The organism is Paenibacillus sp. WLX1005, assembly GCF_046603685.1.
Lineage (GTDB): Bacteria > Bacillota > Bacilli > Paenibacillales > Paenibacillaceae > Saccharibacillus.
In genome coordinates, this window is sequence record NZ_CP176756.1 from 5,227,501 (window position 1) to 5,458,186 (window position 230,686).

Below are 230,686 nucleotides of genomic sequence, written 5' to 3' on the forward strand. Positions count from 1 at the left end.
TAGATCAGGTAGATCAGGTAGATCAGGTAGATCAGGTAGATCAGGTAGATCAGGTAGATCAAATAATTGTGGGTGACCTGTGTGCTTATGTCAAGTATATCGACTTGATTTAAATAGAAAGGCGCATTCCGTAGTTTGGTTATCGGAATGCGCCTCAAGCATTGAAGCTTTTATTTATAGTGAGTGGTCATAACCCATTAGAAAAGATTGGTTTTATATAGTAATTGTTTGTGTATAGTAGTTGACTGTTTCATCTCCAACTAACGATACGATTTGGGCTATCTACCTAAATATACTACTTACGCTTACTTGTTCATTTTGACATGCTCTCATGTTTACTTGTTCATTTTGAATTGTAGGAATAGTTCATTATAGTGAACAAGCATTTTCTTGCCTAGATTATCGTACACTTCCAAACGATCGGTGAGATCATTTGGTGGGTAGAAACGTTCGTCGCCCGAGATATCTTCTGGCAGCAGCTTCAGCGCGGCATCGTTTGGCGTAGAATAGCCTACGTATTCTGCATTCTGGGCTGCTACTTTCGGATCGAGCATGAAGTTGATGAATTTGTGCGCTGCATCGACGTTGGCTGCGGTTTTTGGGATGACCATATTGTCGAACCAGAGGTTGGTACCTTCTTGTGGCACGACGTAATCCAGATCTTCATTTTCGCTCATGATCTCGGAAGCATCACCGGAGAATACGAGACCGGCGGCAGCCTCGTTGTTGGCGAGCAGCATTTTGATCTCATCACCAACGATGGCTTTGACGTTTGGCGTTAGTTTTTTCAACTTTGTCAGCGCCTGTTGTAGATGCTGTTCATTGGTATCATTCAGCGAATAGCCAAGGCTGTTCAGCGCCATCCCCATCACTTCGCGTGCGCCGTCAGTTAGCAGCACATTGTTGCGCAGGGATGGGTCCCACAGATCGTTCCAACTGTGGAATTTGAGGTTGGTCAGCTTCGGATTGTAGACGATACCAACTGTACCCCAGAAATATGGCGCAGAGTATTTGTTGCCAGGATCGAATGACAGATTCAGAAACGACGGATCGATATTTTTCAGATTCGGCAGTTTGCTGTGATCCAATGGAAGAAGCAGTTTCTCTTCGCGCATTTTGGAAATGGCATAATCAGACGGGATGGCTACATCGAATGTTGTGCCGCCCTGCTCAATCTTGGTCAGCATCGCTTCATTGGAATCGAACGTCTGGTAAATGACAGTAATACCGGTTTCTTTTTGAAATTGGGTCAACAGGTCGGGATCGATATAATCGCCCCAGTTATAAATGGTCAACGTATTGCCGCCGGAATAGCCTTGACTGACATTCAGGCGTCCCGCTACATACATGAGCAGCAGTGCCGCAGCGACAATAATAATAAATGTACGACTAATTGCTTTCATTTTATCTTGGCACCCCCATTTCGGCAGCTGCTTCGTGACGACGGCTGCGTCCCTGTGCACGGCGGGTGATCATGTAATATCCGACTACCAGTGCAGTAGTGAACAGGAAGATCAGTGTAGACAGCGCATTGATCGATAGCGCAACCCCCTGTCTCGCACGAGAGTAAATCTCAACGGAAAGGGTCGAATATCCATTACCAGTGACAAAGAAGGTGACGGCAAAGTCATCCAGTGAATACGTGAACGCCATGAAAAAGCCAGCAAAGATGCCGGGCTTGATAAACGGCAAAATGACTTTGGTCAGTACATCACGGCGGCTGGCACCCAGATCGCGTGCCGCATCCACTAAAGTCGGACTCATTTCCTGCAAACGCGGCAAAATCATAAGTACGGTAATCGGTATGCTGAAAGCGATATGCGAGATCAGTACCGAGGCAAAGCCTAATTTGATACCAACAATGGTAAACAAAATCAGAAACGATGCACCGATGATTACGTCTGGACTAACGATCAACACATTGTTAAGCGATAATACGGTATCTTTTAAACGGCGACGACGAATGCGGTCAATCGCCAGTGCACCGATGATACCAATGATGGTTGCAATGGTGGATGACAGCAGCGCAATGACCAGCGTATTGATCAGAATAATAATGAGACGAGTATCGTGAAATACTTCGCTATACCACTCCCATGTAAAGCCTTCAAACTGGTGCATATTACCGGCACTATTGAAGGAATAATACATGAGATACAAAATCGGCGCGTACAGGACAGCAAATACGAGTACAAGATACAGATTGCTCCAGCGATTCTTATTTCCCATGACGCACCTCCTGTCCGAAGCTGCCGCTCAGCAGCATCAGTAGCGCCATCGCAATAATGAGTACAACCGCAACGGTCGACCCCATTCCCCAGTCCTGTGTGACTAGAAAATGCTGTTCAATCGCGGTACCGAGCGTAATCACTTTGTTGCCAGCAATGAGGCGTGTGATCATAAACAAGGATAGCGACGGAATAAAGACTGCCATACAACCAGACTTTACACCGGAGATCGTTAATGGGAAAATCACGCGTTGAAACGTTGTCCACCCGGATGCGCCCAGATCGCGTGCTGCCGAGATCAGCGAAGGGTTCATTTCTTCCAGCGCATTGTAGATCGGCAAAATCATGAATGGCACGAAAATATACACCGATACGAATACAAAGCTGAATGCATTAAACAGCAATTGCTGTGGACCAAAGCCGATAGCGCCCAACAGTGCATTTATCGGACCATACGTGCCAAAAATACCGATAAACGCGTACGTTTTTAGCAGCAAATTGATCCATGTCGGTAAAATGATCAGCAAAATCCATAGCTGACGATGCTTGGTACGGGTGAGTACATATGCTGCCGGATACGCAATTAGCAGCGAAAATAGGGTCACCAGAAACGCGTACCAGAACGAACTGAGCGTCATTTGCAAATAAACAGGTGTGAAAAAGGTACGGTAATTTTGAAAGGTAAAATGACCGTCCACATCAAAAAAGGAATAATACCCAACCAGCACCACGGGTGCTACAACAAACAGGACGATCCATACATAATAAGGCAGCATATAGATCGCGCGCGTATTAGCCTGCATGGACACCGCCCTCTCCGTAACCTTCCAGACGGCGGTCGTAGTCTTCTTCGCTCTCGCCAAAGCGCATAACGTGTATGGCTTCCGGTTCAAAATCCAGCCCGATCTGACTGCCCGGTTCTGCTTTACGGGTAGAATGTACAAGCCATTCATGACCGGAATCATCATAACAGCTGATCTCATAGTGAACACCGCGGAATAGCTGCGTATCGACACGGACTTTGAGCTTGCCCTTATCCTCGGTAGTCAGCTCCAAGTCCTCAGGGCGAATCACAACTTCAATTGCTTCATCTGGGCGAAGCCCGGCATCAAAACATCGGAATTGTCTGCCGTTGAATTCGACTACATAGTCTTCGATCATGCGACCGGGTACAATATTGGACTCACCGATAAAGTCGGCTACAAAGCGATTGATCGGCTCATCGTAAATATCGTTCGGCGTACCGCTTTGCTCGATTTTGCCTTTGTTCATGACAAAGATATAATCGGACATCGCTAGCGCTTCTTCCTGATCATGAGTTACGAAAATAAACGTAATGCCCAGACGCTGCTGAATTTCGCGCAGCTCGTACTGCATCTCTGTCCGCAGCTTCAAGTCGAGTGCAGATAATGGCTCATCCAGCAGCAGCACTTCCGGCTCGTTGACTAATGCGCGCGCAATGGCTACACGCTGACGTTGACCGCCAGACATTTCCGAAATGGCGCGTTGTCCATAGCCTTCCAAGTTGACGAATTTTAGCGCTTCGTTCACCTTGGTCTGGATGACGTCCTTTTTCATCTTTTTGACACGCAGACCAAAAGCCACATTCTCGAATACATTCAAATGCGGGAATAAGGCGTAATCCTGAAATACGGTATTCACCTGACGTTTGTTGGCAGGAACTTTGTTGATCACCTTGCCGTTCAAATAAATCGAACCTCCACTCGGTTCGGTGAATCCGGCAATCATACGTAAAATGGTCGTTTTGCCGCAACCGGACGGTCCAAGCAAGGTGTAAAATTTACCGCGTTCGATCTCGAAATCGATATGCTCCAGCACCTGTGTGCCATCTTCATAACGCTTGCTTACTCCGTCAAAGCGGATCATATTGTTGTCGCTCATAACAGCCTCCTTTTGGCATCCGTATACTTACTGTGGATTATAAATTGTTGTATACTGTGCACCGTTTCCCCTGCTGACTTCAGTATTGCATATCATCAAACCGCTGCGGTCGCATCGACCGGCGGGTTTACTTGCTATTGATACATTAACCATCTGTCCATGCCGCAAAAGGTACAACTGCTATTATAACGTTTGAATTCCATGGAAAACACCCCATTTTTCAACGCTTTTCGTAAAATATCCGCAAATGCGCTTCATAAACATTGTGCAAAAGGACCATCATGAAATGTAAAGACGGATGTACAGTGGATATGCTAATTTGGGCATAGTGAACAGATAGGCAGCAGTCACAGGGAATAAACGGTACAATAGTAGAAGAATACGATGAGGAAGAAGTGGAACTGATATACCCACATTCCTATGCAATGCAGCAGCGGTTTCCTAGTTGCGATAAAACGTTTCTTCTGTTTCTTCTATATAAGATTGTATTTGTATGCTAAGACTGGATCTGCATCATAGAATGATATGTACATTATCAGATGCGGTCTGTATCACATATAAAGTTATGTCTTCACCACATGATATCTATATATAACGTTATAAAGGAGCATCTTCCATGGAACATTTAATTCATGCACCGATTCACGATATTCAAATTAGCGGTATTCGCAAAATTGCTACTGCTGCGGCGCGTTATCCAGATGCGTTGGCGTTGACGCTGGGACAGCCGGATTTTCCGACACCGGAGCATATTGTTATTGCTGCGGATCAAGCGATGCGTCAGGGGAAAACGGTCTATACACCCAATGCGGGCATTCCTGCGCTACGCCGGGCGGCAGCGAATTTTGTAAAAACGAAATATGGGCAGCATTACGATATGGATACCGAGGTCATCGTGACCGTTGGAGCAAGTCAGGCGTTGGATGTAGCGTTACGTACGATTGTATCGCCGGGGGATGAGGTTATTTTGCCGGGACCGATCTATCCAGGGTATGAGCCACTCATCCGGTTAGCTGGCGGTGTGCCGACCTATGTGGATACGCGCAGTACCGGTTTTCAATTGACGGCGGAATTGCTGGAGCCGCATCTGTCGCCGCGTACGAAAGCGATCGCCTTGGGGTATCCGTCCAATCCAACGGGGCGTGTGCTGGGTGAACAGGAGTTAACTAGCATTGCCAATTTGCTGCGTGAACGGGAGATTTTCATTATTTCGGATGAGATTTATAGTGAGCTGATCTATGATGAACCGCATCGCTCGATCTCTCTACTGCCGGGAATGCGTGAGAAGACGATTGTCATTAATGGGTTGTCCAAATCGCATGCGATGACTGGTTGGCGGATTGGTTTTACCTTTGCACCGGCTTGGTTGTCGGCGCATATGCTGAAGGTACATCAATACAATGTATCGTGTGCCAGTTCGATCAGTCAGTTTGCCGCGGTTGAAGCGTTGACTAACGGTATAGATGATGCACTGCCGATGCGTGATGCCTATCGTCAGCGCCGAGATTATGTATATGATCGGCTGGTGCAGATGGGATTGGAGCTGGACAAGCCGGAAGGTGCCTTTTACCTGTTCCCCTCTATTGCGCATCTGAATCTATCGTCGATGGAATTTGCAATGCGACTGCTGGAAGAAGAAAAGGTAGCAGTCGTGCCGGGAGATGCGTTTTCGGTGTATGGAGAAGGGTATATTCGGTTATCATACGCGTATGCGTTACCAGTGCTGGAGCAAGCACTGGATCGGCTGGAAACGTTTATTCGCAAACTAGATATGTAGATTGATAAATAAATACTGTAGTTGAAAAGTAAGACCAATCGATTGCTTCCACTTTGTGAGACTATGACTGTAAATGGACATAGCGATCATGTAAAATGCATTGTGATTTACAATTCTGCTGTTTCATCTCATGCACTTCATTGTAATGACTTTTTTTACTGCACTTTGCTGTTCACTATCCGAATGTCGGGTATGCTGGCGGCAAGGTGCAATTTGCGTTGCAGGCTTATTCGTTCTGTCCTTCTTTTGTATACGCTTCCTTTAACTTGAAATTGATACGAATGGAAACCTACAGGAATTAAGCTGTTTTGCCGATAATAAAAAGGTGAAGGTTGACTGCGGAAACACCAGCGAGACGGGATAAGTATGGCATTTTGCGGGTGCAGCCGTGGGGGAAGCTGTCAGTACCGAATACGGAAAGCCTTCGATGAATATATAAACAAAGAAATGTATTCATCGACTTTAGCGCTTTGCCGGAGAAACGCAAAACAATGATTGCTTATTTGGACCGCTATCGGGTGTGGACGCAACCGGAACGATACTACTCGATGGGGTGATATCATGAAATCCTTTTTTACTAAACAATCTCTGGGTCGTAAGCTGATGCTGTCGTTCGGTCTGGTGCTGATTGCAGCGCTGACTGTATCCAGTCTGGCATCGTATTATGTCGCCCAACGCTCGCTCAGCAGCGAACTGATCTCCAGTACTGCTCTGAATACACAGACACTCAGTTCCATCGTCGATAACGATATGCAGCAAAATATCGATGCGGTTGACTATTTTGCTGGTGAGATCACACAGACCAGCTATGCAAACGGAAATGCTTTGATTGAGGAATTGCGTATTTATGATCAGACGATGACCAAGGTGGAAGGATTGTATGTCGGTACAACGACTGGCGCATTCTACACTTCATCGGACCGACCAACCGCAGCGGATTACGATCCACGCAAGCGTCCATGGTATCAAGAAGCAGAAGCCAATCCGGGCAAAACAATCGTAACGCCGCCCTATCTGTCCTCCTCTACGCAGGCGATGACAGTGACAGTTGCCAAACGTACTGACGATGGCAGCGGTGTAGTCGGTCTGGATATTAATCTGGCTTCGCTTATCGAGATTGCGTCCAATATCAAAATTGGCGAAAATGGATATGCCTTTATCGTCGCTTCGGACGGTACGTATATCTCACATCCGACAATCAAAGCTGGCGAAACCGATGATTTATCCAAACAAATTATCGCAGATAATAAGCCAACGGATACATTCAGTTACACCAACAATGGACAAGCTGAGCAGCTTAGTTATACAACAAGCGCTTTGACTGGCTGGAAATTAGTCGGTAACTTCTATCAATCCGAGATTGATTCCAAAGTCCGCCCACTGCTAATCCAGACAGTCATCGTCTTAATAATTGCTCTAGTTATTGGCGGTATCGTAGTCTGGCTGATTACACGTTCTATTAGCCGCCGGATGAATCGTATTGTCACGGTTGCGCATGCGATCAGTCAAGGCGATCTAACAAAATCTGTACAGGATAAAAGCAAGGATGAGCTGGGACATCTATCCACTGCTTTTAATGAAATGAATCAATCGCTCGGTACGCTGGTCGGCTCGCTTCAGGATACGGTCAGCGATGTCGTCTCCTCTTCCGAGCAATTGACTGCCAGTTCAGAGCAAACGAGTAAGGCAACCGAGCAAATTACGAGTGCAATTGAACAATTTTCCAATGGTAGCGATCGCCAGAACGCTCATATCGGGCAAAGTGCTGGACAACTGAATCAGGTGTCCGGTTGGCTGGATGAAGTACAACAACATTCGCAATCACTGCTGCAATTGTCGGGTACGTCCAACGAAATGGCGGATACGGGCGATCGCCTTGTGCGCACAACGGTTGGGCAGATGCAGCAGATCGACCAGTCGGTCAACGATGCGTATCGTGTCATCAACGGACTGTCGCACAAATCCACGCAAATTGGCGATATTCTGAAAACGATCAATAACATTGCGCAGCAAACCAATCTGTTGTCCTTGAATGCGGCGATTGAGGCGGCGCGCGCAGGCGAAGCTGGTAAAGGCTTCAGCGTCGTTGCTGGTGAGGTGAAAAAGTTGGCAGAGCAATCGCACGAATCTTCCGGTCATATCGAGAAGCTGTTGCAGGATATTATCGGAGAGATCAACGACTCGCTGGCAACCTTTGAGCAGATTCATCATTCGGTCGAGGATGGATTGCAGGGCGTGCAGCAGTCGGCAGATCAGTTCCAGCAGTTGAAAGCCAATGCGCATCAGATTGCAACGAGTCTGGAAGATATGAATACGCTCGTGCGTGAAGTGAATAGCAACGCAGGTGAGGTTGCCCGTTCGGTAGGCGAAGTGAGTGAGATTTCTGCGCAAAATGCCGGGAATATGCATGACATCGCTGCTTCGGCGGAGGAGCAATTGGCTTCCATGGAAGAGATCAGCGCGTCTGCACAATCACTGGCGAAGCTGGCTGAGGATTTGCAGAAGGAGATCGATCATTTTAAACTGCATGAGTAAATAATAAAAGCGGATCCCTTCAAAGTTAGGGATCCGCTTTTCATTAGACTTAGAAAAAGGATATCGAAGATTTCTCATCCTTCTTATTTAAATAATAATCGTCAAACGCCATAAAAGTATCTTCTCTTCCTTGATAATTCCCTCGTATATCTGTCACAGGCGTATTGTAGCCTAAAGGTATAATATTCCTTCTTTCAACTTTCCAATTACCAGTTGAGTCTTTGGTCATTGTAATAAAATCAGTATCAAAATGAATATCGTATTTCTCATAATTTGCTTCTGTACGTTTAAATGACCAATTATAGTTAACATACAGATAAGAAATGTGTTCATCTGCATACAGCACAGTCATATCTTTGGGGTATGTTTTATATCCTACTTTCGTTCCTTCGACGGTTCGTTTGTTTGCATTCGCTGTTTGAAAAGCTGAATACACTGCTTTTTTGATAGATGTAACTATATCTGGATGCTGCACATTCAGATTATCAATCTGTTGTTGTAGACCGTCTTTGTACTGGGAATTACTCCAATGTGTAGCAACGTCCACTTTCCATTGACCATCTTTGCGTATCAAATATAACCATGTTGCACCTGCTACTCTGGATACGTTTCCTTCTTCCAAATAGGGAATCTTAATAGCTGCTTCATTATGAGACATAAAAACAAGATACCGAATTGTCCAATCTTTCAATTCCAAATGGGCTTCTGGACTGCGTCCATCTGAAAAAGCATCTTCAATCATATAATCATCATGCTCCAAAAATTCTGGAGTGTATAGACTCAGATCAGAACTAGACCCATCAGCCATATGAGCAGTGTAACGATTCACAAGTTCTTTCAATTGTGTTGTGTCTTCGGCTGTTTGATCTCCCCAATAATGTAAAGTAACAGTGTGCTCATTCGCTTTATAACTTACATCATAGTTTAAAAGAGTGGCGACAAATTTTAACGGTATATATAGTCGTCCTTCCCGAAGCATCGTAGTGGTCGGCATAAACACATATTCTTCATTGACGTCTCCATTAAAACCTTCAGAAAACTCTACATACATGATACTACTGTAATCCTCAAATCTCACTCTATTAAAAATGGTAGATTCGACTTTGACTATGCGGTCTGCTGTGTAGTTGTCCATCCAGTTGCTTGATTTCGGTCCCTTACGAAAGCCGGTATTTGTAAACAAATCAGCAACAGGTATCATGGTAATTCCATCTTGTAAAAAAGTAGTTGTTTTTATGTGTACTTGTGTTTCACCATGAATCAAATTCAAAGTAACTGGCTGAATAGCAGTCAGGACTGGATTAAATTCTTTTTCGATACTAGCAGCAGAAACAATTGAACTATCACCTAATAGCAAGCTACTGGTCAGAAACCAAATGCCTATCCATCCCAATAATATTCTCATGTGTATTCCCCTTTTTTATGTATATGCAAGCTACATATATTAACGGATAGATTGTTGCTTTATGTTAGCACTTTGTATTTTGTTTGATTATGAATGTAAAAAGAGGTACAGCCTGCATACAGGTTGTACCTCTTTGGTATATGGAAATGTTATATCAAATGCGCGATCCCACTTACTTGGACAATTCCAAAAATCCTTCGCCGAATACGTCGCGTACATCGTGGATGGTAATAAAAGCGTTCGGGTCCTCGTTGCGTACGATCTTTTTCAATACCGATACTTCTTGTTTGCTGATGACGATGTACAGTACTTCTTTGGGTGTTTTGGTGTAGTAGCCGTGACCGGACAATACGGTCACGCCGCGATCCATGACGGTAATGACCTTCTCAGCAATGGCATCCTGATGAGACGAGATGATCGTAACTGCCTTTTTCGGATTCAGACCTTCGATGATAAAATCCATCACCTTCGTACCGATATAGAGCGCGATAATCGTCAGCATCAAACGCTCGGCGCCGATGATGAACAGTGACGAGAAGGCAACGATCAGGTCGAAAAACAGTAATCCGTAGCTGATATTCCAATCCAAATATTTATGCGTAATCCGTGCCAAAATCGCTGTACCGGCTGTCGTTCCGCCTGCACGGATAATCAACCCCAACCCAACACCAACCAGAATTCCCGCGAATACAGCATTGACGACAATCTCGTTGGAATCAATTCTCCAGCCCTCGGTCAGATGCAGGAACAGCGAGTTGAGCGCGACGGCAATAATGGTATAAATAATGCTCGTTTTGTCGAGAAACTTGTAGCCGATCAGGATCAAAAATGAGTTAATGACAAGGTTGACCAAACCGGGCGACCATTGAAACAGATAGTACAAAATAATCGTAACCCCGGTAACCCCGCCCTCACCGAGATTGTTGGGAATAATGAACAGATTGACTGCCAGCGCAAACAAAAAAGCACCAACGGTAATCAGGATCATATCGTAAACACGTTTTTTCATGGGCAAAGCTCCTTCTATACTGACTTTCCGTTGTGGAAGTATGACTTGTGTTCGTTATCGTTATATGAAGCTGTATGGAGATCATCATGGAAAACGGCTTTATCGTCCAAGCCACCCTATAGTCCATTCAACTTTTATGCACTTCATGTATAATCGCTGATATCCACACAATTCTGCTTGTAGACTTGCTATTTCGTCGCAAAATGTAGCATTTTCGTTAAAACTTATCCAAAACAGGCTCAAATGCACGTATGTCCATCCTTACCCGCCAAATGAGTATTTTAAGCCCCGCCTTCAAGCAAGTCAAAGCTTTTTTGACATCCTTTGACTATTCATTTCACTACTTGATTAACGCAAAAAAGCAGTTGTTACATGAACATGCAGTGGAGCTTATGAATATTGAATATTATTTTAGAATATACATACAAAATATTCCGGACTAAATAGTCTATTTATTATTGACTATTTAGTCCGGAATATTTATATTGATATACATAAGCTCTGCAGAGCCTGCATTATACTTTTATATTTCAGCAAAATAGAAGCTAGAACGACATGTTGGTGTTGAGAAACTGTGCTCACTATGCGTCCGTTCTCACTATTTTTGAAAGTGAGGTTTGTTCGATGAATTCCAATTCGTTTTCCCCTGCCTCTTCCTCTATAACCATTTTGCATGAACGAGCGGAACAGGCTGCTCAACTCATGAATCGCTTTTGTTCTCTTTTATTGGAGCAACAACGTCAGGCATGGCTGGATTTGTTTGATGAAGACGTGATTTTTGAGTTTCCGTATGCACATACCTTGGACAATCCTAGACTAGAAGGAAAACAGGCACTTGCTCAGCATATGCTTTATTTTGACACGATCATCTCTATGCAGCATATGTCGCAGCCGCTGATTCATCAGACCCTCAATCCCCATATCTTCATTGCACAATTTCACGGACGTGGACAATTGCTGCAAAGTGGACATGTGTACGATCAGCATTATATCTCGGTTGTTGAGGTCAAGGATGGACGTATCCTCCGGTATGAAGATTACTGGAACCCACTGGCGATTGACGTTTCTTCTTAAATGTTAGAATGCATGCATCCATACCCCAGCCATTTTGCAGATAACGTAACAAATAAATACACTTACTGAAAGGATGAGAACAATGCATTCCCCTATTCTATTGACTGCGGGCAACGGCAAAACCTCCCTTCGTATTGCCGCCCAATTGCAAGCCCGCCATAATGATGTACGACGTGCTGTTCGTCATCCCCGCCAGCATATGACCAATAATCAGCAGGATATGTATTTTGACTGGTACGATGCGAGTAGTTATGCGGCTGTATTAGAAGGTGTGCAAGCCGTTTATCTTGTCGCGCCTACAATGGATATGCAGCCTGAGAAGGTGATGAATCCATTTATTGAGCAAGCGATCGCAGCGGGAGTTCGCCGTTTTGTACTGCTATCTAGCGCTTCGATTGCGGAAAATGGACCGTTGATGGGCAAAGTTCATTACTTTCTACATCAGCATGCGCCTGAATGGGCGGTTCTGCAACCTTCGTATTTTATGCAGAATTTTACTGAAGTGGCTCATGCGGAAACTATTCGTACTCAGAATAGCATTATCACTGCGGCTGGAGATGGCAAAGTAGGCTTTGTCGATGCCGACGATATTGCCGCTGTAGCGACGCGCCTGCTGACCGACAAAGTTCCAGATAATCGCGGCTATATCCTTACCGGACCTCAATCGTTGAATTATGCAGAAGCTGCCGCAATCATCGGTGCCGCATGGGGACGCACGATCGTGCATCAATCCATTGATGAACAAAAATTGAAGCAGCATATGATCGCCGCTGGTATGAATGCTGACTATGCTGCCGCTCTTGCTGGTATGGACACCTCTATTCGGCTACATGGTACGGAAGATCAGGTAACAGATACAGTACAGCTAGTTACCGGTCAGCCTGCACGTTCTCTTCAGCATGTAATGCACAAATATGTGCAACAACAGACGATCGCTGGCACCTCAGCCGACACGTCCATTTGGTAATGATACTATGCAGCTGTATAAAAAAGGCAGGCAAGCCGTTATGGCTTACCTGCCTTTTCCATCTATTTGAAGTCTGTTCGTTTACTGCTGCTTACCAATGACAGCGATAGTTTGACAACGGTACGCAATCGAGCTTCGTCCGTACCGGCTCGCGCTGCGAATACCAGTGCGAGACGCTCATGTGCCAGAAATTGTGCGAGCGATTGAGTATCTGCATTCGCTACAAGCTCCTGCTGCTTGACTGCACGCTCCAGTAAAGAACGAAATACATATTCAATTCGCTGCTGATTGTGCTGCACGTACTGTCTCAGCTCCTCGTCGCGCGCTGCCTCTTCGGCAGCAATAGCGATAATGAAGCACTCGTACGACAACTCAGCATGCAGCAATGTATCGACTATTTCTGTGAAACATTGCTCCAGTAACGGTAGCACCTCTCCCGTTTCTTCCAGCAGATGTTCCATCACTTCTGCCTTGCTATCCATATACATCTGAACAGCCGCGATAAACAAATCGCGCTTCGTTCCGTACGTATCATACAAACTTTGGCGTGCAATGCCCAGTTCTTTGAGTAAGTCTGGCAATGTGGCTCCCTCGTAGCCAAGAATGCCAAAAGCTTTCATTGCCCGATGCAGCACTGCTTTTGTATCAAATGCCTTCGTTCTTGCCATCCTCGCCTGCCCCCGTATCACCTATATTTCCAGTGCTATGTTCAGTTTGGATGAACAGCTGTATCCGCATCCGATTTCCAGCGTAGATAATCGGTCACCGTGCGCACTGCAATCTCAATCGCATCCTCGCTCGGCTCCAGCTTCGCATGATGCAGTCCATACGGCGTATCTACACCGAGCCAGAACATGAAGCCGGGAATGTCTTTTAGAAAATAGCCAAAGTCCTCGCCAGTCATTGCTTCCGTGCATTCCACCAGCTGCACATCGCTGCGCGCAGATAGCCATTGCATAAACTCAGCGGTCAATTGTTCTTCATTATATACCTGCATATAATTGGCGCCCCAATCGATCTCAGCGCGACATTCAAAGCCTGCTTCAATCCCCCGCACTAGCGCTTGAATGCGAGATTTTACTAGAGTCATCGTCTCGGCAGACAGTGTACGAATCGTGCCTTCCAGACGTGCGCGTTCGGCAATGATATTTTGCTTCGTACCGCCCTCGATCTTGCCGATCGTAATCACCGCCGAATCAAGCGGATTCACATTGCGAGCAATCACACTTTGCAATTGACCGACCAGCTGGCAGCCTGCGACCACCATATCGTTGGCACGGTGCGGATATGCTGCATGACCACCGGTACCGATCAGATCGATAAACAGCTCGGACGTATTGGCGAACAAGATTCCTTGCCGGGTCGCAATCGTGCCGACCGGATATTCCGGCGCTACATGCAAACCGACCATTTGCTCCGGCATCCAGTCCGCCAGTTCATCACTTGCCAGCATGGGCTGTGCACCGCCCGGTCCTTCTTCGGCTGGTTGGAACAGCATGACCAGATCATCCTTCATCCGCTGCTGCACAAACTGGGTCAGCACACCAAGTCCAATCGTCATATGCAGATCATGCCCGCACGCGTGCATGTAGCCGGGATGTTCACTTTTAAAATCATAACCGGTGTCTTCTACAATCGGCAGTCCATCCATATCGGCGCGATACCCGAAACGCCGGGTTGGCGCGGTGCCATGCACATAGACGAGAATGCCTGTTTTCCACGTACGCACTTCAAGATGCTCCTGTGGCAATGAAGCGATATAGTCCAGCAGATAGCGCTGGGTTTTGAACTCCTGAAATCCTGCCTCTGGAATCCGGTGCAGATCACGGCGAATGTCGATCAGTGTGTTGTTGGTCATGAGCTTCACTCCGTTTACATAAGATAAGAAGGCTGCCACAGATTCCTATGACAGCCTTCGTGTATATGGAGATGATGTATCGTTTATGCAGCAGCTAAAACGCTCGATCACCTCAATGATGAAATTAGCAATGAATTACAGGGTACGCAGATCTTGCAGAATTTCGGTTTTAGACTTGGTTTTGTCGTCCACTTGTTTAATCACGCGTGCCGGTGTACCTGCAACGACGGAAAATGCTGGTACGTCTTGCGTTACAACTGCACCCGCAGCAACGACTGCACCTTCACCGATACGTACGCCTTCCAGTACAACAACGTTAGCACCGATCAGCACATCATCTTCCACGACAACCGGTTGTGCACTTGGTGGCTCGATTACGCCTGCCAGTACAGTACCTGCGCCGATGTGACACATTTTGCCGACTTGTACGCGACCGCCGAGTACAGCGCCCATATCGATCATCGTGCCTTCACCAATCACAACGCCGATGTTGATAACCGCGCCCATCATGATGACCGCATTGTCACCAATCGATACCATTTCGCGGATAAATGCGCCTGGCTCAATGCGAGCATTGATGTTTTTCATATCCAGCAGTGGAATCGCCGAGTTGCGACGATCGCTCTCGATCACATGATCTTCGATCTGTGCGCTATTCTCGGACAGCACGCCTTGAATGTCCGCCCAATCACCGAAGATGACGCCAGTGTTGCCTGTGATAAAGGTTTGTACGCCTTCTGGGAAGGAAATGCCGTCCAGTTGACCTTTCAGGTATACTTTAACTGGGGTTTTCTTTTTGCTTGTTTTGATCAGATTGATAATTTCGTGCGTGTTCATCTCAGTAGACATATGTAGATGACAGCTCCTTTTTCTCATTATAATATCACCGCTGCCATGTCTGGCGCAGTGCGCTTTATTCAACCGTTATGGCATACGCCATCACCCAAGTACGAACATCAATAGCCGCCCTGACGGGAGACTACATCATTTATAGCACAGATGCAGGATCGCTCGCAATTGATCCATGATATTTACACCAAATGTTTATACAGATAGTACATAATTTTCATGAAGACACCTGACACTGCACGCCTAATTAGAAATAGAAAAGGAAACACAGGTCTGGACCCACTATATAGATGATAGGTTCAGACCTGTGTTTTTTGAAAATAAGACTTACCGTAACTATACTTCTCAATGCATCAGCAGATATCTGCTACCTATATCATATATCACTCTACATCAAGCCTCTGTCACAACCATCCCTTATTGTTTCGCAGCATACACATCTTGCGTTGCGTCGCTGGCTTCCTTTCCATATACATCGCCAGTCACAGAAGCATTGGGATCTTTTCCGTGAATAATCACTTCATTCACACTCACATATCTGCCCGTTGTCTTCACATGAATCTTGAATTTTTGATAATAACCCGGTTTAACCGGTATCGTCTTCAGATAAACGATGCCATCGCCGCCCGGATCACGAACCGTTGTCTTCAGTTGACCGATCTGAATATCTCCTGTGTTCCAATCCCAACCGGACGTAATTGTATATTCATCTTCCCGTACACCAGATCGATCCAACGCGACAGGGGAATACTGAGTCACGATTTGAATGCTGTCTATATAGGTGGGATTGCTGTAGAAATAAACAGAGAGCGAACCATCGTCATTCGGCGGATAATTGGGATTGGTATAGTACCATGACGTATAAATGTCTCCATCAAATGCATCATTCGGCGTCAGATTCAGATCACTGTAATACGGCCAGACACCTCCCCGTGTTCCTGCCGGCAATGTTTTGGGAATTGTACTCGATTTGGGTACAACCGAGAGTTCTTTGGAGTAATAGATCTTGCCTTGTATGTTAGCGGCTATTTTGAAATAGTACTTCTGATTGTTCACCAGATTGTATACGCGCGTTCCCAGATAGCCGCGCCATGGCGCAATGACTTTGTCTGTATACACGCCAGACTTCGTACCGTAATAGATAACGGTCTGGTTGGCAAAGCCATCATATTGCCACGTCAAAAATGCTCCGCCGCTCAATTGAGAGATCGTAGCATTGTCAAATGTAGGCTCTGTTCCTTGGGTGAGATCAAGTTCGTTGATCGACACAAATGCTTTGGTGCTAGAATCCATGGAGATCAATACCCCGCCGTATGTTCCTTGCAGAACAGGGATTCGCTCTAAAATAGTAGCTTTGCCGTCTGCGCGATATTCTACCGTCCGCGAAGCACGTCCAATTTCTTCCCAATGGTTACCATTCAGTCCGTAGATCAGATAGCTGAATGTGCTAGTCGAAGAAGCAGTCGTTGCAATCTCGATACCATTCATCTTGATATTCTGATTAAAGACAAAGCTAATCACACCGCTGTTACGTCCTGCATTCCATGCTGTATTCAGAGTACCGTCTACAGCCATCTGGGGCGTACTGCCTGACAACGTGTTATGTGCACTGATCAGACTGTTGCTTGGTACATTGATTCTTTCGTAATCTCCCTGCTCTGCATGCACCGTTCTAACAGGTACATCCGACACTAGCAGACAAACAATACACAAAGCCATACACACGACACGCCAATTCATGAATAATCCCTCCTTTGTAGTATGAAGTTCAATTCATTATATAGCGATAGCCGCGAATTATAATACATTTATTTGTAAATATTCCATAATTAATTATTATTTATATCTGTTCAGCTATAGCTCGAATCATACAAGCATACAGCTAAAAAAAGTCGACCGTTTTCAACCCATTTTTTCAAAGGAAATGGAGCTAGTATCATTAATCTATTTTGCTCTGGTATATACGTCTGGATGTATAAGACATACATTATGCTTGGCAGGATCGACTGCTATTCATTTCTAATCAGAGTATCATATGTTTTTGCTTAGTTTATATTTGATACTAAAAGTATTAAAACTATACATTTTCTAGAATATCAAAACTAATACTATAATACTCTACACAAATACTCATACAGCGATACATGTAAAAAACCCTTTAATAGCAAGGTATCATTGCATTTTTTATAGCGAAAATCTTTTGATAATATTAACTTGACACTTCATATTAGTATTAATACACTTCATATTAAGTATTAATACTATGTTGATACAGTATTAATACTGTGTTAAAGTATCAATAACGAATGTTTTGCATCATCTTACTTCTTCCTGGGGGTTCTGTTATGAATCAGAAAAATTCCAATGCTGAAGGTATACGTAATCACGTGCTTAGCTATTTACAAAAAGAAGGTAAATCCGGCTTTGCAGTGGTTCGTAAATACCTCGAACAATTGCCGGAAAATTATAGCGAAGGCTCCATCGTCGGTGCGCTACGAACCATTGCCGACCGTGAACCTCGCATTGTGAAAATCAAGGAAGGCACGGCTGCTTATTATGATCTTGCCGAGAATCAGGTTAAGCTTCAGCGGACCTCTTCCTCCCCTACCGCTTCAAATACAGACGACACCACATCCCAATCTTCATGGTCGATCCAACCTGATCGTCATGCGCTACTGGTGCAGGATATTGAGCAGCTGATTCTTGATCTGAACAAGAAGACACAGGAACTGAATATTCTGATGATGGAAGGCAAAATCAAAGACCGTGACGCATACCATATGGGGCTAGCAATCAAAGCCAATGAGCTGCAAACGCTAGTCCTTCAGAACAAAATCGAGCGACGTTAACGTCTATACTATTCATTTCCACACTACTCTTCTTTATATCCGCACAATAGCTACACAAAAAAGAGCAGCAGATCTCATGGATATTCATGAAATCTGCTGCTCTCTTGGTTGTTTCCATTCCTATATGATGTCATCACTTCATAACTCTAAATAAATTGCTTACTGCACTGTTTCCTTCGCAGCTTACTTTTTCATGTGACAGCTTACTGCTTTATTTCACTTCAATGCCCCAGCCGAATGGATCTTCCTCTACACCCTTCTGGATGCCGGTCAATGTCTCATACAGCTTGGCGGACAGTTCGCCCGTTTTGCCTTCGTTGATAAGCATTTTCTCGCCTTGCCAGTTCAGCTCGCCCATCGGGGAGATAACGGCTGCCGTACCTGTACCGAATGCTTCTTCCAGTGTACCGGCTTTGTGTGCTTCTTCCAGCTCGTCGATCGACAACAGACGCTCTTCTACCGGAATGTCCCAGTGCTTGAGCAGCTGGATGATAGAGTCGCGAGTGATACCGTTCAGGATACTGCCGTTCAGTGCTGGTGTAACCACGGTGCCATCGATTTTGAAGAAGACGTTCATGCTGCCGACTTCTTCGATATATTTGCGGTGTACGCCGTCCAGCCACAGCACTTGAGAATAGCCCAGCTCTGTAGCGCCTTCTTGTGCTTTCAGACCTGCTGCGTAGTTACCGGCGGTTTTCGCCATACCTACGCCGCCCGGAACAGCACGTACGTATTTGGATTCGACGTAGATTTTGACCGGGTTGATGCCTTCTGCATAGTAAGCGGCAACCGGGGACAGAATGATCATGAATTTGTATTTGAGCGATGGGGCTACGCCCAGTGTCGCTTCGGTCGCAATGACGAATGGACGTACATACAGCGATGTACCTTCGCCCTGCGGAATCCAGTCTTTGTCAGTCAGGATCAATTGGCGCAGTGCTTCCAGTGCCAGTTCCGGGTCAATCTCTGGAATGCTCAGGCGCTCGTTGGACAGGTTCAGACGCTCGATGTTTTTGTTCGGACGGAACATCAGGATGCGACCGTCTGGTGCCAGATACGCTTTCAGACCTTCAAAGATCGTTTGACCGTAATGAAATACTTTCGCTGCTGGGTCAAGGCTGATGTTCTGGTACGGCACGATGCGTGCGTCATGCCAGCCTTGTCCGTGATCGTAGTCCAGAATGAACATATGATCTGTAAATTTGGTTCCGAATACTAACCCTTCGGTTGCTGGTTTTTCTTTTGGTGTAGTTGTTTGTTCTATTTTGATCTCGATACTCATGGCTATGTCTCCTTAACAGGAATTCCTTTGGATTTCATTAAATCATATCACTTTTAGGCGCTTCGGGAAAATAGCCAAAATGTGATGAATCCGACTGCCTTTTGTGCACAGGGGACGAGACGTTCTTTTCGTAAACGCTTCCTCCTTCTCCTCGTTCATGAAAAAGACGCAATTTTACTTTTTTTGGCTTTTCTTTTGTCCAAAATGAAAAATCTTACATTCACGGTAAAATCGCGAAGGAACGTACCGGAAAGCCGGATGCACGGGCTGCTTTGGGCACAATATTGAAAATAACCGCGCCTGTTGGCGGCACCTGATCCAGATTGGTCAACAGCTCCACCTGGTATGTATCCTGATCCAATACGTAATATTCTGCAAGCAGCGAACCGTTGCGTGTGTAATCGACCGCAGCGTCCGTATCAAACGTCTCATGCCCAACCGCTTGGATGCCGCGCTCTTGGAATAACAGTTGCAGCGCCTCCACCGACCAGCCTGGTGCATGATTATTGCCCTGTTCATCTTTATTCTCAAATTGCTCCTGACTCGGCCAGCGCTTGCTCCAATCGGTACGCAGCGCGACAAAGCTGCCCTCTGCGATGGTACCGTGCTCTTGTTCAAATGCCAGCACATCGTCAGGGGTGAGAATATAGTCAGCATCGTGTGCGACTGCTGCCGATTTGTCGATGACGACCAGTGGCAGAACTAGCTCCTTCAACTCCAATTGCTCCAAATAGCGAGCGTCCCGTACAAAGTGGATCGGCGCATCCAGATGTGTACCATATTGACCAGCAAAGCTGAAGTTCTGCGCGAAAAAGCCGTCATTGTGATCAAACAACGTTTGGAATTGCGCGGGCGGAAAGGCAGCAAAGTGTGGTGATTCCGGGCCAAAGGTGTGCGTCAGATCGACCCATTTCTTTTGCTTGAGCAGTTGAAGTGCTTGTAATAGTTCGTTGGACATCATAGTCACCTCTCTACTTGGAATGAATACCATTATTGGGGCAATCGTATCAAGCTTTGGGGTATCTGGGCAAGCTTCGCCTGTCATAGGATCAGGATATGTTGCCGAGATGCAGGAAACAATATGCTATACTTTGGACAAATGAATCTACCAAGAATATTCCAACAAACCGAAAGGAATGGCTCCTATGAATATTCCAGAACATAATCAGATCAACAATATCGACCGCTTTAATGGGTTTGAGGATGTGTATGATCAGAATCGTCCGCATACACCGTCGCTCGTAGTCGATCTGCTCAGTAATTATTTGCAAAAGCGTCCACAGCTAGTCGTCGATGTCGGTTGTGGGACAGGGTTGTCTACGCTGGCTTGGGAAGGACGAGCACGGCAGATAATCGGGGTAGAGCCGAATGCCGATATGCTGGGCAAAGCGCGGCAAAAGCTAGCGTTGCTACCAGAAGGACGCCAAATGTCATTTGAGCATGGGTATTCCAATGAACTGCCCGTACAGACTGGCAGTGCCGATATTGTCACCTGTTCGCAATCGTTTCACTGGATGGAGCCGATCAGTACGTTACAAGAAATACATCGCGTGCTGGCGGAAGGCGGGATTTTCGCTGCGTATGATTGTGATTGGCCACCGATCCTTAACTGGCAGTTGGAACGGGAGTATGAGCATCTGATCGATCTCGCGGAACGGCTACTAGATGAGCATGGTGATCCGCAGCAGCGTGCAGTGAAGCGCGACAAGTCGACACATTTGCAAACGTTACACAATAGCGGGCATTTCCGATTTGTACGGGAGATTGTATTCCATAATACCGAACCGTGCAGTGCAGAGCGATATACCGGGATTTTGCTCAGTCAGGGTGGGATTCAGGCGGCACTCAAGCTGGGAGCGGCTGCGCGTTATCTGGAATCCGAGATTGACGTGTTTCGGGCGATGGCAAATGATGTGTTTCGCGGTGGCATGATCAATGTGCTGTTCAGCTACCGGATGCGTTTGGGCATCAAGTGATGGATTAGACAGCGTGCGTGGTGCGTGGTGCGTGGTGCGTGGTGCGTGGTGCGTGGTGCGTGGTGCGTGGTGCGTGGTGCGATAAAGTGTGCAATGATATGGCGATATTTGGCAATAGCGAAGTTCGTATACACCGAACATAAAACTGAAAAGGCAAATCGTTATGCAGAACAGTCTCTGCAAACGATTTGCCTTTTTCGTGTGTGCCATGGAATATCGTACCGATGCTATCGGTACATGTATCACACAACGATTTGTCATGATCTCATGTCATTCAGCTTACTTTTGCACTAGATTTATTTTTTCACGAGATTGATATGATCCAGATCGGTGCTGGTGTTGAAGATAAATTCAAGCTTGTAATCGCCGCGGTTGTAAGTGACTTTGGTTTGCTTTTGCTTGCCCGTAGTGATGGTCGAGGTGGAGCTTGGCGCATACCACTGTTGACGCAGCAACTGCATCGTAATGCCACCGATATTCGTCTGGCGCTCCACATTTGTGCCGAAATAGCGAATCTCACTCAGCACATCGTTGGTATAACGGAACGAATAGCCCGGTGAGCCCATCGTTGCTGTATAGGCGTCGAATCCGGTTGCACTGGTACGCGGTACATCTGCGGAGCTGAAGCGTTTCATCACATCGGCACGTTTTGTTTTACCGATGGCGAATTCTTGGACATTGCCCGGAAATTGACCTTTCAGCGCAGGTTTGTAAAAGCTATTCAGATTCTTGATCGCCAGATTGCGCTGATAGCTGGCTTCGCTGGCGCTGGAATTGGATGCTGCCTGTACAGATTGAGCTGGCAGTAAGGCAGACGCAGCACCTAATGCTCCGGCTGCGGTTACGCCTGTAATAGTAGCGATCATAGCTGCTTTGCGAGTATGTGAAATAAGATTCGTGATTTTCATGGAAATGACCTCCCTGTTCTGTTATCCAACCGATCCCTTTACTGGATCAAGTGTTGGCTGCGAGTACCATTATATGACGTGATCGATCATGAAGAAGTTACCCTCATATCTCAAATCAGTAACAATGTCGTATTTATTTATTGTCATATCGGTTCTATTTCACTACGACTTTGTATCCGCCATAATGTGCTTGCTTGCTGTAATGCAATCGTTGTAGTTGCAGTAACTTGCCGGGTTAGAGCATCCGCAAACAGGGTATTGTAAAAGCAGAAGCTTTTCTATTCTTTTTGTAGTTATATTCACTCTTTACTCATTCTTTCAGACGCTCTATTTTGCTGAATATTCATATCATTCATTCTTGTTCATCCAAATTGTACACTGAGGTGATACCGTTGAACGATAACAATCATTCTATTTCCCCGACACCGGAATCAAATGCGTCCCCTATTACGGAACAACAGACTGATACTACCCAGCGACGACCGAAGATTGCGTTGACTGGAGCCAGCGGCTATATCGGGCATAATCTGTTGGAGACGTTGACTGAGCATTTTGATGTCATTGCACTGTCGCGTAACGGCGATGATCGTGAAAATAGTGAACATGTCGAATGGCGTTCACTGGATCTATTTTCACTATCGATGGCGGAAGAAGCGCTGGAAGGTGCCGATTATGCTGTCTATCTGGTGCATTCGATGATGCCAACTGCGAAGCTGACGCAGGCGGATTTTGAAGATATGGACTTTATTCTTGCTGATCATTTTGCCCGTGCAGCTCGTAAAAAGGGCATCAAGCAGATTGTATATCTGAGCGGGATTTTGCCGGAAAATGAGCCGCGTGAGAAGCTATCCCGTCATCTGCGTAGTCGGCTGGAAGTCCAGCAGACGCTCGGTTCGTACGGCGTACCAGTAACGACGATTCGCGCTGGTCTGATCGTCGGACCACAAGGCTCGTCATTCCCGATTCTGGTACGTCTGGTAGAACGCTTGCCTGTGATGACGCTACCGTCATGGACACGTACCAAAACTCATGCTGTTGCGCTCCCCGATGTGATGCACGCTCTGAATGCGAGTATTGGTAAAACAGAACTGTACAACCGTTCCATCGATATCGGTGGTCCAGATGTGATGACTTATAAGGAAATGATGGAGCGAATGGCAGCTGTCATGGGCAAAAAACGCCATTTTATCGACTTTCCCTTCCTTAGTATTCATCTATCCCGACTGTGGGTGACGCTCGTTACTCAGATGCCGCGTGAAATGGTTTATCCGCTGGTTGAAAGTCTGGCGCATCCAATGGTGGCGCATCCCGATAAAATGGTTCCGGGCATTAGTGATGGCAAAATTGGCTTTGAAGAATCTGCCAAAGAAGCGCTGGAAGAGGAGCAAAAGCACAAAGAGGAGAAAAAAGAGAAAAAGAAAACATCCTCTTCGGACTCGGCTTCTTCGTCCAAGGAAAAGCAGGAAAAGTTGGCGGATGTACGCTCCATTCAACGTGTATTGCTGCCTGAAGGCAAAAATGCCGACTGGGCAGGCAAATACTATATGCAATGGCTGGGCAAACTGGCTGGTCCGATTATTCGTACGGAATGCAATGAAGGTGTGCACCGCGTCTATGTATGGCCCAAAAAGCAGCCGATTCTGGAGCTGACCTATGCGCCGGAGCATAGCAATGAGGAGAGTGCCATTTACAATATTACTGGCGGTAGCTTCGCCCGTGTGCAGGAAGATCGTCGGATCGGTCAGCATGGGCGACTGGAATTCTCACAAATTCCGGGCACGCAAGAATGCGTCATAGCGATTCATGATTATCTGCCTGCATTACCATGGTTTTTGTACAAATATACGCAAGCGAAGCTGCATCTGTGGGTTATGACATTGTTCCGCTGGCATCTGAAGCGTCTCATTGTTGGCGGCGATACTCAGTCGTTACAGCATACGCCAGACATGCCGGAAGCGACCGGTACACCGCGTACGCCAACACCGACACAAACGTCTTGATCTCATCATCCCTTATGATTGACATGTAACATGCAGCTGTTCCGTACTCATCACGTATTCAACCGGTTTCCCCGCCAACAGGTGTGGTGGAGCCGGTTGTTTGCTGTTGTAGTCGTGAATCTGCTGCACGCCTCCTGCATCGCAGGCTTTCAATACCCGCTGTTCATGCTAAAATGTAAGATAGCATTTACTATTCCCGAATACGCGAGAGGAGCATGACCGTTTTGAAAAATGAACTGATTGAACGTTTGAGTTCCTATGTGCAGATTGATACGCAATCCAATGATGAGAGTGAAACTTGCCCGTCCACACCCGGACAATGGGATTTGCTGCGCCAGCTGGAGCAAGAGCTACATACGCTCGGACTGGCAGAGATTACGCTAAACGATGAAGGGTATCTGATGGCGACACTGCCGTCCAATAGCGACAAGGATGTACCAGTTATCGGCTTTATGGCGCATGTTGATACGGCAACTGATTTTACAGGCAAACATGTAAAACCACAGCTGGTGGAATATAACGGTGGCGATATTTTGCTAAGTAAAGAGCATGGCGTTGTGTTATCGCCGAAGGATTTCCCAGAGCTGGACGGCTATCATGGTCATACGTTGATGACGACGGATGGCACGACTCTGCTCGGCGCGGACAACAAAGCAGGCATCGCCGAGATTATGACAGCAGTACATTATCTGCTGGATCATCCGGAAGTGAAGCATGGCAAGCTGCGCATTGCTTTTACCCCGGATGAAGAGATTGGTCGCGGTCCGCATCGCTTCGATGTCGATGCCTATGGTGCCACATACGCTTATACTGTCGATGGCGGTCCACTTGGTGAACTGGAATACGAGACGTTCAACGCCGCCGCAGCGCGTGTCATTTGCAAAGGCACCAATGTACATCCTGGTACTGCCAAAGGCAAAATGATCAACGCCACCAAGATCGCTATGGAACTGAACCGCCGTCTGCCAGTGGATGAAGCGCCAGAATTCACGGAAGGCTACGAAGGCTTCTACCATCTGCAATCCATCAAAGGCGATGTCGAACGTACAGAGCTGTCCTACATTATCCGTGACTTTGATCGTGAGAACTTTGAACATAAGAAGAATACACTGACTAGCATTGTGCATGAATTCCGCCAGACGTATGGCGAAGATAGCATCCTGCTGGAGATTCGTGATCAATATTTCAATATGCGCGAGAAGATTGAACCTGTGATGCATATCGTCGATACTGCTGCGCAAGCTATGCGCAATCGCAGTGTAGAGCCGCATATTATACCGGTTCGCGGTGGTACAGATGGTGCACAGCTGTCCTATATGGGATTGCCAACACCGAATATCTTCACTGGCGGGGAGAACTACCACGGCAAGTTTGAATATGTATCTGTCGACAATATGGTCAAAGCAACCGAAGTGATCGTGGAGATTGCACGTTTGTTTGAAGAACAAGCTTAATTATAGCCTTCATTTTACATGAGCTGGAATCTCTGGTACGATGCAACATAAAATATGATTCCTATCCAGAAAGTAGGTATTGATTATGACATCTTCCCCTTCTTCCTTACAACGCACGACCGCGCCTTTTCGTGCGGATCATGTAGGCAGTCTGCTACGTACTGAGAAAATCAAAAAAGCACGTCTTCAGCACACCGCAGGCGTGATCACTGCTGAACAGCTGCGCGAGATTGAGAATGAGGAAATCCGTCGTATCGCTGCCAAGCAGGAAGAAATCGGCCTGCAATCCATCACAGACGGCGAATTCCGCCGTGCATGGTGGCACTTTGACTTCCTCGAACATCTGGACGGCGTCGAAGCGTTTGAAGCGCAGCAGGGTATCCAGTTCCACGGCGTCACCACCAAGCCGCGCGGTATCAAGGTCATCGACAAAATCGACTTTACCAGTCATCCGCATCTGGAAGATTACAAATTCCTGCACAGCGTCGTCAGCCCGGATCGCACTGCGAAAATGACGATTCCTAGCCCGAATATGCTGCAATTCCGCGGTCAAATCGGCACCGACCTGTACAGCGACAGCGATGTACTGCTGAACGATCTCGGTCTTGCGTATCAAAAAGCGCTGCGCGCGTTTTACGATGAAGGCTGTCGTTATCTGCAACTGGACGATACATCGTGGGCGGCGTTCTTCTCCGATGGAGCGAAGCAAAAACTGCGCGCTGAAGGGAAAAACCCGGATCAAATGCTTGCCGATTCTGTGAAGCTGATCAATCTGGCGGTAGCGAACCGTCCAGACGATATGGTCATCACGATGCATATTTGCCGTGGGAACTTCCGCTCTACTTGGACAGCTTCCGGTGGTTACGAAGGCGCAGCCGATGCGATTCTGGATCAATTGAATCTGAACGGGCTGTTTATGGAATTCGACGATGAGCGTTCCGGTTCACTGGACGTGCTGAAGCATGTGAAACGCAAAGACCTGCAACTGGTGCTCGGTCTGATCACGTCCAAGCATGGCGAATTGGAAAGCAAAGACGATATCAAGCGCCGTATTGATCAGGCAGCGCGTCATGTGAATCTGGATCAGCTGTGCCTCAGCCCGCAATGCGGCTTCGCTTCTACAGAGGAAGGCAATCTGCTGACCGAAGAACAACAATGGGACAAACTGCGCCATGTGATCGAAATCGCGCAGGATGTATGGAAATAACATACGTGGACGAACGTTTCACCTGAAGCGTTCCTCTGTCAGACGTCTGCTCAAGTCGGCGATATGTCGGCTGTAGCAGGCGTCTTTTTGCGTTTTTGGTATACCCGTACAGGATATTTCCGGTTTCTTCACTGGATAGAACATTCATCCTGTATAATAGAATGAATCCACCTCTTTTCATTTATACTTGGCATTAAAGGAGATATTGCTTATGGAATGTCGTGCTGGCTGTGCTGCCTGTTGTATCGCCATCTCGATCTCTTCACCTATTCCGGGTTTGCCCGCAGGTAAACCGGCTGGCATGCCGTGTCCGCATCTGACGACCGAGCGTCGTTGTGGTCTGTTTGGCAGACCGGAGCGCCCGGCAGTATGCAGCGGTTTGGCGGCTTCACTCGATATGTGCGGAACGACAGATGATTACGCATTTGCTTATTTGGAACAATTGGAACGGCTTACTTCTCCATAATTCCTTATTTTTATGAAATATTTTTATTTTTTTTGGATAGTTTTCAAGTGGAATATGGAGTATTATGATCCATTTCGCTACCTTTTCCAGCTTATTCTGTATATTTATAGAAATAAATAACGCTTTATCTACATTTTATGGTGAAATATATAGTTAATCCTAGTTTTTGACTATAAATGACCAACTAAAAATTTATACCTCAGTTCCCGATAAATATACAAAGTACTGCATCCTCTATAAAGGAAGGGATAAAATGAGCGTTGTTGAGTCACTAATACAGGTAATTCCTTTTTTCACCAAAGCGCTGCGTGAAAAGGCTGCGGTTTCCGTTTACGATCACAGTCATATTTTATATTATGAACAGCTTGGAGATTTCAATCTTGGTTATACGAGTGGTAGTGAGCTGGACCCGGGGTTTCACAATTTTCAAGGTGTAGCGGACAAAACCAAAACATCGATCAGCTTCTTCCCCGCCGAAATCTTCGGATACCCGCTGGAAGGCGTTTCTGTGCCTATTTATGAAGGCGGTAAGCTGGTAGCAATGTTTAACGTCTTTTACGAGCAGTCCAATCACCAGAGTCTGGAGCATGTTGTCTCTGACAGTCGTTCCATCTCGGACAGTCTGGTCGATATGGTACAGCACGTCGCTTCTCATGCCCAGCAATTGCAGGCAACTAGCGAACAAATTTTGCAAAACAGCAAAACGACGGTTGAGAAATCGTCTAAAATTAACGAAGTCGCGACCCTGATCAAAGAAATCTCTGAACAAACGAACTTGCTCGGTCTGAATGCGGCGATTGAAGCGGCGCGTGTTGGCGAACTGGGTGCTGGCTTTGGCGTAGTAGCTACCGAAGTACGCAAGCTTTCCGTTAACGCCAAGCAAGCGACGGGTGATATCGAGAATGCCCTGCGTGAAGTGCAGGAGTCGATCCGTAATATGGAGCGTGAGATTGAACAGATCACTACGTCCTCTCAGGAGCAAGCAACGCTGGTCGGTTCATTTACCGATGTTATCGAGCGTCTGCATAGCACCAGCTCCACTATGCAAACACTGGCGGACAATCTGTATCATTATTCCGTACCGAAAAGCAAAAAATAATACGTTCTGATATAGCGAAACAGTTATACAGCGAAATAGTGATATAGCAAAAGACCAGCCCTATAAACCGGGCTGGTCTTTGTTTCGGTTCTGAGCATCGTTTGCAGTATTGTACAGCTGCTTGCCCTCTCCCGTCGTTCCGTATTTTTATGCTAAAATGATTGTCGTCTTACAGCTCAGTATTGCTGGCTGCCAGTTCTTGCTGTTGCTGGGTAAATACCTGACCGAGAATCTCGACACCACGTACGATCTGCTCGTCGGATGGTGTGGAGAAGTTCAGGCGCAGGGCATTGCATGGTTCGCTCTCGTTCACGAGGAACGCATTGCCCGGTACGACAGCGACGCCACTTGCTGCGGCTTGTTTGCAATACGCCAGCATCGGCATATTAGGTGGCAATTCGCACCAGAGGAACAGTCCGCCATCCGGCTGTGTATAGGCGACTGATGCGTCCATATACTGCTCCAGCGAACGACGCATCAGGTCACTTTTGCGACGATACACATCACGCACGAGCTGGATATGTCCTTCGTAATCGTATTCGGTCATGAATTTGTGGGCGATCATCTGCGGCAGAATCGCCGTATGCACGTCCTCGCCCTGCTTGGCGACCGCCATCTTTTGAATAATTTCTTCGGGCGCCAGTACATAGCCGACGCGTAGCCCAGCGGATAGCACTTTGGAAAAGGAACCGACGTAGATGACCAGTTGCTCATCGTCGATTGCTTTTAGCGTTGGTACATCGTCGCCATGAAAACGCAATTCGCCATATGGATTATCTTCCAGAATGACGACGTTATATTGTTTTGCCAGCGCATAGATTGCCTTGCGCTTCTCGGCGGAAGTAGTGATGCCGGTCGGATTTTGGAAGCTTGGGATCAGGTAGATCAGTTTCACATTGTGCTCGGTTTGCAGTGCGTGCTCCAGTTGCTCCAGATGAATGCCATCCTGCTCCATCGGTACGCCCGCAAGACGGACACCAGCAGTGCGGAATGTATTAAGCGAGCCGATAAAGCTTGGACTTTCACAGATGATCGTATCGCCTTCATTGCAAAAGACTTTACATGCTAGCTCGATCCCCTGCTGTGCGCCGGACACGACCATCAGGCTGTTGCCCGTCGTATCAATACCGAAGCGCTGCTGCAAATGCTCCAACAAATGCTCACGCAGTGGGTCATAGCCCTCGGTGACGCCATATTGCAGAGCAGCGACCGGATGGTCTGCGAGAATCTGTGTCGTAAATGTACGAATCGCTTCCAGCGGGAACGTCTCGGACGCAGGATTGCCCGCGGCAAACGGAATCACCGACTGCCCCGAACTGGATTTTAAAATTTCGCGAATAATAGACGGTTTCATCGCCGTCATCCGTTCAGCAAATGAATAGTTCATACTTGGCTTCTCTCCTTGGCAAATAAAATCAAGATGGAACCAGTGTATCCTGCACAATAGACTGCATGCTGGAATGCTGGTTCATAGTTTGTTCTAGCTTATCGTATATTAGGCAAATGAGGAAATACCCTGATACATATTTGTGTATAAAAATAACCCTTCGCAACGATTTTGGTAGCATCGGCGAAGGGTTCGGCATCATTTGGCATAATTTACGTTCTATCATCCGGTGTGTGATATGGCAGCTTAGTTTGATGATACGTCTGTCTGTTCATGATTATAGACGGCAACCTGATTTTTCCCGGCACGCTTGGCATTGTACAGCGCATGGTCGCTCAGCTCGTACAATGTATTCAGCTGCATATTGCGCTGCGCCGATACACTGACCACACCAAGGCTGATCGTATAAGGCACAGGCAGCACATCTGAGTTGCTTTCGGCTACCGCGATACGCAATTGCTCGGCAATACTGCCTGCTTGCTGCTCATTCGTATCCGGCAGTAAAATCGCAAATTCATCGCCGCCATATCGCCCAAAAATATAACGTTCCCCGGTCAATTCCAGCAGTCGTTCGTTCAACCGATCCGCCATGTCCCGCAACACCCGGTCACCGGTAAAATGACCGTATGTATCGTTGATAATTTTGTACGAATCAATATCGAACAAGACGAACGATACCTGCCCCTGACGTGCCGCTACTCGGTGAATGAGATTACGACTCTCCACCATAAATGTACGTCGATTGAATACTCCGGTCATTTCGTCATAGCTGGCGATACGCAGCAGCTCTGCATCCGCCTGTTCCTTGGACAATAACACATAGCCCGTATTGCCAAGAATCATGATGAGATACAAGGCGATAAAGGAAAAGCTTTGATACATGCCTGCCGTAAATAAACCGACCTGACTGCCCAGCTCCAGCGCCGAAGCCGCGCGAAACAGTAAACTGAGCGATACGATGCCATACAGCATACCCATCAACCGCCGCAGCGTAGATGCGGTGCGATCGGTCGTCATATGGTAGACAGGATAGACGAGGAACAACGCGGTAGCAATCGACGCGTATACAATCCGCATGCCTTCAGTGACATCAAAGGCGTAGATCGTGGCAAATCCAGCAATGCAGAGCAGCGTACCGATCATGTACAGCCTTTTGATCCGATGAGAAAACACCTTTTGCAGAATTAGCAACGCACTCGTTTCCAGCCCTGCCCCGATAAACAATAGCGTATTCGCCAGCACAATCGAGAATACCTCCGGGATTAAACCACGAAAAACAAGCATAGCCCAGGCAAGCGCCTGAATCAGCTTTGCCATAAAAAATGCGTTAGCTGACCGATCCGGAGCGTTTTGCCTGCGATACGCGCTTATTAAAATGACGGTAAAAATATGACCAAAGACAAGTGAAATAAAAATCGTCTTCATGTCCAGGTTAAAACTCATGCCTTATCTCCCAACCGCGTATCTCGCGCGGCAATCCGTACTTGTCAGCCTTAGTGGATGACTGTGGAATCAGTATATCACCTTTAGGAATAGGAAAGCTTATTAATTATGTCAACCAACCACAAAAATTTTAGCGATTAGATTCGTGCATATTCCCGGCTCTGGAACTGGGCAAGAGCGCTATATTGCTGCTCCAGACTACGGAAGATGGATACGTAGATCGGCAGCAATTGATGGTACACATGCGTATGCTCCGGCTTCGGTGCGTGCGCGTGAGTGGAACCGATCATCTCATTGACGATATCCAGTGATGGGATGCGTCCTGTACCGTACAATCCCAGTACAACTGCCCCGAGACAGGAGCTTTCAATACTTTCCGGTACGACCACATCTTGATCGAAAATATCCGCCATCATCTGCCGCCAGAGCGGGGAACGAGCGAACCCGCCAGTCGCATGAATCTTTGCAGGATGACCAATCTGCTCCTTCATCGCCAGCATGACTGTATACAGGTTAAAAATAACGCCTTCCAGCACCGAACGGATCATATGCTCCTTGCGATGCTTCATCGTTAGCCCAATAAACGAGCCTCGTGCATCTGGATTCCATAGCGGAGCACGCTCACCAGTCAGATACGGGTGAAATAACAGCCCTTCACTGCCTGCTGGCACCTGCTCGGCAATCCGGGTCAATACATCGTATGAATCGATCCCAAGCCGTTTGGCTGTTTCTACTTCAGACGCGGCAAATTCGTCGCGTACCCAGCGGAATAACATACCGCCATTATTGACCGGACCGCCAATCACCCATTTATCCTCGGTAAGTGCGTAACAGAAGATGCGTCCTTTCTGATCGGTAAGCGGTTTGTCCACTACGGTACGAATCGCGCCACTTGTACCGATCGTAACCGCGACCACACCGGGATCGATGGCGCCTACGCCGAGATTGGACAATACTCCATCACTTGCCCCCACGATAAACGGTGTTGATACTGCCAGATGCATCGCTGATGCAGCTTCGGCATGCAATCCCTCTACGCTGTGGGTCGTCGGAACGAGCGTCGATAATCGTTCTGGCGTCACACCTGCCAACTCCAATGCTTCACGATCCCAATCCAACTGCTGCAAATGAAGCAGCCCGGTACACGAAGCGATAGAATGGTCGATCACATATGTACCAAACAGACGGAAAAATACATATTCCTTAATCGAAATAAACTTATGCGCTGCATGAAAAATCTCCTGCTGCTCCGCCCGCATCCACATCAGCTTGGACAACGGCGACATCGGGTGAATGGGCGTGCCCGTGCGTAGGTAGATCTCATGCCCGTTATGCTCTTCTTTTAATCGACGTGCGTAATCAGCGCTACGGTTATCCGCCCAAGTGATACAGTTCGTTAGCGGCGTGCCTTGCTCGTCTACTGCAATCAGACTGTGCATCGCTGAGCTGAATGAAACGAACAGAATCTGCTCCGCCGAGGTACCGCTCTGTGTCATCACGCTCGCAATCGTATCCATCACCGCACGCAATATCTGATCTGGGTCCTGCTCTGCCGTCGATGGAGTTGGCGTATGCAGCGGATAGCCAATATTCGCCGATGTGATCACTGTTCCATTTTCCTCAAACAATACTGATTTCGTACTCGTCGTGCCGATATCAACACCAATCATACGCATACCAGTCATTGGTTGACTTGCTTTGGTTGTCGCTGTTTGCTCTATTTTCTCTGTTGTGTGCATCCTAATCAGTCTCCTTCTCTCCACTATTCCGATCGCAACCCTTGTATCACATAAAATAAAACAGAACGGGGTCATCGTTCCCCCCGCCCTGCTATATTCATCTACGCCAGTCTATCCCTATTCAACAGGGCATCGACCGTGATGAATCTACCTTGCTACATATTCCTTGCAGATACATGTTATACAAATACACTCAAAACCATAATAAACGCCAGTCCGACCACCGATAGGATCGTCTCCATCACCGTCCACGACTTCAGTGTCTGTCCAACGGTCATGCCGAAGAACTCCTTGATCATCCAGAAGCCTGCATCGTTAACGTGCGACAGAATCAGCGAGCCTGCACCGGTTGCCAGTACGACCAGCTCTACATTGACCCCGGTGCTGACTGCCAGAACAGGTGCGACAATACCAGCCGCCGTAGTCATCGCTACCGTTGCCGAACCGGTTGCTACGCGGATGAGTGCCGCTACGAGCCAGGCGAACAGAATCACGTTGATGTTGCTATGACTGGCAATGTCAGCAATCGCTTTGCCTACACCGCTATCAATCAATACTTGCTTGAATGCACCGCCACCACCGATGATCAGAATGATACCGGCAGTAGGTGCCAGACACTCGCTGGTGAATTTGGAGATGTCGTCTTTGCTAAATCCACGGGCAAAGCCGAGTGAGAAGAAGGCGAATACCGCCGAGATGAGCAGTGCAATAATCTCATGACCGACAAATTCGGCAAAATGCGTAAATCCGTTCACACCTTCTGGATCGACAATGCTGGCGATGGAACCCATCAGCATCAGAATAACTGGCAGCAAAATCGTAAACAGCGTAATGCCAAAGCCCGGCAGCTTGCGATCACCTTTGGATGCGAATTGCTCTGCCAAATCCTTCGGTGGCTGAACTTCAATGCGACTACCGATAAATTTACCGAAAATGGGACCCGCAATGATCGCTGTCGGCAAACCAACGATGAGGGAATACAGAATGGTGCGTCCCAGATCAGCATTGTACGCGCCAATAGCGATCATCGGTGCCGGATGTGGCGGTACCAAACCGTGTACGGTGGACAGACCTGCCAGAATCGGAATCCCGATTTTCAGCAAAGATAGCCCTGTTTTACGTGCGACCAAGAACACAATCGGAATCAATAGAATCAAACCAACTTCAAAAAAGACCGGAATCCCGACGATAAAGCCAACCAGCATCATCGCCCAGTGAACGCGCTTCTCGCCAAAGCGGTCGATCAGCGTAGTAGCGATTCGTTCGGCACCGCCGGATTCTGCCATCATTTTACCGAGCATCGTACCAAGACCGATAACGATCGCAATCGTGCCGAGCGTTCCGCCCAGACCGCCGGTGACAGATTTGATCAGATCCTGCGGGTCCATGCCTGCCAGCAGACCGAGCATTAATGCGGCGATCATCAGAGTGACAAACGGATTCCATTTGAATTTGGCAATCAAGACGATCAGGAAGACGATCGCAATCAATGTCCATACGAGCAATGTTGCATTGTGACTGAGTCCGAATAATTGATCCAAGGGAATAGCCTCCTTATGAAAAATCAAAATGAAAATTTTCAAAGTCTTTTTTTGAAAAATTGAAATATTTTCCGCAAATAAATAGAGCGCTTACAATATATACTGTGATCAACATCCTACTGCACACGATTGAGCAGACAAAGATGTATACTTGTCGACAACTAACAGCAAACCACATCCTACTCCGTAGCTACAACCGGCGAACCGCGTAAGAAATGTCGTTCTGTCGGTACCGCCGGTTGTGATCTCTGCGCCGTTACGATTTGCACTCGCTCGGCACATCCCAACATCTACAGATGGCTGTTTTCATTGGTAAACGGACAGAGCGGCTACGGCAAGGTGCGAGTTAGGGTACGCGCCGAATCGGCAAAATAGTCGTTAACTGCGCGCCGGATCACTTCGGGATCGCGTGAACGCAGTCCACCCAGAATTTTGTAATGCTTGTCGGCGACCCAGTTCATTCGCTCTTCGCCAGTCTGAAAGCCTTTCTCGGTCGTGATCAGAATGACGGTCATCACAATCTGGCGAATGCTGTTCCAGAGATGAATCATGCGTTTGTGCTGAGCGTGCATCACGATCGCTTCGTGAAACATAAAATCCTGATATGCAAAATCGACATAATCGCCATGCTTGACCGCCAGCTTCATCTTGTCGATGGTGCGATCCAGCTGGGTGATCAAGGCATCGTGATCGCCTTCCGCCAGCCGCTGCTGGGCAAAGCTCTCGATCAGATACCGTACATCGTACAGCTCTTTGACATCCTCCAGATTGAGTCCGAGTACGACCGCACCCATACGTTCCAATCGGATTAAGCCTTCGTTGGACAGTGCTTTGAGCGCATCGCGTACCGGGGAACGGCTGCTACCAAAATCAGCGGCAATCCTATTCTCCGAAATGATCTCTCCCGGTTGGATCTGTTCATTTATAATTTGCAGCCGAAGCTCACAGGCAATCACTTCCCCGCGGGAAGCCCCCTGTAACCAGGCAGTTGGATATTGCATCGTCAACGTCCCTTCCTTGTGCATCATCGTCGGTGAACAGGCATAAGCGTAACAACCAAGCAGCATCTTCCTTTGCTTCGCTGATCCTTATTGTTTGTCTACTGCTTGCGGCTGTGAGCCACTGCCCGCCATGTATTACGATTTTAGCACAAACCGGCGAACCGGATATAACGTTTTCGACGATCATTATGACTGGATACTATGTATCGCCCTCCTTACGAAGTGGACTGTAAAAGATATGTGCGTGATTCATTTCAACCTGTACACAGGCAATATAATAACGAATGAAATATGATGTTATTGTGTACTTGTATACAACTTCAAAACTTTGGTTTTTATCTTACTACTCTGATTCGCTGATGTAAAGTTTTTATTGTAAGCGTTTTATAAAATGATGCAAAATACCCTGTTCCGCGTACAGATTCCAATGCAGAATCTATACTGAGCAGAACAGGGTATTGTTGATCACTAATCTTCGTTATTCATACAATCAGTACTATGCTTACTCCGATTCGCCATTCAGATAATTAAAGAATGGTTGATCCACCCAGAAATCATAACCGGAGATGTCCGCGTCTGGTGCCAGCTTGCGGAAGCCATCACGGATATTGGATGCCTGATCTTTGAGCGAGAACGATTGAGCATAATAATGACCGAGTGTAATTTTCGTATTGGAGATGACCGGATAACCAGACAGCTCCGTTGGCGAATAGTACAGTGGTTGCCACCAAGAGCTGTAGATCAGCGGTGTCGTTGTATTGCTATTTTTCTTCGCATAGGTGGAAATAATAGTGTTAAAACGCTCTTTGTCTGCGGTAGTATTAAATTCAAACTGGATATCGTATTCCTTCGCATAGGCGATATAGTTGCCATTGTCGATCTGGGTTACTTTGTAATCTGGCGTTTCTTTGGGAGTTCCCCATTCCTTGAGATAAATGAACGCCGATGTCTTCGGCTGGAACTGCACATCCGCATCGATATGCTCACTGCGCAGCAATCCGATCAGCTGTACCGCATGCTTGATATCGTCATGCCCATACGTGAGTGTCAGATTATCGATAAAGTTGGAATCAAACCGGCTATCCTTCAGGTTGTACCCTGTCACCAGATTGTTGCGCAGCGCCTGATCAACGATACTTCTCAGCTCTGGCGCCTCAATCAGGTCAGCAGTTCGATAAGCAGAATATAGCTTCTCATAAATATCACTGTCACTGGAGCGACCGATTTCGTTTTTGTATTTGCCGAGACTGGTCAGCGTCTTGCCAAGCAGGGTGTTCGCAGTATCGCGGTCAATGGTTCCGCCTTTGCGCAGAGCAGGATAGAGACTTTCCGGCACGAGTCCGGTGTCAATTGCCGCTGCCAATTCCTGCGCCGCCTGTCCCTGTAAAGTGCTATCCGTGATCCCAGCTTTGGTCAAGGCGGCTTTGATTTTGGTTTGTGGATATGTATACGCCAGTTCCTTGAAGCCCGCAGCTTTGACGGCGATGAATACAGCTGCATACGTGCTCAGCGCCTGATTGGCATGCACTTCGGTGCTCGACAGAATGCCATCATTGTACAGACTGACTGCGGCGGCATACGCGTCGTCACCCGGCTTCAGATCGGTGAACGACGGTGTATCGGCATACGTGGATGAGGTAGCAGTCGATGGGACGATTTGCGAGATTGCTTGCAGGAAGTCGCCTCGTTTCACTTGTTGCGGAAGCTGGACATTATATTTTGCCTGTAAAAATTGAGCATACTCTGCTGCCGTCTCGGTATAGACCGAAGTTGAGGTAGAGATTGCGGGTGCAGCTGGTGTCTGAACAGCAGCAGGATTGGCTACTGGTTCAGTTGGTGTCTTGACCGCTGCGGGTGCTTTGACAGCTGTTGGTGTCGCGGCAGGAGCAGCATATGCCGGCAGTCCGACAGCTCCAAGCGCAGTAGGTGCAGCAAGCAGAGCTGCGAGTGTGAAACGGGTCATCTTTTTCAAATGAATGCCTCCTCGAAATATGGAAATCATAAACAAAAAAACAGATTCTCCCAATTCATACCATTCCGATGTGAATTAAATGATTGGAATGAATTTAGCACGGATAAACGATACCTGTCAACGAAAAAATAAGCCAGCCGAATCATCAGCTGACTTAGAAAAGGCAGTACCTCCCACTACCGTTCATCTTATACACCTGCCATAGCAAATCTCATACTTATCGTTGCGATAGAAGATGCACAATTGTGCTGTTCCACCTCACCTCGCAGCATCCATCATCGCTGTTATTACACTACATAACTACGATGCCCGGCACGGTAAATATAAATACGTGTACGATGAATATCCCGGCACGTAATCATATGCTCCGGCTCCCAGCCCGGCAAGGCAAAATAGACGCTGATCACATACGTATCCTGTCGGCACTGCTCTCGCCACAGAGTACTCAGCCGCTTCATCGCACCCGGAAACAGATAACAGACGATCAGATCGGTATCGCGATAATCATACTGATACAGATCGCCACGAATAAGCGCAATCCGACTGCGCCGCAGCCACGCCAGCCCCCGAGATACCAGATATGGCACTGGCGAATTCTCAATCCCGATCACATGTAGTGCTGGAACATGGCGTTTCAAATGGATTGCCAGCGTTCCCCAGCCTGACCCGGCTTCCACCAGCTTGAGCGGATGGGGCGACGCCAAATTGGCTTCGGTATCGACAGTAAAGGCTATGGTTGCTTCATGTCCAGTTAAGAAGTGAGCAGGTTCTGTTTTTCCATTTTGATTTTGATTTGAATTTTGATTTGAGTTTGTATGTGAATGTCGATTTGCATTTCCATTAGCAATCACAGATCTACCGTTCACAATCTCTACTGCATTTTTCTTAGACTGCTGTTCCCGCTGAACGATGTCAATACGCTGAATCGCTTCTCGTACCTCGCGCTCCACTTCTCTAAGTAGCAGCGGCGATGCTGGTAATGGCGAGATACCGTTGCGCCAGCTAACATACACAATTGAGCCAACCAGCAGCAATGCGAGAATCAAGCCAACAACCGATAGTAGCGTACTCCACCATTCCATACATAATCCTCCCAGCAGCGATGAATAGTGCCCTTATTGTTTGATATGTATATGTATAGATCCGTTCGTGTTCAGCAGGGCAATTATAACATATATTTCCATACATATTCATCCACCCATATCAAAAAGCCCGCTTTCCATGATCGGAAAGCGGACGTTTGTAACAAGTAGTAGATGGAGAATGCTGAACGATATCCTATACTGAAGCAACCAGTCCGTGATACTTTGCCAGAGCGGTCAGCCTTTGACCGATCCGCCCAGCAAACCGCGTACAAAGTATTTTTGTAGAGCGAAGAATACAGCCAGTGGTGTCAGCATAGATACGAATGCCGCTGCCGTAAGCAACTGCCAGTCGTTACCACGCGAGCCGACCAGATTGGCGATACTCATCGACAATACCTGTACTTCCGGCTGAGAGCCGAGGAAGATGAGTGAAACGAGATAATCGTTCCATACCCATAGGAACTGGAAGATCGAGATCGACGCTAACGCCGGTACGGACAATGGCAGAATGAGCTTGGAGAAAATCGTAAAGTTGGTTGCCCCGTCCATAAACGCGGATTCAAACAAATCCTTCGGCAACTGACTGATCGAGTTGTACATAAAGTACGTGATCAGCGGCAACCCAAACGCCGTATGCGCCATCCATATCCCAAAGTACGTGCCGTTCAAGCCCAGCGTCGTATAGTCGCGCAGGATCGGAATCAATGCTACCTGTAACGGTACGACGAGCAGCGCGATAATGACGATAAAGAACACTTTGCGTCCCCGGAATCTCAGCCAGGCGAACGCATAAGCCGCAAATGATGCAATAAAGATCGGAATGACAGTGGATGGAATAACGACGGCAATTGTATTCCAGAACGAGCGCCCCATGCCGCTGCCCTGCTCCGTTTTGATCGTTCCGTCTGGCTGAGTGATTTTGTACTGTTTACCGCCCAGCACGGTTTCATAGTTTTGCAGGGTAAAGTTGGTCGAAGCGCCCCATTTCTTTTCCTGTACGTCGAGTGTACGAGCGCGGCGATTCTCCCAGATTAGACGCTGGTCGCCCACTTCTACACCAGCTTTGAGCTGATCGTCGCTAAACGTCTGACCGTTCACTGTAATCGGCTTGCGCAGATCGGTATCGCGGTCAAGCTTGAGCTGACTGACTGTATCCCATTGACGATGCGGAAATACGGTCCACCAACCCGTTTGCAAAATATCAGCAGCCGGACGAACGGAGGAAATGAGCAGACCGAGTGTCGGGATAAACCAGACGATACAGATAATGCCCAGCACCAGATTGACAACCCAGTTTCCTTTGCGTTTGGGAGCTTTGACAGATTTACGCATTACAGGGTTCCTCCCTTCTGGAGCTGACGCACATTCAGAATAATGACCGGAATAACCGCGATCAACAGCACGATGGCAAGTGTCGAGCCATAGCCTGCATTTTGATACATAAATAGCTGACGATAGAACTCGGTCGCTACGACCTCAGTTCCGTACTGTCCACCAGTCATAATCATAACGACATCGAAGATTTTCAGCGTGAACACGATAATCGTTGTCGTTACGGCAAGTACAGTGCCAGAGATAACGGGCAGCATGATTTTGAAGAAAATACGTACTTCGCCTGCGCCGTCCATCCGCGCCGCTTCCAGCATATCCTCTGGAATCCCTTTGATCGATGCTGAGAAAATAACCATCGCAAACCCGGTCTGCATCCAGACGAGAATGACGATGAGGAACAAGTTATTCCACGGCTGCACCATACTGAGCCAGCCCTGCGGCTGAAAGCCCATATTGACGATGATCGCATTCAGCAATCCGATCTGGTCGGCACCCGGTTGGTAGTAATAGATGAATTTCCAGATAACCCCGGCAGCGACAAAGGAGATCGCCATCGGCATAAATACAATTGCTTTTGCCAGACGCTCAAAGCTGCTGCGATCCGCCAGAACGGCGATCAACAATCCGAGAATGACGCAAGCAAGTGTACCGAATGCTACCCACATCAAGTTGTTACGTAATGCCGTGAGCAATAATCGGTCGGTAAATACAGCAACAAAGTTGGCAAACCCGACAAACTGCGTCGAATCGGCATTGAAAAAGCTCAGATACAGCGTGCGCAGCGTCGGCAGGAATAGTAGCCAACCTAGCAACAGCACGGCTGGTCCGACAAATACGTACGGAATGATACGGTCTTTCCATTTATCTGGATATTGCTCCACTACCCAGTTCAGGGAGTAGTAAATGGAATAGATCCCGAATACGCCCCACAATACAGCGAGAAACGCATTCACGATCGGCGGCAAATCCGAGCTGCGGAAAAACAGGAAGATCAACGTATGCAGCCCCAGATTCAGTAACGGAACAAGGATGGATAGTAGAATCAGCTTCGGTGTAAACCGTTGATTGCTACGCACATCCATTTGTTTGCCTACGTCCATTGGCTTTCCCCCTTCAACATTGTGCAAACCGATACAGCTTCTGTTCTCAAATGAAAGCCAAACGGACCGCAATCAGGCCCGGTCCGTTTTGGCGGTTGGTCTCAGTTGGTTGTGTAACTCAGTACACGAAACGACTTACTTTTTCCAGCCAGCCTGGATCTCTTGCATTGCTTGATCCAGATCGGCGGTACCACTCACGTAGTCGGTCATTCCTTTCCAGAATGTACCTGCACCAACGGCGCTAGGCATCAGGTCGGAACCGTCAAAGCGGATTGTTTTGGCATTCTGTACAAACTCGGACATACGACGTTCTTGGTCATTCGCAAACCAATCATCCGGTGTACCGTTCATCGGAGGTGTTACGCCGCCGGATTTGGTCCAGCTTTGCAGAGATTCAGCCGTTGTGAAGAATTCCATAACAGCACGCACTTCCGGACGATCATTGAACATCGCGTAGATATCGCCAGAGATCATAGCAGGTGTACCGTATTGCTCATCAATGGATGGGAACGGGAACCAGTCGTAATCTTCCGGTTTCACGCCTTCAGGGATAAAGGAAGTGATAAAACCAGCTTGACGATGCAGCCATGCTTTCGGTGGATCTGTGAACAGTGGAGCAATCGCGTCACCGAAGTTGGTAGTGGCGATGGAGCTGCGACCACCGTATACATAGTCTTTGTTAAACCAGATTTGGGACATTTTTTCGACTGCATTTTTTACGATTGGATCCGTGAATGGCAGTTCGCCTTTGACCCATTTATCGTAGTTTTCCGGTGTAGTAGTACGCAGCATAATGTCCTCTACCCAGTCAGTAGCAGGCCAGCCGGTTGCCGCGCCGCTCTCGATACCGATACTCCAAGCAGGATCGCCGTCAGCAGCGATTTGCTCGGTCAGCTTCATCATTTCGTCCCATGTTTTTGGAACGGTGTAGCCAGCATCTTCAAATGCTTTTTTGTTGTACCAAACCAAGCTTTTCACGCTGCTGCGTGCCCAGACGCCAGCAGTGATATCTTTGCTGTCCGGACCTGGCATTTGTCCCATATCCAGCCAGCTTTGTTGGTATTGTTTTTTCATGTAGTCCGCATCGATAAAGGAAGATACGTCAACTACTTTGCCTGCTTTCGCAAAGTTTTCCAGCAGACCCGGTTGCGGGAAGTCCGCGATATCCGGTGCGTTGCCGCCGTTTACACGTACATTGATCGTTGCTTCAAATTCTTTGGAGCCTTCGTATGCGATATCGATGCCGGTTGCATCTTCAAATGCCTTGATGCTAGCATTGAACTTCTGCTCATCCGCATCGACGAATGGACCGTACATCGTTACTTTTTTACCTTTGTATTCTCCGTTAAGCGCTTTCTCCAGATCGGAGCCAGCAGGTACTTGCGCCGTTGTGATCAATTTGCTTCCGTCGGTTGTGGTGGCGGTCTCAGCTGTCCCCCCGCTGCCAGTCTGCGAACTGCCAGTTGTACTTGTGCTGCTTCCTCCGGAACAGGCACTCAAAACGACGGAGAACATCAACACCAGCATTAAACCTAAAGAACCGTTTCTTTTCAGTTTGCCCTGTTTCATGGACTCAACCCTCTCTTTTGATATACAAACCCTCTTTTTCATGTCACTACCGTTGAAGCTGCTTCACGCTTCAAATAGATAAATTTTACTTTTAATCCATTTTCTAATAATCATCAGCAAAAGTAAATAAAAATTTGATAACGCTTGCAAACTTTTATCAAATTCTTGCGGTATTGCGGATTTACTGAAGTTACCCCTTGAATTAGAAATTTAATTATCTATTTGTAAGCGGTTACAGTTGTGTGCAAGAACATTCTATGATATTGCCAGACGATAAGCAATCCCTTTTTCATAAAAGAAAAAAATATTTTTTGTCCTTATCTTTCATTCATATTTTTGTTTATTATAAATACATTTCGCGATGTTATCAGAAGCTCTATATAAGCATGATAGATGTGGATCAATAAGGGTAAAAAAAGCCTTGTAAAAGTGCCTTGTTACAGGGATGTATAACGTTTGTAAAATGCGTGGTCTTTTGTGTTCTATAGCGTATTTTTAGAGGAAATGCTACACCTCAAAAGCAGAGTGGAACTGGTTCCATTCGGAATGCCAATGATTGTGCAATCGTGCGCACAGATTTGGCAATTGGACTCTACTTTGCCATATTGATTTGATTAGCGTCCAAGTAGATATACGCAATTGCGTTTTTTGCAATCTGTTGATTTTTGTCTTTGATTAGATGGATAGAATGATAGGTTTTGTAAAAATGATGACATATGCATATTATATACTTACCTTATTTTCCATATTAAGGAGTCAAAATCAAATCTTCTTGCATAGTAAATTATTGCTAAGTACCTATATCTTCTATAACTATAGGATTGCTATATTAGGATGTGAAGTACATAATTGCCAATTAAAAGGAGGAACATGATGAAAAAGTTTATTTCGGCAGGTATGGCAACGGTGCTGTTGCTGCCACTGACTACCACGACTGTAAAGGCACAAAACACCGTTATAGCAGATCTATCCCCACCTACAACGTTTACTGTGAAACCATCTGTCCAAAGTGATGTATATGCAACTTCAGCAATTCAACAAGATACGGTGTATACTTCTGTTTATCAAGCAGTATATTCTCCTGATCAGGTAAACATTACTACACCTTATGGAATTGCCTATCATAATAACGACCTTTATATTGCAAAAAGTAGAGAGGGACTTGCTAAAGCTTCACTAGTTACAGGAAAAGTCACTACTATTTTTAATGATAGTCAAATCGATTTTCAGACTGTTGCTATCGATTCACAGGGGAATCTCTACTATACCGTTAGACGCGATGGTCAAGATTTAGATATTTACATAAAAAAAATCAGTTATAAAGCATTGCAAAACTTACCCCTCACCTCTGAACAGTTAGCAGCCGAAAGTACAGTCTATGCTCGTTATACTCCCTCCACTACATCAGAGCAACCTCAAATTACAAGTATGGTATTTGACTCTCGGAATCGATTGTATATTTCATTAAACAGTTCAAGTCTTATAGATGGAACCGGAGTAATGAGATGGGATAATGAAACTCGTACGTTCAACTCTGTTATTGCCAATCAATCTCCGGGTATTTCAGGCATTGGCATAGATGCTAGTGACAATCTCTATTTTAAACCTGTCCCTTTCCATAATGATAAACGATTCCCATCTAATGGTATTAATCGGATTCCTGCTAGCGCACTACAAACGATTCCCGTATCCAACAATATGATTGAATCCTATCGTTATGAAACTTCACTCGCTCCAGCGCAGTCATTGCCTGGCATCATATTTTTACCAGATGGAACCTCATATGCATCGGATCGCTATCAAATAAAACGAATCTTCCCAAATGGACTTCCTATCATTACATTAAATGGTGAAGCAAATGTTACGGTACGTTACGGTGAAACCTATGAAGATGCAGGCGCATTTGTAGAAGACGAAAAATATACTGGATTAAATATAAGTACTACTTATACGTTAAACGGAACAGCTGTGGATCATATCGATTTAAAAAAGGCAGGTACTTATACTGTTCATTATAATGCAGTTAACCCTGACAAACTCGCTGCAAAAGAAGTAATCCGCACCGTAATAATTAAAGCTCGTCCTGCTAGCTTGAACGAACTCGAGTTCAGTAACCCGGTTAGCATGGATTATGCGAATGGAACTGTATACGTCGCGAATCCAGCAACATCTACTAGCACAGAAGGTGGTATATATAAAGTATCCATTGCAGACTATAAGCCAGTGCTTGTAGCTACTTTACCTAAGGTTCAAGCTGTAGCTGTAAATCAAACAGGGGATTTGTATTTTTCTCTTACTGATCAGCCTAATAGCTTTTACAAATTGGAAGCTACTTATTTGCAAACTGATACACCGCTCACACAAGCCGAAGTTATGACAACGGCAAAACAGATTACTCCATTTTCTTCAGAGCAGCTATCAGGAGGCACATTGTCAGTAAAAGGTCTGGACTTTGATGCTGCTGGGAGATTATATATTGCCACCGGTCAAGGCAATATATCCTTTTGGCCACATGCTGTGATTTTCCGTTCAACGGATAACAGCTTGCAGAATTTCCTACCTTTCTTGGAAGGTGATTCTCAGCTTAAGCATGAGATGGTTGGCATTCAGGATATCGAAATTAGTCCTGGTGGTAATCTGTATGCTCAATTTCAGGGGAGTGGATTTGGTGGTACCTTTAAGTTACCAAGTACTGTACTCGTAGAAGTTCAGCCCACAATCACTGAACAGCAATTTCAATATGTAGAGTCCCGTTCTTCTAACAACACAGGCATTGTTTTCCTTGCTGATGGTCAAGGCTTTGTCAGTAATCTGGATTATCCGCAGGCAGTAATCGGCAAAATGTTTGTTAGCGACCCTGCCCCTGCTGCTCCACCAGTAGTTGATGCTTATCGCTTGGAAAACTTGAATATTCCAACTCCGAATGGAATGGCCTATTTCAAAGAGTCCGCATATATTGCACAACAGAACAATGGCATATCCAAAATTGATCTAAATACCCGTACAGTAACACAGCTTGTTTATGGCTCGACTAAATTCCCTATACGTGCAATAGCTATCGATCCCAAAGGTGCTTTGTATTATCCAGTTATTAACACTAAAAATCCGGAATATACGTATATCAAAAAAGTAGATGCCACCGTTCTCAAACAGTCTATAACTGCTGAACAGCTAGTTGCCAAAAGCATCAACTATGCTTACTTGCCCGTTAAAGGAATCAGTGGTCTTGCGATGGACGCCAGCAATCGTTTGTACGTCTCCATTGATAACCAGAAACTTGACGGCTATGGACTAATGAGATGGAATACAACATCCAAACTATTGGAACCGGTTATTGAGGAAACGGAAGGCATCAATGGTATCGGTTTTGATACATTAGGTAATCTATATTTCAAAGCAAATCTCTGGAGTGAACATTATGATTTTGCTATAGGTACAAACAAAATTCCAGCAGCAGCTTTAAAAGGGAAGTTCCCAATTTCTAGTGATAAGATACAACCATACAAAAGTGATCAACTGTTGCAAAAAGACACGCTTGGCTTGTTATTTTTGCCAGACGGTAAATCATATCACAGCAATGGCAGCAGTCTAAAACGTATTTTCCCGGATTCAAGACCTATCATTAAATTGAATGGACATACACAGGTTACTACTTATGTTGGCGATACTTATCCAGATCCAGGTGTATTTATCGAAGATGAGAAAGATATCGATCTTCATGCTACAGTTACTTATTCGTTTGAAGGAAAAAGTGTATCGCAATTGGATACAAATAAAACGGGCATATATACTATCCATTACAATGTAGTCAATGCCGCCGGCATTCCCGCTATTGAGAAAACGCGCCAACTAACGATACAATTGGCTCCTCCTCAACTTACGGATTGGTATATGATTGGGATTCAGGCTATGGATGCAAATAAAGAAAATCTATATATAACCAGTACACCGCTAACTAATGATCCCAATTATGGATTGTATCAAATCTCACTGAAAGATAACCAAAAAACCAAACTTGCAGCTACCAATGATGTAACTGCGCTTGCTGTACAAGCAAATGGCGATTTATTCTTTACGCGCTCAGGCATGAGCAATATGATTTTCAAAGTCGATGCCAAATATCTTCAATCTGAAAAAACACTGACAGCGAGTGAACTCATGCAAAGCAGCAGGACGTATATGCCGTTTGTTTCGCAATCCTCTGATCTAGCTTCCGGTTCTATAACTGGTATGGCCTTTGATCCACAGGGAAGATTATATGTTTCGCATCGCTCCAAAAATAATGATCAGTCTATTTATAAAGTATTTCGTCTGAGTGGAGTCAATCTCGACAAATTAACACTGATTACAGCAACGACAAAAGAATCGATTTATGATCTTGCTTTCAACCCAGCAGGTGATCTGTATATGAATACGATCTCTACTAAACCGATTACTTATAAAATCAATGCTCAACAATTGAAATCATTACCTGTGCAAACACCATCATTCTCTACTTTGCCAAATCATGCTGGAGATTTTGGGATTGTCATTTTATCAGATGGTCAAGGTTATGTGAGTGATCTTATCGATTTTTATATGAATAAGCAGACCATTTGGAAACTAAAAGAAAATTGATATTAGGTTTGCATTAAAAAATATCCCGCATATTAAATTACGGTACAGATACGATTTTTAATATTATATTGTTTTATAAAACCTGATTAGTCCTCGATAGCGTATATCAAAGGCTGATCAGGTTTTTTCTATGTAACATCACTTGTATATGATGTTTAACTCTCTTATGTCCCACACAAACGTTTCAATCCACATCCACATTGGCTAATATGTAACTGTTGCCTTATCATCAACAATCAAGTCATACATATTATCCTATACACATAGCGATCTACATTTCGCATGTATACCATTGATCATATTATCCCGACCTTTTCACTTGGTAAATAATTCTGCTACAATGGGAAGCACACTACGTACAAGGAGATGAATGAATATGTCGAACAAAACACGTCTAGGTAAAAGCGATCTGTGGGTGAATCCAATCGGGCTGGGAGCCAATGCAGTTGGCGGGCATAACCTGTATCCGAATCTGGATGAGGAAGCTGGTAAGGAAGTAGTACGCACGGCGGTTGCCAACGGGCTGAACTTTATCGATACTGCATTCATCTATGGTCCGAAACGCTCCGAAGAGCTAATCGGCGAAGTGCTCAAAGAAATCGGCAAGCGCGATGAACTGGTCATCGCTACCAAAGGTGCACACAAATTCAATGAACAAGGCGATGTGAGCATCGACAATTCACCAGCCTTTCTGCGTGACAGCGTGGAGAGCAGCCTGAAGCGTCTGCAAACCGACTATATCGATCTGTTCTACATCCACTTCCCGGATGATTCCACACCGAAGGATGAAGCCGTAGGCGAGCTGAAAAAGCTCAAAGACGAAGGCAAAATCCGTGCCATCGGCGTATCCAACTTTTCGATCGATCAGTTGAAAGAAGCGAACAAAGACGGTCATGTCGATGTGCTGCAATCCCATTACAATCTGTTCAAACGCGATGCCGAGCAGGATCTACTGCCATATACCGCAGAGCAGAACATTAGCTTTATCCCGTACTTCCCACTAGCATCTGGTCTGCTGGCTGGTAAATATAATAGCGAGACGCGCTTCAACGATCTGCGTGCACAAGACCCATTGTTCGCAGGCGAAGCGTTCCAGCACAATCTGGAAAAAGTCGAGAAACTTCGTCCAATCGCCCGTGCCAAAGGCGTAGAGATCGCGCATATCGTGCTCGCATGGTATCTGACTCGCGACTCCATCGACGCGATCATCCCGGGTGCTAAACGCTCCGATCAGGTGCTGGATAATCTGAAAACACTGGATGTGCAGCTGACTCCGCAAGAGATTGAACAGATCAACCATATTTTCGTCTAATCGAATTACCCCTCAGTAGAATATACAAGACCACAGCTCTCCTTTACCGGAATACGCTGTGGTCTTTGTTTGCTATATTCACTTCATCGTATACATCATACATCCGCTACATTTTGTTGTAGCAGCATTCATTGCTTCAATCGTTCAAGACTTGCAAGCAGCTCAATCCTTTTACGCTGGATAGCCTCCGCCCGGTGGCGGCCATGCTCCCAGCAATCTGCGGATGATTACAATCTCGCCAAGATGGTACGTATTGTGGGATGCGATATTGCGCAGGAATCCGGCAACCGTCTCTGTTGGGATATGAGTGAGCGGTGTCGCCAGCTCCAACGTCTGCGCCAACTCACAGGCGCTGTCGATGCCCTGCAAGAAATCGTCCAATACTTGCTGCCACGATGTCTCATCGGCGGCACGACTTTCCTGTGGCCAGCTCTCCGCTGGAATCGGCGGACGCTGCGGCTGTTCACCACGGACATGAGCGAGCATGAAATCCTGCCAGTACGTCATATGGCTGATCAGCTGATGGATCGTGTACGGCAAGCCGTCTACACGCTGCCCGGACAGCTCCAGATCAATATCGGATAATGCTTTGGCAATCGGCAAATGCCCTCTTTCCCCGATCAGGGATTGAACCAATGCTCTGGCAAAAGCTTGTTCTGCGGTTTGACTCATCTTCGTTCCCCCTCCGTTTCTAGCTAAATGTATATCATTCGGCAGCAAATTTCAACGCGAGCGGACGGAACCACAAGTGAACAACGCCCTTCGATGAATACGCATGCTCTCATTCGTCACTTCCAACCTTATTCGCACCATTCATGAATAGATACACATAACAAAAAGCCCCTCCGGTTTCCAGTGTTGATCTCATTGTGCCATGAGGTCTTTGTTCACTGTCTACCTTGAGGGGATGATACCAGGTGCTGCCTACTTCATCTGCATCACCAGTGAGGCTCTATTACGCACATCTTGTTGCCGCCAGTAAGATCACCAATCATTCAGACGATCAGGCATTGTTGAAGCGATATGCCAGCAATTGATCCTGCTCTGGCGTTTCCAGCGGTTCCTCGTCATATTTATAATTTGTATAATCAGCCAGCAAATGACGCCAGAAACGGCGGGTGTGCATATTGCGCCCGGTCGCATTCGTATGCAGCGCCCAGCTACCTTTGAATTGTTCAAATATATGCGTTGCTGCCTGCTGTGCCAGCCCTTTGCCACGGAACGAACGCATTAGGAAAAACTCATGCAGAAAATACTGCGCCTGCTCCCCATGCGGAATGTATGGTGGTGTAGAGACGAGCGCAAAGCCTGCCGGAATACCATCCACGCGTAACAGAAACGGGAACAAAATGCCGGGGTGCTGCCACCAGATTTTGAACACATCACTTTGCTGTGCCAGCGTTGCGCAGCGATCATCTTCCTCAAATACACCGTAACGGTTCGGTGTACGATCCCAGATTTCCGACATGTCATACAGGTAAAAGGGATACATATTGCAAATAATATGCTTGTCCGCCGCAGGGCAAAGCTCGATCTCCAGCTTATGTTCCGCGACCGGTTTAAGTTCCGGGTTACTATTCATACCAACCTCCTGCTGTTCGGGCATTGCCGCCGCTCGGCGACGTTGCCCTTCATTTTACAGCTCATTCCTACTTCTTCAGTACACCGGCTGCATGACGCAGCGCTGCCATTGCCTGTTTGACAAAGGCGCGATTTTCCGGCTCCCATTCATTCGGATCGTCCATAAACGAATCCTCGATAAAATCCTCCAGCCCACTGGCGATCTTCTTGCGTTCTGCCGGGCTAACATTTCCTTTACCACGCAATGTTTGCACCGCTGTGCGCATGTGACGGCACGATTGCTGCACAAAAGCATAATCGTCCTTGTCCCATGCTTTCGGGTTATCCATATCGTAAAAGGCAATCCATTTCTCAATCTGGGTTGCCGCCTGTTTGTCGTCCAATTGAGGCATGATCCATTCTCCATTTCGCGGCAGCATCCTGCTGCCCATCATCTTAATCTGGCGCGATCATCATTTCGTATTCTTGTACACCGTGCAAGCAGGCTTACCTTGTTGCCTGCCCAATACAGCAAACTACCGAAATATGCACATTCGCCAACCTTTATTGTATCCTCTTTGCCCGATGACGTATAGTATGCGCGAATATCGGATTCAGGAAGTAACCCGCTGCGTTGCGGAACCCGGAACATCTCCCAGCTCATGCAGACGATCGGAGTTGTACACATGTACACCCCGCTTCTCCATGCACGCCATCCGGTATAGCGCCCTCGCTACCTTTTCGGCAGGGATTGCTTTGTACTTGGCTAACGCCCCGCCCATAAGCGGCGACAGCACTTTGGCGAGAGCGGCACCGATGCGCTCGCCAGTACGTAATTCTTGTCGTTCCCCGAGCAATAGTGAGGGACGCGCTGTGGAGAAAGACGGATAATCCAGCCCAACCAGCTTGTGCTCCAACTCACCTTTGATACGGTTATAAAATATCTTGGATGTGCGATCTGCTCCCATCGCGCTCACTAGCAACAGCTGGGTTGCGCCTTGCCGCTTCGCCAGTTCTGCTACGCGCAGCGGATACGTCACATCGATCCGGTACATATTGTCCTGTGTACCGGCTTGTTTGATCGTAGTACCTAGACAGCAGTACACATCATCAGCAACCAGGTCGTCCAGATGGTCGTCCAGCCGCTCGTAATCTACGAGGATCTGGGTAATGCGGGGCGTGTTGTCCCATTCCGGCACACGTTTGCGCACCAGAACGACGATTTGCCGATATTCCGGCGCGTCCAGCAGTATAGAAGTTAGCGCGCTGCCTACCAATCCGGTTGCTCCAGCAATGAGTGCTACTTTGTCCGTCATACGATCATCTCCAAACTTCATAAGTGTAAGTATGTACCGCCTGCTACCGATAAGAACGGCATGCAGCGGCATGATGGTGGATTCTTTATCATTATACCCGCTTCTAGTGGAGATGAGCCTGTGCGCCCTGTCACAACAAAAAGGCGACACTGCCGCCATTCGTATGGACAATATGATCCGCGCCCAGACCTTTGTAAATCATGCGTGAATTGCTACTTTCGGTAATGACATAGATCGGATCGCTCGTCCATGAACGGCACATCTGGATATAACGGCAGCACAGGGGCAAGCTCCGTTCAAACAGATATACTTTACCGACCGTCATCTGCGGCAAACACCACTCATCCTGACGCTGAGTATCCAGCAGCAGCACATGATGGATGCCCATCCGTTCCATTTTAACTTTCTCACTATAGCTGTTCACGATCGCGGCAAAATCAATACCTTTTACTTTGAGCAGCTGCATAAACTGCTCTCCTGCCCGCGTCGCCGGAGATACCAGCACATAGGGCCTTGGTAACTCCGATTCCTGCTCCAACTCCATCTCTTTTCTCCTCCAATGTGTGAAGGCAAACAAAAAAGAAGCGCACAAGAGGTACCCTCGCCGCTTCTCAGGCATTCCGAACAGCACACACCTGTGTCCTACCGGATGTCATGATCATTGTCGCCTCTCTTAATTCAGCTTACGAGGTTAGCTGACGGATTCGGGAGTAAGAGTCTCCCTACGGATTCGATGCTGTTATACATAACAGGCATCTTTGTTCCGATTCACCCCTGAAAAGCACCTACTGGCACTTCTCGCTGGTTCCCCCGCTCTCCGCACGAATCTGCCCGGATGGCAGTACAGCGTACAGACATTCAGCTGGTAACAGCATACGAATATCATCGTATGCCGAAATTTATGAACTCGAGACGAATCATACTCCCGTCCACGATCAAAGTAAAGGCAGACGGAATGCGGTTTTGTGCCAATTTGATGGTTTAGGCACATGATGCAATGACTTTTCTCTCGTATTCGCCTGCTTACGCCATATTATTTCATTTTCCTGCAATTTTGTGAAAAGAACAGAAAAACGGAGCATTATGATGATGCGGCTATGAATCGCTAGGATGAATCCGATTACATGAGCATCTTCCATCCCAAATCGGCAGGGATCACGGTTAGATTTCGTTTACGCTATCACGGATATGCCCTATGATGGCTCACAACGAAACCTTACATTACAAGGAGTGTATGTAAAAATGATCATGACTGCTGTTCCGCTGGTTGAAAATCTCGTCCGTTCCCATTGTTCTGTTGTTGATACTGCGCGTATTCGGCATATGGAGCTGTTTGTGTATGATCATCAACGGCTGGCATTGCCGGATCATTGCGAATTTCTGCATTGCGGATTGCTGCGTGTCTGCGGAAATGGTGTAGCAGGCTGGGCGGAATTTGAATTTTCCGACGGTACGACCCATCTTGATCTGGTGAAATGGGCATCTGTCTTCACTCGGTTAAAAGGACAGACGAGCTTGCAGGCGATACAGTATATTCAGCAGCATGAGTCGCAATGGGGCTTCACCCGTACGCATCTGGCAGGCGAAGCACTGGTAGACTGGCATAAAAGTCTGCTTGGTACTGCAAATGCTGAAAAGAGTAGCTTGGATGCGGGTAGCGTAGCGTCTTCTTTACCAGTGGAACGAAATTTTTTGAATCATTATTGCAGCGCATATTATTCTTTTTAGTCTGTGGTGGTTAAGTGTCTGTATAGGCGTGAACAAACGGCTTGTTAGCCGCTTTGGGTCACAGAGGTCCGATATATGACAATTGATACTTATATAAAGGGGCGTTACAGGTCATGCACGAAGAAAAGATCATGGTCGGTGTACATTACAATCTGAATGGTGAACGGCTGATCCGGCGCGGTATCCGGCTTGCCCAGCTGCTTCAGGCACCACTGATCGTACTGAGTATACTGGATGAACCCGTGAGCGAATTGGATATGGACGACCAGAATTATTACAACAGCTGGAAAAAACTGACCGAAGAAGCCGGGGGCAACTTTATGGTCGTTCAGCGCGAAGGACGCGATCTCTCAGAAGCGATTGCGACGGCAGCACACCGCAGTCAAGTCACCCAGCTCATTATCGGGCAATCGGTTCGTTCCTTCTGGGAAGAAATGACCGGGAGTTCGCTAATTAACGATCTGCTGGAGCAGCTGGGGGCAATCGATCTACATATCGTTGCGGTACAGCGAATGAAAGCCAATCTGGAAGAGACGCACGAGGATGGAGTCGAGGTAGACGTGATTCATACGCCGAAGGGCTACCAGATTCGCTACGAAACCGATAAGCCGATTGTGGCGGAAGGTGTCTTTTTCAAAAAGATGCATACGGATTTTGAAAATGGATTATTAAAGTTGCATATTGATGGGGAGTATCAGTATTTGAAGGTGTCAAAAGGGACGCTGGTGGATGCCGAACCACTGGAGCGAATGTTGGATATGCAGGATTAAGATGTCTTCTTCTGAGTACTTGAGTATGGATATTGAATATCAAATGATTCCAAGAAACAGCCGAGTGAGATTCGCATCTGTATCTCCGGCTGTTTCTTGGATTGCCCTTTCCATGCAAAAAGCGTATGATGTAACGTGCTGACTGACATCATATGGTAGCTTTTACGCGTTTGCGGATGGAAAGGAAGGGAAGCACGTTGAACACATTAACACCAATGAAACGGGTGGCGCTGATTGCGTCGCTGGTCTTTTTATGGGGGATTTCTTGGTCGATTTATAAAGTAGCGCTTGCCTATACACCGCCGGTGCTGTTTGCCGGACTTCGTACGCTGATTGGCGGATTGCTGCTGATCATCATTATGTTGCCGCGCAGACGGCTGATCCGCTGGAAGCAAAACTGGCGTGCTTATGCCATTTCGGGCTTGTTAAATGTGGCGTTATTTTATGGATTACAAACGGTGGGACTGATGTATCTGCCATCCGGATTGTTCTCGGTGCTTGTCTATTTGCAGCCCGTACTCGTCGGACTATTTGCTTGGATGTGGCTCGGTGAATCCATGTCATGGCGCAAAGTCATTGGCTTGCTGCTAGGTTTCGCCGGGGTGATCTCGGTGAGTGCAGGCGGCTTCTCCGGTCATGTCGCTGTCGTTGGCGTTGTGCTAGCTCTTGTCACAGCATTAAGCTGGGCGCTGGGTACTGTATTTATCAAAAAAGCCAATCAGACAACCGATGCACTTTGGATGGTCGCCTTCCAATGTACATTAGGTGGTGCGTTACTAACTGCCGCTGGTTCTGTTACAGAAAACTGGTCGGATATTACGTGGAATGCACCGTATTGGTTCGGGCTGATCTTTGGTATTATTTTCGGGATTGCGCTGTCGTGGATGATCTACTTCACACTGGTTGGTGCAGGTGATGCGAGCAAGGTCGCTTCGTACACCTTCCTTGTGCCGCTGTTGTCGGTATTCATCGGTACATTGTTGCTGCACGAGCCATTCACTTGGTTCCTGCTGCTCGGTCTGGTGTTGATCGGAGTGAGCATCTATCTGGTCAACCGCAAGCCGCGTCGTACATCCGTGCTGGCAGGCGTTGATAGGTAAGGATCGGGATGGATGTTCATACAATGATGATTAGCGCTGCAAGGTATGGTGGATACGATGTACTCAATACAATGTGCCAAATACGATAGGCGCTACACAGTTGAACATAAACAGCTTATTCGTCTGATGATGAATAAGCTGTTTTTTGTATTTTCAGTTGAGTATGTCAAATGCGTGATCCTTTGTGTTGTATTCCGTGTACGATGTTGTTTTCTGTTTTCTTGTATTACTGCTTCTTTTGATCGTTTTTTCTCTTTCTTCTATATAAAAGAATTTACCAAACACGTCACATATCATGCGTCGATTCTATAGACATTATCCTATGAAAAACTTCTACTTCCAAAATGATGACCTTACTATCGAATCTCAAATCACTTCGTACCGATCCGGCTGTGAAGCGCCGCTAGTTAATCCCGGTACATAGCCGTCTTCTAGCACCGTAATAACTGCAAGTTCACATCCATGCCAGAGCAGAAAACTAGCACCCGGTTCTAGCAAGGCAAATGCAGCCTGTTGCAGCAAGCGCATCTCTCCATACGTATTCCACGACTGCTCCACTATTCCGGTTATACGCAGCTGAATATCCCACGCATGCAGCTGCTCGTCCTCGTCCCTACGCTCTATCGATTCGGCTGCAATCTGAACGCGGTCGGTCACCATCTCGCCTTCTACTGCATAAAACCATTGCCTGTGCGGCAATTGCGCAGGGTCAATATTCCATTCAATCCATACTGGAATAGGGTTCATTGTAATCTCCTCCTTGATCTAGTAAGACTTTGTACAGATTGGTGTAGATTTCTGTAGATGGATATAGATAAGACGATATAGCGATCCATTTATAACGGACGATCCAAACGTAACTGTTGAATCGCACGATGCGTTTCCCAATTGTATTCCTGCCAACTGGCATGGCGAGTTACTACATATTCGTTATCCGTATGCAGTCGCTTCCGTAGCTCCGGCAATTGATGTTCATAGCTAAAGCGCAATAGCATCGGAATTGCCGCCGGTGATAGTGTCAGCAGATATTCCTGATCCAGCTCTCCGATCTGCTCATACCGCTGTATATTGCGTTCGGCAATAATGCGATCCATGCCGATGTAATTGACCAGCACATAAGAGATCAGACCGAATACGATGTAGCAGTGAATAAGCGGCAAGCGCGACATATAAATACGCAGCCCTGCCAATACGAGCAATACGCCTAGAAACAGCATGAACGCATGCACCAGAAAACGAATAACCGTATATCCATATGCCTGCTCATACATCAGCAATCGCATAAACGCTGAACACAACATGACTGCCGAGCAAACAACCAGAATGAGCAGCAGAAATTGATTCAGCCTGTGTAAGCCCACTCCTGCTTTGCCGCTGCCATATAATGCCGACAATAAGATCACAAAGTTCAATCCCGTCACCAGCACCAGCTCGCCAAAGCCACTACGTGCATATTCCGCATACGTACTTCCATCTGGCAAATACCCCTGTCCAGCACCAAACAGATAGGAAAACTGCAAACTCACGAATAGCAGATACACCAGATTGATCACCACAAGCACTGTTGCCAGCATAATCGGATCCAGTCGCGGCATAACCAAAGGCGGATAGGCAGCATTCGGCTTGTCTATCTGCCAGTCATGAGCTGGTGACGCAGACGGAATTGTAGCGCCTGCTGCTGAATCGGAAGCTGGCTGATCTGCAACTAGCGAGCTGCTCAGCGATTGACGACGATACGGTTGAATAAATCCCCATACATACGCGAACAGGATAAAGCCCATCATCACGATCCATACCAAACGCAAAGTTCCTTCGGTAAACGAAAGACGGGGCAACCAATCCGGCACATGAATCAGCATCTGTTGAAACATACCATCCGCTGAAGACAGCAGCCCGATAATAATAATTAACAGCGGCAGGGCACACAGCAATCCAAGCAGAATTTTACCTGCTAGCCGCTTATGCTGTTGCTGCATCCGCCCTGCCGCCTTCCGGTATAACATACGTAGCGGTGTTGGTAAATGAGCTGGCAATTGCAGCAGCACATGCTCCAGTGCCGCATAGACAATGTACATCCGCGCCCAATTGGGACGACGGTAACTGAGCATATACGCCATATGCAGACTAATCAGCCCCGGGACAACTAGCATATTCAGCACATAAAAAAATCCATTGGCAAACCATCCATACGTTAACGACAGCAGGATAATCACCGTAGTAAACAACCGGCTAAACCATGAACCTCGCCGTAAGCAATCGCCAGCATAGATGTACATATACAAGTAAAATAAAATCACAAACATCGGGTACGATATGCCATACGTATGATCGTAAAACAAATACTGATGAATCGCCGCCAGCGCAAACGCCGTACCTAGTACAATGCTCGCACGCTGTGGCGTCACGATCAGCTTTTCATACATCGGTAGAACCCCCCTCTGAAGAACGCATTCAGCCGTTCTGGAATCCGGCAATATCATAGATGGCTGCATGACAGACGCGCAAGTGACCATCGTGCCGGTACAAGTTACATTGTAGATGTTAAAATAAGAAAATAAATAGAAGAAACCCAATCGTAAATTTCGTATTTTATATCATATTGCGGCTCGTAGACTTTTCATAAGTAGTTATGTGGGAATATAGTAGTTGCCTCGGAAAGGAGTGATACAGATGAAGCTGCATCGGCAGTTTTTGCTGCTGCATTCGCGGTATGGAGAGCAGCAGATCAATCAGGTGACGCTGGATGAAGTGGCGGAGGTGCTGGATTGTACGCATCGCAATGCGCTGAATATTATCGGGCGGATGCGGCAGCAAGGATGGATAGACTGGCAATCGCAACGTGGACGCGGAAAGCGTTCGCTACTGACATTTGCCGTACCACCAGAACAGATTGCATTGGAGTCGATGATGCACACGATCCGGCGCGGCGATATTCGCACGAGTATTGAGCAGATTCGCCAGCAAGCGCGGTCGCCAGAGCTGGATGGGCAATTGCAGGAATGGCTACTATCGTACTTCGGTGCGCATTCGGAGATGCAGCAGGATCGGCAGATTGACCGACTGCGTCTGCCGATTCGTCAGCAGATTCATACGGTCGATCCACTGTATATGAATTTGCTAGCAGAATCATTTGTATGCAGTCATATTTTTGATGGATTGGTGCGTAAGGACAATAGCACTGGCGTTATCGTGCCGCATCTGGCTCATGCGTGGGAAGTGGATGAATTACGGACGGGTTGGACGTTTTATCTGCGTAAGGATGTACTGTTTCATCATGGGCAGACGCTGACGGCAGATGATGTGGTGTATACATTTCAGCGGCTGATGAACAGCGCGCAGCCTTCGCTGTATCGGTTTATTTTTCGGCAATTGGAGCGTGTGCAGGCGCTGCATGATGCTGCTGTACATATTCAGTTGCGCCAGCCGAATGAGTTATTTTTACCGTTTCTGTGTACCAGTCGGGCAGGAATCGTACCGCAAGGATTGAATCGGCGACCGGAAATGGAGTTCGGGCTGCGTCCGAGTGGAACGGGACCTTTTCGGCTGGTGGAGCGTGAGGATAATGTGGTGATGCTGGAAGCGTTCAAGCCTTATTTTCAAGGTAGACCGCATCTGGATCGGGTAGAGATTGTGCATATTCCATGGCGGACGCGGCGATTGGAGGACGATGCTGATGGAGTGGGTGATCCTGTATCGCCATTTCAGGTGATTCCGAATCCGGCTGCTGCCTCTCATCCTGATACATGGAGCCAGCTCCCTTCGCCGGTATCTGTACGCAAGTTTGTGACATTCAATACGGAAAAGGATGGGCTGCTGCAACAGCCGGATGTACGACGGCATATTTGTGAGTGCTTGCAGTCTTTTGCCGAGGACGATGTGGCAGACCATCATATAGTTACAGTGGATAGTAGGACAGTACCAGCACATGCTGAAGCTGCTTCCTGCTTACGTATCCTGACGATTCCGCAGTATCGGCGCGATGCGAATCGCATTGCCGATCGACTTCGCCATGCGGGATATGATTGCGATGTACGTTCGGTGCCAGTGGAACATTTCAAAGGGGATGTGCGGCTGGAATCCGATCTAATTCTGTTCTCGCTCATTCGCGATCAGGATGAGCAACTGCGATTGTACGATCTGTACCAGACGTTGTCTGGTCATGTGGAGCGCCATACACAGATCGATATTGAGCATCGCTTGCAGGATATCCAGCGGCAACCCGATCCGCAGCGACGAATGGAGCTGTTTGCACATATTCAGCAGCGCTTGGTTAGCGGGTATCAGCTGCATGTATTGTACGAAAAGCCAGTGCAAACCGCTTATCTACCTACGGTGCGCGGTATTACATTTAACAGTCAGGGCTGGGTTGATTTGCGCCATATCTGGTTTCCACCGCAGCTGTAGCTTGCACATGCTTATTAGCTCCTATGAGATACACGCATGCACATGGATACGATGCAATGTAAAAAGAAGAACTCCCTATTGCGGAGTTCTCCTTTTGATGTGGATGATATTAGCTAATATGAATGTCAGCTATCGCGTTACTTGCGTTCTGGCAATGTAATTTCGTCTACATAATTGGTTGCCATCATACGTGCGACCTGTTCTGGATCATCTGACTGACCGAGTACCCACATCATCTTGGTGGTGAGCGCTTCGGTTGTCATATCGTAGCAAGGAATGACGCCTTTTTCCAATGCGCGCTGACCGACTTCATAGATAGTCAGATCGCCGCCTTCGTACAGACATTGGGTAGTGACGACGATGCTAACCCCTTTTTGTACCAATTCTTCAATCTTGTCGATCAGGTTGATCTCTTTGAAAGGCACACCGCCCATGCCGAAGCCTTCGACAATCATACCGCGATACCCCAGCTGATGCACCGCGTCAAAAATATCAGGGCGCATCCCCGGAATCAGCTTGATCAGAAATACATCTGGTGAATAATGATCATTGTACTCATGTACCGGCGGATGAGACGCCTCAGGAATGTCATTGTATTGGATATGATCATCTTCCAAGTATCCAATATACGGGTGATTGATGCTCTCGAACGCATCATAGCTTTTCGTTTTGACTTTGGAAGCACGGGCGCCGTTAATAATTTTGCCATTAAACACGACGAATACGCCAGTCAATTCGCTGGATGCTGTGCGGAACGCATCCTTGATATTTTTACGAGAATCGCTGTATTCCGCTAATACCGACACCTGCGAACCGGTAATTACGACCGGCTTGTTCAGCTTGCCCAGCATAAAGCTCAGTGCGGACGCCGTATACGCCATCGTATCGGTTCCGTGCGCAATCACAATGCCGTCATACGCTGGTAGCTGCTCATGCACGGTGTGGGCAATGGTGACCCACTCTTCCGGCTGAATATTGGTGCTATCGACACTCATCAGATTCATCGCTGCAATATGACAGATATCCTTCAATTCCGGTACAGCTGCCACTACATTTTCCGCGGATTGTGTTGGCGTCAAACCATGACCTTCCGCCGATGAAGAAATCGTACCGCCTGTGTTGATAAACAAAATATTTTTCATTGCCCGCTTCCCTCCGTATCGTATACCTGACAAGAACTAAATTTAACACTTTTACGTGGTGGTGTAAATTGATATATGTCAATTGATATACGAAAACTTCGGTAGAAGATGGGAACTATCTTTTCTACACAATATCCGAATGCTGCAACTGCAAACATTCATCCAAACGGCGCTTCTGGTGCAGGTGGTGACGGTAATGCATCTCCGCCAGCATAAACCATTCCGCAGCCGTAAGATCGCCAAGTCGCGGATGTTTTGCCGTGTAATGCGAAGGGATATGCTCCACCTGCGCCGCCAACGATTGTACCTGACTACGTATCTGCTGCAAACCGTTGTACAATAGTTAAGCCCCTGTACGATATACAGGGGCTTTTCAATATAATGATACACGGCACGACAATCATGCCTCAGAGCAGAAGCAGAATTACCGCGTACCTGTAGAAGTCTCTACGCCAGAACCAGCATTCACACCCAAACCGACTACCGGCTTCTCTTCCGGTTGTTCTTCTTCCACCGTCCGTTGATCCGACAACAGCAGATTCAATACTACCGCTGCAATCGAGCCAGTGACGATACCATTTTGCAGCAATGGTTGTAGGAAGCTTGGCATTTGACCGAAAATAGCTGGCAATACCGCTGAACCAACACCGATCGCAATGCTGCACGCTACGATCATCAGATTGCGATCATTGCGCAGATTCACTTCTGCCAGAATCGACATCCCGGATGCCGCGACCGAACCGAACATCACGACCATTGCTCCGCCCAGTACCGCGCTTGGAATGACTGTTGTCAGCGCCGCCAGCTTCGGCAGCAGTCCGAGGACGACCATAATACCGCCCGCTGCGAAGATCACGTTACGCGTTTTGACTTTGGTTAATGAGATCAGACCGACATTTTGCGAGAATGCTGTATAAGGAAACGCATTGAAAATACCACCCAGCATAATCGCCAGACCTTCCGAGCGCAGACCGTTCACGATGCGGCGCTGCTCTACCTTTTGCTCGGTTGCTTTGCCGACAGCGATATACACGCCTGTCGATTCCACCATGCTCACGATGTTGACGATGATCATCGTCGCAATCGCTATCCAGCTAAACTGCGGGGTGCCAAAATAAAACGGCTGTGCTACACGCAACCACGATGCTTCACCTACAGAAGCAAAGCTGACCATGCCCATCGCAGAAGCCAACAACGTACCCGCTACCAGACCAACCAGTACCGAGATTGAACGTAGAAATCCAGTGGCAAACCGGTTGACTAGCAAAATCACGACCAATGTTACGAGCGCCAGCAGCAGATTATGCAATGTGCCAAAGTCAGCGCTGCCTTGTCCACCAGCTACATTGTTCATCGCTACCGGAATCAATGACAGACCGATGATCGTTACGACGGAGCCTGTTACGATTTTCGGGAAAAAGCGCAGCAGCTTACCATACAATGGCGCAGCGAGCACGACGAATATCCCGGAAATAATAATCGCTCCATAGGCGGTCGGCAGATTGCTCGTCGACGCAATCGCAATGATCGGACCCACCGCTGTAAAGGTACAACCGAGTACAACCGGCAAGCCGCTACCAAAATACCGAGTGCTGAGCACCTGCAACAATGTTGCCAGACCGCATGTGAACATGTCTGCCGCGATCAGATACGCCAGCTGCTCCGGCGTCAGATGCAGCGCATTCCCGATAATCAGCGGCACTGCAATTGCTCCGGCGTACATTGCCATCACATGCTGCAATCCTAGCGACAAAACTTTACCCCTGTTCATTCTGTTTTCCATAGAACTGGACCCCTTTTTCGTAAACTTAAAGTATGGTACTTCAGTTGTTTCGTTCGGCTACGCTGTGTAAGTACGACTATCGTAGCTTCAAAATTACATGATGTAATTCATTTTGCGATCAATTTCATATGAAGCATGATTTTTATGTCTATTTTTGTGCATTGAAATATTATTGTGTTAATAAATATGACATATACAGAACGAAATATTCTCTTTTTCCTATTTGTGAACGAATAGTCACATCGCCAATCCGTATTCGTAACGTAAGAATCGATATTTGTAATTCCCACACAAACGAAACGATCCAGCACGAATCCTCCTTAGCAGTAGCGAGATTCGTTGCTATGCCTTCAACGTTGCCGGAAGAAGCGGCTGCTCCTCGATAAACTCCACATGTCCCGGTGACATTACCGAGATGCGTGCCAGCGATTGTACCGGAATTTGCCGCTCTTCCAGCAATCCGCGCCCTTCCTGAAACGTCTTCTCGATCACACAGCCTACACCGACCAGATGCGCACCCGCCTGCTGGACAATATCTGCTAATCCAACCAGCGCTGCACCAGTTGCCAGAAAATCATCCACGATCAACACTCGCTCGCCGGGCTGCAAGTAATCCTGCACAATGCTCACCTGATACGTCTCACCACGCGTAAACGAATGAACAGATGCCGCATAGACACGGTCGCCTTGAGTAATCGCCTTTTTCTTCTTGGCGTAAACGAATGGCACCTTCAGCGCAATGCCCGTTGCCATAGCGAACTGAATACCGCTTGCTTCGATTGTTAGCACTTTGGTAATCTGCTCGTGTGCAAACAATCTGGCAAACTCCTGCCCGATGTCCAGCGCCAGCTGCGTGTCCACCTGATGATTCAAAAACGAGTCTACTTTGAGCACACGGTCGGACAGGATATTGCCCTCTGCCTGTATGCGCTGTTCTAATACTTTCATATTCTATCTCTCCTCCGATTGGTATGCGGGGAAGACCTGTCGTTTCCAAGTGAAAACATGCCGTAAAAACAAAAAAGACAGGTCACCTGAGTATACTCAAGTGAAGCCTGTCTGTAGGATTGTTCCAATACAGAATGCCACCGATGGCATTCCCAACTGCTGCCGTACACAAATACAACGGCAGCAGTTAGCACGTTCTTCACTCATAGTCGGACAATTGCAGTGGTCGTCCGGTAGAAACTCCTGGGCCTTATTCCCAATATTATATGAGTGTCACGACAGCATAATGCCGGATAGATTGTCCGGTGGCAGCATATCGCTTTTATGAAATTATATATGTATACTACACGCATTCATGTTAGCTTTCAAGGATAATTTTCATATTTTCATGGATGGGAATGAATAGGATGTGATTGGCATTATATATACGCAATTAAGATATTTTTTTGAGTTTTAGCGTTTCACTTTGGAGGGAAGTTGTGTATACTACATATATAAAGAAAGCCTGTAGTGCGTCAACACTACAGGCTGGATCATAAGATCGGCGGAATGACGCAGCGATCGCTAAGAAAGATTAATTCCCTTGGACCGCCGGAGGTCTCCTAACCTTCATCCCGGCGGTCTTTGTCGTCTGTTGTTCGTTTCCAGATCTCATACAGCTTGTCAGCTCCTACAATCAAGCCAACCAATTTAGCCAGAGTATCCAGAATCTTCAACAACAGCTCCATCAATGACATGGCGTCACCCCCTTTCGGGTTGCGATGCCATATTCATTCCGCCGGTTCTTATTTCTCCGTGGTTGATTATATTATAAAAACACTTTTATAAGTGATACGAATTTTCGAAATGTAAATCAAACTCCGGTTCGTGTACAGGAACTACATGAATCGAAGTTTGATTTTGTTATCGTTTGATCATGAATATATTGCTTATCACTAAATACATTCATCAAGAAAACATATCTTTTTTGTAAAAAACCATCACATCAGTTCCATTCGCCAACGTAATAATCTCTAGCATTTGATAATCTTCGCATGTATAATCCATTTTCATTATGGACTTTGAAATGACGTATAGAAAATCTCTGTATTACAAATCCTATTCCACCGCACGCCGTGAACGCAGCTTGATGCCAATCACCAACCCAACCCCGAGCAGAATGATGAGTAAACCGAGCAGCATGCCTAGCGACAACGGCTCGTCCAGAAACATCCAGCCCCAGACGATGCCGAATACGGGCACCAGAAAGGTCACGCTGACTGTTTTGACCGCGCCTACATTGATGATTAGGCGGAAGTAGAGCAGATAGCCGAGCGAGGTGGATAACAGTGCCAACGCCAGCACCGACCAGATTACCGATACCGATGGCAATTGGGAAGGCAGGAAAAACAATGCTACTGGCAACAGTAACAAGCCTGCCGCCAGCTGTTGTCCAATTGCCAGATTGAGCGGCTGTTCTCCTTGAAAAGCACGTGCCGAATATATGCCGCCAATTCCGTAAAAGACTGCCGCTCCCAGCGACATCACTACCGCCCAGATCGTACCGGTGCTGCCAGCATGTGCATTCCAGCTAACCAGTACAATTACGCCTGTCACACCGAGCAGCAATCCGGCGATTTTCCTTCCAGTCAGCGGCTCCTTGATCCATACATACGCGATGATCGCAGTGAATAGGGGCGTCATCGAATTCAAAATCGCTGCCAGCGATGCATTCATACTCAATTCCGCACCAGCAATCAGGCAAAAGGGAATCGCGGCATTGCAGACGCCGAGGATGAGATACTGCTTCCATTTATGTAACAATTGCGGTCGTTTACGTAACAACAGCGAGTACAGCAGCAATGCTAGTCCAGCGATCAACACACGCAGGTCGATGAGTACGAGTGGACCGAGCACTGGCACCGCAACGCGCATGAACAAGAACGATGCGCCCCACAGTGCGGCTAATAGTACGAGCATGAGGGTATCTTTTGCTTTCATAGTTGTCGCTCCTTATCCGTAAATGCTAATATGTATCGTCTAGTTCCATTATATCGTGTGTACCAAAGGAGTGTCGCCGAAAATCAGGCACTGCATAACAAGCAGGCAGCTATATACACCAAATGAGATCAATACAAAGACAGCGAAGCGCACGGCTCCAAGCCGTATCCACTTCGCTGTCAGGATGTAGAAATTATTCATCTGTTCTGTGTAAGCGCATGATGTGCAGGTGAGTATTTCGTTTAACGATCTAATCTAGTGAATCCTCACTGCAATCTATTTCACCCTACTTCTATTAAACATGGTTTTTAACAATAGGCATATTGATCTCTATATCACTACACGCAGGATATAATTCCCCGAATTTCTTCCAACGAATCTATTCCTTGTCTCCGTAGCCATTGTTCTAGCCCCTGTACCAATGCTTCGCCCGCCCGCAAATGCGTAAAGTTATGTGTGCCAATCTGCACCGCCTGTGCACCTGCCATAATAAATTCAATGATATCCTCTACCGATGTAATCCCGCCCATGCCGATCACCGGAATATGTACTGCCTGTGCCACTTGATGCACCATACGCAGCGCAATCGGTTTAATGGCTGGACCGGATAGCCCTGCATACAGATTGTCAAAGGCACTGCGGCGGCGATGAATATCGATCTTCATCGCCGAAAAGGTGTTGATCAGCGAGACAGCGTCCGCGCCCTCCTGCTCACACATCTGCGCCATGCGCACGATATCTTGTGCATTCGGAGACAGCTTGACCATGAGTGGCAAATGGGTAACGTCCCGCACTGCACGCACAATGGGACATGCCATCTCCGTATCGACGCCGAACTGGATACCGCCCTCTTTGACATTGGGACAGGAAATATTCAGCTCGATCATCTCTATGCCGCGTTTGCCTGTCAGGGTACGCCCCTTGCTATCTTCGCCAATTAGTCTTGCGCCCTCTACATACTCTTCGCAGTTTGCGCCTCCCAGATTGGCGATCACGCAAGGTCCGAGCGCTGCCATCTGTTCCAACTCATGATGCAAAAAATGGGATATGCCCGGATTTTCCAAGCCTACACTGTTCAGCATACCAGCAGCGGTCTCCTGCAATCGACAGCCGCTGTTGCCTGATCGCGGATGCAGCGTCAACCCTTTCCCGGCAATACCGCCAAGCACACTCACATCGTACAGCCGTGCATATTCTTGCCCAAAGCCAAATGTACCGGATGCCATGATGACCGGATTGTTGAGCAATACCGATCCTATTTTACAATGAAGCAAGCTCATGCCATAGCACCTCCTCTACCGGGAAAACTGGTCCTTCCTGGCAAGTACGACGATTGCCAGTCATAGTACGAACTGTGCAGCCGAGACAGGCGCCGATTCCACAAGCCATTCGCTTTTCGATAGAGATATACAATTGCTGGTCGGTACACATATCTGCCAGTGCCTTCAGCATGCCGACCGGTCCGCATGCCATGATGGTATCGTAGCGATCTGGCTGAATCCGCTCCAATATGCTGCGCGTCGTATGACTCAGCACTTGTACTTGCTGCGCAGTTGCCGCCGCTTGACAATAATAGTCCACGGCAAAGGGCTCGCCAGTATACCCAAGAAACACATCTGCATCTCGATAGTTCCGCAATATCGGCAGTAATGGTGCGACGCCCATGCCGCCTCCAACAAGTGCGATCCGTCCGGGCTGTTCCAATGATGGAAATCCATTACCAAACGGACCTTCTAATAGTACTCGCTGTCCTGCATCCAGCTCCGCCAATAACGCTGTCCCTCGTCCATGCACCCGATACAAAAAAGTAATCTCCCGTTCGTTCCGATCATGAATACTAATCGGTCGCGACAATAACCGATAACGATCTCCGCGGTAGCCGTCGTCACAACGCAGCATGTAGAATTGCCCCATCTGTCCAGCATACGTTCCAGCAACGGTCATACGATATATGTCATGACTCAGCCGTTCATTGCTCACAATTTGTCCCATATTCATCCGCCCCCTTTGACCGCCATCTATCATAACAGCCAAGGTGCATCCAGGTTGTAATTCTTCTCACAACAGAAGCGGAAAATAGAGCAAGATTCACTATTTACCCAACAAATATGCTGTTGTCTAGCTTCATTTGCTTGTTATATGTGTACCGAATTACCGAACCAGCCAGTGTACAAAGGCAGGCATAACAACATACAGCCCCAGTACTCCAAGTGCGATCAGCAGCATGATCGTCAAATGAATCCGGCGATGCATAACGAGCACAGCGATGTATTCGCGAATAAACGCACCCGGCAAATAATACGGAGCCGTATGCGTACCAATTCCATCGCCATTGATTCCTGCTACACGCGCATAGATACCGGCACGGAATACGTGAAAATTATTAGTCACAAACACGCAGCTATACGAGCGACCTTGCATGATTTCTTCGATCAGCATGCGCGAGTAGCGCATATTTTGCAACGTATTCGTGGAGCGATCTTCGACAATAATATGGTTGTCAGGAATGTCGTATTCCAGCAAATACAGCCGCATCGCTGCCGCTTCAGATATCAGTTCGTCCGCTCCCTGTCCGCCAGATACGACAATCATCGGTGCTTTGCCCAATTGTTGCTGCTGACGGTACAGCTCAATACCGCCATCGAGTCGGCTGGCAAGCAAAGGCGGCACTCGATCTTTGATCAGCCCGCTACCAAGCACGATCACATAATCGGTCAGATAGCCCGGACGGTGAATATTGTACAGCAGCGACGATACGAGATAGCAGATAACTAGAAAGCCAAAATAAATCATATACAGCTCCAACATCACGACCGGCAATTGCAACCAGCGTACTGGCGGTACGATCAATGTGAGAACTGGCACGACAATAATCCCGATTCCAACTACCGCTGGCAGCAGATTACGCAGCTTCCAGCCTTCTTTGCCCAGCAAAATCCGCCCGTTGTATACTAGTCCGACAGCAACGCCAAGGAGCAGCAATGGTGACATGAGCAGCACGATCAGCAATAGAAAGATACTGGCATATTGCCAGAATCCTTGCAGATTGCTGACGAGGTATAATGCTATACCAAACAGCAATGCCAGCATCCCGCTCGTCAGATACACCCCATTTTGCAGGCGTCTGCGGTCTACTGCATAGCTGATGCCGAATAGCACCAACAGGATGACAGCCAATCCCAGTATATACATTTCCGTTTCTCCCCTATCCCGTATAATCCACCATGATCTCTGTATTGTATCTATGCGGCATCATTTCCGGTGCCGGTTGTTACATGTCTCTTTTATAAAATGTTCTGCTTTCATACTACCACGTCTATGGCACATGTAACCTTACAACAATGTAAGCCACACGTAAGCCAAATCGATCCCGTCTAATCTGCGCTCGCGATATGATGAACTCATCTCAAAAACGTGAAAGGACGTGGATGAAATTGAAAAAATGGATCCTTGCATTATCGTTAGTTGCTGTAGCAGGTGTCGCTGCTTTGAGCGTTGGAATGTATCACCTGTTGTCGGATCAAGATCGTGCCAAATTGAACCCCTTTGTAAAGGAACAATATTCGTATGTGAAGATAGATAATTCCGCCATACCCGCCAATACCAAGGACGACGATATGGTCGAATACACATTACCCGCATGGAGCGAAAACGGAACCGTACAGAACACCACATTTAACGGAATGAAGAAATTGCGTGAAGGCGCCTATATCCAGCTGATAGCCAAAGGCGGCTACGTTAACTCCTACAAGGAAGTCACCGCTGACCAGCTACCTGAAACGATACGCTCCCATTTCACCGAAGATTCTGGCAAAGGTACAGCTACAAGTCCGAGTGATGATACCAACGCCGCTACTCAACAATAGAATGTCAGGTTACACTTGTGTAGCTTGTTCATTGCATGTTATCCCATCTGGAGCTGACTCCAGGTGGGTTTTCTGTGTAATAATAACTGGGATGGTACTAGAAGTATACTGGTACGTGATTGCTTTTCGCTTGCCAATGGAATAGACCTTTATTTCTAATGAGTCACCCCTTATTTCTAATGAGTTACCCTTTATTTCTAAATCGATACTATCCAACAGGAGACGAGAACTATGCAGAAAATCATGATCGTAGAGGATGACCGCAAAATCGCTGGTCTGCTGCAAACTCATATAGAACGTTATGGCTTCGAGGTGATTGTGACGGAGCAGTTTGACCGTGTACTGGAGCAATTTCAACAGATCAAGCCGGATCTGGTGCTGCTGGATGTGAATCTGCCGAGCTATGACGGGTATTACTGGTGCCGCCAGATTCGCAGCCACTCCATCTGCCCAGTGCTGTTCATCTCGGCACGCGCTGGGGAAATGGATCAGATTATGGCGCTGGAAAATGGTGCGGATGACTATATTACCAAGCCGTTCGATTACGGCATTGTGATGGCGAAGATTCGCAGTCAGCTACGCCGCGCCTATGGTGAATACGCTACCCGTCAAGAAGAACGACTTGTACAAAAGCTTGGCTTGACGCTGTATCCCGAACGACTGGAATTAACATATGCTGACCACACTGTTCCGCTGACCAAAAAAGAAGCAGATATTATCGAGAGTCTACTAGAGCGTTATCCACGTGTTGCCAGTCGGGAGGCACTACTGGAAAAGCTATGGGATGACCAGAACTTTGTCGACGAGAATACGCTCAACGTCAACATCACTCGGGTACGCAAAAAATTGCAGGAGCTGGGTCTAGAGCAAGCGGTGGAAACAGTACGCGGAATCGGCTACCGATTGCAGATGGATCATAAACGTGAAACGGGGCGTGACCCGGTATGAGGCTATTTGTCCGCGAACATCGGTTGCTGCTGCTCATGCAGGGTGTCGTGCTGTTTGGCGCGTTAGGCATTTACTGGCTGGATGGGTATCATCATGTACTGCCAGCGCTATATTCAGTCTTTCTCGGGCTGTTTCTGACGGCACTGTATTTGGCATACCAGTATGTCAGTCGGCGGCAATATTATCGTGTACTCAGTCAGCCGTTATCTTCACCAGAGGATATATTGCAGCGCACCGACCAGACTCCGATTGGCGAAGCGCTGCAAACGCTGCTGCGGCATCAGTATCGATATTATCATGAGCAGCTAAACAGCAATCGGCGTGAGCAGCAGGAACATCTGACTTTTATGGATCAGTGGGTACATCAGATGAAGACACCGCTGGCGGTAATTGAATTAACGGTACAGCAGGTGGACGAACCGGAGTTTGCCAGCATTCGCGAGGAATTGGAGCAGATGCGTGCCAACCTGAATATGGTGCTGTATATGGCGCGGCTGCGTAATTTTCAGCAGGATTTTCATATCAAAACGCTATCGCTATCCCGCCTTATTAGCGAAGTAGTGCATGATCACAAGCGCTCCTTTATCCGTAACGGGGTGTATCCAGAGGTGAAGGAACCGGACGGCGAGCTGGTTGTGGAATCGGATGAGAAATGGCTCTTTTTCATGCTATCCCAGATTGTGCTGAATGCGGTCAAATATTCATCCGGTAGCGGGCAAAAGGTACATATCACTTCCTTCGTTCGTGCCGGGCATGCCGTCGTACAGATTCGCGATCATGGCGTCGGCATTCCGTTGGCAGATCGAACGCGGGTATTTGATGCTTTTTTCACCGGAGAAAACGGACGGCATTTCCGTGAATCGACCGGAATGGGGCTGTATTTGACACAGGAAGCAGCGAAGCGGCTGGATCATCAGCTAGAGCTGGAGTCGACACCGGGGGAAGGCACGACGGTGCGTATCGTCTTTCCTTCGTATCAACGGCGTGCAGCTACGAATCTGCAAGAGCCGGATAACCTTACAACAGTGTAAGGTACATGAAAGGCAATTCGATAGTTGTCTGGCTCCCCTCTCTCCTATACTGAGATTATAACGTTCCACGCATTCGGAACACGTACATTAAGGGAGGATTCACTTATGCTGCAAGTAAACCGGGTCAGTAAAGTATATGAAGGCAAAGTGTCATACAAAGCACTCACCGATATTCAATTTACGATTCAAGATGGTGAGTTCGTCGGGATTATGGGACCATCCGGCAGTGGCAAAACGACACTGCTCAATATGATCGCTACGATTGATCAGCCGACAACTGGCGATATTCTAATCGGCGGACGCAATATTAATGACATGCGCAAAAATGAACTGGCGCAATTTCGCCGCCGTGAGCTAGGATTCGTCTTTCAGGATTTTAACCTGCTGCACACGCTGACCGTGGAGGAGAATATCGTGCTGCCACTCACATTGGACGGACGTCCAGTGCGCGAAATGAAGGAAAAAGCAGCTGTGATTGCCGAGCGACTGGGCATCAGCGGCATCATGAACAAACGCACCTTCGAAATCTCTGGCGGTCAGGCGCAGCGGACAGCGATTGCTCGCTCTATGATTCATGCACCGCAATTACTGCTGGCAGATGAGCCGACTGGTAATCTCGACTCCAAAGCGGCGCGTGATGTGATGGAGATGCTAGAGCAGATCAACCGCGAAGAGCAGAAAACGATGATGCTGGTTACGCATGACGCAGTAGCTGCCAGTTATTGCAGTCGGGTAATCTTCATCCGCGACGGTCATCTGTACAGCGAGATTCATCGCGGTGACAATCGGCAGGCATTTTTCCAGAAAATCATTGATACACTGTCGTTGTTAGGGGGGCATTCTAGTGACATTTCGTCAATTCGCGTGTAATAACGTCCTTCGTAACAAACGGCTGTATGCCGCCTATTTTCTAAGCAGTATGTTCACGGTGATGATCTTTTTCACATTTGCCATTTTCGCCTACCATCCGGCGATGAGCGGCAGCGATGTGAATCAGAATGCACAAGCGGCATTATCGACGTCCAAATGGCTGATCTACGCCTTCTCGTTCTTTTTCGTATTGTATTCGATGGGTTCCTTCCTGAAGACACGCAAGCGAGAATTCGGTCTGCTCATGTTGCAAGGCATGTCGCCCGGTCAACTGCGCCGCATGGTGTTCATGGAAAATATGCTGATCGGCTTCGGCGCTACGATTGGCGGAATTGCACTTGGTCTTGTATTTGCCAAAGCGATTCTGCTGATCGGGGAAAATGTACTGGTACTGAGTCAAAAGCTTAGCTTCTACGTGCCGATGCAAGCGATTGGACTGACAGTGTTGTCGTTCATGCTGCTATTCATGCTCATCTCGCTGTTTATCTCGACGGTGCTGCGTAGCGGTACGCTCATTCAGCTCATTCGTAGCAATCATGCAGGCAAAAGCGAACCACGCGCATCTATGGTGCTGTCGCTGTTGGTCATTATTTTGCTCGCCATCGGCTACGGTCTGGCGCTCGTCATCAAGGATACGATGGTCATCCAACTGTTACTGCCCATCATCGTTATGGTCAGCATCGCTACGTACCTGCTATTTACACAGCTCAGCGTCTATATCATTCGCGCAATGAAGCAGCGGAAACATCTATTCTGGCGCAAAACGAATATGCTGCTGTTCTCCGATCTGTCGTATCGAATGAAGGACAATGCACGTACGTTCTTCCTTGTCGCTATGGTATCGACCGTGGCATTTTGTGCCATCGGCACGTTGTATGGGCTACAATCTGTATTTGATAAAAGGATTATGTACACGAATGACTACGATATTACGTATTATGCCCCCACAGAAGATCAACAAAGCACCAGCCGTGCGCAAATGATCTCGGAGCAATTACAAGCGAACGGTATTGCTGCTACAGCATTGGATGCTACGCTGAACCGATACGCATTTACAGACGGACACGGCAATCTGACCGTACTGAATGTCAGTGAATTCAACCGCTTGTTGCAAACGCTTGGACAACAACCGATTCAAGTCACTGGCAATGACGCCGCCCTGATCACTTCAGACGCTGAAAATGCAAAGACTATCGAACTGAGCAACCGCGTATTGGAAACGAATAGCGGCATCGCTGTCCAGAGTACACGCCCCATCGTCTCGCAAGTTGTACCCGGAACGACTGTAGCACTGGTCATTCCAGACAAGCTGTATGCGCAGATAGGCAAGCCGCAATCTAGTGAACATGTATATGTATGGCAAACGGATGCCAGTAAAGATCAGCTGCTACAAGCAGCCAAATCGATCATGACCCTGATCCCGCAATCAGATGCGGATACTTATGTAAATATCCCTACCGTTACGCTGTATCAACTGCAAAGCCTGTACGGTATCGCGCTGTTTATCGGTTTATTTATCGGGATTGTGTTCTTCGTATCGGCGGGCAGCTTTCTGTATTTCCGGTTGTACAGCGATCTGGATGAAGACAAAGAGAAATTCCGCGCCATCGCCAAGCTTGGTCTGACCGACCGCGAGTTGAATAGGGTGTTAACGCGTCAGATTGCACTGTTGTTCTTCGCTCCCATCGTCGTTGCCATTGTTCATGGTGCGGTGGCGCTGACTACATTGTCGCATATTTTACAACGATCACTTGTACAGGAATCAGCGATGGTACTCGGTATATTTTTCCTGATTCAGCTGATGTACTTCTTCATCGTACGCTTCTTTTATATTAAGCAGATACGTTCGGCACTGCGTTAAATTACTGTATGTTCCAGAATATACGGCTTGTACCAATAGGCTGAAATTATAACGGTTGTCGCCGATCGCTATGTCATGATTACGATGAATGGAACTGTATATGCAAAGCAAAAAGCCTTCTCCTGTCATGTAGCGGAGAAGGCTTTTTGCAATGAATACAATGCACTACTACATTACGTAGCAATGACGTTATGATGTGGACGCAGCGGCATCTGCTTCATTGTCGGTATTGCCTGCTGCTCCGCTATCTCGGAATTTTACATGAATCTGTACAATTTCCGAGCGAGTTCCGGTACGGATCGGTGTGCCCCAGAAACCGAAGCCGGATGATACGATGGAGTGCAACTGTCCCTTTTGCAGATGACCCCAATCATTCTCAAAAATACGGTTCGTAATCAATGAGAACGGCGCCATCTGTCCACGATGTGTGTGCCCGGATACAACGAGATCGGTGCCCAGCTTCTGCTCGGCATCCAGCTCGTACGGCTGGTGATCCAGCACGATCACCGGATGCGTATGATCGACTTCATCCAGTAGCTTGCCGAGTTCTGTACGCGGACGGTCGCTATAATCGCGGCGACCAACGAGAGTGATTCCGTTGTCCAGCACGATCGATTCGTCGTACAGCACATGCAGATTGCTTTTGTTCAATACATCAACCAGATCCACGCCTTGTTCAAAACGGTCATGATTACCAAGCGAAGAATATACGGGTGCTTGGAAGCCTTGTAAAATCTCTGGAATATCCGTCTTACTGTAATACAGCAAATTGTCGTCGATAATGTCACCAGGCAGCAAAATGAGATCGGGATTCAGCGCGTTCACCCGTTCCACCAGTCTCCTCGCGTGACTTTCATTGGACAATGCCCCAAAGTGCATATCGGATGCCATCACAATATTCATCTCGGACGGACCGTTCACAGGCTTATCAATCTTGATGGAATAATTCCGTACAACCGGGCTATATGCATTGTACATGCCGATGCTGAGTGTGATCACGAAGCCTGCCAGCGATACCCAGCCCGCCCATATGACGATTGTGGACATTGACCATGGGGTCAATCGCAGCACCAACAGGATCAGATTCAGAATCGGCAACCATAAGATGGAGAAATACAATATCGCGATCCAGACTGCACCAATCCATTTAAATGCAACGATCTCCCGTTGCCAGAAGCCGAGAAACATCGAATACGCCAAAATAACGAGTACAACGACCCAGATATAACGCGGCAGCATATGCTGTGGAAATAGCGTCGCCAACCATACCCAGCCATTCCACCCGATGTATAACAAAATCAGATGATATACAACAAGAATGACAATTCCCATCCACAAAATCGGTATCCCCTATCCGAGCGTTTCATTGAATGCTATCGTATCAAGAGTCTTTTTAGATTTGGAAGCATTGACGGCTCATACAGATAGTATATAACGTTGGCAGGCAATGTACAAAACGTAACGGGGATCAAGAAAGTAAGCGGGTAACGGCTGAATAGTCGGATGATGGTTGTAGGTGGTGTCAGTGGATCGGATGAATGTCTCTTTCATGACACTTTTATAAGTTATATTTGTATATATAAGTGTACAGATATGCAGTTATATGTACTTCTGTAGTGAAAATATATTCTTAAAAACGTGTTTTATCTCTTTTATTATCGACTTATATACGATAAAATACACGTAAATACATATCAATCATCTCACTAGACATCTACTCATTTGATCCCAACCGGAGGCGTACTTATGAACGAACTACTTGATCCTAAAAACGATTTTCTTTTCAAACGTATCTTTGGCAGTGAAGAAAATAAAGATGTGCTACTGGCATTTTTGAACCGCACCTTTGATCATGCTGGAAAACCGCCACTACGAGAAATTATTTTGCTCAACTCGTATACGGACAAAGATTCGCCGCTCGACAAGCAGTCTATTTTTGATATTCATGCTCGTACGGATGATGGGCAGTTAATCAACATCGAGATGCAGCTATTTAACAACTACGATATGGAGAAGCGCACGCTTTATTATTGGAGCAAGCTATATTCCAGTCAGCTGTTTGAAGGCAATGCGTACAAACAATTACGCAAATGTGTTACCATCAATGTACTAGACTATGCATTTTTGCCAAGTGAGCAATATCATAATGTGTTTCGATTGAGTGAGGATACAAGCGGGATCCATTTGACCGACGATATGGAGCTTCATTTTCTGGAGTTACCTAAGCTAGACAGCAGTACCTTGTCTGCGCAAGATGGCGGATTGATCAACTGGTTGCTTTTTCTGAAATATACGGATTCCGTAAACTGGGAGGAATTAGCGATGAATGAGCCACAATTGAAAAAAGCGATGAATACGTTAGAATTTCTAAGTCAGGATGAACAGGCACGCATGGAATATGAATCCCGTCAAAAAGCATTGCGAGACGAGATTTCTCGGCAGGAATATGCACGGGATCGTGGACTGGAAGAGGGACGTCAGGAAGGAATTCGACAGGGCATAGAGCAAGGAATCGAGCAGGGTATTCAAGAAGGAATCGAACAAGCCAAGCTAGAAGCTGCTCACAAAATGCTGAAGATGGGGCTGGAAATCGCAATGATTGCTGAAGCGACTGGATTGTCTCAGCAGCAGATTGAAGCTTTGCGTGCTGTAGAGGAATAATTGGCTTTCAACTGCCCGTCTGTTATCTCTCCAGCGTATCCTAAATAATAAAGGACGACTCTATCATTAGAGTCGTCCTTTTGCTTGTGCAAAGTATCTGGTCTGTTAGATAGCGAGTCTTCATTCTGAGTCATTCCCCAAAACGCTAAACCGATATCGTATAACAGCAAGTAGCATTAACCGCCGACTTTGATCTCCAGCAGCTCGTAATGGAATGTACCCATCGGCGCTTCAAATGTAATCTTGTCGCCTGCCTGATGTCCCATCAGTGCTTTACCGAGTGGACTTTCGTAGGACAATTTGTTGTTGGACAGATCGGCTTCCGCCGGACCTACCAGCTGGTATTCCAATACTTCATCAAATTCAATATCTTTTAATACGGCAACCGAGCCGAGCACGACACGGGAAGTATCGATATTGGTCGCACTAATCACACGCGAGTTGCGCAACATGCGCTCCAGTGTCAAAATGCGAGTTTCCATAAACGCCTGATCTTCCTTGGCGGAATGATATTCGCTATTTTCCTTCAGATCACCATAACTGATTGCAGTTTTCAGGCGGGCAGCCAATTCCTGACGGCGTGGGCCTTTCAACTCTTTTAATTCATCTTCCAGTTTGGCGAGACCTTCGGGGGTCAAAATTACTTCTTCATTTTCGTTTGCCATCTACTCTCAACTCCTTATGCTCCATTATACCTTAACCTAGCCTCTTTTCTCCTCTTTCCGTCAAAATTAAATATGGGAGCGCCTTCTTTTCCGGCGCTAAGGGCATATCTCGCCCGTTGAATACCGATCTAGCGCCAAAAAACAGCGGAAAACAGACGATTTTGCGCATGTACACAGGATTTTCACCGGATATGGCGCAAATGCCACTTTTTGCCCTTGCCCATATGGCATTTATATTATATTCTTTTGGTTCGTCCGTTTGCAGGAGGTGTAAGTACATTCAAAACGTAACATAGTCATCCTCTGGAAGCAGATAGCTCAGACGTTTGTCATTTGCAAACGCAAGGTGCGATGAAATGGAATTTTGCGCAAGCAAATCATTTTACCGCTCCGATCTAAAGCTATCGTGCGGCCTTTTGCTGTCTCTTCCAGAACAACTCCAGCTACAACGATATCAAGGAGGTTTAACGTGTCCAATATAACCAAGCAAGAAATTGTGGACAGCGTCCCGCAGCGCGGCTTTTTCGGTCACCCACGCGGACTGTTCACCCTGTTTTTCACAGAATTTTGGGAGCGCTTTTCTTATTACGGAATGAGAGCGATCCTGCTTTATTACATGTATTATTCGATCAGCCAAGGCGGTCTTGGCATTGATGAGACGACCGCTACGGCGATTATGTCCATTTACGGATCACTGGTGTATATGTCCGGTATTATTGGTGGCTGGTTAGCCGACCGTGTATTCGGTACATCCAGAGCGGTCTTTTTCGGTGGTGTGCTAATCATGCTCGGGCATATCGTGCTTGCCATACCAGGCGGTGCGAGTCTGCTATTCACATCCATGGCGCTGATCGTACTCGGAACCGGCTTGCTGAAGCCGAACGTCTCCACGATTGTAGGCGAAATGTACAGCGAACAGGATAATCGCCGGGATGCTGGATTCAGCATCTTCTATATGGGGATCAACCTGGGCGGCTTCCTCGCTCCGCTAATTGTCGGTACGATCGGGATGAACATCAATTTCCACTTCGGCTTCGGTCTGGCGGCAATCGGGATGTTTATCGGTCTGCTCGTCTTTATTTTCACCCGGAAAGGCAGTCTTGGTCTTGCTGGTACAGTGGTTCCGAATCCGATGAATCCGCAGGAACGGAAAAAGGTTGCCACTACTCTCGTCATCGTTGCAATCATCATTGCAATCATTGCGGCGCTGACGATCTCGATGGGTTGGCTGACGTTGGAATCGTTCGTACTTGTCGTTGCCGTGCTCGGGGTATTGATTCCGATTTGCTATTTTGTCGTGATGTATCGCAGTCCGAAAACGACGGATGTGGAGCGTTCGCGTCTGACTGCATATATCCCGCTGTTTATCGCTTCGGTAATGTTCTGGTCGATTCAGGAGCAGGGGTCGACGATTCTGGCTCGTTTTGCCGATAAGCGTACCCAGCTTGATTTCATGGGTATTCATATTTCGCCAGCGTGGTTCCAATCGCTGAATCCGCTGTTTATTATCGTGCTGGCTCCGGTATTCGCTTGGCTCTGGCTGAAGCTGGGAGATCGTCAGCCGTCAATTCCGCGTAAATTCGCGTTTGGTATTTTGTTCGCGGGTCTGTCGTTCCTTGTGATTCTGCTTCCCGCTTACTTTGGCGGTGAGAATTCACTCGTTAGCCCGATCTGGCTCGTACTGAGTTATTTTATCGTTGTGCTTGGTGAGCTGTGCTTGTCACCCGTTGGTCTGTCCGCGACGACCAAGCTGGCTCCTGCAGCATTCTCTGCCCAGACGATGAGTCTCTGGTTCTTGTCCAATGCGGCAGCGCAAGCGGTCAACGCTGTACTCGCCAATTTCTATCATGAAGAGACCGAGATGATCTACTTTGGCGTCATCGGCGGTCTGGCGATTCTGCTTGGTATCGTACTGTTCGCCCTTTCACCTAAGATTCAAGGGTATATGAAAGGCGTGAAATAACACGTTGATCGATCATTAGCAGATACTTAGATGTCTGCACTCTGAACTCAACACTCAACACTCAACACTCAACACTCAACACTCAACAAAAAGGATGGATCTTCGCATCATAATGCGCCTGATCCATCCTTTTTGTTATCATTTTGCAAAATACATCGCAGTTTATTCCATGGCACATCCGCCCATAACAAGCTTATTTCCATTCATTCCTCATTATCGCATCCAGCCAGCTTCTCATTTCAATCCTTCAACATTTCAACACCTTAGCCGAAGCGCTTCGTTTTGTACCAGCTTGTTTTGCGACCAGTGAAAATATCTACCAGCAGCGAGTAGAACGCTTTGATTGAGATAATCAGGAACAGCTGCGCATACGTAAAGTACGAAATGCATGACAGCACGAAGTTCTGCGTATTGCTCTGCCCGATATCCGATGCCAGCGCCAGATTGATCTGCAATACATAAATGTAATACATCAGCGCCCACGAAATGACGAGATAAATATACACATCCCCGACAAACTGGAACGGTGATACAACACCCGGATGGAACAGCGCAATCACCTGATACACAATATTCGCGATAAAGATAATATCCGATACGATAATGGCGATCATAAACCAGAAATAACTTGCCGCATAATACAGCACTTGAATTTTGATCCGCCAGCTAGAGCCGTTGAACAGATGGTGAATATTGTCCAGAATGACGCGATAATTGCCCTTCGACCAGCGCTGCCGCTGACTCATATACACACTGAGCTGCTCCGGCTCCTGCTGGTACGCTTCCGCCTGTGGTGCCAGCGCAATCAGCTTGCCACGGGTCAAAATATCAAACGTAATCGCTGTATCCTCGGTAATCGCATCCGGGTCCCAGCCGCCGATATCCTGAATCAATGCTGTTTTGACAATAAAATTCGTACCGGGAATCGTACCTACCTTGAACAGCTCCCACAGCCCAGTGTGATGCACACGCTGAATCGTCACCAGCTCCAGATTGATACAACGCGACAGAAAGTTTTGCCCACGGTTGCGCGCTTTGTTGCGTCCGAATACCGCGCCGTACCGTCTTGGCTTTTCCAATGCTTTTTGCATCAGGAACATGAGCGCATTTTGCTCCGGAGCGGCGTCAGCGTCATATACACAGATCCAATCGCCCTTGGTATGCTTGAGCGCTTCGTTCAAGGCACCGGATTTGCCGCCTGTACCTTTACGGTCGATGATCATAAAATCACGATGGGCGTATTCCGGGCGTTCTTTAAGTCGAGTGAGCGATTCCACCGTGCCGTCAGAGCAATTGTCGGCGATGACGATGACCTGCACTTTGTAATGAGGATAATTCATATTGAGAATATGCTCAGTCGTAATGCCGACTACGATCTCCTCATTGTGTGCAGGCACCATTACGGTGACGGTCGGATAATGCTCCATCGTTTCCGGGATCACGATGCCCATTTTATTTTGCCGATTCATAAAACGGATTGCGCCTGCCATGATGATGATCGCTTCCAGCACTGCAATCCAGATGCTGATGATCGAGAATATCAGTATGCCATCTGCCATTGGCTCATCCCCGCCCCCGTTTATATTTGCGATTCACATGGCTACGAAACCGCAGCGTCGCTATCGTCAATATCAAGATCGCTACACCGAACATCGAACTTACAACAATACATAAAGGTATAAACCAGCTGGTATACGCCATATTTCATCTTCTCCCAATCTTCATTTTGAACCGGATCAGATGTATTCACCAATCAGGTCCGTTTCCGTATTGCGTTCCAGTGCGGCGATCACACCGTCCAGACTTTCATATTGCTCAAATTGTTCCGCGTGAAACACCAGCGCACCCGAGCGAACGACAAGCTGTAATTCCTGTGCTGACAAATCTGGAAAATAGACATCCATCATCGCATCGCGAATCCGGCGCGTCAGCGGCTGCAAGTAATCCTTATTCGTCATCGGGCAAATGATAATAAACCGTCCGTTGTCGATAGCGAACTTGTAATCCTCAAACCGGATCTGCTTCTGAATCGTGTCCGACAGCAGCAATAACAGCCGCGCATACCCCGCCGAACCGACCGACTCGCGTACCAACGGCAGAAATTCGATCTTGAACATAGCGATGCAGAAGTTGTACCGATCCGCATACCGCCGTGCCAGATTGGAATGCTTGATCAACGCTTCATTCAGTGCCGTTTTGTTACCAAGCGTTGTATCAATATCCAGCTGCGGCGTTACATCCTGCAATTGTTCCAAGCGTTCCGCCAGCCGTCGGTCACCAATCAGACTAAGCTTAATGAGCGAGCCGACCAGCACATTCGCCGGAATGAGAAATAAATGAAAAAAGACGATCGGATTCAGCGGCGCATACGTCACCATCCATACAAAATAACTGACCATAAAGATAAAAATAAATACGACGGAAATACCTCTTGGCAACCATAAGCCTGCTGCCAAGCCAACCAGCGAGCCGATAGCGATACTTAACTCAAGCACGCCAAATTGCTGGTTCAAATACACATTCCACAAAACAACCAGCTGCTGGATCACCGCAATGGCAATCAACAGCGAATAGCCAATCATCGTGCGGCGTAACGGGATACGATTCTTCATCCGTTCTCTTCCTTTTCTCCATGTTTTAACATTAATGCTGCAATGACGTTTCAGCTAGCAATGCTTGCAGATCGTCAAACGCATGCGTATTGCCATCCGATACATACCCGCCTGCATACGGACCGTCTGCCGTACGGAAAGCCGTCATGCGTGTATACAGCTGATCCGCCCACTCCCGGTCATTCATTTGTAGTGCCAGCAAGATCGCAAGCCCATACACCGCAGGCGATTCATAATCTACCGCCCGCGTATGGTCAGCCGCATGATAACGCCCGTACAGCTTGCCGTCCTGCTGAAACTGCTGCTTCATAAAGTCCACCAGCTTCTGTGGTGGCTGCTTCAGCTCTGTCAGATGTAGCCCAATGATCAGCTGGTCGATCAAATTGACTTCTTTGTCATACGTGTATGTGCCGTCGCTCACCTGATACAACCGCGGATAAAATAATCCATCATTCGGAATCTGGCGCAGCAATTGAAGATGCTTATCCACCTGCGCCGCGTCAGCCAGCCCCACCTTCTGCATCTGTTCCAAGGCAGCCGTATCGATATACGTCAAACTTAACTGATCCGCAGAGGTACGATGTTGAAAATCATAATAGTCTACCAGATATCCGTTATTCAGCCCGTGCTGCCAGAGCGTATCGGTAATCTGTTTGGCGGTATTCAGGTATTCTGGCTGCTGCCAGCGATCATACGCATCCAGCAGGGCACCAACAATCCGCAGATCGTCGCCCAATGCGTATGTATTCACCCGCGATGTACCATCTTCCTCAAGCTTCCAACGAATATAGTGCTGCGGCGAAAGGAAATACGTCGTCAGCAGCTTATATGTCTCGTGAAAAGAAGTCGAGTCGTCCTGCAACAAATTGTACTGCATCCATATTCCGACGGACTCGGACAGTGCCTCCCGCCCGGCAACGATATTCGGATCAGTAGACGGTTCTGCTTGTAAATACGATGCGATTGTGCCGTTGGCATTGCGCATGTAGTTGTCCATGAATTGTGCAGTGGAAGGGATCGCTGGTTTCATCATATAACGCGCGGTAAAGAATATCGCAACTCCCAGCACCGCAATGATCCATATGCTTATCATCACCCGTGCGCGACGGGACGATAAAGTGCGCATAAGCGCCTCCTTTGCTTGTATTTGTTCCAACATTTACATGTTCCATCCGAACTTGTCTTTTCTATATATTCGATTTATTTTGACATATTCCAGACGGTACGCCTAGTAGGATTACAGTTTTGTCACTAACTGAATAGCTGTATGACAGCTTATCTTATTACTCAGCATTGACGCGGGTTTGACCAATATACATACGTACAAATAACTCTATGAAATCCGAAAAAGACACCCTTTTTACTGCAAAAGGGTGCCGATCTCTGTTTGTTCATTTTTATACGCGGCTGTTATACCTGCGACTTCGTATCATACACGCTCACCGATTGCAGTGTCGGACACCAGCGCGAACCCGTAATCGTGATACGCAATTGGCGACAATGTTGCGGAGCAAAGCGGCAAATACATTTGTAGCCCACCACGGTACCGGTATGAATTTGCTGCCAACCCTCTTCTTCCGAGAACACGTCTACTGTAAACTGCTCAATCCGTTGCCCGGCTACGATATGCTCCATCAATACGATCCGGTCAAATGTAAATGCATCTCCCAGATCCAGCTCGATCGTTGCCTGCTCGGTTCCCTCTGCTGCTTGCCACCACGTATCGCCTCGTCCATCAGTTATGCAGCTACCTTCATGCTGGGAGTCGTCAAAGGTCGATGCTTGAACCTGCGCATGAAGCGCCAGATCGTGCTCGTAATAACGCGAGATGCGCTCTCCCAATCCCCGCAGCGCCTGCACATCATGTTCATGAATCAGACCACGACGATCCGGTGGCAAATTAAGCAGGAAGCAGGAATTGCCGCCCACGGTGCGCTCGTACAGCTCCATCAGCGTATCCGCATCCTTGACCTGTCCATCCTCTGTTGCATGGTAAAACCAACCCGGACGAATCGATGTGTTCACCTCTGCTGGATACCAGATCAGCTCCTCTGCTTCGGCAATGACCTGCCGACTGCCGAGATCGTCCTCATCCGAATTGATACGACTGGCAAAAGCGGCATCGTCTTCTGTTTGCGACTTCTCCTGAATCTTCTCATTGTCCCGCATCGAAGCAGGCACAACGCTCCATTCAGATGTGCGCGTATGCCCAGCTTCATTGCCACACCAGCGCACATCCGGTCCGCACACCGAGATCACTGCCTGTGGCTGGTGGCGGCGGATAACATCGTAATATCGATCCCAGTCATATACCTGCCGTTTCCCATTGAGCCCTTCCCCACATGCACCGTCAAACCAGACGCTAAAAATATCCCCATACCCAGTCAACAATTCTTCCAGCTGATGTACAAAATAGTCATTATACGCTTCGGAGTCTCCATAGCTGCGTTCATGTCGATCCCACGGTGATAGGTATACGCCAAATTGTAAGCCATATTCACGGCACGCTTCTGATACCTCACGCACCAGATCACCCTGTCCTTGTTGCCACGGACTGTTACGAACCGAATGATCCGTATACTGACTTGGCCACAGGCAAAAGCCGTCATGATGCTTGCACGTCAGAATCAGTCCTTTCATTCCAGCAGCATGACAGACTTGCACCCACTGGGACGCATCTAGCTGAGTCGGATGGAAGATCTCCGGCAATTCGGTGCCGTCCCCCCATTCCCGATCCGTAAACGTATTGACTGTAAAATGAATAAATCCGTAAAACTCTAGCTGCTGCCATGCCAATTGCCTTGCCGAAGGAGCAACAACAGCCGCTTCCTTGATGGATATGCTCATTTTATCCTTCCTTTCGTGACTACAATTCGCTGCTATCTGCCTAAAGTAAGCGCGCCGGAAGCACTGTTACCGTTCTTTGCCCATCCTGCATGTGCATAGTGTTGCTCCTATTTAACCCAAATCCGGTGTATCCGTCAACGTTACAATCGGCTGCTCACAACCGTGCAGCTCGAACAGAATCAATTCATTATCACCGATTCGTAGCAATGGCGCTGGAATGTACAACGTACGCTGCGGACCCGCCTGCCAGTATCGTCCCAGATGGAAGCCATTAATATAGGCAATCCCTTTGCCCCAACCATCTGTCCGCAAGAACGTATCTTGCGGTTGCTCCACCTGCAACACTCCACGGTAAAAGACCGGAGCATGAGCAGCCTGAAGTGCGTACTCGCGATGGTAGAGTTCGCTATTCGTCGGCGCTTGTGAATCTGTGGCAAAGGAAGGGACTGCATATGGCTCTGTCAAAGCGGACTCTGTTCCTTTTGTCGGCTCGGCTATAAATGACCATGGAGACGTTGCCGCCATGCGTAAGTTGCTCCATTGCAGATGGTCCAGCTGATCCAGTGGCAGCGGACGAATGATCCAGTTATGTACATACTGATTACCATGCCGGACGCCGCCGACCAGCCCCTTGGGATCGTGCAGCAGTGGGCCGTAATTGATGCGACCCATATTTTCCACCAAAATATCCAATTGCACATTTGCCTTTGGAATTGCCAGCAATAGTGGTTTCGGATTCCAGCGTTCTACCGTACCGAGATATTGTCCGTCGATCCATACTTGCGCCCGATCTGCCAGCTGCGGCAGATGCAGCTCCATCTCTTCGCGCGGACCGGGAATATTCGCTGTGTACAAAATATATCCATACGCTTGACCTAACTTTTCCATCGGTTCCGGCCATGACGAGTATACTGGCGTCGATAGCACATCCAACTGCTGATCCAGTAACGCGTATTGTGTCAATTGCACTTCGCCATAACGATGCGACGGAATATGCTCCGGTAACTCTAGCGGCGGCAATTCCATATACGCTTCCAGCACCTCCCGTACCGCATAAAACTTAGCAGTTGGACGACCACTCTCGTCCAGCAACGCGTCGTAATCGTAACTGCCTACCGTCGGCTCATATTGCTGAATATGATTCGCCCCATTGTAAAAGCCGAAGTTGGTTCCCCCATGAAACATATACAGATTCAGCGATGCCCCGCAATCCATAATCTCGCGTACAGCTTGTGCCGTATCTTCCGCCGAACGTGTCTGATGCGGCTCCATCCAGTGGTCAAACCAGCCATCCCAGAACTCCATTACCATTAGCGGCGCATGTGGCTGGTACTGTTGTAGCAGCTCAAACCCTTCGCGCGCACCAGAGCCAAAATTGACCGTTGCCAATACACCCGGAATCATACCGCCTTGCAGCATAAAATGCTCCGGTCCGTCGGACGTAAACAGCAGCACATCCATGCCGCGCTGGATCATGGCATCGCGAATATATTCCAGATAGACGGTATCACTGCCATAGCTACCGTATTCGTTTTCGATTTGCAGTGCGATGATCGGTCCACCGTTTGTGCATAGCAGCTGACGCAGTATTGGTAGCAACACATCGTAGTAAGCATCTACTTTGGATAGATATGCCGGATCAGCCGTACGCAGACGCAAATGATGATCGTGTAACAGCCATGCGGGCAGTCCACCAAATTCCCATTCTGCGCAAATGTACGGACTGGGACGCACGATCACATGCAGCCCAAGCCGTCCCGCCAGTGTGACGAAGCCTTCCAGATCTGCCAATCCGGTAAAAACAAAATTCCCTTCTACCGGTTCATGCAGATTCCATGGTACATACGTCTCCACCGTGTTCAGCCCACATGCTTTTAATTTTAGCAATCGATCTTCCCAGTATTCCGGCACAATACGGAAATAGTGCAGTGCGCCGGACAGAATACGTATCGGCTGTTCATCATAAACGAAGTCATTGCCTTTGATCTCAAATTGACCCAAACCGCAGTCCTCCTAACACCTGTGATTACAACAATAGTATGAAATGAGTATATTGCCGCGGATTACCCTTTAACGCCGCCCATCATCATGCCTTCGGTCAGACGCTTTTGTAGCAGCATGTATACGATCACCGTCGGTACCAGCACGATCACGAGTCCGGCAAACAAGGAACCCCAGTCAGTCGCATACTGCTGAATTTGCATCAGATTAGCAAGACCGATCGGGATCGTCTTTTTCTCATCGCTGGTCACTAGCGTGAGCGCCAGCACGTATTCATTCCAAAAATCGAAAAATCCAAATACGATCAACGTCACAATCGCCGGGCGTGTGATTGGCAAGATGATACGAAACAGAATGCCCATATAGCCCGCTCCGTCGATCAGCGCCGCTTCTTCAAAATCACGCGGAATCGACTTCATAAACCCGATCATCAGATACACGGAAAAGGACAAGCTGCCTGTCGCATACACCGCACTCAGCCAGAAGCGATTGTCCAGCATATTCAGATTGTTCATCATCATAAACAGCGGCACGATAATATAAGCACCACCGATAAACAACCCCGCCATATACAGATTGATGATCAGATTGCGTCCGCGAAAATGCATGCGTCCAAGTGCATACGCCGTCGGCAGCGCTGCTACTAGCAAAATGACCATCGACATGATAACCACCAGTACCGAATTGAGCATATAATCCCCGATGCGCGCTGTCGTAAAAGCATTCACATAATTTTGCCAGTTCAGGCTAGATGGCAGACTCCACGGACTTTCCATCACTTCCTGATTGGTTTTAAATGAAGCGAGTACATTCCACAGCAATGGATACAGCACTACCGCTGATTGAATAAGCAGGAAGATACGCAATATCAGCTTGCCGATCGTTTGAAGGAACGGTTTGCCGGCAGAAGCCTCGCTGCGGATCTTTTCGTTTTTGTGTTCTGCGGTCATATTCATCTCAGGAAGCCTCCCTCCGGGTTAATCGGTTGCTCAGCAGCGCCAGCGCAAAGGACACGATAAAAATAAACACGCCAATCGCCATCGCATACCCAAAGTTGGAATTGACGAATGCTTGCCCGTACATGTACGTCATCGCCACTTCCGAGCCGCGGTTCGGTCCACCCGCCGTCATAATCGACACGATAATAAAGCTGATCGTCAGCACACCATTGATGCTGAATACGATCGTAATCCGAATAATCTCCCACAACATCGGCACCGTAATATGGATAAATTGCTGCACCGCTGTCGCGCCATCGATATTGGCAGCTTCATACAGTTCCGGCGAGATACTGTCGATCCCCGCCATATACATGACCATATAATATCCAGCCGCTTGCCAGATCATCGTCACCGCGAGCGCCCACAATACGGTACGTTCATCGCCCAGCCACGGCAACGCCCATTCGCCCAGACCGATTACTTGCAATCCAGAGTTGAGAAACCCAATCGTCGGATGATAAATAAACGACCATAGAATCGCAATCACGACAAACGACAAAATACTCGGAAAGAAAAACAGCGTCCGATACACATTGCGCTCACGCAGCTTGGAACGCGTCAAGATCGAAGCGTTGATCAATGCCAGCGTCAGTGTGATCACCGGCACTACCAGCATCAGAAAGCCCGTATTGCGTAGCGATTTTAAAAATACAGCATCGTGAAACAAATCCGTAAAATTCTTCAAGCCGATCCATTGCGGCGTATCCCCAATTCCCGTCCACAAGTAAAACGATTTCTGAAATACCTCCACTGTCGGATACAGCTTGAACAATACCAACAGCGTCAACCCCGGCAACAAACAAAACAGCAAAAACCACTGTCGCCTCGCTTTCATGCTCATCCCTTTTGGCTCCTTTCCTACAAAAAGGGCAGTCCAGCTGCCCTTTACACGTCTCATCTTCCACAGCCAACGCTCTGCATGGCTTGTATGACTGCATGATTGCGCCATATACCAACTAGCCTAACTAGTGTATCTGTGCAAACACTATACACTTGCGACACGGTTGCTTACGGACTCGTCGTTTGTAGCTCTTTGCCTAGCTCGGTGTACAGACTCGTCATCTGCTGTGCATACTGATCCAACGTCAATTGTTTGTTCATGATCGAGGAGATCGGTACGTACACTTCCTCGCTCGGATTGTATTTGCTGCCTTTGGCGACTGATTTGAATGTGCCGTTGACTGCGACGATGCCATCATCAACCGTTTTGTAGACGTTGTAGGTCGTCTCGGAAATGTAAGGCTTGGCGAGATCCGGCGCTCCTTTGACTGCCAGTACAGCTTTGGAATGCTCTGCATTCAGCTTGATGCTGTCGTCGGTGTACAGGTATTTTAGAAATGCCTTTGCCAGCTCTGGATTTTTGGCTTTTGCCGGAATGACGATCTGTTCCACACTCGTCATTGCGGTTGTCGGTTTGCCGTCGCTGAATGCTGGTACGCCAAGGAAGCCAAACTGAAAGCCATCTTCACGAGGTGCGTCCTTCATCTCATCCTCAAACCATGTACCATTTGGAATGAACATCGCTTTGCCTTGCAGGAACGCCGTTTGTGCCTGCGTATGATTCAGCGCTACTGTACCTGACATGAGCGCATTGTCTTCTTTGGCAATCTTGTCCAGCAATCCCCATGTTTGCTTGAACGTATCGCTGCTCCAAAATGTTGGATCATAATCAAAATACTGATCCAGCGCCTTTTGCCCGCCTAGACTGTAAATGGATGGAACGAGCATTTCCTCCAGATAGCCCGGATACAGCCCCTGATACGTAAACAGCGCCCGGTTGTTCTGCTTGGCAGTTGCGTTGAGCGCGAACAGCTCATCCCATGTCTTCGGTGGGGCGATGCCCTTCTGTTCAAACAGGTTTTTGTTGTACCACAATCCCATCACACCAAAGTTGAACGGTGCCAGATATACTTTGCCATCGCCATATGGCGACATGGAGCGCGATTGCAGCACGCCCGGCAAGATTTTGTCAGCTAGCTTTTCCTTGCCGCCCTCTGCCTGTCCTTCGAATACGTCAGTCAGATCGGTCAGCGCGTTATCCTTGATCAAACCGTCAAGGATCGGTGTATTGTCACTACCGGAAATGTACATCAGATCAGGTGGATTGCCCGCTACAATTTTTGGTCGTACCAGCTCCGCAATCTTCGGACTGGCGGTAATGTTAATCGTCGTGCCCGGATGATCCGCCATGAATGCCTCGGCTATTTTATCCCAGTATTCCCGTCCATATCCGCCCTGAAATACCGCGATATTCAGCTCCGGGTCAGCAAATTCACTACTTCCCGACTGCTTGCCTGCCGACGATTGCCCACTGTTGCTTCCACAGCCTGCCAATAGCGAAACCGACAATACTAGCGCTGCGCCCGCCTTCCAACCTGTCCATACTCCCATGTGTTCACCCCATCATATGATATGTAGACATCCGCTCTGCTGTTCCGACAGAAGCGAATGCTGTGATGTGTTTTATTATAGGTGGGTAATGATGATATAAAAATGAACAAAACCTGTGAATGAAATGCACGTTTTTATTAAATATAATGCGTAGAACGATAAAAACTGGACGATTTTTAGTTGAAGCGAAAAATCGTCCAGTTTGCGAATTTGTACGTATTTTGTTGTATCCCTTTACATCTGACATGGTGTGTTGTGTTTAGGTGAGAGGTGGCAAAGTTATGCCTGTTTTGACTTTTTTCGGTGAGATGCCGTAACGCTTTTTGAATAGCCGATTAAAATAAAACGGATCGTGGATGCCGACTTCAGCAGCGGCTTCTTTGACCAGCATATTGCCAGAAGATAACAGCTCACAGGCGCGATCCATGCGAATATCGTTGAGACAGGTGAGGATGCTTTTGCCTGTTTCGGCTTTGAAGATGGAGCATAGATACGCTTCGGACAAATGAACACTGGCGGCAATTTCCGGCAGATGGATGCGCTCGGCGTAGTGCTGCTGTAGATAGCTCACCACTTGCCGCACCTCGGCACGCCATTGGGTAGCAGGTAGATGGTTAGGTATCGATGACGTGTGAGCATCCACCTGCGTATCCGCCGATTCGTCTTCAACATCAACAGATGGATCATTGGATACGTTACCGGATAGATGATTGGATAGATGGCTAAGTTGGTCGTTGGTATTGCTCGATGTACTGTAGTGGCTCCACTCCACCGTTGGATCAGAGGCACGCGTATGTGATGCTTGCGGCTGCACTTTTGATGCTTCCAGCACGGCATCACCTGATAAACTCCCGTGTTCTGTAGCCTCCTGTGAGTGTAAACATCGCTGGAATTGCCCTACCACGCTCTCAACTTCCACTGTGCCAGTTGCATAGAGGACATGCAGCCGCACATTGTAATACATACCAACCATACTGACAAAGCGCTCCAACAACTGTTGCAACATACCATCTAACTCACTACCGGCAGTGATCATCGCCACCAGCGACGTGTCCGTTATATTCGCCAACAGTACCTGTTCTCCAGCAAACAATTCCTGCAACAAACGCGTAAATGGCTGCACCAATCCGGCTTCGGCGATGGGATCATGCGGCGCTTCCGGCAGAGAGATGAACAATGTTACTAGACGAGAAGCTGAATAACCATTCCACAATTGCTCACAGTCGTGTTCCATTTGTTCTGTTTGAGCAGCTGTATAGCGTTCGCCAGATGGTACATTCACCAATTCATTCAGCAGTCTGGCAAATATGTGCTGCTTTTGCTCCACTGAATGCTCCTCATTAGCTGTGAACAGACGATCTGTGCGCTGGGGGCGCTGGTCAAGCTTGGTCACCATTTCACGCAGTACATCCATAAAGTTGTCCGCGTTCATCGTCAGTTTCAGCACATAATCGTGCGCACCTTGCTTGAGCGCCTCACGTACCAGTTCAAAATCGTTGTAATTGCTCAACACTAGAATCTCGCCTTCGTACCCGCTGGCACGCAGCTGTTTGATCAATTGGATGCCGTCCAGCTCAGGCATCTTGATATCTGTAATGACAATATCGACATCAGTGGATGACAGCATCTCTAGCGCAGAGCGTCCGTTGGCACACGAACCGGCATACTGCAAGCGGCTATCTTCCCAGCGGATTAGCGTTTGTACCGCATGACGCACGATCAGTTCATCATCAACAATCAGCACATTATACATACTGGGTTTCCTCCTTACTCTGTATGGGCAGCCGAATGACGGTGCGAGTTCCCTGATTCAGCTTGCTGTCGGTGCGCAGCCCGTATGCTTCGCCATAATGCAGCACGATGCGTTCATGCACATTGCCGATGCCGATGCCGGATAATCGCTCATCTGCTTCCTGTGCCGCCGCTACAATTACCGGATCAAAGCCGCACCCATCGTCCGCAATCACAATCACGAGTTCATCATGTTCCATCGACACATTCACTGTAATATGCAGTCGCCCATTGCCATCGCCGCCGTGCAGAATGGAATTTTCCACAATCGGCTGCAAAATAAACTTGGGCACAAGACACTGCTGCGTGCCTGGCTGCAAATGAATATGCAGTTCAAACGAATCGCCATACCGAATGCGCTGGATATTACCGTAATGCTGCACATTGTCCGCTTCCCGGGATAGCGGTATGTATTCTTCACGCATCAGAATCGTATTGCGCAGCAGCTCGGACAACGAACCGATCCCTTCAGTCAGCGATGGATTGCCGCTTAACATCGCGCTCCATTTGAGCGAATTGAGCGTATTGAACAGAAAATGCGGATTGATCTGTGCTTGCAGCATCTTCAGCTCCATTTCGCGCTTGGCATGCTGCTCGGTTTGCACTTGCCGAATCAACGTTTGTAACCGCCCAACCATGCTGTAAATGGTCAAAGTCAACCGCTGCATCTCATCGGGATGCGCATAATGGACAATCGGCGTATCTAGCCGTCCGCGATCCACTCGTTTGGCAAAAATCAACAGCGATCGCATCGGCGAGCTGATACTCACATAAATCCACATCGCTACCAATCCCGCCGCGAGCAGCGTCAGCAGGCAAAACCAGATCACATTCAATCGCAGCCCATACAATTCGGATACGATAAACGAGCGTGGAATCAAGCCGACCAGATACCAGTCTGCCGACTGAATATACGAACTCGTCACGAGCGCCTGCTGCCCGTCCAGCTTGGCTTCAAACGGCGTTGCATTGTGCTGACGACGGTCGGTCACGACCTGCTGTGCAATCTCGGGATGAAATGTATCCCCCGGCGCGATATTGTCCATGGACGAGGACACAACCTGCCCTGCACTGTTGGTCATATACAGACTGCTGCCTTCGCCAAGGCTGACCGATTGGTACATATTGCGGGCGAATACCTTTTCGTCAAAGCTGATCACGAGATAACCCAGCTGCACATTCAAATTGTCTTCGGAATAAATTTTACGGGTAAGTGCCAGTACCGGTGTGCCGCGGTTAGAGCGGAGATACGACCAGTAGGCGTTATAGGGGGAGCCGGTCGTGCGTGACATCGCCGTCGCCAGCTGATCGCCCGGATACCACTGGTAGCCGAGATCAAAAAACGAGGAGCCGCCATTGGTCAGAATCACGACGCTGGACAGATTGCTCAGACTGAAAATCTGTTGCCCAAGCTGATTGCGGATACGGGTTTGCAGTTGATTTTTGTCATAATCGGTGAGGCGGTCATAGCGGGATAGCCCGTCTTGAATCGTACTATTAATAATAATATTCTCGCTGAGCGTCTCGTACTGCTCCAGCTCACGCGAAATGTTGCGGGATAGCTGATCCAGCGTCTGGGTGGACGTGGCGCTGATCTTGGCAGTTGTGGATGCTTCATAAATCTGATTGGAATACAGGGCGACAATCCCCACCGGCAGAATCGAAGTAATGAGAAAAGCCGCCAGCAGGCGGTGCTTGATCGATAACCGTCGTAATATCAGAGAAGACTGGCGCAGCCAGGCAAAACCGGAATCCGCAGACAAGACCTCACATCCTTTGATGTCGCTTTTTGTACTATCTTAGCAGAATTTTACGTTTGCGCAGCAGACAAGTTTGTAACTAATCACGCAAAAAAGCCACCAGCGATGTCGCGCGGTGGCTTAGGGCTATACGCAGTAAGGGAATAGACGATATGGATCATTGTGCGTCTACAGTTCTCTGTGTACCAATTACTTTTGATCATTTATCCTATCAAGCTACTATGTACTTACTTTACAGTTAGTTCTTCAAACAAATATAAACATCTATTCCAAAGCTTGCAACCGTTGATCCAATCGCCTTAGTTTCTGACGCTGCCGATTCGGTTCATCTGTCTGAATACTACATTTGAAAAACTTTCGAACGTTACTACGTTCTGCCACTTGATGACGCACTACATAGTAGCAAAAGTCCTCCAGTGTATCATGCAGCAGCAACTCCGGCTCTCCTTCTCCACCAGTAAATATGGTCAACTGCCGATCCGCAATCACCTCACCAATATCATAATCATTGCTACAAATAATCCGAGCATAGAGTAATAATGCCGCTGCTATTGAATCTTTTTCGCCTAGATCGGTAGTGCCTTTTACCATTCTACCTTGCGCTTGTTTCTTGATATTTAATTGGCGAAAAGCTGCGTCCATCTCGTGTACATACTGCTCATATAGCATATACCCTTCATCAGATACATGCTGCGGATTATCTGGATCAAATAGTTGCCAGTATCCCTGCCTGATCATTTGTAGCGCCGCTGAACGTGCAGGGTCGATCAACAATTCACTCAACACGGTAGCATGGATATAAATGTGATCATACAGTGTGTTGATCCAGCCAATCACATCATATGTATGAAAACTAGCTGCCAGCATAATGATATTACTATCCAAAAAGACTTTGCCTTCACGCTTCATCGTCATTCTCCACATCCTGTTGAAATTGCTGAAGCTGCTCAGATGCGAGCTTCTGGTATTGTGCCGCTTGATCTGGCGATGTATGTGCCAATTTGGACGCAGCGGTCAAATAATCAGCGGTATGTTCACGAATACGCTGCTCCATCACCTGCTCATATGCGTGAAAGCGACTCAGATGCTGCGCAACATCTAGCGGACTTCGTGGATAATTCAGATGCTGACGCAACTGTATCCACTGTGCTTCCTTCCAATCGATCCACTCATGATTGCGTATCAATTTGAGTTCTAGTAGTCGTTTAGCAACAGCTTGATAGGGCATACATGATAGATCAGCGATAAGCAGGATCTGCTTTTGGATATCTGTATCCTTTTGTAGACGTCCCCAGAGCATTCGCATCAGCGGCTCAGGCAGCATCAATGCAGCGGCAAAACGATCTGCTACCTGCTCCTGATCTACATGCTCGTCCAGCACATTGCCCAGATCCAATACATGCCACAGTTCATGCGCAGCGGTAAAATACCGTAACCGCAGTGAATCATTTGTATTCAAGGCTACAAAGGTCTGCCCAGATGGATAAACGATAGTCGCCCCGTGATAATCTGCATCATCTACATCCTGATACACGACAGAAGCCAACTCACTCAGCTTCAACTCAATACCCGATCCGATAAAAATATCAGCGCCAAAATAATCATGTAATACCTGTCCGGCAAAAGCTTCACCAATACGTTCCACCGACAAAGAGGATCTATTCATACATAGCCACACAATCTTCCACCGCTAGTAACAGCTGGCGCAGATGGCGCTTGGCAATACGAGAATCAGCTTTGCCGCGCAGATTTAATGTGTATTGTCCATGATGTTGCTCCAATGGCACTGCTGTTTCCAATTGCTGACGTGGCATTTCCATAGCAATAGCAAGCCGATCGAACACATCATCCTGAAGCTTACGTTGTCCGGTTAAAATATGTCCCAGCAGCGATTTGCTAATACTAGCTTTCGTCGCCAGTGTTTGAATAGACATATGATGATCTTTCATCCAATTACGGATATTGTGTACAACGACTGCCGATTTGTTTGTCGTCATAATTGATCCACCTCACTTCGATTACTAACACAGAAATACTACAACATAGAACCATGTATTACGCTTCGTTTCTACACTCCAATTATATAATAAACGCAAATATTTTTGTAGACGTCTACAAAAAATGAAATAAAAAAGCACTCTCATTCAGATTGTACTGAACAGAGTGCTTCTTCAAAAACTCGCAAAAACGATATATTCTACATTCTATCTATTGACTGACATCATCAAAACAATGCTGCAATATCGATCAATTGTTGAACGCTTTGCTTATCCACTAACTAGCGTGGTCGAACCATTGTCTCGACTGCGCTCGGCTTTTTTCATCTGCTTGCTGCGCAGTTGACCGCAGGCGGCGTCGATGTCGGTGCCGTGTTCCATGCGGATCGTGCAGTTGATGCCGTTCTTTTTCAATACATCGTAAAAAGCGAGAATGTCTTCCTGCTTGCTACGCTGGTACTGGCTATGCTCGTCGACCGGGTTGTACGGGATCAGGTTGACGCTGGTCATCTGCTTTTTGTCCGCCAGCAGAGCTGCCAGTTCGTGCGCCTGCTCCACCTGATCGTTCACGCCTTGCAGCAGAATGTACTCCATCATGATGCGGCGGTTGGTCTTTTGCAAATAATAGTTTACCGCATCCATCAACTGTTCCAATGGGAAGGCGCGGTTGATCTTCATAATGCGCGTGCGCAGCTCATTGTTCGGTGCATGCAGCGACAGCGCCAGATTCACAAGCAGATCGCTGTCGGCGAATTCGCGGATTTTGTCCGGCAATCCGCTGGTAGAAACGGTAATGCGCTTCGGTGCGATAACGAGACCTTTTTGGTCTTTGACGATATTGATAAAGTTGACCATATTCTCAAAGTTATCAAACGGCTCACCAATGCCCATCACGACGATATGCGTCACAAGTTTGCCTTCGCCCTGCGCATCCAGATGCTGCTGCACTTTCATGATCTGCTCCACGATCTCACCCGCATTCAGATCACGGCTCTTCTTAATCAGACCACTAGCGCAAAAACTGCATCCGATATTACAGCCAACCTGTGTCGTCACGCAAACAGATTGTCCGTATTTCTGGCGCATCAGCACCGTTTCGATCAGATTGCCGTCCTGCAAGCGCAGCAAGAATTTGACCGTACCGTCAGCCGATTCCTGCTTCACATGCTCTTGCATCGTACGCATGCTGAAATGCTCAGCCAGTAGCTCGCGAATTTCTGCACGTACGTCCATGTCTTCAAATTGGTCTACCCGCTTCTTGTACAGGCTATCCCACACCTGCACCGAACGCGAGCGTTTATGTCCATGCTGCTCCAGCCAATCTGCCAGCTGAACCATCGTTAATCCGTATATGGATGGTTTATTCATTGTCATGTCCTCTTTTCCGTTACCCGCGGTGTCGCCTGTGTACAGCTTGACCGTTCGGGTACATATGTCCTTCCACTGCTCATGTATATGCAAAATTCACCCGATTGTCACAATAAAACGCAGTACAGGTCTAGCCCTTATTGCAGCCAGACCCATACCGCTCATGCCCTCTATTGTCCCAAAATTCGTACATGAAAACAATAGAAAACGTACAATTCATGTCTCAAATTTTAGAAAGTTCACGGATTTTCACAAAAAACGCTCTTTCGCTTTACCAGAGAAAAGTGTATAGTAGAAAACTGTCATATGTTTTACAAAGCTGCTATGGATGTCACAGATCATGTGAACGTACAGCAGAATGCTCCCATTTATAGGATGATAGCATAAATATACACGCTTGCATGAAGTGGAAGGAGTTTGAATAGATGAGTAACAATCGAGTAGGATTCTGGATTCTGACCGCGCTGGTCGTCGGCAATATGGTCGGCTCCGGGATCTTTATGCTGCCGCGTTCGCTGGCGGCGGTATCCAATCCGGCAGGTACGGTGCTGGCATGGAGCATTACCGGATTCGGCGTGCTGATGCTGGCGCTCGTATTCGGCAATCTGGCACTGCGCAAACCAGAATTGAGCGGCGGACCGCAAATTTATGCCAAAGAGCTGTTTCCGAACAGCCCTGTATTGTCATTGCTATCCGGCTTTATGTCCTCTTGGGGATATTGGGTCGGTAATGTGGCGGGCTTTGTGGCGGTCATTACGACCTTTTCCAGTTATCTGTCTACCTTTATCCCGGCGATGAAGAGCAGTGCCATATGGTTCAGTATCGGGTCGCTGGATATTAAAACTGGCAATGCACTGAACTTTATCGTCTGCTCGCTGCTGCTGTGGGCAACGCATGCGTTAGCATTACGCGGGATCGAGGGCGCTGGCAAAATGAATTTGCTCGCTACCGCGACCAAGGTTATCGGATTCGCGCTGTTTATCGTGATCGCCCTGTTTGCTTTTCAGGAAGCGAATATCGGTCCGTTCAATGCTCCACATCTGGATGATGACGGACAAACGGTCGGACTGCTATCGCAGGTGAATGGTGCGGCGGTTGTAACGTTATGGGCGTTCATCGGGGTAGAATCGGCGATGGTATTCGCTGCCCGTGCTAAACGCAAGCAGGATGTGGCACGCGCGACTATCGTCGGTCTGATCATCGCGCTGGCGCTGTATGTAGGGATTAGTATCCTAACGATGGGATTACTGCCGGGCGATCAATTGCAGCAATCGCAAAATCCGCTTGTCGATGCGATGGCAGCAGTAATGGGACCGACTGGCGGTTATTTGCTAGCGGGACTGGGACTAATTAGTCTGATCGGCTCCACCATCGGCTGGGTGCTGCTCAGTGCGGAAGTGCCGTATGAAGCGGCGCGTCAGGGTGTATTCCTACGTCCGTTCCGCGATGTGAATGGGAAAGGCATGCCGCGATTGTCACTGTGGATCTCCAATATCCTCGGTCAGCTGCTGATCTTCTCCACTATCTCCGGCTCGATCTCGCAGGCATTTGATTTTATTATCGCGATTGCGACGCTGGCGTATCTGGTACCGTATCTGATCTCCGCGCTGTATCAGCTGCGTCTGGTCATTACGGGCGAGAGCTACGGTGTGCAGGACAGTCGTGTACGCGATGGGATCATCGCGGCGCTGGCGACGATCTACTCGGTATGGGTGATCTACGCCGGAACGGCAGATTGGAAAACGTTCTGGTTCGGCGTGCTACTGATTGTGAGCGGGATTGTGTTTTATCCGCTGTTGCTCAAGCAGTTGCGGACGAGTAACGCGTAATACATGTATACACGCAGTTCTTCTGACAAGCATATAATCGTCACGTTTGTAGTGTAATTCATTCTATTCTATTGTATTGCAAAACCCGCCAAATTAAGGGGATTCACCTTGATCTGGCGGGTTTTTTGGGATGTGTTCGGAGAATGACAATATCCAGATAGACAACCAATAGTCTAACATTCGTTGCCTACCATTCTGTATGCTCACCAAGCAGATATCAATCTTCCAACAACGCCACCGGCCTTGCCCAGCCTGCTGACGCTTTATGTATTTTCACCGGAAACGACATCACCTGAAATCCGTTCGGTGGTAGCTGATCCAGATTCGCCAGTTTCTCGATCTGACAATATGGAATCGTACTGCCAGCATAATGTCCTTCCCAGATGATCGACGGGTCTTGTTCCTCCGCATAACGACGGGCGGTATGACTGAACGGCGCATCCCAGCTCCACGCGTCCGTGCCGACCAATCGTACCCCGCGCTCTGTCAAATACAGCGTCGCTTCGCGCCCGATACCGCAACCACGAAGCATAAAATCATCCTCCCCATATCGCTCACCCGCAGACGTATTCACCAGCACCACATCGCCCGGTTGTAGCTCATGACCGATGCGTGCCAGCTCTTGCTCCACATCCTGTGCATGAACCACATATCCATCCGGGAAATGGCGAAAATCCAGCTTCACACCCGGTCCGTAAAACCAGTCCAGCGGAATCTCGTCAATTGTCATCATCGGCTGCCCATCGTTAGTCACCGAGCGATAATGGTACGGTGCATCTACATGCGTGCCCACATGAGTCGTTACACGTAGCTGCTCAATTGCCCAGCCTTCCTGTCCCGGTAAGTCCTGCACGTCCAAGCCTGGAAAACCAGCTGCCAGCTGCTGTGCACCTTGTTTATGGTCGATGTAATCGATCTCCGGCAATCCGTTGGGCGGGTCAGAAGCGATGCCCGTTTGTAGCGTGACTGACAGGTCGATCAGACGTTTCTTGTTCATACATAATCCCTCCAGTTGATCATTGCATTGGGCTTCGATGGCACGGCTGTGTCTGTTGTATCTATGATATATTCGTCTATATCCTGATTGTAGACATCGAGTCACTGACAAGCAAGTTGGCTTCTTTTAAAGTTCAGTAAAGCGTGATAGCCAAGCATGCAGGAATAATTATAGTGGTTGGTGGTTGGTGGTTGGTGGTTGGTGGTTGGTGGTTGGTGGTTGGTGGTTGGTGGTTGGTGGTTGGTGGTTGGTGGTTGGTGGTTGGTGGTTGCCAAATGGTATCTGAGAATAAAAATATGTAAATACCCCGATTGATCCTACATTCTCCGCCCATGGCGCAGTTGAAGGATAGATCGGGGTATACTGGCTGCTTATGATTCCAAGAAAACATACCTCATCAATGCGTGACTGTCACGGTCAGTGGCTCGCTGGATGTCGCACCGGCGGCGTTTACCAGCTCTGCCGTGTATACATAGTCACCCGGCGCTTTGCCAGATATGCCGGAGATGGCGCTTTGCGCCTGTGGTGTGGCTGCTTTTAGCTCTTGTTTGTCCACGAGTTTGCCGTTTTCGTATAGTCGGTATTCGGTCGCATTCGTTCCCCACCACAGATTCGTGTTCAGCTGGTAATTACCGTCACCGTCCCAATTGTCGCTGGACAGTACTGGCTTACCGGGTGCTGCATCGGTCACATTGACTGTCAGCGGCTGGCTTTTGGTCGTGCCATAGCTATTAGTCAGCTCCAGCGCATACGTATACGAGCCATTGGCTTTACCGGAAAAGGATTGGCTGAACTGCTGAGCAGAGGGCGAATGATCGCTCAGTTTGCCAGTGGATATACGTTTGTCATTTTCGTACAACGTATAAGTGGAGCCATTATTGCCCCACCACATATTCATTTGTACTTGATAATCGCCGCCGTGTAGTCCATTGTCATTGCCGCTATTGCTGGACAGGACGGGCGTTCCCGGAACCCCGGAAGCCAGCGGGGTTTCCGCTGGCGGTTGGGTTGGCTGGGATTCGACGACCTGATGCAGTTGGCTGGTTGCTGTATCCAGATCGCTTTGCTGGATCGAGTCATTTCCAGAGCCAGGCACGGTACGATTGGCTTTATCCAGTACGGCTTGTGCATCGGCGATTGCCTGTTCTAATGTGCTAGTTTGCTCCAGCTTGCGAGCGGAAGCAATTTCATGTTCCAATTCGGTCGAGTCGATGATCGTTAGAGCGATTTTGATCGTGGCACCGGACGCAAATTCTAGCTGCAATCCAGATTTGCCAATAGCACGGCTGTTCAGGAAGCTGTTCGTTACGGTGTACGCATTGCCGGAAACGGTGTAATCCGTGTCCTTGTCCAGACTGCCCAGCACATTGCCTTCGGTGCCGATATAACGAATGCCAGTCAGGGTATCACCGTCGTCGTTGAGTGTCCAACTGACGACATTATTGGTGCTGCCCGCCAGTGAAGCATTTTTATCATACGTGGCGGCAGTAACCGATGTAGTCGGCTGCTTAACCGGACCACCGGTGCTGTTGTTGTACACCTGAATCTCGGTCATCGTCGGTGTCCATTGCTCGGTCGCCTTTTGCTTCGTAATATGCAGACGCAGCTTGCTACTAGTAATAGAACCGAAGTCCTTCAGGCTCACATCATGCCCCATACCGTTGCTTTGTGTCACAAATGTTGTCCAGCTATCCGACGTAGCGTCATACTGTTGTAGCTCATATTCTGCAATACGTGCATTGGTGCCACTATCGGTAAATTCGTCCAAATATACCTCGTCAAAGGTCGTCGGTTGTCCAAAGTCGATCGTAATATCGATCGGATAGCTCATCTGATCCGGGTCGGCACTTGCCCAGCGGGTCGATTTTTTGCCATCGACTAGATTGTCTGCGCCCAATCCCGGTGCCGGGTGGGTCGTGCTGGCAGTGATCGACTTGCCAAGTGCTAGATTGGTGCGCCCTTCCGAGCCTTCATTTTCAATCGGATTGGTATCGACTGGAGATTGTACTTTGTTACCAATCGGTGCTTCGTAGATACCGATGTCCATGTTGTCGCCATAATACAGATGGTTATTGAAGAAATCGGCAGTACCCACATGGACGTTATATCGTCCAGCATCGATCAGCGGCGATGTGTCTTTCAGTTTAAAATTAGCTGCCGAATCTAAGATATTCAATACGCCATTGCCACGTTTGTAATCGAGCGGGTTCGCGACAAATTGCGGATCGGCTTGCACTGCGTGCTTATCCTGCGGCTGTTGCGCGGAATGCACGCCGCCTGCTTCATAGTACGCATTGTTGGAGAAGACGGCATTGTTGAGTGCCCCGTCCTTGCGATACCATTTGGTCGGCTCGGATGTGGACGTGTTATAGAAGACGTTGTTCAGGAAATAGACGGTATCCTTGAACACTTCGTCATGGAACCAATCCATTTTGGACGCATCGTATACGAATACATTGTTTACGAAATAGGTCGGTGAATAGTTGGTGGATAGCATGTTTTTCACAATGACGCCGTTGTCGTTCACGCTCAGATTGTAGCGTGCAACCGAATTGGAGCTATTGCCCATATACGCCATCCAACCAGCGGCATTGTCGTGAGAATAGTTATACTGATACGTCACGTTGAAGTTGGTATATTCCAAATCCCACGGGGTACCGTCATATTCGCCGTATGGTCCACCGTATACTTCGTTGTACTGCATAACTGAATCGGCACCTGCCCACAGATACAATCCGCAGGACACTGCGTTGTAGCGCTGCAAATATCCGTTGATCTCGTTATATTCGACCGTCATATTTTTGGCGTTAGCGAGCTGGATCGCACCTTGCCCAATATTCTCGGCATAGTTGTGCCCGATGTACACGTCGCGGCTGTACAGATCGCGGTTACGTACCCATAGCTGCTCCCAGCCTTCGTGGTATTTGCCAGTTTCGTCATATTCGCCAGCACTGCTGTCACGGTCGTAAAACCAATTGAAGGCAAATTCAATCGCATGCAGCTCCGTTTTGGCGAAACGGTTATTTTCGATGCGCACATCTTTGAAATAGTAGGCGCTTTTGTCGTAATCTTTGTAGCTCTTCTCGCCGAATACTTGGAAGACGATGCCGCCGTAATGGATATTTTGCCAGTCGGTCGGGCCGTCGATGTCATGGATATAGTTGTCGCTAATGCGGAAATAGTCCATAATTTTGTCGGTGCCTTGCAGCAGATCTGCATTGATGGAAATGGAGATGCCGTCGCGAACGACCGATTTCGTTTTGGCGGAGACGTTGATGTCGGTATTGAAATCATCGTCGTTGGACAGCTCCAGATTGTGGATTGCCCAGTACTGCTGATTACGCAGCACGACCGCGCCGGTCAGACCGATCTTGTTCTTATCTTTGACAAAGGTGCCGCCGGTATATGTGACTGGATTGTTCACCTTGCCATTGGTGGCGATATACGGCTTGCCAAGCGCAGCATCGCCGTAACGGTCGATGGTGATCGGTTTACCGTCACTGCCGGAGCCTTTGGGCCAGAGCTGCTGATCTTGCCACACTTCGCCGGATTTTAGCAAAATGCGGTCGCCCGGCTGAAAGGTTGTGGCGCTTGCTTTGCTCAGCGTCTGCCATGCCGTATCTGGGGATGTACCGTTGTTGGTATCTTTACCACCAGTTGCATCCAGATAGTAGTCAGTGCCGCCATACGGATTGGGCAGATTGCCTGCTAGCTCGGTGGATGACGATGCTGCCGGAACGGTCTGGGCAGCGGATGTATGTACCGGAAACCAAGGTAACAACAATAACACAAGCAACAGGTGAATATACGATTTATACGCTGTAAGCATAATCAACCTCCAGTATTCAACTTGTATTTCAGGGCATTGCGTACAGGTAGATGCTGTATTTCTCGAAGGAAGCATCATGAGATCCACAGTACGGAATGAACAAGGGCAATGGGAATGAATGAAGCAACAGATAACTCAGCTAAACGATGCCAGTACCGTATGCAGCTGATCCGGGTACAGCGTTACTGCCAGCTGTTGCTGCTGATGCTGGATATACGCATCCAGTCGCTGTTCCTGCAACGTTGCGGCAATTTGTACTTTGTACGTTTGCAGCGCCGCCTGCTTGTCGACTGCGGTATGATCCAGACGGTACACTTCGAACCCTTTGGACGTCTCGATCAGAATCGGAGCCTTTGTATCGGTAGCCGTTTGCAATTGATTGATCAGCTCATTGTTATACGATGCCTGTGAAATACTGCCCTCTGGCGAAAGGGTCACTTTTTCCGAATCATGCACGCCATATTTCTGTTGCAGCTGTACAAAACTTAATCGCTGCATATCAGCGTACAGGTTCGGTTGCAGATTCGCCTTGTGCTGCTGATCGGCAGGCACGGTCAATCGGGTCAGCTCATACTTGGATACCCCAGCTGTCCAATCTTCTGGATGCTGGTCAAAATACTGCTGCACCTCGTCATCGCTCACATACAGCGGATCACCGTCTTGCTGACCAAGCCGCTTCTTCAGTTCGGTTCGCAGCGCAGTAAGTAGATGGGAATAATACGATTCCGGGGTAAAAGAGGACAGCCCGTACACGATGTTACCGCTGGCGATATCCTGCGCGCGGCGCTGATTCTCCTGCTCCATATCGGCGGTGATGTCGGCGTAGCTGATGCCGCCGATCAGACCTTGCTTTTGCGCGGTGAGCAGCAGGGCCTTGTCTCGCTTGATCTCATCCAGCGCCCGCTGTTGCAGCAGTTGCAGTGGGCTTTGCCCATTTTGCTGAATAGTCCAGTCCTGTGCTGTTAAGATCTGCCCGTGACGCTGTTGCCATTCATTTTGCACCTGAGAACGCAATTGCCGCATATAAAAGGACAATTCCTGATCGGTCACCTCGGAGCCGTTGATGACTGCCACTTTGCTGCTGGCATTATCCAGCGCGCGTACCGTCAACACAACCGTCAATAGCAGTACGGCGCTCAGAATGGTGGCGACGATGATTCCTGAGCGACCTTTTTTGCGTGATGCAGTCAATCTGGTCTGCTTACCCGTAGTAGTTGGAGCGGTTGCCCGCTTCGGTCGGGTGCGAACCGACTTGTTCCCCATGTTCATCCCTCCGTTGTGAATTGTCGTGATGATGGTAACGACATTGCCATATCATACGTGAGCCGTTCCCGTTGCCGCAGGTTGATTGACATGCAACGAGCGGATACCTTCATTATACGAACTCGGCGTTGTTGAAAATTTCAATTTATTGCTCTGAATTTTAGGTTTATTGCTTTAAAAAGTGCTTCATCTGCAATAAAATGTGAACCAATAGGTCGCTATATGTCAGCATACAAGTCGTGGAATGAAGGATCAGGGGAGTGTGGGCACATCATGGAGAGATTGAAGCAGGCTGCCGCGATGGATATGGATTCGTTTCGCAATGCCGAGCTGATTTATGTCAATCGGTCAGATGCGGACAAAGACAACTGGATGGCGCTCAAGCATTGTCATCATTTTCTGGAATTTTTCTATGTAACGAGTGGAGCTGGGCAATTTCTAGTCGAGGAACAGCAATTTCCGATTCGCAAAAACGATATTGTACTGGTCAATCCGAATGTGGAGCATACGGAGCTATCTGATCCCCAGCAACCGCTGGAATATGTAGTGATCGGCATCAGCGGATTGCTGTTGGTGGAGCGGGAACAGCCTTTTGCCTACGTGACGATGCACGATTCGGGGCAGCAGATTTTGTCATATGTGCATAATGTGTTCGAAGAGTATACGGGGCGACAGCAAGCGTATTACGATATTTGCAAAAATCTAGTGCATATTTTGCTGCAATTGGTGCTGCGGCAGGTGGTGGCGGGATTACATGTTGTGCCTGCACGCAAGGTGCAGCGCGAATTGGCACAGGCACGCAACTATATTGATCTACATTTCAAAAGCGAGATCACGCTGGATCTGCTCGCCGGGGAAGTGCATATGAACAAATACTATCTTGCCCATGCGTTCAAAAAAACGTATGGTGTCTCCCCGGTCAAATATTTGAATATGGTACGCATCAATACTGCCAAGTTCCTGCTGGAATCAACCAGCTCCTCCATCGCTGATATCGCCGAGATGGTCGGCTGCAACTCGCAATCGTACTTCTCACAAATTTTCAAAAAGGAAACGGGCATCTCGCCGCTCGACTATAGGAAGCTATACACGGGGTAATATGTGCGCAAGGCGGTCTGTATTGGCAATCTCGTAAATGGTAGAAATGACTTGCTGCTCTACCGCTGCTACATGATCGGTCGCAAGCGCCAGCAATCCAGCATGATCGCCTACGCAGACGGAATACGCCGCATGGCGGAACATCGGAATATCGTTGGCATCATTGCCAAATGCGATAAACATTCCACTCTGCACGCCTAATTGCTGCAACGCTGTCCATTTATCGATACCTTGCGGGCTAATGTCGATGATCTCCTCGCTGCCATGCTTGTATATCACAATCGGCAGTTGCTCTAGCGCCGCCTGCACCTTCGTAGTATCCGTGCTGTTGAGGATGACCATCTTCACAATATTGTCGAGCTGCTCCAGCGGGACATTGTTCGCCAGTTTATGCGGGTCAATATTTTGCACAATCGGATGGAGCGGATCGCCGGAATAGCTGTAATGCCAGTCGCTGTCGATCAGATAGTCCGCTTCATATTGCTGCATTATCTTCAGTATGGATGTCGTGATCGCCAGATCAAGACAGGTCACCGACAGCGATGTCTCTTCCCGATGCACGAATCCGCCATTACCGCCCACCAGCCCGTAACCGTGCATACACTTCGGCAACATCGGTAGCAGATCCCGAATCGGACGCGCCGAAGCGAAGATCACTTCATGCCCAGCCGCACGCAGCGATTCCAGACAAGCAATCATCGGTGGTGTTAGCGGCTGCCCTCGGTAACAAATCGTTCCATCCAGATCAAATACAAATTGCATTTTCTCATCCTCCCTATTTCTCTCTATGTGCTGCTCTCTTTTTTATGATATAGCAGATTCCGATATAATAAGAGGACCGATGTCCACAAAGGAGAATGCCGATGAGAATCTATACCGATGCACCGCGAATGGAGCATTTTATTCATACGTACAAGCTGGATGCGATGTTTACAGATCATACATCGCTGAACATGCAGCTGCGTGAATACGACAAAGGCGAGATCATTCTGGATGAAGGCGATGCACTGGATGGCATCTACCTGCTCGTCGAAGGTCAGGCGCGCGTATCATCCAGCGTGGAGACGGGCAAGTCGCTCGTGCTGCGCTTTTGCCATCCGTTGTCACTGTTCGGCGATCTGGAATTGATCCAGCATCTGGATGTGCAGTCGCGCGTACAGGCAACCGAGACGTGTACCCTGCTGTTTATCGATCAAAAGGCAGTAGATACGAAGCTGATGCAGGATCATCGGTTTCTCAATGAAATGCTACGTCAGCTCGCCTACAAGCTGCACACCTGCACGATTGCGTCGCGCGTCAATCTGCTCACTTCAGTGGAAGAACGATTGGCAACGTACCTGATCTCCACTCGCTCGCCCGGCGAATTTGGCAAAGAATTGTACACTCGCAACACCTCCGAGATTGCTGCCATCATCGGTACGACGCAGCGCCATCTCAATCGTCTCATTCAGAAATTCGAAGAAGATGGCATCCTGTTCAAGCAAAAGGAAAATTTGCATGTGCTGAATTGGGAACGCTTGGACGAGATTTCCCAAGGTGTGCGCTATGACTGGCAATAACGTCATCTACACAACCAAACAGGCAAACCGAAGCGGGAAGTACATCACCGTTTCGTGTTTGCCTGTTTGTGTTTGCCTGTATATATTTCATTTGGCGGGTACATTCACTGTCAGATGTACCGCTCGCTATAGCGCTACAATCAGCACCATGACAAGTGTGAGTAGGATGAGTCCGTACGCATAGTCCCTTTTTGCCAGTATTGGTTGTACATAATACGTACGCTCCCGCGTACCAGTGAATCCACGCGCTTCCATTGCAATCGCGATTCGCTCTGATTTGCGTACCCCTTGCGTGAATAAGGGCAGTGCATAGCGCATAAATGCTTTGCCACTGTTGCGCTGACGATATCCACGAATCCGGTGCGCCGCCTTCATCTGTTTTAGCTCACTCTGAAACAGCGGGATAAAGCGAAATCCTGCCAGCATCCCATACGCCCATTTGGGCGACAGTCTGCATTGATGAACAAGACTCATCATCAGTCGATTGAGATCCGTGGTAGAGGTGAACAGTAATCCATAGGTGACAAAGCCCAGCATCCGTAGCCCGATCAGCAGACCGTTGCGCAGACTCTCCTCACTCACCCGAAACCACGCCCACTGCCACACCACCTGCTCCCCTTTACCAAATGCCGCCAGCATCCAGAACACCATCACGAAGAATAGCAAATATGGCACCAGTCGGCGCAGCAGATACGACGGTGTCCAGCCGCCCAGCGTCACACCGATTACTACCGCCAACAGCCATAACACTAGCGTCAGCACCGGGTCCTTGATGCCCATCAGCGCGAACATGACTAGCAGATGCACGATCAGCTTGCACGACGGATTGAGCGTGGACAGCCATGAACCGTTACTTTTCATATAACATGCCGCTCCTTCCGCTCCGCATGCAGCTGATAACACAGCGGCGGGATGATGCTGCTGTCGCGCAGCAACTGCTCATTCAGAAATAGTCCAGCTGGCGCTCCTTCATAGGCGATCTTGCCAGCAGAGAACAGCAATACCCGGTCAGCATAATCATCCACCAGCTCCATATCATGGGTAACCATTACAATCGTCGTGCCCTGCCGCTGTCGTTCTTGCAGACGGTGGATCAGTTCTGCCGCTGTACGTGCATCCTGACCGAATGTCGGCTCATCCAGCAGCAACAGCTTCTGGTCAAACAGCAGCATGGTCGCCACGCTCAACCGCCGCTTTTGCCCCAAACTGAGTGTAAAAGGATGCTCATCCGCATACGCTTCCAGTCCAAACTCATGCAGCAGCTCTATCGTCTTCTGCTCCACTTGTACCTCATCCCAGCCGCGCTGTCTACCGCCAAAGGCGATCTCGTCATACACCGTATCGGTCACGAATTGCAGCTCAGGATTTTGAAAAACAAAGCCCGCTTCATCGTATAAGTCGCGATCATGCCATTTGCGCAGCTCTTTGCCTTCAAATAAAATCTTGCCGGACAATGCTGGCTCCAGTCGCAGCAGACTTTTGAGAAAGGTGCTTTTGCCGCTACCATTGGCACCGACGATCGCAATCCACTCCCCTTGCTGACAGCTCACATTCAGCTCTTTCATGACCGTACGGCGACTGTAGCCGATGTTCAGTCTATCAGTTTGCACAATCGTTGCTGTCACGTCGGTTTGCGGTAGCTTGAAGAGTGGAACATCGCTGGATCGCTTCGTTGGGTGCGAATCAAGGCTGCTTATTCTGGATTCCAGCTGCTTCGTCAGTTCTAGCGCCAGCGGATGGGCGGGATTGGAGCAAACGTCTTCCCAGCGGTACGGAAACAGACGCGGTAGCCAGATCCCCGCTGCTTCCATCTGTGTCCGATACTTCGTAATCATCTGCGCAGGTGCGCCATCGGCGATCAGTTGACCGTGTGCATCCAGTAAGATCACCCGATCCATCCATTCCACACAGCCATCCAGCACATGTTCCACCACGATCATCGTATGCCGCTTCTCCTGTCCTAATCGTTCCAGTAGAGCGAAGATATCGCGCCGACTGGCAGGATCCAGCTGGGCGGTCGGCTCGTCGAAGAATAGTACCTCCGGCTCCAGCGCCAACAAACAGGCAAGTGCCAGCCGCTGCTTCATGCCACCGGACAGCGTCTCGATGTGTGTCTGGCGATCCACATGCAGACCGACACGCTGCATCACCTCGTCGATGATGTGATCCATCTCGGCACGTGGCACGGAACGATTTTCCAGACTAAACGCAATCTCCTCATCTACCCGCAGCATGCAAAATTGCGAATCCGGGTCCTGAAACATTACGCCACAGGCGGGCTGGCAAAATACGTCGCCGGATAGCTCCGCTTCCTGATGCTCAGGAATAATACCTGCCAGCACAGATAACAGCGTAGACTTGCCGCCACCGCTCGGTCCGAGAATAAGCACCTTTTCCCCCTGCTGAATTTCTACATTCAGCTTATGCAGCACCGGCTTTTCCCGATTGTAAAAGCGTACCGACATGTCACGGCAACCGACATATGGCGCTTGATCGTCAGGATGCGATGCCATGAGCATTTCCTTTTCTGCGGCGCGATTTCATCATCTCGTACGAGTCCAGTACGCCAGTACGACCGAGTGCCTCAACGACCCCTTTGGCAAGTAAACCGCCAAGCACGATACCACTGACCACCTGAATGCCCAGCGTCAACAGGAACATCGTCGTTGTGTAATAGCCGAACCCATTGGCGATTACGCTATACACCATACTGCCGACCGCTGCCAGTGCGCCGGACAGCATCATCGTCCACACATTGAATGTGCGATAACCAAAGATGGCAAAGGCGATCTCCGCTCCCAGCCCTTGGAATACGCCGATCAACAACGCTGACAATCCAAAATGACTGCCTGTCAACATCTCCACTGCTGCTGCCGCCACCTCAGCGATCAGCGCTGCGCCCGGTTTGCGAATAATATACGCAACAATCGGGCTGGCGATGACCCAGATCCCGAACATAAAGCCCGCTCCGACCGGACCGACAATCGCTGAGATCGGAATCCACAGCGTTGACCAGCCGAGATAGATCACTCCACAGGCAACGGATAAAATAACGGTCAGTACGACCTCTTTCATTTTCCAATTCCAGCTCATACGTGTGCCACCTCCAGCGATACGGGCCAATCCTGAAGCGTATACGCCATATCCCAGAACATATACTCAAACTGACAGCTCAGAATAAAATGTTGCTTCATCCGCTCACGATGAGCTGGCGTGCTCTGCTCTGCCAGCTCGTCCAGCCGCTCACAGAAGCGCGCAGTAATGCTATCCGTCCGATTGCCGTAGAAGTCGATCCATTCATAAAACGGATGATTCTCATCCGGCTTCACTTGCTCCCATAGCCGTGCGCCAATCTCCCAATACGTCCACGGACAAGGCAGTAGCACCGCCAAAATATCACCCAGATCGCCCTCCTGCGCAGCCGTCAGCATATGGCGAATATAATGATGCGCTGCTGGAGCGAGCGGATATCCTTGCAAATCCTCATACTTCACACCTGCTACCCTGCAAAAATTGTTATGCGGATGAATCTCGCTATGTAGCACAAACGAGATCTGCTCGTTAAATACCGCCATATCCTCGCGCCGCTCACACTTGGCAATCGCCGTTCCGTAAATGCGCATAAACGCATTTAAATATTCAAAATCCTGCCTCACATAATGCGCTAACTGCTCCGGCTGCAATGTCCCGTTCGCAATCCCGCGCACAAATGTATGATCAAAAATCGCCTCAAAAATCGGATTCGCCGCCTGACGAAGCTCCTGTGAAAAACTCATCATTCATCTCTCCCCTGTCTGAAATGTGTGAAAGCACCTTCTGACCGGAAAATGGATTGTCGCAGACCTGTATATGCATATACGCAAAAAAGCCGCCCCCTATGGAGCGGCAGTATAAACGGCATCATCAAATTGATCCCTGCACGGTCTCCACTTTCCTACGCTAGTACGAACTAGATCAGGTTCCAAGGGTCCGGGACAATCCCGTCTCAGCCAGTATATGGCTCCCCTAGTGGTCTTTCGATTATGAAACTGCGTGTCATAGCCGTGTCGGTGATCACAGGCACAGCAGAAGACAACGCAGTCTGTTTGACTGCCTCCTACTCTACACACCATCCTTCCGACTGTCAAGAACATCCAACCCCTATAGCAGTCGGCGAATGGGTACTGATGATAACATAGCCTGTGCCATTTGAACGAGAACGCATCTGCTTCTTGCGTTGTGTTTTTACAAATATTTCAATCATGGCATTGGGAATGGTTTATAAATAAGTAAGATGGCTGTTATGTTACTGTCCAATCGGTTTATCGTGTGCATCCTATGCTATTGGGTATTTCATCCTTTGCCGAGTTCCATTATTGAGTTCCCTATAGACGACAAGTGTACGCTTTGCGATCAGATTTCACCAATCCTTAGGAAATGAGCTGGTACCATGAGCAACAAAGTCGTGCTTGCTGGCGGCACAGGATTTATCGGTCAGTATTTTGAAAAGCGCTTTCTTGATATGGGTTACGAAGTAATTATCATCTCGCGTCGTCCGGGTCATGTGTCGTGGCACGATCAGCCAGGCATCGTCCGTGCGCTGGACGGGGCGCAGATGGTAATCAATCTGGCAGGCAAATCGGTCAATTGTCGATACAATGAGAAGAACAAACGCGAGATTATGAATTCCCGCTTAGAAACGACGCGTGCGCTTGGTCATGCGATGCAGAGCTGTTACTCCCCACCACCGCTCTGGTTCAACTCCAGCACGGCAACCATTTACCGCCATGCCGAAGATCGTCCGATGACCGAGACGGCAGGCGAGATCGGCACTGGCTTCTCCGTTGAGGTAGCGAAGGCGTGGGAACAGGCATTTTTCGAATTCAAATTGCCGCATACTCGCCAGATTGCGCTACGTATCGCCATCGTACTAGGACCGGGCGGCGGAGTCATGACGCCGTATCGCAATCTCGTACGCTTCGGACTTGGTGGCAAGCAAGGTTCAGGCAAACAGCGCTTCAGCTGGATTCATGTTGAGGATCTGCTGGGAATCATCCTTTTCCTACGGGATCGCAAGCAGCTGGACGGCATCTTCAACTGCTCCGCACCGAACCCAGTTACTAACGGCGAACTGATGGCATTGTTACGTCAGAACATGCACAAATTCATCGGCATGCCTGCTCCGCGCTGGATGTTAGAAATGGGCGCAGCCATGATTCGCACCGAAACCGAACTCATCTTAAAAAGCCGCTGGGTCGTGCCCAATCGGCTAGTCAAAGAAGGCTTTATGTTCCGATTCGGCAGACTGGAGCGCACGCTGGAGGATATTTTGAAGTAGCTGGAAATTCCTTTACAATACATGCATACGCCTGATCATGATCCTGCCATTCTGTACGACGATCAGATCATTCGGCAGGATGTTATCATCCATAGCAAGCCCTTGTTTCGTGTAATAACGTATAACCCAAGTGTGCACTCTCATTCGCCAACGATTCTACATTAGGAGACATTGCCCATGAACTCTTCCTATCTCAACGCACAAAATCGTAACAAAACGACTCGTTTTCTAAACGGACTGGCTGATCCGGTACGTCTGCACATCCTGTCGCTGCTCGGACGCAAAGGCAGAATGAATGTAGGCGAGATTGCCTCTAACTTTCACGTTAGCCGTCCCGCCATCTCGCATCATCTACGCATTCTAAAAGATGCTGATATTGTCAGCTATGAGAAGATTGGACAGGAAGTATATTATTGGATGGATCAGGAATACGTCGTGTCTCATCTGCACAATCTCGCCAATGAGATGGATTCCATGTAAAGTACCCTACGCTACTACATAGCCTTGCTGTGCACAAGATTTATTTGGTCGTGAAATGGACGGGCTGTGGAATCTTCCATGTATCGTAGTTGCGGAATACCGGCAACCAGTCGCCATGTGCTTCGATCAGATCATCGCACAGCGATACGATATCGTCGATCGACAATTCCGCTGCGGTATGCGGATCAAGTAGCGCCGCATGGTATACATGCTCTCGTTTGCCTGTTAGTGCTGCTTCAATCGTCAACTGCTGGGTGTTAATATTGGTGCGGTTTAATGCTGCTAGCTGCGGCGGCAACGCACCGATATGCACTGGCTGAATGCCAGAAGCGTCTACCAGACACGGTACTTCCACACACGCATCCTGCGGTAGATTGGTAATCAGACCGTTATTCATCACATTGCCACCGATTTTGAATGGAATATTCGTCTCCATCGCTTCCAGAATGTACGAAGCATATTCCAGACTGCGCGTATGCTCCAATGCTTCGCTCTGCATCAGACCATCCCGCACCTCGCCCCATTCTCTGATCTGATTCACGCAGCGGCGCGGATATTCGTCCAGCGGAATATTGAAGCGTTCGATCAGCTCCGGGTAACGCTGCTTGATAAAATACGGATGGTATTCCGCATTATGCTCCGACGACTCGGTCACATAATAGCCAAATCGGTGCATTAATTCAAAACGCACCATATCCTCATGCTTCTCCTGCTGCTTCACTGCCGCACGGCGCTTAATCTCAGGATACAAATCTTCGCCATCGCGCGTCACTTCTAGCAACCACGCCATATGATTGATCCCGGCAATTTTCGCCTGCACACCGGTATCATCCATCTCCAGCGACCGGAACAGCCCCGGTACACACTGCTGCACACTGTGACACAAGCCCACCGTCTTGATGCCGCCCGCTGTATTCATCACCTGCGTCAGCACCGCCATCGGATTGGTATAATTCAGGAACCACGCATCCGGGCATACGTCCCGCATATCCGCCGCAATGTCCAGCATAACCGGAATCGTGCGCAGATTACGGAAAATACCGCCAATACCGAGCGTATCTGCGATCGTTTGGCGCAACCCGTACTTTTTTGGAATTTCAAAATCGGTAATCGTACATGGATCGTATCCGCCAACCTGAATTGCATTGATGACGTATTTGGCATCAGACAACGCTTGACGACGGTCAGTATACGAGCGAATGACGCAAGTGCTTCCTGCTGTTGTTTGCATGGCATGAAGCAGGGTCTCCGATTCTTGCAGCCGCTGATGATCGATATCGTATAGTGCCAATTCAAAGCCCTGCAATGCCGGAGTCAGCATAATATCACCCAGCACATTACGTACAAACACCGTACTTCCCGCTCCAATAAACGTAATCTTGTTCACGATGGATCGCCTCCTTGAAATGTGGAATGTACCTTCACTATACGGGAGGCGCTTACATACCGACATGGAGCAATGCCAGCACTATTTGTCATAATGCGTGATTTCATTATTTTTATGTTTTATGGGATATTGTGTTTTCTGACTAAGCAAATATTACTTTTTTACGTGCTATTTTTCCGTTTTCTGTTGAATCTTATTCTTTTCGGGTATATACTGTTACCATACAATATCGATTAGACGGTGTTCTTGTCCATCGATAACGAAATAACCCCGCCGCGTCAACGGCAGGGTTATAGGACAGAAAGCCGGGGAAACCACGGCGCGCAGCACACTTGAATAATCTTCTCATGTGCAGAACCCACCGAAGGCTGTCAACCTTTATTCGGTGGGTTCTTTTTTGTCTTTGAATTTACGACGAATGATTCTATAGAGCTTACGTCCGCTAAGCAAAATACTTAGAGAAGCAGCAACTCCCTTCAATACATCCACAAATTCAATTAGAACAAGTGCGATCATGGCATCACCTCCTCGTCGAAGGCTGCACCGTGATCGCTCCACCGAATGCTCTCTATCTCATCAATATAATATCATATAAACGTCATTTTAACACGTAATAAAGATTTATTTATGTCTACTTCTCATTCTGTACAATCATTTACACTTCCAAACTGTCAAAATAACGCGCACTTTCCACCATCGGCGTACAATCAATATGTCCGCCCTCCAAGTTAATCTCAAAAATGTACGCCTTCCCCTGCACCAGTCGCTTCACCATCTGCCAGTCGATCAATCCTTGGCCAAGCGGCAGCGAATCGTGAAACTGCCCCATACTGTCTACAAGGTGGTAATACACCGCATATGGCGCTGTACGCTCCAGCACTTCCTGCAATTGTGCATTGTCGCCGCGGAAGCTAATAAACGTATGACTTACGTCCACATTGACTGGCAGATTAAGCGGAATAATGACCTCGTCGATCAGATATGGATTGGCGTAACAGAACAATCCCTCTGTGGAATCCTCCCACAACAGCACCTCGCGCCCGCCATTGTCTAGCAGCTTGGCGATTTCTTCGCGCAGAGCAATGCTGCGCTCACGCGAAATTTCATTATTCTCACTGTGCAAATAGTTGGCGTGAATGACGCATTTGCTACCTTCCTCCACGCAAATGTTCACCAACTGACGCGTCGATTCCCGGTAGTAGCGGTACATCTCTTCGTCGGTACTCATAATATCGAGAAATCGTCTATTGTAACGGCTCGGATGATGCAAATACACATCCATGCCCAGCCCTTTCAGTTCGCGAATGCGTTCGCGGATCAATTGCTCCTGCTGCAAATCATCCGGGCGCAAATATAACTCCATAATTTCCGGTTCGTATTGCAGGCGGTCATCCAGACTTTCCCGATCCAAACTGCTTTTGAGACGTATGTTGTTCATGACTCCACTCCTCGGTTGATCATTTTGCCGAATATGCCCTTTTCTGTGTAGGGATGCGGGCTTTCTCTTTATCATATACCAGATGCACCGCCGCACCCAAGTTCAGCGTAGCAGAACTGTGTAAACAGCAGATGAATCGGAACCGCCAAGTTCATGAAGTTAGCTGCGACTGGATGAACAACGCGCCAGAACTGTCGTTGCTCGTTGCTCGTTGCTCGTTGCTCGTTGCTCGTTGCTCGTTGCTCGTTGCTCGTTGCTCGTTGCTCGTTGCTCGTTGCTCGTTGCTGACCAAGTATATCGACTTCGCTTACAGATTACTATCGCTCACACTGAACGTATCGCCACCTGCAATCGTACCCGATTCAAAGCCTTTGTTAAACCAGCGCTTGCGCTGCTCGGACGTACCGTGCGTAAAGCTGTCTGGTACTACATAGCCCTGCGCTTTTTGCTGGATCGTATCATCGCCAACTGCACTCGCAGCCGTCAATGCTTCATCCAGATCGCCCTGCTCCAGCAGGTTTTTGCCCTGTTCGTAGTGCGCCCAGACCCCAGCGTAATAATCCGCCTGTAACTCAAGCCGCACTTGGTAATGCGTGTTAAATTCTTTTTCACTCAGCTTCTGACGATATGGCTCGATCTTCTCCATCGTCCCTAGCAAGTTCTGCACATGGTGACCAACCTCATGCGCAACAACATACGCCATCGCAAAATCGCCCGGTGCTTGGAATTGCTGCTTCAATTCATCGTAAAAGCTCAGATCGATGTACAGCTTCTGATCACCCGGACAATAAAAAGGACCTACTGCCGAACTCGCCGTACCACATGCAGATTGCACGCTGCCACTATAAATTACTAACGTCGGATCGGTATACGTTAGCCCCTGCTGCTTAAACACATCGCCCCATACATCCTCGGTATCCGCCAGCACCACCGATACAAAGTCCGCCAGCTGCTCCTCTTGCTCTGTGCCTTGATAATTGCCCGCCGTCTGCGTCGCTGTGCCTGAATCCATCCCGCCTAGCAAGCTCGCCGGATTCCCACCAAGCAGCAGAACGATGACGATGACAATCACTCCGCCAATTCCGCCGCCGACCAGCGTTTTACCACCCATTCCGCGCCGATCCTCTACATTCCCACTTTCCCGTCTACCCTGCCATTTCATTTGCCTAACCCCCTATGAACTTGTCTGTGTATGTTACCTATGCGATGAATGATGATTGTGTTTCTGAATACGATCATTCGGATTCGCTTCACTGGATGTACGCTTCCAATGAATTTACTAATAATGTTGTACCCAGATTAGATGCTATATGACTAGAATGGAACATAATCCGTTGGAAGAAAACAAATGTATGCAGCGGTTCCCATAGGATGAAGGGACAGACTCTGGTAAAACTAGACGGAGCCAAGGAACTGAAGACACTTGTAGACGAGTATTGCGTCATCAAATCATGTCACAACAATTTAATAGAGTTAGCTAGGTTTGCTTAGAAACTGAAGTGTTTAATGTATTACCAGCGTGATAAAGCAGTACCTTTTATAACTGCGGACTATCCGACATTACAGTCGTTCTATTGAATACATCACGAATAACCAAATGACAAATGGAGGCGATTCACATGGGTAAGTACGTTCAAGTAGAAGACGGCGTGAAGATTTTTGTACAGGATATTGGCGAAGGGATTCCGGTTATTTTCCTGCATGGCTGGCCAGCGAATCATCTGATGTTTGAGTATCAATTTTCCAGACTACCGCTTGATGGCTATCGATGTATTGGGATCGATTTCCGCGGTTTTGGTAAATCCGATGCGCCGTGGGAAGGCTATACCTACGACCGGATGGCAGACGATCTGCGCGCGGTGATCGATGATCTAGGTATCGAAAATGCGGTATTGGCAGGCTTCTCCATGGGCGGCGCGGTTGCGATTCGTTATATGGCTCGTCACCAAGGACACGGTATTGCACAGCTCGCTCTGATGGGTGCAGCAGCTCCGGTATTCGTCAAACGTCCAGACTTTGACTATGGTCTGATGGACGCGGATGATCTGACTGCCGACCTGATCGAAGCTACCTATGAGGATCGTCCAAAAATGCTCGGTCAATTCGGTCTGAAATTTACGAAAAGTAAAACGAAAGCCGGTATGATGGTATGGCTCGAAACGTTATGCTACCAAGCGTCCCACCACGGTACGATCAAAGCGGCAATGGCATTGCGTGATGAAGATCTGCGCGGCGACCTGTCTGCCATAAATGTTCCGACCGTTATTTTCCAAGGTATGAAGGATAAAATTTGTGATCCACAATTCGCCCAACTGTTGAGCGAAAGCATCACCGATGCGCGCGTCGTACCGTTTGAAAGTAGCGGTCACGCGATGATGTTCGATGAAATGGAAAAATTCAATGAAGAACTGCTGCTGTTCCTGAATCAAATGGCTACCACCAACCAGATTCCACGTCCAGCAAGCCGTAATATGTAATTCATAACGACTGGATATTGAAGTCGTATGTCAAAAGCAAATACCAGCAAATAGCAAAAGCCGGATGGATACCTCCTCAACAGGAGCATATCCATCCGGCTTTTTGTTATATCGAGACAATGACTGTATCATTTAAAAATATTATAAAACCTCGAACCATCCGCAAATGTCACCGCAAAGCTCACGACCGTAATAACCACGATCAACCCCAGCGCGACATAATCCCCCTTGCGGAACGGACGTGCCTTGTACCACGAGCGTTTCTTCTTCCGACCAAAGCCTCTTAGCTCCATCGCAGTGCTGATCTTCTCAATCCGCTCCACACTAGTCAGAATGAGTGGCAGCAGGATAGAAACGATATTTTTCAAACGTTTCCCCAGCTTCTCCTTGCGTGAGATATCGATGCCGCGTGCTTGGGCGGAGAAGGAGATATTTTGAAAATCCTGCTGGATATCGGGAATGTAACGCAGCGCGATGGCAACAGCGTACGATACTTTGTAGCTGATACCGATCTTATTCAGCGATGAAGCAAATTCGCTCGGATCGGTCACGAGTAGGAACAGCAGTCCAATCGGCACAACGACGGCATATTTCAGCGCCACATTAAACTGGTAAAATAACTGCTCCCACGTCAGTGTATACCGCCAGAACAGATGCACAATATCGTGCCTTGTTCCATACAATTCTACCCCATACAGCGGCGAGAATAGGAAGATCGCAATCTGATTAAACACGAAAAAGATCAGGATCAGATACAGTACAAACGAATACGTAGCAAATGGCACCTTGGACATCGCAAAGATGATGATCGCGATCACGAACATCGCCAGCAGGCAGCGGGTATCGTAAATAATCATCGCCGTCAGCGCCCATAAGACGAAGAAGATCAGCTTGCTTACCCCAGTTAGTCGATGAATCGGCGTATTCTGATTCGTATACGTTAACATTTTGGCACTCATGACGGACGTAGCCCCCTGTCATAAGCGATAAAGCGACCGACAAATTCAGCCGGATCGCCGATGCCCGCGCGTACGGATAATCGGTGCAGCGATGTTTCCATCAGATGCGCCGCTGCCACAATCTCAGGCTGGGTCAAAATACGTGCTGGTGTATCGTCGGCGATCTTTTTGCCGTCTGCCATAATGATTGCGCGTTGTCCATACTCCATCATCAGGTGCATATCGTGCGTAATCATAATGATCGTCATGCCTTGCGCATTCAATTGCTGGAGAAATTGCATCATTTCGTTGTAATGGCGGAAATCCTGTCCGGCAGTTGGCTCATCCAGAATGAGAATCTCTGGCTGTAACACGAGAATGGACGCGATGGTTACGCGTTTCTTTTGCCCATAACTGAGTGCAGAGACAGGCCAGCTGCGAAACGGGTACAATCCGCACACTTTGAGTACATCGTGCACACGCTTGGTGATCTCCTCTTCGCTCACGCCGCGTGTGCGTAGACCAAGCGCTACCTCGTCGTACAACAGCGGCTTGGACAGCATATGGTTCGGATTTTGCATCACAAAGCCGATTATATCGGCGCGTTCCTTGATCGTATCGCCTCGTAGATCGCGTCCGTTCAACAGAATCTGTCCGGCATTCGGTTTGTAAAAGCCACAGATCAGCCGTGAAATGGTCGACTTGCCTGCTCCATTGCGTCCAGCGATGCAGACGATCTCGCCTTTGCCGATGCGGAATGAGACATCGTGCAAGATGGGATTGCTGGTGTCATAACCAAAAGAAACCTGCTTCACTTCGAGCGCTGCCGTCTCTAACAGCGGGGACGGTTCAGCGATAATGCTGTCATACCAGCGGTGCAGTGGTTCAATATATGTGTCGAGCACCAGCTCGTCAATATGCTGCGGCTGCACATTCGGTTCAATCTGACCGCCTGCATAACGCAGTGCGTTCAGGTACAGTGGCTCACGGATGCCTGTTTCACGTAATAAGTTACTACTGAGCAGCTCTGCCGGATGCAGATCGGCGGCGATTCGTCCTTCGTTGACGACAATGATGCGATCAACAGGACGATGGAGCACTTCCTCCAATCGATGCTCAATGATGATGATCGTTTTGCCAGTATCTTGATGGATGCGGTCAATCAGCTCTACCGTCAATTGACCGGTATGCGGATCAAGGCTCGCAAGCGGCTCGTCGAACAGCAAAATATCCGCGTCGCTAACCATGACGCCAGCAAGCGTTGTCTTCTGCTTTTGCCCACCGGATAGCGAATGCGGGGAATAGTCCAGAAACTCGGCAAACTCTACCGTTTCCGCTGCGTCGTAGACACGACGAATCATCTCAATCTGCGGCACATCGTCATTTTCCAGCTTGAAGGCAATATCTTCGGCAACGGTTAGCCCAACAAACTGCCCATCCGGGTCTTGCAATACGGTACCTACACGGTCAGATAGCTCGGCAATACCTAGCTCGGATGACAGCTGTCCGTTCACTTTGAGCGTGCCGCTGATCTCGCCTTCATATAGAAAAGGGATCAGCCCGTTCATACAGTGGGACAGGGTGCTTTTGCCAGAACCAGAAGGACCGACAATCAGCACCTTTTCTCCTTCATAAATCGTCAAATTGATCTCATGCAGCGTCGGTTCGGACTGGGCACGGTATTGAAAGCTAAACTGGTCAAACTCAATAACAGGTTTTCTCATGCCTTTCCTTCCTCCCGGCTTGCGATAACCGGTGATGTGGTTTCATACCGGGAATAACGCTATATCTGTTACAGCTCATATCACCAACATCGTCAGATGAGCTTATATAATGAAGTCGTCATCGTGATCATTATGATGAAAGATTGAAATAAAAAAGACCGGTGGCTCCCACCGGTCCTGAACTTACTGTAACACCCGCACAGCGCCGGATTCAACCCTGAATCCACGGTCTGTGCAAGCATTCTCTTATGATTCGCGTGTCAGACTGCCACGTTTTGTTCTTGTTTTGGCATAAGCAAGCGCCAGCAGTGTGCCGATAATGGCAACAGACACCGTATTGGAGACCATCGCGCCTACACCTTGCACGAATACTTTGTTAGCTGGCTCGGAGTAGATCAGAATATCCAGCACCGGTGCTACGATCAGCCATGAGACGATATTGGCGATCAACTGCGACACATTAAACGTAATAATCTCGCGCGTTCCGAATTCGCCATCCGCAATGCCGATGCGGCGTGTCAGCAACCCGACGATCAGACCGAATACTGCCGAAGCAATAACCCAGCTAAACCACGGCGAGCCGTAAAAGATCGCATCCTTGAGCGTATGCCCGATCAGACCGATCAGCAGCCCCGCCCACGGTCCGTACAATAGAGCGAACAGCGCCAGCAGCGCATACGTCGTCTCGATATTGGTATCCGGAATAAAGCTTGGAATCGAAGCAAAGCGTCCCAGAATGACAAACAATGCCGAACCAATCCCGATCGCTACAATTGTTTTAACGGATAGCCCGTTTTTTCCTGCCATCCCCAGCCCCTCTTTCATCTGTAAAATAATCCGCTTCATGCCCCGGAAGCACCGGTTCATGCGGTATGTTCTGTTCGATTATACAATCCCATATCATGAAATACCACAGTTTTGTAAGCGGAAATCAGGGTTTTCATCGCATATTCGCTTATTTTCAGGATGGCATTTAGATTGCATGCTCAGGAAGGGGATTCAGATAGTCCATCTGCCATCGCGTGCAGCAACCGCTGGGTTTGATCGCAGCCGTATTCCCAGAACATCATACCCGCCAAACCATGATCTACAATATACTGGCATTTTGCTGTAATCGACTGTTCATCATCGTACGTAATGAAGGTCGAACCATTGTACAAATACGGTGCCTGCGCCTGTTCATCCCAGTAGCGCACATATCCATTGACGTTGATATATTCCGCCACCAATTCCGTATATTCCGGTCCGTATCCGCCTGATCCCGCCGCCATCTGATGCAGACCATGGTTGATGTCCGGCACATGCTCCCATTGACGCGAGTAAAAGGCAGCTCCGATGACAATTTTGTGGGCTGGGACACCGGCTCGCTGAAATAGCTGTACCGACGCATCCACACTGATGCGGAACAGATCGCCATCTGGCGTATACAGATTCGTATGATGCCCGGTCAATATTTGAAAGCCGCCTCTCATGTCATACGTCATCAGCTGTACAAAATCGACGTATTGCTGTACCTGCTCCATCTCCGTGCCGTCGATATAATACTGATCCGCGCCCGCCGCAATCGTCAGCAAATAATGACGTCCATCCTCTGCGCCCTGCTGATCCAGCGCTACCCGTATACCTGATAACAGCAGCGTAAAGTTATGGCGGTCTTCCTGACTGTAGGCGATCCCCGCTACGCCATAGCTCGGATATTCCCAATCCAGATCAATACCGTCCAGACTATGAGTGACTACAGCTTCTACCGCTGACGTTGCCATCCGCTGTCTCCCCTCCGCCGTCGCTGCCGCCTCGGAAAACCCTCCAGCACTCCATCCTCCCACCGACAGCAGTATCGACAACGATGGATGCACAGCGCGAATACGTTCCAGTTCATTCAGATGCTGCAAATGCTGGGTAACAATCTGCGCTTCGTTTACATGACCAAATGCAATATTCATATGAGTTAGCCGCTGCAATTCCTTTTCCGCAATGACCGGCAGATGCCGATCACTAACATAACCTGCCGCAATAAACGATGAATTCATATCGTATGCCTCCTTGAATGATAATGACAGCATGTAATTTCGGGTAGTCAACATTGTGCCTTTTTATCGTTATGTAATGCCTGTTCACGTTCTTCGTTTCTCTCTCTGCAAATCCTGTCAAAACCCTAAAATAAAATTTTTTGAAAATAAAAGTTGGATTTGCATGATTATGTATTTCAATTCTATTCAAAATGGCGTATTATTAACTGCCTAAGCTATTGAATCTTTAGACCTATAAAATTTATGTCGAAACATAGGTATATGATGCTATTTTTTGGGTAATATTAACTAAAATAATTTAAACTTGAGGGATTACACATGCCTAGACAGGCTCACAATTGGAAACCGTTACTGCTGTCCTTTATCGTCCTGTTTACTATATTCTATTATGTTTGGATCAACGTATGGAGCGATAACGACCTGCTCCGCACGCTTGGCGGCAATATGCTGTCCGTCAGCGGATCGTTCATCGCAACTTGCTGGTTATTCAACACCTGGAAGCACAGCCGCGATCGACATCGTATCTTCTGGTTGCTCATCTCGCTGGGCAGCTTATGTTATCTGATCGCCGAAATGATCTGGATGTATTATGAGAACATCCAACATGTCGCCGTCCCCTTTCCCGGTTACTCCGACTTATTCTACATGCTGCAAGTATTCTTCTATATGGCGGCTTTTTTTTATAAGCTGAACCATGACAAAAAGGGCTTCCCCATGATTCGGCTAGTACTGGATATTCTGATCATCATGACTGTGCTGTGCACATTTAGCTGGCACTTTCTGCTGCGCTCTATGTTTGGCGCGGAAGGACCGGGCGAGCTGTCGGCAACGACACTGCTATCTGTTGCGTATGCCGTTACCGATCTGGGACTGGTTGCCGGAGCCGCCAGTCTGTATTTCAGCATTCAGCGCACACTATCCAATCGCGTGATTATTATGATCACACTCGGTCTGCTGGTGCAGGTATTCGGTGATACACTGTTTCTGTATCTGATCTCTATGGATGAGTATTATTCTGGCAGTCGCTCTGATCCGCTGTTTATCGCTGGTCTTCTGCTCGTAGGCTTTGCAGGTATTTTGCACAAAACAGAGAACGGCGATCCCGCGCTTGTGAGTGAAGCCAATGTACCACGAATTGACTTTGCCCGCTTGCTGTTGCCGTATGTCGGTATCGTAGCGTTATTCTTGTTCATGACAACGCGCCCAGATCGTATGTATGTACTGGCGATTGGAACAGGTATCGCTATTCTGCTCGTGCTGGCACGTCAGCTTATTATTTTACTGGAAAATCATCGGCTCGTTCGTAGCTTGTATGATAAGACGCAGGAACTGGCAACAAGTGAAAATCGCTACAAGTCTATTGTCGAATATCATCCAGACGCCATCGTCTCGCTCAGTCTGGACGGTCGAATCGAGAGTGCTAATCCAGAAGCGGTACGTCTGTACGGATTAAGCGAGCAGGAATTGATTGGTTATCGTGCATGTTCGTTTATTACCGATGACCAAGTGCCTATCGCGTATGATTATATCGAGAAGGTGAAGCAGGGCGAGCCGCAAATCTACGAAACGACCATTTGCAGCCATATGGGTGAATTCTTCCATGTCCGTATGACCTATATTCCGATTCTGGTGAACGACAAGATTGTCGGCATCTACAGCATTGCCAAGGACATTACCGAGAACCGCTTGAACGAAGAAAAAATCAAATTCCTCGCCTACCATGATCCGTTAACTGGGCTGATGAACCGTGCCGCCTTTGAAGACTGGCTGAGCGATACCGTGAACAGTGCACGCTCGCAGCATGAGATTTTCTCCATCCTGTTTATCGATCTGGATCGGTTCAAAAATATTAACGATACGCTCGGTCACGACGTCGGTGATCATCTGCTCCGTTCAGTAGCGCAGCGTTTGCAGCGTTGTGTGCGCGAGAACGATATTATCGCTCGTCTCGGTGGCGACGAATTCACCTTGATTTTGCGGCATATGCGTGAGGAGAATGAAGCGGCAACGGTAGCGCAGCGCATTCTGGATAGCATGAGTGAACCGCATTATATTAACGGGTTTGAGATTATGGCGACGCCAAGTATCGGGATTGCTGTATATCCAGGCGACGACGATTCTGCCGTAACGCTGATGAAAAAAGCAGATATTGCTATGTATCAAGTAAAACAGAACGGCAAAGGTCATTATCGTTTCTACAACGAAAACGATCAGCTCTACTCCAAAAAGCTAATGCTCGAAAAAGAACTCGGTCAAGCGCTATACCGCAATGAACTCGTTCTGCACTATCAACCGCAGATCGATGCGGCGCAGGGCAAAGTGATCGGTGTAGAAGCATTGATTCGTTGGAAACATGCGGAGATGGGCATGATCATGCCGGGCGACTTTATCCCGGTCGCGGAAGAGACAGGCTTGATTATTCCGATTGGCGAGTGGGTGCTGCGCGAAGCATGTATGCAAGCTAAACGCTGGCAAGACGAAGGCTATCTGATCAAGATCGGTGTCAATCTATCCGCCCAGCAGTTTGAGCAAGAACACTTTATCGCCACTGTCGCTCGCATTTTGCAACAAACTGGCGTTGATCCTGCCTATATCGATCTGGAAATTACCGAGTCGATGGCAATGAGCAACATTAACAATGTGATCATCAAGCTAAAAGCACTCAAGCAGCTCGGTGTGTCCATCTCGATTGACGATTTTGGGACTGGTTATTCCTCACTTGCCTATCTGGAAAACTTCCCGGTCGATAAGTTGAAAATCGCCCGCGAATTCACCAGCCGTCTGGGCAGCAGTCAGGCGAATCATCTCATCATCAGCTCGATTGTGAATCTGGCGCGCAATCTGAATATGAATGTCATTGCCGAAGGCGTAGAGAGTAATGAGCAGGCAACGATGTTACAACAGATTCACTGTCACGAAATGCAGGGCTATCTGTTTAGCAAGCCTGTCTCTGCTGTCGATATGGAGAAAATGCTACGACTATCCGCATTTGTGACGAATTTCACCGGAGAGCATCCGGGCTGAGTACTGCATATTACACGTTACACGGTAGAGCATATTACGGATTGCATTACAGGTTGTCTTACCGATTGCATTACCGAGTGTATGACAGGATAAAATGGATCGGTTTGAGAAAACCCAGTGGCTTGAAGGATATCCCGTTCGGGTAATGGGTGTACAATAAACCCTTTATACGAGCGAGGTGTCCTATCATGAAGCTTCCTTTATCCAAACACACTACAACTTCCGCTACCGATCAGCCTGTAGATCCGTCACAATCGCGCTTTGCTGATGCGCATCATACCGGACACGGAGATCAGTTAAGCGTGCGTGCCGTCGATGAGCTGGAGCAATTGAGCGGCATTCATCCGGGCTATCGCCGCGCGCATGCAAGCGGGCAATGCTATCGTGCTGTGTTCGCTGCAAACGGCGAAGCTGCTGCATGGACAGACGCACTGCATTTGCAGCAGATGGAGACAGAAGCCATCGTGCGCTTCTCCGGCAGCTCGACGAATCCGGTATTTGCCGATTTGCAATCACCTGCCAAAGGCATGGCTGTCCGTTTCGCGCTGCCAGATGGGCAATATAGCTGTCTGGTAGGTGTGACGGTGCCGGTATTTTTTGCCCGTACGCCAGCTTCGTTTATGGATATGATCACGTTTGCCCGCAAAGTTCGTGCAGGGCAAGCGAGCTGGACAGAGATACTGGCAGAGATGGCGCAGCATTTTGGCGAAGCAAAGGACAGTCTGCGCTATCTGCAAAAGCTACGCCCACCGCGCAGTTATGCCACCGTGCCGTATTATTGCATTCATGCCTATCTGCTGACGCGTGCGGAGCAGACTGCACAACCAGTACGGTTTGAATGGGAGCCGCAAGCAGGAGCAGAGCATCTATCTGTAAATGAAGCGCGTCAGCAAGACGACGACTATCTGGAACAGGAAATGGAGCAACGGCTGCACCAACACCCGGCGGTGTTTACACTGTACATCGTACTAGGAGAGCCAGATGATCCGACTGAAGATCCAACCGTAGTGTGGCCCAAGCAGCGACAACGGATAGCCATCGGTCAACTGACCATCACCGGACAGACAGAGGAACCGGATGATCTCGTAATGGACCCGACGATGATTGCGCAAGGGATGGAGCTGTCGGATGATCCCATCCTGCAATTTCGCCGCAGCGTGTACCAAGAATCATGGGAGCGCCGTAATCGAGAACGCGACGAAGCACGAGACAGCTAATACGGGCGATCACTATAACCCGGACGGATGATCGTGCGGGTTATGATGTCGATCTACTCTACATTGTCCATGTTGCTCTGCTGTGTTCTACGTTCTCTATGTTTCTCTACATTTCGTATGTTTCTCTATGGTTTGTATATTTCTGTATGTGTTTCTAAGTCTACCTTGTTCAACCCAAGCCTTGCTGCAAAAGGCTTGGGTTATTTATTTTGCACCCATTCCTGTTTTTGCACTCCTTCCTGCGAATCCACCTATATGCAGCATTCATGACGTGTAATGCTGTTCAGTAGGAGACGATGTATCGAATACGACGATATTGTTGAACAAGACGATATTGTCGAACCAAACAAGGAACAGATTGAGAATGGATAACAGGCACGAAGTAACTCTGCTGCACCTTCATCCTGCTATCGTACATGTATGGCATTTCATGCTAAATAGCGGATATTTTAGCAAAGAAGACGTATAATAAAAAAGGCACAGCCAAACTCGCATTCAAAACGCGCGATTGCAACAAAGCATATTCAATGCTGGACATCCAACTTGCGCTTGCCAGCTTATCGAACAAGCCACTATTGCACAACACACTATCCTACACAAACGAAAAGAATCATCTTTGCTACACTATGACTGTTCCAGAACGGTATAGTCAGTTCCCATCTTCATTTATGATAGCGGATTCATAAAGCATGATACACTACATCGACGCTAGAGGAGGATTTTATATGAGTTATCAAAACTGGGCAGGCAACTACACCTACGGTGCAACGGAACTTGTGTATCCTGAGAATATTGAGCATCTACAACAACTGGTCAAAGAACATTCACGCATCAAGATTCCCGGCAGCGGTCATACGTTCAACTCCATTACTGACACCGACGGCATCTTCATCTCGCTGCGCAAATGGGATCGATTGCTAGAAGTGAACGAGCAGCAACACACGGTGACCGTCGAAGGCGGCATTACATACGGCGAGCTGTGCGCGGCACTCAGTCAAACGGATTACGCCCTGCACAATCTGGCATCTCTGCCGCATATTACGATTGCAGGAGCTATCGCCACCTCCACTCACGGCTCCGGTAGTGAAAATGGCAGTCTGGCTGCCGCAGTCGAAGGCTTGGAGCTGCTTGACGCCAGCGGCGAATTGCACAGCTTCCAGCGCGGCGACGCAGAATTCACCGGTGTGGTTGTCAATGTCGGTGCACTCGGTATCGTGACCAAATTGACCTTGAAGGTTGTACCAGCGTATACAGTCAAGCAATTCGTATATGAGAATCTGCCGCTCAACCAACTGGAACAGCACGCTGACGATATCTTCGCCAGCGCCTACAGCGTCAGTTTGTTTACCGATTGGCAACAGCCTTCGTTTCATCAGGTGTGGACCAAATGCCGGGAAGAAGACGGCGCAAGCTATGATGGGCTGACCGACTTGTACGGAGCGGCCCCAGCAACAACTGCACTACACCCACTACAAAATATGCAAGAACAGACGCAAAATTGCACCCAGCAGCTCGGACAACCGGGCATGTGGTATGAGCGACTAGCACATTTCCGGTTGGAGTTTACACCGAGCGCGGGCAAAGAGCTGCAAAGCGAATATGTATTGCCACGAGAGCATATCTACGAAGCGGCACTGGCGATTCATGAACTACGTGAGCATCTGAAGCCAATTCTGTTCGTCGGTGAATTGCGCACCATCGCCGCGGATGATCTATGGCTGAGTCTTTTTTACAATCAGCCGTCAGTCGCTTTTCACTTTACATGGCACGACGATTGGACAGCCGTGGAACGCGTACTACCGCTGATCGAGCAGGCACTCGCACCATTCAATGCCCGTCCACACTGGGGCAAGCTGCACACCGTGCCAGCCGAGACATTGAAGCAGCAATTCGACAACCTGCCACAGTTTCAGCAGCTAGTAGAGAAGTACGATCCGCAGGGGAAATTTAGCAATGATTATTTGGAGACATATATTCGGGCGAACTAGAGAGGAACCTTGCAATGAAATCATCAGCAAAAGTTGCTTTAGCTACAACCATGCTAACTTTGGTATGCGGTACGGTAGTGTATGCTGCAACAACGGCTCCGCAGATTTTTGTTAACAGTAATGCTGTACAGACAAATAAACCACTGCAAATCATTGACGGCTCGGTCTATGTTCCGCTACGTACGATTTCGGACAGTCTTGGCGTTGCTGTACAGTGGGACAACGCTAGTAAACGTGTGTATGTAAACTCTGATCCGAATTTCCAATCCGAAGCAAGCGCTGTGGAATATGTGTCTGAACAGAATTTGGCTTTGAAATGGATCATGGCGTACGATGAACGACGGCAACAAGATATGCTTCCTCTGATTTCTTCAAATTTTAAAACGGATATCTATAAGGAGAGTTTTCCCGCAGGCAGCTATAATGCCAATAGTATTGTAGATATGCGAGTGGTTGCGCGCACCACTGATACGCTAACAATGCGAATCGTGCAGCGAGTAACCGCAGAAGATGACTATAGCGTCAAGGTAGAGAAATGGAATTTCACTTTTAAGAACGGTAAAATCAAATTCGTTAACATTGTTCCTAAATCTACACAGGTATTGGATCGATATACCGTCGTGCCCGGAGCTACGTTTGGCAAATAAGAAAAAAGCTCATCTATTCCTGAATCACACAGGATGATGAGCTTTCTTTCTCTATTCACTTCTCCGCTACAATCGTAAACGTCTTCGGAATGCCTTTATCGAACACATCGGATGACTGGTTTGGCAATTCTTCCAGTACTTTGATAATCAACCCCGTCGAAGCAACCGCAGTAACGATCTCGCCGAGTGTCCAGTTGCGCAAGTACACCTTTTCCCGTTCTGGCTCGGCAGTGCCGGATTCGGCATATTTGGAATAGGATACTTCCTTTTCCACTAGCGACTGATCAAAATAATCACCGTCGACTTTGTGCTTGCGGATCTTGGCGGTGGTGCCGCGCGATGAGATTAGCTTGGTCGATATCGGGTGAAAGTCCTGCAATACCAGTCGTCCGCCCTGATGTAGCACACGCGCCACTATGTCAAACAGCGGACGCAAATCGGTAAAATAATGCAGGATGCCAAACTCCATAAATACGACATCGTACCCACCATTCAGCTCCTGCGGCAATTCCAGCACGTCAGACACGATATAGCGCAGTGGCACACCAGCAGCAGCTGCTAGCTCCAGCGCATATTGCTCATTTTCCGGGGAAAAGTCTGCTACTGTCAGCTCCGCACCGAGTAGTGCCAGCGCTACTGCCTTGTTGCCGTTCGAGCCCATCAGGTTGATGATGCGTTTCCCCTGCACATCGCCCATATGAGTGAGCGCGCTACTAATACGCTTGCGCGGATCGCTTTGGATTTTGCTTGCGGCTTCGGCTGGTGTACCAAACCGATTCAACCACGATTGATATGTGCTTCCGCTCCATGCGGATTTATTTTGCTCCGATGATTCCATTGTCGTGCCTCCATTGATGTCATCCTGTATTGGCATATTGTATCATAATCCTGCCGTTCTTCTAGTCACAACATGCGGTATAATGAAAAGAATACCTTTTGTCGTCTGTCATATTATGCAGTCATTTTATATAGCAAGCCGCAGATTTCCTTGTGTTCCTCGGTGAACACAACGCAGAAAGGACGAAATGCCATGCCGCAACATCATGAACCTTCGGAAGCGTTGGAAGCCTCATCCGCTTCCGCTCTGTCGCGCAACAGCTTATGCTTCTGCGGCAGTGGAAAAGAACTCCGACACTGTCACCCCCGCTCAGCACCTGACAGCCGGGCTATGCATATGACCGATCTGTATCGTCAGGTGGATCGTGTGATCGACGATTATCATGAGCATAGTACCAAGCATCCACCATGTGCAGCAGGTTGCAGTAGCTGCTGTTCGGATTATTTTCCGGTATCACAGGTTGAATTTGAATTGCTGCTCAGTTATATGGAGCATAGCTGGAGCAAGCATGATATCCGCGAAGCGTTTGAACAGGCGGAGCGCAATCTGGAGATATTTCAACAGGACAATCCACCGATGTACGATGCGCTGGTGAACCGCACCAATCGCAAGCAGGAGCTGGATTCTATTCGCCATCATGCGGGGCGGAATAGCTTTGCCTGTCCGTTACTAGATCGGGAAAAAGGCATCTGTCGTGTGTATCCAGTACGACCGTTTATTTGCCGTACCCATGGCAGCTCGCATACCTTTTATGGCACATTCAAAGAAAGATTGATGTCGGAGCGTGTCTGTCAGCATATTCCGAGTAGCCGGGTGCATCGCCGGGTTACACCGAACATCGTGGATTACTGGCAACCGTATGAGCAGCTTGCCGATGTGTATGTCGGCGCGCAACGCCAGCCGCTGCGACAGTATCCGATCTTTTACTGGTTAGTACTGTACAATCGTCACGGCGCAGGACCGACGGCGCAAATTGGTAACCGCGATAACTTTGACCTATCGTTGGAGCAACATAACGATAATATGGCGGCTCATGGCAAATAGTGCGTCATGGTATTAGTGTAGCCATCCTTGTCTGTATACCAATCTTATGAAAATAGATACAGATCGTGCTGATAGAAATGGTAATGATGCAGACGAGATCGTGAACCACTGTGTGACTCAATGTGTATGTTGCCTGAATCGTGAACCGTCGGATGCAGATTGCATATGGAACGTAGAAAAGAAAACCAACCGCTTCGACATTGCTGGAGCGGTTGGTTTTTTGGCATTTGCTTGTTTCGAAAATCAATCTATTAGCCGTAATGCTTGATCAAAATATTATTATCTCCGATAGTAAGTCATTATTCTTAATAATAAGTCATCATTTCTAACACAAAAAGATGTATTTTCTCACCTTCAAAAAGCGTATATTTCATTTTGCAGGTAAATGCTCCTTTTTTTGTACAACATGCTTATTTTTATGCAAAGAAATGATGAAATGTTTTATGTATCGTTTAATGCAAAAGCGTTATGATGTTACCTAATTTACTCTTTCACTGCCGCGTTGCAGTGAAATGGCATAAGGAGGAGCCTCTATGACGCTATTGCAACAACCTGTTATCGCTGCCGTTATCATTCTCGCCATCATTGCTGCTGGAGAAGTAATCTCTGTGCTGACTCGTGCCAAAGTGCCGATGCTGCTCATTGCGATCCTGATCTATATGGGACTGCTGTGGACGGGTATTTTACCCAAAGATATTATCAAGAATTCCACATTTACCTCAATCGGCATGGTGATGATCGCTCCACTTATCGTACATATGGGTACATTGATTCCGTTCAAAGTGATGAAGCAGCAGTACAAATCCGTATTAATCTCCCTGATCTCCGTCCTTATCGGCGGCGGTCTGGTGCTGTTGATTATCCCGCCAATTCTCGGCTACACAACTGCGGTCATCGGCATCGGTCCTATGATCGGGGGCAATATCGCTACGATTATCACCACGACGGAATTGGAGCGACTTGGACTCAATGCGCTCGTCACTATTCCCGTGCTGATGCTGGCGATTCACAAGCTGTTCGGTATGCCGTTGACCAGTTATTTTTTACAGCGATATGCTATTCATTTTCGGGATCATCTGCAACAGCAGGATACAGCGAATGATTCCGATCTTTCTGCTATTAAAGGTAGTGATGCATCTGCGCCTAGCGGCAGATTCAATAGCCCCTACATTATGGTGTTCAAGCTGTTTCTAGGTGGTGCGCTTGCGACGATGCTGGATGAATGGACAGGCATCAACTACACGCTGTTCTGTCTGATCTTCGGTATCGTTGGAGCGCAAATCGGCTTTTATCAGCAAAATATGATGGATCATGCCAAAGCGACTGGCATTGCGATGATCGGTACGGTCTTCATCGTAATCAGCTCCATGACAGACGTGACTTTTGGTATGTTTATCAGCTATATTCCAAAAGTATTGCTCATTCTGCTATTCGGTCTGGTCGGTGTGTTGGTCGGCGGCTATTTCAGTTCCAAGCTGTTAAAATGGGACCCGCGCAAAGGCATGTCTGTAGCGCTCACTTCGATGTACGGCTTTCCAGCAGATTATATTCTGTGTCAGGAAGTGAGCCGCAGCGTCGGTCGTACACCAGAGGAACAAAAGCGCATCCTCGACGATCTCGCACCGCCGATGCTCATTGGCGGCTTCACGACCGTCACCGTCGCTTCAGTCGTCATCGCCAGTTTGTTAATCAAGACGTTATAACTGCTGTCATGCATCATAATTGCTGTCATATCAATGTATCGCTCTGATTGTTGCGACGGGATGGAATGGGACGGGATGGCTAGATACAGTCCGATTACGCGTACAATCCGGTGTGCGATCTGATACTTAGCATATTGCACTCTCATATTTGACTTTTCCGACTATATTAGTCAGAATTTTATTCAATGTATATCTATCGTTCTGCTCATTCTATGTACCATCATTACACTCGTTACGATACTATGATCCGCTACGTGAAAGGAGTACCTACTCATATGCCTCGATCTCAAGACGATGTACCGGATTTTCAAGCGTTTGACCAGCTGTCTGCCGAGCGACGGGAGCAGTGGTTGGAGCAGCTGTTCACCCTGCTGCGTCAAGAAAGCATTAGCCACGACGGTACTGGTATGGATACTTGCGCCGTCATGGTACAACAGCTGTTGAAACAGGCAGGGCTGCAAACGAGAATATTCGACGAAGGGCAATATCCTATCGTGTACGGCGAGTTGATTCGCGATCAGCAGCTACCGACGGTGTTATTTTACGGACATTACGATGTGATGCCACCTGATCCGCTGGAAGAATGGCACTCCGATCCATTTGCACCGGAGATTCGCAATGGCAAAATCTATGCGCGTGGCGCGGGCGATAACAAAGGTCAATTTCTAGCGCACATTATGGCGATTCAATCGTGTCTGGAGCTACATGGTCAATTACCGATCAATGTGAAAATACTAATTGAAGGCGAAGAAGAAACTGGTAGCCGCAGTCTACCAATCTTCGTAGAGCAGCACCGCGATCTGCTGCAAGCCGATCTCGTCTATACGTCCGACGGTCCACAGCATGTGAGTGGCGCGCCAGTCGTACTGCTTGGCGTACGTGGTGCGCTCGCGATCAAGCTAACATCCCATGGCGCGCAGTGGGACAACCATTCCGGCAACAAAGGCAATATCGTTCCCAACCCCATTTGGTCACTTGTCCATTTGCTGGATTCGATGCGCTCACGAGATGGGCAGATTCTGGTGGACGGATTTTTCGACGATGTGCGTGCAGTGAGCGATGCGGAAGCAGAGGCGCTGCGCCAGCTACCGTTTGAGCTGGATGATCTGGCACGGCAGGTCGGTTATGCAGAGCTGGATATGGATGGGGAGAGCTATTATCGTCGCCTGACGATGGAGCCAACATTGAATATTCACGGCATTCATAGCGGCAGTACAGGCAAAGGCATTATCCCAGCCAAAGCAGAAGCGTATATCGACGTGCGGCTCGTGCCAGATCAGCATCCACAGCAGGTGTACGACAAGCTGGCACGTCATGTGCAGCAGCACGCACCGGACATTATTATTGAGCAGGTGATGAGTGTGCCACCATCTCGCACACCGGTTGATCTCGATATCATCCAGACCGTCATCCAAACTGTCACCGAAGCGTATCCGCTGGCTCCGGTTATTCAGCCTGGCATGGGCGGCACGCTGCCGAATTATGTATGGACGGATATTTTAAAAGCACCATCCGTCATTGTACCGTATGCGCCGTATGATGAAGCGAATCATTCGCCTAATGAGAATACAGGTGTGGATGATTTCTTGTATGGGATTCGCTGTACGTATCATTTGCTGCATCGGTTGGCGGTGGATGCAGCCCGTGCTACGGTCTAAAGGCACGACCTACAATGCTCCAGCACTAAAAACGCCTATATATTTTATATAGCAATCATACGTTCTATACAGCACTCATGTGTTCTATACAGCACTCACATACGTTCTATGCAGCACTCGTATGTTCTATAACGCACTCATACGTTTTATATGCCATTCATATGTTCTATACATCACCTATATGGTCTTATGACTATAAGTAATAACGATGATGTTTACTAAACAAATCAACGAATAAGCAGCAACTGCGGTGAAAAGCCGTCGTTGCTGCTTATTTATTTGCATTTCTGTATATATGTTACTCCTCCACATTCACTGGCAGCACATGCCTACGCTCGACTGGTGAAGTCAGCACGACCGACGTATTCACATAGCTGTATACCATCAGCCGATCAACAAGCTGGCGTAGTCCTTCCATGCCATCGACCGCTGCTTTGATTATGTACCCGATCTCCCCTGTCACGCGGTGACATTCGATCACATCTTCCTCCTGCACGATCATCTTCTCCCATTCGCTAGCGGACACCTTCAGATCGCTGATCTGGATCATTAGCAGAATGCTGCGCCCAATCGCTGCCGGTGAGACGATGGCGGTAAAGCCTTGAATGACTCCTCTTTCCTGTAAACGATGCAGTCGTTCCGTTACACTCGGACGGCTGAGCGACAGTTGCTTGGACAAGTCGCTAATCGTCATGCGTGCATCCTCCTGCAATAATGTCAGCAAACGCGCGTCAATATGATCCATGTAAGCTTTCCTCCCTGTATGTATATTCCAATTTGTCTCGTTATGCCAATATGTAGCCTTAACGATCCATTATTATTCATTTTGACAAGGATAACTGGTAATTCCTTCTGTTTTTATATGTGTTTTGCTTGTTTGGTATTATATCATGTACATATTGCAAAATGAATAATTATTCAACGTGATCGAAAGGATGATTTCATGTCTTCATCTACATCTGCGAATGCTTCGCAGCATGCTCTGCGTCTGTTAAAAGTAGTAATCGGCTGTATGCTTGTCAGCGCCGGGCTGCTGTTGCTGCGACACGCTCAGGTCGTAACCGGCGGTACAGCGGGATTGTCGCTCAGTCTCAGCTATTTGCTACATATGCCGTTTGCTTTGTTATTTTTCGTTATCAATATTCCATTTTATGTATTCTCGCTCTTTCGGATGGGGTGGAGCTTCACACTCTCGACCATCTTGTCCGTCTGCCTTGTATCGCTAATGACATCGGTGGATCGCTGGCTGCCTGCGTTTGCTCTGCCGCAACTGGCAAGTACGGTTATCGGTAGCATTCTATGCGGACTGGGATTGTCCTTGCTGTTTATGAATCGTGCTTCGCTAGGCGGTGTAAACATCGTAGCAATCTTCATGCAGCAGCGGTTCGGCTGGAATCCCGGGTTGGTGAACTTTGTGTTCGATTCCATCGTTGTGTGCATCGGGCTGTACTCAGTCGGATTGTATGAAGCGGTATTGTCAGCGATGTCGGTAGTGATCGTATCCACGATTATCGGATATTTTAAAAATCGAATTGCTCGTGGGAACAGTCGCCCAGTTGTCGCAACAGCTCCCGTAGCAGCGCAAGGTACGAGTGCGGAAGCTTCGTAATTCAGAGTATAAAATATAGCATGCAGTATGGTGGATACTTTGAGCGGCATGTAGTCATAGCGCCATGAAGCTATACAACTACGCAGTCATAGAGCTATATAGCTACGTAGTTATGGATTTGGACATATATGGATATGTAAATGCTATACAGTTGTAGCTTCACAGAATGGTAGAGTGTTGGAAAGTCATAGTCGCACGGTTAATGACTTGAGTAGCTATACTATATTGTGAATAGTGACTATCAGACAGTAATAAGCTAGCGATGTCAACAGGATCAAGGACGCTTATAGACAAGGCGGCTGTGATCCTGTTTTATTTTGTATCAGAATATACCAACCAATTATGCCAAAGTAAACATATGATGTATACAGCAAAGTATTTTCATTTAGTGATATACTTGGTACAGATTGATTGAACACGGATCATGTATTGGTATCACAACATGTATAGACGGTACACGATAGAAAGGAACGGTAGGATGGATACGACTTTGCTTTTGGAACACATTCTGCTGCTGGCAGTCGGGATGCTCGCTTCGATCTGTGGAGCGGTTGCCGGGCTGGGAGGCGGGTTTATTATTGTGCCGGTATTGGCGTTTCTGTATGTCATTCCGGTAGCGAATATTTCCGGTACGTCGATGGCGGTACTGTTCGTCAGCGCGATCTCCAGCACGCTCGCTTATGCTCGTCAGCGTAAAATCGATTATCGCAGCGGCATCGCCTTTTCGATTGCGATGATTCCGGGTTCGATTCTTGGTGCATGGACGACAAGCGTCGTTGGGAGCCGCGTGTTTTTTGTGGCGCTTGGCATATTTCTCATGATTATGGCGGTGATGATCAACTTCAAGCCGACGCAGAGCAGAGGCGGATTTTTGCGTCCGACGGTTACGCATCGTCTCACTGACAACACTGGCAGTGTGCATGAATATTCATTTAATCTATGGTTTGGCTGCGGGGTTGCGTTCTTTGTCGGCTTTCTATCCAGCTTGTTCGGCATTGGTGGCGGCTCGGTGATGGTGCCAACGATGATTCTGTTTCTGGCATTTCCGCCGCATATCGCGACTGCTACCTCAATGTTCTCGATTTTGCTATCGTCGTTTGTTGGTACGGTATCGCATGTGGCACTCGGACATGTGATGTGGGATCAATTCATCTGGCTTGCCATCGGCGCACTGGTCGGCGGACAGATCGGCGCGCGGATTGCATCCAAAATTCCTGCCAAAGCCATCGTGCGCGTACTAGCAGTCTGCCTGTTCGTCGTCGCGATTCGGATGCTGTTCAAAGGGTAAAAAGAAGCTACCGGATGAGCTATGGAACGGTAACACCATGACTCAACATGAAGGACAGACATACATTCTTTCATCATAATATTCCTATTTTGGGACAGAGAAAGGTTCTGAGCATATGTCATTTGTCAAACAAAGCATCTATACACGCTATATCCCTGCTATGAAGCCTGCCGAGCAGGAGAATGAGACGGGATACTGGTTTATTTTCCGAGGAAATGAGATGCTGGTGCATCAGCAAAATGAACAGCTTGCCGTTCCAGTTGCCAAAGGGCTGGAGCAATACAAGCTAGAGCCTCTGCGTTCACTCTATCTCGGCTCGATTGAGCAGGCTTCATGTTATGCCGCAGAAGTCAGCAAAGACGCGCAAGCACCGGAAGGTATGGCATTCATCCCGCTGTTCGGTCTGTTTGAACAGATCGATCAGGATCTGTTTCATGTCGCTGGACGTGCGGTGCAGATGCTCGGCTGGGATGCGACGCATCAGTTTTGCGGACGATGCGGCACGGCGCTCGAACATGCACAACATGAACGCAGCAAAGTTTGCCCAAACTGTGGTCTGAGTCAGTATCCACGCATCTCCCCGGCAGTCATCACGCTAATCACCAAAGGCGACAAGCTGCTGCTGGCACGCGCCGGACATTTCCCCGGGAATATGTATGGTCTGATCGCTGGTTTTGTTGAGGCGGGCGAAACGTTGGAGGATTGTGTACAGCGTGAGACGATAGAGGAAATCGGCATCAAGGTGAAAAATATTCGCTACTTCGACAGCCAACCGTGGCCGTTCCCGCATTCGCTAATGGTCGGTTATATCGCTGAATACGACAGCGGCGAGATTCAGGTCGATGGCGAGGAGATTGTGCATGCGGACTGGTTCGACCCGCATGATCTGCCGAATATTCCACCGCTAATCAGCATCGCGCGCAAGATGATTGACTGGTATGTGGAGCAGCAGAAATAAATAAGAACAAAGGCTGTTCCCTTCGTCACCTTTTCATGACGGTTGGGAACAGCCTTTCTTTATTGTATTCGTGTTGTATTGCAGCAGTTACATTGACCAGCTAGTCACATTTACAGCCGACGATGTATATGGTGACGATGCTCTACATCGTACCAAAAATCACCTTCGCATGTTCGTTAATCATACAATCTTCCCATAACTCCCCGCCCAATCTCAGCGCTCAACTTTCAGCAGGAATTTCTCCAACGCTTCTGTATCGGTAATGCTATGATTACACGTTTCGTCATCCATGCAGACGTATTGCCCGACGGAAGACAGATTGTCTGGCGAGTGGGCTTTCATTTTCACATTGAAAAAGCCCAGCTCCTGATTGCGATTGCAGAACATGCAGAAGCCTCGTTTGTTCGTCGGCGTGATCTGTCCTTCGGTTGCGATCAGACGATCTTCATGCGGATAGACGATAAACAGCCGATTGGCGGCAATATCGATCCAGCGTAGATACGTCGTGCGAGTCAGATCCACTGCGGACATCTCCGGCGCTTTCAGCTTTTTCGCTTTGGGAAACAGCTTTTGAATCTGCTTGGGCGTCACTTCAGGAAACGGAATGACGTGAGATTCCAGCGAATCAAGATAGTTCTGGATATCCTCTGTCTGCTGATACGTTCCTAGCAATTCCAGCAAAGACTTCTGCTCCGTTGTCAGTGAATCGAATGTCGCGATGATCTTCTGCACCGCACTGTATTTGACCGTCTCCAGCACTTGCCGATCTGCAATCCCTCGCATCGTTTTGATCAGAAAATCCGCTTGTTTATGAATAAAGTTCAATTGATGATTGTGAATGAATGGTGTTTGCATCGCTTTCAGCCCCTTATATGATTTGGTTCAAGCATAAGGTGCAAAGCCTGCGGGCATTTCCGTGTTGCCTATTCAGGGCGATGAGTCGATTCTCTTCGCGCCCCGCACAAAGTCCACCCTGTTCAGGCTTCGCGCAAGGCCTCTATAGCTAACGAGCAATCCGGTGCGAATCCAAATGCCACGGTAGAACCCCCTATCATTGTGAGTATACGGGAAGTATACCAGTGTGACAGGATCAGGGCAAATCCAGACATGCTATCGCCGGATATGATCTGCATTCATACATTCTCCCTAATTGGCTTCCATCCTGTATTGAGCCTGTATTGAGCGTGTATCGAATCTGTATCGAAAAATCTTCTGTCCTGCTTGGAGTCTATTCTCTATAGATAAGCGAGCTTCCTCAGGATGACGCGCCCATACTAGATTTTGTTCGGCTCAATACTGCGCTCCACTCGGAAACGTGTACTTATTCATCCCTTTTACCGACAGCAACCGGAACCCTTCCCGGCTGAAATCCTGACCATTACGCGCCATCTCGTACTTCGGTGTCTTCGTGTAATAATCCATATAATTCAACATATACGGATACGTACGCACCACGTCTGCATTCGGCTTGGACGAACTGTAATGAATCGGCGAGACACCGTATCCGTCCAGTGAGAATACGCCCGCTGCCGCTTCGTTCATTTTGAAAAATTGATTCAGCACCGTATCCGTACTCGCCTGATAATCGATACTGCTCACGCTCAGCAGACGCACACCTAGCACGCGGCGATACATAAGCGATTTGTCCATCTTTTGCTGAAATTCTTCCATATACGCACTCGGTAGGCTGCTTCCGTTCAGATTGGCAGGCAGGATAAAGCTCTCCAGCAAATATAGATCGCTGCTGGTGATGCGCGTCTTCGTGCCGGTTGGATTGAAGTCAGCGTTCTTCGTGCTGCTCATCACATCCTCAGGATGCCACGCGTTAATAAATGCCGCCATGCTCTGTCCATGTACCGCATCGACCGCTTCATTCAGCCGCGCGCGGGACACACCGTAGTCGTAACCCGCATCATCCAAGAATACGCCGTACGCCCCTGCATCTTTCCACAATCCGATCCGCTGTTTGATCATATCCATGCTCAGATTGTCAGTACCATCGGTCACGCCCAGATCGACATAGCCAAAGATCTGAATGCTCGGATGAATCTGCTTAATCCGGTCGATGATCTGTAGCGTTGTCACATGATTCTCATGCTCCGGCAGCTCCAGACGGTCGCCCAGCACCAGTACATCATATTGGGCAAGTGTTTGTGCCGCTTCTTCCGGGCTGGCGGCATCGTTGATGGACTCAGGAATGCCGTAATAGATCAGCAGCTTCGGACCGGGTATTGTATTTGCCTGCGCGGACGCGCTGTTTGTGGTGCACAATACTGCCACCAGTGCCAGCACACACAGTGCCAGACGATGATAGGTTCTCATCTTCTATGTCTCCTTTGATGCGTTGAATTTATGAAAACCACTAATTCCCATATCATCCAGTTCGCATACCGTTTTCTTATCCACTGTATACACCATATCCCATCCAACATAACACAATTTCCATAAAAGTAAACGCCATTTCCAGAATATTCATTCGCTCTCATCTAACAGGTCCTGGTTCTCTCGAATCATCTATTTTACGTATTTACGCAATTGTTAAAAAAGCTTTAAATCATTGCAAAATAAAGCTTTTTCTCACCTCTAAACTCGCATCCACGTATTCAAATTTTAAAAAACTATGTGATGTAAAATTTTAATCAAATAATATTACTCAAATGTAATAAAATAGTTGTCAAGGTTGCTAACTTACATATAAAATAACAAAACCAATTCCAATTTTATTCGAACGATTGGTCATACTATTTTCATGATAAGCTTTTCATTTTACTCAAGGAGGAGTTCCCTTGCATGTTCTGATCACAGGCGGATACGGATTTATTGGCTCGTTTGTGGCGGAGCGTTTTCACAAAGAAGGACACCAGGTGTATATTATCGACAATCTGGCTTCCGGTCGGAAAGAGAACGTGACCGTCCCGCACAAATTTTACAATCTCGGTGTGGAGGATGAACGCTGTGACGAGATTTTTCACAGCATCAAGCCAGACATTGTCGTTCATCTAGCGGCACAGGTCGATGTAGCGGTATCGATGCGCGAACCACGACAGGATGCGCAAACGAACATTCTCGGTCTGGTCAACATGCTGGAGATGTCCAGCAAATACAATGTCTCCAAATTCATCTTTGCGTCCTCGGCTGCTGTCTACGGTATGAACGAACAGGTGCCGCTAACTGAATTAATGAACACGGAACCGCTATCACCCTACGGCATCAACAAGCTGCTCGGCGAAGTATATTGCAGCAAATGGAATGACATTTACCAGCTCCCTACGCTCTGCTTCCGCTTCTCTAACGTGTACGGACCACGACAGGGAACGATTGGCGAAGGCGGCGTTGTCTCCATCTACATGCAGCAGCTCATGAATCAGCGTGATTTGAATGTATTCGGCGATGGGGAGCAGACGCGTGACTTTATCTATGTGGAGGATGTGGTGGATGGCATTTACCGTGGTGCGATTGGCGAACATACGGGCATCTACAACCTGTCCACCAATACAGAAACAAGTCTGAATGAGCTGATCGGCATTTTGGAGCAGCTGGAGCAGGTACAGGATGTGCATTATCTGGACGCACGCAGCGGTGATATTTACCGTTCGTCACTGGACAACACTCAGATCAAAAAGGATCTGGACTGGCTGCCGCTCTACTCCATTCGCGAAGGCATGGAGAAAACGCACGCCTGGTTCCGCGACCATCATACTCCGGTTGCCGCCGACAGACAGGCAGAGCAATCACAGGACTATCGTCACTGGTTTACCTTGCTTCGACCATATGCGGAGAACTTGCTCGCCTTTGCCCTGATTGTGTTCTTAACCCGCTACGGCTCGCACTGGTCGATCTCAGCGGATATTGATTTTAAGCTTGTTTACATACTTGTACTTGGTGTTGTGTATGGAGCCAGACAGTCGGTCATCTCGGCGGTGCTCTCGTCAGGGCTGTTCTTTTACGAAGCGCTAGCCAATGGTCGTGACTGGCAAAGCATGCTGTATGACCCAGAAGCGTTGTTTATGCTGGCGATCTATCTGTTCTTCGGGCTGGTGGTCGGCTTCGTATCCGACAAGCATAAGCGCGAATCGGTATACATCCACAATGAACTGGCTGCGGAGAAGGAACGCTATACCTTTTTAAGTCATATTTACCGCGATACACGCAAGATCAAGGAAGAATTGCAGCGGCAACTGATTGGCAGCAAGGACAGCATCGGACGCATATATACGATTACGCGTAAGCTGGAAAGTCTGGAATCGGAAGAAGTCATCACCGCCTCGATGGATGTGCTGGAAAATCTGCTCGATACCCGCCATATCTCTATCTATTCGGTAAATGAAAGCAATCATATGCGCCTGCTGGTGCAGTCGCGCCAGTCTGGATTTATGTTACCGAAAACGATTCATCTCGATGACGAACCTCATTTTCGTCAAGTGATCGATACCCGTAACATGTGGATCAACAAGGATATGGAGCCGAACATTCCGATGTATAGTATGCCCGTTGTGCATGATGATCAGGTCATTGCGCTGATCTCACTGCATGAACCGTCATTTGAGCATTTGAATATGAGTTATGAGAACCGCTTCAAGGTGAGTGTCGATATGATCTCCGCCTCGCTGGCACGCGCATTCCGGTATGAAGGTGCGACTCGTCAGGATCGATATGTGGACGATCTGCCGATCTTGAACGAAGCTGCGTTTGCCCAGTTGCTGCGCACGCGTGAGGAAGCGCGCAAGCTGCATAATAGCGACTATAGCCTGCTCATTTTGCAGCGGGAACAGCGTACCTTTAACGAATTGGTCATGCTGGTGGATAGCATCAAGCGTGATTCGGATCATCTCGGCATGCTGAACGGATTGCCCGTGCTGCTGTTGTCTCATGCAACGACCGCGGAAGCACAGCTCGTCATTCAGCGTTTGCATCAGTATGGTGTCAGCGCCGATTTGCAGATGGAGGAAGCGCTCTATGCTTAGTGTACTGCTGGTCTATTACATCCTCGCGATCCTGTACAGCCTTGTACGTTACCGATTCCGGCAGCAATTGGGCGAGGATACCGCTGGCTCTATCACATTCGTTCTGCTGCTGCCGCTGTTCGGTTTGCCATTATCCCTACTGCGCGACGGGCTGCGTTCTGGTTATTTGCGCTTGTCGCGCTCTACCGGTCATCTGCTGGATGAAGTGCAGGACACTCATCATGTACGTGTATTTCGCAGTCTGGATGTGCGCAAGGAGAGCAATCTGGTGCCGCTGGAGGAAGCGTTGCTCGTCAACGATCTATCCAGCCGCCGCCGTCTGATGCTTGATTTTCTAAAGGACGATCCCGGTGCGATGATGCCTCTGTTGGAACAGGCAGTCAGCAACGAGGATACGGAAACGTCCCACTACGCTGTGACCGCTGTTGTCGAGATCAAGCGCAAGCTGACGCTTGGCATCCAGCACTGGTCGGTGCGCTATGGTAGCGGCGAGCATACGCCGGAAGTATTGACCGAATACGCGGAAGTGATTCGGCAGTACATACACAGCGGATTCATGGACAGTCCGACACGCCGCTCGCATCTGTCCACCTATTCTTCTTTGCTTGGTGAGTTGATTGAGATGGATCATGCGGATGAAGAGGTATTTCAGGCGAAGATCGACAGTGAATTGCAATTGCAGCGTCATGATGAAGCGCTACGTTATCAAGTGCTGTTCCATACCAGATTCCCGCATAGCGAGCTGCCTTATCTGGCAGCGTTGAAGCTATATTACGAATTGCAGATGAAGGACGCGTTCTTCGATACGCTGCAATCGCTCAAACAATCTCCAGTGAAAGTATCCCATACGGGCCTGAATGTGATTCGGTACTGGTCGGAAAAAGGTGCGTAATCTATGAAATCATCATTTAAACTCAGTACTCAGGTGTATGTCATGCTCGCCTTTATGTTGGTCATGGCGCTAGGGATTCAGGCAACCCGCTCAGACGCCATTCTGCAATTAAAGGGAGCGCAGAACCATGTCTCCAATCTGTCGCAGCTCAAGCAGGACGAAACGAATGCACTCACAGCCGCTCAAGTTACAACACTACCGCAAGAACGGCGTATGCTGGTGCTGTTCGACGACACCGATCCAGCCAGCACCAAGATTCGTAACAACGCCGATCATATGCTCACCTATATGAAAATCAATCACGATCTGGTGAATGTCAGTACCTTTTCCGGGGAAACGTCCAAGTATAGCGGCGTGATCCTCACCATGTCGAGTCTGGGCAAGCTGCCGGATAACCGCTGGATCGATAGCTATGTACATAATGGCGGCAGTCTTCTGCTCACCTCTATGCCGCAGCTGGATCAAGATCTGTACCAGTATTACCGCAAAATGGGCATCATTGAGCTGGGCGGCTATCTGACCTCTACCGGCTTGGAGCTGACTAGCAATGTGCTGCTAAATGACAAAAATGCGCATTACAGCGCCGCATTGATCCAAAATGGCTCTGTGCGTGTGCGTCTTGGCAAAGACAGCATCGTACACGCCGTCAGTGACGAGCATGTACCGCTACTATGGGAAACGCCGTATGGCAAAGGACGCTTCGTCGTCTTTAACGGCTCTATGTTTCAGGAAAAAACAAGTCGCGGTCTGTTGTCCGGCGCGATGACGCTGATGAATCGGGATGTGATCTACCCGGTACTCAATGTGGCGCTAATGTATATCGATGACTTCCCTGCTCCGATTCCGGCGGGAACAAACGATAAAGTGTACAAAGAATATCACCGCAATACCGTTCGTTTTTACAAAGATATCTGGTGGCCGGATATGCTGAAAATCATGGCAGAGCATAACTTCAAGCTGACTGGTGTCGTTATCCAGACGTACAACAATCAGGTGAAGCCGCCATTCGGGCAATATACCGACGCGGACAGTCTGAATCTGACTCTGTTCGGTCGGGAGCTAATCAAACAGGGCGGAGAAATTGGTATTCACGGGTACAATCACCAATCGCTCACGACCCAATCCCGTATCTCCGACAGCTTCGGTTATAACGTTTGGCCTGATCAGAAAAGTATGGCGGACTCGATTACGACCGTAGCATCGTTTATCCACCAATCGTTCAGCAATTACAAATTAACGACCTATGTACCGCCCTCCAATGCGTTGGATCAGGATGGACGCGAAGCGCTGAAGCGTGCGTGGCCAGATCTAAAGACGATCTCGTCCGTGTACAGTGAAGACCCGGAGAACCGTTCCTATGTACAAGAATTTGAAGTGTCGGCAGATGGCATCGCTGAATTGCCGCGCATTTCGTCCGGCTTTATGACCGACGAGTTCAATGACTGGGCGACCGCCAATGCGATGACTTCGCTCGGCGTCTTTTCCCACTTTGTGCATCCTGATGATATTTTGGACCCGGATCGCAGTCATGCGTATAACTGGGAACAGATGCGTGATATGTTCAATGAATTTATCGACCAGTCGACTGCTCGCTATCCGTGGGTACGTCCCATGACCGCATCGGAAGCGACGGCAGAGCTGCAACGGTATCAGTTAAGCGAACCTCATTTTGTATATGGAAGCAATGAAATTGACGGCTATATTAACCACTACACAGCAGGCTCGCTGTATTATGTACTGCGCACTGACCGCAAGATTACGTCGCAGACCAACTGCCGGGTCACACGAATCGATGACGAATCGTATCTGGTGGAAGTGAATGCTGATACGTTCAAGCTCGGCTTGGGAGGGAATGCACAATGAGAATTTGTATCGTAGCGGAAGGTTCGTATCCGTATGTAACTGGCGGTGTATCCAGTTGGATTCACTCGCTGGCACGCAATATGCCAGAGCATGAATTTGTCATTTATGCGATTGCAGCTGAGCGCAAGCAGCAGGGCAAATTCAAATACACCCTGCCGGACAACATCGTGGAAGTCCGCGAGATCTTCCTTGATGAATATATGCAGCTGGATGGTGAATGGGGGCATCAGCTACGGCTGCATGCACATCAACGGCAGGCGATTACGTCGCTAATCTCCGGTGAAGGGGAGCTGGACTGGCGCCAGATCTTCGATGTGCTATGTGATCGCAAGCTGGGCAATCCGGCTAATTTCCTCATGAGCCGCGATTTCTTCGATATTATGAGCAAGCTGTGTGAGGAGAAGTATGAACAGCTGCCATTCACCGAGATGTTCTGGACGGTGCGCTCGATGATTCTACCACTGCTATTAACAGTGCAAAAGCCGCTACCGGAGGCGGATGTGTACCATGCCGTCTCTACCGGATATGCAGGCGTGCTCGCAAGTCTCGGCAAATATTTGTACAACAAGCCTGTACTGCTGACCGAGCACGGCATCTACTCGCGTGAGCGTGAGGAAGAGATTATCAAAGCGGACTGGGTAGACGGTTATTTCAAAGATATTTGGATTCGATACTTCTATACCCTCTCCACCTGTGCGTATCAGTATGCAGACGAAGTGATTACATTGTTCGGACGCAACCGCGAGATTCAGATCGAACTAGGCTGTGACGAGGAGAAAATTAGTATTGTTCCTAACGGTGTTACCTCCAGCGATTATGTGAATCTGCCAATGAAGCCCGCAGGTGAGCCGATCTATATCGGCGGCATCGTGCGCGTCGTACCGATCAAGGACATCAAGACGATGATCCAGAGCTTCCAGATTGTGAAGCGTCAGGTGCCGCAGGCGAAATTTTTCATTATGGGTCCGTATGAAGAAGACCCCGATTATTATGAGGAATGTCGGTTGATGGTAGAGCTGCTGAAGATTGACGATGTGATCTTCACCGGTAGCATCAATGTCAAAGAATATATCGGACAGATGGATATTCTCGTACTGACCAGCATTAGCGAAGGACAACCACTCGCTGTGCTGGAAGGGCTCGCAGCCGGCAAGCCGATGGTTACGACCGACGTCGGCAGCTGCAAGGAGCTGATCTACGGCAATCATGACGACTTCGGCATAGCTGGAAGCGTTGTGCCTGTCATGAGCTATGAGCGCATTGGCGATGCGATCGTCCAGCTATGCAAAAGCGAAGAGCAACGTCTGCTAATGGGCGAAAATGGACGCAAGCGCGTCAGCAGCCTGTATACGAATCACAACTTTATTTCCAGCTATCAACAGCTGTATCACACGTATGGAGGAGTACAATCATGGCCGGTATCGGTTTCGAATTAAAAAAGCTGTTTGATAAAAGCGGACTGGTCAACAAGGCAAAAGCCTACACCTACTCCTCGCTGATTACGATTGGGCCGATGCTGCTCTGTATCGTGATGGTGGCGGTGTTCAACTGGATGATGCGGCAGGCGGGCGTGGACTTTTTGAATGTAGAATTGTTCCAAAGCTCGGTTATTTACGCGTTTATTTTCTCCTATATTATGAGCAGCATGATGACGATGTATCTGACGCGGGTCAGCTCGGACTTTCTAAATGAAGGGTATCACAATGCGCTGCTGCCCTCACTATACGGCAGTATTCAGATTACGCTAATTGCCGGTGCAATTCCGGCATTGATCTTCCTGATCGTCGCGCCATTGCCGCTGTCGGTGAAGACCGGCTTGTTTCTGCTATTTATGCTGCTCATCATGATCTGGAATCAAGTTGTGTATGTATCAGCGATGAAAAATTTCCGCCGCATCGTAGGTGCCTTTGCCTGCGGAGCGGTCGTGTCGATCGGCGCACTGTCAATCATTCTCTATCTGACGCCGCTGCGCACGGCGTCGTCGGCGCTGTTCTCGTTTGACTCTGGATTTCTAGTGACAGCGGGGATGCTGATGGTGCAGATTGAGCGGTATTTCAAGCCGGGCAAAACGGTATCGAACTTCTCGTTTCTCGCCTTCTTGCGGCGCTATCCGTCGCTCATTGTTATCGGTATTCTGAATGCGGTCGGCTTGTTTGCGCACCAGTTTATCCAGTGGTTCGGGCCGTCAGGCGTTGTGATCAGCGATGCGTTTCTGATGGCGCCGCAGTATGATGTGGCGGTGTTTTGCGCCTTTTTGTCGGCGGTTCCGACGTTGATCGTCTTCGTCGTCTCGCTTGAAACGAGCTTTTATCCCAAATTCCGCAATTATTACGACTATATTCTGTCCAAAGGCTCGATCATGGACATCAACCGGGCGCGGACGGAGATGTATCAGGTGTTGGGGCAGCAGTTTACGCTGATGATGGGGATTCAGATGATTTTCTCGATCATCTCTATCGCCCTCGGCATCCGCTTCCTGCCGCTAATGGGCTTTACGTCCACGCAGATCGATCTGTTCAATCTGCTGGTGATCGGCTATTTTGCCTATATTATTTATAATGTCGTGTCACTGGTGCTGCTGTACTTTGACGATCGCAAAGGGGTGCTGTGGCTGGCGATTGCGTTTCTCGGCATGAACACGGGCTTCACCGCGATCTCGGTATGGCTGAACGATCAAGGCTTTTCATTTTTTGCGGCATCGTTTCTTACGTTGCTGCTGGCGCTGGCACGCATCATCCATGTGCTGAACCATATCAATTACTACACATTCAGCGCTCAACCACTGGTCGCGCGTCAGACCGAGAATCGCTTCGGCCCGCTGCTGAAGCGCTAGCAAGAGGAGGACGTCATGAAGATGTATATCAAAGCTTCGCTGCTGCTAACCGGTGTGCTAGGTATGGTCATTATCGCGGGCTGTCAACATGAGACACCGCTGCCTGCCATCGCTACCAACACCGGCACAGCCGAAGCGGCAGCCACTTATCATCCGCGGCTGGAAGACAATGTGACCGTCTACAAGGGCGATACACAGGATACGGCGATCGACTTTTACCTGACGATTACGAAGGACAATCTGACCGCCGAATCGCCGCAAAGCTGGAACGGTCTGAATGAGATTACACTGCCGGAACATAACACCGCTGACAAAGGTGTCAATGCCATCATTCAGGAGGGCAATAGCAAAGGCCCGACGCAGGGCAAATTCGGCTATGACACCAAACAGCCGAACGCCTTCGTCAAGCTACGTGGTAAATCGACGCTCAGCTCGCACCAAAAAGCATATAAAATCAGCCTGTACAAGGACGCTGGCGAATGGCGCAGTCAGTCTACGATCAATCTGGTGAAAAGCGCCTATGATTTTAGCCGGATGCGCAATAAGCTCAGCTATGATCTGTTTCAGGGCATACCGGACTTTACCAGTCTGCGTACGCAGTATGTGCATCTGCATGTCAAAGATCTGACTGCGGCAAGCACATCGTCGTCATGGCAAGATTACGGACTGTACACGCAGGTAGAGCAGCCGAACCGCAGCTTCCTAAAATCGCATGGGCTTGATCCGAACGGACAATTGTACAAGGCGTCCAATTTTGAATTTTACCGATATCCAGATCAGCTCAAGCTGACAAGTGACCCTGCCTACAAGCAAGCAAACTTTGAATCGGTGCTGGAAATCAAGGGCAGTTCCGATCATACCAAGCTGCTCAAGATGCTAGACGATCTGAACGATACGACGCAAGATTTTGATACGGTTTTTGACAAATATTTTGACCGTGATAACTTCCTCACATGGATGGCGATCAATATTCTGACCGACAATATCGATACCCAGACGCAGAACTTCATGCTGTATTCGCCGCTCAATTCCAACACATGGTACTTCCTGCCGTGGGACTATGACGGCGCATGGGGCTTTTACGATGACGATACAGCGCGGCGCGCTCCGTGGAAAGCTGGTCTGGCGAACTACTGGGGCAGTCAGTTGCAAAATCGCTTTTTCAAAAACCCGGACAATGTGCAGGCGTTGCAAGACAAGATCAAGCAGTTACAATCCGTCTTCAATCGTGCCAATACCGAAAAGCATGTGGATATGTATCGCCACATCACCGAATCGTTTGTCTACACAATGCCCGACCTTGGCAATCTGCCAGAGCCAATTGAGAATTACAAGCACGAGGTCGATCATCTGATGGACATTCCCGAGGAATCAGTAGCACGGTTTGAAAAGATGCTGCAATACCCAATGCCATTCTTCATGGGCGATGTACAGCAAACCGGTGAACAGCTAACATTCCGCTGGGACAACTCATACGATTTGCAGGCAGACGATATTACATACCGCTTCCTCATCTCTCGCTCGCCCAATCTGACCAATCCGCTGCAACGTCAGGCTGCGCTCAAAGCCAACGAAGTGAACGTCAGCGGTCTGACGCCGGGGCGTTATTATTGGAGCGTGACAGCAGTAGACAGTCAGCAGCATGAGATGCCCGCCTTTGACATTTATGAGGATCTGGACAATGTGAATCATTATGGGGTGCGTGAATTTTATGTCAAATAAACCGTGGTCAAGGCTTAGCGTGCTGGCACTGCTGCTTCTGCTGACTGGTTGTAGCATCCCATCTGGGTGGATGCCGTGGGATCTGCACGACAACCGGAGCGACCGACAGCAAAGTGCCTACGCAGCGGGCAAGCTAGCAGACAACAGCGCCGTCTATGACAGCGATCCGCAGAATGTGATCACGAATCTGTACGTAACGATTATGCACCAGAATCTGGATCGCAAAACTCCGTACAGCTGGCGCGATCTGAACGGCATCAACCAACCACAAGACGATGACGGACGCTCGCTGGATGCTATTTTCCAAGAGGGCGACGATACTGGTCCCGTGCATGGCATGTTCGGCTATTCGGATTATCAGGTGAACAGCTCCATCTCCCTGCGCGGCACAGATTCGGTCAAATCGGCGCAGAAATCGTACAAGATCAAGCTGAACGGACAGGCTGGCGCGTGGCGCGATCAGTCCACCATCAATCTGGTCAAATCTGTCGGTGATCTGACGCGGCTGCGCAACAAGCTAAGCTTCGACTATATCCGCTCCTTGCCGGACATGGTAAGTATGCGTACCAGCTTTGTCCGTCTGCATGTCAAAGACCTATCGCGTGACGATGCGGTCGATGAATTTACCGATTACGGATTGTATACGCAGATTGAACAGCCAAACAAGGCGTTTCTGCGGGCGCATGGATTGGATTCCAGCGGTTCCCTGTATAAGGCGGAGAACTTTACTTTTGACCGCAGCCCGAACGCGCTGAAGCTGGAGGACGATCCTGCCTTTGACAAATCCAAGTTTCAGGATGTGCTACAAATCAAGGGTAGCCGGGATCATCAGAAATTATTGAACATGTTAGACGAGCTGAACGGCGCTACAGAGGAGCAGTGGGATGCCGTGTTTCATCAGCATTTTGACGAGAATAATTTCCTGACATGGCTGGCGACCAATATTCTCATGGATCAGAGCAAGGCTGCTTCGGACAATTACCTGCTCTACTCGCCAACCGAATCGGACAAATGGTTCTTCATCCCGTGGGATTACGACGATGCGTGGGGACGTACACCGACTAAGGAACGCGCACCGTGGCAGCACGGTCTTGCCGCCTACTGGCAAAACCGCCTGGTGCAGCAGTATTTTCATGAACCAGGGCATGTACAGCAATTGCAGGATAAGCTAGACGAACTACGCAAGATCATCACCCCGGAGCAAACAAAGCAAACAATCGCCGCCTATCGCAAAGTGATCGATCCCGTACTGGAGCAATCCGGCGATCCCGGTTATCTGCCCGGTACACTGGATGATCGCAATGCCGAGTTGCAAACATTGCCGGATATGAGTGAGCAGAGTGCGCAGGCATTTGTCCAAGGATTGCAAGCGCCGATGCCATTTTCCCTGCATGAACCACAGACGCGTAATGGCGCGCTTCACTTGAGCTGGGATGCTTCCTACGATCTACAGCATGAACCGCTAACATACAAGCTCACCATCTCTCGCAGTCCGGCGATGCGTCAGCCGCTCATGCAGATCGATACCGGATCGAATACCGAAGCAGAGATAGAATCACTGGAAAGCGGACGCTACTTCTGGACGGTCACGGCTACGGACAAGAGCGGTCATACTGCCATACCGTACGATGTCTACACAGATATTGACGACATCGTGTACTACGGAGTGCGCCAATGGTATGTGCAATAAGCAGGAAAGGGGACAATACACTTGCGCTTTGACAACAAACGTCTTCGGCATGAGCTGAAGTATTATATCGCACCAAACGAATACGAAGGATTACGCCGCCGCGTAGCAACCGTGATGCGGCTGGATCGCAATTCTACCGATCGTGACGGCTATCATATCCGCAGTCTGTATTTTGACAATATTCAGGAAACCGCGCTGTTCGATAAAAACAACGGTGCCTTTCGCCGCAAAAAGTACCGCATCCGCATCTACAACAAAAGCGATGCCGTCATCAAGCTGGAACGCAAAAGCAAATACAACGAATTCACCGCCAAAGAATCGGCGGCGATCACTAGAGAGCAATTCGATCAGATTATGCATGGCGATACGCGTTTTCTGCTGGATTCTGGCAATTTGCTCATGCGCGACTTTTACTACGATATGCTGCACGGTCAGCTCAAACCAGCGGTCGTGGTCGATTATGTGCGCGAAGCTTACATTTACCCAGTGAGCGATGTGCGCATTACATTCGACAAGTATCTGTGTGCGGGCGTGCAGTCCTTTGACATTTTCGATCCAGATCTGGTGACGATGGAATCCGTCGACGGTCCACGCCAGATTCTCGAAGTGAAGTACAACCAATTTCTGCCGGATTTTATTAAGCATCTGGTGCAATTATCCTCGCACAACCGCTCCACCATCTCCAAATATGTACTGTGCAAGGAACGACAAAAAGTGTTTACAGGCTGACGCCAGCCTGAAGGGGGATAACCATAATGAATGAAACAACGAATTTTAGCGATGTGATCAAAAAAAGCTTTCTCCAACTCGATTCGTTCAATCAGGTTTCGTTTATCGAGATGTTCTGGAGCCTTCTGATCGCCTTCGGTCTGGGGATGCTGATCTACTGGGTGTATCGCAAATGCTATCGCGGTGTCGTATACAGCCATAACTACAACGTCTCGTTTGTCCTGATGACAATCATCACGGCGCTGATCATTATGACCATCAGCAGCAATATCGTGCTATCGCTTGGTATGGTCGGCGCGCTTAGTATCGTGCGTTTCCGTACTGCGGTGAAGGACCCGATGGACATCATGTTCATGTTCTGGTCGATCTCCGTTGGGATCGCTACGGGTGCGACACTATACGCCTTTGCCATCGTCGGCTCGATTGTAATCACGCTCGTCATCTTCTTCATGGCACGCCGTCAGAACAGCGATGCACCGTATTTGCTCGTGATTCATTTCGATGATGAAGCTGCCGAGCCAGTGAAGATTGCACTACGCAAGCTGAAATACGTACTCAAGTCCAAAACCGTACGCAAACATGTGACCGAGATGACGGTCGAGATTCGTCTGAAAGACCCGGATAATACGCAGTTTATTAATGAGCTGTCAAATGTGAACGGGGTGTCGGATGTAGTGCTGGTGAGTTATAACGGGGATTATGCGCAGTAATTGTTGATACAGGTGAATCCATGCTTATTGTAGATGCCATACGGTAAAGAATGATTAGAAATACGATTGGCTCGCTGGATACCCTCTATAGTAATTAAGTAAGGCTGTTGGAAGGCACGGGAGGTAATGCCCTGAACTTCGACAGCCTTTTTTACATTTTGTAAAAATAATTTTTACTATCATAAAAATATAAATGATATACTTTTACTATACTTAAAAGAGGAGGTGTTTGACCAATGACAGAATTTTTCTCTCAGCAGCAGCATATTGCTCAAAATCTGACTGCCTTTATCCGTCTGAAAGGATATTCCAAATTGTCCTTTTCCAAATTGACAGGAATCTCTCGTCCCACTGTAGATCAAATTCTAAAAAGTGAAAGTCCCAATCCGACCCTCTACAATCAGCAGATTGCCAAAATCACGCAGACGTTTCAGCTACCTGATGATTATTTGTTGCGAAATCAACCGGAACTACTGCCGACTTCCCATTCTCCATACGCTTTTTCGGATCATGCAAAAGGAAGCGAGCGAACCCCGGAAGCTAAAGAACTGCTGGAAGGATTAGATCATATCCTTGATCTCTATTCGATGTATATCAAGTAAGGAGGTGTCTACGTGCTATGCGAATAACTAGCGAAAATCTGGATGTAACGATTCAACGCAATCAGCAAATTGCCCGCGAAGTGGAGCAGCATATTCAATATATAGAGACTCGCATTATCAAATGGAAATACCTGCCGGTTGAGCAGCAAGCATTGGAGATTCTAAAGGAACATCATCTCATCGAACTGCCCATTCCCGATGAAGATTGGGGCGGCGCTATTCGCACATTTGCCAATGGTCGTATCGTTCCGATTATCAATACCGCACAACCGCGTGTGTATCAGTATTTTATTTACTGGCATGAAGTTTTTCATGTAACTGAATATGAAGAAATGCAGCAGCATACGAAGGATTATGCTATTTTTACCGAATTTGATCTTAACGAACGCAAAGCCGATTATTTTGCCAGTCAAATGATTTTCGGACAATCTGATCTATACGATTATTATCATTCGCTTCAATATGACGACTTTCATGTCAATATTGCACATTGCATCAAATCGTTCAAAGCGCCGTACAAAGCCGTTCTTATTCAGTTGTATCAAAGCGCTAGCCAACAGCGTAATGAGTCATTAAAAGCTATAATCAAAGCCAATTTTGATACCCGACTTACAACTGAACAATGGTCACATCTGTTTCAGCAATATTCTTTGGACGACAGTCTGATCAAACCGTCCTTCGTACTGAATCTGTCGCCAATCAAGTCCGCCATTCAGACGGAGATCAAGCAGCACCCCGACGTAGCAATGTATAGAGAAAATCTGGATTATGTAAAGCAATGGGAAGCAACGTATACGATCATCCAGCGGAAACTAAAGGAGCAGTCCAATGGGTAATTACAGCCAAATCGATACCATATTGAGAAATGCTACGCATGCCAAAATTCTACTACTAGATAACAACAATCTGCAATTTTACTATCAATACGAAGATGTACTGCCTAAGTCTGAAATGTTTGCACCATATGATCTCGTGCTTATTCCGGGATGGGTGCAAGCAGAATATGCTCATCATGCGAGAAAATCGAACTATATATCGAATATACCAGTCCCAACTTATGTTATTGATGAGTTTGAAGATTATCTGCCTCTGCTGGAATACAGTGATCTGAAATTATTAGCGCTGTTCCGACTTAGTTCTGTCCATTCGGAAGCACTCCAATTTTTTGGACGGTATCGCCATCTTCATGCCGAAGAATTGCCGGATGACTGGCTGGAGCAATTTTATGATCATGGTTTCACTACAAAACAGACGAACACACGTATCACCAAGAAAAATGCGGGCGAAGTTTCGCTGGTCACTTTATGCTTTTGCTTGTTGCATCACTACCACACGCAAATTCAACATCTCACAATTGCTTCGACAGACTTTGGCATTATAAAGATCAAAGATAGAGTGTTACAAGAATCGCAATACGCTCCCTTTTATGGCTGCTTTTCCGCTCATCCACCGATTTCTTTTTTGAGCACCGATGTATCCATCTATCGCGCGGTGAAACAAGGAACGCTGGCGATACAGGATATCCCGCGTCTTCGACCTAATCCTAAGTCTGCTCAATACATACAGCATCATGCAGATTATACTTCAACCCTTCATAGTCATGTGCTCACGTTAGATCAGTTTATAGTCATATGCAATGACACGGACAACTATACTTTTATTTTTTAGATCATTCCTTCCCTTACAGTAAAGCTTGAATCTACCCCTCCACCGCCCGATACTCTAACGGGGATACGCCCGTCCAGCGTTTGAACTGGCGGCTAAAGTGGGACGCATTTTTGTATCCCAATCGCTTGCTGATGGACTGGATCGACAGCTCGGGCTTTTTGATCAATGCTCGGGCTTCTTTTAGTTTGAGCTGGGACAGGTAATGACGTGGGGAGCAGCCATATACTTTTTTGAACACTTCATAACCATATCCCGGACTCAGCCCGACCGATTGAATGATGCGTTCAATATGCAGCCCTTCGTCGTCCGGCTCATTGTATTCGGGATGCAGCACCTGCTGCTTGAACGATGTTTTGATCATTTCGGCGATTTCTTTGGCATATTTGGAGCTGTTGATGCTCGCCGGATGGACCGGAGCGCCGCTCTGCTCCATCATCCTGTCCAGCAGAATGAGCAGCTCAGACAGCACGATCTGCACTTCCATTTTCGTACGGAACGAATACGGCGTATCGTGATTAATCATATGTACCCAGCGCTTCAGTATCCGCTGCAATTCGCCATTATACTCCTGATCCTGACGGTAAATGAGATCGCACTTCTGCGCCATATTCATAATAAACGGCGCATCATCAATATCGAAATGGGCGCAAAAATACGTCATCCCTTCCGCATGGTTACACTGAATCTCATGGTGAAATCCCGGTGGTATGATTAGAATATCGCCTTTTGCCAGTTCATATGTATCCTGTTCAATGCATGTACGCTGTCCACCTTCCAGCACCCAGATAATCTCAAACGCCAGATGCAGATTGGATGGCACATGCCAGCCACGCTCCACTTTCTGGGTATGGGCGCCGAAAAAACTAATATTCCAATCCAATACTGGAAGACGCTGGGCATTATGCAGCAGTGGGTTATATTCGCTCATCTTCATCACCTTTGTTTTGGGTAAATTGTTCCCCGGGATTGACTATATCCATTTTACATCATATTCCACATAATGAATAACAGAGCTGTAAATAAGCGCTTACATATTTTCTAGAGGAGGAATTGCACGCATGCCTTATACCCCGAACAAACTATATTACGGCGTCGCCTATTATGATGAATATATGCCCTATGATCGGTTGGAGGAAGACATCGCGCTCATGAAGGAAGCAGGCATCAATCTGGTGCGAATCGCCGAAAGTACATGGAGCACGCATGAACCGCAGGATGGTGTATTCGACTTCAGTTCAGTAGATCGCGTATTAGAAGCAATGCACAACGCTGGCATTGATGTGATCGTCGGCACGCCTACTTACGCTGTCCCGACATGGCTGGTCAAAGCCTACCCCGAAGTGCTGGCAACGACCAAGAACGGTCTCGGTCGCTACGGCGCGCGTCAGATTATGGATATCACTAGCCCAGTCTATTTGCGGTATGCCGAGCGCATCATCCGCAAGCTGATCTCCCGTGTAGCGGATCATCCGGCGGTGATCGGGTTTCAGGTGGATAACGAGACGAAGCATTACGGCACGGTCGGACACAATGTGCAGACGATGTTTGTCAAACATATGAAGCAGCGATTTGACCACGATCTGGATCAGCTCAATCATGTATATGGGCTGGATTATTGGAGCAATCGCATCAACAGCTGGGAAGACTTCCCGTCGGTCGTTGGCACGATTAATGGCAGTCTGGGTGCAGAATTCTCACGGTTTCAACGACAGCTTGTGACGGATTTTCTGAGCTGGCAGGTAGAGCTCGTACGTGAATATGCGCGGGACGACCAGTTTGTGACACATAACTTTGACTTTGAATGGCGCGGCTATTCGCACGGGATTCAGCCGGATGTGAACCATTTTGAAGCGTCCAAGTCGCTAGATATTGTCGGCACCGACATTTACCATCCAAGCCAAGGATCGCTGACAGGTAACGAGATTTCCTTTGCCGGGGATGTGATTCGCTCCACTAAGAACAAGCCGTATTTTGTACTGGAAACGGAAGCGCAGGCGTTCAAGCAGTGGGTGCCGTATCCGGGTCAATTGCGTATGCAGGCGTACAGCCATATCGCATCCGGTGCGGTGATGGTGGAATACTGGCACTGGCATTCCATTCACAACTCGGCGGAAACGTATTGGAAAGGATTGCTCAGCCACGATCTGAAGCCGAATCCGGTCTACAACGAAGCGAAGATCATCGGCAGCGAATTTGCCCGTTTGTCGGATACACTGACTGGGCTGCGCAAGCATCATCGCGTCGCTATGCTAATCAGTAACGAAAGCCTGACCGCGCTGGACTGGTTTCCATTCGCCGGACGTGCCTTTAGCGGCAATACACCGTACAACTACAACGACGTATTCCGTTTGCTGTATGACCAGCTATACCGCTTGAATATTGGCGTCGATATCATCAACCCGGAAAATGGTCAGCCAGAGGATTACGATCTGGTGATCGTACCGCCGCTATATACAGTGAGCGACGATTATTTGCATCGTCTGAACCGATATGTAGCAACTGGTGGGCATATCGTGTACGCGTTCAAATCCGGGTTTGCCAACGAGCATATCCAAGTCCGCACCGTCTCGCAGCCGGGCATCATTAGCGAAGCTTGCGGCGCGTCGTACCAGCTGTTTGTGGAGCCAGAAGGCACGACGCTCACCAGTGATATTTTACCGTTGGACGGGTTACATACCGAAGTCCGCGAATGGATGGAATTGCTCGTACCCAAAGGCGCAGAGGTGCTTGCCCGTTATGAGCATCCACACTGGGGACAATATGCGGCTATTACTCGCAACCGTCATGGCAAAGGCAGTGCGACGTATATCGGATGCTTTACGACACCAGAGGTCATTCGTGCCACGCTGGAGCATATTATGCGTGATATCGGATTGTGGAGCAACGATCAGGAGCTGCATTTCCCGGCGGTAGTCAAGCATAGCGTCAATAAAGCCGGACAGCAGGTGCATTTCTATTTTAACTATTCGGATGAGCCGCTCACCATTCCTTATCCATATGGCAACGGAACCTCCTTGCTGGATGAGCAATCTATTAGCGGCGGAGATGAACTGAAGCTGGAACGCTGGGGCACGGTCATCATTGAGGAACATGTACAGTAAATCAATAGATATGTTGCCAAACATTACAGTGGGCTGTGTAACGAGGATAGAAGAATATGCAGCCCGCTGTCACGTTGGCTTACTTTGAAAAGGAGTGTTGAGTATGGGAGTTATGGCAGAGCAGGCACCAGTGGAGTTGAATGGTTCCGCTGAAAAGATTTCGTTTCGCGAGCGGTTCGGGTACGGGATCGGCGATCTGGCGACCAATCTGATCTATGCGTCGATGGCATCGTTTTTGACTTTCTTTTATACCGATACGGTCGGCATCTCTGCCGGGGTGATCGGCACGATTATGCTGCTGGCGCGCGTGCTCGATGCCGTGCTTGATCTGGTGATGGGTGTAGCGGTCGACAAGACGCGTTCCCGGCATGGCAAGGCGCGCTCATGGATTCTGTGGACGTCGGTGCCATTTGGATTGTCTGCGATTCTGCTCGTAACGGTGCCGGATATTGGGTATACGGGCAAGATTGTATATATCATCGTTACCTATTTGCTTATGAATATTGTATTTACTGCATCTAACATCCCATATGGAACACTCGTATCATTGATTACACGCGATCCGTATGAACGCTCGGTGCTGGCGATCTTTCGCAATTTTCTGGCGACGATCGGTTCAACAACGGTTGGTGTCGTGACGCTGCCGATGATTGCCTTTTTCGGTAATACTCAGCTGGCATGGATCATTACCTTTTCGATCTACGGTGTGGTAGCAATTGCACTCTTTTACTGGAACTTCTTCCATACGAGAGAACGCGTCAAACCGGCTGCGTCTGAGCAACAGACGTTCAAGCTGTCGCTCTGGGTACAGGCAGTGTTGCAAAATAAATACTGGCTCATGATCTTCCTGTTCCTGCTGCTGCAATTCACTCTGCTCAGCCTGAATCAAGGCGTTAACGTCTATTATGCCAACTACATTCTCGGCGATCCCGATTATGTAGGCGCATTAACGCTGGCGCTGTCCATTCCTTCCCTGCTTGGACTGTTCATCATCGCACCCGTCATCAAAAAGATCGGCAAACGCAATACCGCCCTCATCGGACTCGGTTTATCGCTTGGCGGAACACTGATCGTCTTCATTGATCCGACGAATGTAGGGCTGGTCATCTTTGCCACTGTTGTCAAAGGGCTTGGCGGTGCGCCGGTTGGTGCGACTATGTTCGCCTTTCTCGCGGATACGATTGATTACGGCGAATGGGTCAGCGGCGTACGCGCCGAAGGTGTACTGTTCAGCGCAGGCAGCCTAGGGCAAAAGATCGGCATGGGCGTCGGCACCGCACTGCTCGGCTGGTTTCTGAGCATCGGCGGTTATGTAGGCGGCGCAGCAACCCAGTCCGCTGGTGCACTGCATATGATCCAGATGATCTTTATCGTGATGCCCGCCATTATCGTGGTGCTGGAAATTATCGTCATGCTGCTGTACAAGCTGGATCGCGAGTATCCAACTATCATGGAACAACTGGCAAAAGGCAAGATGCGTGGGGAAAGATAATCGTCATATGGAAGAACTGTTAAACTGAAATGATCCTCTATCATCTATCACAGTTTCTTAGGAACGGCATGACGAAACCATTGCATGAGACAGAACGGCGTGACGACATGTTGATCAAATGAACATGGTTCCGAACCGAATGAAGGAAGCATGAATAGGTGTCGCCAATGGCACTTCACTACGAAGCTGTTGTCTTACAATCAAGTAACAGCATATGACAACGTATTGTAGCATTCCTTTCTCAGACGGTGCGGAAATAGCGATATACCTTGTCCAGCTTCTGCGTATGACGCCCTTTCTTACTTTCCATATTGCCGAATTCAAAAAATTTCACTTTGCGAATGCCGATGTAGTTAAACAACGCACGCTTCATCAGCAGTCGATGCGCATTGCCTAGCCAGTATTGCAAATACCCGGTCGGTCCTTGCATTGTGGACACGCAGACGACAGATTTGCCTTTTAACAAGCCTTCCGGCAGTAGATCGCCAGCTTTGCGATATTGAAAAGCAAAACCCGACGCCATCATACGATCAATGAATCCAAGCAGCATCGCTGGCGGACGTCCCCACCAGATCGGATACACAAACACAATTTGATCCGCCCAGCGTATTTGCTCACGGTAATGATCCAGCTCCGGGTCAATGTGCATATCGCGGCGACGCTTATGCTCGTTAAAGATCAGCGCTGGGTTGAACTGGTCGGCGTACAGATCAATCGTGCGAATCTCGTCCACCGCAACATTTTCCTGACTTCCGCGAACGACCTGCTGCATCATCGCATAACAGAGACTATCGTGATTTGGATGCGTGTAAATGATCAATGTTCTCATAGGTGTTACTCCTTTTAGTTATCATTTGATAAACAAAATATAGCAGAGCTTTCATTTACTTGTCAAATGATAATTGTTTTATGATAACCTCTCTGGTATGTTGGTGAAAGAAAGAGGTGATCGTATGCAGGATTCTACACTGTTTCGCCAGTTTATCGGCTTCGTCACATCGGTGCATCACGCCACTGCCGACATGTCCTCCGGCATCCGGCTGGATAACATTACGCCGATTCAATATAAAATACTGGAATATCTCGCCGTCAGCCAGCCGCAAACGCCCAGTGCCATTAGCGATTGCATGCAGATGTCCATGCCTAATACAAGCCGTGAACTGCGCAAGCTGATTGAAAAAAGATTATGCGAAAAGCTATCCGATCCCAATGATCGCCGCAAACAGCTGTTTCGCCTCACCACCGATGGAACAGAGATGATCAACGGTATATTTGCTCAGATTGAAGTGAAGTTCAACGAGCGGATCCAAGGGCTGGATACGCAGGAGCAGCAGGAATTGGAGCAGGCATTGCAGCTGTTGCAGCGAAAAGTATTTTATTGAGTTGGTTTGATATAGGAATGACAATGTACGAGAGCAACAAAAGCCGTCCTTCTGCTGCGTGACAGCGTAGATGGACGGCTTTGTAGTATACAGCGGATTACATGACGGCGATTGATAGCAATCTATCGTCGTCGCTTCATTTTTGAAGAGGAATAGGAATTGGTGGCAAATCGTGCTTCGTATCAACTGTATATTACAGTACCATTTTGCTTGATTCGACTTGCGTTATATCGGGCGAAAGGATACATCCATTATCCTGAAAATACAAAACAGCCATCCGCATACATACGGATAGCTGTTCCTAGCGCTCAACTGTCGCTCATACCAGTAATCTTAATTGCCCTTCTTCACCGTAGCAATCGCCTGTTCCAACGCCGCGATCACCCGGTCCGTCCAATCATCGAATGCAGGATCTTCCTTTTGCAGCTCTGGATGGTCCAAAATATACTGCACCGCACGCTTCAACCCTTGATCCGCACGAATCGTGGCGGTGAAGCCCGGCACCAGCCGTTTCAGCTTACTGTTGTCAAATACGACGGTATGCGCTTTGTCACCGAGCAGACCGCCGCGATAATCCTCATCGCTGCACGCATCGAGGAATTCGGATGAGACATGCACCGCCTTCAGCTCCACGCCAAGTGCGGACGCAATAATCTCATGAATCTGGTTCCAAGTCACTGACTCGTCCGACATGATGTTCACCGCTTCACCAATCGCATGAATATTGCCCATCAGCCCGATAAAGCCTTTGGCAAAATCGTCGCTATGCGTGAGCGTCCAGAGCGATGTGCCATCCCCGTGAATAATGACTGGCTTGCCTTCCAGCAACCGCCGTGCCAGTTGCCAGCTGGATTGACTGCCATGCACACCGACCGGCAGCGAACGGTCGCTGTATGTATGGCTCGGTCGCACAATCGTCACTGGGAAGCCCTGCTCCCGGTACTGCTTCATCAGATAATCTTCGCAGGTAATCTTGTTACGCGAATATTCCCAGTACGGGTTGGATAATGGCGTCCCCTCATTGATCCGGTAATCCGACAATGGCTTCTGATAGGCCGAAGCCGAGCTAATAAATATAAACTGTTTGGTTTTCCCCGCAAACAGACGATAATCCCGTTCCACTTGATCCGGTGTAAACGCGATAAAGTCTGCCACCACATCAAATTCCAAATCTTCAATCAATGCTGCCACATGCTGCTCGTCGTTGATATCGCCTTGCAGCAAATGTGCGCCGTCTGGTAATCCGTTGTTACGATTGCCCCGATTAAGCAAATACAATTCATGCCCTTGCTCTAACAACTGTGTGGAAATCGATTCACTGATCGTGCCTGTACCTCCAATAAATAACGCTTTCATGTTTGCACCTCCAACATAATGGGTCGGTCTGGGCTTACCTTTTAACGATAGCACTCCTGTACCGCTGTTACAAATGATTCCTCACGTTCCGATACAGTACACAAGGATGTCTCAAAATTGGGACTTTACTTCATATTCAATGATCATATATGTTAACAGGGAACACTTACTCCGCTAACATCGATAGAAATCATGGTTACGGAGAGATACGGGCAATCCTTCACAGGATCGAGCCTGCCAGTCGAGAAAGGGGATTTTGCATGAACAGCCAGACACCGGCGGATAGCGCGCCAAAAGAAAAAACATCGGGCGCCGCCAGAGAATTCAAACAATGGGCCATTATGCTAGTCGTGGTCGTATTGGTTGCACTGCTTGTACGCACATTGTTGTTTGCATCGTTTGAGGTACAAGGACAATCGATGGAACCGAATTTTCATACAAATGAGCGCATTATCGTTAACAAGCTTGTGTACGATTTTCACCAGCCTCAACCAGGTGATGTGATCGTGTTAAAAGTACCATCCAAAAATCGCGATTTTATTAAACGCGTAATCGCGGTCGGCGGAGACAAAGTGAGCGTTGAAGGCGACACCGTAACTGTGAATGGCACCAAACTGGATGAACCATACATTGCTGCTCCAGTAGCACATGCCCAGCAGCAAGGCAACTCCTACAACATCAATAACTTTCCAACAACAGAAATTCCAGATGGTACGGTGCCGGATGGTTATCTGTTCGTCATGGGCGACAATCGTTCCAACAGCGAAGACAGCCGCATGATCGGATACATCCCTGTAAGCGATGTGATCGGGCGCGCCGACGTGATCTTCTGGCCCGCCGTCGATATGCAGCTGGTTAAATCGGGCGAAGCGACTCGCGTCGTGAATGCTTCGTCAACAGAGGATAGTCAAGCTGGCAATTAAATTCATCTTTAGGCAATGCACCAACCGGCAACTGAATCGAACAGCAATCTAAAAAGAGCAGCCAATGTGGTCATAGCGCCGTCAAGTGGACAATAAAAAAAGAGAAATTTCAGTAAGCGGCGACTTTTCCCCTAAATTCAATTGGAGAGAAGTCGCCGAGTTTGTTTTGGAAACGTTCCTTGTTGTAAAACAAAACATACTCTGTAATTCGGTTTCTTGCTTGCTACAGATTTTGAGGTCTCTCCAAATACAACTTCTCCGCCTTTACGTGGGAGAAGAACGACTCCATACATGCATTATCATAGCAATTCCCACGTCGAGAATGGCTTCTTGTTAGCTTCTCCTCTTCAAGCAACTTGGCATAGCTCTGTGTTGTATACTGGAACCTCTGGTCGAAATGGAGCAAGGTAGGTCCACATTTCGGTTTCTTCACCGTGTCCATAACAAGTTTTAAGTTATTTCACTCGGAGAGTTCCCAAGCTATAATCTCATTGTTGTATAGATATATCACCACCGAGAGATAAGCAAAATCATGCCCAATCCGGTCATACGTAATATCGGTCACGAGCTTCTCCAGAGGAGCTGCCGCCGAGAATTACCTATTTAAGACATTACGGAACAGAACGGACCGTTTCCGGCCAGCAAAGGGACGTTTCTTGCGAATCACGGAACGAATCTGGAGTTCTCTCATTAAACAGCGTGCCTTTTTGCGGTTCATCACGAGGCCTTCCTTTCCTAAAGCGATTCGCATACGCTTGTAGCCAAAATAAGGATGAAGCAGGTGAATGCTTAAAATATATGCTTTTAGATAAGCATGTTCTTCTACACTGCTAAAATGCTTCTTCGTCCAACGTCCTCGATCATCCTCAAAACTCTCTTCATTTTGTCTTTTCCGTACCCAAGTAATCATCTGGCTCTCACTCTTAATACCAAACTTCTCCATGATCCGACTAGTATATCCAACCTTCTTCCAATCGCAGACGAACAGTCTATTTTTTTCGTTTCTTTACTATATTGATTAAAGGTTTGGTCTTTTTTAGCTGGCATAGCAACCCCCCTCCAGTTTTCAGTGTTGAGTTCACTTTAACATGGCCTCTTTTTTCACTGTCTACCTTGAGGAGATAATACCACCCTGTTACTAGGCAAGTGGTTTTTTATGTATCAAATCTCCCTGCAAAACCGAAATAGATCTGCCTCACTGTAACTAAATCTGGATATAAACGTATATATATACTAAGAAAGTTAATTTGTATCTGTAACCCTAAAGGAGGTATCTCAATTAAAAAAAGGGACCATTGTAGCTCTTTTTATGTTCATCCTGCTGCTTAGTGGCTGCGACAATCAAGCAAATCTGGAGAAAGGCGCCCTGCCAATTCAATATACAGAAACGTCTGCTGCTGATGCGACGGCAGTTGTTGGCTCTTCCACAGAATGTAAGTCGGAGCAAACGATGGAAGCAGAACAAAAACGCATAGATGCATTTAAAAATTAGGAAGTCACATCGATTGAGAACGTATCGATTAATCAGGAACAACAAAGTGAATCGACCAGTGTTTCAGTAAATGTTCAGTAAGCAGATATTTATGACGGATCTGGCGAGCTGTTCCAGCCCGATTATGGTCGTTTTATTGTTGTTTACGTGAAACTTACTAATACCAGTTCCACAAGTTTAGATGTGGAAAATTCCGCTTTTGAACTTGAGACAGTCTACTCCAGAGAAGAAAGTCCCATCAGTCAATCTCTTTATACTACCCATTACAAGTGATTTTCAACTCAGATCAATTTAAAGCCAGGCAAATCGATCACCATAGATTTGGCTTATGATGTGCTCATATTACCCTCTTATGAATTCACTTATCACAAGTTGTTCAGTTCTGCCAATCTGCGCTGGGACTTACAGTTCCAAATGGATCAAAAAAAATCATAAATCCAGTTTTCCTACGCAGGGAGGCGTATGGAAAACTATATCCTTGTTAGAAGAGTTACTTGTCCAAGAGCCCTTCTGTCCTCTTTCTTGGATACAAAGTCTACTTCAGTCAGTCGTTGCGCTCATACATCGATTCGTTTGAAGAGTCTATAGGGATTCAAAACCAATCTATAGGGGATTTTTGCTAGCATGAACTCTCTGGAAAACGATTATGATCCTAAGTTAGTTAGAATTAGCACCACGAATTTTCCTTTATTTACCTAGATATGGCTTTTACTTAAAATCTATTAATGATAATATATAGAAACACTAGTTCCCATTTTTTGAGGGATTAGTTGTAAAAACTCTATTTTATTTCTCTATATTATGTAGGATCAATCTCTTTATAAAGAAGGGAGGGTTTATATTGAATAAGTATGATGAGTTAAATGGTCGTTTTATAAAGTATATGGCCAATCTTATTCACTATAACTCTATCAATTATGACAAAAAGAGACGACTTAAGGACAATCGATTTCCTTTGACGCTAGACAACGATGAAAATCTAGAATCTGTCTTACTTACTATTTATGATTTAGAATCTGTGCCACCAAATTTAAAAGATCACATTACGGATTATTCACTTTATCAAGCTTATGAATCTCTCTCAGCAAAACAACAACAAGTTTTATCTTTTGCCTACGTACAAGCACTAAATGACAAGGAAATAGCTGGAATATTGGAAGTATCCCAACAAAATATATCGAAACACCGCTTAAAAGCTCTAACTAAATTGCGTAGCTTAATAACAGAAGGGGATGAGTGATGATGGAGGACATTGCCACTTTTCTACTTATTAGTTTTGAAAAAAATATCTAATCTAAGCGGTACCATTAATAGCTTAAAGAATGAAATACAAAAAAACGTAAAGCGGTGATTTTATGTTAGCCAAACTTTTAGTGCAAGCACAGCAACACCACGATCTAGAGGCAACGTTACATATCCTAGAATCTTTCACACCAAAGATCAAAGCCTCTTTGCGACAAGTATCTGCTGATCATCGAGATGATTTAAAACAGGAACTCTATGTCAAGATGATTGAGGTTATACAAACTTTTGATATTAGAGGAGACAAAAAAAATAAAAAGTAGGTTGTTATTAAACAAAGTAAATGCTCTTTTATAAGTGTAAGCGAGAAGAGAGGTATAAATATTAACCTCTTATCTCAAAAAATACACCGCTGATTAGTAGATTAAATTGCGGGATACAATTTATCTCTACTACTATCCCAACAGCGAAGTATTACAAAATTCAAACAAAAAAGGAGAAATACATCATGGGCTATGTTTCTACTGAGTACGTTCAACGAGTTACTCTTAACTTGCAAGAAGCAAAAGATGCAGTAACAGTACAAAAAGCTATCATTAATAAAGGTTTCCCTGGACAGACAGCGCAGATGGTTACTGCTATTGGTGGAGTACTTCTGGGGCTTTTATCACTAGTTTTCAAACTCCCTACCTATGTAACCTTTGGAGCGGGAGTATCGTCGACTGTAGCAGGCTTGATACCAAGTGAAAGACAGGCTCTCACGGACATGGCCAGTCAAGGGCTTATTGGACTTCAAAACGCTGTGAATTCAATGGCTGGTACTAATTATGATTTGATCGAATTTGATGTTCCCAAAATCAGTTTTAAAAATAGTGACAGCAGCAAAAACTGGGAGATGGCTACAGGAAATATCAGAGTAATCCGCATGCATAGCAAAAATGGTGGCTGGACTCAAGCATAACTTCAGTATAACTTAACGATAAAAAAATACTAAAATAATAAAAGAACGAAAGAGCTAAGGTTTGTAAATACTTAGCTCTTTCGTTTTTCACGTGTATTGCCGCCACTTCAATGAAGAATAGTATTCCATTGTAAAATCGGCCTTAACAAGGAGCCAATCAAAGAGATTAACTGTTTTTGTTTCCATTTCCAAAAAATTTCTTGATTTTGTTAAGATCAAAATCATTTTCTATTTCATATTGTTGAACAGAATTGTTTTTAAAATCAGTAATCACTAAATATTTTGAATCAGATAGAATCAATGAGAATAAATTTTCGCTTTGACCTTTAATATTAATATAATAATCTTTTTTAGAAGTATTGGGGGATGTACTCACTTTTTTTAACTTTAAAGCAGCTAAAGAATCCAAAATATAATCTATATCCTCCTTATTTTTCAAGATAACTACATCCTCACTTTCAGTCCAGTCCAGTCCATTAACAATAAAGAAGAGATTTCCTTATTTTGAATCTTTTCAATAACTTCTTTTTCAAATGTTGTGTTAGGGAAGATACGATTCTTTATCTCCGCAGAATTAAAAAAGTTAACTATTAATACAGTAAGTATAATAATCAGGATACCATACATAACAGGTCGAAGATTTTTCTTCAAAAAAATCACACTCCTACTAAAAATTAATATGTTCTTTTATTTGCTCTTATTTTCTTAAAATTCCTAAATCGACACTCTTAAAAGATAAGGGGACCATATTGCGATGATTAATGGCTTGGAGAAATGTAGGCGTTAATAAAGGTTGAGACCTGTTTACCAATCTATGAATACACATTTGTATGATCGCATGTTGCATATCAACACCATTCCCTCGACGGTTTACCCTCCCATTAATCTTTAATAGCCTCTCGGCATTCGCAAAGACAAATGGGACAAGGGTTTCAGTTCCTCTGGATGACCGATCTTTTACTCTTGGACAAGTATTCTCCTCAATCGAATCACCCTCGGATATCCTAACACTAACAATATGAATATCATAATTGTTTAAGCCTTTTCCTCGCTAGTTTGGATAATAATCCATACCTTGCGTAAATGTTTCAGACTTATCTCATCCATCACATCCTGAAAATAAAACGGCACTCAACAACATCACTACAACAAGCTCCTTTTAAATACTACATCCCCCTTTCATCTTCCTAGCAGAAATTATATCAGAGTTATTTGACAATGAATTACATAAGATTAACATTATTTATACCTGTGGTGCTAGTTCTAACTAATATGAAAAATAGGTTTTTGATTTGTTTACGTTCTCGTCGCATCCAGCATGTAAAAACTGGCGTCTATTGTTCTTTTTTGTTATTCGAACGAATTGGCACACAAAGAAGTACGCTGAAGCGAATCTGGAGTTCTCTCATTAAGCGGCGTACCTTTTGTGATTCACCACGAGGTCTTCCTTTCCCAACGCGGTTCGCATATGTTTGTAGCCAGAACAAGGATGAAGCCGGTGAATGCTCAACATATGTACTTTTAGATCCGTATCCCGATCTGCTCGTTTCTCTGAGGATAATATTCTTCTTCCATTTGTAGTAAACTTCACGAGAAATTTCACACAATCAAACCACAAGTGCCCACTTGCTTATTTCTCGAATGGACTGGCACCGGGTCTCGAAATCCAGCTTCCCTCTCCGTGCAAATTCAGATTGAGATTTTTTAAATATTCTACCTGCACCTTTAGATAAGCATGTTCTTCTACACTGCTAAAATGCTTCTTCGTTCAACGTCCTCGATCATCCTCAAAACTCTCTCCATGATCCGACTGTATGTCTAACCTTCTTCCAATCGCAGCCAAATAGCCTCTTTCTCCGTTTCTTCACTATATTGATTAAAGGTTTGGCTTTTTTTTAGCTAGCATAGCAAAAATCCCCTCCAGTTTTCAGTGTTGAGTTCATTTTAACATGACCTCTTTTTTCACTGTCTACTTTTAGGGGATAATACCAATGGCTGCTATTTTCTATTTCTACATATTCTATACTTGTTGTGTCGGTTGTATTCGTTGTGTCTTGTTTGTCTGCTATATGAGCAGTATTTATAATATCAGAATATGTGCGTTGCATTTGCTATATTCGTGGTACCTGCGTTGTCTGTTGTAGCTATTGCATCCATGCACCGCCACGTCCGGCGGCGCTTGTTACACTTTAACCGCCATAGACAGACACTTCATAGTTTCCGCTGTTCGCGACCACTTGTTTCGTTACGCTTGCCCACCTGGCTGATTACCTGTTTCCGCTTCCCAGCGTGCAATTTCCTCACGGACAATCGGTGCGACTTCTTTGCCGAGCAGTTCCACCGCACGGAGTACATCGTCGTGATTGGACATCGTGCCAACCGGCGTATGCAGCATGAAGCGAGTAATGCCGACATTTTTGCGGAGATGGATGATCTTCTTCGCTACCGTGTCCACGTCACCGACATACAGCGCACCTTCAAAGCTGCGCGCTGCGTCAAAGGAAGCACGCGTATACGCTCCCCAGCCACGCTCGCGTCCAAGCTGGCTCATTGCTGCTTGCGTGGATGGGAAGAATTTGTCGGCTGCGATCTCGTTACTGTCCGCGATAAAGCCGTGCGAGTGCGATGCGACCGACAGCTTGGATACGTCGTGTCCGGCATGTGCTGCGGCTTTGTAATATAGCTCGACCAGCGGAGCGAATTGGGTCGGACGACCACCGATGATCGCCAAGACGAGCGGCAGACCGAGCAACCCGGCACGTACAACGGATTCACTATTGCCACCGCTGCCGATCCATACTGGCAACGGGTCTTGCACCGGACGTGGATAGACACCGCGACCTTCGATCGCCGGACGATGACCGCCACGCCAGTTTACAATTTCCGAATCGCGAATTTGCAGCAGCAGCTCCAGCTTCTCGTCAAACAGCGCGTCATAGTCGTCCAGATTATAGCCAAACAGCGGAAAAGATTCGATAAACGAGCCGCGCCCTGCCATAATCTCCGCACGACCGTTGGAGATCGCATCCAGTGTGGAGAACTCCTGAAATACCCGTACCGGATCGGCAGAGGACAGTACCGTTACTGCGCTAGTCAGACGAATATTCTTTGTTTGCGAAGCGGCTGCTGCCAAAATGACTGCTGGCGCGGATGCCGCGTAATCAGCGCGATGATGCTCTCCCACACCGAAGATATCCAGACCGACTTGATCTGCCAGCACAATCTCGTCCACGACCTGACGAATGCGCTCTGCATGACTGATGACTTTGCCGGTTTCTGTATCGGCGGTTGTTTCGACGAATGTACTAATGCCTATTTCCATGAGTAAAAATCCTCCTTGAAGTTGTCTATCTGCCATAACGGCGTCCACTATATACATAAACGATGTGCTGGTATCTCGTGTATCCATCACACATCCATATTCAAAATATCTTTATTTCGAAATATTATTTATCTTTATTTAAAACTATTTTCGTAACGATTGCAAGTGTTTGTTAGTCAATCATCCCTATCATAATGCAAAAAGCCTGCTCTATGCTCATTGGAGCACAGTAGCAGGCTTTATTTATGTGTACCAAGCAGCGAGATACAGAACCTAATCATGAGACATGAAACTTGGTACATTCAGCAATTAGGCTTTTTTCACAAACTCCGATTTCAGCTTCATCGCGCCGAAGCCGTCGATTTTGCAGTCGATGTTGTGGTCGCCTTCTTCGATCAGGCGGATGCTTTTGACGCGTGTGCCGATCTTCAGTACAGATGAGCTGCCTTTGACCTTGAGGTCTTTGATAACTGTTACGCTATCGCCGTCTTGCAACAGATTGCCGTTAGCATCGCGTACGACAAACGCTTCTTCCGCTCCATTTGACTCGCCACCCGGCGTCCATTCGTGTCCGCATTCCGGGCATACGAGCAGTCCAGTGCCGTCCTCATATGTGTACGCGGAGTTACATTCCGGGCAGTTTGGCAATTCATTCATAGTTCACTTCTCCATTCATGGTTTTCATGCGCCTATTTTCCCACACACTGTATCATCTGGCAATGTCGGATATTTCCATTCAAATTGTAGATATTTTCGGAAAAGTAGCAATAATTTCCTGAATTGAGTACATATCTGGTTATAGGCAGGTACACAGGTGGTATACATGAAAGACTGATAAAACGCGCGACGAAAGGAAGGGTAGTATGAGCCATTATATTTTACACGTATTCACGCTACGCAATGTCATGCGTTTACTGCGTCCGATTGCGGTGCTATGTTCCAGTGTAGCGATTATTTTCTCCGGCGTTTTTCCGCTGCTGGCATATGAAGGCGTTTCCGTAATAAATATCGTTATGATCGCAATTGTGCTGCTGGTCGGATGCATTCTGATCCATGGTATTCTGACACATGCGCTCAACGATTATACCGATTATCTGTCGGGCACGGATCAGCTTAGTCCAGCCATGCTATCTGGCGGTAGTCGTGTCATTCAGGAAGGTCGCATTACGCCAGGAATACTGTATCGGTTCGGTCTGTGGCTGATGGGCATCTTGTTGGTAGCGGATGTGATCCTGCTGCTGACTGGACAATATCGGCTGGCGATTCTACTGCTGGTCGGCATCTGGGGTGCAGCGTCGTATTCGTTACCTGCACTGCGACTCAGCTATTATCCGCTTGCCGGTGAATGGATCAGTACCTTTCCGTCAGCGCTGTTTCTCGGTCTGGGCGGAGCATGGCTGGCTACCGGCAGTTTCCCACTCTGGTCCGTGCAAAATGCGATCATTAATGCGCTCTACTGTATCGCTTGGGTGATGGTGCATCATATTCCCGATCTGGATGCCGACCGCCAAGCTTCGCCAGTCAAATGTACCAGTGTCGTCTGGTCTGCGGATCGCTGGGGCATAGAATTCAGCCGAGTGCCTGCATTGGTGTATATGGTGCTAATCGCCCTGTGCGGTATTTGGCTCGCAATCAGCGGACGTTATATCGCAGCAGTCGGTATCTGCATCATCGTTCTGCTATCGATCTGGTGGATCTGGACAATGGACGTGCAGCAACCTGATTCCGTCACCGCCTGTGAGAAGAAACTGCTATTGCTCGCTATCGCCGGAGCAGTGCTGCTCGGCATTTTCGTCTAAGTAGGTATGGTTATGTAATGGTTATTTGTATGTAATAGGTATGTAGAATGTACATTGACGAATATCTTTAGCGAACAATACCGTATAGAATCATATTTCACAATCGACAAGATCATACGCAACAGCCTGCAACGGAATAATCGCAGGCTTTGCTCACGTATGCTGTTTCGATTAACACATATTGTGTAGATCGTCGTCTATTGCTCCCGCCGAATATACAGCGGACGCACATCCACTTCGCCCTCAGACGACGGATGACGTAGCGCTTCCAGCACTACCTGTGCATGATACCCATCGTAAAAGTCGTAGATCTGCCCCGGCTGACCTTGCAGCAGATTAACTACTTGTCCGAAAATCGGCAATCGACTGTCTTCCGCCGGTATCGACGGTTCTACCGATTGCGGTTCCTGACCGGCTTCGTTCCAATACAGCTGCTGCCAGTTTTCCAGTGCCATATCGCCCTGCTCACCATGAACTAGCAGCGATACGCGCTCCTGTTCTGCCTGACCGCTATGCCCAGACAGACGAACGCGCAGTCCATTATCTAGCGTCAGCATCGCTTTCACTTCTTGCTCGCACTGCTGCGGATCGTCCGGGTAGATCACATGGCTCTGCACATGCGTAATCTCGCCAAAGATCTGCTGAATCATATGAATCCAGTGCACGCCCACCTCCAAAATAAACCCACCCTGATGACGCGTGGAGATCCAGCTGTTCTGCTGCCATGCACGCGGCCACTGTGGAAAATGCAGCAGCAATTCCAGCTCCCGAATCTCACCGATCTTCCCTTCCTTCACCCATTTGCCCACTTGTAATACAGCAGGCTCCTGTGGAAAGGAGAAATGCACCGCATGCAGCTTGCCCGACTCTGATGCACATTCCAGCAGAGCACGTGCTTCATCCAGACTGTTCGCTAGCGGCTTTTCACAAAAGACAGCAATGCCTCGCTCAAATGCCGCTACTGCCGCATCATAATGAAAGGCAGGCGGCACAGCGATATACACCAGATCTGGCTTGATCTCGTCCAGCATACGGATGTATTCTGCCGCTTCGTATTCACGCGCCCTCGTTTCTGCCACCGCGCGGCTGCGCTTGTCACCATCCGCATCACAGACGGCAACCACCTCCGCTTGCTCCGCATAACGTGGCAACCATGTATATACCAATCTCTCGCCCATATTACCCAGCCCGGTAACGGCAATACGAATTTTGCTCATCATCATTCTCCTGTTCGTTTCCTATTATGGAGTTCCATTGTATGACTATAATATAGCCCTAAGAAAAGATACCATACTGCATTCATCTTAGCATTTCTAGTGTATGTTGGTCACAAGAATGCAGTCAAAAAGCCGCTCTCGCATGAGAACGGCTTAGAGATGTAACAGAAGCAAAATGATAACTACTCTAATAGAATGCGCACTGATCAGAGCAATTCCTATACATGAACGAGTATTGAATATCCGTTACTCAGTACTTATCTAAATACTCAGTACTCATCGAAGAAGGTCTGAATCTGCTTCGCATCCTTTGTTTGTGTCAGCGCCAGCATGAGCAAAATGCGTGCCTTTTGCGGGTTCAGCGAGTCAGACGAGATCATACCGTTCTGATCATCCTCGTCGGAATGCGTAACAACGCCACTGCCGGTGCGAGTAGAACGAACAACTGCTACGCCAGAAGCGGCAGCTTTGATCGCGCCTGCCTTGGACAGGCTGGATAGTGAGCCATTGCCGCTACCTGCCACAACGATGCCTTTGGCACCAGCGGCTACAGCTGCATCGTACAGATAACTCCCGTTATTCTGATATTCGTACAAAATATCCACCTGCGGCAATTCCGTCAGATCGGTAATATCGAATACCGAATCGGCAGTATGCTTGCGAGTTGGCTCATTGTAAAAGTAGACCTTGCCGCCGGATACGACACCTAAGTACCCTTGCTCCGTCGATTTGAATGTATCCGTGCCAGTCGTGTTCGTTTTGGTAATATAACGTGCTGCACCGATGCGATCATTTAGCTCAATTAGCACGCCTTTGCCACTAGCTTGCGGGGTACCGGCGATTTTGACAGCATTGTACAAATTAAAGGAACCGTCCGCGCTGATTGCTGTTGCGGGACGCATCGCTCCTACGACCACGACGGGCTTATTGCTTTTTACAACCAGATCGAGGAAATACGCCGTTTCTTCCAATGTATCCGTACCATGCGTCACGACCACTCCATCCACATCGTCAGAAGCTAGCAATTCATTGATCCGTTTGGCAAGCTTGAGCAGTACTGCATTGTCTACATCCGGGCTGCCGACATTAGCGATCTGTTCGCCGCTCACATTGGCAATATCCTTCATCTCCGGTACGGCGTTAATGAGCGTATCGATGCCGAGCGCACCCGCCTGATAGCCGGTCACATCGGTATTGGATGCGGATGATCCAGCAATTGTGCCGCCAGTCGCCAGTATTTTGATATTCGGCAGGTCGCTCGCGACAGGAGTAGTTGCTGTCGCTGTTGCTGAGACAGATGTACTGCCTGCCTTCGATGTGGTTGTACCTGTGGACGCGGATGTAACTTTGGCTGTGCCAGATGCTGCGGATGCGGATACTGCTGTCTTGCTCACTGTAGTAGAAGTGGTCGAAGTTGCTGCTGCTGCCGATTCCAGTGTTACTGGCAGTACTAGCGCCGTTACCAGTACAAATGCCCCTATATTCCGTGTCCAGCTGTTCCATTTGATCATTCATATTCCTCCTTCAGGATGTTGGTTTAGTATGGTAGACCTGTATATGCGCTATGCTACGTATGTATAAACATTCATTGGAACTAGCGAATATACGCAGTACGTATTCTATGTATCCGAACAAAAGGATGTATCCCCACCTTCAATATCGACTTTTACAACAAAATCGCCTTCTTTATGTTAGTTTAATTTACACAAAATATCTGTTTCGAGATAAAGTATAATAAAACCTCTACTTTTACGTCAAGTAAATTTACATAAATATAAATGATCGTGCATATTATACAAATTAGATTTTGGAATTTCAGGTATATTTTCCTTCTCTGTATATTTGTTTTTCCTGCAAAATAGCTATACCCATCTCATCCAAATTTCGTTATAATATCCAACTGTAAGCGTATACAATATCGTTTTTCGCTTGTTTTCCGTATTCTTTCATGTTGCATCATGTGCAGTTCGCTATTGCTCTATCGCCAGTTTTTGCTTGCTCACGGCATATCCTATAACGTGCGTATGAAGCGTATGCCGAACCTGACTGCAACGGCGCATCTGAGCGTCCTATTATCAAATGGAGTACATACTATGAGGAGGAATCAAAATGAAGATTTTGCCTACGATTTGCCGTCGTTGGACGGGCTGGAGCGTATTCCCTTTATCCGTGCTACTGCTGACAAGTAGCTGGTCGGGAGGGGTTGCCCATGCACAGGATACCACTGTCAATCCAACCGCTTCGACGCAAGCCACAGTCCAAACGATCCATATCAATGGACAACAGCATTACCAGCACATTGACGGTTTTGGCGCATCTGGTGCGTGGAGTATGGATCATATCGGCTCCGAATGGTCAGACAAAAATAAAAACCGGATCGCCGACTTGCTATTTTCACAAGATAAGGGCATCGGGCTATCGATCTGGCGCTTCAATATCGGAGCAGGCAGCACCGTCACCGATCAGGATATTATTAGCGATCCGTGGCGCCGCGCTGACAGCTTCAAATCCGCTGCCAATCAGCCATACGACTGGTCGAAGCAGGCAGGGCAGCAATGGTTTCTCAAAGCAGCCAAGCAGCGCGGCGTGAGTCAGACCGTCGCTTTTGTAAATAGCCCGCCGGTATGGATGACCAAAAATGGACACGGACAGCCAGATGATTCCGTGGGCAGCACCAACCTGAAGCCAGATGCGGTGAAGGATTACGCCATGTTCCTCGCGGATGTACTGGAGCATTTTGACAAGCAAAAGCTGGGCTTCGACTATATTAGCCCTATCAACGAACCAACTTGGGACTGGAACAAAGCCGGGCAGGAAGGCAATCGCTACAATATCGATGATATTCGCAATGTGCTAACCGCTCTGCACACCGAGCTACAAAAGCGTGGACTGCATACCGAGATCGATGCAATCGAAGCGGTCGAATACTTGTCTCTGCTGGATAACGATCAGTACGCCGCCTTCACTGGTAAAGCGGGCAGCACGTACACTAGCGGCAATGCAAGCGGCAAATATCCGGGCAAATACAGCGAATATATCAAGGAACTGCTGGGCGATCCAACAACTGCCAAGATCATCGGTAACAAGATTAGCGCCCATGCCTACTGGTCTGATCAGTCCAATCCCGGCGATGACCGACTGGTTCGTCTACGTGAACTGGTACGCGACAACCTGAATCGATACGGACAAAATCTTACATTCTGGATGTCCGAATATTGCATCCTCGGTGATCGCGGTCCCGGACGAGATCTCACGATGAAGACCGCACTGGATGTAGCAAAAGTCGTGCATTACGATATGGTGACTACACAGGCGTCTGCATGGCAATGGTGGCTCGCCGTATCCAAAGAAGATTACAAGGACGGTCTGATCTACACCGATTACCAAAATCCGGGCGATGAACAGTCCATTTTACCGTCCAAAACGCTATGGGCGCTAGGCAACTACAGCCGCTTCGTTCGTCCCGGTGCAGAACGCATCGGTCTGGATGGTGCCAACAATCCAGATGGTTTGATGGGATCAGCGTATTACCACAGCAAAGACAAACAGCTATCTGTCGTGTTCGTCAACAACAGCACCACCGTGCAAACAGTACAGCTGAATATTAGCAATCTGCCGGGCGGCAAACAGGTGAAGCAGCTCACACCATATATCACGTCGGATACGCAAGATTTGCAGCGCCAATCCGCCGTACCAGTGACACAGAGCTATACAATCCCTGCACGCTCAGTCGTTACACTGGTAGCCAGCAAGTAAGCATCGTCCCAATCAAGTAGAGATGCCGAGATTGACTATATCCCTGAGCAATGAAACCGAACGATGGATATGCAGATCGACAAGCAAAATGAAACGCTATGAAGACACAGGATAGACGTTATTAGCACAATCGTGAGTATGAAACGAACGCCAACTATACAGATTGATAACCAAAAACAGCCCGCACAAAAGATTGCTTTTGTGCGGGCTGTTGCGGTTCATGTAGCAGAATTCTTCGCATCCTGCTGCAATTCCAGCGTAATATCGATACCGACTACACCAATCGGCGCATGTTGTTCGTCCACAATGGCAGCAGCAATCGTTAGACATGGATGTTTGGTAATCGCGGAAATGTAAACCGCCGATACATACACCTCGCCATCCATTGCTTGCTTGAACCACTCGCGACTTTTGGCATTTAACAAGCCCGCCTTCGGACGCGAAAAAATAAACGAGCCATCCATCGCATTTGACCAGATCGCTTCAATATGACGCTCGCGTTCCATATAACCGGATAGCAGCATCTCATGCTGACGTTCATCGCTGGACACGTCCGCCAATTGTACCGTTGCCTGTTGCAAAATGTGCTTATACCGCTCTACATCGACAGCGGCATACCCGCTATTGTGCTCCATACGGAACGTTTCCACGGTGCCTGCCAATTCAGTCGAAGCAGCCAGCATCTCATCGCCAATACGTGCCAGACGATTGACCTGCTCCCGTTGCTGCTGAATATGACCGAACATAGCTTCCATCGCCTGAGTCGTATGTTCCACTAGCGTTGCCGCCTCGGTCAGCGTATGTACACCTTCGGTCATGCGTACCTTTTGCTGCTGACCGAGTCCATCTGTTTGACGTGCTGAACCGGAAACGCCGCTAATGCGCGTCTCCAATCGCTTCATCTGCTCCTGCATACGACGCATCTCGCCTACACCTTGCTCGACTGCCGTGCGGCTAGATTGCATTGATTCACTTACCTGATTCACGCCCGTTACAATCGCATTCAGCGTAGATGCCGAACGTCCCACTGCTTCCCCGCTCTGCTCAGCAAGCTTGCGAATCTGCTGCGCAACTACAGCAAAGCCTCGACCTTCGTCCCCGGCGCGTGCCGCTTCAATCGACGCATTCAGCGCCAGCAGCGACGTCTGATCTACAACTTCGCGGATGAATACGTTGACCGCACCGATATCCGACATATGCCGAATCAGCTCTTCCAATCGTTCGTCAATCTGTCCATTCAGCCGATGAATATCCTCCATCGCCCGATCTGCCGACGTCAATGCGCCTGACAATTCAGTAGCGGCGGCTCCGGCATCATCCGTTTCCTCATTCATACTTGCCGTCTGGGAAGCCATCTGATCTGAATCATGCGCTGCTTCTTCCAGCAATGCCGCCGCTTCACGGGTACGACTCGACGCCTCGGCGCTTTTCTGTTCCAGCTCCTGCTCGATCTGACCGGACAATTCCGTCACATTCGTTAGCGTTTGCACGGATGTGCGTACCTCATCTACTACAGCGAGTAGCCGATCCGATACGACCTGCGATTCAAATAAAAAGCTGCGCAAGCTCTGCTCACGCTCGGCTTCTTGCGCTGGCAACTCCGTATCGACAGGATTGCGCAACGTCCGTACCACTGCCACTACCGCCGCCACGATAGCGATAGTCAGCATAATAGCAGATAGTACCGATTGCGAAGGGATCATCCATAATATGAGTGCAGCAGCAGCTCCAATCAGCGGCAGCAGGATATCCAATAAACGGCTTGTTTTCATTTTGCCCACGTCCTCCCAGAATCACTTATGTAACGTTTTCTAACAATTATACTTGGATGCATATTTTTTCACAATCATGTATAAATGTATTTTATTATTCATTATGAATAGCTTCAATACGATCTACAACAAGAAAAGGCAGCCTGATGGCTGCCTTTCGATTTGGAATGATACGAAGCGGGATTAAGAGTTAGATTCGGTTGTGCTATCTGTACCTGTTGTGCTGCTTGTGCTATCAGTAGTTCCTTGTTGTTGTCCAGGTCTGCCGCCACCGCCGCCCATGCCACCCATACCGCTGTTCGGGTTGCTAGTGGATACGCCGGATTCGCTCAGCCATGTTACGTTGCTGGAGATATCGAAGCTAACAACTTCGGTACCACCGCTGTACGTGCCGTCAGTGTACAGACCGTCTGTTGCTGTGCCTGTGGAAGAACCGCCGCTGTACAGAGTGTAGCTACCGTCTTTCAGATCTGGGGAGCTAACAACAACATATTGGTAATCTTTATCCGGTGCAAAGGTTAGGATGTCGTTGCCATCGCTGTCTTGCAGGTGAACCAGTGTGCCTGCTGCTTGTGTTGTGGAATAGCTCATCGCTACCGAGTATTGTGTCGAGTCCTCGGAAGTAGATTGCGCCATACCGGAGCTGCCCGAAGCAACCAGGAAGCCGCCAGTCATTTCAAATGTACCGTCATAGTCGAGTGTACCGTTGCCGTTAGATATTGGACCGTTCACGACTACAGTACCACCAGACATCGTGATCGAGCCATTCGCATCCAGACCATCGCCGTTTGCGTCTACATACAGTGTACCGCCAGTGATGTTGATCAGCGCGTTACCTGCTGCTTCTGGACCGCCACCACCACCAGGACCGCCTGCGGCTTGTGTCGCTGTTGCTGTATCGGTAGCTGTTGCATCCGCTGTTGTTGCACTCGCTGTATTCGTTGTTGCCGAAGCTGTTGTTACTGCTACATCTGTCGCATCTGTGCTAGCTGTTACGACCGAAGTATCGGTGCTAGCTGCCGCTGTCTCGTCTGCTGTTGTTGCATCGGTAGTGGTAGTTGTGTCACCTTCGGATGCATTCACACCGTCATCGCTTGCTACGACATGCGTTTCGCCGCCGGATACTGCGATGGTTGTGCCTTCCAGACCTTCATAGCTTTTCGTAATGTTGACTGTACCGTCAGTGATGCTCAGTGTCGATTCAGCGTGTACGCCGTCATCGCCGGTTGCCAGTGTCAGGTCGCCGCCATTGATCGTTACGCTGCCGTTACTGTGCACACTGTCGTCTTTGGCATCTACATTGAATGTACCGCCATTGATGACCAGATCAGTTCCGGCTTTCAGTGCTTTGGCACTGTCGGACGTTGTATCTTCTGTCGTCGTTGTCGTATCGGTAGCTGTCGTATCAGTCGATGTGCTTGCTGCTGTCGTTACGTTAGCAGCTGCTGTTGTCGCACTAGCTGTTGTTACGCTGCTATCTGTTGCTGCTGCCGATGTGTTGGTATTACTGGATGATGTTGTATCGGTGCTGCCTGGCGCTGTACCAGTTGGAGGTGTTCCACCGCCGCCCATTCCACCACCCATGCCGCCACCCGGCATTTCTTCGGTGTGTGCTTCAGCATTGGCACTGCCGCCGCCAGTTGTGATGTTGTACGTACCGCCATCGGTGACAAGCACGGTTTCGGCTTGGATGCCGTCATTTTCAGCAGTGATGGTAAAGGTACCGTCGGTGATAGCGACAAAGCCTTTGTCTGTATCTTCATCATTGGTCGATTTGATACCGTCGCCGCCTGCGTCAATGGTAAATGTACCGTTCTCGACTGCAACCATATCCTTACCAACGATACCGTCGTCTTCTGCTTTGATATTGAATGTACCGGAGACGATTTTCAGATCGTCTTTGCTTGTAATACCGTCTTTGTAGTTGGCATTGATGTTCAGTGTACCGGTGCCGTTGATCGTCAGATCGGCTTTGCTGAACAGCGCTGCACTTGGCTCATCGGTGGAGCTGTCGGCGAACACATAGTCGGAACCGTCCGTCAGTGTATTTTCAGTGCCTTCTTGCAGCGTCAAGATTACATTGTCGGCTTCTTGGATGTAGATCGGTGCGCTGTCGCTGTCGGTAATATTCACACCATTCAGTACGATATGCACATCGCCTTCATCCGTGCTGTTGACGATAATCTGTCCGTCTGTCAGTTCGCCGCTGATCACATACGTACCGGCTGTTGTGATTGTTACCGTGCCATCGGACACTTCGGCGCCATCGCCAGTTACGGAAGCGCTGCTGCCGCTCAGTGTAATCATGGTGGAGCTATCTTCGCTCCAGTCAGTCGTATGATCGGAATCTTTGAATGTCACCAGATCGGCACTTGTCGTCGTTACGGGTGTTGTTACAGTCGATGTACTGATCTGGGTTGCTGACGATGCAGTCAATGCGCTCGTCGTTGCACTGGTTGCACCAGTTGATGTGCTGCATGCCGCCAAGATGGATGCGGACAAGATCAATGCGGAAAAGACGGACGTTGCTTTTTTGGCGATACTCTTTTTGTTCTTCGTGGACGGGGAAGTCGGTTGTTTGGTTACTTTTCTCATGATAAATCTTCCTTTCGGGATCGTTTTATGTGAATCGCTCATTACTCAGGGGCGTCATGGTCAAGGTTGTGATGATGCTCCGGCAGGTGAAGTGTAGATCTCACTTGGAGATATGCAACTGCCGGAGTTTTCAGATGCTTAATATTCGTTGACAGGTGTTGGGCTCATCGTCAGGGACAGATCCAGATTGCCGTTGCGGCAGCGGATGTCGTCCAGAAATTCCTTTTGATTCGTTGTTGGCTTCATGGTGACGAGATACACAAGTTCGTACAGACTGCCTAACTCGGTCGTTCTGATTTTTTTCAGGTCATATTGAACGTCGAATTTGTTAAATACTTCGTTAAAGGCTTCTTCGTAGCCTAGGTTTTCAGGGATGGTCACTTTCAGCATGCGTTGCTCGGTTTTCTTAAGACCGAAGTTGAAGCGGTTCAGCAGAAGCATCAGTACGCACAGGATCAGGGTGAACAGTACCGCGTAACCGTAGTATCCGGTACCGACTGCAAGACCGGCTGCCATTGTGAACAGGACGTATGCGATGTCTTTGGGATCGCCGGGTGCACTACGGAAACGGATGATCGAGAAGGCACCGGCGAGACTGAATGCTCTAGCGATGTTGCTGCCGATCAGCAGGATGATGATGGCGACGATGACGGGAAGCAGTACCATCGTTAAGGTGAAGCTTTGGGAGAAACCGGCTTTGTTCGTTTTCATATACGTCAGGCTGATAATACCGCCGAGGATGATTGAGATGAGAATCGTGATCAGCGCGCCGCTCAGTGTGAGGTCGGTCGTGCTGGTGCTTAATGTGCTGTTAAACAAACTGTCAAGCATAGAGGATCGTCTCCTTTTCGGTAGGGATAGTGATGACTGGTTCGTTGACCGGAACCAGCTGCGGTTGAAGAGTTGGCAAGATTGGTGTCGGTTGGTTGCGATTTTTGATCATTTTCTTGTATTCATTGCCGTATTTGGAAAAGCCGGTGCGGTATAGCCCGTGCTTACCGAGTAGTTTGGATAACCAGAGAGGAACGGTGTTTTCCGCTTTGACTTCCATCAGCCATTGATCCGGTTCCATCAGCTGTTCACCGTAATCGCCCTGCTCCAGCTTCAGATCGTAGCGTCGGCAGCGGATGTTGGTGTCGAAGGTGATCCGTAGATCGCGGCTTTCTTTGCTGAACAATGCTTTGCGGTCGTAAGAGAGATACAACCTTGGCGCCAGATCGTACAGTCGTAGGAAGTAGCTGATTTCGTTCACGACCTGCTTGTTCATGTAATCTTGAAGTTCAGGAGCAACACCGGTGCGTACAAATTCGTATGCTTCATCCAGCCGCAGCGCCGTGCGCCGTTTGTTGACCAGCCCGGTGAATTTCTTTTTGATCTCCAGGTATACTTTGGCGTTGACATCCGGTACACCGTAAGCACGAAGGCGAAGCTTTTCTTTGTACTTCGGTTTGGATAAGCTTTCGCGGATCAGTGTGTTACTCGGTGTGTCGTAGTAGATGTTGCTGATGCTGTAAAAGTCGTGCTGCTTGTTGTAAGCATCCAGTTCCATGTATTCCAGCAGGTCGGCGTACAACTCGTTAAATTTGGCAGTGTTCATCAGGTATTTGCTTTCGTAGCGGTTAAACACTTCAATAGCCATGTTCATCATTTCCTCTCGTATGTGTGATGCGACGTGCTCTATGTTTTGAACCGTTTGTCGTTTGTTTTGACTGTGTGTCGTTTGTTTTGACTGTGTGTCTGTTGCTTATGTTTGTATCTTACGGTGGGAACCTTTAGTGAATCTTAAATGTTTTACATTGCGATAATAAATTTACAAATATCTGCATTTTGATTGTAGAGGTGGGATGGGTGAAATTTTTCTTTCATTAATAGCGGGGAAAATGATGCAGTAGGATGTAGTAGATGGTTGATGAGAAAAACTTGTTTTTTTATGAAGATATGCGTGGTGAAGCTGAAATTGGGGGTAGGAATTTCAGGTTTCGTTTTAAAAAGATTTACGTTTTGGTGGGGGAGGAATGATAGGTACTAAAGTATTCGAAATATATAAACAACATAGAATTATAAGATCATCATATATATAATAAATACTGAAATTTCTTCTAAAATTCAGGGGGGTTTCTTAGTAATTTGGTATAATAGTTAGAGGGGAGAAAAGCTGTATGCCTGATTGGCATTTAAAAGATCGTCAGGGTGTGTATACTTACTATTGCTGTATTTAAAAAAATGGCGTTAAATGAAGCTATCTCTCTACGTAAATTAGGCTGGGAGCCGGCTTTTGATTGGAGCAATTATTGTAATAAACGTTCACTGTCCCAAGCATATAAGTTGATTGTGCCAGGAAATCGTATGATAGAGGGCGCTGTTTCTTATCATTTAGACGAAGGATTTGCATTTATTTCTCTTTTAGAAAGTGCCCCTTCAAATAGATACGGTAATCCTAACCGAATATATGTTAATGTGGCGGATGTTTTGATTGGTGAAGTTTGTCGCCAAAGTATTGAATCAGGGTTTGAAGGGTATGTATCTTTAGTGTCTAAGTCTGAAAAAATTAGCTATTATGTAGATCGCATTGGTGCCCATCAGATGGGTGGTACAACAAGAATGTACATAGATTCTATTGCCGCAAATAGACTGATAGAATTATACTATTATTAAAGGAGATGATCATATGGCAAAAGATATTCGGATCATAACCGATGGCGTTACAAAAACAGTTCATGTAAAAACAAACAATAAAAGTATGCTGAACGCTTCAACTACGCTCAAATCAACGCTGGGACTTCGATCTTCTCACTCTGATGTTTATGCTGTTCCGCCATCCGATGATGAAATGAACGAAATTCGATCGTTTATGCGCGAAGTCATTTCTAAACAACGTAGTTAATATTGATATATTGCGAGACTGTCCATTGGGCAGTCTTTTTTGTAATATAGGTACGTCTTCATTTGTTCATGATTTACTATGTATCGCATTGTGTATCGGTCTAGGTATGATTCTGCTGTTGTTACAGCATAAAAAACACTACTCCTCTATTGAGTTGGGAGTAGTGTCGGATGGATGGTTATGTGAATTGTGGATTGTCATTTGGACTGTGACATGCGGTAGTGCATCAAGTGTTCGACATGCTGTGATCCCAGCGCAATCGTTCCGCAATCAGCGCGATGAATTCACTGTTCGTCGGTTTGTTGCGGGTAGCATGGACTTCGTAGCCGAATAGGTTGTTGATGCTGTCCATGTTGCCGCGTGCCCATGCAACTTCGATGGCGTGGCGGATGGCGCGTTCGACTCGTGGTGGGGTGGTGTCGTATGTTTCGGCGATTTGTGGGTATAGGATCTTCGTCATCGAGCCGAGAATACCGGGATTCTGGTGAATGAGTGCGATCGCTTCGCGCAGAAATTTATAGCCTTTAATATGCGGTGGGACACCGATTTCATTCATAATCACAGTGATATCAATCTCCAGATTACGTACGTTACCGGGCGACACGGCGGTAGACATCGATGAACGGATCGCTGGCGTTGCTGGTCGGGATGATGGGGCAGGCGCTGCGACTTCTTTGCCAGCTCCCTGAATCAGCTGGCGAATACGGTTCATCAGCATATCCAGATCAAACGGCTTCACAATATAATAAGAAGCCCCTAGCTCTACAGCGTGCTGGGTAATATTCTCCTGCCCAAACGCAGTCAGCATGATGATCTTCGGCAGTGGTTTGCCTTTCCAATCCTGCAATCGCTCCAGCACACCAAGTCCGTCCAGATGCGGCATAATAATATCCAGAATTAGCACGTCCGGCAGTTGAGGCATCATATGCAGCATACGTAATACTTCCTCTCCGTGTGCAGCCACACCTGCCATCTGCATATCCTCCTGCTGGGAGATGTAGTCCGACAACATGTACGTAAATTCCCGGTTATCGTCAGCAATCAAAACTTGAATGTTCGTCATTGTATATTCTCCTCTCTGCGCATGTCGTGTTCCGTCCCCCGTATATAATCATGCGTAAATACATTGTTACTAGATGAAAGTGTTGTATGCGATACCGATGAACCTGCTTTTTGAAGCACATCAGGTTATGGAATTGCCATCGTTTTGCCTAACGTATGTGTTGCTGGGGAACAGACTTGCTCTGAATTTGCAATAATCAGACCACTACTTATTTACTATATTAGTTCTTTTGACTCATAAAAGAAAGTGTTAATTTCCAGAAAGTGCTATCCGCACTAATTTGGACCATCCGTTTGCGGATATATGTTCGGATATTCCCTTGTACCAACAAGTAGTATTTGATTCACCAACAAGCTACAACCTGTGATACTCTGGTAATAATCTGATCCACATCCAATCGATCAGAACAGCGTCGTCCGTATTGGAAATGAGCAGGCTTCCCCGTTCTATTAAGGTTCGCTAAAGCTTACGACGCTATACTAAACACAACAATCCACCTGTACCCGGCGATACAGCGCCGGAATATTCATAGATGAAGGAGAATCTCCAATGAGAATACTGATCGTAGAAGATGAGCTGCATCTGGCGGAAGCATTGATGCAGATTTTGAAAAAGCATAACTATTCCGTAGACGCCGTGCATGACGGGCGTACCGGGCTAGACTATGCGCAGAGCGGCATTTATGATCTGCTGCTGCTCGATATTATGATGCCAGAAATGGATGGCATGAGCGTACTCAAAACGCTGCGCAATCAAGGCGATTCTACACCGGTCATTCTGCTAACCGCCAAAGGCGAGATTTCCGATAAAGTGACCGGGCTAGATTATGGCGCTGATGATTATATCGCCAAACCGTTCTCATCCGAAGAACTGATGGCGCGTATTCGCGCCGCTCTGCGTCGCAAAGGCGAAGTGCCACCAGACGATTCGCAGCGCTATGGCGATCTGGAGCTGCATGCTGCCAATCTCAAGCTGACGGTAGGCGGTAAAGAAATGAAGCTGAATTTGAAAGAAACGGAATTGTTAGAGCTGCTCATCGTGCGCAAGCAATCGATCACATCCAAAGAGCAGATTATTGAGAAGCTATGGGGCTTTGATTCTGAGGCGGAGCATAACAATGTGGAAGTGTATGTATCGTTCCTGCGCAAAAAGCTGAATTTCCTGCATTCTACTACCAAGATCAGCACGATCCGCAATGTGGGCTATGTACTTGAGGTGAGCGAGTAATGTTCAAACAACTGCGCAATCGTTTTTTGATTCTGAATCTGGCGACGATCTCGATTCTGATGATCGTCGCATTCGTTTCCATTTATACGATCACGTATCGAAATGTACAAAATGATGTGCAGCAGGAAATCAACCGCATTTCCGAAACGTACATGCATCCTGGCAACGGTCAAGGTCCGCCCGGCTCGCAAAACAATGGCGGCAATTCCAATTCTACCTCAACGTCGAGCGATGATACATCCAGTACAGACAGCGGTACATCAACCACCACGGCTAGCCTGACGACAGGTACCGAAGCCCAAAGTACGAGCGCCGCTGTACTATCTACTACCGCTGATACATCCAGTACTACAGCAAATGCAGCAGCTTCGGACGATACGACAACGACAGCCGTCACTGCCAGTCAAAGTGCCGTTACTACATCTAGCGGGAATATGATGAACGGTACGCCAGAACGTGCGGTTGCATTTATGATTGAGACGGATAGCAAGGGCAGCGTGATCAACCAGAAATCACAGGTCGATATCGACAGTAGTGTCTATACGAGCGCATTGCAGGAAGCGCTGGATCATGCTGGGCAGCGCGGACAGTTTACGCTGGACGGCAGCACATGGACATTTATCCGGCAACCGCTGAATGACGGATTTCTGTATACGTTTCTCGATATTACCGCCCGGCAGGAAATTCTGACCAATCTGGTGTATACTTTTGCCGCGGTTGGTGTCGTTATGCTGGTTCTACTCTTTTTCACTAGTCGTTACTTCGCGAATCGTTCGATTCAGCCAGTGCGTGAAGCATTTGAGAAGCAGAAGCAATTTATCGCCGACGCTTCCCATGAGCTGAAGACACCGCTGGCGGTCATTAACACCAATACGGATGTACTACTTGCCAATCCTGACGATACGATTCGTGACCAGTCCAAATGGCTGCATTATATCAAAGGCGAAACGGAGCGCATGGCGCGGCTTACCGGCGATCTGCTGTATTTGACTGAGATGGAAAATACGCGCACTCCGATGGTATACACTCCCTTCGATCTGAGCGATACGGTGGAAAATATTATTCTGACGATGGAAGCTGTCATTTTCGAGAAAAATCTGACGCTGGATTACGAGATTACGCCCGGTCTGATGGTCGAGGGCAGTAGTCAACAGATGCATCAGGTGACTATGATTCTGCTCGATAACGCGATCAAATATTGTAACAAAAACGGCAGCATCCACCTGACGCTGCAACGTCAGGGTAGCCAGATCGCGCTAGCGGTAACAAATACGGGCGATGGCATCGCTGCCGAGCATCTGCCCCGCATCTTTGATCGCTTTTATCGTACCGATACGTCGCGTGCGCGGCAGTTGGGCGGTCATGGATTGGGGCTTGCTATCGCCAAATCGATCGTCGAGCAGCACAAGGGACGAATCGAAGTTACTAGCACTGTCGGTCAATCCACTACGTTCTCGGTATATTTGCAGGCGCAATCGTAAGTCGATAGCATAGCAAGCACTATTCTGATCGTTCGTAATATTTTTACAAAAAGGCTCTGCTGGAATCGACAGCAGAGTCTTTATTTTGGGGTATATAATACATGCAGTGATGTAGCAGATCATCCTATTTCCCTTTTGACACATGCGATACGCTGAGGTTTTGATCGCCTTCGCATTCCATATAACGTCTTGTATATCATCTTATGTATACTCCAATATCCATTTCACAATAGAAAGGAACATTGCCCGTGAAGCGAGCTATGGTTATTATCAATCCGTCCTCCGGTAAGGAGCAGGCACAAGAATATGTAGAAAAAGTCGAACAATTGCTGCGCGACGAAGCTGGATATGATGTCGTGATCAACGAAACTGCCAAAGAGCTGGATGCGACCAAATATTGTGCTTCCGCATGCGCAGACTGCTTTGATCTGGTGGTGTCGATTGGCGGCGACGGTACGCTGCATGAGACAATTAACGGGCTGCTGGATCAACAGCATCGTCCACAGCTGGGTGTGATTCCACTCGGAACAGTAAATGACTTTGCGCGCGCATTGAATATTCCGCTTCAGACAGATGAGGCGATTCGCACCTTGCTGTCATCCAATACACGCAAGGTCGATATGGCACGACTGAATGATCAGCTGTTCGCGAATGTCGTAGCTGCCGGTTCCATGGCGGAATCGCTATCATCCGTTAGCTCGGAAGATAAGTCCAAGCTCGGCGCACTGGCTTATTTCCGCGAAGGGTTCCGTGAGCTGGTTGGAGGTTCTGCTTCACCGCTAGTCATCGAGTATGACGGACAGACGTGGTCAGGCGAATCGCCACTGTTCATCGCTACGCTGACCAATTCGGTTGGCGGCTTTGAGAAGATTGCTCCAGATGCAGAGGTCGATGACGGCTTGCTGCATGGTTTTATTATTCATAACCTGAATCTGTTCAATACGCTGGCGGTAGGCACTTCCTTGCTGCTCGGCAATTTGAAGGATCATCAGGACGTGACTTATTTTACCGCGCGTCAGATTACCGTCAGCTCGACAGAGCCGGTACGTACGAATGTCGATGGTGAAGAAGGTCCGACACTGCCAATTCATATGCACATTTTGCCAGCGCATGTGGACGTCATTGTGCCAGAGACAGTGTAATCGTAGCCGTACACTGAGTTCAGGTATAAGGAATGGATATTGTAGCATTTTCCAGACTGTCCATATTCTAATGTAGCAAAAATACCAAATACATAGCCTGATCGGACATGCAAAATTTTTTTCGGAATCTTTGCGTGGATGATCAGGCTATTTGGGTTGAATGGATGTTCAAGCTTGGGAATTTGAGCTGCCTTTCGCTCATCCGATGGCTATATGGTGGACGATACGCCGGATATTTACTTTAGGTGTCGTATTTTTGCGACTATTGCTGTTGGAATCACTTGGTTTGTATGCTGGATCGTTATCACATTGCGATTTTGCCAGTTAGTTCTATACATAATGACAATCATGACATATGCAGTAGGTTTGATGTTCAATATTTTGGTAGTAAGACGTACCGCTACATGTTCATCTTCTGATCTAGTACTACCATTTGTATGCTTGTACGCTATATGTTCCTGCCGAACGTATGTACATAGGGGCATTTCCTCTTCAAATTTCTCGCCATTTCTACTATCTATTCGCAATTTTGCAACATGTTTGTACTGCATTTGGTATGCTTCCCCACCCTGTTGACGACTGATCTATCTGGTATTATGATTCAAGTGAAAATATTCACAAATATTTCTGATGCATTCCAACAGAAGGCATTCACATCTCTCTATAAGTGAATATTTTCACAAAATATCTTATGAACTTTACTGGATTTTGAATAGTTCTATTGTTGTTCCATTGTTCTTCTAATGATGTCGTCCAATCTACTCACCTCTTTTATTGAGGCATCGGATTCTGTATGTACACCATATGCTTGCCGTATCGTATTTCTTATTTTATCCAAGGAGTGAATGATCATGTCCAAAGTTATTTCTGCTGTTGAAGCTGCTGCCCTGATTCCTGATGGAGCGACTGTCGCCGCGAGCGGGTTCGGATTATCCTGCTGGGCGGAAGAGATGGGTATTTCCATCGAAGAACGATTTCTACAATCCGGTCATCCGCGTAATCTGACTGTGATCCATGCCAGTGCGGTTGGCGATCGTCGGGACAAAGGCATGAGCCATTTCGGACACGAAGGTCTGGTCAAACGCTGGATCGGCGGCATCGCGATTGCCTCCCCTGCGATGGCAAAGCTGATCGAAGACAATAAATGCGAAGCGTACAATCTGCCGCAAGGCGTCATTACCCAGCTGTTCCGCGAGATCGCCGCCAAGCGTCCCGGCGTCATTACTAAGGTCGGCATGGAAACGTTCGTCGATCCCCGTGTCGAAGGTGGCAAAATGTCGCCACGCACTACGGAAGAACTCGTCAAAGTCATCGAACTGGAAGGCGAAGAATGGCTCTTTTACAAAACGTTCCCGATTCAAGTTGCTCTGATCCGCGGTACGGTAGCCGACGAGAACGGCAATCTCACTCTTGAAAAAGAAGGGCTGCATATGGAAGTGCTGCCGATTGCGCAGGCGGTGCGCAACTCTGGCGGCATCGTGATCGCACAGGTCGAAGCAGTTGCCAAAAACGGCACGCTGCATCCAAAAGATATCAAAGTACCCGGCATTCTGATCGATCATCTCGTAATCTCGCAACCACAGAACCATTTCCAAACCGAGAATACGCAGTACAATCCTGCATTTGCCGGGCATATCAAAGTACCGATGGAATCTATGGAGCACATCCCGCTGGATGAACGCAAAATTATCTCCCGCCGCTCCGCTGCCGAGCTTGTACCGAATACCGTCCTCAATCTGGGCGTCGGCATTCCGGTGTGCGTCGCTACGGTAGCCGCTGAGGAACAGGCGAGTGACCAGCTGATTCTGACGACCGAAGCCGGTTCGATCGGCGGCGTACCGGCAGGCATCAAGGACTTCGGACATGCGTACAACTCTGAAGCGATCGTCAATCACGATGCTCAGTTCGACTTTTACGATGGCGGCGGGATTGACTTGTCGGTATTAGGGCTGGCACAGACGGATGAGCATGGCAACGTGAACGTTAGTAAATTTGGTACACGTGTTGCCGGTTGCGGCGGCTTTATCAACATTTCCCAATCTGCCAAAAAGCTAGTCTTCGCCGGAACGTTCACTGCTGGCGGCTTGCAAATCGCCGTAGAAGACGGACAATTGCGCATTCTCCAAGAAGGCAAAGCGAAAAAGTTCCTTAAACAGGTGCAGCAGATTACATTCAGCGGTTCGTATGCTGCCAAAGTGAATCAGCCTGTCGTGTATGTAACCGAACGTGCGGTGTTCGAATTGCAAAATGGTCATATGACCCTGATCGAGATTGCACCCGGCATCGATCTGCAAACGCAAGTTCTGGATCAGATGGAATTCGTACCTGTCATTTCACCAGATCTGAAAGTGATGGACGACGGCATCTTCCGCGAACACTGGGGCAAATTGCGCGGAATTATCGAGCAGAACGGCACACCGACAACAGCCGCTGAACCGGTTGGCAGTGCCCTCTAAAATCCGCTCCATTCATAATATTGTATTGCAAATACAGGATCATCCAACAAGGAACATACGGTACTCCAAATGATCACCGTTGCGAGGTTGGATCACGATCCTTCGTGCAGAAAGGACTTTATCGATGGAAACTATTCAACTGAATCGCTGGCGGATCCTGATTGCCGCTGTACTGATTAATATTTGCGTCGGCTCCATCTATGCGTTTAGCATCTTCGCGATGCCACTGAGTAAGGTGTTGGATGCGTCGATGCCGCAGATTATGCTGGCTTTTACAATCAATGGTGCCATCTCGCCGATTCCGATGATTCTGGGCGGCAAGCTGGTTGACCGTGGCGGAGCGCGAACGGCGATCTTCCTCGGTGGCGCGATGTTCGGGCTTGGCTTTATTTTATCGGGAATGGCGACAGCGCCGTGGATGCTCTATGTTACGTATGGCGTGATCGCCGGGCTGGGTCAAGGGATCGTCTACTCCGCTACAATCGGCAATACAGTCAAGCTGTTCCCGGACAAGCGCGGATTGGCAGCTGGTATCGTGACTGCCGGGTACGGCGGCGGAACTATTCTCATTGCACCGATTGCCAGTGCACTAATTATTAGCTCTGGCGTACATCAAGCGATGATTATACTAGGCAGTGTATTTCTCGTCATCATACTGAGCGGTGGATTGCTAACTACAGACTGCCCGTCAGGTTACGTACCCGCAGGTTATATTCCTCCGGCAGCCGGAAATGCGCGGGCAGGCACGCCATCCATGAACTGGCGGCAAATGCTGCGTCAGCCGATCTTTTACGTGATTGCCTGTCTGTTTCTGATCGGCGCATTGTCTGGCATGATGGTTACGTCCAACGCGTCTGTTATCGGGCAAACGATGTTCGGCTTATCCGCTGGTGTAGCAGCGCTGTATGTCAGTTTGTACTCGCTTAGCAACTGTCTCGGACGGGTCGTATGGGGTGCAGTATCCGACCGGATTGGTCAAATTCGCTGCCTGATGATGATCTACCTCGTCATCGCTGTGATGATGCTGACGCTGGCGCTCACCTCGTCCACTCTCGGCTTTGCCGTTGCGATTGTCGGTATTGGTTTGTGCTTCGGCGGTACGATGGGCGTCTTCCCCTCTATCGTCGGTCAGAAATTCGGGATGAAATATTATGGCGTCAATTACGGTGTGACTTTTATCGGCTACTCTGGTGCTGCCTTCTTCGGTCCACGGATCGCCAACTCGGTCGCAGCAGCCAATGGCGGCATGTTCACCAATGCCTTCTACATCGCGCTAGTGATTGCGCTAGTCGGCTTCGGACTTACCTTTTTGTATCGGGCGCTGGATAGCAAGCCACAGCAAAGTACACCAGATACGGTCAAAGCGGCATAACGTACACAGCAACACTATCGCTGTTTCTTTGTAAGGATCCTCATGACCCTTTATCTATATTGCAAGATGTACAATTTAACTTTTGGAGGGAATCCCCATGTCTACAACAATCACTCAATTGCTCGGTATCCAATATCCGATTTTCCAAGGTGCAATGGCACAGATTGCACGCGAACCACTCGTAAGCGCCGTATCCAATGCAGGCGGTCTCGGTATTATCGGTTCCGGTGGAATGTCAGCTGATGTACTTCGTGAAGAAATTCGCAAAGTTCGCAATCATACAACCAAGCCATTTGCCGTCAATCTGATGCTGATGATGCCGAATATTCCAGAATTGATTCAGGTTATTATTGAAGAACAAGTCAATATCGTTACGACTGGCGCCGGTACACCAGCACCTTATATGACGACGTTCAAAGAACACGGCATCACCGTCATCGCTGTGATCCCATCCGTCAAAATCGCCAAAAAAATGGAACTCCTCGGCGTAGATGCGCTGGTCGCAGAAGGCACCGAAGCAGGCGGTCATATCGGTGAAACGACTACGATGGCACTTGTACCGCAGGTTGCCAGTGCCGTGTCTATTCCAGTCGTTGCGGCTGGTGGTGTAGCGGATGGACGTGGGATTGCCGCAGCCTTTGCACTCGGTGCGCAAGGTGTACAGGTCGGTACGCGCTTTCTGACTACGGTAGAATGCCCGACACATGACAATTTCAAGCAAGCCGTATTGGATGCCGATGATACTAGCACCACTGTAACGGGACGTAGCATCGGCGGTCCTGTTCGCAGTATCAAAAATGGGATGATCGCCGATTTTCTGAAATTGGAAAATGAACATGCCTCCCGCGAAGAATTGGAGAAAATTAGCCTCGGTTCATTACGCAAAGCCGTATTCGAAGGCGATACTGATCGTGGCTCCGTAATGGCAGGTCAGATTTGCGGTATGTGCAATGAGATTACGACCGTAGAGCAAATGATCACGAGTATGTTCAGCGAAGCGCAGGCATTGCTGCAACAGCTGGGCAATACCCGTATCACAGGTGGACAAACGGTCGAGATTTAAGCGACATTTCGTAAGTCTTGCTAGTCTCGAACAATAGGAACATCTCACAATGGAAATCCGTACGATCTGTTTTACAAAGGAAACCGAATATCTTGCTTGATTTCAGTAGTGGCTGTCAAAGCCGGGGGATTCTGCCGTTCAAGAATAACCCGGCTTTGCTGTGCATAGGATCATGCAGCATACGCGCGATTCTGCTAAACATTTCGCCAAATCGTACGGCAATCTACTGACTTTTCCCGAATAGGCTTTGTATAATAAAAGAAAGCAGTCCGAAACCGATCATAAAGCGAGTTGATCTCATCATGCCTAGACCACCCCATACATCTCGTTCGTCCCGCAGTGACGGACAATCCCCTTCTACCCTGTTTGTGACCGATGCACAGGGTAATATTCTCATTTCCAATGAATTCACTGCCTTGACGCTTGGTATTCCGCTAGAGGAATTGCTGCGTCACAATGTGCAGGATCTCGTCAAATCCGGCTATTACAGTGAATCCGTCACGATGAAAGCCATCCACTCCCGTCAAAAGGTATCCCAGTATATCCATACCATTCAAGGCTTTCGCGTCAAATCAACTGCCGTCCCGATCATCGACAATACTGGCGAAGTCCAGCTTGTCGTGACCAGCTCCAGTGGCTATCGCGGTGTACAACCGTCGCTAACTTCAGTTATGGCTACTGTGTCTACGGCTGACAAGGCAGAAGCGGGCAACGATAAGCTGCCTCTGCCTACATCTGCCGCTGCTCGCGCCAGCGGCGTCGTTGCCGAAAGTCTGGCGATGAAGCAGATTATTCAGGTGTGCGACCAGATCGCTTCGTATGACAGTAAAGTGCTTATTCTCGGTGAATCCGGCACAGGCAAGTCCGTCATCGCCAAATATATTCATCGCCAGAGCAGCACTTGGAACGGTCCATTTATTCCGATTAACTGTGCCGCTATTCCGGCGGCTGTGTTTGAATATGAATTGTTCGGTTATGTACGTGGCGTGATGCCGGGTGTGAATGAGGACAAGCAGGGATTGTTTGAAGTGGCGCATGGCGGCGTACTGTTCTTTGACGAGATTGCCGAATTGCCACTGGATATGCAGGCGAAGCTGTTAGACGTGCTGGAACGAGGCGAATTTCGGCGTACTGGCAGCACCGAATCGGTACGTATGCACTGCCGGATTATCTGCGCCACCAATCGCGATCTGTGGAATATGGTCAAACAGGGACAATTTCGCGAAGATCTGTATTACCGGATCAGCGTGATCCCGATCCATATCCCGCCACTGCGCAGTCGCAAGCTTGATCTGGTCGGGTTGATTTCCAGCTTTATTTCCCATTTTAATCATGTATATGGTAAACAATATGTACTACCCGCCGAGCAATTTCAGAGCATGTTGACCGAGCCGTGGCATGGCAATGCGCGCGAGCTGCGCAATTATATCGAGCGACTGATCATCACCGACCAAACCGGACTGCATCAGCCGCCGCCGGTAGAACGGGTGAGCGACTGGTTTGCTCTTGACCATTTTATTCAAGCTAACCGTAGCCGCATCGCCAGCCTGAAGGACTATACTGCTCTGACCGAAGGACGCTATATCCGCCAGATGCTGCAATCCTGCGGCAACAACAGCACCGAAGCCGCCCGACAGCTTGGCATCGACCGCTCCGCCATTTATCGTAAATTGAAAAAGATGGAGGAGATTTTGGAGAAGCTGAGGGACTAAATCTATCTATTTTAAATAAAAAAAGCAACAAATCCAACAATATGCTTAGTATTTTCTATTTGTACATCTATTTACTATAGATTTAACTATTATAGTAAATAGTTGTAAAATTCACCCGGGCGTATTCGGATGATTGTACCAATTTGCTGTGGAAACCGTTGGGTATTGCTTGTCACAATATAATGGCACTGTTGACGAAGTGCTGTCACCCATACATGTACATCTTGAGGATCGTAAAGAGAAAGTGAATTGCCAACCCCCATTTGTTTAGCTAATGCTACTGCCTGTTCGGTTGTAAAACCACTCAATTCTGCCAGCGCTTGCCCTACATCCGTATGCTGCCGTTTCACGATCTCCCAATGATGTCTGCCCACTTGGCTATTAACGGCAGGCAAATCCTCCAGAATCGGATAAATGAAGTAATCAAGAAACTGTTCTACTATATGAAGTGGATATACGACTCCAGCTATTCCGTCATATAGTGCCTTTTGATAAAATTCCATCAAGCATACTCTGGAGAGTACTGGTTTAAATGAACAATAATCTGCTGCCAATAGAAGCAACCGTCGATTAATACCGTCATTACGAATGGCACCGCACAATACAGTTGTATCTAGCAATGCAACAACGTGTTTAGAGGAATTCGCTTTCATCTGTTACTCCCTGCCGGGCATTGTACACATCAAGTTTAAGCGCAAAATCCTTTCGATGCTGAGCCTGTGCCGGATTTAATTTAAAATAAGAATGCGGAATACGCCAGTGTCCACCTTCCGTCTGATAAGCATCTGGATATTTGCCCGCTTCGCACCAGCGGCGAATAGTCTGGTCACTAACACCGATCAATGTTGCCGCTTCTTTGGATGTATATACACTGCTCGCATAAGAGACGCGCTGTTCATGTACTTTCTCCGAATTTGCCCAGTTACCGGAAACAACAGAAGCTTGATAATAATGAGCTACAACTAGCCGAGACATGATCTGCTGGATCCAGCCCGAACGCTGAGTTGGAGATATGAGTTGTTCAAGTATGCCAAGATACGCTTGCAAAGTCGTAGCAGCCCGTTCAATATCTTGTGCCATAACCTGTTGGCGTATTGTCCGTTCCTGTTTGTGCAAACTGACCAATACAGTAGTAGATGAGACTTCAAACGAAACACCATCCAGTGTATCTGCCGGTAAACGAAATAAAGTAAAGATACGTTGGACGATACTCTTCAATATTACGCCCGCCTTCTCATACTGCTGCTGTTCACATAATAGTTCTACTGTGTCCCACAAAATATGTTCTTCCTGCTTCATGATTACAACACCACCTTTGCATTTAGTATATATTGTATTATAATAAATTCCAACAAAAACAACATATACAACAAAAAAATAAATGCCTGATTTTCGGCGATGACCATTTTAGACAGACGATATACTACATATACACTCAAGCATTTACGAAAAAGGACGTGTGGATATGATTACATTGGATCGCAAGCAAGAATACTATCAGGCGCTGATCTCCAAAAATACTGAATATGAAGGATTATTCTACGTCGGTGTCAAAACGACTGGCATTTTCTGTCGTCCAACCTGTCCGGCGCGCAAGCCGAAGTTTGAAAATTGTGAGTTTTTTGAACATGCGCAGCAGGCGCTACTGGCATCCTTTCGACCTTGTCAGCGCTGCCGTCCGCTATCGCATCCCAATCATGTATCGGACGTGATCCGTACACTGGTGGAAGCGGTGGAGAATAACCCAGAGAAACGCTGGAATACGCAGGATTTTCGCGCACTGTCCATCGACGAATCGACGGCGCGCCGTCAGTTTAAAAAGCGGTTCGGTATGACGTTTGTCGAATATGCCCGTGCCCGTCGAATGGGTCTGGCACTCAAGCAAATTCGTTCCGGTCAGAGCGTGATCGACAGTCAGCTGTATACCGGATATGAATCCGGCAGTGGATTTCGCGATGCGTTTGCCCGCATTATGGGGGATGCTCCGACCAAATTGAATGAGCAGCAGATCCTCAAGGCAGCATGGCTGGATACGCCGCTTGGTCCCATGATCGCTATCGCTGACGAGCAGGCGCTAGTTCTGCTGGAGTTCGTCGATCGGCGTGGATTGGAGCGCGAAGTAGAGCGATTGCGTTTGCGCACAGGGTCAGCGATTATTCCGGGCATGAACGATGTCATCGAATTGATCGAGCAGGAGTTAGAACAGTATTTTGCTGGAACATCGCTACACTTCTCCACTCCGATTCGCATGATCGGATCACCGTTTCAGCAAAGTGTCTGGCAAGAGTTGATGCAGATTCCAGTGGGCGAAACCCGTTCTTATCAGGGTATCGCTCTACAGCTTGGTCGTCCTACGGCTTCGCGCGCTGTCGCCCGTGCTAACGGCTCCAACCAGCTGGCGATCATCATCCCTTGTCACCGCGTGATCACTTCCAGCGGCGAACTTGGCGGCTATGCGGGCGGACTGACACGCAAAGATTGGCTGCTTAATCATGAGAGTCGGCATGATGCGTTGAAGGTATGAATACTAGCTTGTTTTTCGTATATCCATGCTGATCCATGTATCAAACAGACCCGCTAAGCAAAATGAGAAACTTCTCTTTGCTTAGCGGGTCTGTTTGTATGATTCGCATACTATTACACTTCCATTGTTCGTAGCTTAATCAACCTATCGTCTGTTCGGACGCTCACGTTTTGGGATCAATCCCCACAGTCCGGCAAGACCGAGCAAACCAAACCAGCCCCATTTGCCGCTGCTGCCGTTGTCCATGTCGTCCATGTCGTCCATATCATTCATGTTCATCGTACCACCACTTGTTCCAGTCGTGCCGGTCGTTCCATTTGTATCTGTCGTTCCTGTACCACCGGTTCCGTTATCCGTCCCCATCGTGCCGGTCGAATCGGTTGTTCCAGTACCTGTTGCTGGATCGGTCGTTGTACCTGTTCCGTTTGTTGTACCGGATGGATCGGTCGTGGTGCCCGTTCCCGGTGTTGTGGTTCCCGCAGGATCGGTCGTATTTCCAGTAGAATCGGTTGTGCCACCCATATTCCCATCGGTTGTACCCGTTCCATCCGTACTCGTTGTGCCGCCTGTTGTACCATCCGTTCCTGTCGTTCCGGTTGTTCCTGTGCCTGTCGCTCCGCTCGTACCAGTTCCGCCATCAGTTCCCGTACCTGTAGTCCCCGCGCCTGTTCCGCCGCTCGTCCCACCTGTACCGCCTGTCGTTGCAAAGGCAGGTACAGCCGCACCTGCGGACACTAGCATAGAAGCTAGCACGATCACTTGAATTTTCTTCATCATCATCTATTCGCTCCTCTAAGGTGAGTTATGTTCTAATAGGCTACTATTAACCTTCCTCACCATAGCGAAACTACTATTTTCTAATTATTGTAATTTAAACACATAATCTTCCTCTTGGTTTCATACTCCTATGTGTGTTTATGTTCCTATGTATATTTGATTCATATTCAGAAAATGAATGCCTGATTTTCGGCGATGATCTGTGTAAATGGACGATATAATACACCTATACTTCCACATGAAAAGAGAGGAATCATCATATGAACACATTCGCCGTACAAACGGAACAATTTCACAAGCTCCACATTCCCGGGCAGCCCTTAATTCTGATGAACGTCTGGGATGCAGGTAGTGCCATCACTGTAGAGCAGGCTGGAGCTACAGCAATTGCTACCGGAAGCTGGGCAGTCGCTCACGCGCACGGTTATGAAGATAGCGAGCAGTTAGCATGGGAACTGATGCTGGCTAATGTACAGCGCATTTGCCGGGTTACGCGCACACCAGTCACGATTGATATTGAGAGCGGATACGGCGCTGATCCTGAGATCATCGCGCGGCACGTCCTGCAAGTCATATCGTATGGAGCAGTCGGTATCAATCTGGAAGACCGTTTGCCGGATCGTCAGGGAATGTATTCTATCACAGAGCAGAGTGAACGGTTGCGGGCAGCACGATATGCTGGCAATCTGTATGATGGACAGCTGTTTATCAACGAGCGAACCGATCTCTTTTTCCAGCATCCGACCGATTCGCACTCTATTCAACATGTTGATCAGGCACTGGAACGCGCACATGCCTATGCAGAAGCCGGAGCGAATGGATTGTTTGTACCGGGTCTAAGCGATCTGTCCTTGATTGAAGCATTATGCAAGCAATCGCCACTGCCCATCAACGTGATGGTCAATCACGAAGTCGATCTGAATGCCTTGGCACAGTGCGGAGTATCGCGTATCAGTTATGGTCCTGCTCCGTATTTGCAAGCTTTGCAGACGCTGAACGTTATGGCGCAGCAGGTGTATGATTGGTCGTCAGCAAAATAATCATTTATTCTGTTAATAACGTATAGACGCAAATAAAATTATACTATATTACACTAGTTGCTCTGCTCATTTCATTCCAAACAATGGAGCGTCACAAAAGGAATGCCGCAATGAAAAGTTCAATTCCATAATGGAGTTGAACTTTTCATTGTGAGGTTCTATTTTTACGTTTTCATCGCAGAACAATATCATGTGTTCCTTTATAATATCCTCTTTCGAATGGTGCAGATCATGCCTATTCATTCCAAACCATGCAGGCTCACATCGCCTCTGGTTCATACTCGCTCAACTTGCCTTCATATACCAAACGCAGTCGCTCACTGCTTCGCAAATCCTCTGGTGTGACTAGCGCGGGCAGCTTACTCCACAGCTTAATGCCAGAACGATGCAGAATCTCCGCCACAAATTGTGAGCAGAAATAAGAATTGCTAAACTCCACCGGCTCCTGAATCGCCACTCCAATAATACCGAGCAGATTGTAACCGTACTTCTGACTGCTACGGATAAAAATATGCAGCACTCGCTTCATCTTGTCCACTTCACGCGGTGTGACCTTGAGTTCGTAGATCACACACGTGGTATTCGGATACTTGTTGTATGTACCAGTCTGGATATTTTCTTTGACAAAACCGCCGTTCAGCGGATTGTTCGGCTGCTTGCGTCCGAAGCTGTACAGCTCGTTCAATTCACGGTCAAATGAGATCGACGCATGGTTGTAAGGCGCCTTCGTATACAACCCAATCATACGTGTGAATAGCGTCCCTGTATTCGTCAGCAAAATATAAACGGATTGTTCCTCGTCCATGCTGCAATTCCCCTCTTATCAAGTTGGCATTATTCCTTCATAATAACATAGGAACCTCTGTCTGCTGCGACATATTTGATACGACAGAGCAATCTTATTTCTCTATAGGCGGTGATGGCATATGAGCGCATCTTTGCTTACGCTCATTCTCGTATTTGCAGCTTTACTGATTGTCCAGCTCGTATACATAATCATTGGCAAAATCCAGCCGGAGCGCGATTACCGTCTCATCGGCACACGCATCAAAACATGGTGGGGCATGTTCTTTATCTTTTGTCTGGCGACGCTGTTCAACCAGATCGTATCCCTGCTATCGCTGATGGTGCTGACGTTCTTCGCACTCAAGGAATACTACTCCATGATTCGCACGCGCAAGGCGGATCGACGGTTATTTCTGTGGTCGTATTTGGCGATTCCATTGCAATTTTACTGGATCTATATCGGCTGGTACGGCATGTTTATCGTATTCATCCCGATCTATGTGTTCCTGCTGTTACCGTTACCGCGCCTAATTAACAAAGGCACTGGCGGTTTCCTGCGTAGTGTCAGCTCCACCCAATGGGGCTTGATGCTGATGGTATTCGGTCTCAGTCATATGGCATATTTCCCATTTGCCACGCCGCAATATGGTGGTGGACTGGTGCTGTTCCTCGTGCTGCTTACCCAGCTCAACGATGTGGTGCATTATGTAGCGTCGATGTATATCGGCAAACGCAAAATCGTACCAACTTCCAATCCATATCTGACATGGGAGGGCTTTGCGTGTGCCTTTGTCGCGACGATTGCAGCAGCGTATATCGCTCATCCGTATCTGACGCCATTTGGAACAGGGTTTACGTTGATCATCGGGGCGCTGATTAGTCTGGCGGGCTTTTTCGGTAGTTTGACCATTTCGGTGCTCAAGCGCGATCTGTTGATCGGTGATAGTGGCAAAGCGGAAGCGCTCAAGGAAAGCTACCTCAGCCGTGTCGACAGCCTTACGTATACTGCACCTGTTTTTTTCCATGTTGTGCGGTATGTCTTTGACTTTATGTAAAAAGAGAACCTATACTTTGTTCAGATGCACAACCCGGTATATAGACCAGGAGGCGGAACATGTACAAGCTCTCAGATCGACAAGCACAGGATATCGTCGACAAAATGATGCAGGATATCCCGTACAATATAAACATTATGAACGAGCAAGGCATTATTATCGGCAGCGGCAATGCCCGGCGAATCGGTACGGTTCATCAGGGAGCAGTTGCCGCGCTACAAACCGGGACGATGGTCGAAGTGTGGCAGGACGGTCGTCTGGAGAAAAAGGGCACCAATGAGCCGATCGTGATCAACGGTCAGCGCATTGGTGTTATTGGCATTAGCGGCGACCCTGACGAAGTGCGTCCGTTCTGCAATCTGGTGCGTACGACGGTTACGCTGTTGATCGAGCAGCGCAGTCGACTGGAAAGTCTAGCACATGAAGCGAATCGGAAAAAGGCATTTCTGGAAAAGCTGCTACGTTACACGGGCTCTGCCTATCCGCCGCGTATGAGACGGGAAGCGACAGAATACGGGCTGGATCTGTTGCTGCGCACAACGGTTCTGCTTGTCCGCCGCTTGCGCTTAGATGAACATACCGCTCGGCTATTACTGCAATTCCCTTCTTTTCAACAAACTAGCGAGCAGGACGATATGCAGCTAATCTTCGTACAACATGAAGCAGAATTGCCGTCCTTGCTAGATACGTTGCGCCATCGTCAACCACAGGCGCAACTCACCATCGGACGCTCTGAATTTCTCATTGCGCACAGCTATGCGCAGGCACACGATACGATGAATGTGTTGCTGGCGCTGCAACCGGACACTTCGTTTGCCACATATGACCAGCTGCAATTCATCATTCAGTTTGGACAATCGGTAACGACATCGCATAACCCCGTTGTGAAGCTGGAAGAACATGCCGATCTACTGCAAACGCTACGCAGCTTTATTTTCCATAATGGCAGTATTCACGATACAGCGCTGGTTCTCAATATTCACCGCAATACGCTGCAATATCGGCTGAAACGCATCCAAGCCATCACCGGACGCGATCCACGGCAATGGCTGGAATTGATCGAATTGACGCATGGATTGCTGGCGATGTATTTTGCCCCATGATGGTGAGATTGACTTTATCCTAGCGACAACTTCAGCGTACGACCGATATTTTCCATCGTACGCTCTACATTGGCAGGTCCTTGCTCTAACAGCTGTTCCAATTCGCCTGCACCCGGCACAATGCCGAATATAGCATCGATGCCTTCCTCATATAACGTGTCGATACCTTCGCCCACATACCCAGCAATAGCGATGACCGGCTTGCCTGCGGCTTTGGCTGCCTGTGCCACACCATGCGGCGTTTTACCAAATTTGGTCTGGAAGTCGATGCCGCCTTCGCCGGTAAATACCAGATCTGCCCCTTCCAGCTGCTCCCGTAATCCGGTGTATTGGATCACAATATCAATACCGCGCTGCAAGGTCGCCTGCGTAAACGTCATCAGTCCCGCACCCAATCCGCCTGCCGCACCCGCTCCCGGCAGCTCCCGCACATCCTTGTTCAGATCACGCATAATCACATCCGCATAATGATGCAGACTGTCGTCTAGCTGGCGCACCATCTCCGGTGTCGCCCCTTTTTGCGGACCAAACACATGCGATGCGCCTTGCTCACCGCATAGTGGATTGCTCACATCGCAGGCAACGATCAATTCGGTCTGCTGCAATCGCTGATCCAGTCCACTGCAATCAATACGAGACAACTGCGCCAGCGCCGCACCGCCGCGTGGCAACACTTCCCCTTGCTCATCGAGCAAACGTACACCGAGCGCTTCCGCCATACCAGCACCACCATCGTTGGTCGCACTGCCACCGATGCCGATAATGATTTTGCGAATCCCTTGTTCCAGACAGGCAAGAATTAGCTGTCCCGTACCATATGTGGACGTAATCAGCGGATTGCGCTGCTGACGCGGCACGAGATGCAGCCCACTTGCCGATGCCATCTCAATCGCCGCCGTCTGTCCATCTCCGAGAATGCCATAACTCGCCAATACCGGCTCACCAAGCGGTCCGCTCACTTCCAGCTGCATCATCGTTCCGCCGGATGCATCCACCAGTGATTGCACCGTACCTTCGCCGCCGTCTGCCATCGGCACATGAATATAATTCCCCTGCGGGAATACGTTGCGCAGTCCACGTTCCATCGCCACACATACCTGCTTGGCGGTCATGCTTTCCTTGAATGAGTCCGGCGCTAGTACAAATGTCTGTTCGCTCATCTCTCTCCACTCCGTCTCTGTTGTAATTGATCTATTAGAGATATTCCCTATACAATACTTAGTTTGCCCAATGAACCGCTATCCGTGAACAGATACGCGTTCGCTGTTATAACAAAAATCCATACAGCAGCGTTGCCACAATTGCCATCGTTCCGCCGACCATCGCTTCATACGGTACAACACCGAGACGCTGACGGATACTCATCTTCATACTGTCTGCGGTTACATGGAAATAGTTGCCCTGCGGCAGCGAATCAATGACAGTCGCTCCGGTATGCACCATGACTGCCGCCGCCAGTGGAGCGGTGCCCATATTCAGAATCGCTTCACCAAAGGAACCCGTCGCCAGAATGACACCAGTTGAAGTGGAAGCCGTTGCCGCCGCCATCAGAATACCGGAGATCGGTGCCAGAAATGTGCCGGAAATGCCAGATGCGTCGATCAGCGCGACCACCTGTGATGACAGATTGGATGCCGAGATCAGACCAGCGATCCCGCCCGCACCGACCAGAATGAGTACAGTAGCTGTCATTTTGTTCAAGCCAGCGGTTGTATATTTTACAATGTTATTCGCCTGTCCCATCGCGAGCATACCAACAATACCTGCAATCGGTAAAATGTACATCGCATCCACCTTGAAGCTGGACAGCCAGCCGATGCCTGCAATCGAGCCAATCGGGTTGATCATCAGCAGCACAACTGCCACGACTGGTGCGACAATCGCACGACTCAGCGGCGGATATTTGGACATGTCCACATCGCCGTCGTCCGCTTCCTCGCCAGACACCATATCGCCTTTACGTTTCAACAGCGATGCGACGATTACCGCAACCGCCAACCCACAAATCGCTGGGACAAAGCCCGCCAGCATAACACGACTCAGATCCAGATCGAATCCACGCGCCGCCGCAATCGTATTTGGATTGGGTGAGATAATATTGCCCGCTTTGCCACCGCCGGACAATGCTACTAGTAGCGCCAGCTTGGAGATGCCCATCTTGTGACCGACCGATAGCGCAATCGGCGCAACGATCAGCACCGCCACTGGAATAAATACGCCGACTGCCGTAATAATCATCGTTGCCAAGGCAAGCGCTAGAATCGCCTTACTACCGCCAAATTTGCGTACAATCGCCTGTGCAATCGTCTCTGCCGCACCAGATTCCATCATTACACCGGCGAGCACACCTGCTGCCAGCACGCGCAGTACCGTACCCATCACACTCTGGGTACCGCTTACAAGAATACTAACCGTCTGTTCCAGATTCGCACCGCCGAGCAACGCCCCGACAATCGCGCCCAGAAACAACGCATACACCGGATTCAATTTACGCAAAATCAAAATAATCGCAAGCGCCAGCCCTGCCAGCGCACCAAGCCATCCAATCGTTAAGCCTTCCATACCCGTCTTCCCCCTACGTACATAGTGAACACGCTTTCATTATATAAAGGGATGTCAGCAAATCATATTGATGAATGGACGAAATTTATTGTGCAATTGCACAATAGATGAATCACTCATCAGATAACAGAGTATACATAACAACATACAGGTGAAGAAAGATAACGAAACGAAGACGTCACCAACCCTCGGCTAAAAACAGCAAAAAACCCGATCCCTTCCGCAGAAGAAATCGGGTTTTCGCTTAGTTTCATTTCGAACCGCTTCGCCACAATCGGTAATCATCGCAGCGATGCAAATATATTCCGATTCCCACCTGTACTCAGGTAGTCGCTGGCTTGGCAATCTCTGTACCGTTCAAAATCAGACGATAGTTAATATTCGCGCTCAGCGAATCGGACACTGCACAATACTTCTCTTTGCCCATCTGAATAGCGCGCCAGACACGATAATCTGGAATCTCGCCATCTACGTGGAAGATCAGATCAATATCGGTAAATCCTTTTGGCATCTCCTCGCGGCGCGTACCATACGCTTCAATCCGAATCCCCTCAATCTGATGCAGAAACGAATCCAGAATCATCGTAATATCAATCCCGATACAGCCTGCCAGCCCTGCCAGCAGCAGCTCCATCGGCGTTGCCCCTTTACCCAGTCCACCATAAGCGGGAGTCGCATCCATACCGACCGGATAACCGGAAGGGCCTGTCGATTCAAATGCACGTCCACCGTGCCATACTGTCGTTACATTCATGGGTCGTACCTGCCTTTATACGAATTTGGTTTTTATTTTGCACATGATTTGCCATTGATGTGGCATATTGTTTGTATTCTGTATCGCAGATGAATTGCATGTTATAGAGTATCGTTCGTCAATGTTCACATGCTATGCTACTCTTCGCTTGTTATTCATCCATCAACATCAATGATCCAGTACCTTACTTAGAAAACGCTGCGCCCGCTCACTAGATGGCTGTTCAAAAAACGCCTCCGGCTCAGATTGCTCCACAATCCGACCTTCATCCATAAAAATCACCTTGTTCGCCACCTGCCGTGCAAACTTCATCTCATGTGTGACCACGATCATCGTCATGCCTTCCCGAGCGAGCGACTTCATCACATCTAGCACCTCGCCTACAAGTTCTGGATCAAGCGCAGATGTCGGCTCATCGAACAGGATCAGCTCCGGCTGCATCGCCAGCGCACGCGCGATGCCAACGCGCTGCTGCTGTCCACCGGACAATCGCGATGGATACTGATCCTTTTTGTCCAGCAAGCCGACACGCTCCAGCATTCGTTCGCCCAGATTACGTGCCTGTATAGCACTCATCTTTTTCACCATACGCAGCGATTCGGTCACATTGCCCAGTGCCGTCTTGTGCGGATACAGATTAAATTGCTGAAAAACCATGCCGGTACGGCGACGAATCTGCGCCATTTCGCGTTGTCGCTGCCGGGGCGACATGCTGCTATTCACCTGATGATCCTGCACTTGAATAGAGCCGCTGCTCAAGTCCTCCAGACCGTTAATACAGCGCAGCAATGTACTTTTGCCTGAACCGCTCGGTCCGAGCAGTACAACAATCTCGCCTGCCTGCACATCCAGATCGATCTGATGCAGCACTCGATGCTTGCCAAACTGCTTGGACAAATTGCGAATCTGTATCATCTTGTCCACCTCCATATGCTCTCTGTATAGGATTCGCTACCTACTCAATACGCCCGTGCCAAACGCTTTTCCGCCATTTCCAGCAGCGTAGCAAAGATCGTACTCATTACCCAGTACATGATAGCGATGCCGAGATAAAAGGGCATATACACGTAATACTGCGCGATCAACAGATCCGCCGAACGCATCAGATCGGTTACCGTAATAACAGACACAAGTGACGTTTCTTTTAACATCCCGATAAACGTATTGCCCATCGGCGGAATCGCTACCCGCGCCGCCTGTGGTAAAATAATGCGCCACATCGTTTGCAGTGAAGACATGCCTGTCGCATATGCTGCTTCCGTCTGCCCTTTTGGAATCGACAAAATCGCACCACGAAACGTTTCTGACAAATACGCACCGATATTGATACTGAGCGCAATACACGCCGCAGGCACTGCATCCAGCGTAATGCCGTAATCCGTCAATCCGTAATACACGATCACCAGCTGCACCAGCACCGGCGTACCACGAATAATCGATACATAAAAGCGTGCCACCGCACGCACCAGCTTGTTGCCCTTCATGCGCGCAATCGCCACTACAACGCCGATGATCAATCCGAAGAACATCGAGATGACCGTTAGCAGCAGCGTATACCCCGCCCCTTTGAACAGAAACGGCAAATTGTCCAGCACAAGCTGCCAACCCGGTTCACTAACCGTTTGCATGTTTCCATCGCTCCTTTCCTAATCTCTATCGCTTTCTGCTTGATAAGGCACGCATAGCACATGCCCCATCCCATCTTGTTGCCACTCATGGTAAAAGACTGCGCCATAGTAGCGCAGTCTTCCTCTCTCTTCTTATCACATCATGGAGTGAATCGTAGCCGCTTATTCCGCAGGCGGCTGCTCACCAAACCATTTTTCAAATATCGTATTGTACGTGCCGTCATCCTTCATATCTTTGAGCGCTTTATTCAGGGATTCCAGCAGCTCAGGATTGTTTTTGCGAATCGCGATACCGGCTTGATCGGATTTGATCGCATCGCCAACGGCTTTGATTTTAAAACCATTCTCTTCTACAACTGGCTTCAATGCATAGATGTTGTTGATCGTCGCGTCGATGCGTCCCACGTTCAAATCTTGCAGCGTGGTGATCACATCGTTATACGTTTTGATCGTAAAATCGCCTACCTGCGGCAACACTTCGTTGCGCAAATATGTTTCGTCGTTTGTGCCTAGACCGACACCGATATTTTTACCTTTAAAATCGGCAAGCTTAGTAATGTCGGTGTTGTTTTCGTTGACGATGATCTTCACCTGATTGGTAATATACGGATCGGAAAAGTCCAATTGCTGTTTACGCTCATCCGTAATTGTCACCTGACTGATGATGGCATCGAATTTGCCCGCTTGCAGACTCGGAATCAGACCGGAAAATGCCTGTGTCGTAAATTCCACTTTCACGCCGAGACGCTTGGCAACTTCATTGGCGATATCTGCATCAAAGCCGATTACCTGCTTGTTGGAATCCAAGTAGTTGTACGGCGCATACGTGCCCATCAGCCCGACTTTGAGCACGCCAGCAGATTTGATCTGCTCCAGCTCATTGCCACTTGATGATGTAGCTGCTTCCTCACTGCCTGTGCTACCTGCATTGCTGGATGTGGACGCTGCATTACCGCAAGCGCTCAGTACGAGGGTGAATACAACAACCAGTGCCAGAGTCAGCGTGCTTTTACGTTGAAAAAATAGCTTCATGGATCATTCTCCTTTATGTGGATGTACCAGTTTAGGCTTATTCCAGACTAGTAAATATTGTTGATTGACTCGTCAGTCGGTTTATTTTTAAATCCTATCCGATAACTTGGTTATTGTCAATTGCTTTCCTTGCACTTGGGTAGAATAATTTTTGCTATTTTCGTGGTGAGAGATATTAGATTAGCTACGCACGCAGGCGGTTTATATAAATGGATATGAATAAGGATGTGCTACCTTGTCCACTGGGGAAAGGTAGCACATCCTTGAGAGAGGCAGCTTATACGTGTTGGGCAAAGATGTGTTTGAGTTCACTTGCCATCAGTTGCCATGCTTCTTCGGCATTCGCAGGCGTGCCGCTGTGTGTGAAGCCGTGCGCTTCACCGGGGTATTGGCGCTGGGTGACGGCGACACCGGCTTGCTTCAGATGAGCGGCGTATTGCTCTGCTTCTGCTGCTAGTGAATCTTTACCTGCCGTGATCACAAGTGCTGGCGGCAGATGTTGCAGCGACGAGATAGGTGCGAATACCGGAGATGCCAGCGGATTGCGCGCATCGGCAGCATTTTCAAAATACATCTCATTAAACATACGAGCCATATCAACCGGAATCGCTTCGGCAAAGGAGGGCTTTTCCGCTGGATCAGTATGAAGATCAAGCGGCGGATAATCGAGAATCTGGTATGCGATTGGTAACTCGCCACCTTTGTCCAGATTTAGCAAGCAGACGGCAGCGGACAGGTTGCCACCAGCGCTATGTCCGCCGATTGCCAGCTTGGAGCCGTCCCCGCCCCACTCGGCAGCATGCTCATTAATCCATTGTGCTACTTCATAGCACTGATAAACAGCGGCAGGGAACTTGTGCTCTGGTGCTAGCACATAATCGACATTGAACACGATACAACCGGACAGATCCGCAACATAGGCGCACCACGGATCATCCATTTCTGGATCACCAAGCACAAAGCCACCGCCATGCAGATTGATAAATACCGGCGCAGGTTCGTTCACATCCAGCGGACGATAGATGTTAGTACGTGCATCACCGTAGGCGGTCGGGATCACAATCTCCATACGCTGAGCAGCAGGCGTACCCGGCGGCGTCAATGTACTGCTATCCACTTGGGCAAATTGCTGTTCACGTATTTGACGGATGATGTTCAGTTGTTGTTCGTTCATCGGTATCACTCCGTTTCGGTAAAATAGCTAGCAAAAGAAGCTGCCAGCTCTTCATGAATAATCACTTCATCTATCCTCCATTACTCACTCTTCGAACCATGCTTTCCCTGTCAACTCGTTCCATTCGAGTACAAATCCATCCGCATCTAAGCGCCAACTGCAAAAGGTATCAACCATTACGAACAAATCAAACCCCTCATAACCTTCTACCGTTTTCCGTTCTAACTTTAGAATCTCAAAGCCTCGCCATCTCTGCGGATCAACATCCAGATCTTGATCTTTCTCATGCTGTTTAGCTTGACTAAACCGTACGTTATAAAATGTTAAGCGGCAAGCTCCGGTATATTGCGCGTTTGGATAAGGGTTTAATGGATGATCTCGTTCAAGAATCGACCATTCTAGCAGCAAAACAACATTTCTCCCTTGTTGCCTGACTTCCAATACGACTGCATCGTGAAAATCAAGTTGCTCCAGCTCCGCATCGGTTGTTGTATATCGATACTCGCTATTTTCCATACTATGCCTGCCACCTTCATCCATGCAATCTACTACAATATATACACCAAACCTATCTGCTATCATCTGCGATACTGCTCCGAAGAATGCCTATTCAGCAGTAGTGCGAATTTTTCTTTCATTAATTATCTATTTATCCATAATTATACTTCGCTATCAAAAAGAGCTTTATTCTTTGTTCTACTATCGATATCCGATCCGCTTTTACCTATATACATAGTTATATCTTCCTCTATACACGATGGATATGTTGAGCGATTCGCTAATACTATGTTGCTAACCTGCTCTATCTTTTCAACTGTCTTATCACCATAGTATCCGTAGAAATCGACCTACAACTGCCCCCAATACACCTCTGTCTCATAATCCATATATACAACGCCATCCTGCTCCGTCTCGTTGAATATCCGCTCTGCTTCCTCCATCATCTGCGCATATCCAGGTTCCCCAGCGGACGGCACGTACGAAGTTGAGCGCAATCTGCCCTGTACTCCATCCAGATCCAACACCTGACGATTGATAAATGTCGCCCGCTGCATCGTGCCCTCGCGAAATACCGGATGCTGCAACTGACTGAACATATGCTGATGATTCACTTCGTTGTAATCTGTACCGAATTGCTGTAGCAGTTGTTCGTATCGCTCCAGAAACTCACTGCCCGTCTGAAGCCGCGTATTCCAGATAAGCACCAGCTTGCCATCCGCTCCGGCAATTCTGCGAAACTCGCTTACCGCACGCTGTGTATCAAACCAATGAAATGATTGCGCACAGATGATCACATTCACACTATGATCCGGCAAGTTCGTCTGCTCCGCCGATCCGTCCACCAGATGCAGATGTTCAGCTGGCAACGTCTCTCCAGCAGCACGACGCATCGGCTCATTTGGCTCTACCGCGAACACATCCAATCCACGCTCCAATAGCAATGCAGTGAAAATACCTGTTCCCGCACCGATATCCGCCACCTTGTGCCCGGACTGTACCCCAATCGTTTGCTGCATATAATCCAGCAGCTCTGCTGGATAGCTCGGACGATACTTTGCATAATCATCTACACGCGCCGAGAAACGCTGGGTTGCATCCTGTTTGTTCTGCTCACTCATGATACTCATCCTTTCTGGAATATGATTCTCACACACAAACATAGATACAGATACAGATACAGATATTAAGAAGTATCTCATTACATATTAGCAATACCATTTTATGTTCCGTCTAATGAAACAGAGTTTTGTTATAGAAAAATTATATATACAGATGCACAGACATTCCAAATTGATATCATGCTACACTTATACATCAGTAATGCAATATTATTGCTCACTTAGCAACACAATATTGTCTATATCGTCTCTCAACACAACTCTATATATAACCATATACGTATGATAATGACCGATCGCGATTGTATGAATGGTACAGCTTTCTGTATACCTTAACACCTTCATTATTTACATATACACACATTTTAATACATATTTATCCATAAAATCATGCAAATCCTTCTGTTTTTCGCCAAAAATCGAATAGATTCTATTTATTTTTACAAAACCAATTGACATACTTGGTTTTAGATTCTATATTAAATTCTAACATCACAAGTCGCACATCCATTAAAGCTTTAACGCAACTACGTACAGGGGGAACTAACCATGAAAAAGTCTTCAAAATCCGCACTTCTGCTCTCTATTCTGATGGTCTTCGCGATCGTGTTGAGCGCCTGCGGAAACGGAGCAGCAGATAACAACGCTTCGGGAAGCGCAGAGAATGCTTCCGGCAATGCTCTTGCCGGTAAAAATATCGCACTGATCATGCGTCTGAACAATGGTAACTTCTCCGCTCAATATGTAGACGGTGTCAAAGATCAGGTTGCCAAATACGGCGGTACCGTAACCGTACTAAGTGCCGACAACGATCTGAGCAAAATGGCATCCTCACTGGATGCAGCGGTCAACCAAGGTCAATTTGACGGTATCCTGATCGACCACGGCGATGCAGGCGCACTGACAGCTGGTGTACAAAAAGCAGTACAGGCTGGCATTCCTGTTGTTGCGTTCGACTCCGCACTGGAAGGTATTCAAGGTGTAACGAGTCTGGCACAAAATGACCAGAAGATGGCTGAATTGACACTGGATCAACTGGCAGCCGATGCTGGTGGCAAAGGCAATATCGTCAAAATCTGGGTAGCTGGTTTCCCACCAATGGAATCCCGCCAGATCTCGTACAAGAAGTTCCAAGAGAAATATCCAGATATTAAAGAAATCGCTGCTTTCGGTACAGCAGACAACGCCCAGCTGGATGCACAAACCCAGATGGAAGCGATCCTGAAACAGTACCCGAACAAAGGCGATATCACAGCAGTATGGGCATCATGGGATGAATTTGCCAAAGGTGCCAGCAATGCGATCAAACAAGCCGGACGCGATGAGATCAAAGTGTACGGTATCGATATGAGTGACGAAGATCTGAGCATCATCCAAGATAAAACCAGTCCGTGGGTCGCTTCCGCAGCGGTTGATCCAACAACCATCGGACGCGTACAAGTTCGCTATCTGTACCAAAAATTTGCAGGTGATACATCCGACCAAAAAGTTGAACTAGAACCTGTTTACGTAAAACGCGATGACCTGCCGAAGGACAAAAAAGTAACAACTGCCGACTTGAGCGATTATGTAAAAGGCTGGGGTGAAAGTGATCAAGGCAATACCGACCAACTGAAAGAACTGGAAAAAGCGGTCGCAGCAGCGAAGTAATTCCAAGACAGACAGGGCAAGATTACGATATACGCTGCCATATAGCTATCGTTTGTTCCATGACTGTTAGTTGTTCACAGCCAGCTTGCAGACAAACACAATTGTCTTGTACAGCTTATAACCATGATGTATGAAAAGAACAAAACTGCTATCCACCTGCATGAGCTTTATGGTGCAGGTGGATACTGTTGTTATTGCAGGTTACAGGAAAGGGGCAATTTAGAATGAGCAATTCCGCAGCGACAACCAGCGGCAATCTGACCATGACCGGCATTTTCAAATCCTTCGCCAACGTACCGGCGCTGCAAGATGTAGATTTTCAACTAAATAGCGGCGAGATTCATGCGCTGCTCGGCGCAAACGGCGCAGGCAAGAGCACACTGATGAAAATATTGTCCGGTGCCTACACGTCAGACAAAGGCAGCATTCTGATCGACGGCAGCGAAGTGATCATCGATTCACCCGCCGCCGCCAAAAAAGCCGGCATCCAGTGCGTGTATCAGGAGGTCGATACCTCGTTGATTCCGCAGCTGTCGGTAGCGGAAAATATTTTGCTGGATCAGCTGATCTCTTCCGGTGGCAGTCCCGTGCTGAACTGGAAAAAGCTATACAATGAAGCAGATGCCATTTTAAAACGACTGGGCTTTGCGATCTCGGCACGCCGTCAGGTGAGCGAACTGACACTGGCGGAGAAGCAGTTGGTGCTGATCGCCCGCGTGATGGCGGAGAAGGCACGTTTTGTTATTTTGGATGAGCCGACTGCACCGCTCAGTATTGAAGAAGCGGAACGGTTGTTTACGATTATGAAGGAGCTAAAATCGCAGGGCATCGGGGTGATCTTCATCTCGCACCGACTGCCGGAGATTTTCAAGGTGTGTGACCGTATTACGGTAATGCGCGACGGTCGTCGTGTAAGCACGCTGCCAGCGGCAGAAACCAATCCGAATGATGTTGTGCATTCGATGTTGGGGCGTGCTTTTGAAGAGGAATATCCAAAGGTGTTTACCGAGATTGGCGAGCCAATTCTGACTGTGCGCAATCTGGCGGCAGGACGTCATGTACAGGATGTCAGTCTGGACGTGAATAGCGGCGAGATCGTTGCGATCGTCGGGCTGGTAGGCGCGGGCAAGACGGAATTGTCCAAGCTATTATTCGGTGCAGATGTGCCAGAACAAGGCAGCATCGAGCTGAATGGCAAAAAAGTACGTGTACGTACGCCACAGCAAGCAATCTCTGCCGGGATTGTGCTCGTGCCGGAAGAACGCCGCAAAGAAGGCATTATCGTCAAAGAATCGGTGCTGCACAATTTGAGTCTGCCAATTTTACAAAAAATCACGTCGTTTGGCATCGTCTCTGGCAAAGCGGAGCGCAAGCATGGCAGTGGACTCGTATCAGCGCTCGGTATCAAGGCAGCATCGGATCAGCAGTTGACCGGCTACTTGAGCGGCGGTAACCAGCAAAAGGTCGCCATCGGAAAATGGATGGAAACAAACGCGCATGTGTATGTACTCGATGAGCCAACCAAAGGCGTCGATGTGGGCGCAAAGCGCGATATTTTCCGCGTCATCGGCGGACTCGCACAGCAGGGCAAAGGCATACTGTATCTGACCTGCGAATTTGAAGAAGCACTTGGACTTGCCGACCGGATTCTCGTCATGTGTGACGGTCGGATTACGAAAACATTTGCCTACGGCGAAGCAACTCATGAAGATCTACTATACTATGCCAGCGCAGGCCGGGAGGAACTTGTATGAAACACCAGCTAGCCCAATTCTCATATCGCTACGGAGCGCTGATCTTTATCGGTCTCGTACTGGTCTTTTTCTCCGTCTACAATACGCATTTCTTTACGTACAACAATATTACCGATATTTTGCGTTCGATCTCGATTGTAACGTTTGTCGCGATTGGTATTACGATCTCGCTGACGGTCGACGGCTTTGACTTATCCGCAGGCTCTACCGTTTCCCTAACCACCGTTGTCACCGCAGCAATGATGGTCTGGTATCAAATGCCGCTGATCGCCGTGATTATCGTGCCGCTGATTCTCGGCGCACTGGTCGGCTTGCTCAACTCATTATTAATTGTGAAAATTCGGATTCCCGATCTGCTGGCAACGCTGGCAGTCATGTATATCATCAGCGGGATTCATCGTACCTATACAAAAGGCTATGCCATTTACAACAATATGCAATTTCAGGATGGAACGAAGGCTCCGGGTGTAATGCTGGATTCGTTCCTGTGGATCGGTCAAGGTCGTCTGCTCGGTATTCCGTTCCCTGTTATTCTGATGATTCTTGCGGTGATCGGTATGCATCTGTTCTTCAAATACACGCGTGGTGGTCGGCAGATGATCATGACCGGTAGTAATGAAGAAGCTGCACGTCTGTCCGGTCTGCGCGTCAATCGTATTCGGACACTGGCGTATGTCGCTTCTGGTATCTTCGCCGCAATCGGCGGAATTCTGTTCGCCGCACGCGTTGGTTCCGGTCAGGTCGATGCTGGTTCATCAATGCAAATGGATGCGCTCGCTGCGGTGTTTGTCGGTTACTCTGTCTTCGGTGCAGGTCGTCCAAACGTGATCGGAACCTTTTTTGGAGCGGTATTGATGGGGATTCTGGTCAACGGTATGACGATGCTGAATGTGCAGTATTATGCGACAGATATTATCAAAGGCGCAGTATTGGTACTGGCGCTGGCGGTTACATTTATCCATCGGGCACGACAGAAGGTATAACATTTCAGAGGAGGGAATGCGTGATGAGCACACCCGCTGCCAATACGTATGAAGCACTGAATGAGCAAACCGCGATTCAGCTTGCGGTGCAATTGAATCTATTTCCAGCCGATGCACAGTTGTCCTGTCGTGAGATTGGCGATGGCAACTTGAATCTGGTCTTTCATATTACCGAGCCGTCCACTGGACGCGGTAGCATTATTAAACAGGCATTACCGTATGTACGTGTCATCGGTGAAGGCTGGCCGCTGACACTGGATCGGGCACGGATGGAAAGTGAAGCGCTAAAGATCTTTGCCCGTTATGCGCCAGACTATGTGCCTGAGGTGTATTATACGGATGAACAGTATGCGATTACGGTGATGGAAGACCTGTCCCATCTGACAATCGTGCGTACTGGCTTTGCCGAAGGCGCCGTCTATCCGCTGCTGTCTCAACATATCGGTGAATATCTGGCACAGACGTTGTACGGCACGTCGGACTTTGCACTTGGTGCAGACGCGCGGCGCGAGCTGGCACTGCAATTCCACAATCCAGAACTGTGCAAAATCACCGAAAACTTCGTGTTCACTTATCCACTCATCGACGATGAGAGCAATGACGTCGAACCGGGTTTGCAACAGGTAGCACAGCAATTGTGGCAGGATCAAAAGCTGCTGCTGGAAGGCGCCAAATTGAAGCGTCACTTCATGACTTCCGCGGAAGCACTGCTGCATGGTGATCTGCATACTGGCAGCATCTTTGCTAGCGACGAGGAGACGAAGGTGATCGATCCCGAATTCGCCTTTTATGGTCCAATCGGTTACGATATCGGTCTGTTTATCTCCAATACGCTACTGTCTGCACTCGCTCGTCAGGATAACAGCCGCGAATTGCTGCTGCATCATGTGCTGACGGTGTGGGATGTGTTCAGTACTCGCTATCGGGAGTTGTGGCAGGCAAACAATCAGGAGCATTTTGCTGACGTATCGGGATTGGTGGATGATCAGCTACAGCACATTTTGGAGGATACCGTGGGCTTTGCCGGGAGCGAGATGATGCGCCGGGTGATCGGATTGGCACATGCCAAAGATATCGAAGCGATTACCGACGATGCGAAGCGTGTCCATATCAAATCCAGTGCAGCACTGCTGGCACGAGATTTCATCGTGAATCGCGGTCAGTATCGTAGCGCACAGCAGATGATAGACGCTTTGCAGCAGGCAGATCAGGGTATAGAAATTACGCACAACTGAGTTGATCATGACTATGCAAATGATGATGGTTTAACCTGATTTTACTGAGATGGATGAGACGATATGGAAATTGATATTTCATAAGTGCACAATGATTTAAAATATTTCAATTTCTAGACCAAACGAATAAGCGGAAGCTGAGTGTGAACTTCTAAGCATCTAGTTCGCCGTATCATATGTTTTATGCAAGCCAAAATCCCCTGTCTACATGCCTAAAGATCTAGCACGGCATGAGACAGGGGATTGTATTAGATTCCAAACTACTATTTCTGCAATAGCAGGTATACCTTTATATTGCTATTATTTCTGCTTGAAAAACTCTTTCAACGGCTCAAAATGTGATCGCAAGTCAATTCCTTCCCGATCCGCATTCATCAGTCGCTCAATAATATGTTCTAGCTCCTGTACATCCTTGCTATCCGTATATTCGATAAACGCTACCGGATGCAGCCAATCAATATGCGAATGCTTGGCTTTGCCGTAGCTGTTGCCGAAGACTAGGCATGGCGTACGTGTAATGATCGAGAAGATCATCGCATGCAGGCGGTCGGTAATAATCAGTTGCTGTGAACCGATCGTATCGAGCATGTTCATTAAATAATGCTCACGCTCTGCATAGTCGATCGTATCCACCTCATCCAGCACAGTATCAATACGCTCCACCTTCCCAATCTGCTGTGCCCACTGCTTCAACTCCTCCAGAAACGGCTCATCAGTCACCTTTTCCTTATCAGCTCGCATTACGAACAATACGCCTTCGCGCTTTAACTCCTTTGGCACGATGTCCAGCGACATGACCATATCCGGTGTATACATGATATTCACATCCGGGGCAAAGGTCTCCGCCAGTACATCGATTGTCTGATTCTCCCGACCGACTAGCGTCAGATTGGCGTTGCTGTGGTACGCATCCTGCGTCTTGCGCTTTTCCTGTTCACCATGATCGTTATCTTCAAAGTAAACCGATTGTGGAAAGACAATCGTCCGATGATTATGGAAGCTGGATATAACCTTACGACGATCTTCTTCAATATCAGTGTACAGGCTACCTAGATTCCCACCGCCAGTAAAGCAGACGATATCGTCATCTCGGATAATCTCCTGTACAAGCGTAATGCCTTCGTCGGTAGCGTAATCCATAATCTCGATATACTCGTAGTATGGAAAATGATTGCGAATAAACCTTTCAATTGCATAAGCAATCGCCTGATCACCGATATTGGTATAGCTTGGCGAACCAAATAGAAATACTTTGCGTTTATCGTTAGTGAGGGCTTCTGGCGATGCGTTCGGCGCGATACCTTTCACCAGTGGCTTACCCTTACTATTCGTCGTTGTTGTATTCATGATGCTGCACCTCCATAGAGATTCGGGATATGAATTACCCTTTTCAGGCAACATTCATTAAAAATGAACGTTTGTGTTCTGTTCATATACCCGAATAAAGGAGCAAATATACGATAATTTTAAAAAAATGCACATTTTAACTTTTATACGTAATTTATAGACGTATAAAAGTTAAAATGTGCTATAATAAAAGCCGGATGATCAAGTGTCCGGCGGTACACGGCACGGCATCGCAGCCCGAAAGGGGGTGACGCCATGTCGCATTTGGATTTCGTATTGGGTTTGTTGAATGTAGGAATTCGGGCTGCACAGTTTTTGTATATTGTGCTGAAAATACGCTCTTTTCTAAAAAACAATAAATCTGAGAACGAAGACAAGAAAAACCGCCGGTCGTAAGAGGTGACTACTCTAACCGGCGATTTTCTTGTATGAAGCTAGTACAAGCGATCGCCGTGTATGTCCGCCGATCTGTCATCCAGCCTGTGATGTTGGAGCATCACAGGCTTTTTTGTTTTGTACTGGTATTATAACGCACTTCAATGCGTATTTAAACAGATGAACAGCAAAAAATATATTTTATCTTTGACTGTTTCTATCATGGAGCAATAGCACGTGTATTCATTTTCTATAACCTAAGCACACTATACGTTCGATCCTATTTACAGTCTTAATCTTCTTATCATGTTGCTAATCATAGCTAGCATTTGTTTACGTGTATTAGCTCTGTGCTACCGTAATCGCTGTATCTTCATCCAGCAGTGCTTGATTGTTCTGAATGACCTGCTCGCCAGATTTCAGACCTTTGGAGATCAACGTTTGCGAACCGGTTGTTGATCCAACAGTGACTTCTTTGCGCATAGCCTTGCCATTAGAGGCAACGTATACGTACGATTTGTCGCCGTCTTTGACAATCGCTTTGGTTGGGATGATGATACCGGATTTGGAATCTTTGCCGATAAAGCTGACGTCCGCCAGCATGCCTGTTTTCAGCTTGCCGTCGGTATTGGATACCGTCACCTGCACCGGATAGCCATTGCCGCTATCGTCCAGCGGATTGATCAGCTTCACTTTGCCGGTTGCAATCAGACCAGACGAGGATACGTTGACTTGCACTTGATCGCCTTTTTGGATGCCGTTAATCTGATCAGCTGGGATGTAGATCAGAATATCGACGGTATTCAGGTTGGCAATCACGAGCGATGCGGTTCCCGTTGGTGTCATCTCGCCGGATTCGATATTTTTGGTCACAACGATACCGTTGATCGGTGATTCTACAACTGCATTATCCAGTGCATCGCGTGCAATATCGACATTCACTTGTGCCTGCTTCAGCTTTTGCTGGCTAGCTTCGACACCAGCAGTGCTTTGCGATACTTCCAGCTGACGCTGCGCATTGCTGTAGCCATCATTGGCATTCGCATAGCTACTATTGGCGTTATTGTATGCTTCGCGCGCAGTGGTCAGCGCTTTTTGCGTAGTGGCGATATTGTTTTGGGCTGCTGCCAGTTGTTCTTCGGCGTTAGCTTTGGCATTGACTGCGTTATCGTATGCCGTTTGAGCGCTGCTGACGGCGGATTGTGCCTTTTCCAGATCGGCTTGTGTAGCCAGTCCGTTATCCAGCAGTGACTGGGTACGTGTCAGTGTAGTTTGCGCCGTTTTCAGTGCTTCTTGTGTTTGTTTGATCGTATTGCCAGCAGTCGATACACCAGTTTGCGCTGTTTTCAACGCTGTATTCGCCTGATTGACTGATGCTTGTGCCTGATTGATGCCGCTCTCTGCTTGGGTGATAGCGCTCTTGGATGAAATCACACCGCTTTTGGAACTAACAACGCCGGAATTGGCGGATACCATGCCGGATTCGCGTGAGCTTTCTGCGGTTTTGATTCCGGCTGCCGCTGCTTCGGTATCGGATTGAGCGAGCTTCAGTTTGTTTTGCAGATCGTCATCTTCCAGCTTGAACAGCACCTGACCTGTTTTCACCTGTGTACCGACATCGACGGAGACGGCGGAGATTTTGCCGCTCATTTTCGGTACGATATTGACCGTCTCGGACGGATTAACGGTGCCGGTGTAGATCTCGCCTTGCCCGATCTGCCCTTGCTGGGCAGAAGCAACTTTGACTGTCACATTCATATTGGGTGCGGCTTGATTAGCAGTCGAGCAGCCTGCCAGCATGACGGTGCTCATTACTAGTGCGGCGGCAGTCACTTCCCATTTTCTTGTTCTCATGGCTGTCTTCCCTTTCGTTCTGTAATGATAAATATCTTCTGTCGCGATAGACTTGGATGGACATAAAGTTATATACTCTGGCTTCTATCGGAATTCATATTGGAATAGGCTACTATAGAAAATACAAATGATGCTTAGGATTGACGTGATATGGAATGGATATTGGCTTGCTTATACTTGCGCCTGCACTTCCTCTGTCAACGGCATTTCCTTGTTCTTAGGCTTCCGTTTCCCACCGAGGAACAGGAACATGAGCGGGATACAGCAGAACAACGGAATGGATGATAACAGGAAAGTATCAGCAATTCCTCGTGAATATGCATCCAGCGAGATCAGCCCGGTGGCACTCGACAGCCATGAGCTACCGAGCACGGATTGCAGATACTGCCCGCCTTCAACAGTAATCGATTCGGCGATATGTTGACTGTGCAGAGCTGTACGATCTTGCATAATAAAGGTCAAAATAGCAATCGCCATCGAACCTGCTAGCGTACGAATCAGATTGGACGCGGCAGACGCGCTGCTGACCTTCGCCTGCGATACTTCGTCCGCAATGGCGTTCATACCGACGGTAGATAGCGGCATCAGACACAGACCGATACCCATTCCGCGCAAGACCATGACCGTTTCAAACCAAATTCGCGACGTCTGCGGTGACAAGGTATGCAGATGATACGTCATAAAGCTCGTTACCGTCAGACCGACCAGACACAGTGGCACAATGCCGATCTTGTCCACCAGCTTACCGGCAATCGGCATCATGAGTGCCATCGCAACCGCCTGCGGCAACAGGATCAGACCGGTTTGAATCGCGGAATATGACTGCACACTTTGCAGAAATAATGGCGCCAGAAACGTACCGCCCATCATGCCCATCATGACGAAGCTGGATGCGATGACACTGACGGTGAATTTATAGTTTTTGAATAACGATACGTCGATAACGGCGTTATCCTTGCCGCGTTCCACGAAGATCAGGAACACGAGCGCCCAGAAGGAGATAAAGAACAAGCCGACGATTTTGAAGGACGTCCAGCCGGACGACGAACCGTTAGACAGTGCGTACAACAGCGTTCCCGCACAGGTCGCGGACAAGAGAAACCCGGTCAGATCGAATTTGATTGGCTGATTCTTCGGCGGTTCCTTGATCAGAATAAAGACCATCAGAATCGCAAACATCGCAATCGGCACACAGGCGATAAACAGAAAGCGCCAGTTAAACCATTCGATCAAATAACCGCTAAGCGTCGGACCAATCGCTGGAGCTGCCATTGCAGCAATCCCCCAAAGACCAATCGCCAAGCCCACCTGCTCGCGCAGCATGATTTTGTATACGATTGTCATACTGAGCGGCATGATTAGACCGCCGCCAAGCCCTGCCAGAATACGCGCCATAATGAGCGACATATCATTCCAAGCAAACGCACAGATCAGCGTGCCAATTGTAAATACAGATAACGCGAGAATCATAAATTTCTTGTAGCCAATCCGCTGCTCCATAAAGCCGGTAATCGGCACGATAATCCCCGAAGCGAGCGTATAGCCGGTAATTACCCATTGAATGCGTGTTGTCGTCGATCCGAGATCGGTCGTAAGCTGCGGAATCGCGACGTTGATCAGACTGTTATTCAGAACAGCAACGAATGTACCAAGGACAATCGCCCAGAACGCAAACCAGCGTTCACGAGAGGTTAGATTTTCCGGACCCGCAGGAGCAGTACTCATAGTTTCAGATGACATCGGTACGCCCCCTTTTTACGGTGTATGAATCTTAACTTCCACGTTTGTTCCCGGAATCAATTGAAGTCCCTCCGGTACATTCAGAGCAATCTCAACCGGAATCCGCTGGGTGACTTTGTTGAAGTTACCGCTCGTATTGGTCGCCGGAATGACGGAAAAGACTGAGTTCGACGCCTGTCCAATCTTGCGTACTTTGCCTTGAATGATCTCATCGCCTGCGGCATCCAGTGTAATATCGACCAATGCGCCTAGCTTGATGCGACCGATATCGGTTTCTTCGATATTGGTCGATACATACAGACTATTCAGGTCTGCCATAACCGCTACCGTCGAGCTTGGTGAAGCGATCTCGTTCGTTTTGGAATACAGCTTGAGTACGGTGCCGTCAATCGGGGCACGCAGTACAGATTTGCTAATCGCATCAGATGTCAGACCGGATACATCCTGCTCGGCAATCGGTTCATTGCGCTTCAGTGTATCGCCTTCCTCCACATCGATATGCGTCAGCTTGGATGTAATCTGCGGCATCACTTTATATTGATCCGCAGTGATGCGTGCGTCGTCGCTTTTGATGTAATACGTTCCCTGATACCAGTAATAGTAGCCGAGCGATCCGCCGGTGATGACCAGCAGCGCGACCAAAATCCATAATGTGAGTTTCTTTTTCACTCTTTCCACCTCAAACCTATATATTTTGCATCCATACGGATGTGGGTCATTGCTGGTTGTTCATCCGCTGAATCACACCAAGCAAGTCTTTTAGCGAATTCAGATCACTTTCACGCCGCGAGAGCGAGAAGCGAATCAGAAAGGAATGGCATTCCTCGTACTCCGGTGTAATATCCGGCGCTGTCCAATTGGATGAACGTTCTCGCTTGCTAGCAAGGTCTTGTTCACGCTGTTCTACTGCTTGCTGCAATAAGAAGATGATCCGGTTCATATCGACGAGCCGCACGAAAAAGAGCGGTGCCAGCAGTGAACGTACATCCTTCGGCGCCGTGAAGCTTTTGTAGATCATGTTTTTCAATGCTTCTCGTCCTTGCTCGGTAATGCCGTAAAAGCTTTTGTCTGGGTAGTTGTCGGATGGCACAGTTTCTACCTTTTCGATGTAGCCCTTCTTATGTAAGGCATCGAAGTTGTAGTACAGATTGCCGTCGGTAATAGTGACTGTGCCGCTCGTATTCTCGGTAATGCGCTTCTTGATCTCATATGGGTGAATTTCCTTTTCCCACAAGGAGCCAAGAATATAAATTTGCAATGACAATGCATTCCCCTTTCTGCTGCTTGTTTCATACCGGCGCTGTATTCCGGTCAGCGATTCATTTGACTCTGCCTAAAGTACTCTGTACAGAGTATGTCTGTTGATTAATATACAGAATTTTGTTTAGAGTGTCAATATATTAGGTAACCTATTATTTTAAGAGCGGACATTTGACATTTCTCACGAAAAGAAGTACCTTTTACATGCTTTATAAAATTATTTTAAAAAGTGTTTTACGATGTAGATGTGAGTATTATGATTGGAACGTCGTTTTGAATGCTATCCGTTGTATCTATAGTATATGTACTAGAAAAGGAGCTTGATATTCATGAATCAAAAAGAACGCATGCTGGCAGGTTTGCCTTATAAGGCTTGGCTAGATGGTCTAAGCGAAGAGCGTGAAGCTGCTCAACTGAAAGTGTACGAGTACAACCATCTGCGTCCAGATGAACATGAACGACGTAACACGCTGATTCGCAGCATTCTCGGTAAAACTGGCAAAGAGGTTCATGTACAAGCTCCCTTCCATTGCGATTACGGCAGCAATATTGAAGTGGGTGAGCAATTCTACGCTAACTTCAATTGTACGATTCTGGATGTAGGCAAAGTGACCATCGGCAATTATGTATTGTTTGCTCCCAATGTATCGCTCTATACTGCCGGACATCCGATCCACCATATTCCGCGTAATGCCGGATACGAGTATGGAATTGCGATTACGATTGGTGATAACGTCTGGATTGGCGGCAATGTCGTGATCACACCGGGCGTAACCATCGGCAGCAACGTCGTCATTGGCGCTGCTAGTGTGGTGACGAAGGATATTCCCGATAATGTGATTGCAGTTGGCAATCCGTGCCGAGTGCTACGCGCCATTACGGAAGACGACCGACCATACTTTTACAAAGATCAGGTGTTTGATATCACTGCGGACGATCTGTAAAGAAGATCAGAGCAGTCGTAAGCTTCTGTTCATCGTTTTGAACTGCATTTGGCATGTATGGTATGTTGGATGGTGTACGCCAACTATTATTTGCGATCGGAGTGAACACCATCCATGAATCATTACGCTTTGGAATATCAATATCCGCGCAAAGGATTTATTTCCGGGGGAGCTACATTTACGCCGGAGGTAGAATATTATGACCCGCTCCATGCAACAGCCACCCCGCCGCATTGCCAAAGGCTTTAGCCGCATCGTATTGGATGAGCAGAAGATCGGAACGAACGAATTGTTTACACTGGAATATACATACATCTCCAATCCGATCATTTCGGAACGGTTATATGAGGAGATCAAGAAACGTAAATTGCGCATTCATGCCACACCGATCAGTGATTTTCAACCATAATCAACCACCATTGTTGTAGCAAAATCCAATCATATTGCATATTCATTTTTCAGCAAGATACGCCGTTCTACTCACAAGGATGAACCTGATTTTCAGCAAAACATGTCTGAATCCTATGATTTTGAAAATGAAAACCAAGTTTGGCGATATCGTTCGCTTGTCCTATCATTGCGATATAATGAATATAGAATAGGAGGTTGTTTGTATGCTTTCCATTGGATATATCGGCAACGGCAAAAGCACCAATCGCTATCATCTGCCGTTCGCTCTGAACCACGATCAGATTCACGTCAAAACGATTTACGCCCGCAATCTGAGCAAAGTAGATTGGGAACGGATTCCTAGCATCCAGTACACCGACGATATCAATGAGCTGTTTGACGATAAGGAGATTCAGCTGATTGTTGTCTGTACAGCGGTAGAATCGCATTTTGAATATGCGAAGCTAGCGCTGGAGCATGGTAAGCATGTGCTGGTGGAGAAACCGTTCATGCTGACGACAGACGAAGCACGGTTTATTTTTGATCTGGCACGGGAAAAAGGCTTGATCGCCCAGTGCTATCAGAACCGCCGCTATGATTCCAACTTCTTGACGACGCAGCAGGTGATCCAATCCGGCAAGCTTGGAGAGCTGCTGGAAGTCGAGATGCACTACGATTACTATCGCCCGGATACACCGAACCAGACGCACCATTTCTCCCAGTACAACAGCTATCTGTACGGGCATGGCGCGCATACGCTAGATCAGGCGATTTCCTTTTTTGGCAAGCCGAATCGTGTTCATTACGATGTGCGTCAGCTGCTCGGAACGGGACGGATGAACGATTATTTTGATCTGGATCTGTATTATGATAATGCGCTAAAAGTGTCGATTCGATCCAGCTTCTTCCGCCTTGTGCCACGCCCGGTCGCTGCTGTATACGGCAAAAAAGGCGTCTTCATCAAACAAACCGAAGATCGGCAGGAAGAGCATTTGAAGATGTTTTACCTGCCGCAGGGTCATCCCGACTTTGGGCTTGATCTACCGCAGCATTATGGCACACTGACCTATGTAGACGATGATGGCGTCTATCATGAGGAAAAGGTGATTTCCGAAAAGGGCGACTATACCCGCGTCTACGACGATCTATACAAAGCGATCGTTGAAGGTCACGAAAAAGTAGTAAAAGATGAGGAAACACTTGCTGTGATGGAGATTATGGAGCAAGGCATCTCTGCTTGTCGTTAATATGTAGCAGAGCGAGGGAGCATGAATCCCTCATGCTTGATGCACCGAATATGACGAAAGATAAAGAAATATAAAGAAACATCCAGTCCGCGATATAAAGCGAACTGGATGTTTTTGCGTTCTTCGTGTCTTGTTTGGCAGCGCATTGTTGAGCAATACATATTTGCTACATCCGATGCCCGTTCGCCTGAATGAAAAACTGGGACTGTACATAATTGTACGTGATTTTGGAGAAATCAAACGGTTGCCCATTCGATAGATGGAAAATCGTCTCCACCTCCAGCTTCGGCTCACCGGGCTGTAAACGCAAATGACCAGCTTCCTCAGCATTCAGCTTATCGACATGCAAATACGAATCCGAGAACCCGATTCTAAGCCCCAATCCGTCGCGAATGTAGTCAAAGATCGAATCCGAGACGATCTCATTGTTCAGATACGTAACAATCGCTTTGTTGTAATACGATTCCTCCACGCACAGCGTCTGCTCATAAATATAGCGAATCCGCTTCACATGATACACGTCCTGATCCGGCGCAATATTGAGGTTGGATGCTATTTCGCGGTTAGGCTTGACGATTTCCAGTAGCAGCACTTGCGATGTGACCGGAAACTCCTCCAGATCGCGGGTAAAGCCCTGATTTTTCAACAGACTGATGTAGCCTTTGCGCCCGTGACGGCGGACGAAGATGCCGCTACCGCGTACTTGAAAGATCACGCCCTTTTCCTCCAGCAGCTCCAGCGATTTGATGATTGTGCTTTTGCTAACGCCGAATTGCAACATCAGCTCGTCAAGTACAGGCAATTTGTCGCCCTGTTGCAGGGCATGCTCTTGAATGTATGTTTCGATCTCTGCGGCGATATGTTGGTATTTTAACATGGACATTCCTCTTTAATTGTAATAGTGGGTTGGAATTACATCGTTCAACGCTGTGTAGCATAGATGAATATGCCTGCTGAACGGCAGGCTTTATCGAGATTGTACCACATCCTTTTCCAAACCACATGATCAAATGGTGTATTCAAAATATAATTGTTTGGTTATTTATAAATTATACCGTTATAATTATAATGTAAGCGTATAACAAGTAAAGGAGTGAATTCCATGTCGGGAAAAGTGAGAGATTATCCAAAGCTGGCACAGGACATTCTAGAAGCAGTCGGCGGTGAGCAGAATATCGCCGGAGCGACGCGCTGCGCCACTCGGCTACGTCTGGTGCTGAAAGAATCCAGTACACAGGCAAAAGAAACCGTGTCCGCGATGCCCGGTGTCATTACTGTCGTCGAAAATGGGGGACAATTCCAGATCGTCATCGGTCAGCATGTCGGCGAAGTGTACGACGAATTCGCCAAACTGGTCAATATCGATCAGTCCGCTGACGGTAACGCGCCCAAAGGCACGATTGTAAACCGCATCATTGCAACGATGTCAGCGGTGTTTGCCCCTTTTGTCTATATTCTCGCAGCAGCTGGTATTATGCAGGGGCTGCTCATCATCACCAATCTGCTGTTTCCCGGCGCCGATCAGAACAGTACATATCAGGTGATCAGCTTTATCTCTTGGTCACCGTTTACATTTTTACCGATTTTTATCGCCATTACGGCATCCAAGCATTTTAAAACGAATATGTTTATCGCGGTCGCCTGTTGTGCGGCGCTGGTCAGCCCGACATGGGCAGAGATGGCGGCGCAGATTGCTGACGGCGGCAGTCTGAACTTTGCCGGT

190 protein-coding genes, 1 pseudogene and 3 riboswitches (2 of these 194 running past the window's edge) are annotated in these 230,686 nt (G+C 48.0%); of the genes and pseudogenes, 83 read left to right on the plus strand and 108 right to left on the minus strand.

The annotated features are described in order from the left end of the window. Positions 1–113, plus strand: partial view of a hypothetical protein gene (locus ACE3MZ_RS22390; RefSeq protein ID WP_411344280.1) — the 3' portion only. It extends 115 nt beyond the left edge of the window; 113 of the gene's 228 nt are visible here — the last part of the coding sequence; the start codon falls outside the window, past its left edge; it ends in the stop codon at positions 111–113. Between the two features lie 222 nt (positions 114–335). On the opposite strand, the gene ACE3MZ_RS22395 is transcribed toward ACE3MZ_RS22390, so the two are convergent. From ACE3MZ_RS22395 to ACE3MZ_RS22410, 4 genes are read right to left on the minus strand one after another with little or no spacing between them, the layout of a single operon-like run. After that, positions 336–1,403 carry an ABC transporter substrate-binding protein gene (locus tag ACE3MZ_RS22395; protein ID WP_411344281.1) on the minus strand — a complete coding sequence of 356 codons (1,068 nt, stop codon included), beginning with the start codon at positions 1,401–1,403 and terminating at the stop codon, positions 336–338. A 1-nt stretch (position 1,404) separates the two neighbouring features. Next, entirely contained in the window at positions 1,405–2,229 is an 825-nt protein-coding gene (locus ACE3MZ_RS22400; RefSeq protein WP_411344282.1) for an ABC transporter permease, read from the minus strand. Continuing rightward, entirely contained in the window at positions 2,219–3,031 is an 813-nt protein-coding gene (locus tag ACE3MZ_RS22405) for an ABC transporter permease (RefSeq protein ID WP_411344283.1), read from the minus strand. Before ACE3MZ_RS22405 ends, ACE3MZ_RS22400 begins: the two co-directional genes overlap by 11 nt. Further along, on the minus strand, positions 3,021–4,130 hold the full coding sequence (locus ACE3MZ_RS22410; RefSeq protein WP_411344284.1) for an ABC transporter ATP-binding protein: 1,110 nt from the start codon (positions 4,128–4,130) through the stop codon (positions 3,021–3,023). Before ACE3MZ_RS22410 ends, ACE3MZ_RS22405 begins: the two co-directional genes overlap by 11 nt. 616 nt (positions 4,131–4,746) lie before the next feature. On the opposite strand from ACE3MZ_RS22410, the gene ACE3MZ_RS22415 reads away from it, so the two are divergent. Both ACE3MZ_RS22415 and ACE3MZ_RS22420 read left to right on the plus strand, forming a co-directional pair. Next, on the plus strand, positions 4,747–5,907 hold the full coding sequence (locus ACE3MZ_RS22415) for an aminotransferase A (protein WP_411344285.1): 1,161 nt from the start codon (positions 4,747–4,749) through the stop codon (positions 5,905–5,907). Positions 5,908–6,468: 561 nt separating this feature from the next. Next, entirely contained in the window at positions 6,469–8,442 is a 1,974-nt protein-coding gene (locus ACE3MZ_RS22420) for a methyl-accepting chemotaxis protein (protein WP_411344286.1), read from the plus strand. A gap of 49 nt (positions 8,443–8,491) precedes the next feature. Here ACE3MZ_RS22420 and ACE3MZ_RS22425 read toward each other — a convergent pair whose 3' ends face one another. Then, positions 8,492–9,847 (minus strand): stalk domain-containing protein, encoded by a 1,356-nt coding sequence (locus ACE3MZ_RS22425; protein WP_411344287.1) that lies wholly within the window; start codon positions 9,845–9,847, stop codon positions 8,492–8,494. A gap of 172 nt (positions 9,848–10,019) precedes the next feature. Next, positions 10,020–10,856, minus strand: coding sequence for a YitT family protein (locus tag ACE3MZ_RS22430; RefSeq protein ID WP_411344288.1), 837 nt, complete (start codon positions 10,854–10,856; stop codon positions 10,020–10,022). A gap of 624 nt (positions 10,857–11,480) precedes the next feature. Between ACE3MZ_RS22430 and ACE3MZ_RS22435 the strand changes: the two genes are divergently transcribed. Together ACE3MZ_RS22435 and ACE3MZ_RS22440 are read left to right on the plus strand one after the other, a co-directional pair. Further along, positions 11,481–11,930, plus strand: a complete 450-nt coding sequence (locus ACE3MZ_RS22435) for a nuclear transport factor 2 family protein (protein ID WP_411344289.1) — start codon at positions 11,481–11,483, stop codon at positions 11,928–11,930. A gap of 82 nt (positions 11,931–12,012) precedes the next feature. Continuing rightward, on the plus strand, positions 12,013–12,897 hold the full coding sequence (locus ACE3MZ_RS22440) for an NAD(P)H-binding protein (protein WP_411344290.1): 885 nt from the start codon (positions 12,013–12,015) through the stop codon (positions 12,895–12,897). 62 nt (positions 12,898–12,959) lie between these two features. On the opposite strand, the gene ACE3MZ_RS22445 is transcribed toward ACE3MZ_RS22440, so the two are convergent. The 4 genes from ACE3MZ_RS22445 to ACE3MZ_RS22460 all read right to left on the minus strand — a co-directional run bounded on the left by ACE3MZ_RS22445 (position 12,960) and on the right by ACE3MZ_RS22460 (position 17,344). Beyond that, complete coding sequence (locus ACE3MZ_RS22445) at positions 12,960–13,565, minus strand: TetR/AcrR family transcriptional regulator (RefSeq protein ID WP_411344291.1); 606 nt, start codon at positions 13,563–13,565, stop codon at positions 12,960–12,962. A 41-nt stretch (positions 13,566–13,606) separates the two neighbouring features. Next, positions 13,607–14,755 carry an N-acetyldiaminopimelate deacetylase gene (locus ACE3MZ_RS22450; protein ID WP_411344292.1) on the minus strand — a complete coding sequence of 383 codons (1,149 nt, stop codon included), beginning with the start codon at positions 14,753–14,755 and terminating at the stop codon, positions 13,607–13,609. Between the two features lie 135 nt (positions 14,756–14,890). Continuing rightward, positions 14,891–15,604: a 2,3,4,5-tetrahydropyridine-2,6-dicarboxylate N-acetyltransferase gene (gene dapD / locus ACE3MZ_RS22455; protein ID WP_411344293.1), complete on the minus strand. Its 714-nt coding sequence runs from the start codon at positions 15,602–15,604 to the stop codon at positions 14,891–14,893. 417 nt (positions 15,605–16,021) lie between these two features. Beyond that, on the minus strand, positions 16,022–17,344 hold the full coding sequence (locus ACE3MZ_RS22460; protein WP_411344294.1) for a hypothetical protein: 1,323 nt from the start codon (positions 17,342–17,344) through the stop codon (positions 16,022–16,024). A gap of 605 nt (positions 17,345–17,949) precedes the next feature. On the opposite strand from ACE3MZ_RS22460, the gene ACE3MZ_RS22465 reads away from it, so the two are divergent. After that, a complete protein-coding gene (locus ACE3MZ_RS22465; protein WP_411344295.1) occupies positions 17,950–18,453 on the plus strand; it encodes a hypothetical protein in 504 nt (167 codons plus the stop codon). Between the two features lie 211 nt (positions 18,454–18,664). Here ACE3MZ_RS22465 and ACE3MZ_RS22470 read toward each other — a convergent pair whose 3' ends face one another. Further along, positions 18,665–19,735, minus strand: a complete 1,071-nt coding sequence (locus ACE3MZ_RS22470; protein ID WP_411344296.1) for a branched-chain amino acid aminotransferase — start codon at positions 19,733–19,735, stop codon at positions 18,665–18,667. A 220-nt stretch (positions 19,736–19,955) separates the two neighbouring features. Continuing rightward, positions 19,956–20,693 (minus strand): cyclase family protein, encoded by a 738-nt coding sequence (locus tag ACE3MZ_RS22475; protein WP_411346890.1) that lies wholly within the window; start codon positions 20,691–20,693, stop codon positions 19,956–19,958. Between the two features lie 187 nt (positions 20,694–20,880). Between ACE3MZ_RS22475 and ACE3MZ_RS22480 the strand changes: the two genes are divergently transcribed. Continuing rightward, the gene (locus tag ACE3MZ_RS22480) at positions 20,881–21,711 is read left to right on the plus strand and encodes a class I SAM-dependent methyltransferase (protein ID WP_411344297.1); all 831 of its coding nucleotides are present in this window, start codon (positions 20,881–20,883) and stop codon (positions 21,709–21,711) included. A 296-nt stretch (positions 21,712–22,007) separates the two neighbouring features. On the opposite strand, the gene ACE3MZ_RS22485 is transcribed toward ACE3MZ_RS22480, so the two are convergent. Further along, entirely contained in the window at positions 22,008–22,619 is a 612-nt protein-coding gene (locus ACE3MZ_RS22485; RefSeq protein WP_411344298.1) for a YjgB family protein, read from the minus strand. 446 nt (positions 22,620–23,065) lie between these two features. Between ACE3MZ_RS22485 and ACE3MZ_RS22490 the strand changes: the two genes are divergently transcribed. The 5 genes from ACE3MZ_RS22490 to ACE3MZ_RS22510 all read left to right on the plus strand — a co-directional run bounded on the left by ACE3MZ_RS22490 (position 23,066) and on the right by ACE3MZ_RS22510 (position 28,845). Then, positions 23,066–24,619, plus strand: a complete 1,554-nt coding sequence (locus ACE3MZ_RS22490) for an NAD(P)H-binding protein (protein WP_411346891.1) — start codon at positions 23,066–23,068, stop codon at positions 24,617–24,619. 224 nt (positions 24,620–24,843) lie between these two features. Continuing rightward, positions 24,844–26,073 carry a peptidase T gene (pepT, locus tag ACE3MZ_RS22495; RefSeq protein WP_411344299.1) on the plus strand — a complete coding sequence of 410 codons (1,230 nt, stop codon included), beginning with the start codon at positions 24,844–24,846 and terminating at the stop codon, positions 26,071–26,073. Positions 26,074–26,158: 85 nt separating this feature from the next. Then, positions 26,159–27,280: a 5-methyltetrahydropteroyltriglutamate--homocysteine S-methyltransferase gene (locus tag ACE3MZ_RS22500; RefSeq protein WP_411344300.1), complete on the plus strand. Its 1,122-nt coding sequence runs from the start codon at positions 26,159–26,161 to the stop codon at positions 27,278–27,280. A gap of 211 nt (positions 27,281–27,491) precedes the next feature. After that, positions 27,492–27,746: a YkgJ family cysteine cluster protein gene (locus ACE3MZ_RS22505; RefSeq protein ID WP_411344301.1), complete on the plus strand. Its 255-nt coding sequence runs from the start codon at positions 27,492–27,494 to the stop codon at positions 27,744–27,746. A 253-nt stretch (positions 27,747–27,999) separates the two neighbouring features. Next, entirely contained in the window at positions 28,000–28,845 is an 846-nt protein-coding gene (locus ACE3MZ_RS22510; protein WP_411344302.1) for a methyl-accepting chemotaxis protein, read from the plus strand. Positions 28,846–29,014: 169 nt separating this feature from the next. Here the strand turns inward: ACE3MZ_RS22510 and ACE3MZ_RS22515 are convergent, their stop codons facing one another. From ACE3MZ_RS22515 to ACE3MZ_RS22560, 10 genes are all read right to left on the minus strand, one after another. After that, positions 29,015–30,232, minus strand: a complete 1,218-nt coding sequence (locus ACE3MZ_RS22515) for a PLP-dependent aminotransferase family protein (protein ID WP_411344303.1) — start codon at positions 30,230–30,232, stop codon at positions 29,015–29,017. Positions 30,233–30,478: 246 nt separating this feature from the next. After that, positions 30,479–31,675, minus strand: a complete 1,197-nt coding sequence (locus ACE3MZ_RS22520) for a diguanylate cyclase (RefSeq protein ID WP_411344304.1) — start codon at positions 31,673–31,675, stop codon at positions 30,479–30,481. Positions 31,676–31,812: 137 nt separating this feature from the next. After that, entirely contained in the window at positions 31,813–33,360 is a 1,548-nt protein-coding gene (gene gntK, locus ACE3MZ_RS22525; protein WP_411346892.1) for a gluconokinase, read from the minus strand. A gap of 233 nt (positions 33,361–33,593) precedes the next feature. Beyond that, positions 33,594–34,955 (minus strand): GntP family permease, encoded by a 1,362-nt coding sequence (locus tag ACE3MZ_RS22530; protein WP_411344305.1) that lies wholly within the window; start codon positions 34,953–34,955, stop codon positions 33,594–33,596. A gap of 329 nt (positions 34,956–35,284) precedes the next feature. Then, positions 35,285–35,956: a GntR family transcriptional regulator gene (locus ACE3MZ_RS22535; protein WP_411346893.1), complete on the minus strand. Its 672-nt coding sequence runs from the start codon at positions 35,954–35,956 to the stop codon at positions 35,285–35,287. Positions 35,957–36,458: 502 nt separating this feature from the next. Next, on the minus strand, positions 36,459–37,919 hold the full coding sequence (locus ACE3MZ_RS22540; protein ID WP_411346894.1) for a hypothetical protein: 1,461 nt from the start codon (positions 37,917–37,919) through the stop codon (positions 36,459–36,461). Positions 37,920–38,215: 296 nt separating this feature from the next. Beyond that, the gene (locus ACE3MZ_RS22545; protein WP_411344306.1) at positions 38,216–39,010 is read right to left on the minus strand and encodes a class I SAM-dependent methyltransferase; all 795 of its coding nucleotides are present in this window, start codon (positions 39,008–39,010) and stop codon (positions 38,216–38,218) included. 237 nt (positions 39,011–39,247) lie between these two features. After that, positions 39,248–40,345 carry a carbohydrate ABC transporter permease gene (locus tag ACE3MZ_RS22550; protein ID WP_411344307.1) on the minus strand — a complete coding sequence of 366 codons (1,098 nt, stop codon included), beginning with the start codon at positions 40,343–40,345 and terminating at the stop codon, positions 39,248–39,250. Further along, positions 40,345–41,445 (minus strand): carbohydrate ABC transporter permease, encoded by a 1,101-nt coding sequence (locus ACE3MZ_RS22555; protein WP_411344308.1) that lies wholly within the window; start codon positions 41,443–41,445, stop codon positions 40,345–40,347. The genes ACE3MZ_RS22550 and ACE3MZ_RS22555 overlap by 1 nt, the downstream gene beginning before the upstream one ends. A gap of 135 nt (positions 41,446–41,580) precedes the next feature. After that, on the minus strand, positions 41,581–43,014 hold the full coding sequence (locus tag ACE3MZ_RS22560) for an ABC transporter substrate-binding protein (protein ID WP_411344309.1): 1,434 nt from the start codon (positions 43,012–43,014) through the stop codon (positions 41,581–41,583). Positions 43,015–43,884: 870 nt separating this feature from the next. Between ACE3MZ_RS22560 and ACE3MZ_RS22565 the strand changes: the two genes are divergently transcribed. Continuing rightward, positions 43,885–47,631, plus strand: a complete 3,747-nt coding sequence (locus ACE3MZ_RS22565; RefSeq protein WP_411344310.1) for an immunoglobulin-like domain-containing protein — start codon at positions 43,885–43,887, stop codon at positions 47,629–47,631. Between the two features lie 376 nt (positions 47,632–48,007). After that, complete coding sequence (locus tag ACE3MZ_RS22570; RefSeq protein ID WP_411344311.1) at positions 48,008–48,943, plus strand: aldo/keto reductase; 936 nt, start codon at positions 48,008–48,010, stop codon at positions 48,941–48,943. Positions 48,944–49,114: 171 nt separating this feature from the next. Here ACE3MZ_RS22570 and ACE3MZ_RS22575 read toward each other — a convergent pair whose 3' ends face one another. From ACE3MZ_RS22575 to ACE3MZ_RS22595, 5 genes are all read right to left on the minus strand, one after another. Further along, entirely contained in the window at positions 49,115–49,615 is a 501-nt protein-coding gene (locus ACE3MZ_RS22575) for a DinB family protein (protein WP_411344312.1), read from the minus strand. 331 nt (positions 49,616–49,946) lie between these two features. Next, on the minus strand, positions 49,947–50,525 hold the full coding sequence (locus ACE3MZ_RS22580) for a GNAT family N-acetyltransferase (protein WP_411344313.1): 579 nt from the start codon (positions 50,523–50,525) through the stop codon (positions 49,947–49,949). Between the two features lie 67 nt (positions 50,526–50,592). After that, complete coding sequence (locus ACE3MZ_RS22585) at positions 50,593–50,916, minus strand: hypothetical protein (protein WP_411344314.1); 324 nt, start codon at positions 50,914–50,916, stop codon at positions 50,593–50,595. 201 nt (positions 50,917–51,117) lie between these two features. After that, the gene (locus ACE3MZ_RS22590) at positions 51,118–51,819 is read right to left on the minus strand and encodes an oxidoreductase (protein WP_411344315.1); all 702 of its coding nucleotides are present in this window, start codon (positions 51,817–51,819) and stop codon (positions 51,118–51,120) included. A 130-nt stretch (positions 51,820–51,949) separates the two neighbouring features. After that, positions 51,950–52,363, minus strand: coding sequence for a hypothetical protein (locus ACE3MZ_RS22595; protein ID WP_411344316.1), 414 nt, complete (start codon positions 52,361–52,363; stop codon positions 51,950–51,952). Positions 52,364–52,484: 121 nt separating this feature from the next. After that, a riboswitch (cyclic di-AMP (ydaO/yuaA leader) is annotated at positions 52,485–52,693 on the minus strand. A gap of 368 nt (positions 52,694–53,061) precedes the next feature. Between ACE3MZ_RS22595 and ACE3MZ_RS22600 the strand changes: the two genes are divergently transcribed. The 3 genes from ACE3MZ_RS22600 (at position 53,062) to ACE3MZ_RS22610 (ending at position 55,417) form a co-directional block, all read left to right on the plus strand. Then, entirely contained in the window at positions 53,062–53,547 is a 486-nt protein-coding gene (locus tag ACE3MZ_RS22600) for a hypothetical protein (protein ID WP_411344317.1), read from the plus strand. Between the two features lie 113 nt (positions 53,548–53,660). Next, positions 53,661–54,317, plus strand: coding sequence for a universal stress protein (locus ACE3MZ_RS22605; protein ID WP_411344318.1), 657 nt, complete (start codon positions 53,661–53,663; stop codon positions 54,315–54,317). A gap of 197 nt (positions 54,318–54,514) precedes the next feature. Then, positions 54,515–55,417, plus strand: a complete 903-nt coding sequence (locus tag ACE3MZ_RS22610) for a DMT family transporter (protein WP_411344319.1) — start codon at positions 54,515–54,517, stop codon at positions 55,415–55,417. Positions 55,418–55,783: 366 nt separating this feature from the next. Here ACE3MZ_RS22610 and ACE3MZ_RS22615 read toward each other — a convergent pair whose 3' ends face one another. Together ACE3MZ_RS22615 and ACE3MZ_RS22620 are read right to left on the minus strand one after the other, a co-directional pair. Beyond that, complete coding sequence (locus ACE3MZ_RS22615; RefSeq protein WP_411344320.1) at positions 55,784–56,164, minus strand: hypothetical protein; 381 nt, start codon at positions 56,162–56,164, stop codon at positions 55,784–55,786. A gap of 89 nt (positions 56,165–56,253) precedes the next feature. After that, positions 56,254–57,840: a DUF4153 domain-containing protein gene (locus ACE3MZ_RS22620; protein ID WP_411344321.1), complete on the minus strand. Its 1,587-nt coding sequence runs from the start codon at positions 57,838–57,840 to the stop codon at positions 56,254–56,256. 247 nt (positions 57,841–58,087) lie between these two features. Here ACE3MZ_RS22620 and ACE3MZ_RS22625 point away from each other — a divergent pair, with 247 nt between their 5' ends. Next, the gene (locus ACE3MZ_RS22625; RefSeq protein ID WP_411344322.1) at positions 58,088–59,821 is read left to right on the plus strand and encodes an ABC transporter substrate-binding protein; all 1,734 of its coding nucleotides are present in this window, start codon (positions 58,088–58,090) and stop codon (positions 59,819–59,821) included. Positions 59,822–59,958: 137 nt separating this feature from the next. Here ACE3MZ_RS22625 and ACE3MZ_RS22630 read toward each other — a convergent pair whose 3' ends face one another. The 9 genes from ACE3MZ_RS22630 to ACE3MZ_RS22670 form a co-directional block, all read right to left on the minus strand. Continuing rightward, positions 59,959–60,963 carry an asparaginase gene (locus ACE3MZ_RS22630; protein ID WP_411344323.1) on the minus strand — a complete coding sequence of 335 codons (1,005 nt, stop codon included), beginning with the start codon at positions 60,961–60,963 and terminating at the stop codon, positions 59,959–59,961. Positions 60,964–61,087: 124 nt separating this feature from the next. Next, the gene (locus ACE3MZ_RS22635; RefSeq protein WP_411344324.1) at positions 61,088–61,303 is read right to left on the minus strand and encodes a hypothetical protein; all 216 of its coding nucleotides are present in this window, start codon (positions 61,301–61,303) and stop codon (positions 61,088–61,090) included. Positions 61,304–61,387: 84 nt separating this feature from the next. Next, positions 61,388–62,746, minus strand: coding sequence for a nucleobase:cation symporter-2 family protein (locus ACE3MZ_RS22640; RefSeq protein ID WP_411344325.1), 1,359 nt, complete (start codon positions 62,744–62,746; stop codon positions 61,388–61,390). Positions 62,747–63,088: 342 nt separating this feature from the next. Further along, on the minus strand, positions 63,089–63,694 hold the full coding sequence (locus ACE3MZ_RS22645; RefSeq protein WP_411344326.1) for a xanthine phosphoribosyltransferase: 606 nt from the start codon (positions 63,692–63,694) through the stop codon (positions 63,089–63,091). A gap of 186 nt (positions 63,695–63,880) precedes the next feature. Further along, positions 63,881–63,984: riboswitch (purine riboswitch) on the minus strand. 312 nt (positions 63,985–64,296) lie between these two features. Further along, entirely contained in the window at positions 64,297–64,431 is a 135-nt protein-coding gene (locus ACE3MZ_RS22650; protein WP_411344327.1) for a hypothetical protein, read from the minus strand. 361 nt (positions 64,432–64,792) lie between these two features. After that, positions 64,793–65,674, minus strand: coding sequence for a DMT family transporter (locus tag ACE3MZ_RS22655; protein ID WP_411344328.1), 882 nt, complete (start codon positions 65,672–65,674; stop codon positions 64,793–64,795). Between the two features lie 338 nt (positions 65,675–66,012). Further along, entirely contained in the window at positions 66,013–66,954 is a 942-nt protein-coding gene (locus tag ACE3MZ_RS22660; RefSeq protein WP_411344329.1) for a dihydroorotate dehydrogenase, read from the minus strand. Further along, a complete protein-coding gene (locus ACE3MZ_RS22665) occupies positions 66,935–67,666 on the minus strand; it encodes a dihydroorotate dehydrogenase electron transfer subunit (protein WP_411344330.1) in 732 nt (243 codons plus the stop codon). The genes ACE3MZ_RS22660 and ACE3MZ_RS22665 overlap by 20 nt, the downstream gene beginning before the upstream one ends. A gap of 159 nt (positions 67,667–67,825) precedes the next feature. Next, positions 67,826–68,866 (minus strand): YdcF family protein, encoded by a 1,041-nt coding sequence (locus ACE3MZ_RS22670; RefSeq protein ID WP_411344331.1) that lies wholly within the window; start codon positions 68,864–68,866, stop codon positions 67,826–67,828. Between the two features lie 242 nt (positions 68,867–69,108). On the opposite strand from ACE3MZ_RS22670, the gene ACE3MZ_RS22675 reads away from it, so the two are divergent. The 5 genes from ACE3MZ_RS22675 (at position 69,109) to ACE3MZ_RS22695 (ending at position 74,250) form a co-directional block, all read left to right on the plus strand. Beyond that, positions 69,109–69,540, plus strand: a complete 432-nt coding sequence (locus tag ACE3MZ_RS22675) for a YxeA family protein (RefSeq protein WP_411344332.1) — start codon at positions 69,109–69,111, stop codon at positions 69,538–69,540. Between the two features lie 231 nt (positions 69,541–69,771). Further along, positions 69,772–70,488 (plus strand): response regulator transcription factor, encoded by a 717-nt coding sequence (locus ACE3MZ_RS22680; RefSeq protein ID WP_411344333.1) that lies wholly within the window; start codon positions 69,772–69,774, stop codon positions 70,486–70,488. After that, entirely contained in the window at positions 70,485–71,519 is a 1,035-nt protein-coding gene (locus ACE3MZ_RS22685) for a sensor histidine kinase (RefSeq protein WP_411344334.1), read from the plus strand. The genes ACE3MZ_RS22680 and ACE3MZ_RS22685 overlap by 4 nt, the downstream gene beginning before the upstream one ends. Before the next feature lie 105 nt (positions 71,520–71,624). Further along, positions 71,625–72,389 (plus strand): ABC transporter ATP-binding protein, encoded by a 765-nt coding sequence (locus tag ACE3MZ_RS22690; RefSeq protein ID WP_411344335.1) that lies wholly within the window; start codon positions 71,625–71,627, stop codon positions 72,387–72,389. Then, positions 72,364–74,250 carry an ABC transporter permease gene (locus ACE3MZ_RS22695; RefSeq protein ID WP_411344336.1) on the plus strand — a complete coding sequence of 629 codons (1,887 nt, stop codon included), beginning with the start codon at positions 72,364–72,366 and terminating at the stop codon, positions 74,248–74,250. Before ACE3MZ_RS22690 ends, ACE3MZ_RS22695 begins: the two co-directional genes overlap by 26 nt. Before the next feature lie 189 nt (positions 74,251–74,439). On the opposite strand, the gene ACE3MZ_RS22700 is transcribed toward ACE3MZ_RS22695, so the two are convergent. Then, positions 74,440–75,582 carry a metallophosphoesterase gene (locus ACE3MZ_RS22700; RefSeq protein ID WP_411346895.1) on the minus strand — a complete coding sequence of 381 codons (1,143 nt, stop codon included), beginning with the start codon at positions 75,580–75,582 and terminating at the stop codon, positions 74,440–74,442. Positions 75,583–75,996: 414 nt separating this feature from the next. Between ACE3MZ_RS22700 and ACE3MZ_RS22705 the strand changes: the two genes are divergently transcribed. After that, positions 75,997–76,911 (plus strand): Rpn family recombination-promoting nuclease/putative transposase, encoded by a 915-nt coding sequence (locus ACE3MZ_RS22705; RefSeq protein WP_411344337.1) that lies wholly within the window; start codon positions 75,997–75,999, stop codon positions 76,909–76,911. Positions 76,912–77,087: 176 nt separating this feature from the next. On the opposite strand, the gene greA is transcribed toward ACE3MZ_RS22705, so the two are convergent. After that, complete coding sequence (greA, locus tag ACE3MZ_RS22710) at positions 77,088–77,576, minus strand: transcription elongation factor GreA (protein WP_411344338.1); 489 nt, start codon at positions 77,574–77,576, stop codon at positions 77,088–77,090. 469 nt (positions 77,577–78,045) lie between these two features. On the opposite strand from greA, the gene ACE3MZ_RS22715 reads away from it, so the two are divergent. Beyond that, positions 78,046–79,539 carry a peptide MFS transporter gene (locus tag ACE3MZ_RS22715; protein WP_411344339.1) on the plus strand — a complete coding sequence of 498 codons (1,494 nt, stop codon included), beginning with the start codon at positions 78,046–78,048 and terminating at the stop codon, positions 79,537–79,539. A 263-nt stretch (positions 79,540–79,802) separates the two neighbouring features. On the opposite strand, the gene ACE3MZ_RS22720 is transcribed toward ACE3MZ_RS22715, so the two are convergent. From ACE3MZ_RS22720 to rlmN, 14 genes are all read right to left on the minus strand, one after another. Further along, the gene (locus tag ACE3MZ_RS22720; RefSeq protein ID WP_411344340.1) at positions 79,803–81,098 is read right to left on the minus strand and encodes a glycosyltransferase family 2 protein; all 1,296 of its coding nucleotides are present in this window, start codon (positions 81,096–81,098) and stop codon (positions 79,803–79,805) included. 177 nt (positions 81,099–81,275) lie between these two features. Next, the gene (locus ACE3MZ_RS22725) at positions 81,276–82,151 is read right to left on the minus strand and encodes a diguanylate cyclase domain-containing protein (protein WP_411344341.1); all 876 of its coding nucleotides are present in this window, start codon (positions 82,149–82,151) and stop codon (positions 81,276–81,278) included. Positions 82,152–82,182: 31 nt separating this feature from the next. Continuing rightward, positions 82,183–83,277: a glycosyl hydrolase gene (locus tag ACE3MZ_RS22730; RefSeq protein ID WP_411344342.1), complete on the minus strand. Its 1,095-nt coding sequence runs from the start codon at positions 83,275–83,277 to the stop codon at positions 82,183–82,185. A gap of 284 nt (positions 83,278–83,561) precedes the next feature. Continuing rightward, entirely contained in the window at positions 83,562–84,998 is a 1,437-nt protein-coding gene (locus ACE3MZ_RS22735) for an alpha-L-fucosidase (RefSeq protein ID WP_411344343.1), read from the minus strand. A 111-nt stretch (positions 84,999–85,109) separates the two neighbouring features. Further along, entirely contained in the window at positions 85,110–86,999 is a 1,890-nt protein-coding gene (locus ACE3MZ_RS22740; RefSeq protein ID WP_411344344.1) for a glycoside hydrolase family 35 protein, read from the minus strand. Positions 87,000–87,061: 62 nt separating this feature from the next. Next, positions 87,062–87,955, minus strand: coding sequence for a carbohydrate ABC transporter permease (locus ACE3MZ_RS22745; RefSeq protein WP_411344345.1), 894 nt, complete (start codon positions 87,953–87,955; stop codon positions 87,062–87,064). A gap of 1 nt (position 87,956) precedes the next feature. Beyond that, the gene (locus tag ACE3MZ_RS22750; protein ID WP_411344346.1) at positions 87,957–88,841 is read right to left on the minus strand and encodes a carbohydrate ABC transporter permease; all 885 of its coding nucleotides are present in this window, start codon (positions 88,839–88,841) and stop codon (positions 87,957–87,959) included. Positions 88,842–89,008: 167 nt separating this feature from the next. Then, on the minus strand, positions 89,009–90,391 hold the full coding sequence (locus ACE3MZ_RS22755; protein ID WP_411344347.1) for a carbohydrate ABC transporter substrate-binding protein: 1,383 nt from the start codon (positions 90,389–90,391) through the stop codon (positions 89,009–89,011). 259 nt (positions 90,392–90,650) lie between these two features. Beyond that, positions 90,651–92,144, minus strand: coding sequence for a response regulator (locus tag ACE3MZ_RS22760; RefSeq protein WP_411344348.1), 1,494 nt, complete (start codon positions 92,142–92,144; stop codon positions 90,651–90,653). Next, complete coding sequence (locus ACE3MZ_RS22765; protein ID WP_411344349.1) at positions 92,137–93,945, minus strand: sensor histidine kinase; 1,809 nt, start codon at positions 93,943–93,945, stop codon at positions 92,137–92,139. Before ACE3MZ_RS22765 ends, ACE3MZ_RS22760 begins: the two co-directional genes overlap by 8 nt. Positions 93,946–94,206: 261 nt before the next feature. After that, positions 94,207–94,857: a hypothetical protein gene (locus ACE3MZ_RS22770; protein ID WP_411344350.1), complete on the minus strand. Its 651-nt coding sequence runs from the start codon at positions 94,855–94,857 to the stop codon at positions 94,207–94,209. After that, a complete protein-coding gene (locus tag ACE3MZ_RS22775; RefSeq protein WP_411344351.1) occupies positions 94,841–95,608 on the minus strand; it encodes an ImmA/IrrE family metallo-endopeptidase in 768 nt (255 codons plus the stop codon). The genes ACE3MZ_RS22770 and ACE3MZ_RS22775 overlap by 17 nt, the downstream gene beginning before the upstream one ends. Continuing rightward, positions 95,601–95,939, minus strand: coding sequence for a helix-turn-helix domain-containing protein (locus ACE3MZ_RS22780; protein ID WP_411344352.1), 339 nt, complete (start codon positions 95,937–95,939; stop codon positions 95,601–95,603). The genes ACE3MZ_RS22775 and ACE3MZ_RS22780 overlap by 8 nt, the downstream gene beginning before the upstream one ends. 270 nt (positions 95,940–96,209) lie before the next feature. Next, complete coding sequence (rlmN, locus tag ACE3MZ_RS22785) at positions 96,210–97,307, minus strand: 23S rRNA (adenine(2503)-C(2))-methyltransferase RlmN (protein WP_411344353.1); 1,098 nt, start codon at positions 97,305–97,307, stop codon at positions 96,210–96,212. A gap of 425 nt (positions 97,308–97,732) precedes the next feature. Between rlmN and ACE3MZ_RS22790 the strand changes: the two genes are divergently transcribed. Then, the gene (locus ACE3MZ_RS22790; protein ID WP_411344354.1) at positions 97,733–99,136 is read left to right on the plus strand and encodes an amino acid permease; all 1,404 of its coding nucleotides are present in this window, start codon (positions 97,733–97,735) and stop codon (positions 99,134–99,136) included. Positions 99,137–99,353: 217 nt separating this feature from the next. On the opposite strand, the gene ACE3MZ_RS22795 is transcribed toward ACE3MZ_RS22790, so the two are convergent. The 3 genes from ACE3MZ_RS22795 to ACE3MZ_RS22805 all read right to left on the minus strand — a co-directional run bounded on the left by ACE3MZ_RS22795 (position 99,354) and on the right by ACE3MZ_RS22805 (position 105,225). Beyond that, positions 99,354–100,133 (minus strand): cyclase family protein, encoded by a 780-nt coding sequence (locus ACE3MZ_RS22795; protein ID WP_411344355.1) that lies wholly within the window; start codon positions 100,131–100,133, stop codon positions 99,354–99,356. Between the two features lie 397 nt (positions 100,134–100,530). Beyond that, complete coding sequence (locus ACE3MZ_RS22800; protein WP_411344356.1) at positions 100,531–103,962, minus strand: discoidin domain-containing protein; 3,432 nt, start codon at positions 103,960–103,962, stop codon at positions 100,531–100,533. Between the two features lie 135 nt (positions 103,963–104,097). After that, positions 104,098–105,225: a hypothetical protein gene (locus tag ACE3MZ_RS22805; protein WP_411344357.1), complete on the minus strand. Its 1,128-nt coding sequence runs from the start codon at positions 105,223–105,225 to the stop codon at positions 104,098–104,100. A 273-nt stretch (positions 105,226–105,498) separates the two neighbouring features. Between ACE3MZ_RS22805 and ACE3MZ_RS22810 the strand changes: the two genes are divergently transcribed. Then, positions 105,499–106,323 (plus strand): AraC family transcriptional regulator, encoded by an 825-nt coding sequence (locus ACE3MZ_RS22810; RefSeq protein WP_411344358.1) that lies wholly within the window; start codon positions 105,499–105,501, stop codon positions 106,321–106,323. Here ACE3MZ_RS22810 and ACE3MZ_RS22815 read toward each other — a convergent pair. Then, on the minus strand, positions 106,309–107,085 hold the full coding sequence (locus ACE3MZ_RS22815) for an HAD-IIB family hydrolase (protein WP_411344359.1): 777 nt from the start codon (positions 107,083–107,085) through the stop codon (positions 106,309–106,311). The two genes, ACE3MZ_RS22810 and ACE3MZ_RS22815, sit on opposite strands and share 15 nt — an antisense overlap. A 101-nt stretch (positions 107,086–107,186) precedes the next feature. Here ACE3MZ_RS22815 and ACE3MZ_RS22820 point away from each other — a divergent pair, with 101 nt between their 5' ends. Next, on the plus strand, positions 107,187–107,882 hold the full coding sequence (locus ACE3MZ_RS22820; protein WP_411344360.1) for a Crp/Fnr family transcriptional regulator: 696 nt from the start codon (positions 107,187–107,189) through the stop codon (positions 107,880–107,882). Between the two features lie 126 nt (positions 107,883–108,008). Here the strand turns inward: ACE3MZ_RS22820 and ACE3MZ_RS22825 are convergent, their stop codons facing one another. From ACE3MZ_RS22825 to tenA, 4 genes are read right to left on the minus strand one after another with little or no spacing between them, the layout of a single operon-like run. Next, on the minus strand, positions 108,009–108,743 hold the full coding sequence (locus ACE3MZ_RS22825) for an energy-coupling factor transporter transmembrane component T family protein (RefSeq protein WP_411344361.1): 735 nt from the start codon (positions 108,741–108,743) through the stop codon (positions 108,009–108,011). Then, positions 108,740–110,395 carry an ABC transporter ATP-binding protein gene (locus ACE3MZ_RS22830; protein ID WP_411344362.1) on the minus strand — a complete coding sequence of 552 codons (1,656 nt, stop codon included), beginning with the start codon at positions 110,393–110,395 and terminating at the stop codon, positions 108,740–108,742. Before ACE3MZ_RS22830 ends, ACE3MZ_RS22825 begins: the two co-directional genes overlap by 4 nt. Further along, entirely contained in the window at positions 110,379–110,975 is a 597-nt protein-coding gene (locus ACE3MZ_RS22835) for an ECF transporter S component (protein ID WP_411344363.1), read from the minus strand. The genes ACE3MZ_RS22830 and ACE3MZ_RS22835 overlap by 17 nt, the downstream gene beginning before the upstream one ends. Continuing rightward, positions 110,972–111,658 carry a thiaminase II gene (gene tenA, locus ACE3MZ_RS22840; protein WP_411346896.1) on the minus strand — a complete coding sequence of 229 codons (687 nt, stop codon included), beginning with the start codon at positions 111,656–111,658 and terminating at the stop codon, positions 110,972–110,974. Before tenA ends, ACE3MZ_RS22835 begins: the two co-directional genes overlap by 4 nt. Positions 111,659–111,796: 138 nt before the next feature. Continuing rightward, positions 111,797–111,899: riboswitch (TPP riboswitch) on the minus strand. A gap of 412 nt (positions 111,900–112,311) precedes the next feature. Here tenA and ACE3MZ_RS22845 point away from each other — a divergent pair. Together ACE3MZ_RS22845 and ACE3MZ_RS22850 are read left to right on the plus strand one after the other, a co-directional pair. Next, positions 112,312–113,199 carry a TIGR01777 family oxidoreductase gene (locus ACE3MZ_RS22845; protein WP_411344364.1) on the plus strand — a complete coding sequence of 296 codons (888 nt, stop codon included), beginning with the start codon at positions 112,312–112,314 and terminating at the stop codon, positions 113,197–113,199. A 177-nt stretch (positions 113,200–113,376) separates the two neighbouring features. Continuing rightward, entirely contained in the window at positions 113,377–113,679 is a 303-nt protein-coding gene (locus ACE3MZ_RS22850; RefSeq protein WP_411344365.1) for a metalloregulator ArsR/SmtB family transcription factor, read from the plus strand. Positions 113,680–113,719: 40 nt separating this feature from the next. Here ACE3MZ_RS22850 and ACE3MZ_RS22855 read toward each other — a convergent pair whose 3' ends face one another. The 4 genes from ACE3MZ_RS22855 to ACE3MZ_RS22870 all read right to left on the minus strand — a co-directional run bounded on the left by ACE3MZ_RS22855 (position 113,720) and on the right by ACE3MZ_RS22870 (position 117,666). Further along, positions 113,720–115,066, minus strand: coding sequence for an alpha-glucosidase/alpha-galactosidase (locus tag ACE3MZ_RS22855; RefSeq protein WP_411344366.1), 1,347 nt, complete (start codon positions 115,064–115,066; stop codon positions 113,720–113,722). A 378-nt stretch (positions 115,067–115,444) separates the two neighbouring features. After that, positions 115,445–115,582, minus strand: a complete 138-nt coding sequence (locus tag ACE3MZ_RS22860; protein ID WP_411344367.1) for a hypothetical protein — start codon at positions 115,580–115,582, stop codon at positions 115,445–115,447. Between the two features lie 139 nt (positions 115,583–115,721). After that, entirely contained in the window at positions 115,722–116,504 is a 783-nt protein-coding gene (locus ACE3MZ_RS22865) for a TIM barrel protein (RefSeq protein WP_411344368.1), read from the minus strand. A 307-nt stretch (positions 116,505–116,811) separates the two neighbouring features. Further along, positions 116,812–117,666, minus strand: a complete 855-nt coding sequence (locus ACE3MZ_RS22870; RefSeq protein ID WP_411344369.1) for a neutral zinc metallopeptidase — start codon at positions 117,664–117,666, stop codon at positions 116,812–116,814. A 457-nt stretch (positions 117,667–118,123) separates the two neighbouring features. Between ACE3MZ_RS22870 and ACE3MZ_RS22875 the strand changes: the two genes are divergently transcribed. Then, on the plus strand, positions 118,124–118,981 hold the full coding sequence (locus ACE3MZ_RS22875; RefSeq protein WP_411344370.1) for an alpha/beta fold hydrolase: 858 nt from the start codon (positions 118,124–118,126) through the stop codon (positions 118,979–118,981). A gap of 128 nt (positions 118,982–119,109) precedes the next feature. Here ACE3MZ_RS22875 and ACE3MZ_RS22880 read toward each other — a convergent pair whose 3' ends face one another. From ACE3MZ_RS22880 to ACE3MZ_RS22895, 4 genes are all read right to left on the minus strand, one after another. Beyond that, entirely contained in the window at positions 119,110–119,940 is an 831-nt protein-coding gene (locus ACE3MZ_RS22880) for an energy-coupling factor transporter transmembrane component T family protein (protein ID WP_411344371.1), read from the minus strand. Further along, a complete protein-coding gene (locus tag ACE3MZ_RS22885; RefSeq protein WP_411344372.1) occupies positions 119,937–121,643 on the minus strand; it encodes an ABC transporter ATP-binding protein in 1,707 nt (568 codons plus the stop codon). Before ACE3MZ_RS22885 ends, ACE3MZ_RS22880 begins: the two co-directional genes overlap by 4 nt. A 246-nt stretch (positions 121,644–121,889) precedes the next feature. After that, entirely contained in the window at positions 121,890–122,450 is a 561-nt protein-coding gene (locus ACE3MZ_RS22890; protein WP_411344373.1) for an ECF-type riboflavin transporter substrate-binding protein, read from the minus strand. A gap of 179 nt (positions 122,451–122,629) precedes the next feature. Further along, positions 122,630–123,673: a glycoside hydrolase family 18 protein gene (locus ACE3MZ_RS22895; RefSeq protein ID WP_411344374.1), complete on the minus strand. Its 1,044-nt coding sequence runs from the start codon at positions 123,671–123,673 to the stop codon at positions 122,630–122,632. A 318-nt stretch (positions 123,674–123,991) separates the two neighbouring features. On the opposite strand from ACE3MZ_RS22895, the gene ACE3MZ_RS22900 reads away from it, so the two are divergent. From ACE3MZ_RS22900 to ACE3MZ_RS22915, 4 genes are all read left to right on the plus strand, one after another. Further along, positions 123,992–126,697 carry a DUF4084 domain-containing protein gene (locus tag ACE3MZ_RS22900; protein ID WP_411344375.1) on the plus strand — a complete coding sequence of 902 codons (2,706 nt, stop codon included), beginning with the start codon at positions 123,992–123,994 and terminating at the stop codon, positions 126,695–126,697. Positions 126,698–126,885: 188 nt separating this feature from the next. After that, positions 126,886–127,914, plus strand: a complete 1,029-nt coding sequence (locus ACE3MZ_RS22905; RefSeq protein ID WP_411344376.1) for a catalase family peroxidase — start codon at positions 126,886–126,888, stop codon at positions 127,912–127,914. 725 nt (positions 127,915–128,639) lie between these two features. Further along, positions 128,640–129,902, plus strand: coding sequence for an FAD-binding protein (locus ACE3MZ_RS22910; protein ID WP_411344377.1), 1,263 nt, complete (start codon positions 128,640–128,642; stop codon positions 129,900–129,902). Between the two features lie 14 nt (positions 129,903–129,916). Beyond that, positions 129,917–130,549 (plus strand): stalk domain-containing protein, encoded by a 633-nt coding sequence (locus tag ACE3MZ_RS22915; protein ID WP_411344378.1) that lies wholly within the window; start codon positions 129,917–129,919, stop codon positions 130,547–130,549. Between the two features lie 55 nt (positions 130,550–130,604). Here the strand turns inward: ACE3MZ_RS22915 and ACE3MZ_RS22920 are convergent, their stop codons facing one another. Then, on the minus strand, positions 130,605–131,387 hold the full coding sequence (locus ACE3MZ_RS22920) for a class I SAM-dependent methyltransferase (protein WP_411344379.1): 783 nt from the start codon (positions 131,385–131,387) through the stop codon (positions 130,605–130,607). 192 nt (positions 131,388–131,579) lie between these two features. Here ACE3MZ_RS22920 and ACE3MZ_RS22925 point away from each other — a divergent pair, with 192 nt between their 5' ends. The 3 genes from ACE3MZ_RS22925 (at position 131,580) to ACE3MZ_RS22935 (ending at position 135,792) form a co-directional block, all read left to right on the plus strand. Further along, the gene (locus tag ACE3MZ_RS22925) at positions 131,580–132,431 is read left to right on the plus strand and encodes a YkgJ family cysteine cluster protein (RefSeq protein ID WP_411344380.1); all 852 of its coding nucleotides are present in this window, start codon (positions 131,580–131,582) and stop codon (positions 132,429–132,431) included. A gap of 533 nt (positions 132,432–132,964) precedes the next feature. Continuing rightward, a complete protein-coding gene (locus ACE3MZ_RS22930; protein WP_411344381.1) occupies positions 132,965–134,134 on the plus strand; it encodes a hypothetical protein in 1,170 nt (389 codons plus the stop codon). 275 nt (positions 134,135–134,409) lie between these two features. Beyond that, positions 134,410–135,792: a M20/M25/M40 family metallo-hydrolase gene (locus tag ACE3MZ_RS22935; protein WP_411344382.1), complete on the plus strand. Its 1,383-nt coding sequence runs from the start codon at positions 134,410–134,412 to the stop codon at positions 135,790–135,792. 298 nt (positions 135,793–136,090) lie between these two features. Here the strand turns inward: ACE3MZ_RS22935 and ACE3MZ_RS22940 are convergent, their stop codons facing one another. After that, a complete protein-coding gene (locus ACE3MZ_RS22940) occupies positions 136,091–136,537 on the minus strand; it encodes an Lrp/AsnC family transcriptional regulator (protein ID WP_411344383.1) in 447 nt (148 codons plus the stop codon). Positions 136,538–136,735: 198 nt separating this feature from the next. Here ACE3MZ_RS22940 and ACE3MZ_RS22945 point away from each other — a divergent pair, with 198 nt between their 5' ends. The 3 genes from ACE3MZ_RS22945 to nudC all read left to right on the plus strand — a co-directional run bounded on the left by ACE3MZ_RS22945 (position 136,736) and on the right by nudC (position 139,647). Continuing rightward, the gene (locus ACE3MZ_RS22945) at positions 136,736–137,401 is read left to right on the plus strand and encodes a YitT family protein (RefSeq protein ID WP_411344384.1); all 666 of its coding nucleotides are present in this window, start codon (positions 136,736–136,738) and stop codon (positions 137,399–137,401) included. Between the two features lie 478 nt (positions 137,402–137,879). After that, complete coding sequence (locus ACE3MZ_RS22950; RefSeq protein WP_411344385.1) at positions 137,880–138,689, plus strand: sulfite exporter TauE/SafE family protein; 810 nt, start codon at positions 137,880–137,882, stop codon at positions 138,687–138,689. Positions 138,690–138,804: 115 nt separating this feature from the next. Next, on the plus strand, positions 138,805–139,647 hold the full coding sequence (gene nudC / locus ACE3MZ_RS22955; RefSeq protein WP_411344386.1) for an NAD(+) diphosphatase: 843 nt from the start codon (positions 138,805–138,807) through the stop codon (positions 139,645–139,647). A 213-nt stretch (positions 139,648–139,860) separates the two neighbouring features. Here the strand turns inward: nudC and ACE3MZ_RS22960 are convergent, their stop codons facing one another. Both ACE3MZ_RS22960 and ACE3MZ_RS22965 read right to left on the minus strand, forming a co-directional pair. Continuing rightward, positions 139,861–140,502, minus strand: coding sequence for a FusB/FusC family EF-G-binding protein (locus tag ACE3MZ_RS22960; RefSeq protein WP_411344387.1), 642 nt, complete (start codon positions 140,500–140,502; stop codon positions 139,861–139,863). Between the two features lie 435 nt (positions 140,503–140,937). Then, positions 140,938–141,969: a hypothetical protein gene (locus tag ACE3MZ_RS22965; RefSeq protein ID WP_411344388.1), complete on the minus strand. Its 1,032-nt coding sequence runs from the start codon at positions 141,967–141,969 to the stop codon at positions 140,938–140,940. Between the two features lie 464 nt (positions 141,970–142,433). Between ACE3MZ_RS22965 and ACE3MZ_RS22970 the strand changes: the two genes are divergently transcribed. From ACE3MZ_RS22970 to ACE3MZ_RS23025, 12 genes are all read left to right on the plus strand, one after another. Then, positions 142,434–144,611 carry an NAD-dependent epimerase/dehydratase family protein gene (locus ACE3MZ_RS22970; RefSeq protein ID WP_411344389.1) on the plus strand — a complete coding sequence of 726 codons (2,178 nt, stop codon included), beginning with the start codon at positions 142,434–142,436 and terminating at the stop codon, positions 144,609–144,611. Next, complete coding sequence (locus ACE3MZ_RS22975) at positions 144,604–145,503, plus strand: hypothetical protein (RefSeq protein WP_411344390.1); 900 nt, start codon at positions 144,604–144,606, stop codon at positions 145,501–145,503. Before ACE3MZ_RS22970 ends, ACE3MZ_RS22975 begins: the two co-directional genes overlap by 8 nt. Positions 145,504–145,506: 3 nt before the next feature. Continuing rightward, the gene (locus ACE3MZ_RS22980; protein ID WP_411344391.1) at positions 145,507–147,366 is read left to right on the plus strand and encodes a DUF2194 domain-containing protein; all 1,860 of its coding nucleotides are present in this window, start codon (positions 145,507–145,509) and stop codon (positions 147,364–147,366) included. Continuing rightward, complete coding sequence (pelF, locus tag ACE3MZ_RS22985) at positions 147,363–148,802, plus strand: GT4 family glycosyltransferase PelF (protein ID WP_411344392.1); 1,440 nt, start codon at positions 147,363–147,365, stop codon at positions 148,800–148,802. Before ACE3MZ_RS22980 ends, pelF begins: the two co-directional genes overlap by 4 nt. Next, the gene (gene pelG, locus ACE3MZ_RS22990; RefSeq protein ID WP_411344393.1) at positions 148,778–150,199 is read left to right on the plus strand and encodes an exopolysaccharide Pel transporter PelG; all 1,422 of its coding nucleotides are present in this window, start codon (positions 148,778–148,780) and stop codon (positions 150,197–150,199) included. Before pelF ends, pelG begins: the two co-directional genes overlap by 25 nt. 15 nt (positions 150,200–150,214) lie before the next feature. After that, a complete protein-coding gene (locus ACE3MZ_RS22995; RefSeq protein ID WP_411344394.1) occupies positions 150,215–151,921 on the plus strand; it encodes a CotH kinase family protein in 1,707 nt (568 codons plus the stop codon). After that, entirely contained in the window at positions 151,911–153,611 is a 1,701-nt protein-coding gene (locus ACE3MZ_RS23000) for a CotH kinase family protein (RefSeq protein ID WP_411344395.1), read from the plus strand. Before ACE3MZ_RS22995 ends, ACE3MZ_RS23000 begins: the two co-directional genes overlap by 11 nt. 21 nt (positions 153,612–153,632) lie before the next feature. Next, positions 153,633–154,340 carry a polyphosphate polymerase domain-containing protein gene (locus tag ACE3MZ_RS23005; protein ID WP_411344396.1) on the plus strand — a complete coding sequence of 236 codons (708 nt, stop codon included), beginning with the start codon at positions 153,633–153,635 and terminating at the stop codon, positions 154,338–154,340. Positions 154,341–154,366: 26 nt separating this feature from the next. After that, positions 154,367–155,050 (plus strand): DUF4956 domain-containing protein, encoded by a 684-nt coding sequence (locus ACE3MZ_RS23010; RefSeq protein ID WP_411344397.1) that lies wholly within the window; start codon positions 154,367–154,369, stop codon positions 155,048–155,050. Between the two features lie 236 nt (positions 155,051–155,286). Further along, positions 155,287–155,652: an XRE family transcriptional regulator gene (locus ACE3MZ_RS23015; protein WP_411344398.1), complete on the plus strand. Its 366-nt coding sequence runs from the start codon at positions 155,287–155,289 to the stop codon at positions 155,650–155,652. Positions 155,653–155,669: 17 nt separating this feature from the next. Further along, positions 155,670–156,488, plus strand: coding sequence for a hypothetical protein (locus ACE3MZ_RS23020; RefSeq protein WP_411344399.1), 819 nt, complete (start codon positions 155,670–155,672; stop codon positions 156,486–156,488). Then, entirely contained in the window at positions 156,481–157,320 is an 840-nt protein-coding gene (locus ACE3MZ_RS23025) for a hypothetical protein (protein ID WP_411344400.1), read from the plus strand. Before ACE3MZ_RS23020 ends, ACE3MZ_RS23025 begins: the two co-directional genes overlap by 8 nt. A gap of 31 nt (positions 157,321–157,351) precedes the next feature. On the opposite strand, the gene ACE3MZ_RS23030 is transcribed toward ACE3MZ_RS23025, so the two are convergent. After that, positions 157,352–158,248, minus strand: a complete 897-nt coding sequence (locus tag ACE3MZ_RS23030) for a helix-turn-helix domain-containing protein (RefSeq protein WP_411344401.1) — start codon at positions 158,246–158,248, stop codon at positions 157,352–157,354. Between the two features lie 130 nt (positions 158,249–158,378). Here ACE3MZ_RS23030 and ACE3MZ_RS23035 point away from each other — a divergent pair, with 130 nt between their 5' ends. After that, the gene (locus ACE3MZ_RS23035; RefSeq protein ID WP_411344402.1) at positions 158,379–160,421 is read left to right on the plus strand and encodes a beta-galactosidase; all 2,043 of its coding nucleotides are present in this window, start codon (positions 158,379–158,381) and stop codon (positions 160,419–160,421) included. Between the two features lie 103 nt (positions 160,422–160,524). Further along, positions 160,525–161,913 carry an MFS transporter gene (locus ACE3MZ_RS23040; protein ID WP_411344403.1) on the plus strand — a complete coding sequence of 463 codons (1,389 nt, stop codon included), beginning with the start codon at positions 160,525–160,527 and terminating at the stop codon, positions 161,911–161,913. A 241-nt stretch (positions 161,914–162,154) separates the two neighbouring features. Here ACE3MZ_RS23040 and ACE3MZ_RS23045 read toward each other — a convergent pair whose 3' ends face one another. Continuing rightward, positions 162,155–162,742, minus strand: a complete 588-nt coding sequence (locus ACE3MZ_RS23045) for an NAD(P)H-dependent oxidoreductase (RefSeq protein ID WP_411344404.1) — start codon at positions 162,740–162,742, stop codon at positions 162,155–162,157. A 124-nt stretch (positions 162,743–162,866) separates the two neighbouring features. Here ACE3MZ_RS23045 and ACE3MZ_RS23050 point away from each other — a divergent pair, with 124 nt between their 5' ends. Beyond that, a complete protein-coding gene (locus ACE3MZ_RS23050) occupies positions 162,867–163,295 on the plus strand; it encodes a MarR family winged helix-turn-helix transcriptional regulator (protein WP_411344405.1) in 429 nt (142 codons plus the stop codon). Positions 163,296–163,628: 333 nt separating this feature from the next. On the opposite strand, the gene ACE3MZ_RS23055 is transcribed toward ACE3MZ_RS23050, so the two are convergent. Then, a complete protein-coding gene (locus ACE3MZ_RS23055; RefSeq protein WP_411344406.1) occupies positions 163,629–164,651 on the minus strand; it encodes an SDR family oxidoreductase in 1,023 nt (340 codons plus the stop codon). Between the two features lie 260 nt (positions 164,652–164,911). On the opposite strand from ACE3MZ_RS23055, the gene lepB reads away from it, so the two are divergent. Beyond that, positions 164,912–165,574: a signal peptidase I gene (gene lepB, locus ACE3MZ_RS23060; protein ID WP_411344407.1), complete on the plus strand. Its 663-nt coding sequence runs from the start codon at positions 164,912–164,914 to the stop codon at positions 165,572–165,574. A gap of 109 nt (positions 165,575–165,683) precedes the next feature. Here lepB and ACE3MZ_RS23065 read toward each other — a convergent pair. After that, positions 165,684–166,621 (minus strand): annotated as a pseudogene (locus tag ACE3MZ_RS23065) (IS3 family transposase). 1,286 nt (positions 166,622–167,907) lie between these two features. Here ACE3MZ_RS23065 and ACE3MZ_RS23070 point away from each other — a divergent pair. The 3 genes from ACE3MZ_RS23070 (at position 167,908) to ACE3MZ_RS23080 (ending at position 169,269) form a co-directional block, all read left to right on the plus strand. Further along, positions 167,908–168,306, plus strand: coding sequence for a sigma-70 family RNA polymerase sigma factor (locus ACE3MZ_RS23070; protein WP_411344408.1), 399 nt, complete (start codon positions 167,908–167,910; stop codon positions 168,304–168,306). A gap of 115 nt (positions 168,307–168,421) precedes the next feature. Next, the gene (locus tag ACE3MZ_RS23075) at positions 168,422–168,631 is read left to right on the plus strand and encodes a helix-turn-helix domain-containing protein (RefSeq protein ID WP_411344409.1); all 210 of its coding nucleotides are present in this window, start codon (positions 168,422–168,424) and stop codon (positions 168,629–168,631) included. Positions 168,632–168,816: 185 nt separating this feature from the next. Continuing rightward, complete coding sequence (locus ACE3MZ_RS23080) at positions 168,817–169,269, plus strand: hypothetical protein (protein ID WP_411344410.1); 453 nt, start codon at positions 168,817–168,819, stop codon at positions 169,267–169,269. Between the two features lie 166 nt (positions 169,270–169,435). Here ACE3MZ_RS23080 and ACE3MZ_RS23085 read toward each other — a convergent pair whose 3' ends face one another. The 3 genes from ACE3MZ_RS23085 to ACE3MZ_RS23095 all read right to left on the minus strand — a co-directional run bounded on the left by ACE3MZ_RS23085 (position 169,436) and on the right by ACE3MZ_RS23095 (position 173,248). After that, complete coding sequence (locus tag ACE3MZ_RS23085) at positions 169,436–169,708, minus strand: hypothetical protein (RefSeq protein WP_411344411.1); 273 nt, start codon at positions 169,706–169,708, stop codon at positions 169,436–169,438. Between the two features lie 1,806 nt (positions 169,709–171,514). Next, on the minus strand, positions 171,515–172,591 hold the full coding sequence (locus tag ACE3MZ_RS23090; protein WP_411344412.1) for an LLM class flavin-dependent oxidoreductase: 1,077 nt from the start codon (positions 172,589–172,591) through the stop codon (positions 171,515–171,517). A gap of 309 nt (positions 172,592–172,900) precedes the next feature. After that, entirely contained in the window at positions 172,901–173,248 is a 348-nt protein-coding gene (locus tag ACE3MZ_RS23095; protein WP_411344413.1) for a zinc ribbon domain-containing protein YjdM, read from the minus strand. A 206-nt stretch (positions 173,249–173,454) separates the two neighbouring features. On the opposite strand from ACE3MZ_RS23095, the gene ACE3MZ_RS23100 reads away from it, so the two are divergent. Beyond that, complete coding sequence (locus tag ACE3MZ_RS23100) at positions 173,455–174,390, plus strand: prenyltransferase (RefSeq protein ID WP_411344414.1); 936 nt, start codon at positions 173,455–173,457, stop codon at positions 174,388–174,390. A gap of 197 nt (positions 174,391–174,587) precedes the next feature. Here the strand turns inward: ACE3MZ_RS23100 and ACE3MZ_RS23105 are convergent, their stop codons facing one another. Both ACE3MZ_RS23105 and ACE3MZ_RS23110 read right to left on the minus strand, forming a co-directional pair. Further along, positions 174,588–175,607, minus strand: a complete 1,020-nt coding sequence (locus tag ACE3MZ_RS23105; RefSeq protein WP_411344415.1) for a Gfo/Idh/MocA family protein — start codon at positions 175,605–175,607, stop codon at positions 174,588–174,590. A 269-nt stretch (positions 175,608–175,876) separates the two neighbouring features. Further along, complete coding sequence (locus ACE3MZ_RS23110; protein WP_411344416.1) at positions 175,877–177,118, minus strand: type II asparaginase; 1,242 nt, start codon at positions 177,116–177,118, stop codon at positions 175,877–175,879. 598 nt (positions 177,119–177,716) lie between these two features. On the opposite strand from ACE3MZ_RS23110, the gene ACE3MZ_RS23115 reads away from it, so the two are divergent. Continuing rightward, positions 177,717–179,363 (plus strand): glycoside hydrolase, encoded by a 1,647-nt coding sequence (locus tag ACE3MZ_RS23115; RefSeq protein WP_411344417.1) that lies wholly within the window; start codon positions 177,717–177,719, stop codon positions 179,361–179,363. Between the two features lie 218 nt (positions 179,364–179,581). Here ACE3MZ_RS23115 and ACE3MZ_RS23120 read toward each other — a convergent pair whose 3' ends face one another. From ACE3MZ_RS23120 to ACE3MZ_RS23135, 4 genes are all read right to left on the minus strand, one after another. After that, positions 179,582–181,135: a methyl-accepting chemotaxis protein gene (locus ACE3MZ_RS23120; protein ID WP_411344418.1), complete on the minus strand. Its 1,554-nt coding sequence runs from the start codon at positions 181,133–181,135 to the stop codon at positions 179,582–179,584. Between the two features lie 183 nt (positions 181,136–181,318). Then, positions 181,319–183,730, minus strand: a complete 2,412-nt coding sequence (locus tag ACE3MZ_RS23125; protein WP_411344419.1) for a carbohydrate-binding domain-containing protein — start codon at positions 183,728–183,730, stop codon at positions 181,319–181,321. A 138-nt stretch (positions 183,731–183,868) separates the two neighbouring features. Beyond that, the gene (locus tag ACE3MZ_RS23130) at positions 183,869–184,561 is read right to left on the minus strand and encodes a DUF4956 domain-containing protein (RefSeq protein WP_411344420.1); all 693 of its coding nucleotides are present in this window, start codon (positions 184,559–184,561) and stop codon (positions 183,869–183,871) included. Next, on the minus strand, positions 184,554–185,369 hold the full coding sequence (locus ACE3MZ_RS23135) for a polyphosphate polymerase domain-containing protein (protein WP_411344421.1): 816 nt from the start codon (positions 185,367–185,369) through the stop codon (positions 184,554–184,556). The genes ACE3MZ_RS23130 and ACE3MZ_RS23135 overlap by 8 nt, the downstream gene beginning before the upstream one ends. A 551-nt stretch (positions 185,370–185,920) precedes the next feature. Here ACE3MZ_RS23135 and ACE3MZ_RS23140 point away from each other — a divergent pair. After that, positions 185,921–186,385 (plus strand): hypothetical protein, encoded by a 465-nt coding sequence (locus ACE3MZ_RS23140; protein ID WP_411344422.1) that lies wholly within the window; start codon positions 185,921–185,923, stop codon positions 186,383–186,385. Positions 186,386–186,398: 13 nt separating this feature from the next. Continuing rightward, positions 186,399–186,614 carry a hypothetical protein gene (locus ACE3MZ_RS23145; RefSeq protein WP_411344423.1) on the plus strand — a complete coding sequence of 72 codons (216 nt, stop codon included), beginning with the start codon at positions 186,399–186,401 and terminating at the stop codon, positions 186,612–186,614. Positions 186,615–186,840: 226 nt separating this feature from the next. Here ACE3MZ_RS23145 and spo0A read toward each other — a convergent pair whose 3' ends face one another. Beyond that, complete coding sequence (gene spo0A / locus ACE3MZ_RS23150; RefSeq protein ID WP_411344424.1) at positions 186,841–187,677, minus strand: sporulation transcription factor Spo0A; 837 nt, start codon at positions 187,675–187,677, stop codon at positions 186,841–186,843. A gap of 549 nt (positions 187,678–188,226) precedes the next feature. Between spo0A and ACE3MZ_RS23155 the strand changes: the two genes are divergently transcribed. From ACE3MZ_RS23155 to ACE3MZ_RS23185, 7 genes are all read left to right on the plus strand, one after another. After that, a complete protein-coding gene (locus tag ACE3MZ_RS23155) occupies positions 188,227–188,904 on the plus strand; it encodes a response regulator transcription factor (RefSeq protein WP_411344425.1) in 678 nt (225 codons plus the stop codon). Continuing rightward, on the plus strand, positions 188,904–190,385 hold the full coding sequence (locus ACE3MZ_RS23160) for a sensor histidine kinase (protein ID WP_411344426.1): 1,482 nt from the start codon (positions 188,904–188,906) through the stop codon (positions 190,383–190,385). The genes ACE3MZ_RS23155 and ACE3MZ_RS23160 overlap by 1 nt, the downstream gene beginning before the upstream one ends. A 248-nt stretch (positions 190,386–190,633) precedes the next feature. Continuing rightward, positions 190,634–191,527, plus strand: coding sequence for a diacylglycerol/lipid kinase family protein (locus tag ACE3MZ_RS23165; protein WP_411344427.1), 894 nt, complete (start codon positions 190,634–190,636; stop codon positions 191,525–191,527). Between the two features lie 851 nt (positions 191,528–192,378). Next, complete coding sequence (locus ACE3MZ_RS23170) at positions 192,379–193,983, plus strand: acyl CoA:acetate/3-ketoacid CoA transferase (protein ID WP_411344428.1); 1,605 nt, start codon at positions 192,379–192,381, stop codon at positions 193,981–193,983. 124 nt (positions 193,984–194,107) lie between these two features. Next, positions 194,108–195,355 (plus strand): OFA family MFS transporter, encoded by a 1,248-nt coding sequence (locus tag ACE3MZ_RS23175; protein ID WP_411344429.1) that lies wholly within the window; start codon positions 194,108–194,110, stop codon positions 195,353–195,355. Between the two features lie 97 nt (positions 195,356–195,452). Next, positions 195,453–196,418, plus strand: coding sequence for a DUF561 domain-containing protein (locus tag ACE3MZ_RS23180; protein WP_411344430.1), 966 nt, complete (start codon positions 195,453–195,455; stop codon positions 196,416–196,418). 302 nt (positions 196,419–196,720) lie between these two features. Beyond that, positions 196,721–198,130 carry a sigma-54 interaction domain-containing protein gene (locus tag ACE3MZ_RS23185; protein WP_411344431.1) on the plus strand — a complete coding sequence of 470 codons (1,410 nt, stop codon included), beginning with the start codon at positions 196,721–196,723 and terminating at the stop codon, positions 198,128–198,130. Between the two features lie 89 nt (positions 198,131–198,219). Here ACE3MZ_RS23185 and ACE3MZ_RS23190 read toward each other — a convergent pair whose 3' ends face one another. Next, positions 198,220–198,783 (minus strand): PIN domain-containing protein, encoded by a 564-nt coding sequence (locus tag ACE3MZ_RS23190; RefSeq protein ID WP_411344432.1) that lies wholly within the window; start codon positions 198,781–198,783, stop codon positions 198,220–198,222. Beyond that, positions 198,764–199,429, minus strand: coding sequence for a MerR family transcriptional regulator (locus tag ACE3MZ_RS23195; protein WP_411344433.1), 666 nt, complete (start codon positions 199,427–199,429; stop codon positions 198,764–198,766). The genes ACE3MZ_RS23190 and ACE3MZ_RS23195 overlap by 20 nt, the downstream gene beginning before the upstream one ends. A gap of 166 nt (positions 199,430–199,595) precedes the next feature. On the opposite strand from ACE3MZ_RS23195, the gene ACE3MZ_RS23200 reads away from it, so the two are divergent. Continuing rightward, on the plus strand, positions 199,596–200,654 hold the full coding sequence (locus tag ACE3MZ_RS23200; protein WP_411344434.1) for a bifunctional transcriptional activator/DNA repair enzyme AdaA: 1,059 nt from the start codon (positions 199,596–199,598) through the stop codon (positions 200,652–200,654). A gap of 144 nt (positions 200,655–200,798) precedes the next feature. Here the strand turns inward: ACE3MZ_RS23200 and ACE3MZ_RS23205 are convergent, their stop codons facing one another. Continuing rightward, positions 200,799–201,434 (minus strand): hypothetical protein, encoded by a 636-nt coding sequence (locus tag ACE3MZ_RS23205; protein ID WP_411344435.1) that lies wholly within the window; start codon positions 201,432–201,434, stop codon positions 200,799–200,801. Between the two features lie 257 nt (positions 201,435–201,691). On the opposite strand from ACE3MZ_RS23205, the gene ACE3MZ_RS23210 reads away from it, so the two are divergent. Further along, entirely contained in the window at positions 201,692–202,471 is a 780-nt protein-coding gene (locus ACE3MZ_RS23210; protein ID WP_411344436.1) for an isocitrate lyase/phosphoenolpyruvate mutase family protein, read from the plus strand. A 259-nt stretch (positions 202,472–202,730) separates the two neighbouring features. On the opposite strand, the gene ACE3MZ_RS23215 is transcribed toward ACE3MZ_RS23210, so the two are convergent. Continuing rightward, the gene (locus tag ACE3MZ_RS23215; RefSeq protein ID WP_411344437.1) at positions 202,731–203,276 is read right to left on the minus strand and encodes a hypothetical protein; all 546 of its coding nucleotides are present in this window, start codon (positions 203,274–203,276) and stop codon (positions 202,731–202,733) included. Between the two features lie 121 nt (positions 203,277–203,397). On the opposite strand from ACE3MZ_RS23215, the gene ACE3MZ_RS23220 reads away from it, so the two are divergent. Both ACE3MZ_RS23220 and ACE3MZ_RS23225 read left to right on the plus strand, forming a co-directional pair. Next, positions 203,398–204,312 carry a phosphatidate cytidylyltransferase gene (locus ACE3MZ_RS23220; protein ID WP_411344438.1) on the plus strand — a complete coding sequence of 305 codons (915 nt, stop codon included), beginning with the start codon at positions 203,398–203,400 and terminating at the stop codon, positions 204,310–204,312. A gap of 59 nt (positions 204,313–204,371) precedes the next feature. After that, positions 204,372–205,415 carry a CdaR family transcriptional regulator gene (locus tag ACE3MZ_RS23225; protein ID WP_411344439.1) on the plus strand — a complete coding sequence of 348 codons (1,044 nt, stop codon included), beginning with the start codon at positions 204,372–204,374 and terminating at the stop codon, positions 205,413–205,415. A gap of 14 nt (positions 205,416–205,429) precedes the next feature. On the opposite strand, the gene ACE3MZ_RS23230 is transcribed toward ACE3MZ_RS23225, so the two are convergent. From ACE3MZ_RS23230 to ACE3MZ_RS23270, 9 genes are all read right to left on the minus strand, one after another. Next, positions 205,430–206,575: a glycerate kinase gene (locus ACE3MZ_RS23230; RefSeq protein ID WP_411344440.1), complete on the minus strand. Its 1,146-nt coding sequence runs from the start codon at positions 206,573–206,575 to the stop codon at positions 205,430–205,432. Between the two features lie 106 nt (positions 206,576–206,681). Continuing rightward, the gene (locus ACE3MZ_RS23235) at positions 206,682–207,977 is read right to left on the minus strand and encodes a GntP family permease (protein WP_411344441.1); all 1,296 of its coding nucleotides are present in this window, start codon (positions 207,975–207,977) and stop codon (positions 206,682–206,684) included. Between the two features lie 322 nt (positions 207,978–208,299). Next, positions 208,300–208,731 (minus strand): OsmC family protein, encoded by a 432-nt coding sequence (locus tag ACE3MZ_RS23240; protein WP_411344442.1) that lies wholly within the window; start codon positions 208,729–208,731, stop codon positions 208,300–208,302. 168 nt (positions 208,732–208,899) lie between these two features. After that, a complete protein-coding gene (locus ACE3MZ_RS23245; RefSeq protein WP_411344443.1) occupies positions 208,900–209,646 on the minus strand; it encodes an amino acid ABC transporter ATP-binding protein in 747 nt (248 codons plus the stop codon). Between the two features lie 44 nt (positions 209,647–209,690). Further along, positions 209,691–210,359, minus strand: a complete 669-nt coding sequence (locus tag ACE3MZ_RS23250) for an amino acid ABC transporter permease (RefSeq protein WP_411344444.1) — start codon at positions 210,357–210,359, stop codon at positions 209,691–209,693. A 162-nt stretch (positions 210,360–210,521) separates the two neighbouring features. Next, positions 210,522–211,391: a substrate-binding periplasmic protein gene (locus ACE3MZ_RS23255; protein ID WP_411344445.1), complete on the minus strand. Its 870-nt coding sequence runs from the start codon at positions 211,389–211,391 to the stop codon at positions 210,522–210,524. Positions 211,392–211,668: 277 nt separating this feature from the next. Then, on the minus strand, positions 211,669–212,565 hold the full coding sequence (locus ACE3MZ_RS23260) for an alpha/beta hydrolase (RefSeq protein ID WP_411344446.1): 897 nt from the start codon (positions 212,563–212,565) through the stop codon (positions 211,669–211,671). 84 nt (positions 212,566–212,649) lie between these two features. Next, positions 212,650–213,081: a hypothetical protein gene (locus ACE3MZ_RS23265; RefSeq protein ID WP_411344447.1), complete on the minus strand. Its 432-nt coding sequence runs from the start codon at positions 213,079–213,081 to the stop codon at positions 212,650–212,652. A gap of 332 nt (positions 213,082–213,413) precedes the next feature. After that, positions 213,414–214,184 carry a class I SAM-dependent methyltransferase gene (locus tag ACE3MZ_RS23270; RefSeq protein ID WP_411344448.1) on the minus strand — a complete coding sequence of 257 codons (771 nt, stop codon included), beginning with the start codon at positions 214,182–214,184 and terminating at the stop codon, positions 213,414–213,416. Between the two features lie 549 nt (positions 214,185–214,733). On the opposite strand from ACE3MZ_RS23270, the gene ACE3MZ_RS23275 reads away from it, so the two are divergent. From ACE3MZ_RS23275 to mtnK, 4 genes are all read left to right on the plus strand, one after another. After that, a complete protein-coding gene (locus tag ACE3MZ_RS23275; protein ID WP_411344449.1) occupies positions 214,734–215,834 on the plus strand; it encodes a sugar ABC transporter substrate-binding protein in 1,101 nt (366 codons plus the stop codon). Positions 215,835–216,058: 224 nt separating this feature from the next. Then, positions 216,059–217,588: a sugar ABC transporter ATP-binding protein gene (locus ACE3MZ_RS23280; protein WP_411344450.1), complete on the plus strand. Its 1,530-nt coding sequence runs from the start codon at positions 216,059–216,061 to the stop codon at positions 217,586–217,588. Then, entirely contained in the window at positions 217,585–218,571 is a 987-nt protein-coding gene (locus ACE3MZ_RS23285; protein WP_411344451.1) for an ABC transporter permease, read from the plus strand. The genes ACE3MZ_RS23280 and ACE3MZ_RS23285 overlap by 4 nt, the downstream gene beginning before the upstream one ends. A 23-nt stretch (positions 218,572–218,594) precedes the next feature. Further along, a complete protein-coding gene (gene mtnK, locus ACE3MZ_RS23290; RefSeq protein WP_411344452.1) occupies positions 218,595–219,806 on the plus strand; it encodes an S-methyl-5-thioribose kinase in 1,212 nt (403 codons plus the stop codon). A gap of 300 nt (positions 219,807–220,106) precedes the next feature. On the opposite strand, the gene ACE3MZ_RS23295 is transcribed toward mtnK, so the two are convergent. The 5 genes from ACE3MZ_RS23295 to ACE3MZ_RS23315 form a co-directional block, all read right to left on the minus strand. Then, positions 220,107–221,153 (minus strand): polysaccharide pyruvyl transferase family protein, encoded by a 1,047-nt coding sequence (locus ACE3MZ_RS23295; RefSeq protein ID WP_411344453.1) that lies wholly within the window; start codon positions 221,151–221,153, stop codon positions 220,107–220,109. 717 nt (positions 221,154–221,870) lie between these two features. Further along, positions 221,871–223,382, minus strand: coding sequence for an efflux RND transporter periplasmic adaptor subunit (locus ACE3MZ_RS23300; RefSeq protein ID WP_411344454.1), 1,512 nt, complete (start codon positions 223,380–223,382; stop codon positions 221,871–221,873). Positions 223,383–223,553: 171 nt separating this feature from the next. Next, positions 223,554–225,122, minus strand: a complete 1,569-nt coding sequence (locus tag ACE3MZ_RS23305) for a DHA2 family efflux MFS transporter permease subunit (RefSeq protein ID WP_411344455.1) — start codon at positions 225,120–225,122, stop codon at positions 223,554–223,556. Between the two features lie 15 nt (positions 225,123–225,137). Continuing rightward, on the minus strand, positions 225,138–225,791 hold the full coding sequence (locus ACE3MZ_RS23310; protein ID WP_411344456.1) for an HlyD family secretion protein: 654 nt from the start codon (positions 225,789–225,791) through the stop codon (positions 225,138–225,140). A 46-nt stretch (positions 225,792–225,837) separates the two neighbouring features. Further along, on the minus strand, positions 225,838–226,386 hold the full coding sequence (locus ACE3MZ_RS23315) for a PadR family transcriptional regulator (RefSeq protein WP_411344457.1): 549 nt from the start codon (positions 226,384–226,386) through the stop codon (positions 225,838–225,840). Positions 226,387–226,711: 325 nt separating this feature from the next. Here ACE3MZ_RS23315 and ACE3MZ_RS23320 point away from each other — a divergent pair, with 325 nt between their 5' ends. From ACE3MZ_RS23320 to ACE3MZ_RS23330, 3 genes are all read left to right on the plus strand, one after another. Continuing rightward, positions 226,712–227,326: a sugar O-acetyltransferase gene (locus ACE3MZ_RS23320; protein WP_411344458.1), complete on the plus strand. Its 615-nt coding sequence runs from the start codon at positions 226,712–226,714 to the stop codon at positions 227,324–227,326. 199 nt (positions 227,327–227,525) lie between these two features. After that, positions 227,526–227,735 carry a hypothetical protein gene (locus ACE3MZ_RS23325; RefSeq protein WP_411344459.1) on the plus strand — a complete coding sequence of 70 codons (210 nt, stop codon included), beginning with the start codon at positions 227,526–227,528 and terminating at the stop codon, positions 227,733–227,735. A 205-nt stretch (positions 227,736–227,940) separates the two neighbouring features. Continuing rightward, the gene (locus ACE3MZ_RS23330; RefSeq protein ID WP_411344460.1) at positions 227,941–228,963 is read left to right on the plus strand and encodes a Gfo/Idh/MocA family oxidoreductase; all 1,023 of its coding nucleotides are present in this window, start codon (positions 227,941–227,943) and stop codon (positions 228,961–228,963) included. Between the two features lie 166 nt (positions 228,964–229,129). Here ACE3MZ_RS23330 and ACE3MZ_RS23335 read toward each other — a convergent pair whose 3' ends face one another. Further along, positions 229,130–229,840, minus strand: coding sequence for a GntR family transcriptional regulator (locus tag ACE3MZ_RS23335; RefSeq protein ID WP_411344461.1), 711 nt, complete (start codon positions 229,838–229,840; stop codon positions 229,130–229,132). A gap of 225 nt (positions 229,841–230,065) precedes the next feature. Here ACE3MZ_RS23335 and ACE3MZ_RS23340 point away from each other — a divergent pair, with 225 nt between their 5' ends. After that, a protein-coding gene (locus ACE3MZ_RS23340; protein WP_411344462.1) for a beta-glucoside-specific PTS transporter subunit IIABC crosses the window boundary here: on the plus strand, positions 230,066–230,686 show its 5' portion. The gene runs 1,407 nt beyond the window's last position; the window shows 621 of its 2,028 coding nt (coding positions 1–621); it begins with the start codon at positions 230,066–230,068; its stop codon lies off the right edge, out of view.

What these genes read in the sequence shown, in the direction of transcription:
- ACE3MZ_RS22395 (WP_411344281.1), bottom strand. Translation starts at nt 1,403, where the DNA reads ATGAAAGCAATTAGTCGTACATTTATTATTATTGTCGCTGCGGCACTG.
- ACE3MZ_RS22400 (WP_411344282.1), bottom strand. Translation starts at nt 2,229, where the DNA reads ATGGGAAATAAGAATCGCTGGAGCAATCTGTATCTTGTACTCGTATTT.
- ACE3MZ_RS22405 (WP_411344283.1), bottom strand. Translation starts at nt 3,031, where the DNA reads ATGCAGGCTAATACGCGCGCGATCTATATGCTGCCTTATTATGTATGG.
- ACE3MZ_RS22410 (WP_411344284.1), bottom strand. Translation starts at nt 4,130, where the DNA reads ATGAGCGACAACAATATGATCCGCTTTGACGGAGTAAGCAAGCGTTAT.
- ACE3MZ_RS22415 (WP_411344285.1), top strand. Translation starts at nt 4,747, where the DNA reads ATGGAACATTTAATTCATGCACCGATTCACGATATTCAAATTAGCGGT.
- ACE3MZ_RS22420 (WP_411344286.1), top strand. Translation starts at nt 6,469, where the DNA reads ATGAAATCCTTTTTTACTAAACAATCTCTGGGTCGTAAGCTGATGCTG.
- ACE3MZ_RS22425 (WP_411344287.1), bottom strand. Translation starts at nt 9,847, where the DNA reads ATGAGAATATTATTGGGATGGATAGGCATTTGGTTTCTGACCAGTAGC.
- ACE3MZ_RS22430 (WP_411344288.1), bottom strand. Translation starts at nt 10,856, where the DNA reads ATGAAAAAACGTGTTTACGATATGATCCTGATTACCGTTGGTGCTTTT.
- ACE3MZ_RS22435 (WP_411344289.1), top strand. Translation starts at nt 11,481, where the DNA reads ATGAATTCCAATTCGTTTTCCCCTGCCTCTTCCTCTATAACCATTTTG.
- ACE3MZ_RS22440 (WP_411344290.1), top strand. Translation starts at nt 12,013, where the DNA reads ATGCATTCCCCTATTCTATTGACTGCGGGCAACGGCAAAACCTCCCTT.
- ACE3MZ_RS22445 (WP_411344291.1), bottom strand. Translation starts at nt 13,565, where the DNA reads ATGGCAAGAACGAAGGCATTTGATACAAAAGCAGTGCTGCATCGGGCA.
- ACE3MZ_RS22450 (WP_411344292.1), bottom strand. Translation starts at nt 14,755, where the DNA reads ATGACCAACAACACACTGATCGACATTCGCCGTGATCTGCACCGGATT.
- dapD (WP_411344293.1), bottom strand. Translation starts at nt 15,604, where the DNA reads ATGTCTACTGAGATGAACACGCACGAAATTATCAATCTGATCAAAACA.
- ACE3MZ_RS22460 (WP_411344294.1), bottom strand. Translation starts at nt 17,344, where the DNA reads ATGAATTGGCGTGTCGTGTGTATGGCTTTGTGTATTGTTTGTCTGCTA.
- ACE3MZ_RS22465 (WP_411344295.1), top strand. Translation starts at nt 17,950, where the DNA reads ATGAATCAGAAAAATTCCAATGCTGAAGGTATACGTAATCACGTGCTT.
- ACE3MZ_RS22470 (WP_411344296.1), bottom strand. Translation starts at nt 19,735, where the DNA reads ATGAGTATCGAGATCAAAATAGAACAAACAACTACACCAAAAGAAAAA.
- ACE3MZ_RS22475 (WP_411346890.1), bottom strand. Translation starts at nt 20,693, where the DNA reads ATGTCCAACGAACTATTACAAGCACTTCAACTGCTCAAGCAAAAGAAA.
- ACE3MZ_RS22480 (WP_411344297.1), top strand. Translation starts at nt 20,881, where the DNA reads ATGAATATTCCAGAACATAATCAGATCAACAATATCGACCGCTTTAAT.
- ACE3MZ_RS22485 (WP_411344298.1), bottom strand. Translation starts at nt 22,619, where the DNA reads ATGAAAATCACGAATCTTATTTCACATACTCGCAAAGCAGCTATGATC.
- ACE3MZ_RS22500 (WP_411344300.1), top strand. Translation starts at nt 26,159, where the DNA reads ATGACATCTTCCCCTTCTTCCTTACAACGCACGACCGCGCCTTTTCGT.
- ACE3MZ_RS22505 (WP_411344301.1), top strand. Translation starts at nt 27,492, where the DNA reads ATGGAATGTCGTGCTGGCTGTGCTGCCTGTTGTATCGCCATCTCGATC.
- ACE3MZ_RS22510 (WP_411344302.1), top strand. Translation starts at nt 28,000, where the DNA reads ATGAGCGTTGTTGAGTCACTAATACAGGTAATTCCTTTTTTCACCAAA.
- ACE3MZ_RS22515 (WP_411344303.1), bottom strand. Translation starts at nt 30,232, where the DNA reads ATGAACTATTCATTTGCTGAACGGATGACGGCGATGAAACCGTCTATT.
- ACE3MZ_RS22520 (WP_411344304.1), bottom strand. Translation starts at nt 31,675, where the DNA reads ATGAGTTTTAACCTGGACATGAAGACGATTTTTATTTCACTTGTCTTT.
- gntK (WP_411346892.1), bottom strand. Translation starts at nt 33,360, where the DNA reads ATGACTGGTATGCGTATGATTGGTGTTGATATCGGCACGACGAGTACG.
- ACE3MZ_RS22535 (WP_411346893.1), bottom strand. Translation starts at nt 35,956, where the DNA reads ATGCAATATCCAACTGCCTGGTTACAGGGGGCTTCCCGCGGGGAAGTG.
- ACE3MZ_RS22540 (WP_411346894.1), bottom strand. Translation starts at nt 37,919, where the DNA reads ATGACCCGTTTCACACTCGCAGCTCTGCTTGCTGCACCTACTGCGCTT.
- ACE3MZ_RS22545 (WP_411344306.1), bottom strand. Translation starts at nt 39,010, where the DNA reads ATGGAATGGTGGAGTACGCTACTATCGGTTGTTGGCTTGATTCTCGCA.
- ACE3MZ_RS22550 (WP_411344307.1), bottom strand. Translation starts at nt 40,345, where the DNA reads ATGCGTAAATCTGTCAAAGCTCCCAAACGCAAAGGAAACTGGGTTGTC.
- ACE3MZ_RS22555 (WP_411344308.1), bottom strand. Translation starts at nt 41,445, where the DNA reads ATGGACGTAGGCAAACAAATGGATGTGCGTAGCAATCAACGGTTTACA.
- ACE3MZ_RS22560 (WP_411344309.1), bottom strand. Translation starts at nt 43,014, where the DNA reads ATGAAACAGGGCAAACTGAAAAGAAACGGTTCTTTAGGTTTAATGCTG.
- ACE3MZ_RS22565 (WP_411344310.1), top strand. Translation starts at nt 43,885, where the DNA reads ATGATGAAAAAGTTTATTTCGGCAGGTATGGCAACGGTGCTGTTGCTG.
- ACE3MZ_RS22570 (WP_411344311.1), top strand. Translation starts at nt 48,008, where the DNA reads ATGTCGAACAAAACACGTCTAGGTAAAAGCGATCTGTGGGTGAATCCA.
- ACE3MZ_RS22575 (WP_411344312.1), bottom strand. Translation starts at nt 49,615, where the DNA reads ATGAGTCAAACCGCAGAACAAGCTTTTGCCAGAGCATTGGTTCAATCC.
- ACE3MZ_RS22580 (WP_411344313.1), bottom strand. Translation starts at nt 50,525, where the DNA reads ATGAATAGTAACCCGGAACTTAAACCGGTCGCGGAACATAAGCTGGAG.
- ACE3MZ_RS22585 (WP_411344314.1), bottom strand. Translation starts at nt 50,916, where the DNA reads ATGCCTCAATTGGACGACAAACAGGCGGCAACCCAGATTGAGAAATGG.
- ACE3MZ_RS22590 (WP_411344315.1), bottom strand. Translation starts at nt 51,819, where the DNA reads ATGACGGACAAAGTAGCACTCATTGCTGGAGCAACCGGATTGGTAGGC.
- ACE3MZ_RS22595 (WP_411344316.1), bottom strand. Translation starts at nt 52,363, where the DNA reads ATGGAGTTGGAGCAGGAATCGGAGTTACCAAGGCCCTATGTGCTGGTA.
- ACE3MZ_RS22600 (WP_411344317.1), top strand. Translation starts at nt 53,062, where the DNA reads ATGATCATGACTGCTGTTCCGCTGGTTGAAAATCTCGTCCGTTCCCAT.
- ACE3MZ_RS22605 (WP_411344318.1), top strand. Translation starts at nt 53,661, where the DNA reads ATGCACGAAGAAAAGATCATGGTCGGTGTACATTACAATCTGAATGGT.
- ACE3MZ_RS22615 (WP_411344320.1), bottom strand. Translation starts at nt 56,164, where the DNA reads ATGAACCCTATTCCAGTATGGATTGAATGGAATATTGACCCTGCGCAA.
- ACE3MZ_RS22620 (WP_411344321.1), bottom strand. Translation starts at nt 57,840, where the DNA reads ATGTATGAAAAGCTGATCGTGACGCCACAGCGTGCGAGCATTGTACTA.
- ACE3MZ_RS22625 (WP_411344322.1), top strand. Translation starts at nt 58,088, where the DNA reads ATGAAGCTGCATCGGCAGTTTTTGCTGCTGCATTCGCGGTATGGAGAG.
- ACE3MZ_RS22630 (WP_411344323.1), bottom strand. Translation starts at nt 60,963, where the DNA reads ATGAAAAATATTTTGTTTATCAACACAGGCGGTACGATTTCTTCATCG.
- ACE3MZ_RS22640 (WP_411344325.1), bottom strand. Translation starts at nt 62,746, where the DNA reads ATGGAAAACAGAATGAACAGGGGTAAAGTTTTGTCGCTAGGATTGCAG.
- ACE3MZ_RS22645 (WP_411344326.1), bottom strand. Translation starts at nt 63,694, where the DNA reads ATGAAAGTATTAGAACAGCGCATACAGGCAGAGGGCAATATCCTGTCC.
- ACE3MZ_RS22650 (WP_411344327.1), bottom strand. Translation starts at nt 64,431, where the DNA reads ATGTCATTGATGGAGCTGTTGTTGAAGATTCTGGATACTCTGGCTAAA.
- ACE3MZ_RS22655 (WP_411344328.1), bottom strand. Translation starts at nt 65,674, where the DNA reads ATGAAAGCAAAAGATACCCTCATGCTCGTACTATTAGCCGCACTGTGG.
- ACE3MZ_RS22660 (WP_411344329.1), bottom strand. Translation starts at nt 66,954, where the DNA reads ATGAGCTTGCTTCATTGTAAAATAGGATCGGTATTGCTCAACAATCCG.
- ACE3MZ_RS22665 (WP_411344330.1), bottom strand. Translation starts at nt 67,666, where the DNA reads ATGGGACAAATTGTGAGCAATGAACGGCTGAGTCATGACATATATCGT.
- ACE3MZ_RS22670 (WP_411344331.1), bottom strand. Translation starts at nt 68,866, where the DNA reads ATGTATATACTGGGATTGGCTGTCATCCTGTTGGTGCTATTCGGCATC.
- ACE3MZ_RS22680 (WP_411344333.1), top strand. Translation starts at nt 69,772, where the DNA reads ATGCAGAAAATCATGATCGTAGAGGATGACCGCAAAATCGCTGGTCTG.
- ACE3MZ_RS22685 (WP_411344334.1), top strand. Translation starts at nt 70,485, where the DNA reads ATGAGGCTATTTGTCCGCGAACATCGGTTGCTGCTGCTCATGCAGGGT.
- ACE3MZ_RS22690 (WP_411344335.1), top strand. Translation starts at nt 71,625, where the DNA reads ATGCTGCAAGTAAACCGGGTCAGTAAAGTATATGAAGGCAAAGTGTCA.
- ACE3MZ_RS22700 (WP_411346895.1), bottom strand. Translation starts at nt 75,582, where the DNA reads ATGGGAATTGTCATTCTTGTTGTATATCATCTGATTTTGTTATACATC.
- ACE3MZ_RS22705 (WP_411344337.1), top strand. Translation starts at nt 75,997, where the DNA reads ATGAACGAACTACTTGATCCTAAAAACGATTTTCTTTTCAAACGTATC.
- greA (WP_411344338.1), bottom strand. Translation starts at nt 77,576, where the DNA reads ATGGCAAACGAAAATGAAGAAGTAATTTTGACCCCCGAAGGTCTCGCC.
- ACE3MZ_RS22720 (WP_411344340.1), bottom strand. Translation starts at nt 81,098, where the DNA reads ATGGCAGATGGCATACTGATATTCTCGATCATCAGCATCTGGATTGCA.
- ACE3MZ_RS22725 (WP_411344341.1), bottom strand. Translation starts at nt 82,151, where the DNA reads ATGAAGAATCGTATCCCGTTACGCCGCACGATGATTGGCTATTCGCTG.
- ACE3MZ_RS22730 (WP_411344342.1), bottom strand. Translation starts at nt 83,277, where the DNA reads ATGCGCACTTTATCGTCCCGTCGCGCACGGGTGATGATAAGCATATGG.
- ACE3MZ_RS22735 (WP_411344343.1), bottom strand. Translation starts at nt 84,998, where the DNA reads ATGAGCATATCCATCAAGGAAGCGGCTGTTGTTGCTCCTTCGGCAAGG.
- ACE3MZ_RS22745 (WP_411344345.1), bottom strand. Translation starts at nt 87,955, where the DNA reads ATGAATATGACCGCAGAACACAAAAACGAAAAGATCCGCAGCGAGGCT.
- ACE3MZ_RS22750 (WP_411344346.1), bottom strand. Translation starts at nt 88,841, where the DNA reads ATGAGCATGAAAGCGAGGCGACAGTGGTTTTTGCTGTTTTGTTTGTTG.
- ACE3MZ_RS22755 (WP_411344347.1), bottom strand. Translation starts at nt 90,391, where the DNA reads ATGGGAGTATGGACAGGTTGGAAGGCGGGCGCAGCGCTAGTATTGTCG.
- ACE3MZ_RS22760 (WP_411344348.1), bottom strand. Translation starts at nt 92,144, where the DNA reads ATGTATAATGTGCTGATTGTTGATGATGAACTGATCGTGCGTCATGCG.
- ACE3MZ_RS22770 (WP_411344350.1), bottom strand. Translation starts at nt 94,857, where the DNA reads ATGACGATGAAGCGTGAAGGCAAAGTCTTTTTGGATAGTAATATCATT.
- ACE3MZ_RS22775 (WP_411344351.1), bottom strand. Translation starts at nt 95,608, where the DNA reads ATGAATAGATCCTCTTTGTCGGTGGAACGTATTGGTGAAGCTTTTGCC.
- ACE3MZ_RS22780 (WP_411344352.1), bottom strand. Translation starts at nt 95,939, where the DNA reads ATGACGACAAACAAATCGGCAGTCGTTGTACACAATATCCGTAATTGG.
- rlmN (WP_411344353.1), bottom strand. Translation starts at nt 97,307, where the DNA reads ATGAATAAACCATCCATATACGGATTAACGATGGTTCAGCTGGCAGAT.
- ACE3MZ_RS22790 (WP_411344354.1), top strand. Translation starts at nt 97,733, where the DNA reads ATGAGTAACAATCGAGTAGGATTCTGGATTCTGACCGCGCTGGTCGTC.
- ACE3MZ_RS22795 (WP_411344355.1), bottom strand. Translation starts at nt 100,133, where the DNA reads ATGAACAAGAAACGTCTGATCGACCTGTCAGTCACGCTACAAACGGGC.
- ACE3MZ_RS22800 (WP_411344356.1), bottom strand. Translation starts at nt 103,962, where the DNA reads ATGCTTACAGCGTATAAATCGTATATTCACCTGTTGCTTGTGTTATTG.
- ACE3MZ_RS22805 (WP_411344357.1), bottom strand. Translation starts at nt 105,225, where the DNA reads ATGGGGAACAAGTCGGTTCGCACCCGACCGAAGCGGGCAACCGCTCCA.
- ACE3MZ_RS22810 (WP_411344358.1), top strand. Translation starts at nt 105,499, where the DNA reads ATGGAGAGATTGAAGCAGGCTGCCGCGATGGATATGGATTCGTTTCGC.
- ACE3MZ_RS22815 (WP_411344359.1), bottom strand. Translation starts at nt 107,085, where the DNA reads ATGCAATTTGTATTTGATCTGGATGGAACGATTTGTTACCGAGGGCAG.
- ACE3MZ_RS22820 (WP_411344360.1), top strand. Translation starts at nt 107,187, where the DNA reads ATGAGAATCTATACCGATGCACCGCGAATGGAGCATTTTATTCATACG.
- ACE3MZ_RS22825 (WP_411344361.1), bottom strand. Translation starts at nt 108,743, where the DNA reads ATGAAAAGTAACGGTTCATGGCTGTCCACGCTCAATCCGTCGTGCAAG.
- ACE3MZ_RS22830 (WP_411344362.1), bottom strand. Translation starts at nt 110,395, where the DNA reads ATGGCATCGCATCCTGACGATCAAGCGCCATATGTCGGTTGCCGTGAC.
- ACE3MZ_RS22835 (WP_411344363.1), bottom strand. Translation starts at nt 110,975, where the DNA reads ATGAGCTGGAATTGGAAAATGAAAGAGGTCGTACTGACCGTTATTTTA.
- tenA (WP_411346896.1), bottom strand. Translation starts at nt 111,658, where the DNA reads ATGAGTTTTTCACAGGAGCTTCGTCAGGCGGCGAATCCGATTTTTGAG.
- ACE3MZ_RS22845 (WP_411344364.1), top strand. Translation starts at nt 112,312, where the DNA reads ATGAGCAACAAAGTCGTGCTTGCTGGCGGCACAGGATTTATCGGTCAG.
- ACE3MZ_RS22850 (WP_411344365.1), top strand. Translation starts at nt 113,377, where the DNA reads ATGAACTCTTCCTATCTCAACGCACAAAATCGTAACAAAACGACTCGT.
- ACE3MZ_RS22860 (WP_411344367.1), bottom strand. Translation starts at nt 115,582, where the DNA reads ATGATCGCACTTGTTCTAATTGAATTTGTGGATGTATTGAAGGGAGTT.
- ACE3MZ_RS22865 (WP_411344368.1), bottom strand. Translation starts at nt 116,504, where the DNA reads ATGAACAACATACGTCTCAAAAGCAGTTTGGATCGGGAAAGTCTGGAT.
- ACE3MZ_RS22870 (WP_411344369.1), bottom strand. Translation starts at nt 117,666, where the DNA reads ATGAAATGGCAGGGTAGACGGGAAAGTGGGAATGTAGAGGATCGGCGC.
- ACE3MZ_RS22875 (WP_411344370.1), top strand. Translation starts at nt 118,124, where the DNA reads ATGGGTAAGTACGTTCAAGTAGAAGACGGCGTGAAGATTTTTGTACAG.
- ACE3MZ_RS22880 (WP_411344371.1), bottom strand. Translation starts at nt 119,940, where the DNA reads ATGAGTGCCAAAATGTTAACGTATACGAATCAGAATACGCCGATTCAT.
- ACE3MZ_RS22885 (WP_411344372.1), bottom strand. Translation starts at nt 121,643, where the DNA reads ATGAGAAAACCTGTTATTGAGTTTGACCAGTTTAGCTTTCAATACCGT.
- ACE3MZ_RS22890 (WP_411344373.1), bottom strand. Translation starts at nt 122,450, where the DNA reads ATGGCAGGAAAAAACGGGCTATCCGTTAAAACAATTGTAGCGATCGGG.
- ACE3MZ_RS22895 (WP_411344374.1), bottom strand. Translation starts at nt 123,673, where the DNA reads ATGAATTCATCGTTTATTGCGGCAGGTTATGTTAGTGATCGGCATCTG.
- ACE3MZ_RS22900 (WP_411344375.1), top strand. Translation starts at nt 123,992, where the DNA reads ATGCCTAGACAGGCTCACAATTGGAAACCGTTACTGCTGTCCTTTATC.
- ACE3MZ_RS22905 (WP_411344376.1), top strand. Translation starts at nt 126,886, where the DNA reads ATGAAGCTTCCTTTATCCAAACACACTACAACTTCCGCTACCGATCAG.
- ACE3MZ_RS22910 (WP_411344377.1), top strand. Translation starts at nt 128,640, where the DNA reads ATGAGTTATCAAAACTGGGCAGGCAACTACACCTACGGTGCAACGGAA.
- ACE3MZ_RS22915 (WP_411344378.1), top strand. Translation starts at nt 129,917, where the DNA reads ATGAAATCATCAGCAAAAGTTGCTTTAGCTACAACCATGCTAACTTTG.
- ACE3MZ_RS22920 (WP_411344379.1), bottom strand. Translation starts at nt 131,387, where the DNA reads ATGGAATCATCGGAGCAAAATAAATCCGCATGGAGCGGAAGCACATAT.
- ACE3MZ_RS22925 (WP_411344380.1), top strand. Translation starts at nt 131,580, where the DNA reads ATGCCGCAACATCATGAACCTTCGGAAGCGTTGGAAGCCTCATCCGCT.
- ACE3MZ_RS22930 (WP_411344381.1), top strand. Translation starts at nt 132,965, where the DNA reads ATGACGCTATTGCAACAACCTGTTATCGCTGCCGTTATCATTCTCGCC.
- ACE3MZ_RS22935 (WP_411344382.1), top strand. Translation starts at nt 134,410, where the DNA reads ATGCCTCGATCTCAAGACGATGTACCGGATTTTCAAGCGTTTGACCAG.
- ACE3MZ_RS22940 (WP_411344383.1), bottom strand. Translation starts at nt 136,537, where the DNA reads ATGGATCATATTGACGCGCGTTTGCTGACATTATTGCAGGAGGATGCA.
- ACE3MZ_RS22945 (WP_411344384.1), top strand. Translation starts at nt 136,736, where the DNA reads ATGTCTTCATCTACATCTGCGAATGCTTCGCAGCATGCTCTGCGTCTG.
- ACE3MZ_RS22950 (WP_411344385.1), top strand. Translation starts at nt 137,880, where the DNA reads ATGGATACGACTTTGCTTTTGGAACACATTCTGCTGCTGGCAGTCGGG.
- nudC (WP_411344386.1), top strand. Translation starts at nt 138,805, where the DNA reads ATGTCATTTGTCAAACAAAGCATCTATACACGCTATATCCCTGCTATG.
- ACE3MZ_RS22960 (WP_411344387.1), bottom strand. Translation starts at nt 140,502, where the DNA reads ATGCAAACACCATTCATTCACAATCATCAATTGAACTTTATTCATAAA.
- ACE3MZ_RS22965 (WP_411344388.1), bottom strand. Translation starts at nt 141,969, where the DNA reads ATGAGAACCTATCATCGTCTGGCACTGTGTGTGCTGGCACTGGTGGCA.
- ACE3MZ_RS22975 (WP_411344390.1), top strand. Translation starts at nt 144,604, where the DNA reads ATGCTTAGTGTACTGCTGGTCTATTACATCCTCGCGATCCTGTACAGC.
- ACE3MZ_RS22980 (WP_411344391.1), top strand. Translation starts at nt 145,507, where the DNA reads ATGAAATCATCATTTAAACTCAGTACTCAGGTGTATGTCATGCTCGCC.
- pelF (WP_411344392.1), top strand. Translation starts at nt 147,363, where the DNA reads ATGAGAATTTGTATCGTAGCGGAAGGTTCGTATCCGTATGTAACTGGC.
- pelG (WP_411344393.1), top strand. Translation starts at nt 148,778, where the DNA reads ATGGCCGGTATCGGTTTCGAATTAAAAAAGCTGTTTGATAAAAGCGGA.
- ACE3MZ_RS22995 (WP_411344394.1), top strand. Translation starts at nt 150,215, where the DNA reads ATGAAGATGTATATCAAAGCTTCGCTGCTGCTAACCGGTGTGCTAGGT.
- ACE3MZ_RS23000 (WP_411344395.1), top strand. Translation starts at nt 151,911, where the DNA reads ATGTCAAATAAACCGTGGTCAAGGCTTAGCGTGCTGGCACTGCTGCTT.
- ACE3MZ_RS23010 (WP_411344397.1), top strand. Translation starts at nt 154,367, where the DNA reads ATGAATGAAACAACGAATTTTAGCGATGTGATCAAAAAAAGCTTTCTC.
- ACE3MZ_RS23015 (WP_411344398.1), top strand. Translation starts at nt 155,287, where the DNA reads ATGACAGAATTTTTCTCTCAGCAGCAGCATATTGCTCAAAATCTGACT.
- ACE3MZ_RS23020 (WP_411344399.1), top strand. Translation starts at nt 155,670, where the DNA reads ATGCGAATAACTAGCGAAAATCTGGATGTAACGATTCAACGCAATCAG.
- ACE3MZ_RS23025 (WP_411344400.1), top strand. Translation starts at nt 156,481, where the DNA reads ATGGGTAATTACAGCCAAATCGATACCATATTGAGAAATGCTACGCAT.
- ACE3MZ_RS23030 (WP_411344401.1), bottom strand. Translation starts at nt 158,248, where the DNA reads ATGAGCGAATATAACCCACTGCTGCATAATGCCCAGCGTCTTCCAGTA.
- ACE3MZ_RS23035 (WP_411344402.1), top strand. Translation starts at nt 158,379, where the DNA reads ATGCCTTATACCCCGAACAAACTATATTACGGCGTCGCCTATTATGAT.
- ACE3MZ_RS23040 (WP_411344403.1), top strand. Translation starts at nt 160,525, where the DNA reads ATGGGAGTTATGGCAGAGCAGGCACCAGTGGAGTTGAATGGTTCCGCT.
- ACE3MZ_RS23045 (WP_411344404.1), bottom strand. Translation starts at nt 162,742, where the DNA reads ATGAGAACATTGATCATTTACACGCATCCAAATCACGATAGTCTCTGT.
- ACE3MZ_RS23050 (WP_411344405.1), top strand. Translation starts at nt 162,867, where the DNA reads ATGCAGGATTCTACACTGTTTCGCCAGTTTATCGGCTTCGTCACATCG.
- ACE3MZ_RS23055 (WP_411344406.1), bottom strand. Translation starts at nt 164,651, where the DNA reads ATGAAAGCGTTATTTATTGGAGGTACAGGCACGATCAGTGAATCGATT.
- lepB (WP_411344407.1), top strand. Translation starts at nt 164,912, where the DNA reads ATGAACAGCCAGACACCGGCGGATAGCGCGCCAAAAGAAAAAACATCG.
- ACE3MZ_RS23075 (WP_411344409.1), top strand. Translation starts at nt 168,422, where the DNA reads ATGTTAGCCAAACTTTTAGTGCAAGCACAGCAACACCACGATCTAGAG.
- ACE3MZ_RS23080 (WP_411344410.1), top strand. Translation starts at nt 168,817, where the DNA reads ATGGGCTATGTTTCTACTGAGTACGTTCAACGAGTTACTCTTAACTTG.
- ACE3MZ_RS23090 (WP_411344412.1), bottom strand. Translation starts at nt 172,591, where the DNA reads ATGGAAATAGGCATTAGTACATTCGTCGAAACAACCGCCGATACAGAA.
- ACE3MZ_RS23095 (WP_411344413.1), bottom strand. Translation starts at nt 173,248, where the DNA reads ATGAATGAATTGCCAAACTGCCCGGAATGTAACTCCGCGTACACATAT.
- ACE3MZ_RS23100 (WP_411344414.1), top strand. Translation starts at nt 173,455, where the DNA reads ATGAGCCATTATATTTTACACGTATTCACGCTACGCAATGTCATGCGT.
- ACE3MZ_RS23105 (WP_411344415.1), bottom strand. Translation starts at nt 175,607, where the DNA reads ATGAGCAAAATTCGTATTGCCGTTACCGGGCTGGGTAATATGGGCGAG.
- ACE3MZ_RS23110 (WP_411344416.1), bottom strand. Translation starts at nt 177,118, where the DNA reads ATGATCAAATGGAACAGCTGGACACGGAATATAGGGGCATTTGTACTG.
- ACE3MZ_RS23115 (WP_411344417.1), top strand. Translation starts at nt 177,717, where the DNA reads ATGAAGATTTTGCCTACGATTTGCCGTCGTTGGACGGGCTGGAGCGTA.
- ACE3MZ_RS23120 (WP_411344418.1), bottom strand. Translation starts at nt 181,135, where the DNA reads ATGAAAACAAGCCGTTTATTGGATATCCTGCTGCCGCTGATTGGAGCT.
- ACE3MZ_RS23125 (WP_411344419.1), bottom strand. Translation starts at nt 183,730, where the DNA reads ATGAGAAAAGTAACCAAACAACCGACTTCCCCGTCCACGAAGAACAAA.
- ACE3MZ_RS23130 (WP_411344420.1), bottom strand. Translation starts at nt 184,561, where the DNA reads ATGCTTGACAGTTTGTTTAACAGCACATTAAGCACCAGCACGACCGAC.
- ACE3MZ_RS23135 (WP_411344421.1), bottom strand. Translation starts at nt 185,369, where the DNA reads ATGGCTATTGAAGTGTTTAACCGCTACGAAAGCAAATACCTGATGAAC.
- ACE3MZ_RS23145 (WP_411344423.1), top strand. Translation starts at nt 186,399, where the DNA reads ATGGCAAAAGATATTCGGATCATAACCGATGGCGTTACAAAAACAGTT.
- spo0A (WP_411344424.1), bottom strand. Translation starts at nt 187,677, where the DNA reads ATGACGAACATTCAAGTTTTGATTGCTGACGATAACCGGGAATTTACG.
- ACE3MZ_RS23155 (WP_411344425.1), top strand. Translation starts at nt 188,227, where the DNA reads ATGAGAATACTGATCGTAGAAGATGAGCTGCATCTGGCGGAAGCATTG.
- ACE3MZ_RS23160 (WP_411344426.1), top strand. Translation starts at nt 188,904, where the DNA reads ATGTTCAAACAACTGCGCAATCGTTTTTTGATTCTGAATCTGGCGACG.
- ACE3MZ_RS23170 (WP_411344428.1), top strand. Translation starts at nt 192,379, where the DNA reads ATGTCCAAAGTTATTTCTGCTGTTGAAGCTGCTGCCCTGATTCCTGAT.
- ACE3MZ_RS23175 (WP_411344429.1), top strand. Translation starts at nt 194,108, where the DNA reads ATGGAAACTATTCAACTGAATCGCTGGCGGATCCTGATTGCCGCTGTA.
- ACE3MZ_RS23180 (WP_411344430.1), top strand. Translation starts at nt 195,453, where the DNA reads ATGTCTACAACAATCACTCAATTGCTCGGTATCCAATATCCGATTTTC.
- ACE3MZ_RS23185 (WP_411344431.1), top strand. Translation starts at nt 196,721, where the DNA reads ATGCCTAGACCACCCCATACATCTCGTTCGTCCCGCAGTGACGGACAA.
- ACE3MZ_RS23190 (WP_411344432.1), bottom strand. Translation starts at nt 198,783, where the DNA reads ATGAAAGCGAATTCCTCTAAACACGTTGTTGCATTGCTAGATACAACT.
- ACE3MZ_RS23195 (WP_411344433.1), bottom strand. Translation starts at nt 199,429, where the DNA reads ATGAAGCAGGAAGAACATATTTTGTGGGACACAGTAGAACTATTATGT.
- ACE3MZ_RS23200 (WP_411344434.1), top strand. Translation starts at nt 199,596, where the DNA reads ATGATTACATTGGATCGCAAGCAAGAATACTATCAGGCGCTGATCTCC.
- ACE3MZ_RS23205 (WP_411344435.1), bottom strand. Translation starts at nt 201,434, where the DNA reads ATGATGATGAAGAAAATTCAAGTGATCGTGCTAGCTTCTATGCTAGTG.
- ACE3MZ_RS23210 (WP_411344436.1), top strand. Translation starts at nt 201,692, where the DNA reads ATGAACACATTCGCCGTACAAACGGAACAATTTCACAAGCTCCACATT.
- ACE3MZ_RS23215 (WP_411344437.1), bottom strand. Translation starts at nt 203,276, where the DNA reads ATGGACGAGGAACAATCCGTTTATATTTTGCTGACGAATACAGGGACG.
- ACE3MZ_RS23220 (WP_411344438.1), top strand. Translation starts at nt 203,398, where the DNA reads ATGAGCGCATCTTTGCTTACGCTCATTCTCGTATTTGCAGCTTTACTG.
- ACE3MZ_RS23225 (WP_411344439.1), top strand. Translation starts at nt 204,372, where the DNA reads ATGTACAAGCTCTCAGATCGACAAGCACAGGATATCGTCGACAAAATG.
- ACE3MZ_RS23230 (WP_411344440.1), bottom strand. Translation starts at nt 206,575, where the DNA reads ATGAGCGAACAGACATTTGTACTAGCGCCGGACTCATTCAAGGAAAGC.
- ACE3MZ_RS23235 (WP_411344441.1), bottom strand. Translation starts at nt 207,977, where the DNA reads ATGGAAGGCTTAACGATTGGATGGCTTGGTGCGCTGGCAGGGCTGGCG.
- ACE3MZ_RS23240 (WP_411344442.1), bottom strand. Translation starts at nt 208,731, where the DNA reads ATGAATGTAACGACAGTATGGCACGGTGGACGTGCATTTGAATCGACA.
- ACE3MZ_RS23245 (WP_411344443.1), bottom strand. Translation starts at nt 209,646, where the DNA reads ATGATACAGATTCGCAATTTGTCCAAGCAGTTTGGCAAGCATCGAGTG.
- ACE3MZ_RS23250 (WP_411344444.1), bottom strand. Translation starts at nt 210,359, where the DNA reads ATGCAAACGGTTAGTGAACCGGGTTGGCAGCTTGTGCTGGACAATTTG.
- ACE3MZ_RS23255 (WP_411344445.1), bottom strand. Translation starts at nt 211,391, where the DNA reads ATGAAGCTATTTTTTCAACGTAAAAGCACGCTGACTCTGGCACTGGTT.
- ACE3MZ_RS23260 (WP_411344446.1), bottom strand. Translation starts at nt 212,565, where the DNA reads ATGAACGAACAACAACTGAACATCATCCGTCAAATACGTGAACAGCAA.
- ACE3MZ_RS23265 (WP_411344447.1), bottom strand. Translation starts at nt 213,081, where the DNA reads ATGGAAAATAGCGAGTATCGATATACAACAACCGATGCGGAGCTGGAG.
- ACE3MZ_RS23270 (WP_411344448.1), bottom strand. Translation starts at nt 214,184, where the DNA reads ATGAGTGAGCAGAACAAACAGGATGCAACCCAGCGTTTCTCGGCGCGT.
- ACE3MZ_RS23275 (WP_411344449.1), top strand. Translation starts at nt 214,734, where the DNA reads ATGAAAAAGTCTTCAAAATCCGCACTTCTGCTCTCTATTCTGATGGTC.
- ACE3MZ_RS23280 (WP_411344450.1), top strand. Translation starts at nt 216,059, where the DNA reads ATGAGCAATTCCGCAGCGACAACCAGCGGCAATCTGACCATGACCGGC.
- ACE3MZ_RS23285 (WP_411344451.1), top strand. Translation starts at nt 217,585, where the DNA reads ATGAAACACCAGCTAGCCCAATTCTCATATCGCTACGGAGCGCTGATC.
- mtnK (WP_411344452.1), top strand. Translation starts at nt 218,595, where the DNA reads ATGAGCACACCCGCTGCCAATACGTATGAAGCACTGAATGAGCAAACC.
- ACE3MZ_RS23295 (WP_411344453.1), bottom strand. Translation starts at nt 221,153, where the DNA reads ATGAATACAACAACGACGAATAGTAAGGGTAAGCCACTGGTGAAAGGT.
- ACE3MZ_RS23300 (WP_411344454.1), bottom strand. Translation starts at nt 223,382, where the DNA reads ATGAGAACAAGAAAATGGGAAGTGACTGCCGCCGCACTAGTAATGAGC.
- ACE3MZ_RS23305 (WP_411344455.1), bottom strand. Translation starts at nt 225,122, where the DNA reads ATGTCATCTGAAACTATGAGTACTGCTCCTGCGGGTCCGGAAAATCTA.
- ACE3MZ_RS23320 (WP_411344458.1), top strand. Translation starts at nt 226,712, where the DNA reads ATGAATCAAAAAGAACGCATGCTGGCAGGTTTGCCTTATAAGGCTTGG.
- ACE3MZ_RS23325 (WP_411344459.1), top strand. Translation starts at nt 227,526, where the DNA reads ATGACCCGCTCCATGCAACAGCCACCCCGCCGCATTGCCAAAGGCTTT.
- ACE3MZ_RS23330 (WP_411344460.1), top strand. Translation starts at nt 227,941, where the DNA reads ATGCTTTCCATTGGATATATCGGCAACGGCAAAAGCACCAATCGCTAT.
- ACE3MZ_RS23335 (WP_411344461.1), bottom strand. Translation starts at nt 229,840, where the DNA reads ATGTTAAAATACCAACATATCGCCGCAGAGATCGAAACATACATTCAA.